This window comes from Pseudonocardia sp. EC080619-01 (assembly GCF_001420995.1).
Classification (GTDB): domain Bacteria; phylum Actinomycetota; class Actinomycetes; order Mycobacteriales; family Pseudonocardiaceae; genus Pseudonocardia.
The window spans coordinates 4,120,174-4,350,859 of sequence record NZ_CP012184.1 but is presented as its reverse complement, the minus strand read 5'-3'; the positions used below and the strand labels follow the sequence as shown (position 1 = coordinate 4,350,859).

The window sequence follows — 230,686 nt, the reverse complement described above, 5'->3', positions numbered from 1 at the left end:
AGAACCTGCGCGCGGCCCAGCTCGCCGACGCCGCCGGCCTGGAGGCGATCGTCGCCTACGCACGCTGGAAGGGACACGAGGTCGGCCACCCCGACCATCCGTCGGGGGTGACCCTGGAGCCGTTCACCTGGGCGGCGGGAATCGCCCAGGCGACCCGGCACGCCGCGGTGTTCGCCACCTCGCACGCCCCCACGATCCACCCGATCGCGGCGGCCAAGATGGCGGCGACGGTGGACATCGTCTCCGGGGGCCGGTTCGGGCTGAACGTCGTCGCCGGGTGGAGCCGTCCCGAGCTCGAGATGTTCGGTGCGCCGCTCAAGGAGCACGACGAGCGCTACGCCCACCTCGCCGAGTGGCTCGGCATCATCACGCGGCTGTGGACCGAGGACGTCGAGTTCGACCACGACGGCCCGTTCTTCCAGGTCGCGAAGGCGGCCTCCCGCCCACGGCCGGTCCAGCGCCCACGCCCGGCGATCATGAGTGCGGGCAGCTCGTCCGCGGGCCGTGCGTTCGCGCTGGCCAACGCGGACATGTGCTTCATCAGCCTGACCTCGTCCGATCCGGCCGCCTGGCGGGCGCAGGTCGAGTCCTACAAGGCCGCCGCCCGCGAGGAGTACGGCCGCGAGACGCAGGTCTGGATCATGTCGACGATCGTCCAGCGGGACACGAACGCCGAGGCCGAGGCCGCGCTGAAGCGGATCGCCGTCGACAACGCCGACGAGGACTCGATCCGCGCCTGGATGCAGGAGCGCGCGATCAACTCCCAGGCGCTGTCCCGGGAGACCCGCGACGTGCTGCACCTGAGGGCCGCCGCCGGAGCGGGTGGCTCGATCTTCTGCGGCGACGCCGACCACGTCGCCGACCAGCTCCAGACGATCTCGGACGTGGGCATCGACGGCATGCTGATCGGCTACGTCGACTTCGAGGACGGCCTCGGCCGGCTGAGCAAGGACCTGCTCCCCGTCCTCGAACAGCGCGGCCTCCGCGAACCCTTCGTGCCCGGCCACGGCTGAGCCCCGACCCCGGAACCGGGTGGAGCAATGACGCTGGACCGCACTTCCGAACAGGCTCCCGGGAACGTCGAGGACGACACGCAGCGCCGTCGCGCGATGTGGTCCGCCCTGCTCGGGACACTGGTGGAGTACTACGACTTCTACCTCTACAGCCTCCTCGCCGCGGTGGCGATCGGGCCGCTGTTCTTCCCCGGGAGCGACCCCGCCGCGGCGTTGCTCGCGTCCTTCGCGACCCTCGCGGTCGGGTTCGTCGCCCGCCCGGTCGGTGCCCTGCTGATGACCGCGGTCGGCGACCGCCTGGGCAGGCGCAACGTCCTGCTCGTCACGGTGCTCGCGATGGGGATCGCGTCCCTGCTCATCGGCCTGCTCCCCACCTACGACACGATCGGCGTCTGGGCGCCGGTCCTGCTCGTCGTCCTCCGCGTCGTGCAGGGGCTCGCCGCGGGCGGGGAGTTCGGCGGCGGGCTGCTGATGTCGATGGAGTACGCCCGCGACGAACGCCGCGGCCTCGCCAGCAGCGCACCGCAGGTGGGGCTCTACGCCGGGATCATCCTGGCGAACGCGAGCCTGCTGCTCGTCTCCCTGCTCCCGCGCGAGATGTTCCTCGGATGGGGCTGGCGCCTCCCCTTCTACTTCTCCCTCGTCCTCGTCGCCGTCACCCTGTGGGTGCGCGCCGGGGTCGACGAGACCCCGGTCTTCGAGCGGGCGAAGCGCCGCAAGGAGCTCGCGCACCGCCCGTTGCGCGATCTCTTCCGCACGCAGTGGCGTGGCCTCGCCGTCGTCGTCCTCGCAGCCTTCGCCGTGACCACCGCGTCGGCGTTCAACAGCTCGTACAAACCGGCCTACGCGATCCAGCTCGGCTTCACCTCCTCCCAGGCGCTCACCATCACGCTCCTGGGCACCTCGACCGGGCTGCTGTTCGTGCCGCTCTTCGCGGGGCTGTCCGACCGGTGGGGGCGCAAGCGCCTCGCCGTCGGCGGGATCGTCCTCATCCCGTTCACGGCGTGGGTGGCGTTCGAGGCGCTCGGGACCGGCTCGTTCGGTCTCGCGATCGTCGCCGCCGTCCTCCCCGCCGTGGCCCACAGCATGGCCTTCGGTCCCGTCGGCGCCTGGATCGCGGAGATGTTCCCGACCCGCTTCCGGTACGGCGGGGCGTCGATCGGCTTCCAGCTCGCCGCGACGCTCGGCGCCGGTTTCTTCCCCCTCATCGCCACCGGACTCTCGGCGGCGGCGGGCGGCCCCCCGCACTACGGTCTCGTGCTCACCTACCTCGTCATGGCCTCGGTGATCAGCCTGGTGGGCGTCAACCTCGCCCGGGAGACCGCGAGAGTGACCTTCGACGAGATCGACGCCACCGGAAAGGACACACCGTGAGCTCCCCCCTGATGCGCACCGCCGAGGGCAGGCCGACCGAGTTCGGCCGCATCTACCCACCGGACCCCGGCTGGCTCCGCAAGGCGCCTGCCGAGGACGTGCTGTTCCCCGACCTGCCGATCGTCGACCCCACCACCACCTCTGGGACCACCCCGGCTACCCGTACCTGCTCGACGAGTTCACCGCGGACGCCACCACCGGCCACGACGTCGTCGCGACCGTGTTCACCGAGTGCCTGTCGGAGTACCGCACCGAGGGACCGGAGGCGCTGCGCCCCGTCGGCGAGACCGAGTTCGTCGCCGGTGTCGCCGGACGGGCCGCCGGCGGTGCCTCGCCGGTCCGGGTCGGCGCCGTGATCATCGGGTTCGCCGACCTCCGGCTCGGCGCCGCCGTCGAGGACGTGCTGCGCGCCCACCAGGACGCCGGCGACGGCCGCTTCAGGGGGATCCGGTTCGCCACGAGCTGGGACAGCGACCCCGACATCGAGAACAGCCACACCGGCAGCGCCCCGCACCTGCTCGGGGACCCCGACGTCCGCGCGGGCATGGCGGTCCTGAGCGACCTGGGCCTCGTGCTCGACACCTGGGTCTTCTTCCCCCAGCTGGACGACGTCGCCCGGGCCGCCGACGCCCTCCCCGACCTGTCCGTGGTGCTCGACCACTGCGGTGGCCCGCTCGGATACGGCCACTACGCCGGTCACCGGGACGAGGACTTCGCCGCCTGGCGCCGCGGCGTGCGCGCGGTCGCGGAGCGGCCCAACGTGACCTGCAAGATCGGCGGGCTCGTCGCCCGACTCGCCGCCTTCGACTACCGCACCGCCGAGCGGCCGCCGTCCTCGACGGAGCTCGCCACGCTGTGGCGGCCGTGGATCGAGACCTGCATCGAGGCCTTCGGACCGGACCGGTGCATGTTCGAGAGCAACTATCCCGTCGACAAGGTCGGCGTCCCCTACGCCACGCTGTGGAACACCTTCAAGCAGGTGACGGCGGCGATGACGGAGGCGGAGCGGCTCGATCTCTTCTCGGGCACGGCGAGCCGAGTCTACTCGCTGTGACGGGCACCTTCAAGCAGGCCCTCGCCGACGGGCGTCCCCAGCTCGGCCTGTGGCTGGGGCTGCCCTGCACCGAGTCGGCCGAGATCGTCGCCGCCGCCGGCTTCGACTGGCTCGTCCTCGACGGGGAGCACGGCCCCTTCGACCTCGCGGTGATCAAGTCCCAGCTGCTGGCCGTCGCGTCCCACCCCGGCGTCGAACCGGTCGTCCGGGTCCCGACCGGCCTCGGCGGCTACGGGGAGGCGATGCTGAAGCGCTGCCTCGACCTGGGCGCCCGCACGGTCCTCGTCCCGATGATCGAGTCGGCCGCCCAGGCGCGGGAGGTCGTCCGGCACTGCCGTTACCCCGCCGCGGGGGTGCGCGGAGTCGCCGCCGCCCGTGCCGCCGCCTGGGGCCGGGACCGGGGGTACTTCGACCGGGCGAACGACGAGATCTGCATCCTGGTCCAGGTCGAGACCGTGGACGGCATCGCCGCGCTGGACGAGATCGTCGCGGTCGACGGTGTGGACGGCGTCTTCTTCGGACCGTCCGACCTGTCGGCGTCACTCGGGCTGCTCGGGCAGCCCGAGGACCCCCAGGTACGGACGACCGTGGAGGACGCCGTCGGACGGGTCCGGAAGGCGGGCCGGGCGGCGGGGGTCCTCACCCGCCGGCACGAGTCGGCCGTCCGCTACCTGGAGGCCGGGGCCACGTTCGTCGCGGTCGGCACCGACGCGGCACTGCTCGTCGAAAGCTCGGACCGGTTGCGGGCGATGTTCTGACTCGCGGACCGGATCCCCCCTTTGCTCCGCATACGCGGATCGCCAGATGGTTTTGTTCCGCGGTAGCGGATTCCGGAGAGCGATGTCACTCTCGGACGTACATCAGGGCGGTGCGTCCACGAGGCCGTCCGCCACGGAGTGACGTCGACCGACGGAGGTTCGGCATTCCATGAGCATCACCAGCGACACGAGGGCCCCTCTCACGAGGCTCGACAGGTTCTACATCGGCGGCGAGTGGGTCGCACCGTCGTCGAGCGACACCATCTCGGTGATCGAGCCCGCCACCGAGCAGGTCTACTACCAGGTCCCCGAGGCGCAGAACGCCGACGTCGACCGCGCGGTCACCGCGGCCCGGGCCGCCTTCGACGAGGGCCCGTGGCCGACGATGACGCACGGCCGGCGCGCGGAGTTCCTCCGCGCGATCGGGGCGGCGGTACGTGAGCGTTCCGACGACGTCACGCAGGTCTGGCCGCGGGAGTCCGGCATCGTGCTCGGCGCCGCGCAGGCGATGATCGGCGGGGTCCCGGACGCCTACGGCTTCTACGCCGACCTCGCCGACACGTTCGCCTTCGAGGAGCCCGCCACGCCGACCGCGGGCGGGACGTACGGAATGATCTCCCGAGAGCCGGTCGGGGTGGTCGGCGCGATCATCCCGTGGAACGCTCCGATGACGCTGATCGCCTACAAGCTGGCACCCGCGCTACTGGCCGGCTGCACCGTCGTCCTCAAGGCCTCGCCCGAGGCCCCCGGCGCCCCGTACATCATGGCCGAGATCGCCGAGAAGATCGGCCTGCCGCCCGGGGTGCTCAACGTCCTCACCGCGGACCGCGAGGTCTCCGAGAGCCTGGTCCGCGACCCGCGCGTCGACAAGATCGCCTTCACCGGCTCGACGGCGGCCGGCCGGCGGATCGCCTCCGTCCTCGGCGAGCGCATCGGCCGCTACACCCTCGAGCTCGGCGGCAAGTCCGCCGCGGTCGTCCTCGACGACATGGACCTGGGCGAGGCAGCCGCCAGCCTGTCCGGCGCGGAGTGCTTCCTCTCCGGGCAGGTGTGCTCCTCCCTGACCCGCATCGTCGTCCCGCGCCGCCGCCACGACGAGCTGGCCGACGCCCTCGCAGGGACGTTCTCCCAGGTCAAGCTGGGCGACCCCTTCGACCCGGGCGTCCAGATGGGACCGCTCGCGATGGAACGCCAGCGCGACCGGGTCGAGGGCTACATCGCCCAGGGCGTCGCCGAGGGCGCGCGGCTGGTGACCGGCGGCGGGCGTCCGAAGGACCTCGACCGCGGCTGGTTCATCGAGCCGACGGTGTTCTCCGGCGTCGACAACTCCTGGAAGATCGCCCAGGAGGAGATCTTCGGCCCGGTGCTCTCGGTCATCCCGGCCGAGGACGAGGAGGACGCGATCCGGATCGCCAACGACACGATCTACGGGCTCAACGCCGCGGTCTTCACCCACGACGCCGACCGGGCGCGCGAGGTGGCCGGACGGCTGCGGGCCGGGACGGTCGGGCACAACAACTTCCGCACCGACTTCGGCATCGGCTTCGGCGGGTTCAAGCAGTCCGGGACCGGCCGCGAGGGCGGCGTGGACGGTCTGCTCCCGTACCTGGAGAACAAGACCATGATCTTCGAGGAGAAGCCGCGCGACTTCCCGGGCTGATCACGGCACGGGCCGCGGGGTCACCCGTCCCGACGACCGGCCGTGACCGAGCGGTGGAGGCCCGCCGTCAGCGGCGGCCGCTGCAGGAGACGGCGGCGAAATCACCGTCCGCCGACTCCTCCGCGACGACGGCATCGTCGACGATGATCCGGCAGGCGATCTCGCCGGAACCACCGGCCGCGGAGATCGTGTACTCGGCGGGCTCACCGGCCGCGTCCACGGTCCGCGTCCAGGGCAGCTCCGCGTCGAGGACCTGTGACACCGACGTGCCCCGGCCGTAGGTCAGGGTGCTCGCCGTCCCGGAACCGGACACCTCGAAGGTGACCTGGGCCGCAGCGGGGCCGGGAGCGGCTGCCGGGGCCGAACCGGACGGCGGGGGTGCTGCGGCGGGCGCATCGGGAGGGGCCCCGACGGCCGAGGTGTCGGCCTGCGGGGACGGCGGCCGATCGTCCGCACCGCCCCCCAGGACGGCGACCCCGACCGATACGGCCGCGGCGATCCCCGCGACCGCGACGACGCCCCCGACCAGCCACGGCCACCACCGCCGGGCCGGTCGCCTGCCGCCCGGGGACGGGTCCGCCCGGTACCGGCCGGGCTCCCGCTCCTCCCGGGGGCCCTCGTCGTACCCGGTGTCACCGTCGTACTCCGTGTACTCGGAGTACTCCGTGTAATCGGTGTACTCGGTGTACTCGTCGTGCGGTGGGCGGTCGGCGAGCACCGGGCGTTCGACGCGCACGGTGCGGCCGTCGTGCATCCCGTACCCGCCGTGCACCGGACGTCCACCGGGGTCGCGGTCGTCGTCCCACCGCCGGTGGCCGAGGTGCTCCGGGACGTGCTCCCCGGGCCCGAATCCGAGCGCGACGATGTCCCCGGCCAGATCGCCCGATCCGCCGTGGCGGCCGGGCCCGCGGGCACCCGGCCGGACCCCACCGTCGGGAACCCGGGCGCGCCGGTACGGCTCGGGGTGGCTCCCTCCCGGAGCGGACGTCACGGGGGCGCGATGCCGCGACCGGTCGTCACCGTCGTTCCGATCGATCACCGGCGGGTCCGCACGCCGGGAGCCGGCACCGCTGCTCGCCGGCCGTCCCGCGCGGGTCGTGCGACGCCGGCCCGGGTCCGGTCGCGCGGCCGACCCGCTGTCCCGCCCCGGTCCAGCCGGGTCGACCAGCCGGGTGGGCGGGCGCCGGTGACGCGGCGGGGCCGCCTCGTCGTCCAGCACCCAGACGCCGGCGTCCGCGTCCCATGTCGGTCCAGCCACGACGCCCCCGCTCCGTTGCGTATACCCGGTCAACGACTCGGCTGCCGGTCGGTCACGGAACGGCGTCCGGACGACTGGTCCGTCCACCCTGCTCGACGGCCGGGCAGCGGTCCGGCGGCCATCGGTCCCACGATCGCCCCGGCCGGACGCCCGCAACCGGCTCGGCCACGGTGGTGTTGGGACCACCGCCAGCACGCCACGAGCACGGAGGCAGCCGATGACCACCACCCCGGCCGACGCCGGAACCGCCACCGCCGGACCGCACCTGGACGCCCTCGACTGGGCCCGGCTGACGGAGCGGCTGGACACCGAGGGCGTCGCCACGACCCCGCGGCTGATCGAGCCCGCCCAGTGCGACGAGATCACCGCGATGTTCGACGAGCACGACCGGTTCCGCTCCACCGTCCAGATGGCCCGGCACTCCTTCGGCGAGGGCAGCTACCGGTACTTCACCGACCCGCTGCCGGAGCTGGTGCAGACCCTGCGCACCGAGCTCTATCCGCCGCTGGCCCGGATCGCGAACGACTGGGCCCGCCGGCTGGGCGAGGACACCTTCCCGGAGACCCTGGACGGGCTGCTCGAGACCTGCGCCGCCCACGGGCAGACCAGGCCGACGCCGCTGGTGCTGCGCTACGGCGAGTCCGGCTACAACTGCCTGCACCAGGACGTCTACGGGGACCTGACGTTCCCGCTGCAGTTCCTGGTGATGCTGTCCCGCCCGGACGTCGACTTCACCGGCGGCGAGAGCGTCTTCGTCGAGCAGCGCCCGCGCCAGCAGTCCCGCCCGATCGTGCTGCGCCCCGGACAGGGCCAGGCGGTGATCTTCCCGGTGCGCAACCGGCCACGCCGCGGCACCCGGGGCGACCACCGGGTCCAGATGCGGCACGGCGTCAGCGCCGTGCACAGCGGGAACCGGCACGTGCTGGGCATCATCTTCCACAACGCGCGCTGAGGAGACCGTCATGACCACAGTCCCGTCCGCACCGATGGTGCGGGGATCGTCCGACGACGCCGAGCCGGGCGCGCGCCGGTCGGTCGGCGGCAGCGGGTGCGCCGTCGTCGAGCTGTCCCACGGCACCACCGAGCACTACGGCTGAGCACCGCAACCGGATCCGGCCCGACGGTGTTCTGCACGGTATGACCGACGACGACCTCGGCCCCGGGGACGACGGCTCCGACGCCGTCGCCCGCGCGCTCGCGGCCGATCTCGACGCCGGGTTCGCCGTGCTCGTGGACGCCCACCGGGACCTGCTGTTCTCGGTGGCCCGGAGCTTCGTCCGCGGTGCCGCGGACGCCGAGGACCTCGCCGCCGACGCCCTGCTGCGCGCCTACCGGGCGCTCTGCGGGTACGCGGCGGAACGGATCGGGGAGCTGCGGGTACGCCCGTGGCTGCTCACCATCCTGCGCAACACCGCCCGCAACCGGGCCAGGGACGCCGCCCGCAGGCCGCCGCCCCCGCCCCGGCTCGACCCGCTCGACGCGGGCCCACCGGACGACCCGAGCCCCGAGCTCGGCCCGGCCGAGCAGGCCGAGCGGGGTGAGCTGCAACGCGCACTCGGTGCCGCCCTCGGCGAGCTGTCCGAGGTGCAGCGGACCGCGGTCGTGCTCCGGCACGTCCATGGCCTGCCGACCACCGAGATCGCCCAGGTAATCGGCTGCGCCGAGGGCACCGCGAAGTCGCACGTGTCCCGCGGACTGGCCCGGCTGCGGACCGTCCTGGACACACCACCCGCACATCCCCGTCCCCTCGAAGGGAATCCGAATGACCGTGTCAAGCCGCGATAGCGGGTTGTGGTGCGGTGATGGTGAACATCCTCCGGTCACGCAGCAGGGCCCACAGGACGTCGACCAGGCGTCTGGCCAAGGCGAGCAGAGCCTGGGTATGAAGCATTCTTTCGCTGCGTTTGCGCTGGTAGAAGGCCCGGGACGGGCCATTGACCTTGAGGCTGGACAGTGCGGCCATGTAGAACACTCGCCGCAGGCGGCGGTTGTAGCGTCGTGGGCGACGCAGGTTCCCGCTGATCCGGCCGGAGTCCTGGGGCACCGGGACGAGTCCGGCGTAGGAGGCCAGCCGCCCTGGAGAGGTGAATCCGCCCAGTTCAGGGCCGACACCGCCGTGGGTGGCGGTGAGGAACTCCGCGCCCAGGATGGGTCCGAGACCGGGCAGCGACTCGATGATCGCCGCGTCCGGGTGGGAGCGGAACACGGTGGTGATCAGCTTGTCGGTGTCCTTGATCTCCCGGTCGAGTTCCAGCAGTCGTCGGGCCAGGCCGGCAACAAGGATCGCGGTCCGCGTCTCGCTGGGCAGTGCCACGGTCTGGGCGTGGGCGACCTCGACCGCGGTGGCGGCCATCGCAGCAATACCCGGTGCCCACGCCCGATGGGCACGCAGGTACTCGATCACCCCTGCCTCGCCGGCGTCCCGGAGGGCCTGGGGTGTCTGGAACCCGGTGACCAGCACCAGAGCGCTGCGGGTGGAATAGTCGAATGCCGCCTCGAGACCGGGAAAGATCGACCCGAGCAGGTCACGCAGCCGGTTGACCCCGCGCACCCAGTCGGCCATCAGGTCCTCGCGATGGGCCACGAGCCGGGCCAGTTCGGCAGTGGTCTCATCAGTGGCGGTGACCGTGGTGAGGTCGGCGCCGCGCATGCGGGCGGTCTCGGCGATGACCTTCGCGTCACGGGCGTCGGTCTTGGCCTCGCCCCGGAACACGCCGCTCATCCGGTCGACGACCCGACCGGGGACATAGACCACCTGCTGGTCGGCCGCGGTGAGGACCACCTGCAGCAGCGCCGCATAGCTGCAGGTCAGGTCGATGGCCCACCGCACGTCCTGGGCCGCTTCCGCAGCGCGGGCCAGCAACGCCTCGATCGCGGCCTGGTCGTTGCTGACCTTGCGGGAGAACACCACCTTGCCGTCGGTATCGATCGCGCACGCATGGTGCGTCCTCTTCCCGACGTCGATCCCGATCCAGATCACTGGCCGTTGCGCCACGCGCAGGCTCCTGTCGTTGCAGGTCACGCCCGTGGACAACCCGCCATCAGGTCCCTAATCAGCGACGGTCCGCACAGATCCGAATCAGTGGCCAGGCCTGTCCAGCACGACGGGGCGGCCATTCCTTCCGAGCCACCGAAGCGACAACACCTCATCAGCCACACCCCGTCGTCCCGGGCATCCGGGGCACCAACCCCGAACACCTACGACCTTAGGGAGGACCTCATGACGACGACATCGGTCCCGGCCCGCCGCAACGGACGGCCGGCCGCGCGGCGCGGCGACCTGCACCGCACGGTCATCTCCCTGTCCGCCGGATCCGCCGACGACGCGGAGCCCGGCCGGGACGCCGGGGCGGACCCGCTGCTGACCGCGCTCGCCGGGTTCGCCGGCCGCGCGCCGGACGGGCTCGACGACCGGGTGTTCACCCGCTGGGCCACCGCGCCCAGCAGGGTCGGCGACGTCCGGGTCGCGTTCACCGCCGACGGTGCGCAGTTCGTGCGACCCACGGAGGGCACCGACGACGATGCGTTCGCCGCCGAGTACCGCAGCCGGTTCGCCCGGCCGCTGCGCCCGGCCGGCCGGCTGCCCGCGGGTGTCGGCCCGTCGCTGCGCGGCACCGCCGCGGCCCGGCCCGAGCTGGACCTCGGCGCGGGCAGCCCGTTCGAACGCGCCGTGCTGGCCGCCACCCGGCGGATCCCGCCCGGCCAGGTCCGTCCGTACGCCTGGGTCGCCCGCGAGGCCGGACACCCCGCCGCGGTCCGCGCGGTCGGCACGGTGCTGGCCCGCAACCCGCTGCCGCTGCTGGTGCCCTGCCACCGGGTGGTCCGCTCCGACGGCGCTCTCGGCGGCTACATGTTCGGCACCGGCCGCAAGGCCGAGCTGCTCACCGCCGAGGGCGCCGACCTCGACGAACTGGCGACGCTGGCCCGGACGGGCGTGCACTACCTGGCCAGCGACACCACCGGGATCGTCTGCTTCCCGACCTGCCGCGACGCACGGCGCATCACCGGGGCGCACCGGCACGGCTTCACCACCCTCGACGACGCCCGGCGCGCCGGCTACCGCCCCTGCCGCACCTGCCGCCCGGCGGCCGCCTGAGCGCCGCGACCACCGCGACCACACCACCGGGCGCCCCGCCGGCCGCGTACCGACCATCCCCTGGAGCACGAGATGAGCACCGCCACCGCAGGGACCGCCATCCGCACCCCGAACCACCACCGCGTCGTCGACACCCCGGTCGGGGAGCTGGGGGTCGTCACACTGCTCGACGCCGACGGCCACCCCTACCCGAGCCCGGTCCCGGGCACTCTGGGCGGGCATCGCAGGCAACGGCTCTACGGCAGGCTGGACTGCCCGTCCGCGGCCCGGGCGATCGCCCGCGGCGACTACGTGCGGCACCGGGTCTTCTTCGCCGACGAGGCCACCGCCGTCGCGGCGGGCTACCGGCCCTGCGCGGTCTGCCTGCCCGCCCGCTTCGCCGCCTGGAAGCGCCGCGCCGGCCGGTGACCGGTTCCGTCTCGCAGGCGCTGCAACCGGGACGCGCCGGCCGGGGTTCTGCCCGGTGTGCACGGCAGTCCCGTTCCCCGCACTCCCGCGGCCGGGCCGGTCGACCCGGGCCGACGTGTCACCGGCACCGACCCCGAGGAGGGTTGAGATGACCCTGGAACTGATCCCGCGGGACCGCCGCGACCTCGCGCCGGGCGCGGTGCACGTGCCCGGCTGGCTGGACCTGCGCCGGCAGCGGTTCCTGGTGGAGCGCTGCCGGGAGTGGGCGGCGCAGGGCCCGGGGATCCGGGCCGCCGCGCTGCCCGGCGGCGCCCGGATGAGCGTGCGCACCGTCTGCCTGGGCTGGCACTGGATCCCCTACCGCTACTCCCGGACCCGCGACGACCAGGACGGCTCACCGGTCGCCGAGTTCCCGATCTGGCTGGGCGACCTGGGTCGCGATGCGGTCGCCGACGCCTACGGCGACCCCACGCGCGGCCTCGGCTACTCCCCGGACATCGCGCTGATCAACCACTACACCGGGGACGCCCGCCTCGGCATGCACCGCGACGGCGACGAACACGCGCCGGACCCGGTCGTCTCGGTGTCGCTGGGCGCACCCTGCGTGTTCCGCCTCGGCAACACCGAGCACCGCGGCAGGCCGTGGACCGACGTCGAGCTGCGGTCCGGTGACCTGCTCGTGTTCGGCGACGACAGCAGGCTCGCCTACCACGGCGTGCCCAGGGTGCTGCCGCCCGAGCGCGGTGGGACCGACGACGTCGGGCTCGGCGCCGGGCGGCTGAACATCACGCTGCGGGTCTCCGGGTTCACCGACGACGACCGGGACCGGGCCGCCCCGCCGCAACCCGCCGCGCCCGTCCGGGGTTCTGCACCGTGACCGTCGAGCACCCTGCACGACCACTACCACCGCACCGGCCGGCTGGTCACCGTCGACGGTGCTGTCCACCACCACTTCCGCCGGGCAACCGGCTGACCTCGCCGTTCCGCGAGAGGAGCACCTCCGCCATGTCGACCCCGACGACCCTCGTCCACGACACCACCCTGGGCCCGGTCACCCTGTCCGCCTCGCCGTGGGGTCTGACCCGGCTGCGCTTCGGCAGGCCGGCCGGAGCCGCGCAGGACCCGACGCCCGAGCCCGGCAGCCCCGAGCACGCCGTGCTGGAGCAGGCCGTCGCCGAGCTCGGCGAGTACCTGCGCGGCGACCGCACCACCTTCGAGGTGCCGGTCGACCTGTCCCGCGTCGAGCCGGAGCACCGCCGGGTGCTCGGCGAGCTGTGCGCGATCGGCTACGGCAGCACCCGCAGCTACGGGCAACTGGCCCGGGCCGCGGAGCTGACCGACGACGGCCCCCGCCGGGCCGGCGCCGCCTGCGCCCGCAACCCGGTACTGGTCGTCGTGCCGTGCCACCGGATCGTCTCCGCGACCGGGGCGCTCACCGGCTACTCCGGCGGCCTGCCGGTCAAGAAGGCGCTGCTCGCCCTGGAGCGCGGCCAGCTCGCGCTGGACGCCGCCGGCCTCACCGCCGTCGTGGGCTGAGCCCAGCCGGACCATCCACCCACGAGTCCGTCTGTCGATCGTGCGTCAGATCGCGAACTCGGCCATGGAGATCGACCCTTCTCACCCGACCCAGGCCCGTCGGCTGCCTGCGCGTCCGCTCCGGGACCTGCGGCCACCCGGTCGACGGCGGCCGCGTCGTGTCATCCGGTACCGGGCTGTCGCGGGCTCCGCACCGCCCGCCGGTGGGCCCGGCCCGACGGACCGCGAGGGCAGTCAGAGAGACTGGGCCGGTACCCGTCCTCTCGATCTGGAGCCTTCGATGCAGCAGGGAACCGTCCGTTGGTTCGACGCCGAACGGGGTTTCGGCTTCCTGGCGCCCGAGGACGGCTCGCCGGACGTGTTCGTGCACGCCTCCGAGATCGTCGGGGGCGGCGGCGCGACAGTGCTCCGCGAGGGTCAGGCCGTCGAGTTCGAGATCGGCGAGAACGACCGCGGGCCCCAGGCGCTGCGCGTTCGCGTCACCGCCGACGCGGCCGCCGGCAGCGCCGTGGGCCGGCTCGGCACCGTCAACTGGTACGAGCCGGGCAAGGGGTACGGCTTCGCGTCGCCGGACGACGGCGGCGCCGACATCTTCGTGCACAGCTCCGCCATCGTGACCGGCGGCGTGGTCACCGAGGGGCAGCGGGTGGCCTTCCTCGTCGTCGACGGCGAGCGCGGCCCGCAGGCCGGGCACGTGATCCCGCTGGGAGCGGGGGCCGGCACACCCGCTGCGGACGACACCGCGGACGGTGCCGACGGCACGGTGGCCTGGTACGACGAGGACAAGGGCTTCGGCTTCATCAACCCCGACTCCGGCGACGAGGACGTCTTCGTCCACGCCCGGGCCCTGGCCGAGGGGCTGACATGGCTCATGGAGGGCGACCGCGTCGCCTTCGAGGTGGCCAGTGGGGACAAGGGCCCGCAGGCCCGCGACGTGCACCTGGTCCGGGAGCCCCGGGCGGCGCCGCAGCGGCCGGCACCCGCTTCAGCCGGGCGGGACGTTCCCGCACGAGGCGGCGAGGGCGTCGTCGCGCGCTACGACGGCGACCGCGGCTTCGGCTTCATCACCCCGGACGCAGGCGGCGACGATCTCTTCGCCCACGTGTCCGTGGTCATGGGGTCGGAGCCGCTGCAGAAGGGGGACCGGGTCCGGTACGCGGTGCGTCAGAGCGACCGGGGCCCGCAGGCCGACCGCATCGAACGCCTCTGAAGAGGCCGCCCCACCGCTGGCTGATCACTTCCGGCGAGAGTGCTCGTTCGTCTTGGCACAGGGACGGCGGCCGGAGAAGCACCCGATCCACCCGGTCGTACGCAGGCAGCTGCGCGCCGACGAGGGTCGTGTCCCGGAGCCGAGTGCAGAGATCATCGACTCGCAGAACGTCAATGACGCCGACATCGTCGGGCAGGGGCTTTCGCGGCTACGACGCCGAGAAGAAGGTCGACGGTCGGAAGCGGTTCATCGACCGACATCCTGGCCTGCTGTTGATCCTGCTCGATCTCTACCTGCGCATCCGGGTTCGGTTCGTTCACGCCGACGCCGGTTTCGCCGGGCGGCTGCTCGACTGGGCGATCACGATCCTGAAGACGACGGTCGAGGTCGTGCGTAAGACGCCTGAGCAGCGCGGATTCTCCGTACTGCCCACCGGTGGGTGGTCGAGCGGACTCTTGCCCGGCTGACCGCGCTCGGACGGCGTGGGCGGCAGCTCGCCGGCGAGCCGGAACAGGTGGTCCCGTTCAGCGGCGGTGAGCTCGAACGAGCGGGCGAGCGCGGCGAGGCCATGGTCCGCTGGGCGGGGATCACCACCATCACCCGACGCATCGTCCGAGGTACACCCGCCCGCCGAGCGCGGAAGTACGTGTTCACACACTCGACGTGATCTTCTCATGGCACGCTCTGACAGACCTCCAGCGACCGATCAGATCTCCTGGGGATTGCCACCACCACGGTGCGGGCCGGCAGGCGGGCCTCCTTGACGCCGACGGCAACGACCAGCTCCTGAGGGTGGCCACGGCGGAGCTACGTGCCGCGCTGGCTCGCTATCCCGACGACCCCTACCTGCTCGGATTGATCCAGGACCTGACGGTCCGTAGTCCCGAGTTCCGAGAGCGGTGGGAGCACTGTGAGGTCGGGTTCTGGCGATCGGCGTTCAAGCGCATCCGACACCCCGAGCGGGGCTGGCTGGACGTCGACACAGGTTCCCACGACACGACGCTCCGTACTCGACCGTGGTCAACCGATGCTGATTGCACGCCACCGTGAAGCAGAGGATTCCCCGTCCGAGACGCACGACAACGCGCCGGCAAGCCTTGTCACGGCTATGAGCGCTGCCCGACGTCTCGTTCGGCTCGTGGCTCCGGCGTGGGGTATCAGTCGGAGGGATCGACGGCCCAGCTGGGCATCTCGGGGAACGGTGCGAGCGAGTAGGCAGGGGGTTCGGTGCCGTGCAGGTGTCGTACGAGGTAGTCCCAGGTGCGCCGGGTGACGTAGTGGAAGCGGCCGGTGAAGTTGTGCTCGACACCGGGGATGACGAGCATGTCGACGTCGGCGTCGGCGTCGGCGTCGGCGTCGATGAGCGCGTCGACCAGGCGCATGCTGTGGTGCGGCAACACGTTGTCGTCGAGTTCGCCGTCGATCAGCAGGAGCTTGCCGCGCAGGTTGCCGGTGTGCGGGGTGTTGACCAGCTTCGGGCGGGTGCTCTCGGTGATCTCCCCGTGGTTCTGTTCGACCCAGAACGGCAGGTAGATCGAGAAGTCGTGCGGGCCTGCCTGGGCGACGCCCACGGAGAAGAACTCGGGATGGGTCAGCAGCGCCCTGGCAGTGAAGAACCCGCCTCCGGAGTGGCCGGTGATCCCGACCCGGTCGGTGTCGAGCCACGGGTGGCGACGCCCGAGTTCGCGGATGGCGGCGACGTGGTCGTCCAGAGCCGCGGCCATGCCGAGGTCGCCGTAGGAATGGTCGAGGAAGGCCTGGCTGCGCCCCGGGGTACCGCGGCCGTCGAGGGCGACGACCGCGAAGCCGAGTGCCGCCAGCGCCTCGGGCTCCCCGGTGAACAGGTCACCGAACGCCGGTGAGGCGCGGTGGATGTTGGGTCCGGGGTAGACGTGGTCCACGACGGGGTAGCGCCGTGCCGGGTCGAAGCCGTGCGGACGCCACAGCAGACCGTAGATCGGGGTGCGCCCGTCGGCGGCGGTCGTCCGGAACCGTTCCGGAGGGGCCCACCCGGCCGCCTCCAGCGCTGCGGTGTCCGGATCCTCCAGCTCGACCAGCACCTCCCCGTCCCCGCCGAGCACCCTCGCCCGGGGCGCCACGTCGACCGTGGATGCGCGGTCGAGGAGGTAGCCGCCGAGTGGTGGGGCGAGGGCGTCGTGGTCGAGATCGTCGTCGGTGATCCGCACGAACCCGCCGCCGTCGAGGTCGACCCGGCAGATCTGGCGGATGTAGGGATCGGCGTGCAGCCCGCAGGCCAGGAACCAGACCTGGCGACGGTCCTGGTCGACCCACAGGACCCGGCGGACCAGCCACTGCCCGCCGGTGACCCGGCCGAGCAGCTCACCGCCGGCGGCGTAGCGGTAGAGATGGCCCCAGCCGTCGCGCTGGGACCACCACAGGATCTCGCCCGAGTCCAGGACACGCAGCAGCGGCGGGACGTGCAGGTAGGGCGAGGGGTCCACCCGGGTACGGGCGGTCTCGGTGATCAGCGTCGTCATCGACCCGGTGCCGGGATCGAGCCGGCGCAGCTCCAGGGTGCGTCCGTCACGGGACTGGTGCAACACGTGCACCGCATCGCCGTTCTTCCCGGTCCACCACCGCCGGGAAAGGGCGTAGGGGGAGGTCAGGACCTCCGGCCCACCGGAGGCCGTCACGTTCCGGCGGGTGCCGACATCGAGGATGTGCCAGGTCATCGTCGCCTGCGCCTCGTCGCCGGGCACCGGATAGCGGACGCGATGAGCCACCGGCCGCTCGCCGCCCTTCGGCGCGGCCTCGACGAGGACCTGTTCCGGCAGCTCGCGCTGGTCGATCCGGTGAGTGATCAGCCGCGTGGAGTCCGGCGACCACCCCGCCAGCAGCAGCGATCCCATGCCCAGCAAGGGGAGCTTGACCTTCGTGGCCGCCTCGGGGAACCCGCCGTAGTCCCAGTGCGGTTCGGCGTCGTCGGTGAGCGCGAACTCCTGCCGGCCGTCCCGGCTGCGCACCCACACGTCACCGTCGCGGCGGAACGCCACCCACTCCCGGTCCGGTGACGCGATCTCCCCCGGCCCCACCGGGGGACCCTCGTCCTCGACCGGCGTGCAGGTCCCGGCCCGGTCCGACCACTCCCACCCGGTGTCGAACGCCGAGAACCGGACCACGTCCGGGTCCCGGCCGGGGGCCTCGAACTCCGGAGAGCCGAGCGGCAGATCGTCGGCCACCACCGCGTGCCCGGACGCCTCCGACAGTGCCGCGGCGAGCCGCTCGTGGTCGAACGCGTCTCGTCGGGAGCCCGTCGCCGGGTCGACCAGGACGTGCCGAGTCCCGGACCGGTACCGGAACGGGGAGCCGTCGGCGGACCACTGTGGGACCACCGCAGCGTCCGGGATCAGCCGGGCCCGGTACGGGGCGAGCATCTGCTCCGCGCGGGCGTAGTCGGCGTCGGTCAGTCGGACGGGCATGGCCTGGTCGGTCATGGTCGGGACCTCTCGTCGGGAGCCGGTCCGATCACCGAACACCCTGACGCCACGTCGGACTCCACACGGATGCGAGGCAGGTCACATACCCGAGACATTCAGGAGCTGTGGAGCGCTTCTGCAATGCCGTTCGGCGTGTCGGACAGACTCGGGGCTGCCCAGACTCTGGTTGACCCGCGTCGGGTAGGTGTTCAGGCCTCGTGAGCGGCTGATGCGAGTATCTCGAATTCGACTGGGGTGAGCCTGCCGAGGGTGTCTTGGCGTCTGCGGCGATGGTAGGTGCTCTCGATCCAGGTCACGATCGCGAGCCGGAGCTCGGCGCGGGTGTCCCAGCGTCGTCGGTTGACGACGTTTTCTGCAGCAGGCTGAAGAAGGACTCCATTGCGGCGTTGTCCGGGCAGGTCCCGACCCGTCCCATCGAGCCTCGTAGCAGCGCTCCGCGGAGAACCCGCTGGTAGGCGTGGGCATCTACGGCTCCGACGACCGCCAGCACGTCTACACCCCGAACAGCTGACCGGAGATGAACCCACACTTGCCGCCCTCAGCCCGACGGAACGCGATCTCCACACGCCGTGTGGCCGTGGGCTGCCCCTCGGGACGTGCCCCAGGGCCCGCGAAGGCTCGCGGGTCCAGGGGCTGCGCGCCAGCGCTGTCGCGCAGCGACGCCGTAGCCGTCCTGGACGTGTGAGGGGCGGCCCGCACCAGTCGGCGCTGCCGGCAGGACACAGCGTGGCGCAGCCGCTCATCCACCCACGGCTTCGGGACTCTCGCCCGATCCATCGGTGAGTCGACGTCGACGCTGTCCTAGATTGTCCCGCGGCGTCACATTCACCACCGAAGGGACCGATTCGATGTCGTTCTCCCCCGATGAGATCGCCTACCTGAGCTCGAACGGGATGGGGCGGCTCGCGACGGTCGACGGTCACGGCCAACCGGACGTCGTTCCGGTGGCCGTCGAGTTCGACGGATCCGTGTTCTGGGTCGGCGGCGGACGCACCGTCACCGCCACCCGCAAGTTCCGCAACCTCGCCGCCGGCAACCACAAGGTCGCGCTGGTCATCGACGACATGCCGTCGTTCGACCCGTTCATCGCGCGAGGCATCCGGGTCTACGGGGACGCCGACGGCCCGCACGAGCGCGTCGGGATGGTCGGACCGGGTACCTACATGCGGATCACCCCGACGATCTCCTGGAGTTGGAACATGGCCGGAGCACCCATCGGTGAGAACGGATTCGAGCCCACTCGCACGCTGCACTCCTGACCGGTAGACCACAGTCGGCAAGCCCACAGCCTGCATGAGATGCGCTCGACACGGACCCGGGCTCGGGTCTCACCCGCTCCGCCCTTCCCGGTACAGCGCAAGCGAGCGACGCCCTGATGCGGTCCCGGCAACGTGTAGTCGAGCTCAGTACAGGGCGGAGAAGGTGTGCCGCTCATGATCAAGGCGGGATCGTCACATCGCCGTTGCTGCTGGCGGGGATGCCTCCCGGAGACCGAGCCTCCTGCCATGCAGGCAACGCCAGGACCGACTCGCACCACGCCTTATGTACGAAGTCTGTCTCAAGATCAGAGCTGATCAGCGTCTCCGCTGGTCAGATGGTGGAGCGGGCGACGGGAATCGAACCCGCGTAGCCAGTTTGGAAGACTGGGGCTCTACCATTGAGCTACGCCCGCATGCCCGATCGTGTCGATCGGACATCCACGAGCCTATCCCACACCGAACCCGTGAACACCCCCGCCCCCGGGTACGTACCCACCCCGGACAGGGGACGTTCAGGAGGTTCCGGACACCGATGACGGCGCGCAGACGCGGCTTGCGGTCCGTGGGCGGAGGGGCTGTCGCCCCACCCCCGGACCCCGGGCTCGACACCGAGGCCGGGCTCCGCGCCGCGTACGGCGCCCACGGCCCCGAGATCTACCGGTACGCCCTGCGCCAGCTCGGCGACGACGGCGGCGCACAGGAGGCTGTCCAGGAGGTCTTCCTCCGCGCCTGGCGCCGGGCCGACGCGTTCGACCCGTCGGTGGCGAGCCTGCGGGTCTGGCTGTTCGCGATCGCCCGTAACGTCGTCATCGACGAGATCCGCCGGCTGACGGTACGACCCTGGCGCCGGCAGCTCACCGACGAGCCGGAGTCCGGCAGGGACTCGATCGGCCCCGCCGACGACGCGCTGGTGGACACCTGGCTGGTCGAGGAGGCGTTGCGGCGGCTGCGGCCCGAGCACCGGCAGGCGATCGTGGAGGCGTACCTGCGCGGCCGTCCACACGCGGAGATCGCGGCGGAGGCCGGGGTCCCGGTCGGGACGATCCGCAGCCGGGTGTTCTACGGCTTGAAAGCACTGCGACTGGCGATGGACGAGATGGGGGTGGAACCGTGACTCCGGACGAGCACCGGGCACTGCGTGAGTCGCTGGGGGACCACGCGATCGGACGTCTGCCACGCGACGAGGCCGCCGCGGTGGCGGCCCATCTGGACGGCTGCGCCGAGTGCCGGGCCGAGCTGGCGGAGATCTCGTCGGTCCTGCCCGCACTGGGCCGGGTCGATCCCGCGCAGCTGGACCGGGCGCCCGCTCCCCCACCGGACCTGGGCGACCGCATCGTGGCGGCCGCCCGCGCCGAGGGGCGCGAGCCCGGTACGAGGAAGCGTCCACGCTGGCTCCCGGTCGCGTCTGCGGCGGCGGTCGCGATCCTGGTCGGTGGCGCGGTCGGGTACGCGGTCGGCGACCACGACGGGATCCCCCGCGAGCCGGTGGCGGTCCAGGCGATGGATCCGGCGGTCGAGGCCACCGCGGTCGCGATCCCGCACACGTGGGGCGTGGAGATCGTGCTGGACGCCGACGGGTTCCGGTCGGGTTCGACGTACCGCGTCGTCGTCGAGGCGTCGGACGGCCGCGAGGTCGGGGCGGGCGAGTTCATCGGGACGGGCGAGAACCCGATGGTCTGCAACCTGAACTCGTCGGTGCTCCGCTCCGACGCGTCCGGCTTCCGGGTGGTCGACACCGGTGGGGCGACGGTGCTGCGCGGGGACCTGCGGTCTACCTGATCCGGCGGGCGGCGTTGGCGACCAGCCCCAGCAGGAACAGGGTGCTGACCAGCGCCGTGCCGCCCGCCGAGACCAGCGGCAGCTGCTGCCCGGTCACCGGGAGCAGCCCGACGACGTAGCCGACGTTCATCACCGCCTGCACGACCACCCAGGTGGCGGTCGCTGCCGTCACCAGCCGCAGGAACGGGTCCCTCGTGCGGGCCGCGACGCGCAGGCCCACCCAGGCCAGCACCGCGTACAGCCCGAGCACGGCGATCCCGCCGAGCAGTCCGAGCTCCTCCCCGATCACCGCGAAGACGAAGTCGTTCGCGGCGTTGGGCAGGTAGTCCCACTTGGCGCGGCCCTGGCCGAGGCCGGTGCCGAACAGTCCGCCGTCGGCCAGTGAGAGCAGCGCCTGGCGGGACTGGTAGCCGGCGCCGAGCTCGTCGCCGGAGCCGAGGAACGTGGTCAGCCGTTCGCGCCGGTAGCCGGCGGTGAGCCCGAGGACGGTGGCCCCGAGGACGGCACCGCCGGACAGCGCGGCGATCAGTCCCAGTGGCGCCCCGGCGAAGAACAGCAGCGCGACGAGGACCACGCCGAGCGCGACCGTCGTGCTCAGCGCCGGCTGGAGCATCAGCAGCGCCGCGACGATCATCACCACCGGGACCAGCGGGAGGACGGCGTAGCGGGCGTGCCGCACGGCCCTGCCCCGCAACGCGAGCACGTGCGCGCCCCACAGCAGCAGCACGACCTTGACCGCCTCGCCGGGCTGCACGGTGAACCCGCCGACCGAGATCCATCTGCGGGCGCCGCCGCGGACCTCACCGATGCCGGGCACCAGCACCAGCACGAGCGCGACGACGCAGGCGAGCAGCAACAACGGCGTCCACGCCCGCAGCACCGACGGCCGCAGGGTCATCCCGGCCGCGAACGCGGCGACGCCCGCCAGCAGGAAGATCAGGTGCCGGACGAAGACGGTGAGCACCATCCCGTCCGCGACGGTCCGTCCACCGGCCGACGCCGACAGGACCATCACGACGCCGACCAGCAGGAGCATCCCGGTCACGGCCAGGACGACGTGCAGCGGCGGGACCTTCCCGAGCCGGGACACTCCGGACACGAGCGAGGACCACGCGGACCGGCGGTCCGGCCCGGACGGCGTCCTCGCTCGCGGCACGGTCACCCGTCCAGTGTCCGCCAGGGCCGGACCCCGGGGCGGTAACCGGACATCTCGGCGCGTCCTGCAACGGCGGTCGTCAGGCGGCGCGGGCGTGCACGACGAGGTTGTCGAGGTAGCTGCGCTCACCGCGGTCGAACTCGCCGGCACAGGTGACGAGCCGGAGCACGTCCTCCGGCGCGGCCCCGAAGACCTCGAAGGTCGGGAACTCGTCCTTCGGGACCTGCCGGGTGTACTCGACGGCGTACCGGCCCGTCGTACCGTCGCTGCGGCCGACCTCGATCACGTCCCCGGCCGCCAGGTCGCGGAGGTCGAAGAAGACGGCGGGCCCGTCGCGGGAGTCGACGTGTCCCATGAGGACGGCCGGGCCGGGGTTGCCGCCGCGGTCGAACCAGCCGACGCGGTCGTAGTCCTGCGGCACCTCGGCCGTGCCCTCCCCGGTCACGCCGAGCCGGACCAGCGACGGCTCGTCGAGCCCGATCGCCGGGATCCGGACCGACGTCGGCACGACCTCACCCGGTGCCGCGACGACCGGCGCCTGGGTGATCGGGCCGGCCGGCCGCTCCGGGGCCGCCGGACCGTCCACACCGGCCCCGGCGCAGCCGGTGAGGAGCAGGACCACCAGCACGACGACGCCCGGGAGCACCAGGGCTCCCGGGCGTCGCACGCGGTCGGGCACGGTGTCAGCCCTGCGCACGGCTCCGGCGGACCAGGACGACGCCGGCACCGGCGGCCGCGACGAGTCCCGCGGCACCGAGGGTGTAGGCCACGGTGTCGTTCGAGGAGGCACCGCCGGCACCGGTCTCGACGCCGCCCATCGGGACCTCGGTCAGCTGGCCGCGCACGGCACCGGCCGAGTACTCGGCGGTGTGGGTGTCCCCGAAGAACGCCGACGGGTCGGCCTCGATCTGCGCGAGCGAGAAGCCGGTGCCGGTGTCCTGGCCGTCACGCTCCAGACCGGTGGTGAAGGGGCCCTGCAGGCAGCCGGACGACGTCCGGACGTCACCGTCACCGGTCGGGTCCGGGAACGCCAGGCGCGGCGGGCCCGCCGCACCGGCGGCGGCCTCGTGGATGTGCGTGGCGGTCTTCGCCGGGCTCTCGTACTCCCCGGTCACGCCGCGCAGGGTGATGTCGTAGCAGATGATCTCGTCGTCGCTGTTGAGCCGGAAGTTGAACTCGCCGGACGCGCCCGGCTCACCCGGGACGGCGGCGTTGTCGTTGTTGATGATCGTGTCCGGCGACGCGGCCACGGTGTACATGCTGGTGAAGCTGCTCGGCTCGGGGACCTCGGTCTCCTGGGCGAACGCGACACCCGCGGTCGCGGCGAAGGCGAGTGCGCCTGCGGCGGTCACGGCGGCGAGACGGGGGAGGGTACGGCGCATCGGGGCGTCCTTTCCGGGTGATTCATCCTCGATGCCCGTCTCTACGGACGGCGTGGTGACCGCGTTCACCCGTTCACCCGGTCGGTCGGCCGCGACCTCCGAAGCCGCGTCCTCCGAAGCCGCGACCTCCGAAGATGTCGGCGACCATCCGCTCCCAGGCCGTCACCGCGCTCACCGGCGGCAGCCCGAGCTGGCCGAGCAGGGCGAGGCAGCGGCCGTCGTCGCCGGTCAGCAGTACCGTCGACATCGGACCGTGCGGCCCGTGCGTCCGGACGACGCGTGCGGCGTCGACGTCGGCCGGGCCGAAGGCGAACTGGGCCGGCCCCGAGACGACGCCGACGACGTCGCCGGTCTCGACGTGGTCCACCCACCCGACCGACGCCTGCAGGCAGCCCCGGTTCGGGACGGCCATGCCGACCGGGACGCCCTGCTCGCACAACAGGCACAGCAGCTCGACGACGGGGAGGAACCCGCCGACCGGGAACGCCGGGCGGGCGATCCGGTCGAGCAGCTCGCCGTCGTCGGCGAGGATCGCGTCGAGCAGGCCGATCTGGTCCAGCTCGTCGGGATCGGGGAGCTCCGGCGGCACCGCCTCGGTCCGCTCCGCCCGCGGGGCCAGCGCCATCACGTCGAGCACCATCGGAGCGGGTTCGGAGACCAGGTGCGCGCGGTGCACGGCGGTGCCGTCGGCGTCGAACATCCACAGTCCGGCGGGCTCGCGGGCGTCGTCGTCGGCGTCGGTGCGGACCAGGGCGGCGACCGCGGACCGGGCCAGCCGGACGGTGACCCGGTCGGTGCGCACCGCGAACGCCTCACCGGTGAAGCTCGGCTCGGCGTAGGCGGCGAGGTCGCTGATCAGGGCGCTGCCGTTCGCGGTGGTCGCGACGACCTCGTCGAGCAGCGGGAGGTGCCGGGCCAGCGAGTCGGGATCGAGGTCGAGCCGGGTGCCGACACGGTGCGCGAGCAGCGCGTCGAGCTCGGTGCGGGGCAGGGTCACGGGGTGCTCCGGATCGGTAGTGTCAGTACACGTCACGCAGGTAGCGCTTCTCCCGCTTGAGGTCCGCGACGAACGCCGCGGCCCCGTCGGCGTCGGTGCCGCCGTGCTCGGCGACGGCCGCGTGCAGCGCGGCGTCGACGTCGCGGGCCATCCGCGTCGCGTCCCCGCACACGTAGAGGTGCGCGCCCTGCGCCAGCCAGGCGTGCAGCCGCGCGCCGTGCTCGCGCATGCGGGTCTGGACGTAGACCTTCTCGGCCTGGTCGCGGGAGAACGCCAGGTCGAGATGGGTGAGCAGGCCGGATCCGGCCCACTCCGTCAGCTCGGTCTCGTAGAGGAAGTCGTGCTCGCGGTGCCGGTCGCCGAACAGCAGCCAGTTGCGGCCGGTGGCGCCGCGGGCCTCGCGTTCCTGGAGGAACGCACGGAACGGCGCGATGCCCGTCCCCGGGCCGACCATGATCATGTCGACGTCGTCGGCGGGTGGCCGGAACGTGGTGTTCGGTTGCAGGAAGACGCCGGTCGTGTCGCCGGTGGTGAGCCGGTCCGCGAGGTGGGTGGAGCAGACCCCGCCGGTGGCGCGGTCCCCGCAGGAGTAGCGGACGCTCGCGACCGTCAGGTGGATCCGGTCCGGTGACACGAGCGGGCTCGACGAGATCGAGTAGGCCCGGTGCTGCAGCGGGCGGAGCAGCCCGAGGAACTCCTCGACCTCCAGGCGGAGCCGGGCGCGGCGCAGGAGCTCCAGCAGGTCACGGCCCCACAGGTAGGCGTCGCGGGTGCCGCGGTCGCCGAGTGCGGCCCGCATCTCGTCGTCGGCGGTCCGCTCGGCCAGCACGGCGAGCAGGTCCTTCGACGGCGTCACGATCTCGTGGGCGTGGGTGAGCGCCTCGTGCAGCGGACGGTCGCCGGCGGCGGTGTCACGGTCGTGGCCGAGGTGCTCGATCAGCGCCTCGACCAGCTCGGGATCGTTGGCGGGCAGCACGTTGAGCGCGTCGCCTGCGGCGTAGGTGATCCCGGAGTCGGCGAGGGCCAGCTCGTGGTGGCGGATCTCCTTGTCCGACCCGGGCCCGGACAGCCGCACACTGTGCGCGAGGACGGCGGCGAACGGGTTCCGGCGGTCCCATGTGGACTTCTCGTCCGGGGTCCGCGCGGCGGCGGACCCGGCCGCACCGCCCGCGAAGGTCTCGACCACGGCTGCCTGCCACTGCCCGGCCTGGTCCTCCCACATGACGTCGCAGTCGACGCGCTCCAGCGCCCGGGTCGCCCCGAGCGCCTCCAGCCGGGCGTCGATCAGCCGGCCCGCGGCGCAGAAGTCGTCGTAGGCGGTGTCGCCGAGCGCGCAGACGGCGAACGTCGTCGACCCCAGCCGCGGGGCGTCGTCGGATTCGATCAGCTGCCGGAACAGGTCGGCGTCGTCCGGCATCTCGCCGTCGCCGTAGGTGGAGCAGACGACGACCACGCGCTCCATCGCGGCGAGCGCGTCGGCGGTGACCTGGTCGAGCTCGACCGGCTCGGCGGGCGCACCGGCCGCCGTCAGCTGCCCCGCGACGGTCTCGGCGATCGACTCGGCGTTGCCGGTCTCGGTGCCGTAGAGGACGTGCACCGGCGGGTGCGCGGCGTCCGCGCCGGGCGTCGCCGGCCGCGCCGCGGACCGGGCGCCCGCCAGGTAGCCGGACAGCCAGATCCGCTGCTCGGAGGTGAAGGGCGCGTCGGCCGCGATGTCCAGGCCGGTCAGGATCGGGTCGGCGGTCACGGCGTGCCCACCAGGTCCGGGGCGGCCTCGGCGGCGAACAGCTCCTCGAAGCCGGGGATGCGGCCGAGGCGTTCGGTGTTCGCCCGGTCCTGGGCGATGATCCAGCCGAACGTGCCGGGGCTGTCGGTGCCGTAGACGTCGCGGCGGGCCAGTGCCGCCTTGAGGTCGCCGACCCGCTTGTGCGACACGAGGACGGCGAGCTCGTCGTCGGGGTAGCCCGCCAGCGCCTCGCGGGCGTAGCGGGTCAGCCGGGCGCGGACGGCGTGGTCCTCGGTGAGCAGCAGGTTCCGGGCGTCCGCCCCGCGCCGCCGGGCGACGTCCTCGGCGACGGTCTGCACGGTCAGCGCGTTGAGCAGCGCGTACATCTGCTCGGTGGCGCCGTCCGGGACGATCCCGTGGGCGACCGGGACGCCGTCGCGGGCGGCGACCTTGTGCCGGCGCAGCTGGTGCGCCGCGAGCGCCTCGGCCAGCTCGTCGACGAGCTCGGCGCGGGTGCGGGCGGCGAGGATCGCGTCGGCGTCCTGGTAGAGCCGCAGCGCCCGCGGGGTCGCGACGACGACGTGCGCCCGCTCGCGCTCCCACCCGTCGAGCAGCCGGCGGGCGAGCGGCGAGCCGGTGGCGTCGTGGTGCCGGGTGAGCAGCTGCCGGACGGCGACGTCGTGGAAGCCGTCGACCGCGGCGACGTCGACCGAGTCGGTGCTGAACCGCGCGGTGCCCGCCGGGTCGTACTGGTAGAGGAACCCGCCGGACATGCCGTTGCCGAGCCCGACGCCGGACGCGCCGAGGTTCAGCACCGCGCCGCCGGTCATGTACTCGCAGCCGAAGTCGCCGACCCCCTCGACGACGGCGCTCGCCCCAGAGTTGCGGACGGCGAACCGGTCCCCCGCCTCGCCCTGCACGAACAGCCGTCCGCCGGTGGCGCCGAACAGCGCGAAGTTGCCGATCAGCACGTTGCCGCCGGGACCGGTGCCACCGCCGCCGGGCGAGCGGACGGCGATCGTCCCGCCGCAGGCGGCCTTGCCGACGCCGTCGTTCGCGGTGCCGGTGTGCTCCAGCGAGAGGCCGTCGTTGCACAGCAGGCCGTAGGACTGCCCGGCGGCACCACGGGTCCGGATACGCGCCCACGCCTCGGGGAGGAAGCGGCGGCCGCGGTCGTCGGCGAGCGCCGGGCCGGGGACCCGCTCGTGGTTCAGCATGCGTTCGACGTCGACGGACAGCCGCCCGCCCACCGAGCGGTGCCGGTTGCCGAGCTCGCCGCCGTCGACGTCCACACCGGACGCGCCGGCGGCCAGCGCGGCCCGGACGCGGGCCGACCAGTCCTCGTCGTGGTCGTGGTCCGTGCCGACCCGCACCGGGTCGGCGACCTGCCCGGCGGTGACCCGGTGCAGCACCCGGCGCAGGTCGAGCCGCGCCACGATCGCCGGGTGCCGGACGAGGTGCAGCAGGTCGGAGCGGCCGCGCGCCTCGCGCAGGCTGCGCAGGCCGAGCCCGGCGAGGATCTCGCGGACCTCGTGCGCGACGTCGAGCAGGTACTGGGCCAGCGCGCGCGGGTCGCCGTCGAACGCCTCGGCGTTGGTCGTGATCCCGGCCGGGCACTTGACGTTGCAGTTCTTCGCCATGACGCAGCGCAGCATCATCAGCGCGGTCGTCCCGAACTCGAAGCCGTCGGCGCCGAGCAGTGCGGACACGACGACGTCGCCGCCGGTCTGGTGCGCGCCGGAGCACCGCACCTCGACGGCGTCGCGCAGGCCGTGCGCGGACAGCGCCTGGTGCACCTCGGCGACGCCGAGCTCGGCGGACCGGCCGGCGAACTTCAGGCTGGTGACGGCGGCGGCACCGGTCCCGCCGGTGCTCCCGGCGACGTTGATGACGTGCGCACCGGCCTTGGCGACGCCGACCGCGATCGTGCCGATCCCCTCCGACGACACCAGCTTGACGACGACCTTCACCCGCGCCGCCGTGCAGTCGTGGATGAGCTGGGCCAGGTCCTCGATCGAGTAGGTGTCGTGGTGCGGCGGCGGGGAGACGAGCTCGACGCCCGGCGTCGCACCGCGGGCGGCGGCGATGTCGACGGTGACCTTCGGCCCGGGCAGCTGGCCGCCCTCCCCCGGCTTCGCCCCCTGCGCGATCTTGATCTCGATCTGCTCGAGCATCGGGTCGGCGAGGTAGCCCGCCCAGACGCCGAACCGGCCGGACGCGAACTGCTTGATCCGGGAGCCGCGGATCGTCCCGAACCGGGAGCGGGCCTCGCCGCCCTCGCCGCAGTTGGACAGGCCGCCGACCATGTTCGTGCCGTGCGCGACGGCCTCGTGCGCACCGGCGACGAGCGCGCCGTGGCTCATCGCGCCGGACGCGAGCACCCGGGTGACCTCGTGGGCCGGGGCGACGGTGTCGAGCGCGACCGGCTCCGGGGCCGGCACCAGCAGGTCGAGCCAGGCGCGGGCCGCACCGCGGGCGGTGCAGCGCAGCACGTTCCCCGCCTGCTGCTCGACGTCGACGTCCGTGCCGAAGCGGTCCCGCAGATAGCGGGCGAGGGCCGCGGGGTCATCGTCGGTCTCCAGCGTCGCGCCGTCGACGCGCAGCCCGCGGACGGCGACGCACACGTTGCCGTCCGGGTCGGCCCGGTCGAGCACCTCGGGGCCGTGGCGCAGGTCGAGCGGCAACCCGAGCACGTCGCGCAGCGCGGACGGCCGCTGCTCCCGTTCGGTGTGCAGGGTGCGCACGAAGTCCCGGTAGCCCGGGGTGATCGTGAAGTCGTCGATCTCGGCGTCGGTGAGCGCACGCAGCCCGGTGTGGGTGTAGGCCTCGTCGTGCAGGCCGAACGCGTCGTGCAGCCCGGTGAGCGGGAGCAGCCGCAGCGACGGCTCGACCGGCGTCGCGGTCAGCCCGGTCGCCTCGTCGGTCAGGCCGGCGAAGGCGCGGACGGCGGCGACGCCGTAGGAGTGCCCGGCGCCGTCGGACCGTTCCTTGAACAACCCGAGCTGCGGGACGTCGTCGGCGCCGGTGACGGCGAGCGCGCGGGCGTGCCAGTCCGCCGTGGACCGTTCGATGGCGGCGAACCCGACGCCGCCGACCGGCGAGTCCAGGTCGGGGAACCAGCGGCGCAGGACCGGGTCGTCGGTGTCGAGGTAGGCCGGCTCGAAGAACCGGCCGCCGACGTAGCTGCCTGCGGTGCACAGCCCGATCCGCGCCATCGTCTTGAGCAGGGACTTCTCCGCGGCCTTCCGGAACCGGCCGAACGCGGCGCCGGCGTCGGCGCCGAACCGCTCCTCGGCGCGCAGCCGCACCGCGTGCGGGTGCACGGCCGACGCCCCGAACCCCAGCACGACGGCGAGGTGGTGCGCCGAGCACACCTGCCCGGTCGCGACGACCAGCGACACCGACGGGCCGCGCCCGGCCTCGGTCAGCGCACGGTGCACCGCGGCGGCGGCGAGCACCGCCGGGACCGGCGCGAGCGTGGTGCCGACGGCGCGGTCGTCGAGCAGGGCGACGCCGCCGCCGTCGCGGGCGAAGGCGACGACGTCGGCGCAGAGCCGCTCGATCGCCCCCTCCAGGTCGCCGGGGGTGTGGAGCAGCGGGAACTCCGCGACGGGCACCCGGTCCTGGCCGCGCAGCCGGTCGAGGTCGCCGGCGTCCAGGACCGGCGAGCCGAGCACGATCCGGTGCGTGCCGCCGTCGCCGGGGCCGGTCGGACGGGCACCGAGCGCGATGCGCAGCGTCATCCCGTCGGCCTCGCGGATCGGGTCCAGCGGCGGGTTCGTGACCTGCGCGAACCGCTGGGTGAAGAACCGTGCGACGCCACCCTCGCGGTCGGTGAGGGCGTTGATCGCGTTGCCGTAGCCCATCGCGGAGATCCGCTCGGCGCCGCTGTCGAGCATCGGGTCCATGAGGTAGCGGAAGGCCTCCTGGTCGAGGCCGTACGCGACGTAGCGCTGGTGCAGGCCCAGCGACGCGTCCGGGACGGCGACCGGCGCGGCCGCGACCAGGCCGTCCAGCGTCGTGCGGGCCCGCTCCAGCAGGGCCGGGTAGTCGGCCCGCGCGGCGAGGCGCTCCAGCGTCTGCGCGGTGTCGAAGCTGCGCTGCTCGGTGGCGCTCCACCACAGCATCCCGCCGGCCTCGATCCGGCCGCGGCGCACGACCCGGTCGGCGGGCAGGTCGAACTGGCCCGCCTCGGACGACACGGTCAGGTACTCGTCGGTCTCGCAGGTCCGCAGCGGACGCAGGCCCAGCCGGTCCAGCCGGGCGCCGATGACGTCGCCGTCGGAGAAGACGATCGCGGCCGGCCCGTCGTTGCACTCCTCCGCGAGCGAGAAGTACTCCAGCATCGCCCGCACCGGCCCGGCCATCGAGCGGTCGTTCTCCCAGGCCGGCGGCATCATCGAGACGACGGCGGCGACGAGGTCGAGCCCGTCCTCGGCGACGCGGCCGTGCAGCGTCTGGTCGAACCGCGCGCTGTCGGACTGTCCCGGCGGCCGGACGATGCGACGGCCGCGGGCCCGGGCCAGCGCGTCGTCGGCGATCCGGTTCTTGCGGTCGGTGTTGAGTTCGCCGTTGTGCGCGATCAGCCGGAACGGCTGCGCCATCGTCGGGTGCGGGTCGGTGTTGGTGGAGAAGCGGGTGTGGAAGTAGAGGCTCCGGACCTCGTGCGCCGGGTCGCGCAGGTCGGTGAACCAGCGCAGCACCTCCCACGAGTTCAACCGTCCCTTGAGGACCTGGGTGCGGGTGGACAGGCTCAGTGGGTACAGGCCCGCGAGGTCCGGCTCGGTGTACGCCGTCGCCTCGACGCCGAGCAGGCAGCGGTGCGTCAGCCGCTCCGGCTCGGCTGCGTCCGCGGGCACCGTGAAGATCCACTGCCGGATCGGGAGCTGCGCGGCGACCGCCGCCGGCCGCAGGGCGGACGGGTCGGTCGGGACGTCCCGCACGGCGAGGACCGTGCAGCCGTCGTCCTCCAGCACCCTCGTGACCAGCTTCTCCGCCGCCGCGGCCCGGTCGGGGTCGGCGGGGAGGAAGAAGTTGCCGACGCCGAACCGGCCCGGCTCCAGCTCGCGTCCGGCGAGCGCGGAGAAGAACCGGACCGAGAGATCGACCGAGACGCCGCCACCGTCGCCGACGCCCTCCGCGGACATGCCGCCGCGGTGCGGGACCGCGCACAGGGCACGATGGGCGTGGACGAGGACGTCGTGGGTCTGCACCCCGTCCTTCCGGACGATCAACCCGACACCGCAGCTGCTGTGCTCTGCGGCCGGGTCGTGCAGCCCCGTGGGGCGGGACGGCGATCTCAAGCGGCGCTCCTCCATGATTTAGGGAAGGCTTACCTTAGGAACGCGGTCGCGGGTCGATCAACGGCTCGGCGCTGTCACGCGGGACACACCGCCCTGCACCTGGCACGCGCGGCGGGGGTGACGTCGCCGCGGTGCAACGACGGGGCGGGGCTAGACTGCGCGGGACGGGGTGTGGCGCAGCTTGGTAGCGCACTCGCTTTGGGAGCGAGGGGCCGTGGGTTCAAATCCCGCCACCCCGACAAACAGCAGGTCAGAGCCTCATTGGAGGCTCAGACTAGCAATTCCGAGAGGCTGGCACCCCCTCGCCTCGCTCCATACGCGATGGCCGGTTCCCGACTCAGCCGGTCGTCCCTCTCGGTCCGGCCCGGCGTGCGCTACCAAGCTGCCAGTGCCTGGAGGCCACTCCCCTACTCGTCAGCCTTACCCCGCCCGGGGTCCACAACTCGGTATGCCAGGCCCCGGGACCTGAGCCAGCGCTCAGCGCCCGGGAGGCCCTCCAGCTCGATGATGTCCAGGAGGTCTTCGGCCTCATGCTGGACCCGCTCCCAGGTCTCCCGGGGCAGCACCAGTTGATCTTCTCCGTGCTGGTCTTCGGTCACGATCTCCTCCTCGGTCCGCTCTCGGTGGAGGCCGGCCCACTCCCGGAGGCTGGTCGACCAGGTGATCTTCTTTCGCCCTGCGGAGGCTTGCTCGATCTCCCAGAAGAGTTCGATGTCGTCGGCCGAACCGGTCCCGACGGCATCCCGGAGAATCTGAAACGGGGCCCGGCTCCCAGAGCCCCGGGCAGCCTTGCCGGAGGCGTTGACCGCTTCCATGGCCGCCTTGCTGATGTAGGTGGCCAGGGACTCGATGGAGTCCGCTGTGAGCTGTACGGGCCGGACGTCCAGGCCGCCCCGGTCAGCGATGGCCGAGAACCCCTTACGTGCAAGGCCCTTCTCCCAGCGACCGAACAACCGGTCGCCCAGGGCGAACATGATGTCTGGCGAGACCCGGGTGTCGAACACGATCATGGCGTGGCAGTGGACATGGAAGCCGTGGTCCCCGTGGGTCAGCTCGACTGCCCGGAGCCAGCCGATCACCCCGAACTTGTCTTGATCCTTTGACCAGGAGGCGCCGGAGGTCACCGAGCGCCACCCGGCGGTCAGAGCGTCCCAGGAGGCCCGCAGCGGGGTACCGGCTCGATGCCGGAACGTCAGCGTCACGAACGCGACCGAACAGTCCTGGGCCTCAGCCGCCTTGAGGACTGCGGCCACCTCCCGAGCACGCTCGGCCGAGATCTTCCGCGAGCACACCGGACAGCTCCATGATCCACACGACTGGATCCCGGCCACCCCCGCCCGGGGTCCCTGATCGGTCTCGGAGGTCCGGATCACTGCTCCTCCCTCGGAGCGAAACGGCACCCGACCACACTTGCGCTGACGCTTGACCGATGACCACTCCCAGAGCGACCGCCGGAGTCTCATCACGTCCCGCCGTCGTGATCGCCGGTCCTCCTGACCACCGGGAAGTACAGTTGATCGCCCATTACCAAGGGCCGGGCTCCGCCCGGCCGCCCTCGCGCTCCCACCTTCGGCGGGCGCGAGGGCCCGGCGGCCCGTCACGCTGAAACCCGCTCGATGTACTCGCCGTACTCGATCCACGGCGTCCGGATGCGTTGAGCCGGACGGCCCGTGGCGGACAGGATTGCTACGCCTGGCGCCGCCGTGCAGTGCTGCGCCGCCAGTGCAGGATCCACCTCCGGATGCAGGAGCTTGACGGACTCAAGGCCGTCCAGCCGGAACGACAGCCGTAGCCCGAGCTGCGCCCGCTCGGCCCCGCCGATGATCTGGGCCTCCGGGCGCTGCGCCAGCAGGAACACGGAGAAGCCGGCCTTTCGAGATTCAGCGAGGAGTCTGGACACCGAGGCCCGGACCGAGGTCGCGGCCTTCTTGTCGATGGCCTCCAGGGCCTTGAGCAGGCCGGGGAACTCCTCCAGCACCACCAGGTGCCACGGGTGGGCCGGGGACACGGGCAGCCGGTCCCGGTCCCGGGGGATGGCTTTGATCCTGCGGTCCATCTCGCCGACGAGCTCGGTCATCTTCCGCTCGATGGCGGCAGGGTCGGAGAGACCCAACACCACGCCGGGGAGGTGTCCAGAGGACACCGACCCTCGTGGCGGCCCTGTGGGTTGCCACTCCAGGAAGGGGCGTAGCAGTACGCCGGAGGGGTCTACCCCGGAGATCTTGACCGGTTCGCCGGCCTTGGCCCGTTCGGCGACCTGGGCTAGTAGTGAGTAGGCAAACGACGACTTGCCCGAACCGGTCGAACCGGCGGCGCACAGGTGCGGCAGAGGGTCGGTCGTGGTGGTCTCTCGGCCGTTCTCGTCCCATCCCAGAAGGAGCGGGCCCGTGATCGGGCCGCTCGGGAGTGGCACGGTGTCCGCCAGCGGGTCCGCTTGGAGCAAGGTGAGGACTACCCAGTCACCCACGCCTCGGGGCTCCACCCGCAGGCCTACGGCGCCCAGGTGAGGGGCCAGCCGGGGAGCGGCGGCCCGCACGTCCTCGACGGTCTGGCCGGGCTGTAGTTGGGCGACCAGGACCGTCGGCGGCCCCAGAGTGATGTGCGTCAGCTTCGGGGGAATGACCGTCGGACCGGTGACCGTGTCCACGGTGCGGACCAGGCCGGCGCCCTCACAGGCCCTGATGAAACCGTCGGTGATTCGCTGGACTTCGTAGTAGTCGTCACGGTCCTGACGACGGTCTCGGGCGCGCCAGGGAGTTGCCCAGAACGACATGACTACCTCTCAGAGACGACGAGAGCCCTGCCCCGGGGAAGTAGGGCAGGGCTCTCGGTGGGGACTACTCAGGCGAGCGACCAGGCAGAGCACTGGTCACGAGCCCTCGTGCAGACCTCGGTCTTCACTCAGGCGGCCTTGTCGGCCGGCGCCGGCTTCTGCTGGACCTGGTCGATACCCGTGGCCTTGAGGCTCACGGCGGGCTGGCCGTTGCGATCGGTGTAGATCGTCGCGACCAGACCCTGAAAGGTGATCGACTGGAATCGGCCGGCCTTCGGTTCGTCGTACGACGGAACGGTGATGCCGATGGCCTCGGCCCGGGTAGCGTTCTCGTCGTCTACAAAAGTGTCCATCGTCCAGAGCGGGACACCCTCGTCGTTGGACGCCTGATTGCCGGACCGCTTCGTAGAGCCGTCCGAAAGCTGGACATACTCCGACTTGGGGACGCACAGACCGGAATAGATGAACTTCGTACGAGACTGGTCAATCGCCAGGGTGCGCATGACAGAGTTCTCCTCAGAGTAGAATTGGTTGGCTGCCTCGGCAGCGAGTGGTCTTCAGACCATGAGTGGAGAGCACAGAACCGCGATGACGATCAGTGCTCCAAGAACGTCCCCGCCCAAGAGGGGCCATGCCGGGCGGACCGGAGGAACCTCCGGAGTCCAGGACTGGTGCGGGTCACGCGGATCGCCGCTCCAGTGCTTAGCCATGAGTCAGGAGGGCGTCCGTGTGCTTCTCGATGCTGGCCTCAGCTTCCAGCCAGCGGCCGACCTTCCGGCCCTTCTCCGTCAGGGCCCAACCACCGAACAGGTCCCAGACAGCCAGGTCCCGGACCACCAGAGCCCGGACCGTGACGGGACGGACCGTGCCGACCGCCAGGAGAGCCAGGCACATGGCCAGCGTCAGACGGTGGGCCTTGGCGGCCTCCGTCCTGTCGTAGACGAACATCGCAGTCAGCCTCTCGCTCAACTCGCTCATCACGAACACTGTTGAAGCTAACAGGCTCGCTCGTCTACGCACAACTCGCTCATCCTGAACGTTGCCGCACCGAGCAAGCGTCGTGTGCAACGATCAGAGGGTGACCGAGGACCGAGTGCTGATCAGGACCGCCGAAGCGGCCCGCGCACTTGGCGTGTCACCCGCGACCCTCCGTCGGTGGGCCCGAGCCGGCCGGGTCAAGCCAGCGGAGAGGACTCTCGGCGGGCAAGACCGGTGGGACCTACACGATCTTCGCGAGCAAGTTCGTCGAATCACAGAGCAGGGCGAGAGCTGATGATCCGCCCCGGTCTCATGCAGACCGAGGAAGCCGCCCGAGCACTCGGCCTGGAGCCGGCCACTCTTGAGAAGTGGGCTCGGCTCGGGATCGTGAAGCCAGTCGTCAGCATCGATGATCTGATGTGGTGGGACCCGACTGAGGTACGGGATCAAGTCCAGCGGATCAGGCGTGAATCTCCCTGAGTTCGTCGGGACGATCCCAGACTGGCTCGCAGCCGGAGTAGCTGGGGCCGCCCTGCTCTGGGCCCGGAAGGCAGCAAATGCAGCCGCCGAGACTAATCGCACACAGCAGGACCAGCTCGAAGGCATCAACCGCACTGAACGCGAGAAACAAGCCAGTTCTTTTGCTGTGTGGATCGAGGCTGGACCAGACCAAATCGCCCGGTATCGCATCTCAAATCGGTCAGGCCAGCCGGTCTTTGGGTTCACTACATGGTGGATAGACGACACGGAGCGGTGCCGCCCCCGCACATGTCCGACCATTCCACCTGGTGAGTGGTGGATGTTCGAGAGTGTCCCGATGTTCGCCGCCTCTCAGCCGTTCGGGCCAACCGAAAACTCGCAGTATTTCGTAGAGTATGTATTTGTCGATCAGGCCCAACGTCATTGGAAGCGGCACTGGAACGGAAAGCTGACCGAGGAAGGCAGAGAGAATCATCCGCTCGACTTGATCGGTCCAATATACCCATACGAGTCTGACGATCGATGGTGGGAGCGCGAGCGCCGCTAGCGCCCGCCTTCCGAGGCTTCCGGGTCGGCTGCTTCCGGCCCTTGCTGTCTGTGATGGTGGCAGCCGCCCCCTCGTTATGCGTCTGCATAACGTCCGGAGATGCCAGGTCTCGTGCCACGGCTGCCTGGTTCACCCCGAGCGTGTCCGCGATCTCCTGCTGAGTCTTCCCATCGGCCCGGAGGCCGGCGACCAGGCCGCGCCGAACCTCGACGGTCGGCGATAGTCCGTCTCATCAGAACTAACTATTGCAAATCTGTAGCCCGTATGGCGTTCACTCGAACTACCTTGATGTAACTGAGCTAACGCGGTGACACCTGTTTAGATCTCCGATTCGGGAGCCTAGCGTCTTGTTCTCGTGGCGAAGTTACTGACCAAAGGTCAACGAAGAGCTCTCAGCAAGAGCTGGGGATACATGCTTCTACCCGTAATCGCATGGGCTTGGTTCATCGCAGCGCTAGGACCAACACCTATCGCAGTCATGTCAACCCTAGCTTTCGGATTCTTTCTGTTTCAAGCGCCAGTCCCGTGCTGCGCCACCACTCGCCGCGAGGAGTGGTGTCGAAATAACGCCTCAGGGATTCTCGGGGGCTGCCACTTCAAGCAGCACCGTTGGCAGAATCTAAAGATGCTGGTCGACCGAACGACCAGAACCCGGGCAGCAAACGGAATTCTTAGGGGGATCAGCGGAAAGGCCGCAACGCTCTCGGCAGTAATCGCAGCCTGTTCCCTGCTTGTTGCTGTGGGCAGCCTCCTCGTCTCCATGAACAAGGCATAGCCCCTCCGGGTTGGACCTCGACTCCGGACAGGGGGGTCGCCCTGACCATCACCGACGACGCCAGAGGCAGCCGCACCGACGCCCGGCCGTCAACCGGAGTGCGTGGTTGACAACCGACCGCCGGCACAGCAGGGCTACGCCCGCCGACGATGACGGACAGGGCTTAGGAGCTCAGGTCTTCAAACAGAACACCCACGGCCTCGCCGTCAGGGTCGCTGGTCGGGACGGTGCGGTCCCCCAGCTCCAGCCGGTAGATCGACATCCCCTGACTAGTGATGTGGGTATAGCCGTTGTTCGGGATGTGAGCACCCTCGGGGTACGGCAGTGCCTGGCCCGGGTTGCCCCGGCCGCCAGGAAGGTTCGCGAACCACTGGTAGTTGCTCGGGTCCGGGACCGTGAGATGCCCGGACTCGATCAGATCTCCGAACGGAGGCTCATAGCCCAGAGCCTCACGGAGCTGCGACTCCTTGACCACTACCCGAGTGTCCCTGACCTTCCGGCCGACGCCGGTCACCGGGTTCTGAACCCCGTCACCGCGTCCTCCGAAGTACGAACCGACCCTCCGGTACGACCAGGAGTTGAGCACCGCCAGAACGGTGAACAGCTCCTCCGCCGGAGTCGCATCCTCGCGACAACGGACGTACCAACCGACCGAGAGCCGATCCTCATCGTCCCTCGTGCAGCGGACGTACCGGATCGACGGGTAAGACAGTGAATTGAGCATCTGCTCTGCGTAATCTACAACGCGCAAGTTTAATCCTTGGAAGTATGTCCCTGAAAGGGGGCGCGAAGGGGCCCCAGAGCGCCGTAGAGGCGCGTTTAGGGCTCGGGGGTACCTTGACCCTAGGAAAAGCTTTAAGGGCTGAGATTCAGCCTCTTGAGCGAGTTCAGCCGAGCCGCAGGCGGGCAGCAGCCTGAGCCTGAAGCTGGTCCACGGCCGGGGCCGGCGGAAGCTCCTCAGCAAGGGCCTTCCGGTGGGCGTCGGCTGCCTTCGGGGTGAGACGACGCAGCCGGGTCCCGAACGTCAGAGCAGCGGCGTACGGAGCCAGCGGAGAGCCGTCCTTGTCCTTCTCGTTCTGGTAGAAGGCGTCCTTGACGCTCTGGTAGTCCCTGAACTCCGCGATGCGGCACAGCCGGTTCTCATTGGCGAAGGCGGTCTTGAGCTCACCGGTCACGGCGTCGAGAGCCGCGTCGACCGCCCGCAGGTGATCAGCCACTTCCCGAGCGGCCACGAATTTGGCCGCGGTATCGACGTCCAGCGAGAACATGTTGACCCGGCCCAGGAGGCCCTGGGCGAGCGGACTGAACTCTTCGGCCAGCGCGTCCCAGCGAGCGATCAGCGTCTCGATCAGGTCCGGCTTGGCGGCCTGGAAGGCTGCCTGAGCGATGGGCAGCCGGGTCGCCTGGATCGTCTGGTCCACGGCGGCCAGGGCGTCCCGGTCCGCCTTGGCACGGGCGTACTCGGTAGCGAGCTTCTGGAACTCGGCGTGAGTCTTTGCCCCGCTGATCTCGGCCAGCGAGGGCAGCTCGGGGTACTGGATGTCCCAGGAGGAACGGTGCAGCGCGTCCTTGAGGTCCTGAGGAACCTCCACGCCGGCGGCGGTCAACAGTCCGGGGATCCTGGAGATCTCGGACTGGGCAATGACAGAGTGCGGGTTCATCAGGCGTATCCGTTCAGCTTGTTGTCAATGAACTTGCGGAACTCGCGCTGAGCGCGCTGTTCCGGAGTGAGAATTGTGTCCTCGGTTCCGTGACCCTGACTCAGGTCAGTAGCCCGGACCCGGGTCGGTGTGCCTCGGTCGGCGTCCACCGCGTCCGTGCCGGGGTCATAACCCGTCATCGGGTGAAGAACGTCCTTCATCAGGGCGGCGGCGAGGAACTTGCCGCCTTCACTCAGTGGCTGAGTCATCTGGAGCGCTCGCTATCTCCCGGAAAACCGGGTTCTGAAGCAGAAAGGAATCCGGGCCACATCGTCTGATGATGTCGTCCCGGTATTGGGTAAGGCTTTCGCGCCGAATCTCGTCCAGGGAAGGGCCGGCCGACGGTTTACGCCGGTTACGCCTGAGCTTTGTAACCACGGCGACCCCATCGAGCGTTAGCAGCCTTCCTGGCGACGTCTGTACGGCTCATCGGGACGACGTTCCCCGCCTCCGGGGCGTCGTCCTCGGTGTACTCGGTCTCTAGGTTCAGCTTGGTGATCAGGCTGGCCAGGGTCGCCCGGTGAAACCGGAGCTCCGAAACCATCGGGTGAGCCACAAGCTGATTACGGCTTCCGTGGGTTGTCAGCGGCGACCCATCGGCCCGCCACTGGCGGTCCATCTCGGAGATGAGATCAGCCTCCGAGGCTGCATCGAAGAGCAACCGGACCTGTCCGGGGAAGAGTTCGTAGTCGTCGGCGATGGAGCGGAACAGCTCGATTCCGGCCTCGCCAAGCCCGTCCGGGGTCGCCGGAGGCGCGTGATCGTCGTTCAAGTGAATCTCCTAATAGGAATGCTTTGCATCAAGGGAGGGGTGCTCTATACGCGGCGGGCTTTCGCGGGGGCCCGGGGGGCCGGCCCCCTGGGGTGGGTCGTCCGGCTCGGCGGCCCAGGCGCCAAGCTCCCCGGCGAGTGCGTCTGGGACTCGCTCCCAGTGCACGCGCTCTGCTGCCTCTGCAAGCCGCTGCCGAAGCGGCTGCACTAGCAGCGGCGGCAGCGCCTGCTGTACTGCTCTCTGCACTGCTGCTGCACGCTGTGCGTGCTCGTGTGCCCAACTCACTGGCCCGAGGGCGGGGCGTGCTCCTACCGAGCCCGGGAGTACATAACGGGGCCTGGAGGTCACCGCTACCCCCTACCCGGGTTGCGGACCCCCAGGGCCCGAGGCGGTGCGGGCGGACCGGCCAGGACCACCAGGTCCGGGCTAGATTCAAGCTCGACCAGGGCTACCCGGTTATCCGGGCCCCGGGTGCACTTGTGGGGCCGGCGGGCGTCGGGGACGTACCACTTCAGGCAGTACTTCATTGGGCATTGCACCGAGCCGGGGGCGGCCTTGTCCCTGCACGGGGCACAGCGCACCGCCCGGGGGTGTGCCTCACCCGGGAGGGGCGTACCACAGGAAGCGCATGGGGTTCCGGGACCGACCGGAGGTCGGGAGCGTCGGAGACGGCCCTTGCGGTTGTCTCTTCCAGGACCGACCGGAGGTCTACCGTCACTCATAAAGGACACCGCGGATCTCCGCTCCGAGCCTGAGATCCTCGTCCCACCAACCAACAACAGCTTCTATCGCCTCTACTCGCTGTTGCAGTAGAGGCTTGATCCGATAATCCTTGGCCTCTTCGAGAGCCTGTCGCAGACGGTCCAGCCGGCCTTGAAGTCGCGCACACATCGCGCCACAGAAAGTATGATCATCAGACGAAGGCTTGGCGCACCCTTCTCGGGCGCAAGCATCAGACGGTCTCATCGCGGCCGCCGTTCCTGACCCACTCCTGCGTCACACCGGCGCACCGGGCTAGCCGGGCGAGGGACTGCTCTGTGGGGCTCGCAGCCCCAGCAGTCCACCGATGAAGGGTTTGGACTGAGACGCCAAGCCGGGCAGCCTTGGTCACCTGACTGTTCTCGGGCATCAGTGACAGCGCGGCTCGGATGCCGAACGCCGTCCTGGTCTTCTCTACAGCAACGCTACTCATAGTTCCTGCCGGGTGTTGTTCAAGCATTTGGGCATAAGAAAGCCCCGGAGGGGGCGTTATCCTCCGGGGCCAAACAGAGAAGAGGGCAGCCACGGCCGAGTGTGGCTGCCCTCTATTAATACTGGGAATTATCGGGACACGATCAGAGATCGTGGACTCGGAGACGGTGGTTCAGGAACGAGCTGACCCGTTTCGTCGCAAGGGGCTTGCTCGGTCCGATCAGGCTTGGTTTCGTCCCGTCACGAACCGGCGACCGTCGCCCACGATAGGACGGCCGGAGCCCTGGCTCCCGTGGCGAGGCTTCCGCTGCCGGCGCTTGCGGTCGCGCTCGTACAGCCTCCGGCAGTCGCGGTTTTCACAGACCTTCCGTGGTCGTCCCGCAGTCTTCGGGCGCGACCACAGCAGGCACGGAGTACAAGAGCATTCTACCGCCCGAGCTTGGACCTGGAGGCCAGCTCGGTTGCCCTCCAGGCCTTCGAAGGCCGGCCTCAGGGTGACCTCCTCTTCGGTCACCGAACACACCCAAGGCTTGAGCTCTGTCGAAGGCCTAAGGAGATCTGCGGAGCAGTACCGGCAGCGCTCCGGCGCGTTCGGAGCTGTGCCGGCCTCGGGGTCCGTGACGACTCCGTAAGCCCCACCAACGTCCTGGCTGAACACCGCGCCAGGACGCCGGAAGTCATCGCTGAGACCTGATATCGACGGTCCTTGGGGGCCGTCGTGTCCGTCATCGCCATCGGCGAGTACGAACGCCTCGGGACGAGGATCGATGGTGACGGCCTGGTCTTCATCCCGGCCGTCCTCGGTAGCAGTAGTCATGATTCTTCTTTCAGCAGTAGTAAGGGAGCGCGCCCGTTCTGTAGGCGCGCTCCTTAGGGAGCCACCGATAGCCGAAAAGGTGGCTCCCGGAGGAAGGTCGCGTAAAGGAGACCTTCCAGCTGGACTCTCGCTTTGGCTTCGTCCAGTCGGATCAAAGGAGACTGGACGGAGCAGGATTCACTCACTCTCCTGCTCCTTCGGGGAGGATGAGAAGCCTCAAGAGCGGATCATCCTCCGGGCTGAGGCCTGCGGATGCTCGTCTGGCGCCAACGGGCGCCCCTGAAAGGAGACCACCTCACACCCCGGTGGTCTCCCTGTCTCCGACGGCTACTCTCCTTCTCTCCGAGGGCTACTTAAGGAAACGGCCGGGAAATCCAGGCCACCTGGATCCAAGATGGCCCTGATATCCAGACCACCCCACTGTCAGGAATGGCCTGGATATCAGGCACCCTAGTGGCCAGGATATCCAGGCCACTTTGAGCTATATCGCGACGCGTTCGGCCAGCACGTACGGGCTGCCCTTTTCCCTGGACTTCTTCGGGACCTTGACCAGTAGGCCAGCGTCGACCAGGCGTTGAGCGTGGCCGTTGTACCTGGACCGGTGTCCGCCGGTGTTCTGCGCGAGGGCCCGATCGGAGACCTCGACACGGAACGTCTTGAGGTGCGCGTAGTAGCCCAGCAAGGCTGCGTAGTGACACGTCGCCATGTTCTGGCCACCAAAGTGCTGTTCAACGCTCATGATCCAGTCCCGGATTGCGGCCATGCCATTTCCCGTGATCGGCTTGCCGACAATGAAGCTGGGAGGCTCTAGAAGTTCTTCGAACAGCTCAGGGCCTACGGGAGTAATCCCAGCAGCCTCGGCGTACTCTGCCGAGAAAGGGTCAAGCTTACGGAGATTGGTCGTCGTCACTTGGGTCGGTGTCCTTATCGTCAAGAGAAATACTGAGGCGCTTGTCAATGCGCGCCCGGTCGGTCTGGTTGTACGTGCTCGGCCGGACTCGAATTCCGGCCATGTTTACTTCCTGATCTCGCCATCTAGGTCGGCGCGGCACGTCCAGCGGACTAGCCATCGATCTTCACTACCTCCGTGTCTTGGTCCGGCGGTTGCCCCGAGGCGAACCGCTGGGCCTGCTCCTCGGTCTCGAACAGTTGGAACCTCCAGCTCCTGTCTCGGATGATCACGCAGTACTGGCCGGCGCCTCGAACTCCGCCGTTACGAGGGAACCGGCACCGGATGAACCCGACCGCGGTCCGGTGCGACCGCTGGCACGGGTGGTTCAGGTAGGTCTTGATCGTTCTTCTCCTGTCTATGTGTTCCCGCTGGTGATTACCTAGGTCATCACCGGGCGGCACGGTTAGCGTCCAGCGAGTGAACGGGCCTTCTCCGCGTCCAGCACCCACGCGGGCGGGTTCCTGCGACGAAGCAGACAAGCCCGGTGCTCCTCGGCAGTCATGATCACCAGGCCGTAAACCGGCATCCCAGCCTTGATCAGGCCGGTCCGGCGCATGTTCGGACCTGCGTACCGACCTCCACCGGCCGAAACCCATCGTTCGGTCCCGGGTTCAGGTTCCAGACCTGCCCCGTAGTCCTGGGCTGTGAACTCCGTGAGGTTCCCGTACTCACCCCGGCCGCTCCAGTCAATCTGTCGCCTCTGGACATGGACTAGACCGCGCCGGTCCAGGGCGGTCACTGCGGTACGTACTTGACGATCACTGCGGCCGACCCGGTCAGCCAGTTCAGTCGTCGTAAGGTGGTCCGAGCCCAGAGCATCCAAAAATGGCCCGCTGAGCTGGGCCGAGTCCTCTTCCCATGATCCTTTCTCCTCTCCTAAGTGTTCCGCCTGGAGGGGAAACTTCCCCACCGAGCGGTACGGATAGACCATCTACTCAGTAGGCGGCCCTGACTGACTCACTCCGATCGGCGCGAGTCGTTTCGGGACGGCCCTGCTCGGCCACCCCTTGGACTTCCAGTCGCACGCTCGGCTGTTGCACGTGACCTGGCGCCCCTCGGTGTCCCCCTGGAGGGACACCCGGCCTGCCTCCCGGCGGTCTCGTTCAGTATGTCGCTATTACACTAGCGATCGTTACCGTACTAGCGTGAGCTCACTGAGATGGCCTAGCGACGGCGGGCTAGGCTGATAGCCATGGAGCTGACGACGGAGACTCTGGTGAGCCCGTACAGCCTGGAGCTGGCCCGGGACGACCAGGGCAGGATCAAGGCAGTGACCGTGACCGCGGTCGGCGATAGTGAGCTGACCTTGAGTCAGCTAGAGCAGGCGTGGAGGGCCCTTCGGGACCGGCTCCGGTCTGATGAGCTCCGGGGCCGAGGAACTTACAACCGCCGGCGCGGGGTCGATGTCCTGACCGCGCTCTCGAAGGCCTGGGACGGCCAGATCACTGATGAATACCTGGCCGCTCTCGCCATCGCTTACGAGGAGGTCTCGAAGCTCCCAGGGCGGGCGATGCTCGACTCTCTCGCCGAGGCGGTGGGCCGGCCCCAGGCCACCGTGAGGGCACACGTGTCCAGGGCCCGCCGCGAGGGTTGGTTGGTTGACCGAGACGAGCAAGGGGCGCAGCGGGGGAACCGCCACGCCCCGAGCCCGTGAACTAGCGACAGGTCAGCTAGTGTCATGAGTCGCGAGTTCGCGACATATTTGTAAGGTGGTCTGGTGGCACGGACCGGACGACCCAAGGCCGAGCTGATCCTGTCCGACGATGAGCGGTCAGCGTTGGAGGAATGGATTCGCCGCGGGTCGACTCCGCAGGCGTGGGCGCTGCGGTGTCGGATCATCCTGGCGTGCGCTTCGGGCGCGACGAACAAGGAAGTCGCGGCGCAGACGGGGTCGGCTGCGCACACGGTGGGCCGGTGGCGTGCCCGGTTCGTTGCTCACCGGATCGCCGGGCTGGGGGACCTGCCCCGTCCGGGCGGTCCGCGCACGGTCACCGACGCTCAGGTCGCCGAGGTGATCACCACGACGTTGGAGTCCAAACCGGCTGATGCGACGCACTGGTCGACCCGCGGGATGGCCGAGCATTCGGGGTTGTCCCAATCGACGATCTCGCGGATCTGGCGCACCTTCGGGTTGGCCCCGCACCGAGCCGAGACGTTCAAGCTGTCCACCGATCCGTACTTCATCGAGAAACTCCACGACGTCGTCGGTCTCTACCTTGACCCGCCCGAGCGGGCGCTGGTGTTCTGCGTGGACGAGAAATCCCAGATCCAGGCCTTGAACCGGTCCCAACCAGTGCTGCCGATGATGCCCGGCATCCCGCAGCGACTGACCCACGACTACGTGCGGGCAGGAACCACGACGTTGTTCGCCGCGCTCGAGGTCACGACCGGGAAGGTGATCGGGTCGCTGCATCGCCGCCATCGCGCGAGCGAGTTCCGCACGTTCTTGACCAGGCTCGACCGCGAGGTCCCCGCCGAGCTGGACGTGCACCTGGTGCTGGACAACTACGCCACCCACAAGACCCCGGCTATCAAGACCTGGCTGGTGGCTCACCCGAGGTTCCACCTGCATTTCACCCCGACCGGATCGTCGTGGCTCAACCTGGTCGAGCGTTGGTTCGCCGAGCTGACCACCAAGAAGATCCGCCGCGGCGTGCACACCTCGGTCCCCGCCCTCGAAGCCGACATCCGCGACTGGATCGCCGGCTGGAACAACAACCCCAAGCCCTTCGCGTGGACCAAGACCGCGGACGAGATTCTCGAACGACTCACCCGATATCTGAAGCGAATCCCTGACTCAGGACACTAGTGTCATGAGTCGCGAGTTCGCGACATATTTGTAAGGTGGTCTGGTGGCACGGACCGGACGACCCAAGGCCGAGCTGATCCTGTCCGACGATGAGCGGTCAGCGTTGGAGGAATGGATTCGCCGCGGGTCGACTCCGCAGGCGTGGGCGCTGCGGTGTGTCGGATCATCCTGGCGTGCGCTTCGGGCGCGACGAACAAGGAAGTCGCGGCGCAGACGGGGTCGGCTGCGCACACGGTGGGCCGGTGGCGTGCCCGGTTCGTTGCTCACCGGATCGCCGGGCTGGGGGACCTGCCCCGTCCGGGCGGTCCGCGCACGGTCACCGACGCTCAGGTCGCCGAGGTGATCACCACGACGTTGGAGTCCAAACCGGCTGATGCGACGCACTGGTCGACCCGCGGGATGGCCGAGCATTCGGGGTTGTCCCAATCGACGATCTCGCGGATCTGGCGCACCTTCGGGTTGGCCCCGCACCGAGCCGAGACGTTCAAGCTGTCCACCGATCCGTACTTCATCGAGAAACTCCACGACGTCGTCGGTCTCTACCTTGACCCGCCCGAGCGGGCGCTGGTGTTCTGCGTGGACGAGAAATCCCAGATCCAGGCCTTGAACCGGTCCCAACCAGTGCTGCCGATGATGCCCGGCATCCCGCAGCGACTGACCCACGACTACGTGCGGGCAGGAACCACGACGTTGTTCGCCGCGCTCGAGGTCACGACCGGGAAGGTGATCGGGTCGCTGCATCGCCGCCATCGCGCGAGCGAGTTCCGCACGTTCTTGACCAGGCTCGACCGCGAGGTCCCCGCCGAGCTGGACGTGCACCTGGTGCTGGACAACTACGCCACCCACAAGACCCCGGCTATCAAGACCTGGCTGGTGGCTCACCCGAGGTTCCACCTGCATTTCACCCCGACCGGATCGTCGTGGCTCAACCTGGTCGAGCGTTGGTTCGCCGAGCTGACCACCAAGAAGATCCGCCGCGGCGTGCACACCTCGGTCCCCGCCCTCGAAGCCGACATCCGCGACTGGATCGCCGGCTGGAACAACAACCCCAAGCCCTTCGCGTGGACCAAGACCGCGGACGAGATTCTCGAACGACTCACCCGATATCTGAAGCGAATCCCTGACTCAGGACACTAGAGATCATGGAGTGACCTGCCGGCATGCAAGGCGCGAAAGCACCGTGTCCAGACTCGGCCATTGAACCCCCTCTCCGTAGGTGTGTGACCGGTGGAACCGTCCGCACCCGGGGTCGTCACACTCCGGGTGCAGACTGATCTCAGTTTCCCATGCCTTTTGAAGGAGCATGTCTTCCGGCTGCGTGAACCGAGTTACCAACTCAGTCCAGCAGCTCTCAATCAGAACCTCGTCAATCGCCTCTAGATTAGCCTCCTGCGGTGTGCGGAGCTGAATAGTGCAGACGACTCGCATACTACGGTCGGTCATAGTGGCTCGGTGAAGCCAGCGAGCATCGTCGATCACGATCTCTTCGGCGCCCCGCTGATCCATGACTGCTCCTCTCGTTGGGTCTTGCCGATACAGACGTCGGCGACCTCGATCGGTTGCCTATTCCGAGGGCATTCACTGGACCGGAGCAACTTTCCCTGAAACTGTAACGAACCGGTACTCAATGCCGACTCTACTGGCAGGTCTGACGCCATTACTTGAGAAAGGGCGATTCCGGGTAGCTCGTTCCATGCCCACCGTGTGGCGTGTCCACCTAGGTGGACAGGACTCCGAAACGGTGCGGAAGTACCGGCGTGTGTCGGATGCGTGGCCGCAGGGTGTACGTACACCCTGCGGTTGGTCGGTACACATGATCCTCTCGGCTCACCAGGGCCGTGACGGAGAGCGCACAGGTGTTATGGAGAACCTTGAACAGTACGCCGATGAAATCGGACAAGACTTCAACAGTGTTCGGTCTTACCGTGACGTATCTGCGGCGTGGCCAGCTCCTAGACGTCTAGGAGCTGTGTCCTACGGCGTGCATGTTGCTCTCATGGCCCACCCGCACCTAATCCGGGAAGGCATGACCGTCCGCGAGGCTCGCGAGGCGGTCAAGCAGGAAAAGGCTCTTCCTGGCCCTGAGAGGCCCGCTAAGCCCCGTTCGACCCCTCCCGCGAGTGATGAGCCGGAGGAGGATGTTTCCGGGAGGCCGGTAACACCCATCACGCCCTGATCGATCTTCCTGGCATGATCGTGAGAGCCGAGGATGTCCAAGCCGGACAGGTGGTCCTGTGGGAGGGCGACCGTCTTGAGGTCGTCTACACCGACTTCACCGGCATCGACCGGACGGTCCTGCGGGTCGCCCGGGCCCGCGACGGCGTGAGACAGGAACTCACCATCAGCAACGACACCGAGCTTGAGATCGACGCAGTCCCCGAGTCCTAACGGGGCGGAGAAGCAGCCCCGGACCGGGCTACCGGTCTTAACCAGGTGCCGGGACTCCTCCCACGGGAGCCCCTGAACGTGGACGCGACCAGCAAGAGCACCCCGTGCGTAACGACCGTAACCGGCAGTCACGAGCCATCGCAACCGAACGGGCGGCCGGTCGTCCGGGTGGCAGACTCGCACGCGACCGTGCCGGATCAGGACGTACGAGCCTGCCAGAACCGAGGGTAGCCGATCACTACTCGCAGAACTGTCTCGCTGACGAATCAGAAGCGGTCTCCGAGCGCTGCTCTCCGGTGGGCAGCACGAGCCCGTTCGTCGGCTGCTGAAGCGCCGTAACGTGACAGCATCTCCCTGGACCGCCAGCCGGCCAGGTGCATCAGGTCGGTCTCTCCCCCGCCGGCCTTGAGCCAGGCGTCGGCAAGGGAGTGCCGGAACCGGTGTGGATTGATCCTCGGGATCCCGGCATGATCACAGCGCTTGTTGAGGATGCTCCGTAGCCCTGTCAGGGGCATCGGACCTTTCGTCCCCAGCAGAAGCCGATCAGTCGTGTCCGCCAACCGGTGCTTCGCCCGGGTCCTGAGGTACCGGCGGAGCGCTTGAGCCGTTCGGCTTCCGAACGGGACCAGTCGTGGACGGTTCCCCTTGCCTGTGACCATGACAGCGTTCGGGTTGAACTCTATGTCGGCGACGCGGAGACCGATGATCTCCGCTCTCCGGCATCCGGTGTCCAGCAGCAGCCGGACGATCACCAGATCTCGGCGAGCAGTGAAGTTGCTCCCCTGGCACGCCTTGATCAACTTACGGACGTGCTCGTCCGGGATCACCGGCACCAGCTTCTCAGGGACCCTCGGCGCCTGGACTTTGTGGAACGGCGAGCGAGGGATCTCCTCCTCGATCTCCTCCAGCCACTTGAAGAGCTGGTACAGCGACCGATAGTGCTGGTTGACGTACCCGGGCGCGAGGACCCGACTCGGGTCCGTCCGGCTGGGCCGGGTCGCCAGGTGACCCAAGTACCTCTGGATATGGCGGTGGGTGATCTTCTTAGGGATGACGTCCGGCCCCAGGTGTTCCACCAGCCCCCGGCCGGCACGTAAGTAGACGTCGACCGTCCGCGGCGACTTCCCTGCCGACTCCAGGTAGAGCTGCCAGTCCGTCAGCAGCTCTGCCAGCGTGTCTCTCATGACCCCTCGCCTCCGTCCTGTTCGGAGGCTCTGGCAGGCCGTTTTCCCTGGTGGTGACTTTGCGAGCCACTACCGTCTTTGGGAGCGAGGGGCCGTGGGTTCAAATCCCGCCACCCCGACCACATCCGGCCTGCGGAAACAGGTCGGTGCTACATCGCCCGAAGATCGAGATGTAGCAGTTGCTGTAGCAGTGGCTCCCTCAACCGCGTGGACCGTGGCGACCTGACCTGCTCTGATCGACGCATGGCAACCGGTGTCGTGAAGTTCTACAAGGCCGAGAAGGGCTGGGGTGCGATCAGCAGCCCGGAGCTGCCCGACGGCCTCGACGCCTTCGTCCACTTCAGCGCCATCGAAGCCGAGGGCTACAAGGCGTTCGAGCAAGGCGACCAGGTCGAGTTCGACTACGAACCGGCCCAGCAGGACAGCTTCCGTTTCCGCGCGACGCGCGCACGACGCCTCTGACATCTGGCCGAACTACAGGAAGGCCGGCGCAGCCACGAAGCTCGTCGAAGTCGCGGTTCAGCGCGCGCGGTTCGAGCGGTCGACGGGAAGCCCCTTCCCGACGGAGTACTCCGGCGTCTTGACCCGCACGAGCTTGGCGACGTTGCGCGGGACCAGCTCCAGTCGCTCGGCGCGCCCGAGCGCGTCGCGCAGGACGGCGTGCACACGTACTGGAACTGCCGGGTCGAGGGCCGCCGCCCGCAGCAGCGTTCCAGTGAGCCACTTGAGGGGCGTCTTCATTTAGCATACGGTTTCAGCGAGGAATATATGTCCACTTTTCGACTGTGAGACTGGCGTTCGCCACCTGGTCGGCCAGGCTCGTGCTTACGACACCGCCCTGCACCGGATCCTCATCGGCCGCATGCGATTCCGCCAGCCGACGATCGCCTACGTCGAGCGCCGTACTCACGAAGACCGCACGACGAAGGAGATCCTGCGCTGCCTCGAGCGCCACCTGATCCGCGAAATCGATCGGATTCTGGTGACCCCACACAAGGAACCGAAACTATATCTCGCCACCGCTCGGCAACTATAGGAGCATCAACTCGGTCTCCTCTGGCAGGGCGAGCCACGCTGTAGATTCTGCGTCCCAGCCGGTGAGCTCGGCCAGACCGACCGCAGTCTCGACCCGAAAGTTCTGTGCCCTCGCCAGCCCACACGCCGCAAGCGTCACAGCAGCGCAGTCGCGACTCAACCTCTTCCAGTCGACTGCTGCGCGATCGGAAGAAATCTTGCGAGGGTATCTCTCAACTAGCTCAACATAATCAGCTACATCGCGTATCGTGTGCACATACCTGTCGCCCTTGACATCAAATCTCACCTCAACCAGAGGCCTCTTTAGTTGCGCGAATTCGCTGCGCTCTGACCGCTCCCACGCACTCTGCCCGTTCGGCAGGAACGAGGACGTCCAAAAGGCGCCCACGGGCTTGTCTGCGGCGAGTTGACTCTCAGATGGGTTCGATATCCTAGTACGAGTGAGCCTTCCGCGGTCCGTGAACGCCGACTGTGGCGACTCCAGATTAGAACCAGCAGCCAGCCCGAGCCTAGGCGCTGATCAAGCAAGTCGGCGATTTGGTCGAGATTGCAATCGGAGCGTTCCGTGAAATTCTCTACCGAGTGTTGGTGCGCAGCCCCAAAGACTACGTCCCAGTAGAGATCGCTATCCGATCTATCTGCGGGGTTCAAGCCGAACGATTGCAGAGATTCGGCAGTTTTCAGTAAGACTGGCCCCCACACCCTAGCGTTTTCCATCGTGCTCCTCTGAAGGTCAGACACTAGCAAGCCCAGGCGAAGCTGCAACAGCCGACAGGACCCGTGTGATCGGCGATGGTCGTATTCTTGCAGGCAATCTTGTGGCGGGGAAAGAAGCGTCGACATTCGTAGAGGCAGTACGAGCGCGTCGGAACGCGCTCGCCGAGCGGCCTCACGGAGGTCGCCGAGCACCTCGAGCCGGCACCGAGACGCCTATTCTCACGCCTCGTCGCAGACCCTTGAAGTCAGGATCGGTGGATCCAGGGGTTTGGTCGCAAGGCGCTGCACGCGGGAAGGTACCCGACCTGTTCGGCAACGCCGCAAGTGGGCGACTGGGCCGCCGAGTTCGGCCGTGAACGTTCTGAGACGGGGCGCTAGCTAGGCTCCGGTCGCTGCGGTGATCGTCTGAGAAATACGTACCCCGACGCGCGGCGTCCGTGCGTCATTACTGCTCTTACGGACACTGATGCCGACGTGGGGCGCTCGCCGCGCCCCACACCTCGGGCGACCTCCGGGGAGGGTGTCTCCCCACCGGCTACCTGCGGCGGTAGCACCTCCGGTGGGCGGATCCATCACTCGGATGGCAGCTCGAATTGTACGTCGCTGCGATTCGCCCAGCGCCTCGAAGGCCACGGGATTCTCCCGTCGATGGGACCACTCGGCGATTCCTGCGATAACGCACTTATGGAGAGCTTCTTCTCCACGCTCAAGACCGAGCTCGTCTACCGGAAATCGTGGCGGACCCGCGAGGAGGCCGAGAACGAGCTGTTCGCCTACATCGATGGTTGGTACAACACCGAACGCATACAGGCCCGACTCGGTTGGAGCTCACCGAATGAGTACGAGGCCATCTGGCGCGACCGGGGAGAGCATCCTGGACGATCACCCGCATCACCCGCCGACGGGGCCGACCCGGCCCCGCTCAGCTGACCAGTACTCCGAGCAGGCGGGGAACCTCACAGCGCCCTGCCCGGTAGAGAGTGTCTTTGCACATTGGTCGGCCGCGCGACAGGCCGCGACCACCACCACGGATCTGGCGGCCAAGCACGGACAGGTGCTCGTGGCGTCATACCGTCTGCTGATCGGTGCGGTCGCCGCGCTTCACGACGGATGCCAGGAACCGGGCGACGTCTTCGACCGCGCCCGAGACTTCCATCTCGCTCCTGCGCAGCTGTGGTCGTCCCCGGAGGCCAGGACTCAGCCGATAGCCCCGACCTCGGCCAGCAAGGCCACACGGTTCGCGAGCACGAACTCCTTGAGCTCCGACGGCTTGAGGTCGACGGCTTTCAGATCGTCACTGCGCAAGTCGATCCGGTCGGTCTCATAGCCCCCACGAGAGCCGTCTGTGAACTCCTCACCGGTGCGAGCCGACCTGTCCAATTCCATCAGCCGGGCGACGAAGAAGTGTTGTACCGACACCCCGCTGTTCGAGAGTGAGCTGAACAGGAAGACCTGGGACAGATCAGCGGCGGTCGCGCCCAGTTCCTCCGCAAGCTCACGTCCCAGCGCGGCCTTGACAGAAGCATCGGTCTCCTCGACACCGCCACCCGGCGCTGTCCAGTACGGCGGCAGATCCGGCTTGATGCGCTTGATGAGCACCAAGTGGCCACATTCGTCAATCAGGATGGCCCGGGCCGACCGTCGTCCGACCACGGAAATCAACTGCTCCGTCATGCCGGAGAGCCTACTGTCGATCTCCACCGCAGGAGACGACCTACTCGATTTCGACGGACACAGATCAATTCCTTGAGCGCGGTCTCATGACAATGCGTGAGCGGCCCGCGGCCTCGACATGAGTGCGCTTGCTGCCGACGCCACGACAGCAGGTCGTGTTCCTGCCCCGGGATCAACCGCCGCCGGCAGTGCGGCGGCGCAGGGCGGTGCTCACGTCGGGGCAGTGCTCGGCGGTCACGTCGAGGAATGCACCGACCGTGGGTGAGTCGTCGTCGGTGCGCGTCACGAGGCAGAGATCAGGCAGCCGCAGTGCGGGCCGGATCTCGACGACGGCGGTCTCCGGCCGGCAGAGCGCGCGGGCGCACGACGGCAGCAACCCGATCCCGACCCCACACGCGACCAGGCCGGTGATCGTGTGGATGTCGCGGGCACTGGTCGTGGGGTGGATGGGGTCGCGCCCGTCGAGCACGGCGTCGAGATGCTCGACGGTCGCCGGCTCCTCGCTCCCTGTGGTCGTCACCAGGGGCTCCCCACGAAGCTGATCGACGGTGACCGCCGGCTGTGAGGCGAACGGGTGGGACCGGTGGCACAGGGCCACGAGTTGATCGTGCCCGACCGGTACCGAGGTCAAGGTCTCGGCGCCCCGGCCACGAGGAGCGCCCCGCGAGACCGCCACGTCGACCGTCCCGGCCAGCAGCGCCGCAGTGCTGTGCGTGCTGGCGAGCTCCATGCACTCGAGGCCGATCGCCGGGTGCGTCCCCCGGAACCGGGCGAGCAGCGAAGGCAGCAACTGGACGAGCGCCGACCCCACGAACGCCAGGCGCAGCGTCCCTCGGTGCCCCCGTGCAGCGCGACGGGCGTCGTCGGCGCCACGGTCGACCTGTGCGAGCACCCGGCGTGCGTTGGCGGTCCATACCTCGCCGGCAGCGGTCGGGAACACACCGTCGGAGGTCCGGTCGAACAGTGAGGTGCCCAGCTCCTGCTCGAGCGCGGCGAGCCGGCGCGACAGCGTGGGCTGTGTGATGCCGAGGGAACGTGCGGCTCGCCCGAAGTGCCGGTGCTCGGCCAGCGCCAGGGCGTAGCGCAGCTGGCGCAGTTCCACCGGCCGAGGGTATCGCGATACGCCGTCGGCCCCGGGCGAGGCGGTCGCACACGAGGGCCGGCCGCCGATGCGCGGGCCGTATCGGTCGGGGTCCGATCGCGCATCGGAGAGCTGCCCGTGACGGGGAACCGGTGGCATGTCTGCATGACCGTCCTGAAGACCTACGCACGCGTGTTCGTCGACGACATCCCTGCCGCTCTGGTGCCGCTGGAGCAGGTCTACGGCCGACCTGCCGACCTGCGATTCGCATTCGACGGCGCCGAACTGGCAGCGGTGGGCGACGTGCTGCTCATCGCCGGGAGTCCCGACAGCTACCGCAGTGGTATCGGCCCCCTCGTGGTCGACGACGTCGATGCGACCGTGTCCATGCTGGTCGACAGCGGCGCCGACGTCGTGAGTGAGTTCGTCGCCGAGACCGGACGCGGCGCCTACGTCCACCACGAGGGAGTCACCGTCGAGTACCTGCAGTGGAACGACGACATCCTGTCCCGGGTACTCGGCGACCGAGCCACGGACGATCGGACCGGGTGATCGGGCAGGGCCTGCCCCGCCGGGCGGGAGGCCGAGGCATGACAGACGTCATGTCCCGACCGTGCATTCCACCGGGAAACTCATGATCGATGGCACGCGGTCACGGGCGTGGCCCGGCCTAGCGTCGTGACCATGATCCCCGACTAGCCTCGCTCCGGAGCCACGCAGCCCATCCCGTGGGCCGGCGCCCGCGGCCCTGCCCGACGCGGCGCGGCGGCCCCACCGCCGGGGTGGGACCGGTCGTCGCACCGACGGGGCCCCACGCCACCCGGCGCCGACCGGCCCCCGCCCGGAGTGGAGTACCACCGGGTGCTGGCCGGGGAGAAGCGTCGTATCGGGCGCGGGGTCCTCGCGATCGTGCTCCTGCTCGCCGGCCTGGTCGTCTTCCCGACCGTCATCGGTCGGGCTGCGGCGATCATCGACGTCCGGCTGGGCAACACCCCGCCGATCCTGCCCGGCGGTACCGACTACACACCCCTCTACAACGCCGCCAGCATGTTCTCGCTGGCCCTGCTGATCCCCTGGAGCATGTGCATCCAGCGATGGCTCTACGGAGTACGCGGCGCCTCGCTGCACTCGGTGGTGTCCCGCTTCCGGTTCGACGTGTTCGGACGGGCACTGCTGGTCTTCGGCCCGGTACTGGTGTTCGTCCACGTGATCGGTGTGCTGTTCACACCGGCTCAGGAGACCGGCTGGTCACAGGGCGATCTGGTCGGTGTCCTGCTGGGGGTCCTGCTGCTCACGCCGCTGCAGGCCGCCGGGGAGGAGTACGGCGTGCGCGGGCTGATGTTCCGGGTCCTCGGGAGCTGGGCACGCGGTGCCCGAGCCGGGCTCGTCGTCGGGGTCCTGGTCTCCGCCGTGCTGTTCACCGCGCTGCACGGTTCGAGCGATCCGTACATCATCCTCTGGTACCTGGTGTGGTGGTCCGGGCTGGCCCTGATCACATGGCGCACCGGTGGGCTCGAGGTCGCGGTCGTGGTCGTGGTGCACGCACTGATCAACACGGTGAGTCTGGCCATGGCACCCCTCATGCGTGCCGATCTCGCCGCCGAGCTGGGTGACCGGTCGGCCGGAGCTGTGAACGCCTACCAGCTGGTACCGACGCTCACGGTCGTGGCGATCACCGCAGCCGTGTGGTGGTGCACCCGCCACAGCGGCCCTGCCCGGGCCCCCGGTCCTCGCCCGATCGGCTCGTCGACCCCGCCGGGACCGGTGCCTGCGAGATGATGTGGGCCATGGACGACCGCCCCCTCCCGGCGGCGCACAAGTTCGAGACCTTCGTGCGCTGGTCGACCTACAGCGCGGTCGCGCTGCCCGTCGCGACGTTCCTCGGCAGCGCCCTGGTGGTGCGTGGCCCGATCGCCGCGGAACCGCTGCTCCAAGCCGGCGTCCTCACCGTCGCGCTCGTGCTGGCCGCCGGCAACGTCGTCGTGGCCCGGTGGAGCATCGACACCGTCACCGCGGCCCGGCGGCGGCCGGCCCGGCGCGAGCTCGCGGTCGCTGTGGGGTGGTTGACGACCCTGGCGGTCTTCGTCGTCGTGACCCCGCTGGCCCCGTTGCCGGGAATGCAGCTCACGGTCGTGGCAGGGATCGCCTCGGCCGCCGCGAGCGTCGTCCCCGCACTCGGGGCGGGCCGCACGGTGCTGCTCAACGCGGCCATCGTGGTGGTCACCATCCTCGTCGTCGGGTTCGCGGACATCCCTGCGCTGATCGCGGGCCTGGTCGTGCTCAGCTGGGCGTTGTGGGCCTGCTGGTCGAACGCCTGGATGCTGCGTGTCCTGAGGGAGCTGCAGGCCGCCCACGCCGACCGCGCCGCACTCGCACTGGCCGAGCAGCGGCTGGGGATCTCCCGCGATCTGCACGACGTCCTCGGGCGGACCCTGGCCACCATCGCGGTGAAGAGCGCTCTGGCCGGCGAGCTCCTCGCCCGCGAGCGCGCCGAGCGGGCCGGGCAGGAGCTCGCTGCCATCCGCGGCATCGCCGAGGAGGCGGGCACCACCGTGCGCCGCGTCGTGCGCGGCGAGCACCACACCAGCTGGGACGACGAGATCGCCGGGGCACGGTCGCTGCTCGCCTCCGCCGGCATCGCCTGCACCGTCGCCGGCGTCCCGGTCCCTCCCGAGTGCACGCAGGCCTTCGGTCTGGTGGTCCGCGAAGCCGTCACCAACCTGCTGCGCCACTCCCAGGCCACCCAGGTCACGATCAGCACCACCCGCGGCGACGGGACGCTGCAGCTCACCGTCACCAACGACGGCGTCACCGCCCGCCGCACCGACGGGACCGGGAGTGGCCTGACCGCCCTGTCAGACCGGCTCGGCGCGCTCGGTGGCCGGCTCGGCTCGCGAGTCGACGGTGGCTGGTTCGTCCTCGATGCCACCGTCCCTGCCCCCGACCACCGGCCCGTCGCCCACACGTCTCCCGCCTCGAACGCCGACCGTGCTGCATCGGAGGAGGAGCCCGCATGACGCGCCTGCTCGTCGCCGACGACGAACACCTCATCCGCGACGCCATCATCGGGCTCCTCGACCTCGAGGACGACTTCGACATCGTGGGCCGCGCGGCCTCCGGAGACGAGGCACTGGCCACCGCGCTGGCGCTCCGGCCCGACATCGCGATGCTCGACCTGCAGCTGCCCGGCCCCGACGGCATCGAGGTGGCACGCCGCCTCGCCACGCAGCTGCCGCAGTGCCGCTGCATCATCGTGACCTCGCACGCCCGGCCCGGATATCTGAAGGCCGCGCTGGCCGCCGGCGTGTGCGGGTTCCTGCCCAAGACCACGTCCTCGCACACACTCGCCGAGGTCGTACGCACGGTCGCCGGTGGGGGGCGCTACGTCGATCCGGAGCTGGCCGCCGAGGCGATCAGCGCCGGCGACTCCCCGCTGACCCCGCGCGAGTCCGACGTCCTCGCCCTGGCCCGCGACGGGGCACCCATCGACGAGATCGCCCGGAGGGTGTCGCTGTCACCGGGCACCGTCCGCAACCACCTCGCCGCGGTCATCACCAAACTCGGGACCACCAACCGGCACGAGGCCGTCCAGGCCGCCGCCCGCCGCGGCTGGATCTAGAGGGACCACCACACCCTGACCGGTTCCGACGATCCTCAGGAGGCGGACAGAACCGGACACCCCGGGTCGACCGAAGAACCTGCAATGGAGCCTGCGAGCAGCCACGACGTCGCCGTGGCCGCGGTCGCCCTGGCCGGGACGGACGCGCGGGACCCTTCCCACGCGCTCGTCGAACTGGCCGGGTCCGCCGCCCCGATCCTCGGCGTCACGGCGGGTGCGGCGCTCATCTCGGACGGCGCGGTCCACGGTGTCGCCTCGGCCGGCTCGGATCGGGCACGTGCGGTGGTCTCAGTGGGGTTCGGCCAGGGCCCCGGAGGAGAGTGCGCCCGCAGCGGGCGACCGGTCCTGTGCGACGACCTGCCCCGCGAGCGGCCCCGGTGGCTTGCGTTCGTCGCGAAGGCGGCCGCGGCCGGCGTCACCGGCGCGTGGGCGGTCCCGATCCACCACACACCCGGCACCACGCTCGGAGCGCTGCTCCTGCTCGGACACCGTCGGACGACGCCGGACCTCCACACCGCAGAGCTTCTCGCCGGTGCGGTGGCATCCGCCCTCACCCACGCGCACGAACTCGACAGCGTCGACCGGGAACGGCGCCAGCTCCGCTCCGCCCTGCGGAGCAGGATCCCGATCGAGCAGGCCAAGGGCGCCCTCGCGGCGCAGGCCGGTGTCGACGTCGACACGGCCTTCCAGCTCATGCGCACCCACGCGCGGCGCCACGGGCTCTCGCTGACGGACGTCGCCGCGGCCGTCATGAGCCGCGAGATCGACCCGGCGCTGCTCACCGCCGATCAGTAGGTTCCGCCCCTCCGTGCCGCACAGAGGTGAGCGCCGCCGTCCGGGCAGGTCCGGGACGGCGGCGCTCACGTGACGTGGTGCCGGGCGCGTCAGCCGTTGGCGTCGCTGGTATTGACCTCGCCGTTCACACCGGCCGGGAAGAAGCCGCCGGAGCCGACCGCGTCCGGGTTGAGGTAGGCGATGTTGAGCACCTGGCCCGGGGTCCGGGAGAAGGCGATGGAGTTCTCGTCGGCCGGCACGATGTTGGCGCTGCCGTTGCGGTCCACGATGCCCTGGTCGAGATCGGACGGCCCGTCGAGCGAGTCGCGGGCGTCGGAGATCTTCCCGACCGCGTCGGCGGCGCCGCCCTGGAGGAGCAGGGTGCGGACCAGGCCGGCGTGGTAGGCCTCGACGGCGAGGATGCCGGCCGCCGCCTCCAGGAAGGTCTTGTTCGACACCAGCGGCGCGGCGCCCTTGTAGGCGGTCACGCCGACGTCCTCGAAGATGAAGGCGCCGAGCAGGAAGCTCGTCTCGTCCTTGAACGGGTCGAACGTCTCGCCCGGCCCGATCACTCCCGCCGCCGTCGCCGCCGCGGTGAAGGCGTCCTGGAGGTCGATCTCCGGGCGGGCGACCTTCGCATCGCCGAGCGCGGTGCGCAGGAAGTCGACGTGCGCCTTCTCGTCCTGCGCGATCTCCTCGGCGTACTGGCGGCCGATCTTGGTCTCGAACGGGACCTTGTACCCGCCGGTGACCCGGCCGAGCTCGCCCCGGCCGTCGACCTGGGAGTCGGCGAGTCCCTCGCCGGTCACCGCGCGCAGGTAGAACTCCGCCTCGAGGTACTCGAGGTTGAGGGCGAAGTTGAGCACGGCGGCGTCCGACACAGCGGACTCGTCCTCGCTGCCCCTGCCAGCGAGGATGCCGTCGAGGAGCCCGCCTTCACCGGCGGAGGCGACGCCGCTGCCGAGGACGCCCAGGCCGGCCACTCCGGCGCCGGTCAGGCCGGCTGCGCGGAGGAAGCGCCGGCGGTCCATGCCGTTCTCGGCGCTGCGATCGATCGAGTCGTGCAGGAACTTCTTGGTGAAACCGTGGAACACGAGGTCTCCTCGTGCCGGCCCGACGGGGAGGGCGACCGGGTCCGGGGTCGCCGCGAGGTGGTCGGGCGGGGAGCAGGTGCCGGAACAGCACCCTCGATCGCCACAACGACGCGCCGTGGCACCGGGTTACGCCCGATCCGATCCTCTCGACGCCGCACACGATGCCCGCCGGAACACCCCGAGCGTCGTCACTCTCCGCACAACTCGCCACTCTCCGTATTACTCGCCAGGTTCGTGGAAATCGTCCGAACCGGGCACGGGCCCGATGTCGAAGAACGAGGGAAAGGTCGCGGGAACCGCCCGTGGACCGGTGCCGGAGGAGAATCCGATGTTGCGTTCCGTTCGACGCTTGGCGACCTTGACCGCCATCGGGGTGGTCGCCGCGGCGGCGACCGTGGTGGGTGCCGGCGCGGCTTCCGCGCAGGAGCAGCCGCCGCCGATCGCGATGATCTCGAACCTGACCGGCAAGTCCACCTCGGTGAAGCTCGACAGCGGCTTCACCGGCGCGCTGGAGTCGCTCGGCGTCACCCCGGCCCCGTTCGGCGACGCCTCGATCGCCGACGGCTCCGCGTCGTTCCCGATCACCGGCGGCAACGTCTCGGTCTACAAGCCCGAGGAGGTGCTGCCCTACGTCCAGGGGCGCATCGAGCACCAGGGCAGCGGCCTGACCCTGACCAAGGGCGACACCGAGGTCACGCTGGACAACTTCGTGATCGACCCGGGCGACCCGGCCGTCCTGACCGGCCGGGTCCGCGCCGGCGGCCAGACCGTCGCCGAGTCGACCACGCTGTTCGACCTCAACGGCTCGACCCTGAAGCCGATCACGATGGACGAGGCCGCGGGCACCGCGACGCTGACCGGCACCACCGTCACCCTGAACTCCGGCGCCGCCGAGGCGCTGAACGGCGCCTTCTCGACCGACGCGCTGAAGGGCGGCACCGTCATCGGCATCGCGACGATCGTGGTGAACACGACGAGCGGTGAGATGCCGATGCCGCAGGGTGGCGTGGAGACCGGTGGGGGCAGCACGTCCGGCACCGACACCGGCCTGCTCGCGGCCGGCGCGGTGCTCCTGGCCGGGTCCGCGACCATCGCGGTCGCGGTCCGGCGCCGGTCCGGCTCGCAGGGCTGACCTACCCGGAAGTCCGGTGCCCCGGCAGCCGGGGCACCGGACTCCCCGTCCCGACCGATCGGAGCCGTCATGTCTCCCGCACCGTCACGGCGCCGCCCGACCGCCCTGCTCGTCGCGGCCGTGCTCGCCGTCGCGGGGGCCGTACTGGTCGTCGTGGCCGCGCTCGGTGGTGGTCCGCCCGCCCCGGCGGCCGAGACCGGTCCGTTGGACACCGGTGCCGTCGGCGCCGTCGGTACCGTCCCGGCCGACGCCCGGCCGGCCGGTGCGGTCCTCCCACCGTCCCCTCCGGCGTCGATCTCGATCCCGGCGATCGGCGTGGAGTCCGTGGTCAACGAGGTCGGCCTCGCCCCGGACGGCACCCTCGAGGTGCCACAGCCAGGACCGCTGTACGACCAGGCAGCCTGGTATCGCGGTTCCGCAGCGCCGGGTTTCCGCGGCCCGTCCGTCATTCTCGGACACGTCGACTCGGCCGCGGAGGGTCCGTCGGTCTTCTACGATCTGGGACGGATCAAGCCCGGTCAGGAAATCGTCGTGAAACGCGACGACGGAATTGCCGCCACATTCCGGGTCGACGACGTCCGGTCGTTCCCGAAGGACGCTTTTCCGTCACAGAGCGTGTACGGCGCGACCGACCGTGCCGAGCTCCGGCTGATCACCTGCAGCGGCTCGTTCGCCGAGGACACCGGCAGCTACCGGGACAACACGATCGTCTTCGCGCACCTGGTCGGCAGCGCGGGCCCGTGACCCCGGACGCGCGGTCCGGCAGCGGCAGGAGCCGTCAGTCGTTCCGTGGCTCCAGCAGGCAGAACTCGTGGCCGTCCGGATCCCTGAGGACGATCCACTCCGCGTCCGGCGACTGCCCGACGTCCACCCGCTCCGCCCCGCGCTCGACCAGGCGCTGCGCCGTCGCGCCCTGGTCCTCCGCATAGAGGTCCAGGTGGAGCCGGTTCTTCTCCGCCTTCGGCTCGGCGGTGAGCACGAAGAAGAGGCCGGTCCCGGTCCCGTCCGGCGAGCGGACCTCGACGCCCGCCGAGGACTCCGAGACGACGTCCCACCCCACGGTCTCCGCCCACCACCGCGCGGACGCGGAGGGGTCGCCGACCTCGATGGTCAGTACCTCCCAGGTCACCTTCACGCCGGGCCACGCTACCGGTGCACATCGGACGGCGCCGCGAGCGACGACGCCGACGATGGAACGATCACCCCGTGACCGACTTCGCGACCGCGGACGACCTCGCCCGCCGCACCTCCGCCGCCGTCGACGCCGCCGTCGGAGCGGGCCGCGGGCTGGGGCTCGCCGTCGACGGTGCGACGGTGCTGCACGACCTGTTCTCCGTCGTCGTCCGGCTGGATCCCGCACCGGTCGTCGTCCGTGTCCCCGTCGTGCTGCCGGACCCGGCGGACCTCGGGGCCGTGGCGCGCCGGCAGCGCTCGGAGCTGGGGGTGACGGCGTGGCTCGACGCGCAGGGTGTCCCGGTGATCCCGCCGAGCCCGCTCGTCCCGCGCGAACCGGTGCAGCGTGGTGGGTTCTCGATGACGTTCTGGCAGTTCGTCGAGGAGGAGCGCGGCGGCGAGCCGGACTACGTCGCGAACGCGGAGAGCGTCCCGGCCCTGCACGCCGCGATGCGCGACTACCCGGAGCCGCTGTCGTTCCTGTCCGCTGCCGAGCCGTGGTTCGTCACCGAGGCGCTCGACCGGCTCGGCAGCCGTCCCGATCTCCTGCCGGCCGCCGACCTGGAGCGGGCGCGCCGGGAGTGGGCCGTCCTGGAGCCGGCGGTCGGCTCGCGGGCGGTGTTCGAGGAGCGGTTCCCCGGGACCGGGCTGCAGCCGATCCACGGCGACTGCCCGCCCGCCAACGTGTTCGCCGGCGTCGAGGGGATGCGGTACGCCGACTTCGAGCTGGTGACCCTCGGTCCGGTCGAGTGGGACATGGCCGCACTCGGACCGGCCCTCGAGGAGGCCTACGACCGGGGCGCGCACCGCTCCGGCGTCCGCACGCTGGACCGCGACGTGCTGGCGTTCGTGAACGCCGTGGGCATGCTGCGGGCGCTCACGACGCTCGCGCTGGTACCGCAGCTGCCGGTGCTGGCCGAGTACCTCGCCCCCGCCGTCGACCAGTGGCGGGCGACGCCGTTCGCCGGCGGATCGCCGTCCTGAGGGCGGGCACGGGAACGACACCTCGGACTACCGGCGACCCCGCACCATCCGGACGGCGGTCCAGGCCGCCGCGGCCACGAGCAGCCCCAGCAGCGCCCACGCCACGATCTCCTGCACCGACACGATCCGCGCCGCCGCCTCCGACCCCGCGGCCAGCAGCGTGCCGAGCGTGAACGTCGCCGACGACCACGCCGCCGCCACCGGCACGCTGACCAGCAGGAACCGCGGGTACGCCAGGACGTGTCCGGCCAGCCGGGGCACCAGCGTCCTGGCCACGGCGAACCACTGTCCGACCGCGACGGCCACCGCGGGCCGGGACTCGGCGAGCCGGAGGACCCGGCGGGCGGGTGGCGGGACCCGGGCGTCGTCGTGCAGCGGCCGGACGCCCGCCCGGCGGGCCCGCCAGTAGCCGAGGCTGGGGCCCGCGACCGACGCGGTCACGGCGGCGACGGCCGCGGCGGGCAGTGGCACCGTGCCGGTACCGGCCAGCACGCCGAGCCCGACGGTCACGCTGATCCCGGGGAGCACCACGCCGACGAGCAGCCCCGCCTCGGCGACCAGGACGAGCGCCGCCACCAGTAGCACCCCGGAGCCGAGCGTCCCGGCGACGGCGGACAGGGCGTCCGGGACGGTCACGGCGCCGACCCTATCGACGCGCGTGCTGCTCCCCGACGGGCCGGTGGTCAGGAGTGCGGGACGACGACCGCGCGGGCCGTCAGCTCCCCCGATTCCAGCTTCCGGTACGCCTCCAGGGCGTCGTCCAGCGAGTACCGCTCGACGTCCGGCACGATCTGGCCGCGGCGGTACATCGCGACGACGTCGTGCAGGTCCTCGACCGTGCCCCAGTAGGTGTTGGTGATCGTCGACTCGTAGGGCGTCGAGAAGAAGTTCCACTCGGTGGTGCCGCCGGCGATCCCGACGACGGTGAGCCGGCCACCGACCGCCATCGACGCCTGCGCGAGCTTCAGCGTGGTGGTGGCGCCGACCAGGTCGAACGCGGCGTCGACCCCGCGACCGCCGGTGATCTCGCGGATCCGCTCGGCCTGACCGTCCCCACCCGGGACGACGACGGCGCCGCGCTCCGCGGCCCGGGCCATCGCGTCGGGCTTCGTGTCGGTCGCGATCACGGTGGCGCCGGTGAGCGCGGTGAGGATCTGCACGGCGATCTGCCCCAGCCCGCCCAGGCCGATGACCAGCGCGAACGTCCCACCGCCCGCGAGCTGCGGCAGCGCGCCGCGGATCGCGTGGTACGGGGTGAGCGCGGCGTCGGCGAGCGGCGCGGCCGCGATCGGGTCGGCGTCGCCGAGCGGGACGAGGTTGCGCGCGGGCACGGTCACGTACTCGGCCATGCCGCCGTCGCGGCCGAGGCCGATCGCGGCGTACGGGTTGGTCGCGGCGTTCTCGCAGTAGGTGTCCTGCCCCTTCGAGCACATCCGGCAGGTCCCGCACCCGATCGGCCCGTAGACGAGGTACGCGGCGCCCTCGGTCACGCCGGAGACCCCGGGCCCGATCCGCTCCACCCAGCCCGACGTCTCGTGACCGAGCACGAAGGGCGGCTGCTGCGAGCCGGGGGCGCCCTCGACGAACTCGCGGTAGACGGAGACGTCGGAGTGGCACGCGCCGGCTCCCGCGACCTTCAGCAGGACCTCGCCCGGCCCCGGCTCCGGCGTCGCGACCTCGGCCAGGACCGGGAACGTCTGGAACTTCTCGAACACGACGGCGCGCACGGTGGCACCTCTCCTCGTTGCAGGACCCGCATTGGTTGTGCTCTCAACGATATGCCGGTCGTGCCTGCGCCGCCCTGTGATCCGCGAGCTACTCCGGACCGGCGACGGCGCGGGGCCGGCGACGACGACGGACCGCACCGGCGACGAGCACGCCGACCGCCACCAGTGCCAGGATCCCCGCCAGCGGAAGGACGATCATGATCGCGAGCCCGCCGCCGATGTTCGCGCCGATCGTCGCGGCCGTCACGACCCGCCACGACAGGCCGGCCAGCACCCCGGCGACGACGAACAGCGCCGCGGCCCCCGGCACGGCCGGGCCGGTCTCCCGCCGCCGTCGCACGATCGCGACGAGCAGCACGCCGAGCAGCACCAGCACGGCGATCCCCGCGACGTGCCCGGCGACCGGCGGGAGGGGTGGCGGCGGTGCGACGATCCGGTCGTCGGGGAACGCCCCGGCGCTGCTCCGGTCGCCGACCAGGTACCAGGTGGCGCCCGCCGCGGCGATGCCGGCGGCGAGCACGGTCGCGGTGTCGCGCAGTGTCATGACCTCCACCGTGGACGCGCGCCTCCGTGGCCGCCTCCGTGGTTCCACGGACGCCGCAACCCCGTTGCCGCAGAGCTGCGGACCTGCTGTGCTCCCATCATGACCACGGTCCTGACCCTGCCCGCCGACGGCCCGGTGATCGCCTCCGAGGCCGACGCGATCGACGTCCTCGGCGACGCGTTCGGGCACGGCGCGGACCTGGTCGCCGTCCCGGTGGAGCGTCTCGACCCGGAGTTCTTCCGGCTCCGCAGCGGGCTCGCCGGTGCGATCACGCAGAAGTTCGCGCAGTACGGCGTCCGGCTCGCCGTGGTCGGCGACGTGTCCCGGTGGACGGCCGAGCCGGGCCCGGTCGCGGACTGGGTCCGGGAGTCGAACGAGGGACGCCATCTGCGGTTCGTCGGCGACGTGGCCGAGCTCGGCGCGTGACCGTCCTGGACCGGCGGGCGCTGAACCGGGCCACGCTGGCCCGCCAGCACCTGCTGGACCGGCGGCCGCCCGGGACCGGCGCGGCCGGGGTCGTGGCGCACCTGGGCGGGATGCAGGCCCAGGAACCCGGCGCCCCCTACACGGGGCTGTGGTCGCGCATCGCGGCGTTCGACCCGGTCCCGGCGTCGGCGGCACTGACCGGGCGGGCACTCGTCCGCACGCTGCTGATGCGCCGCACGGTGCACCTGGTCACCGCCGCCGACTGCCTGGCACACCGGGCACTGCACCAGCCGATGATCACCCAGCGGACCTGGGGCGCCCGGAAGGCGGAACTGCCCGGGGTGACGCCGGAGACGCTCGCCGCGGCCGTCCGGCCGTGCTTCGCCGAGGCCCCGCGCACCGGCGGCGAGGTCGCGCGGATGGTGGCGGACCGGTTCCCCGGAGCCGGTCACGCGGCGCTCGCCGACGCCGCCGTCTCCGTGGTCCCGCTGGTGCAGGTCCCGCCGCGCGGCACCTGGGACGGCGCCGGCCCGGCCCGGCTGACCACGGTGGACGCCTGGCTGGGCCGCGAGCCCGATCCGGAACCGCGCGCCGAGGAGCTGGTGCGGCGGTACCTGGCCGCGTTCGGACCGGCGGCGAGCGCCGACCTGCGCGCCTGGTGCGGGCTGACCGGGCTGCCCGCCGTCGTCGCACGGGTGAAGCCTGGCCTGCGGACCTTCCGCGACGAGCGCGGACGCGAGCTGCTCGACCTCCCCGACGCCCCGCTGCCCGATCCGGACACCCCCGCACCACCGCGGTTCCTGCCCGCCTTCGACAACGCCGTCCTCGGGTTCGACGACCGCAGCCGGATCATCGACGACGAGCACCGCGGCCTCAGCGTCACCGGCGCCCGGTTCGTGCTGGTCGACGGCCGGGTCGCCGCCACCTGGACCCCGGTGGGCGACACCGGCCTGTCGGTACGGCCGTTGCGGGCGCTGACCCGGGCCGAGAACGACGACGTGCTGGAGGAGGGCGAGCGGCTGCGGGCCTTCCTCACCGCCGGTGCGGACGGCGACGTCCGGGTCGGCCGGTAGGTCAGTCGACCGGGCGCCAGGGCCGCGGCGGCAGGGTCGGCAACCCGCTCGGCGAGCACTGCCCGCCCCGCTCCCCCGCCAGCCGGAACACCAGCCACCCCGCGACCGCGGCCAGCACCGACCCGGTCAGGATGCCGATCTTCGCCTCGGCGATCAGCAGCTCGTCGTCGAGGGCCAGCTCGGTGACGAACAGCGCCACCGTGAAGCCGATCCCGGACAGCGCCGACCCGCCGAGCAGCTGCCCCCAGCGCAGGGTGTCGGGGACCTTCCCGATCCCGGTGCGCAGCACCAGCCAGGTGCCCGCCGCGACGCCGATCGGCTTGCCGACCACCAGTCCCAGCACGATCCCCCAGGTCAGCAGGGACCCGGCGGCCGCGGACAGCGTCTCGGCGTCGAGCACCACCCCGGCGTTGGCGAGCACGAACAACGGGACGATCACGTAGCTGCTCCACGGCTGGATCCGCAGCTGCAGCCGCTCGTTCGGCGACACCGCGCCGACCGCGGCGATCCGCGCCGTCCGGGCCCGCTCGGGCGTCGGGTCGAGCAGGAAGTTCTTGCCGACGGCCATCGCGTCGGCCATGTCCTCGCGGCGCGGCGCGTAGGCGTTGACCAGCAACCCGAGCGCGACGCCGACGACGCTCGGGTGCACCCCGGACCGCAGCACCGCCAGCCAGCACAGCACCCCGACGACGGCGTAGAACGGCGTCCGCCAGAAGCGCACGTAGCGCAGGGCGAGCAGCCCCACCAGGAGCACGACCGCCACCAGCAGGGCGAGCACGTCGACCTCGTCGGTGTAGAACAGCGCGATCGCGGCCACCGCGCCGATGTCGTCGACGATCGCCAGCGCCAGCAGGAAGACCCGCAGCTGGTCCGGGCAGCGCGGCCCCAGCAGCGCGAGCACGCCGAGCATCACCGCGGTGTCGGTCGAGATCGCGATGCCCCAGGCGTTCGCGGCCTCGCTGCCGGAGTTGAGGGCGAGGAACACCAGCGCGGGGACGACGAGCCCGCCGACCGCGGCGGCCGCCGGCGCGGCGATCGCGCGGAACCCGCGCAGCTCCCCGAGCGTCGTCTCGCGGGCGATCTCCAGGCCGACGGACAGGAAGAACAGCACCATCAGGCCGTCGTTGACCCAGTGCCGCAGGTCGAGATCGAGCCCCGTGCCGCCGAGCTGCACGGCGAGCGAGGTGTGCCAGAAGCTCTCGTACCCGTCGCCGAGGTTGGCCCAGACCAGGGCGGCCACCGCGGCCCCGACCAGCAGCACCGCCGATCCCGACTCCGTGCCGAGGAACCGTCGTGCCGCGTCGGAGAGATCCCCGCGCTCGACCAGGGTGGTGACCGCCATGCGAGGATCCTGCCGTCCGCCGGGTGGCGAGGGAACGCGGAGGTCCGTCCATGAGCAGGCTCGACCCGCCCCTCGGACCGTACGACCACGTGCTGGGCCCGCCGGACGCCGAGCTCACGCTGGTCGAGTACGGCGACTACGAGTGCCCCTACTGCCGCGACGCCGCCCCGGTGATCGACGAGGTCCGCGCCCGGTTCGGTGACCGGCTGCGGTTCGCGTTCCGGCACTTCCCGCTGCACGAGGTGCACCCGCACGCGCTCGCCGCGGCGGTGGCCGCCGAGATGGCGGGGTTGGAGGGCCGGTTCTGGGAGATGCACGCCTCGCTGTTCGCCCCCGGCCCGCCACGGCTGCGCCAGGACGACCTGCGCGAGCACGCCGCCGCGATCGGCGTACCGCCGGAGCGGGTCGTCTGGCCGGCGACGCAGGTCGTCGAGGACCGGGTCGAGGCCGGGTTCAACGCGGCGGTGCGCAGCGGCGTCCGCGGCACCCCGACGCTCTACGTCCGCGGCGAGCGCTACCGCGGTGACGTCACCGTCGCCGCGCTCACCGCCGCGCTGGACCCGGTCGTCAGCTCCTAGCCGTCGTCCCGGGCCGACGGGCCGACCAGCATCACCGGACAGGCCGCGCGCTGGATCAGCGACAGCCCGGTCGAGCCGAGCAGCAGGCCGGTGAACCCGCCCCGCCCCCGGGTGGCGACGACGACCAGTCGCGCGCCCTCGCTGCGGTCGGCCAGCGCGCGTCCCGGCTCGGAGCGCTCGATCACGCGCTCGACGGGGACGTCCGGGTAGCGCTCCGACCACCCGGCGAGCCGTTCGGCCAGCGACCGCTCCTCGGCGTCGCGCAACCGGTCGAACGCGCCCGCCGCGCGCAGGGCCGGGGACCGGCCGTCGTGCCAGGCGTAGAGGGCGGTGAGGCCGGTGCCGTGCGCGGAGGCTGCGGCGAAGGCGTGCTCCAGGGCCGACGCGGACAGCGGGCCGCCGTCCACCCCGACGACCACCGGGCCGTCGGCGCCGGTGTTCCCGCGGACCACGACCAGCGGGCACGACGCGTGCGAGGCGACCGTCAGTGTCACTGAGCCGAGTGCGCTGCCGACCGCACCCCGCCCGGCCGACCCGAGCACCAGCAGCGACGCCGTCCGCGACTCCTCGACGAGCGCCGCGCCCGGCGCACCGCGGTCCTCCCGGGCCGTCACCGTCACCCCGGGCGCCGTCTCGGTCGCCACGGCGCGGGCCGCCCCGAGGATCTCCTCGGCCTCGACCCGCATCCGCTCCTCGACGTCGTCGAGCAGGGGTGCGACGGCCGCGTCCGCGTAGAGCCCCGCGACGTCGAACGCGTGCACCAGCAGCAGGTCCGCGTGCCGGTCCGCGGCCTCCCGCGCGGCCCACCGGACGGCGTCCAGGGCCGAGTCCGATCCGTCCACACCGACGACGACACCCATCGTTCCGCTCCGTTCCCGACCGGCTCACCCGAACCGGCCGCTCGTCTCCACCCTGCTCCCGCCCGGGCGGCGGGCGCAGCGGTCAGCAGGGTGAAAACGGACACGGCCGGGCGACGGCGGCCCGCAGGGGCCGGTACGGGCACCCGGGGTCCGCCCATCCGCGGCTACGGTGATCGCGGCGACAGGGAGGTCCCATGCACGCACCGAGCGTTCTCATCGTCGGCGCCGGGTTCGGCGGCATCGCCGCCGCGATCGAGCTGCGCGCCCACGGCATCCGCGACGTGTCGATCGTGGACGCCGCGCCCGGGCTCGGCGGCACGTGGCTGCACAACACCTACCCGGGTGCGGCCTGCGACGTGCCGAGCCACCTCTACTCGTTCTCGTTCGCGCAGCGCAGCGACTGGTCACGGCTGTGCTCCCCGCAGCCGGAGATCCTCGCCTACCTGCAGGACGTGGCGAAGGAGTTCGGCGTCGACGACCTCATCGAGACCGGCACCCGGATCGTCTCGGCGGACCGGCCGGACGCCGACGGGCCGTGGACGGTCGTCGCCGAGGGCGGCCGCACGTGGACGGTCGACGTGCTGATCGTCGCGACCGGCCAGCTCAACACCCCGGTCACCCCCGGCATCCCCGGCAAGGACTCGTTCGCCGGGCACACCTTCCACTCGGCACGCTGGGACCACGACCACGACCTGCGGGGCCGCCGCGTCGCCGTCATCGGGACGGGGGCCAGCGCGGTGCAGTTCGTGCCGGCGATCGCGCCCGAGGTCGGGCACATGACCGTCTTCCAGCGGTCCGGGAACTGGTTCCTGCCGCGCCGCAACCGGCGCTTCCCCGCCTGGTGGCAGGGCGCGATCCGGCGGATCCCCGCGCTGCGGCGCTGGCGGCGGCGGTTCATCACCGAGTACTGCGAGTCGCTGACGCTGATGATCCGGCACCCGTCGACCTGGGGCCGGCTCGGCAGGCTCTACTCGACGCTGTTCATGCGGATGCAGCTGCGCGACCCGGAGGTCCGGCGCAGGGCGTGGCCGGACTACACGTTCGGCTGCAAGCGGATCCTGTTCAGCTCGCACTGGCTGCCCGCGCTGCAGCGGGACAACGTCACGCTCGAGACGGAGCGGGTCACCGAGATCGTCCCCGAGGGCGTCCGCACCGGCGACGGGCGGCTGCACGAGGTCGACACGATCATCTGGGGCACCGGGTTCGCGGCCACCGACTTCATGTTCCCGATGGAGATCACCGGCCCCGGTGGACGGTCCATGACCGACGAGTGGGCCGACGGCGCCCACGCCTACCTGGGGATGACCGTGCCCGGGTTCCCGTCGCTGTTCGTCCTCTACGGACCGAACACGAACACCTCGGGCGGCTCCATCGTCCGCTACCTGGAGCACCAGGCCCGGTACGTGCGCGAGGCGCTGCAGGAGGCCGCACGCCGCGGGTCGAGCGGGGTCGAGGTGCGGGCCGACGTCGAGCGCGCCTACGACGAGGAGATCCAGGCCCGGTTCGGCGGTACGGCCTGGCTGCGGTGCGACTCCTGGTACCGCGACGACTCGGGCCGGATCGTCACCAACTGGCCCGGCTACATGCGGGACTACGACGCGCGCACGAAGCGGGTCGAGCCGGCCGACTACGTCTTCCACTGACCGGTCCCGACACGGATCCGCCCCGCGCCCCGTGGCGGCGGGGTGCGGGGCGGAACGCGTGCCGGTACTCCGACCGGCGGGTCAGTCGCAGCTGGTCGGGTTCCCCTTGTTCTGCGCGGCGCCTCCGCCGAGGATGCCGAGCACGTTGCCGACCGCGGCGTTGACGCCCGGGCAGACGTTGGCGTTGTTGAGGACGTTGACGTCGTCGAGGTTCACCAGGCCGAACTGGTCGCCCCGGGTGTTGCCGACGTCCTGGACGAACGAGTCGCCGTCGCCGTCCCACTCGTCGGCCGGTGCGGCCGACGCCAGCGGGCTGAACGCGACGAGTGTCGCGACGACTGCGGCGCCGGTGACCGCGAGTTTCCTGCGCATGATCTTTCTCCCCGATCGTGTCCGGTGGGACGGACGTGCCGTGTGAGCACCATCGGGACGCCTGTGCGTCACGACATTGCGGACGGTAGGCAGCCGGTCGCAGCCGGAGATACGGCTGCGACCCGGTCGAGTGATGAGTGGGTCGGTGACACCGAAAGAGTGGGTGTGAGTCGCCACGGACCGCGTTTCCCAGGACACCCGACACGGTGCGTCTCGGTGCCGCAGCCCCCGATCGCCCAGGGTCACCGTTCCGGCGCTCCGGGGCGCGGAGCGCACCACCCGGCGGGGTGATGTGGTGACCGGCGTGTCGCGACGTCCGGCGTGTCGGGCCGGCCGGGCTCAGAACACCGAGTAGCCGCCGTCGACGACCATCTCGTCGCCGGTGTGGAAGGTCTGGGCCGGGTCGGCGAGGTAGGCGCCCACGCGCTCGAACTCGTCCGGCTCGGCCCAGCGCCGCACCGGCGTCCGCGCGGTGGTGGCGGCGCGGAACCGGTCGTCGTCGTGGGCGGGGGCGGCCAGCGCGGTCCGCGTCCAGCCCGGGACGACGGCGTTAACCCGCACCCGGTGCCGCGCCAGCTCGACGGCGAGCGTGCGGGAGAGCCCGAGCATGCCGGTCTTGCTGGCGGCGTAGGCGGCCTGGCCGCGGGCGCCGTAGCGGGACACCATGGACGACACCAGGATCATCGAGCCGCCGGTGCCCTGTTCGACGAACCGCCGGGCACCCTCACGGCAGGTGAGGAACGCGCCGTCCAGGTTGGTCGCGGTGACCCGGCGCCAGTCCTCCAGCGTGGTGTCGGTGATCGGCCGCGCGTCGGTGGTCCCGGCGTTCGCGACGACGCAGCCGAGCGGCCCGCCGCGCTCCACCGTCTCCGCCATCGCCCGCCCGACCGACGCTTCGTCGGCGACGTCGCAGGTGACGGCGCGGGCGATCGCGCCGATCCCCTGCAATCCGTCGACGGCCGCCGCCGACTTCGCGGTGTCCCGGGCCCAGATCGTGATGGATCCGCCGGCCCGCGCGATACCGGTGGCCAGCGCCAGGCCGATGCCCCCGTTCCCTCCGGTGACGACGGCGTGCAGTCCGGTCAGGTCGGTCATGTGCCGATCATGCACGAACTCCCGCCGCGTCGAGCAGCGCCGGGAGCACCGGGTTCGACCCCTCCCGCTTCCACGCCAGCGCCAGCGCCACCAGCGGCGGGTCCGCCAGCTCGACCAGCACCACCCCGGGCGTGCGCAGGTCGGCGGTGGCGTCGAGGGCGAGACCCACGCCCACGCCGGCGCCGACCAGCGACAGCAGGGTGTGCGTCTCCGGCGCCTCCTGCTCGATCCGGGGCATGAACCCGGCCCGCAGGCAGGCCGCGTCGACGGCGGTGCGCATCAGCGCCATCCGCGCCGACGGGTAGGCGACGAACCGCTCGTGGGCCAGCTCGGCGAGGTCCAGCACGTCCCGCCCGGCCAGCGGATGCTCGTCGGGCAGTGCCGCCATCAGCCGCTGGCGGGCCAGCTCGTGGACGACGAGGCCCTCGTCGTCCACGGGGGTGCGGATCAGTGCGGCGTCGATCCGGTCGGCGCGCAGGTCTTCGGCCAGCTCCCCGGAGAACCGGCCGGTGGACAGCGCCAGCCGGGCGAGCGGGTGACGCTCGCGGAACCGGCGGGCGGTCGCGTACAGCCACCGGTTGGAGCTGGGCCCGGCGAACCCGAGCCGCACCGTGCCGGTGCCGCCGTCGGCGGCCTGCCGGGCCGCGGTCACGGCCTCCCCCGCGGCGGCGATGGCGCGGCGCGCGAGCGGGAGGAACGCCTCGCCCGCGGGGGTGAGCGCGACGGCCCGGGTGTGCCGGTCGAACAGCGCCGTACCGACCTCGCGTTCCAGGCGGCGGATCTGCTGGGACAGCGGTGGCCCGGACACCTGCAGCCGGGCGGCGGCCCGGCCGAAGTGCAGCTCCTCGGCGACCACCACGAACGACTCCAGCTGGCGCAGCTCCATCGGTACACCATGTCGGTCCGACGACAGAATGGGAACCCAGAAAGTCCCGACGACGACCGAATGACGTTCTACGGTTGCGTCGCGGTGATCGCGGCCGGTGTGGCCCGCGGCACCGGCCCAGGGTGCAGCATCCCAGTGCAAGGGGGCACGCGATGAGCACGAGCACACCGGCCATGCGCCGGAAGGCGGGGATCGCCTCGTTCGTCGGTACGACCATCGAGTGGTACGACTTCTACATCTACGGCACCGCCGCGGCGCTGGTGCTCGGACCGCTGTTCTTCCCGAACGCCTCGCCGGCCGCCGGGGTGCTGGCGTCGTTCGCGACGTTCTGGGTCGGCTTCCTCGCGCGGCCGATCGGCGGGATCGTCTTCGGCCACCTCGGTGACCGGCTCGGCCGCAAGAACGCGCTGGTGGCGACACTGCTGCTGATGGGCGTCTCGACCCTCGCGATCGGCCTGCTCCCGACCTACGCCTCGATCGGAGTGATGGCGCCGGTGCTGCTCGTCGTGGCCCGGCTGGTGCAGGGCCTCGCCGTCGGCGGCGAGTGGGGCGGGGCGGTGCTGATCGCCTCGGAGCACGCGTCGAAGGGCAAACGGATCCTCTACGGCGCGTTCGCCCAGCAGGGCAGCCCGGCCGGGCAGATGCTCGCCACCGGGTCGTTCGCGCTGGCCGCGATGCTGCCGGAGGAGGCGTTCCTGTCCTGGGGCTGGCGGGTGCCGTTCCTGGTGTCGGCGGCGCTGGTCGTCGTCGGGCTGGTGATCCGGCTGCGGATCGAGGAGAGCCCGGAGCTCGTCGCGCTGCGCTCCACCGGGCGGACGTCGCGGTTCCCGCTCGCCGACCTGTTCCGGGAGCGGGCCGGGATGGTCGTCGTCGCCGTCGGGGCGTGCGCGCTGGTCGCCGCGGCCGCCTACTTCAAGAACACGTTCGCGCTGGCGTGGGCCGTCAACGACCTCGGGTTCGACCGTCAGGTGTTCCTCAACGTCGTGCTGATCAGCTCGTTCGTGCAGTTCTGCACGCAGCCGCTCGGTGCGTTCATGGCGACCTGGTGGAACCCGCGCAAGGTCGTGACCGTGCTGCTGCTGATCGAGCTCCCGCTGTTCCCGCTGATGTTCGCGCTGATCTCCACCGGGAACTTCGCGCTCGCCGCGCTCGGCATGGCCCTCGCGACCCTGCCGCACACCATGTACTACGCGATCCTGGCCGGGATGCTGGCCGAGGCGTTCCCGGCGCGGATGCGCTACACCGCGATCTCGCTGTCCTACGCGCTCGCCGGGACGCTGTTCGGCGGGACCGCACCGCTGATCGGGCAGTCGCTGCTCGCCGTGACCGGGTCGATCGTGCCGGTCGTCGTCTACTCGCTGGTCATCGTGCTGGTCTCGCTGTTCGCCGCGCGCTTCGTGCTGGCCCGCGGGCCGGTCCCGGACGAGGTGCCCGCGGGCGTCACCACCACCACGGAGAGGACGTCGTGACACCGCTGTTCCCCGAACCCGTGATCGCCGCCGGGTCGACGCCGCTGGCCGCCCGGCTGCGCGAGCTCGTCGCCGCCGCGCCGGACGCGCCGCTGGCCTCCGACGGCGACACGGTGCTGACCCGGTCGGAGTTCGACGCCCGCACGAACCGGCTGGCCCGCGCCTTCGCCGAGCGCGGCGTCACCCGCGGCGACCTGGTGTCGATCGCGCTGCCGAACACCGTGCGGCACCTGGAGTGCTCGGTCGCGGCGTGGAAGCTCGGCGCGGTGCCCCAGCCGCTGTCCGCGGCGCTGCCCGACGCCGAGCGCGACGCGGTGCTCGCGGTCGGGCGGCCCGCGCTCGTCGTCGACGCGGCGTCCGGGATCACCGGCGACGGCCACGACGACGGCCCGCTGCCCGACGTCGTCGGGCCGTCCTGGAAGGCGCCGACCTCGGGCGGCTCGACCGGGCGGCCGAAGCTGATCGTCGCCGGTCAGGCAGCTTGCGTCGAGCAGGCGCTGGCCCGGGTCGACGGGCTGCGGATCGACCGCGACGGCGTCATGCTCTGCACCGCGCCGCTGCACCACAACGCGCCCTACATGTTCGCGCTGATGGCGTTGCTGCAGGGCCACCACGTCGTGCTGATGCAGCGGTTCGACGCGGCCCGCACCCTGGAGCTGGTCGGCGAGCACGGCGTGACCTGGCTCTACGTCGTCCCGACGATGATGGGCCGGATGCTGCGCCTGCCGCCGGAGCACTGGGACGACGCCGACCTCGGCAGCCTGCGCACCGTGCTGCACGTGGGCGCGCCCTGCCCGCCGGAGGTCAAGCGCGGTTGGCTGGAGCGGGTCGGCCCGGAGACCGTGATCGAGCTCTACTCCGGCACCGAGTCCCAGGCCGGCACCCTGATCGACGGCCGCGAGTGGCTGGCGCACCCCGGCTCCGTCGGGCGGGTCACCCGTGGCGAGATGAAGGTCTGCGACGACGACGGCCGCGAGCTCGGCCCCGGCGCGACGGGCGAGATCTGGATGCGCTCCGGCGGGACGCCGACGTACCACTACCTCGGTGCGACCCCGCGCGAGCGGGACGGCTGGGAGTCGCTGGGCGACATGGGGGCCCTCGACGCCGACGGCTACCTGTACCTCGCCGACCGGCGCTCGGACATGATCCTCGTCGGGGGCGCCAACGTGTACCCGGCCGAGGTGGAGGCGGCGCTCGTCGCGCACCCGGACGTGCGGGACGCCGTCGTCGTCGGGCTGCCCGACGACGACTACGGCCGGATCGTGCACGCGATCGTCCAGCCTGCGGCCGGGGCCCGTCCCGGCCTGGAGGACCGGCTGCGGGAGCACTGCGCGCAGCGGCTCGGCCGCGCCAAGAACCCGCGCGGGTACGAGCTCGTCGACCATCCGCTGCGCGACGACGCCGGGAAGGTCCGCCGCTCGGAGCTCGCCGCGGCGCGCAGGAGCCCGCTCGCGGGGTAGGTGCGCGATGATGGCGATCATGACCGAGCTCCTGGACCGGCTCCGCGCGCTGCAGGTGTCCTCGCTGTGCGACGCCGACAAGTCGCTGCCCGTGGTGGACCCGGCGATCCACGCCCTCCTGCCCGGGACCTCCCTGGCCGGCCCGGCCGTCACCGTGAGCTGCGTGGACGACCACCTGCCGATGTTCGCCGCACTGCGGGCCGCCGCCGAGGGATCGGTGCTGGTCGTCGCCGGGGCCGGCGGCACCCGCGCGGTGGCCGGCGAGCTGTTCGCCACCGAGGCGCGGCGGCGCGGGCTGGCCGGGATCGTCGTCGACGGGCTGGTGCGCGACGTCCGCGGCCTGCGCGCGATCGGTCTGCCGGTGTTCGCCCGCGGGACCTGCCCGGCGTCCGGGTCGGTGCAGGACCCGGGCACCGTCGACGAGCCGGTCGCGTTCGGCGGGATCGTCGTGGCCCCCGGCGACGTCGTCTGCGGCGACGACGACGGCCTGCTCGTCGCCCCGCCCGACCGGCTCGTGGGGATCGTGGACACCGCCGAGGAGATCGAGCGGGCGGAGACGGCGCTGGTCGCGGCGATGCGCCGCGGCGAGGAGCTGCACGGGCTGACCACCGTCGACGAGCACGTGGCCGCGCTCCGCCGCGGCGAGCGGTCCGCGCTGGGGTTCCGGGTCTGAGCGACCCGGCCCGGGTCAGTCCGGGTCCTGCAGCAGCGCCACGTCGGAGACGGCGTCGATGTGCTCGGCCATCGTCCGGGCCGCGGCGTCGGCGTCCTGCGCGCGGATCGCCTCGACCACCAGCCGGTGCGCGGCGAGCGACTCGGCCGGGCGGCCGGGCTGGCTGAGCGACTCGATCCGCGACTCGCGGATCAGCTCGGAGATCTCGCCCATCAGCGTGCCGAGCAGCCCGGAGTGCGCCGCCGTCGTGACCGCGGCGTGGAACTGCTCGTCACCGCGCACGCCGCGCCCGCCGCCGTCGACGTCGGCGGCCATCGCCGCCACCGCCTCGTCGATCCGGGCGAGGTCGGCGTCGGTGCGGCGCCGGGCGGCGAGCGCCGCGATCCGCACCTCGAGCGCCTGACGCGCCTCGATCACCTCGCGCAGCCGGTGCCAGCGGGCCCGCAGCGCGTGCAGCACCTGCCGGTCGGCGGGCACCTCGCGGATCACCGCGCCGTCGCCGTGCCGGACGTCGATCACGCCCTGGACCTCCAGCGCGACGAGTGCCTGCACCACCGACGCCCGCGACACCCCGAGCAGCCCGGCCAGCTCGCGCTCGGCCGGGAGCCGGTCGCCGGGGCCGAGCCCCTGCTCGGTCATGTGGTCGAGGAGCCGCTCGACGAGCTGCTCGTACAGGCGCGGGCGGGCCAGCGGCTGCAGTGACCGTGCGGACTCCCGGATCACGGGCCACCTCCGTTCGTGGTTGACAGCACCCTACCGGAGGTGGATAGTCCACTGGGCCAGTGGCCAGTCCACTGCTCCACTGTTCCACTGCTCTCCTGCGCCACCTGGCCGTCCGCTCCGTCCACCACATCCCGCCGAGGTCACCGCCGACCTGGAGGTTCCTGCGATGCCACCGGATCTCGTCGCCCTGCTCGTCCTCGTGGGCGTCTTCCTGGTCGCCACCCTGCGACCGGTCAACATGGGCGCGGTCGCCCTGGTCGCCGCGTTCGTCGTCGGCACGTTCGTCGTCGGCGAGTCCACCGACGAGCTGCTCGCCGGGTTCCCCGGGGACCTGTTCGTGATCCTGGTCGGTGTCACCTACCTGTTCGCGATCGCGAAACGGAACGGCACCGTCGACTGGCTGGTCGCCCGCGCGGTCCGACTGGTCGGCGGCCGCACCGCGCTGATCCCCTGGGTGATGTTCGTCGTCTGCGCGGCCGTCACCGCCGCGGGCGCCGCGTCACCGGCCGCCGTCGCGATCATCGCGCCGGTCGCGCTCGGGTTCGCGCACCGGCACCGGATCTCGCCGATGCTGATGGGCGTCATGGTCGTGCAGGGCGCCTCGGCCGGGAGCTTCTCGCCGATCGGGATCTTCGGCGGGATCGTCAACGGCGTCGTCGCCCGCAACGGGATCGCCGCCGACCCGACCGTGCTCTTCCTCGCGACGTTCGGGTTCAACGCCGTGCTCGGCGTGCTGGCCTTCCTGGTCCTCGGCGGCCTGCGGCTGGCCCGCGGCGCCGGCAGCGCCGACCTCGACGAGCTCGGCGGCGAGGCCGTCTCCGCGTCCCGGGCCGCCACCCACCGGCCGGTCCCGCCGCACGCACTCGCCGGGAGCGGGCCGACCCGCGCCGCGGCCGCGACCGCCACCACCGAGCCGGCCGCCGACACCGCGCCGCGGCTGGGCCGCGAGGGCGTCGCCACCCTGACCGGGCTGCTCGGGCTGATCCTCGGCTCGCTGGTGCTCGACCTGGACGTCGGGTTCGTGGCGGTGACCGTCGCGGTGCTGCTCACCCTCGCCTTCCCGCGGACCAGCGCGGGGGCCGTGCACGAGGTCAGCTGGAGCACCGTCCTGCTGATCGGCGGGATCGTCACCTACGTCGCGTTGCTGGAGCGCACCGGCACGATCGACCGGCTCGGCGCCGGCGTCGCCGGGATCGGCGCCCCGCTGCTCGCCGCGCTGCTGATCTGTCTCATCGGCGCCGTCGTGTCGGCGTTCGCCTCCACCACCGGCATCCTCGGGGCGCTCATCCCGCTGGCCGTGCCGTTCCTGGCCGCCGGTCAGGTGTCGGCGACCGGGCTGATCGCGGCGCTGGCGATCTCGTCGTCGGTCGTCGACTCCAGCCCGTTCTCCACCAACGGCGCGCTCGTCGTCGCCAACTCCGCGGAGGACCGCCGTGACGCGGTCTTCCGCGGACTCATGACCTGGGGGATGTCCCTCGTCGTGCTCGCCCCGCTCGTCAGCTGGGCGCTGCTCGTCCTGCCCACCGCCTGAACCCGCCGTCCCCCTCGGAAGGAGCCCCCATGGCCCGCCCCGCCACCGGCCCGCTGCACGACGTCCTGGTCGTCGACCTCAGCCGGGCACTCGCCGGACCGCACGCCACGATGATGCTCGGCGACCTCGGCGCCCGGGTGATCAAGATCGAGAACCCGGTCGCCGGGGACGACACCCGTGGCTGGGGGCCGCCGTTCGTCGGCGACGAGGGCGTCCGGGAGTCGACCTACTTCCTGTCGGCGAACCGGAACAAGGAGTCCGTCGCGCTCGACCTCAAGTCCGACGACGGCCGCACCGCCCTGCGCGAGCTGGTCCGCCGCGCCGACGTGCTGGTCGAGAACTTCCGGGTCGGCGTCCTCGACCGGCTGGGCTTCGGCACCGACGAGCTGTTCGCGCTCAACCCGCGCCTCGTCGTCCTGTCGATCACCGGGTTCGGTCACGACGGGCCGGAGGCACACCGCTCCGGCTACGACCAGATCGCGCAGGGCGAGGCCGGGCTCATGTCGGTCACCGGCTCCGGCCCGGACGACCCGCAGCGCGTCGGCGTCCCGATCGCCGACATCCTCGCCGGCATGTACGGCGCGTACGGGGTGCTCGCGGCGCTGCACGAACGGGAGTCCACCGGCGCCGGGCAGGTCGTGCGCTCCTCGCTGCTGTCGGCCGTCGTCGGGGTGCACGGGTTCCAGGGCACCGCCTGGACGGTCGCCGGGACCGCCGGGCAGGCCCGCGGCAACCATCACCCGTCGATCTCGCCGTACGGGATGTTCCGCTGCGGCGAGGGCGCCGTGCAGCTGTCCTGCGGGTCGGAGGGTCTGTGGCACCGGCTGTGCGCGGAGTTCGGTCTCGATCCCGACGCGGAGGGCATGCGCACCAACCCCGAGCGGGTCGGGCACCCCGACCTGGTGCGGACGACCGTCGAGGACGCGTTCGCCGGCGACACCGCGGACGCGACGCTCGCCCGGCTGGCCAGGGCCGGTGTCCCGGCCGGGCGGATCCGCTCGATCGACGAGGTCTACGCCTGGGAGCAGACCCGCAGCCAGGGCCTGCTGATGGAGGTCGAGCACGCGTCGCTGGGGGCACTGACCGTGCCCGGCCCGCCGCTGCGGTTCTTCGGACCGGACGGCGACGAGACCTCCCCCTCCGGGCACGCCGCCGCCCCGGTGCTCGACCAGCACGGCGACGCGGTCCGTGCCGAGCTCGCGGGCGGCCCGCGGTGAGCGCCCCGGCCCGGGCCGTCCCCGGCTCGGCGCAGCTGCTCGCGACCGTCCTCGACGCCGGGTCGTTCCGGTCGTGGGACGCGCCCGCCACGCCGCCCGCCGGTGCGGACGCCCGCTACCGCCGCGAGCTCGCCGCCGCCCGCGACGCGGCCGGGACCGACGAGTCGATGGTCAGCGGCGAGGGACGGGTCGGGGGACGGCGGCTGGCCGTCGCCGTCAGCGAGTTCGGCTTCCTCGCCGGTTCGGTCGGGTCCACCGCGGCCCGGCGGCTCGTCGCGGCCGTAGAGCGGGCCACCGACGAGCGCCTGCCGCTGCTGCTCTCCCCGGCCTCCGGTGGCACCCGGATGCAGGAGGGGACGCCCGCGTTCCTCGAGATGATCACGATCGCGGACCGGGTCGCCGCGCACCGCCGGGCCGGGCTGCCGGTCGTCGTCCACCTGCGGCACCCGGCGACCGGCGGGGCGTTCGCGTCCTGGGGGTCGCTCGGCACCGTCACGACCGCCGAGCCGGGTGCGCTGGTCGGCTTCCTCGGCCCGAAGGTGTACCGGGCGCTGCACGGCACGGACTTCCCCCCGGACGTGCAGCGGTCCGAGAACCTGGCCGCGCGCGGGATCGTCGACGCCGTCACCGGGGCCGACGGGCTCGCCCGGCTGCTGGACGCGCTGCTCGCCGTCGTCGAGCGGCGGCCGACGGTCGCCCCGGCCGCACCCCCGTCCCCGGAGCCGCACGGCGGCCCCGCACCGGACGCCTGGGCGTCGATCACCGCCACCCGGCGGCCGGACCGGCCCGGGGTGCGCGAGCTGCTGGACCGCGAGGCGGGCGACGTCGTCCCGCTGCACGGCACCGGCGTCGGCGAGATCGCGGCCGCGACCGTGCTGTGCCTGGCCCGGATCGGGAGCACGCCGTGCGTCCTCGTCGGTCAGGACCGCGCGGCCGAGCGGCCACCGGGGCCCGCCGACCTGCGGGTCGCCCGGCGCGGCTTCGCACTGGCCCGCGAGCTGCGGCTCCCGCTCGTCACCGTCGTCGACACCGGCGGCGGCGAGCTGAGCGCCGACGCCGAGAACGGCGCACTGGCCGGTGAGATCGCGCGCTGCCTGGCCGAGCTCGCGGACCTGCCGGTGCCGAGTGTGTCGGTGCTCGCCGGTCAGGGATCGGGCGGCGCGGCGCTGGCGCTGTTCGGGTCGCGGCGCCGGATCGCGGCCGGGAACGCCTGGCTGACCCCGCTGCCGCCGGAGGGCGCGAGCGCGATCGTGCACGGGACACCCGACCGGGCGGCCGAGGTCGTGGCGGCGCAGCAGGTGCGCGCCACGGACCTCGCCGACGCCGGTGCGGTCGACCGGATCGTGCCGGAACACCCCGACGCCGCCGACGAGCCGGCGGCGTTCACGGCGCGGCTCGCCCGGGCGATCGAGGAGGAGGTGCGGATCGCCGCGACCGGGCCGGGTCGCCGTCGCTGACCGCTGCCGGTGCTCTCATACGTCCGTCCCAGACGGACGATCAGGGCTACACGTCGTCGACGAGATCCGCGACCGAGGGCACGACCCGGTTCGGCCGGAACGGGAACCGGTCGATCTCGGACTCCTTGGTGATGCCGGAGAGCACCAGGACCGTGCGCATCCCGGCCTCCAGCCCGGCGAGGATGTCGGTGTCCATCCGGTCGCCGATCATGACCGTGGACTCCGAGTGCGCGCCGAGCCGGTTGAGCGCGGCCCGCATCATCAGCGGGTTCGGTTTGCCGACGAAGTACGGCTCCACGCCGGTCGCCTTCGAGATCATGGCGGCGACCGAACCGGTGGCGGGCAGGATGCCCTCCGGCGACGGCCCGGTCGCGTCCGGGTTGGTGGCGACGAACCGCGAGCCCTTCTCGACCAGGCGCATCGCGGTGGCGATCGAGGAGAAGCTGTACGTGCGGGTCTCCCCGAGCACGACGTAGTCGGGGTTGCGGTCGGTGATGACGTAGCCGACGTCGTGCAGTGCGGTCGTCAGCCCGGCCTCACCGATGACGTAGGCGCTGCCGCGCGGGCGCTGCTCGTGGAGGAACGCCGCGGTCGCCAGCGCCGAGGTCCAGATCGACTCCTCCGGCACGTCCAGGCCGGTGGCCTGCAACCGGTACCGCAGGTCCCGGGCCGTGTGGATGCTGTTGTTCGTCAGGACGAGGAACGGGATGTCCTTCTCCCGCAACCGGGACAGCAACGCGTCGGCCCCGGGGACGATGCTGCCCTCGCGGACGAGGACGCCGTCCATGTCGGTCATCCAGCAGTCGATCGGCTTGTGCTCCACCACGACACCGGACCCTAACGGTGATCCGGCTGGCACGTGGGACACCAGAACAGGTTCCGCGCCGCGTGCTCGGAGTGCCGGACCTCCGTGCCGCACACCAGGCAGGGCAGGCCGGCCCGGCGGTAGACGTACACCTCGCCGCCGTGCCGGTCCTTGCGGCCGGGTTCGCCCCGGCGCCGCGGATCGTGCTCGGGGCGCACCGTGTCGATCCGGCCCACCCGCACGCCGTCACGCATCAGGGCGACGAGATCGGGCCACATGGCGTCCCAGGTCGCGCGGTCCAGCCCCCGGCCGGGCAACTGCGGGTCGAGCCCGTGCCGGAACAGCAGCTCGGCCCGGTAGACGTTCCCGACGCCCGCGAGGACGGCCTGGTCCATCAGCAGCGTCGCCAGCGGGCTGCGCGACCGGGAGACCCGCTCCCAGACCCGGTCCGGGTCGGCGTCCCGGCGCAGCGGATCGGCGCCCAGGCGGGCCCGCACCGCCCGCGCCTCCGCCGAGGTGATCAGCTCGCACGCGGTCGGGCCGCGCAGGTCGGCGTAATGCGACTCGCCGACGAGCCGCATCCGCAGCTGCCCGACCGGCTCCGGCGCGGGCAGCTCGGACTCGGTGAACGTCCCGTACAGCCCGAGGTGGACGTGCACGACCCGGTCCCGCCCGTAGCGGTGGAACAGGTGCTTGCCGTGCGCCTCGGCGCCGGTCATCACCTGCCCGTCGAGCAGCGCGGCGGAGCCCTCGAACCGCCCCTGCGGGCTGGAGACCCGCACCGGCCTGCGGACGAACAGCAACCGGTGCCGCTTCGCCAGCCGGTGCAGCGTGTGCCCCTCGGGCATCAGCCGGGCAGGTCGATCTCGCCGGTCTCCTCGTAGCCGAGCATCTGGTCGATCCGGCGCTGGTGGCGCTCGTCGCCGGAGAACGGGGTCGCGAGGAAGGCGTCGACGATCGCGACGACCTCGGGGAACGGGTGCTGGCGGGCACCGACGCCGATGACCTGGGCGTCGTTGTGCTCGCGGGCGAGCTTCGCGGTGTCCTCGTTCCAGGCCAGCGCGGCCCGGATGCCCTTCACCTTGTTGGCGGCGATCTGCTCGCCGTTGCCGGAACCACCGAGCACGATGCCGAGGGAGCCCTCGTCGGCGACGACCCGGCGGGCCGTCTCGATGCACCAGGCGGGGTAGTCGTCGAGGGCGTCGAACGTCGGGGCCCCGACGTCGACCGCCTCGACACCCTGCTCGGTCAGGTACTCGACGAGCTTGCCCTTGACCTCGAAACCGGCGTGGTCACTGCCCAGGTAGACGCGCACGGGGCAGGATCATCCCTCATGCGGATCGGAGGGGTGGACGGGGTCCCCACGGGCTGGGTCGTGTGCGTGCTGTCCGGGACCGGGCGGGCACGCCGGGTGAGCTGGTCGGTCGTCCCGGACGCGGCGGCCGTGCTCCGGGCGACCGCCGGGTGCGACGCCGTCGGGATCGACATCCCGCTCGCGCTGCCGTCCGGCGGGACGCGGCGGCGGGCCGAGGTCGAGGCCTCCGCACGGCTCGGGACGGCGCGGGCGTCGCTCTTCCCGACCCCGCCCGCGACGGTCCTCGCCGCCGGGTCGTACGCCGACGCCTGCGCGGCCGCGCAACGCGCCACCGGACGGAAGATCAGCGTGCAGGCGTGGAACATCGTGCCGAAGATCCGCGAGTTCCAGGACGTCGCGCTGCCCGCGCCGGTCGTCGAGGCGCACCCGGAGCTGTCGTTCCGGACCCTCGCGCCCGGCACCGGTTTCGCGTCGAAGAAGACCGCACGCGGGGCCGGGCAGCGCATCGCGGCGCTGTCCGGGTGGGTCGACCCGGCGCTGCTGCTCGGCGACCTCCCGTCCGCGGCCCGGCTCGACGACGTCCTCGACGCCCTCGTCTGCGCCTGGACCGCCGAGCGGGTCGCCCGGGGGACGGCGGAACTCCTCGGGCCCGGCACCGACGACCGCGGCCGGTCGACGGCGATCGCGGTGTGAGGGCACGATCGACGCCCGTGGACGGACGGTGGCTCGAACTCGCCGACGGCGTGTTCGCGCGCCGGCACGACGGGCTGGACCTGACCACCGGGCTCGTCCTCGGCGCGGACCGCGCACTGGTGGTCGACACCCGCGGTGACGACGTCCAGGGCGCCGAACTCGCCGCCGCCGTCCGCACGGTGACGACGCTGCCGCTGGTCGTCGCGATCACGCACGCGCACTTCGACCACTGCTTCGGCACGTCGGCGTTCCCCGGCGTGCCGGTGTACGCCCAGGCCGGGTGCGCGGCGGCGCTCGCCGTGACCGCGGCCGCGCAGCGTGCGGAGTGGGTGCGGCACCACCGCGACGCCGGGGACGACTGCACCGCCGACGCCCTCGCCGCCACCGTTCCGGTCCTCCCGGACGGCCCGGTCTGCCCGCGCCCGGGCTCGTCGCACCCCGTGGACCTGGGCGGACGCGTGGTCGAGCTGGTCCACCCCGGACCCGCGCACACCGGTCACGACCTGGCCGTGCACGTGCCGGACGCCCGGGTGCTCTTCGCCGGGGACCTGCTGGAGAACGGCGCGCCGCCGTCGGTGGGGCCGGACGCGTACCCGTCCCGGTGGCCCGGCGCCCTGGCGCTCCTGCTGGCCCGCGACGCGGCGACCTACGTGCCCGGGCACGGGGACCCGATGAGCCCGGGCGAGGCCGCGGCCCAGCACGCGGAGCTGCTCGCGGCTGCGGCTGCGGCAACGGGAGCGGGAGCAGGAGCGGCAGCGGCGGCGGGCGCTGGGGCGGCGGACGGTGGGGCCGCGGACGGTGGGGCCGCGGGGCCGGGTCGGTGATCGCCGGCGCCCGGAGGCGCGACTCGCGGGACCCTCGGGCGCGACCCGCGGGACCCTCGGGACGGGCCGCCGGGCACGCCGGAGCCGCCACCGGAGCCGGGTCTTCTACGAAGTCGCTTCCTCAGGCAGCGATTTCTCCGGAAGCGTGGCCACCACGAGGGGGGCGTCCCTCTCGGGCAGAGAGGTGGCGCTGTGGAATCGCTGCCTGAGGAAGCGATTCCACGACACCCCACCCCCTCCGGCGGCGCGTGCGAGCTCGTGCCGCCCCTCGCGCGGATCCCCACGGCTCGGCAGGCCCCGCCGCACGACCTCGACCTCAGGGCGCTCCGCCCCGGGAGCGGCTGCGGCGCCCCTGCGACGCCGGTCGCGCCTCGTCCGGCTCCGCAGGTCGCGGCGGAACCATCGGCGCGGGATCCGACCGTCCACCCGGCAGCGCCCGCGCCACGTCCCCGGCGAATCCCGACGGGTCCGCGGCCACGCCCGTCGCACGCCGGAGCCGATACAGCTCGGTGGTCGGGCGTTCGTCGGCCTGCAGGCGCCCCCGCAGCGCCAGCACCGCCGGTAGCGCCAGGACCGGGCCGAGCGCGAGTACCGCCAGCGACGCCTGCCAGCCCACGGCCCCGGCCAGCACCGGCACGGTCGCGATCCCGCCGACGGTCAGCAGGAACCCGAGCGCCGTCTGGACGGTGAGCGCGGTGCCCGGGTAGCGGGGGTCGGCGACCTCGATCGTCGCCGTCGTCAGCACGGCGGAGTCGGCGACGGCGGCCGCGCCCCACAGCACGCAGAACACCGCGACCGCGACCGGTGCGGCGCCGAGGAGCAGCGGCGACAGCAGGCAGCAGAGCCCGCTCGCGACCAGCGCCGTCGCGATCACTGGGACCCGGCCCCAGCGGTCGGCGGCCCGGCCGCCCAGGACGCAGCCGGCGGCGCCGCCCAGCCCGGTCGCGACGAAGACCAGCAGGTGCTCGCCGGGGCCGGGGTCGCCGGACGCGAGCGCCGCGCCCAGCCAGGTCCACATCGCGTACAGCTCCCACATGTGGCCCAGGTAGCCCAGCACCACGAGCCGGGGCCCGCGTTCGCGGAGCATCCGGACGGCGTAGCGCGGGTCCGGCGGCGGCGCCGGGGCGTGCGCGGGGCCGGGGCGCACGAGGCACCAGGCGAGCGCCGCGGCGGCGAGCCCGCAGAGCGTCGCCCCGGCGAGCACCGCACGCCACGGCAACGCCGGCACGCCGCCGATCAGGTGCGGCAGCGCCGACCCGACCGTGAGCGCGCCGACCAGCACACCGAGATCGCGGGCGCGGCGTTCCGGCCCCGACCAGGACGTCATGATCTTCATGCCGACCGGGTAGACCAGCGCCAGGCACATCCCGGTCGCGGCGCGCAGCACCAGCGCGAGCAGTGGTCCGTCGGCGACGGCGGCGAGCAGCAGGGTGCAGCCGGCCGCGGCCGCGGCGCCACCGGCCAGCAGGCGTTCCGGCCGGACCCGGTCCGCCAGCGTCAGCACGGACGACACCACCGCGCCCGCCGCGAACCCGAGCTGCACCGAGCAGGTGAGCCAGACCCCGGCCGTCGTCCCGATCCCCCACTCGGCGCGTAGCTCGGGCAGGACGGCCGACGCCGAGAACCACACCGCCAGCCCGAGCACCTGGACGACCGCGACGAGCGCACGCTGGCCGGTGCCGGTGGGCGCGCCATCGGCGCGGCGGCGGTGCCGGCCGGTACGGGTGACCATCGACGGAAGGTACCGAGGGCACCTGCTGGGAACTGGTCCGTACAGCTCAGCGTCACTGCTCCGATCGGCGCAGCGGGCGGGCGACCGCAGCCTGCCGATCATCTCCCGACACCTGCCGGTAACAGCGGCGACCTAGCGTCACCGCCGTGGGGGACGTGTCGCTGGTGGGGGTCGAGGAGGAGTTCCACGTGGTCGGCCTGACCGACCGCCGGGCCGCACCCGACGCGGACCGGCTGCTGGAACATCTGGACGGCGCCGAGTTCTTCCCCGAGCTGCAACGCTCGCTGGTCGAGACGAACACCCCGGCGACGGAGTCGCTCGACGACCTGCGCCGGCACGTGCGACGGCTGCGGGCCCGGCTCCGGGAGGCCGCCGAGCCGCTCGGGCTGGGCGTGGTCGCGGCGGGGACCGTCCCGCTGGTCGACCTGTCCGGCGACGACGTCTCCGCGGGCGCCCGGTACGAGCGGATGCAGCACGAGTACCAGATGCTCGTCCGCGAGCAGCACATCTGCGGGCTGCAGGTACACGCCGACGTCCCCGACCGGGACACCGCGGTGCAGGTCTCCCGCCGGGTCGCGCCCGCCCTCCCCGCCCTGCTCGCGATCACCGCCAGCTCGCCGTACTGGCGCGGCCACGACACCGGCTACGCCAGCTACCGCAGCATGATCTGGCAGCGCTGGCCCACCGCCGGTCCGCCCGGTGACGTCACCACCGCCGCGGAGTACGACGCGATGATCGACGAGCTGATCACGTCCGGGACGATCAGCGACGCCGGGATGCTCTACTTCGACGTCCGGCCCAGCGCACACCTGCCGACCGTCGAGCTCCGGGTCTGCGACGCCTGCCCCGAGGTCGACGACGTCGTCCTTGTCGCCGGCCTGTTCCGGGCGCTGGTCGCCCGGGCGCGCGCCGACACCGAGGCCGGACGACCGCTCCCCCGGGTCCGGCACGAGCTGCTGCGGGCCGCCGGGTGGCGGGCCGCCCGCTCCGGCCTGGAGGGCGACCTCGTCGACGTGTCCGAGCCCGCGGCACCGGTCCTCTCCCCGCCCGCGGTGCAGCTGCGCACGCTGGTCGCCGAGCTGCGGCCGTGGCTCGAGGACACCGGCGACGCCGAGCAGGTCGAGGAGCTCGCCGAGGCCGTGCTGGCCCGCGGCTCGGGTGCGGCCGCGCAGCGCAGGGCGTTCGGCCACCGCGGGTCGCTGGTCGACGTCGTCGACGACCTCCTCGCCCGCACCCAGGGCGAGGAGGTGCCCGGCACCCTGCCGGTGACCGTCCCGGTCGCGCCGGACCTGCTGTCCGGCTACGTCCCGCCCCGGCACGACGAGGCCGTCGACGACGACCTGACGATCCGCCCGGCGTACGGCTGGCTGTTCCGCTCCCTCGAGCGGCTCGGCACCCGCGGGCTCACCGCCGCCGAGTCCGCGCTGCGGACCGAGCAGCGCGCACGCGGCGTCACCTTCCCGGTCCCCGGCGTCGTGCCCGGTGACGACGGCGAGCGGCTGTTCCCGCTGGACCTCGTCCCGCGGATCGTGGCCGCGGACGACTGGGCGCACCTGTCGGCAGGGCTCGCCCAGCGGGTCCGGGCGCTGGAGCACTTCGTCCGCGACGTCTACGGCCGGCGCGAGATCGTCCGCGACCGGATCGTGCCGGCCGCCGTCGTCGACGGGGCGCCCGGCCGGACGCGGTCGGGCACGCTCGTCCCGCCGGACGCGGTGCGGATCGCCGTCGCCGGGATCGACCTGGTCCGCGACTCCGACGACGGCTGGGTCGTGCTCGAGGACAACCTGCGCGTCCCGTCCGGGATCGGCTTCTCGATGATGAGCAGGCGCCTGATCCGCAGCGTGCTGCCGGACCTGGAGTCACCGTCGGAGGTGCTGGGGCTCGACGACGTCCCCGCCCGGCTGCGTACCGCTCTCGTGGACGACCCGTCGGACCCGGACGGCGAGACCGCGCTGCTCACCGCGGGCGAGTCCGACCCGGCGTTCTTCGAGCACCGGCTGCTCGCCGAGGCCCTCGAGATCCCGCTGGTCACCCCGTCGCGGCTGCAGGTCACCGACGGCGCGGTGTTCCTGGTGGGCGGCGGGCGCCGTCGCCGGCTGACCACGCTGTACCGGCGGATGGACGAGACCGGGCTCGCGACGGCCCGCGGCGCCGACCACCGGCCGATCGGGCGGGCGCTGCTCGCGTCGATGGCCCGCGGCCGGACCACGCTGCGCAACGCGCCCGGCAACGGCGTCGCCGACGACAAGCTCGTCTACGCCTACGTGCCCGCCATGATCCGCTACTACCTGGGCGAGGAGCCGGTGCTCGCCTCGGTCCCGACCTTGCCCTGCGCCGACCCGGTCGCCCGGGACGAGGTGCTCGACCGGCTCGGCGAGCTCGTCCTCAAGCCGGTCGACGGCTACGGCGGTGCGGGCATCGTGATCGGCCCGCACGCGACGCCGGACGAGCTGGACCGGGTGGCCGCCGGGATCCGCGCGCACCCGGCGTCCTGGGTGGCCCAGGACATGGTGCGGATCTCGACGCACCCGACCTTCACCGACGGTCTCCTGCAGCCGCAGGCCGTCGATCTCCGGGTGTTCGCCGTCCAGTCCTCCGGCCGCGGCGCGACGCCCGAGATCGACGTCCTGCCGTCGGCGCTGTCCCGGGTCGCCCCGCCGGGCGGGATGATCGTCAACTCGTCCCGGGGCGGGGGCGCGAAGGACACCTGGATCATGGCCTGACTCCCGCGCCGCGACCGGGTACGTTCCGGTCTGCGGCGACGGCCGGCCGATGGGATGTGATGCAGGAACGGGGTGATCACCGGTGGACGCGGTGCGCGCGGAACCGACGACCGGACCGGCGGTCCCCGCTGCCGAGCCCGCGGCGGCCGCCGCCGGGCACCACTCCCCCGTGGTCTCGCCGGACGGCACCCGGATCGCCTGGATCTCCGACCTGTCCGGCCGTCCACGGGTGCACATCGCGCCGCTCCCCGAACACGGCCCGGTCGATCCCGCCGGGAGCACCGTCCTCGTCGCCGACGGCGAGCACCCCGACGTCACGACCCTGGCGTGGTCGCCGGACGGCGGCCGGATCGCCGTCGAGATCGCCCCGTCCGGGAGCGACCGCACCCGGGTCGCGCTGCTCGATCCCGACGGCGGCCCGCCGGTCGAGATCGCCCCGGCGGCGACGGCGGTCACGCTCGGCGCCTGGGCTCCCACCGGACGCTGGCTCGGCGTCACGATCCTCACCGACACCGGCGACCCCGGCTCCGACGACTACGGCACCGGCACCGCCTGCCTGGTCGACGTCCGTGACGGGTCCTCGGTCGTGCTCGGGACCGGCCAGGCCGCCGCCGTCCAGGCGATCTCCGCCGACGGCCGTCGGGTCGTGCTCCGCACCGGGCGCCGCGGCGAGCGGGGCCTGGACCTGGTCGACCTGCGGACCGGTGCGCGCGACCGGCTGATCGGCGGCCCCGGCGGGGCGCTCACCGCCACCGCCCGGTTCGGCAGCGCGCCGGGCACGCTGTGGGTGCACACCGACGCCGACCGGGAGCACTCCGCCCTGCTCGCCGTCGCGCTCGGCCCGGCCGCCGACCACCGGATCGCCCCCGCCCGGCCGGTCGCCGTCCGGCCCGGAGCGGATCTCGACGTCGTCGCGCTGGACCGGTCCGGTGCGCGGGCCGCGCTGGTGTGGAACGCCGGCGGGCGCAGCGAGCTGGAGATCGCCGACCTGCGGGGTGGGCGGCCGCAGCGCCTGGTCGCGCCGTGCGACGTCGTCACCACGGTCTCGTTCGGCCGCGACGGCGCGGAGCTCCTGGTCGCGGGGCACGGCCCCGGGATCCCGCCGCACGTCGTCCGGATGCCGGTGGGCGGCGGGCACGCGACCGCACTGATCGGCGGTGCACCGGTCCCGCCGGTGCCGCCGCGGCCCGAGCGCGTGCTGTTCCCGGCCGAGGACGGGCTGCGGATCGCCGGGTGGCTGCACCGGCCCGTCGCTCCGAACGGGACCGGGTTCGTCTGGCTGCACGGCGGCCCGGAGTCCGAGGAGCGGCCCGGCTGGGCACCGCTGCTGCACGCACTCGTCGCCGCGGGCGTCACCGTCCTGACCCCGAACGTCCGGGGGTCCTCCGGGCGGGGCCGGGCGTTCGCCCGGCTGGACGACGGCGAGCTGCGGCCGTCGTCGGTCGGTGACGTGCGGGCGGCGACCCGGCTGCTCGCGGGGGTGCCGGACGTCGGCCCGGACCGGATCGTCGTCGGCGGGCGGTCCTACGGCGGGTTCCTGACCCTCGCGGCGCTCACCCGGTATCCCGACCTGTTCGCGGGCGGGGTCGACGTGTGCGGGATGTCCGACATGGTCGCCTTCTACGCCGACACCGAGCCGTGGATCGCCGGGCCCGCCGTCACCGAGTACGGCGACCCGCGCACCGACGCGCCGCTGCTGGAGACGATCTCACCGCTGCGCGAGACCGACCGGATCGGCGTGCCGCTGCTGGTCGTGCACGGCGAGCAGGACGGCAACGTCCCGATCGGGCAGGCCGTCGCCGTCCACGACGCGCTGGACGCCCGCGGGGCCCCGGTCGAGCTGATCCGCATCCCGGACGAGGGTCACGAGGTGCACGACCGGCACACCCGTGCGCGGCTGACCGCCAGGATCGTGTCCTGGGTGACCGGGGTGGCGGAGCGTGACCGGATCAGGCCGAGCTGAACGACTGCATGATCTCCTGGCCCTGGTCGTCGGTGCCGACGACGAACCGGTAGTTCTCCCGGGTCGTGCTGCCGTCGGCCCGCATGAACACCACGGTCGCGGTGACGGTGTTCGGGCCCGCGTTGCGCAGGTTCTCGGCGTAGACGGTGCGCATCCCGCTGTAGAACTCGCGGAACCCGTCGATGCCCTGCGACTGTGCCTGCGCCTGCGGGCTGAGCCGCGCGAACGCACCGTCGATGTTCTCGGGCAGCATCCGGTAGTAGTTCTGGACGAACGAGACCGGGTCCTGCACCTCGCCGTTGCCGGTGGTCGGGCCGGGAGTCGTCGTCGGCGCCGGGGTGGTGGTCGGCGCGGCAGGCGGCGGCGCCTCGCTCGTCGGGGCCGCCACCGGAGGAACCTGCTGCTGCGACTGGTTGCTGTAGACCCCGAAGGCCACACCCCCGCCGACGACGAGCAGCGCGGCGACGACGGCCAGCACGACCGGGAGCCGGGCGCGCCCGCCGTTCCCACCGGAGGCCGCGGCGGCACCGCGCTTGCGGCCGCCGTTGCCGCCGCCCGGGATGACCTGCGGGGCCGGCACGGCCGGGGAGTCGACGACGGTGCCGCCGCCCTGCGCCTCGGCGAACTCGCCCGCGTGGTCGCCGGCGTCGTGGCTGTCCATCGTGGCCGTCGCGGACGACGGCGTCGCCAGCCCGGCGATCGACCGGCCCGCGGCGATCCGCCCGAGGGCCTCGCGCGCCTGCGCGGCGCTGGGCCGCTCGGCCGGGTCGTTGGCGAGCAGGCGCATGAGCAGCGCCGTGACCGGACCGGCCTCGGACGGCGGGGTGATCGCGCCGGTCGCGACCTTGTGGAGCAGCGCGTAGGCGTTGTCGTCCAGACCGAACGGGGGCTCGCCCTCGACCGAGGCGTAGAGCATGGCGCCGAGCGCGAAGACGTCGGACGCGGCGGTCGGCTCCTGGCCGCGGGCGACCTCGGGCGCGAGGAACGCCGGTGTGCCGGCGATCACGCCGGTCCGGGTGAGCTGGACGTCGTCGACCGCGCGGGACACGCCGAAGTCGGTGATCTTGGCCCGGCCGTCCTCGGCGATCAGGACGTTGCCCGGCTTGATGTCACGGTGCACGACGCCCGCGGTGTGCGCGGCGGCCAGGCCGTCGGCGACCTGGCGGCCGATCGCGGCGGCCTCCCGCGGCGGGATCGGCCCCTTCTCGGCGAGCACGGCGGCCAGCGAACGGGACGGGAGGTACTCCATGACCAGCCACGGACGGTCGTCGTGCACGACGACGTCGAACATGCTGATCACGTGCGCGTGCTGCAGACGGGCACCGATCCGGCCCTCGCGCAGGATCCGCTGCCGCGACTCCTCGAGCTGGTCGGGCGACGGCAGGGCGGCCGCGAGAAGCTCCTTGACGGCGACCGTGCGGTTCAGCAACTCGTCCGTGCCACGCCACACGGCACCCATCGCACCGGCGCCGACCCGCTCGTCGAGCCGGTAGCGATTCCCGATCCGGTGGGCCTCGGGGGTGGGCGAGCTCATGGGGTCCAAGGGTAGGGAATCGGGCCGGAGCCGACGCCAGCAGGGCACCGAGTCCGGACGACCGGGCGGGGGACGTTCGAGACTACGCGTCGACCGTCGGCGCATCCAGCGTCCGGCGGCCACTCCGGAGTGGAGACCGTCACCTCGGCAGGTCGAGCCTGCGTGCGCATGCCGGCCACGATCCGTAACCGCCGCGGGCGTCCCGGACCTTCGTGGCGATCTCGATCTGCTGCTCGCGGGACGCGCCGTCCGCGGTGGGGGCGTACCGGGTGCCGCCGAAGTCGCTCCAGGTGCCCTTGTCGAACTGGAGGCCACCTTTTATCTGGACACCTGACTTCTGACCGCGGTGTCTCTGCAGGTCAGAGACTTGTGGTTTGTGATCTAGTGCCGGGCCATGCGAGTAGCGAAGTGCGTTCCAGAACGAGTAGGCGAACCGGCTTTGGCTGTGGTCGACGACGTGGGCTCGCCGGTGCCGGAGGTGTCGGCGTTCCTGCGGTCGCTGGCGGTGCGGGAGTACTCGCCGAACACGGTGCGGGCCTATGCCTACGACCTGTTGAAGCTGCTGATGTTCCTCGACGGTCGAGGGTGCCCGCTGGCCGACTTCTCGCCGGTGCTGGCCACAGATTTTCTGGCCTGGCTTCGCCAGCAGTCCTCGGCTGGCCGTGCACAGCGCAGCCAGCTGGGGTTGGTGACCGCGCAGGGACGGCGTCTGTCCGCGCGGACGTGCAACCGCACGTTGGCAGCGGTGTCGTCGTTCTATGAGTTCCTGATCAGCTGCGGTGGCTATATCGGTGTAAGTAATCCGATCTTGCGCGAGGCCGACCACGTCTCGGCCCAAGTCTTGGGGCGGCACCGGGCGCCGCTGGTGACCAGCGCCGATCAACGGCCTATCCGCCGCACGCTGCGAGTCCGGACGGTCGACACGCTTCCGCGCCCGGTACCGGACGAGACGTTCACCGCGCTGCTCGGACAGCTGACCAAGCTGCGTGACCGGGCGCTGGTCGAGCTGATGCGAGAGGGCGGTTTCCGCCCCGGTGAGGTGCTCGGCTTGCATCTGGACGACGTCTCCTACGGTCGCAAGCGGGTCACCATCCGTCACCGCGGCGATCACCCCGCAGGGGCGCGGCAGAAGAGCCGCCGCGACCGGGTGGTGGATCTGCTCGAGGACCGGGCGTTGCCGGTGCTGAACCGCTATCTGCTGCTCGAACGCCCACCGGACGTCGAGTCCTCGGTGGTGTTCCTGGTCGGCGGCCGCGGCCAGCGCCGGGGCGAGGCGTTGAGCTACGACGGGCTGGTGCGGATGTTCCAGCGCGCCGCAGTCCGGGCCGAACTGCGGGAGAGCTGGCTGACTCCACACAGCCTGCGTCACACCCACGCCACACGGATGTTCGAACTTGGGATGGGCGAACTGACGTTGATGCGCCGGCTCGGGCACGCGAGCCCGGACTCGACAAGGGTCTACACCCGCGTCACTGACCACCAGGTCCGAGACGAGTACCGCGCGGCGCTCGAGATCGGCGTGGAGCTGGGAGACCGCCGGTGAGCGGGTCGGGGCCGAGCGGCGCTGCTGATCCGGGCGGCTCATCGCGCCGGCCCCGTGATTTCTCGGAACCGTGGCACGCCTCGGCGCAGGAGTACGAGCGGTTCGTCCGGGACGGGCTGCGGGCCTCGAGGAACTGGGGCCCGGCATTGCGCGATGCGCGCACGGAGTTCGTCGCGCACTACCCGAGCCTGGCCCGCTGGATGCGCCGACCGATCGCTGAACGCCTGGGGCCGACCGGCAACATCCCCCGCCGAGCGCACGGCGCGCTGGTGGACCCGGCGGCGGCGCGGGCCAGCCTGAACGCGCGGCCCTACCTGATCTATCTGAGCCTGACCGGGCGGCTTCCGCTGGACTGGACCTGGCTGTTCGGGGTCAAGGTCCTGCGGATCCTTCCGATCGCCGACGGGCTCGGGTTGGCGCTGCGCGCCCAGATGGCCGAGCTGCTGGACCGGGCAGTCGCGCTCGGTGCAAAGAAGAGCGGAGTGCACTGGCAGCATTCCTGGGCCATCCCCCGGCTGCTGCTCCACCGCGCTGACCCGGACCTGCACACCCTGACCGCAGCCGACATCGACGAGCTGCGAGACAGCATCCGCCACATCCACTCGCTGCCTGAGAACGATCAGATCGATATGCCGACCGACCAGCGCTCCGGGTTCCCGATGAACTGGATGACTCACGCCACCCAGACCGGGGTCCTGCTGTTCCACACCGGGGTCATCGAGACCCTGCCACTGCGCAAACACCCCCGACGCCGCCGCGCGCTGAGCACCGTCCCCGGGGTCGGCGCGGTGATGGACCGCTATGTCGATGAGCTCGCGGTCACCCGCCGCCCCGGCACCGTCGCCCAGGCCCGCTCGGCGCTGTTGCGCCTGGCCGCCTGGCACATCGAGACCCGGCCGGAGGAAACCAGCTTGGCCGGGCTGGATCGTCCGGCGCTGCTGGGGTTCCTGGCTTGGCTGCCGCACCAGCGCAAGTGGAAACACCCCGACCAGCCACTCTCGGCCATCTATCGCCAGCACGTGATCAGACACGTCGTCGCGTTCTTCCGACACGCCGCCAACCACGGCTGGGACGCCATGCCTGCACGGGCCCCGCTGACCACCGCTGACGTCCCGCGCAACATCGACCGGGTCCCGCGATTCATCCCGGCCGAGCAGCTCGAACCGCTGATGGACGGCATCCGCGAGCTGGATTGCCAGCTGCAGCGCTGCGCGCTGCTGCTCGCCCGCTGGAGCGGCGCTCGCAGCGGTGAGATCCACAAGCTCGATCTGGATTGCCTCGACACCTACCCCGACGGGACCCATCGGCTCCGGTTGGCCGCCGGCAAGTCCGGCAAGGAACGAGTAGCGCCGATCCACCCTGAAGCCGCCGACGCGCTCCGCGCACTGATCGCGCAGCGTCGCGCCCAGACCGACCGGTCGCTGTTCGACCCGGACCTCGGCCGCGAGATCCGCTACCTGTTCCTGCGCAACGGACGCCTGGCCAGCCCGGACTACCTGTTCAAACGCGGCCTGGAACGGGTCTGCGAACAGCTCGGGTTCGTCGACGACAAGGGCCGGGCCCTGATCCACCCACACCGGTTCCGGCACACCATCGGCACCCAGCTCGGCGAACGCGGCGCGAAGATCCAGACCATCATGAAGGTCCTCGGGCACAGCTCGGCCGGCATGTCGATGACCTACACCAGCCTGTCCGACCCGGTCGTGCTCGCCGACTACCAGGCCGTCCTCACTCCCGGCGCGGTGCTGGCCGGCCCGCAGGCCGAGGCCATCCGCAGCGGCGAACTCACCGACGAGGCGGTGAACTGGCTGTCGACGAACTTCTACAAGACCGAACTCGAACTCGGCCGCTGCCTGCGCCTGCCCCAAGAGGGCCCCTGCGAATGCGACCTCTACCTGACCTGCTCGAAGTTCCTCACCACACCCGACTACGCACCCCGACTGCACGCCCGCCTCGACGTCGAACAGCAACTCATCGACGACGCCCGGACCCGCGGCTGGGACCGCGAAGTCGAACGACACCAACGGATCGCTGCCAAGCTCCGCGCCCTCCTCGACGAGCTCGGCCAGCCCCCGACACCGCACATCTGACCGCCCAGCCGAATCCGCGCGCCCGGGCGTCACGACGAACCCTCCAGACCGAGCCACGACATCATCCGCGCGCCCCAACTCCTCCCACTCGCAGGGCAGTGATCTGCATCACCCTGTAGTGGATCTGTTCGGATAACGCCGTAGTAACCGTTGCCGGTCGAGATCTGCCAGTCGCCGGAGGACTCGCACCGGCTGAGGCGGTCCCAGACGGCGGCGTCCGGGGTGTCCGGCTTCTGCTCGGCGGCCGGTCCGGGCTTCGCGGCCGGAGCAGGCTCCGCGGGAGCGGGCTTCGCCGGAGCGCGCTTCGCGGGAGCGGGCTCGGGAGCGCGCGTGGGGGCCGGGTCGCCCGGGAAACGGCGGTGCTCGGGGTCGGTGCCGGAGGTGGGGCCGTCCCCGGCACGGTCCGGGTCGCCGGAACCCGTCTCGCCGGAGGCCGGATCGCCGGACCCCGGGGCCGGACGCGCCGTCTCCCCGGCCGTCCCGGCGACGGTGTCGGCGACGGCGTCCGCGTCGGGGGCGCCGTACCCGGCCGCGGCATCGTCGACGACCAGCACCCACTCCCGTCCGCCGCCGTCGGGCACGGGGAACCGGGCGACGCCGACGCTCGCGAGCACGGCCAGCTCCAGCGTCCGGCCGGTGGCGGGCTCCACCCACCACGGCCGGGCCGTGTCACCGGCGAGGAGGTCCAGGTCGAGGACGACGTCGCCCCCGGCGGGCGTGTGGCCCAGCACGTAGGACCCGTCCTCGGCGCTCGCGACTCCGACCCGCCGGTCGACGGCCGCCGCGCGGACCGTGAACGCGCCGTCGCGGTACGGGCTCAGCGCCGTGCGGGCGACACGGTCGGCGCCGGGCCCCGCCGGTGTGACCGCCGCGGCGACGGCCAGGTGTGTCCCGGCGAGCGCACCGGCGAGCACGAGCACAGTGCCGACCACAGTGCCGAAAACACTGCCGAGTACCGGGGCCGACCGTCGTGAGTTCCAGGTGTCCACGGCGGGGCACCCTGTACGTCCGGCGCCCCGGCCACGGCCGAAGCGGCCCGGACGTTCGCGATCGCACCCACCGGGCCCGCCGGGGCGGGGCCGTCCGCCGCAGGACCTACTGCTGGATCGACTTGGTCTCCAGGAACTCCTCCAGCCCGTACCGGCCCAGCTCCCGGCCGTTGCCGGACTGCTTGTACCCGCCGAACGGCGCCTGGATGTTGAAGGCGCCGCCGTTCACGTCCACCTGCCCCGTCCGCAGCCGGCGCGCGACGGCCATCGCGTGCTCCTGCTCGCCGAACACCGCCCCGGCCAGGCCGTAGACGGTGCTGTTGGCGATCTCGACGGCCTGCTCCTCGTCGGCGTAGGGGATCACCGACAGCACCGGGCCGAAGATCTCCTCCTGCGCGATGACGGCGTCCGGCTCGACGTCGGCGAAGATCGTCGGGCGGACGTAGGCACCGCCGTCGAGGCCCTCGACCGGCCCCGGGCCGCCGAAGACGACCCGGGCACCGTCGGCGACACCGCGCTCGACGTAGCCGCGCACCCGCTCCTGCTGGGCCGCCGACGACATCGGACCGATCCGGGTCGACGGGTCGGTCGGGTCGCCGACGCTGTACTTCTCCGCCGCCGCCACGAGCTGGGCGACGATCTCGTCCTGCTTCGAGGCGGGCACGAGCATCCGGGTCCACGCGGTGCAGGTCTGGCCGCCGTTGATCCAGGCGTTGCCGAGGCCCACCTTGACCGCCCTGGCCAGGTCGGCGTCCTCGAGGACCACGTTCGCCGACTTGCCGCCCAGCTCCAGCGCGACCCGCTTGACGGTGTCGGCGGCGACCACCGAGACCCGCTTGCCGGCCCGGGTGGAGCCGGTGAAGGACACCATGTCGACGTCCGGGTGCGCCGCGATCGCCTCGCCGACGACGGGCCCGGTGCCGTGCACGACGTTGAACGCGCCCGCGGGCAGCCCGGCCGCCGCCGCGACCTCGGCGAGGATCTGCGCGGTCAGCGGCGCGACCTCGGTCGGCTTCAGGACGACCGTGTTCCCGGCCAGCAGCGCGGGCGCGACCTTCGCGACGATCTGGTGCAGCGGGTAGTTCCACGGCGTGATCGCGCCGACCACGCCGATCGGCTCCCGGACGACCAGCGAGTTGCCGATCTCCTCGGTCCAGGCGAAGCCGTCGGCCAGCCCCGCGACCGTCGCCGACGACCCGATCGGCATCGCGACCTGCACCTTCTGCGAGAAGGTGATCGGCGAGCCCATCTCGGCGGTGATCGTGTCGGCGATCTCGCCCGCCCGCTCCTTCAGCCCGGCGGAGATCGCCTTCACCACGGCCGCGCGCTGCCCGACCGGCGTCTCCGACCATCCCGGGAACGCGGCACGGGCGGCCGCGACCGCGGCGTCGACGTCGGCGGCGGTCCCGGCGGGCACCGACCCGACGGGCGCCCCGGTCGCCGGGTCCACCACCTCGATCCGGTCGGTGCCCGCGGACTCGCGGGAGGTGCCGCCGATGACGTGGGACAGCGTCGTCTCGCTCATGCCCTGATCCTCACACGCGGGGCAAGGGCAGGCTCACCAGTCGCTCAGTAGTCGAACGACGGGTCCTCGGTGCGGGTCCGCTTCAGCTCGAAGAAGTGCGGGTTCTCCGCCATCAGCCGGGCGCCGTCGAACAGCCGTCCGGCGTCCTCGCCCTTCGGCACCCGGGAGATGACGGGCCCGAAGAACGCGACGCCGTCGACGTGGATGGTCGGGGTACCGACGTCCAGCCCCACCGGGTCCATGCCCTCGTGGTGGCTGACCTTCAGCTTCTCGTCCCACTCGGTCGAGTGCGCGGCGTCGGCCAGCGACCCGGGCAGGTCCAGCTCCTTGAGGGCCCCGGCGATCACGTCGTCGAAGTCCTTGTTCTGCTGGTTGTGGATCCGCTCGCCCATCGCGGTGTAGAGCGGACCGAGGATCTCCGGCCCGTGCGCCTCGGCGGCGGCGATGCAGACCCGGACCGGGCCCCACGCGCGGTCCATCAGGTCGCGGTACTTCTCGGGGAGGTCACGGCCCTCGTTGAGCACCGCGAGGCTCATCACGTGCCAGGTCACGTCGACCTCGCGGACCTTCTCCACCTCGAGCACCCACCGGGAGGTCAGCCAGGCCCAGGGACACAGCGGGTCGAACCAGACGTCGACGCGGGCACGGCCGTCGGCAGCAGCAGTCGTCATGTCGGGCGCAACGCCGGTGCCGCTCCGGGGATTCCGCGGGCCGTGGACCGGGCACCGTGATTGGATGCCGGTCGACCCCACTCCCGGGAGAGGACCTCGAACGACGTGACCCCGCCCAACCTGACCCGTGTCCAGGCCGAGGAGCGCGCAGCGCTGCTCGACGTGTCGACCTACGACGTCACGATCGACCTCACCGACGGCGCCGGTGCCCCCTCCGAGCGGACGTTCGCCGTCACCACCACCGTGCGGTTCGCCGCGGCGGAACCGGGCGGCAGCACCTGGATCGAGTGGGTCGGCGAGGACATCACCTCGGCGACGCTGAACGGGACCGGACTCGACGTCGCGGGATGGACCGAGGAGGGCGGCCTCGCGCTGCCGGACCTGGCGGCCGAGAACGAGCTGACGGTCGTCGCCACCGGCCTGTACACCAACACCGGCGAGGGCCTGCACCGTTTCGTCGACCCGGTCGACGGCGGTGTCTACCTCTACTCGCAGTTCGAGACGGCCGACTGCAAGCGGCTGTTCCCGTGCTTCGACCAGCCCGACCTGAAGGCCCGCTACACGATCACCGTGACCGCGCCGGAGGACTGGAAGGTCGTCTCGAACGCACCGGCCGCCGTCGAGGGCGGCGTGCACCGCTTCGAGCGGACCGGGATCCTCTCGACCTACCTGGTCGCGCTGATCGCGGGGCCGTACGCGAGCTGGCACGACACCTACCGCGACGAGCACGCGGAGATCCCGCTCGGCATCTACTGCCGCGCCTCGCTGGCCCCGCACATGGACCACGAACGGATCTTCACGGAGACGAAGCAGGGCTTCGACTTCTACCACCGCAACTTCCGGGTGACCTACCCGTTCGGCAAGTACGACCAGCTCTTCGTCCCGGAGTTCAACGCCGGCGCGATGGAGAACGCCGGTGCGATCACGTTCCTGGAGGACTACGTCTTCCGGTCCCGGGTCACCCGCACCCTCTACGAGCGGCGCGCCGAGACGATCCTGCACGAGATGGCGCACATGTGGTTCGGCGACCTCGTGACCATGCGCTGGTGGGACGACCTGTGGCTGAACGAGTCGTTCGCCACCTGGGCGTCCGTGCTGTGCCAGGCCGACGCCACCGAGTACACCAACGCCTGGACCACGTTCGCGAACGTCGAGAAGTCCTGGGCCTACCGGCAGGACCAGCTCCCGTCGACGCACCCGATCGCCGCGGACATCCCGGACCTGCAGGCCGTCGAGGTCAACTTCGACGGGATCACCTACGCCAAGGGCGCGTCGGTGCTCAAGCAGCTCGTCGCCTACGTCGGCCTGGAGCCGTTCCTGGCCGGGCTGCGGGACTACTTCGCCGCGCACGCGTGGGGCAACGCCACGTTCGACGACCTGCTGGGCGCGCTGGAGAAGGCGTCCGGGCGGGACCTGTCCGACTGGGGCGCGCAGTGGCTGCGCACCACCGGTCTGAACCTGCTGCGGCCGTCGTTCGGGGTCGACGAGGCGGGCAAGTTCACCTCGTTCGACGTCGTGCAGGGCGGGGCCCGCCCCGGCGCCGGCGAGCTGCGCACGCACCGGATCGCGGTCGGCGTGTACGACGACGACCCGGCGACCGGGAAGCTGGTCCGCACCCACCGGGTCGAGCTCGACGTCTCCGGCGAGCGGACCCCGGTCCCCGAGCTCGTCGGCCTCCCCCGCGGCAAGCTGGTCCTGGTCAACGACGACGACCTCACCTACTGCGCGCTGCGTCTCGACCCCGGCTCGCTGGCCACCCTGGTCGACCGGATCGGCGACATCGCCGACCCGCTGCCGCGGACGCTGTGCTGGTCGTCGGCCTGGGAGATGACCCGCGAGGCCGAGCTGAAGGCCCGCGACTTCGTCACCCTCGTCGCCGGCGGGTTCGACACCGAGACCGAGATCGGCGTCGTACAGCGGCTGCTGATGCAGGCCCAGACCGCGACGGCGTCGTACTGCACCCCGGAGTGGGCCGCCGGGCGAGGCTGGCCGCTGCTGACCGACGCGCTGCGCTTCCGGCTGGACACCGCCCCCGCCGGGTCGGACATCCAGCTCGCCGTCGTGAACGCCCTGGCCTCGTCTGTGCTGCCGGACGTCACCCTCGACGCGATGAAGGGCTGGCTGCTCGACGTGCAGGTCCCGGCCGGGCTGACCGTCGACGCCGACCTGCGCTGGCGGCTGCTGCACGCGCTGGTCGCGCACGGACGGGCGGGCGAGACCGAGATCGCCGAGGAGGAGCAGCGCGACGCGACCTCGACCGGTGCCCGGCAGGGTGAGCGGGCCCGCGCGCTGGTCCCGACCGCCGAGGCCAAGGAGCGGGCCTGGCAGCGTGCCGTGCACGACGACTCGCTGCCCAACTCGATGAACGAGTCGGCGATCGCGGGCTTCTCGCACCCCGCGCAGCGCGGCCTGCTCGACGGGTACGTCGACCGCTACTTCGCCGAGATCGACGGCGTGTGGGCGCGGCGGACCTCGGAGCTGGCGCAGAACGTCGTCGTCGGGCTGTTCCCGTCCTGGGCGGTGGAGCCGAGCACCGTCGCCGCCGCCGACGCCTGGCTCGCCGACGAGTCGAAGCCGGCCGCCCTGCGCCGGCTGGTGACCGAGGGCCGCGCCGGGATCGTCCGGGCGCTCGCCGCCCGGGAGTTCGACGGCCAGCCGACCCCCTCCACCCCGGACCAGGCGACCGCCGTCGAGCAGCCCTGATCAGGAGGACGCAGAGCGAGGGCCCCGGGAGCGTGCTCCCGGGGCCCTCGTGCGTGCGGTGGGTGGACGTTCAGCCGCGGCGGCGCAGCAGCGTCCGCAGCGGGTTGCGCGGCCGTGCGCGCGACCCGGTCTCGTCGGCGGAGCGGAACGCCCCGCAGGCCCGGGCGCCGCAGGCACCGCAGTCGCTGCCGGACCGGTAGTGCTCGTGCATCTCCTCCGGGTGCCCGCAGGTGCACATCGCCACGCCGGGCTGCGCCGGCGGGGCCGGGGCGACGGGCTCGGCCGCGGTCCGCTGCTGCGGGATGCGTGGCGGCGCCGACGGTGTGACGGAGGGCAGGCCGGTCGGCGGTGTGAGCACCGCTGCCGAGGGGGTCGAGGAATCAGGCGTGGCCCGGCGCCCGCTCGGGCCCGGGGCGGCTGCGCCGTCGTGCGATTGCGCCATGGTGACCTCCTTCGTGCGGACGGCGGAGGCCGGAGTCGTCACCGAACCACGCCGTCACGGCACCCAGTATGGGATCACCAAGGGCTCCGGGGGAATGACCCAGCGCGAACAACGTTGCCCGCGGTGACAGATCCGCAGGTCAGAACGCCGAGCTGACCCGATCAGTGGGCAACCGGAAGAGTGAGTACTGCCAGACAGCCCAGCGGGTCGTGCGCCGTGTGGAGCACCAGATCGCCGCCGTGCTCGTGCGCCAACCGGGCGCTGATGTGGAGGCCGAGCCCGGATCCGCCCGCCGACTCGTCGTGCACCCCGCGTCGGATCACCATGGTGTCCTGCCCGCCGGGGAGACCGGGCCCGGTGTCGCGGACCTCGACGGCCACGAATCCGGGGACGTCGGCGTCGCGGCCCCGCACCGTCACCGACGCCCCGGGGGCGTGCCGGGCGCAGTTGGCGAGCAGGTTGGTCACGACCTGGCGCGTGACCGACTCCGGCGCCGCGACGGCGGGCAGCCCGTCGTCGACCCGGAGGGTGATCCCCTGCTGGTCGGCTCGCAGGTCGACCAGCTGGTGCAGCACCGGTCCGACGCCGTGCACGTGCCCGTTCGCGGCGAGCGGCGCCGGGGTGACGGGCGCGAACGCCGGGCCCAGGTCGAGCAGTGCCGCGTCCCGCTCGTCGACGAGCGGATCGGGCTCCTCCGCGGGCCCGCCGGTGGCCAGCACCGGGCTCTCCAGCATCACGCGCAGCCGGCCGAGCTCGGACAGCACGGCCTCACGGAGCTGGTCGGTGCGGTCGTCGCCGTCGGTGTGCGAGAGCAGGTAGGCCGCACCCGCGAGGCCGGCGAGGCCGTTGCGCAGCTCGTGGTCGCGCTCGGCGGCCTGCCCGGCGGCGCGCTCGAGCAGCCGGGTCGCGTCGCCCAGGGTCTCCTGCAGCCGGTCGTACTCGTCCTGCAGCCGGGTCACCGCGCGCAGCGCCATGCTGAGCAGCGCCGACAGCACGACGGCCATCCCGAGGATCCGCAGCGACGGGTACACCAGGCCGGTCACCGGCTCGCTGGGGACGACGGCCCGGTACAGCTGCGACACCGCGATGACCAGCAGCCCCAGGCCGAGCCGGGACCGGACCCGGCTCTGCCGCCGGTAGCCGTCGAACAGGAACAGCACCGCGACGGCGGACCAGCCGGCCTGGATCAGGATCGACGGCAGCGGGCTGGTGGCCAGCACCGTGCTGAACGGCGTCTCCTCCTGGAGCGCGACCACGCCGCCGAGCGCCATCGCGACCACGAACAGCGCCCAGCCGCCCCAGGCCCCGAGCCGGGCCGGCGGGCGCAGGGCGGCGATCAGGATGCACATGCCCACCGCGAGCATCGACAGCACCGCGAGCCGGGACACCCCGGCCGGCTGCCCCTGGACGACGAGCGCCGACAGCGGCAGCACGACCACGCCGTAGAGCAGCAGCGCCGCCCCGAACCAGGACGGCCGCGGGTCCCCCGACAGCCGCCCGGTGACGAGGGCGACGATCGCCGCCGCCGAGCCGACCGCGGCGGCGACCAGGGTCAGGACCGAGGTCGAGGAGGCGACGTCGAGCCAGCCGGTGACGACCGCGGGCCGGGTGACCGCCACGACGACCACACAGAGGGTGACGACGACGAGTGCGTCGGCCAGGTGCCCCGCGAGCGCGAAGATGCCGCCCGAGCACGCCGCTGAAGCTGCCCGCCGCCACGCTGTCCTCCCGGGTCATCGGAACTGATGAGGAGGGATGATAGGCCGAGATCCACACCTCAGGAGACAGGGTCACCCTTGCAGACGAACGGCCCTTCGACGCAGCGCGCCCGGGCCATCACCGCAGGTGGAGGCGCAGGGACGGACGGCCCAGCGGGACAGGTCCGGACGGCTCAGAGCCCTGCTGCCTTCCGGTAGAGCGCCACGGCCTCGAGCTGGGACCCGACCTCGAGCTTGGTGAGGACGGCGCGGATCTGGGTCCGGACGGTCGCCAGCGACACGACGAAATGGTCCGCGACGGCCTGGGCCCGCTTCCCGCCGGCGAGCAGCGCCAGCACCTCGCGCTCGCGCTGCGTGAGCTTGTTCAGCTTCTCGTGCAGGTCGCGGCGCTCGCTCTCGCGGTCGCGGTGCAGCTTGATGAACTGCTCCCGGCGGCCGGGCGGCATCACCGACCGCCCCGCCCTGGCCTCGCGGATGGCGTTGAGCAGAGCCGGGAACGGGGCGTTCTTCGGGACGAAGACGAACCCCCCGGCGTCGAGCGCGGCGCCGACCCGGCCCGCGTCGGAGCTGCCGGACAGGACCACGACCCGCCATCCGAGGTCGACCAGCGGCGCGACCAGGCGCACCCCGTCGATCCGGTTGCCGTCCGGGTCCCGGCCGAGGTCCAGGTCGAGCACGATCAGCCCGGGCTCGCCGCGGCGGGCGTGGTCGAGGACGCCGGCCGCCGACCGCACGGGCTGGAACGTCGCGTCCTCACCCTCGGCGCGCAGGTTCAGCGCCAGGGCCGAACCGACCAGCTCGTGGTCGTCGACGATCAGGATCGGGCTCGCCCCGGTCATTCCGGGACCGCCTCGCGGGAATGCACCATAGTGACACCTTAAAACCGTTCGGCTGTTCGTGGTGTCGTGCACTTACCGGACACGCGGCTGGTCCGTTCGGCCGCGCGCCCGGTCGGGGCCGGTCAGCCCCGGGTACCGGCCTGGTCGGCCAGCATGCGCAGCCCGGAGAGCAGGCCACCGAAGAGATCGCCCTCCTTGAAGGACGCCACCATGCTCATCAGGGCGAGCTTGGCACCGCGGTCGGTCAGCCGGACCGCGGCCTCGGCGCCGGTGACGATCTCCAGCAGCCGCTGCCCGGGACTCACGGCGACCAGGACGGCGTCGTCGTAGCCCTCGATCCGGCCGTGCAGGTCGACGGCGGTCGCCCGCGCGTCGGACCCGAGGTCACCCAGGTACAGGGCGAACCGCAGGCCGGTCTCCCGGCTGGTGAGGGTCAGCGCGTCGTCGAGACGCGTGAGCTGCACCGGGGAGAACGGGAGGTCGGACCGGTCGGGCTCGCGGAACTGCTCGGCCACGGAGACCCGGCCGGAGGCCGTGACCACCGACCCCTCCGGCAGGTCCTCCTCGTTGCCCTGGAAGACGGCGACGCCGCTACCACTTGCCACCGGTACCTCCTCGTGCGTCACTGCCGGCGGCCGGGGCGTGTGCCGCGTGGTGCGCGGCGCCGGCCGGGTTGGCGATCCAGAACAGGGGCTCGTACGTCCACGGGTCCCCCACGTCGTAGCGGGGGCGGGCGCTCCGGTTGCGCAGCGCGATCCACGTCCAGATCGCGAAGTACAGAACCACCGGCGCGACCACGAAGACCAGCAGGGTTTCGACGACGGTCACGGGGGCAGAATTTAGCCGATGGCCCCACCGGGCACCTGCTCAGGTGTCCGATCCGACAGGCGCCCCGACCGGATTGCGCGCAGCAACGCGTCGTGGTCGGCCTCGGTCTGGTCGGCGTAGGCGCGGGCGAAGGTGCACAGCGCGTCCGCGACCTTGCCGCCCTTGCCCAGGTAACCGGCGATCATGGACGCACCGGAGGTCCGGGCGTGCCCCTTCGCGAGCAGCTTCCCGCAGATGTCGGCGTAGTCCGCCAACGCGGGCGCGGACAGCGTGTCCGGCACGATCGCGCCCTTCATGTCGCGGAACTGGCGGACGTAGTACTGGCGGCCGCCGACCGTCGTCCAGCCGAGCAGCGGGTCGGAGACGGTCTGCAGCGCCTGCTGGTACTCGACGACGCGCTGTCCCTGGTGCGAGTGCCACGCCTCGTGGCCGTGCACGTACGGGCCGACGACCGACCGCCGCGCCTGCTTGAGCTGGAGGAACAGCACGTCGTCCGGGCTGGAGCCCTCGCACAGCACCAGGTAGGCGCGCAGCCCGACCGAGCCGACCCCGACGACCTTGTGGGCGACGTCGGTGGCGTGGTAGCCGCCGAGGATCCGCGCCCAGTGCGGCGGGAGCGTGGCGAGGTAGTCGTCGAGCGCGGCGAGGATCCGGTCGGTGTGCTCGTCGTCGGGGTGGGTGATCAGCGGCGGCTCGGTGACGATCCGGCGCTCGCCACCGTCCTCGCTCACGAACCGGGGCAGGGCCCGGTCGCTGGTCCGCTTGCGGGCGCGCTCGGCGGCCTTGTCGATGGCCCGCCGGGCGGTCTTGTGGTCGGCGTCGTCGCGCAGCGTCTCGACGTCCATGACGTCGAACGAGCGCGCCAGCAGCGGCTGCTCGGCCAGCGCGCGCAGGTGCTCGGCGTAGGCGTGCACGCAGCGGGCGACGGCCTCGGCGCACTGCCGCTCCGACGCCCCCGAGTCCCGCCCGGCCACCCAGGTGGAGGCGACCAGCCGGCGCAGGTCCCACTCCCAGGCCCCGGGATGGGCCTCGTCGAAGTCGTTGAGGTCGAAGACGAGCTCGCGCTCCGGTGAGGCGTAGAAGCCGAAGTTGCCGAGATGGGCGTCGCCGCAGATCACCGGGTGGATCCCGGTGGCGGGCAGCACCGCGAAGTCGGCGGCGTGCAGCGCCGCGGCACCGCGCAGGAACGCGTGCGGCGACGCGCTCATCCGCTGCACGCGCAGCGGGACGAGCTCGGGCACCCGGCCGGAGTTGGTGATCTCGACGAGATCGACCGGGTCGACCCGCCGCAGCGCCGACGACCACGACGCGAGCGTGGACCGGGGCGCGGCCTCCCGCCGCCCCTTGCCGATCCGGTAGCGCTCGTCGCGCGGGGTGGAGCGGCGGTGCAGGGAGCCGAAGGACTCCCGGTCCGATCCGGCCAGCACGGGATGCGAGGTCACCCCGGTGTTGTACCCGCTAACGGGCCGTCGTGGGGGCCGCGGGCGTGCGGTGCAGGGTCAGCAGCACGACCGCGCTCAGCACGAAGATCACCGCCGAGCCGAGGTAGAGGGCCTGCGGGGACGCCCCCGCGTCGAGCAGCGCCCCCGCCGCGACCGGCGCGGCCACCGCCCCGATCCGGCCGACGCCGATCGCCGTGCCGACCCCGGTCGCCCGGATCCGGTCCGGGTACGACGTCGCGGCGAGCGCGTACAGGCCGCCGACGCAGCCGTTCACGACGACCCCGACCAGCATCCCGACGGCGAACGCGACGGCGAGCACCGACAGGGCGGGCAGCAGGAGCGCGAGCAGCGCGCCGCTCGCCAGCAGGTAGCCGGTCAGAACGCCGCGCAGCGGCCACCGGGCGGCCAGGGCGCCCAGCACGACCGTCCCGAAGATCCCGCCGACGTTCAGCAGGGTCCCGCCGGTCAACCCCTGCGACGGCGACAGTCCGGCCTCGATCAGCAGCGTCGGCGTCCAGCTCGTGACGAAGTAGAACCCCGCCATCACCAGCACGAACATCGCCCAGAGGCCGACCGTCGTGCGGCGCAGTGCGGGTGCCAGCAGGGCCCGCGGCCCGCCGGCCACGGTGCCGGGATCGGTGCCGGGCTCGGGATCCGGCAGCTCGGTGACGGTGGGCGCGTCCAGGCGGCGCAGCAGGGCGTTGACCCGGTCCAGGGCGCCCGCGGGCCGCCGGGTCAGCAGGAACCCGAGCGACTCGGGCAGCGCGCCGAGCACGAGCGGGACCGCGAGCAGGGTGGCGACGCCACCGATCAGGAACACCGTCCGCCAGCCGTGCGCCTCGATCAGCGCGACGGCCAGCAACCCGCCGAGCGTCGCACCGCCGGCGTAGCCGATCCCCTGCAGGCCCACCGCCATCGGCCGCCAGCGGCGCGAGGCGTACTCGGTGGCGATCGTGCTGCTGCAGGCGAGCACCCCGCCGACACCGACGCCGGTGAGCAGCCGCAACGCACCGAGGACGACCACCGACGGCGCGGCCGCCGACAGCAGCATCCCGATGCCCGCCACCACGAGCCCGGCGACGATGACGGGGCGCCGGCCGATCCGGTCCGCGGCAGGCGCGAGGAAGATCGAGCCCAGCGCCATGCCGACCAGCCCGGCGGACAGCAGCAGCCCCAGCTCGGCGCCGCCGAGCCCCCACTCGGCGGCGACCGCGCGGCCGGTGAAGGCCATGACGAGCACGTCGAAGCCGTCGATCAGGTTCAGGACCAGGCAGACGGTCACCGCGCGCCACTGGAAGCGGCGCATCGGGGCGTCGTCGATCAGGGACCGCAGGTCGGTGCTCATCGCGCCGGCCTCAGACGTTCCGTCGCCCCAGCGCGCGGTAGGTCCAGCCCGCCGCCTCCCAGGTCTCGCGGTCCAGCGCGTTGCGGCCGTCGAGGACGCGGCGGGTGCGCACGACCTTCCCGAACGCCGCCGGGTCGAGCTGCTTGTACTGGCGCCACTCGGTCAGCAGCAGCACGGCGTCGGCGTTCTCCGCCGCCTCCTCCGGGGTCTCGACGAAGTCGAGCTGCGCCCAGTGCTTGCGCACGTTGTCCCCGGCCTGCGGGTCGGTCACCCGGACGTTCGCGCCCTGCAGCTGCAGCTGCGCCGCCACGTTCAGTGCCGGCGAGTCCCGGATGTCGTCGGAGTCGGGCTTGAACGCCGCACCCAGCACCGCGATCCGCTTGCCCAGCAGCGAGTCGTCGCATACCTGCCGCGCCAGCTCCACCATCCGGATCCGCCGCCGCATGTTGATGTTGTCGACCTCCCGCAGGAAGGTCAGTGCCTGGTCGGCCCCCAGCTCACCGGCCCGCGCCATGAACGCCCGGATGTCCTTCGGCAGGCATCCTCCGCCGAAGCCCAGCCCGGCGTTGAGGAACTTCCGGCCGATCCGGTCGTCGTGCCCGATCGCGTCGGCCAGCTGCTTCACGTCCGCACCGGTGGCCTCGCACAGCTCGGCCATCGCGTTGATGAAGGAGATCTTCGTGGCCAGGAACGAGTTCGCGGCGGTCTTGACCATCTCCGCGGTCGCGTAGTCGGTCACGACCTTCGGGGTGTCCTCGGCGACGATCCGCGCGTACACGGTGTCCAGCACCGCCTCGGCGTCGACGGCCGTCTCCACCCCGGACAGTCCCGGTACGCCGTAGACCAGGCGGTCGGGGTGCAGCGTGTCCTGCACCGCGAACCCCTCCCGGAGGAACTCCGGGTTCCACGCCAGCCCCGCGCCCGGCACCCGCTCGGCCACCAGCTCCGCGAGCCGCGCCGCCGTCCCCACGGGAACCGTGGACTTGCCCACCACCAGCTCACCGGGGCCGAGCACGTCCAGCAGCGACGCCGTCGCCGCCTCCACGTAGGTCAGGTCCGCCGCGTACTCGCCGCGCCGCTGCGGGGTGCCCACGCAGACGAAGTGCACCGCCGCACCCGCGGCCGTCGCCATGTCCGAGGAGAACGACAGCCGGCCCGAGTCCAGCGACCGCCGCAGCAGCTCGGAGAATCCCGGTTCGTAGAACGGCACCCGGCCCGCGGCCAGCGCCTCCGCCTTCTCCGCGTCGACCTCCACGCCGACGACCTCGTGGCCCAGCTCGGCCATCGACGCCGCGTGCACCGCACCCAGGTACCCGCAGCCGATCACCGAGATCTTCAGGGGCTGGTCGCTCTCCGCCATGGGCGGAGGCTAACCCGTGGTGCGGAGCTGGACGTACCGGGCATCGCACAGATTGCGGGAGGGCAACAGACCGGTGTCCGACGCGTGCGCCAGCGTCGGTGCGTCCCGGTCCTTGTCCGACAGCACCGGTTCGAGCCCGTCGGCCCACGGCAGCGCCAGCTCCGGGTCGAGCGGGCTGATGCCGTGCTCGCGGTCCGGGGCGTACGGCGTCGAGCACAGGTACTCGACGACGGTGCCGTCGGCCAGCGCCTGGAAGGCGTGCCCGAGCCCCTCGGCCAGGTAGACGGCCCTCGGCACGGCCGCGTCGAGCTCGACGACCTCGTACCGGCCGAACGTCGGCGACCCGACCCGCAGGTCGACGATCACGTCCCGGACCGCGCCGGCGGCGACGTGCAGGTACTTCGCCTGGCCCGGGGGGACGTCGGCGAAGTGCACCCCGCGGATCACGCCGCGGTGCGACACCGACCGGTTGGTCTGCGCCACGGTCAGGTCGAAGCCGAGTGCCTCGCGGAACGCGGGCCCCTGGAACGGTGCGGTGAAGGACCCGCGGTGGTCGGGGAACGTCGCCGGCTCGAACGTCCAGGCGCCGTCGATGCCCAGCTCGGTGGCCTTCACGTCCGCACCGCCTCCCACCACGACCGGTGGTCCCGGTACCAGGCGACGGTCTCCGCGAGGCCCTCGTCGAACGACCACCGCGGCGTGTAGCCGAGCTCGTCGCGGATCCGCGACCAGTCCACCGAGTACCGGCGGTCGTGGCCCTTGCGGTCCTCGACGTTCTCGATCATGTCCTCGCCCGCGCCGACCGCGGCGAGCAGCCGCCGCGTCAGGTCGGCGTTGGTCAGCTCGGTGCCGCCGCCGATGTTGTAGACCTCCCCGGCCCGGCCCTTCTCCGCGACCAGCGCGATCCCGCGGCAGTGGTCGTCGACGTGCAGCCAGTCCCGCACGTTGAGCCCGTCGCCGTAGAGCGGGACCCGCCTCCCGTCGAGCAGGCGGGTGACGAACAGCGGGATCAGCTTCTCCGGGAACTGGTAGGGCCCGTAGTTGTTCGAGCACCGGGTCACCACGACGTCCAGGCCGTGCGTGCGGTGGTAGCTGCGCGCCAGCAGGTCCGACCCGGCCTTCGCCGCCGAGTACGGCGAGTTGGGCTCCAGCGGGTGGCTCTCCGGCCACGCCCCCTGCTCGATCGACCCGTACACCTCGTCGGTCGAGACGTGCACGAAGCGCCCCACGCCCCGGTCCAGCGCCGCCTGCAGCAGGACCTGCGTCCCGACGACGTTGGTCGTCACGAAGTCCGCGGCGCCGGTGATCGAGCGGTCCACGTGCGTCTCCGCGGCGAGGTGCACGACCAGGTCCGCGCCGGTCAGCACCCCGGCGACCCGCTGCGGGTCCCGGACGTCGCCGCGCTCGACGGTGACCCGGTCCGCCACCGGTGCCAGGTTCTCGATCCGCCCGGCGTAGGTGAAGGCGTCCAGCACCACGATCTCCGCGCCCGCGAGCGCCGGGTAGGCCCCGGCGGCGGCGCTCCGCACGAAATGGGAACCGATGAACCCGGCTCCGCCGGTCACCACGACCCGCACACGCCCTCCCCGCTCGTCGTCGGCCCCGGTCAGCGTGTCAGAGTCGCCCCGTCGGACGGCGAGGAGGTGGGCGCGTGCGCGCGTGCGTGCTGGGTGCCAACGGGCAGCTCGGACGGGCACTGACGGCGGCGCTGCCCGATGCCGTGGCCCTCACCAGGGACGGGCTGGACGTCGGCGACGCCGCCGCCGTCGCCGCGTTCGACTTCTCGGGCGTCGACGTCGTGTTCGACGCCGCCGCGTACACCGCCGTCGACCGGGCGGAGACCGATCCCGCGGCGGCGTGGCGGGTGAACGCGCTCGGCCCGGCGTACCTCGCCGCGGCGGCCGCCCAGTACGGGTTCACGCTGGTGCACGTCTCCACCGAGTACGTCTTCGACGGCACCGCGCCCGGCCCGATGCCCGAGGACACCCCGCTCGCGCCGCTGGGTGTCTACGGCGCCTCCAAGGCCGCCGGCGAGCTGGCCGTGCGGGCGGGCGCCCCGCAGCACGTCGTCGTCCGCACCAGCTGGGTGGCCGGCGACGGCGGCAACTTCGTCGCGACGATGGCCCGGCTGGCCCGCGACGGCGTCTCCCCCGCCGTCGTCGACGACCAGGTCGGCCGTCCGACCTTCGCCCCCGACCTCGCCGCCGCACTGGTCGCGCTGGCCGGGAGCGGGCAGGGCGTCTACCACGTCACCGGCGACGGCGAGCCGGTCAGCTGGCACGGGGTGGCCGGCGAGGTGTTCGCCCGGTGCGGCCGGGACCCCGCCGACGTCCGCGCCGTGTCGACCGCCGAGTACGCCGCGGACAAGCCGCACCTGGCCCGCCGCCCGGCGAACTCGGTGCTGGACCTGAGCCGGGCGACCGGAGCCGGGATCTCGATGCCGGCCTGGCGGGACGGACTGGACCGGTACCTCGGGGTGCCGCGGTGAAGGGGATCGTCCTGGCCGGCGGGACCGGCAGCCGGCTGTCGCCGATCACCCGGGCCGTCTCGAAGCAGCTGCTGCCGGTCTACGACAAGCCGATGATCTACCACCCGCTGACCACGCTCATGCTGGCCGGCGTGCGGGAGATCCTGCTGATCTCCACCCCGCACGACCTGCCCGGCTTCCAGCGGCTCCTCGGCGACGGCACGCAGCTCGGCCTGGAGATCACCTACGCCCCGCAGGAGCACCCCAACGGCCTCGCCGAGGCGTTCGTCATCGGCGCCGACCACGTCCGCGGCGGCCCGTCGGCACTCGTCCTCGGTGACAACATCTTCCACGGGGCGTCCTTCGGCGACCTGCTGCGCCGCCGCGTCGCCCAGGTGACCACCGGCGAGGCCGGCTGCGTCCTGTTCGGCTACCCCGTCCGCGACCCCCGCCGCTACGGCGTCGGCGAGGCCGACCCGGACGGGCGGCTCGTCTCCCTCGAGGAGAAGCCCGAGCACCCCCGCTCCGACCGGGCCATCACCGGCCTCTACCTCTACGACGAGCACGTCGCCGACATCGCCGCCGCGGTCGAGCCCTCCCCCCGCGGCGAGCTCGAGATCACCGACGTCAACCGCGCCTACCTCGACCAGGGCCGCGCCCACCTCCAGGACCTCGGCCGCGGCTTCGCCTGGCTCGACACCGGCACCCACGAGTCCCTCATGGAGGCCGGCCAGTACGTCCGCGTCCTCGAGAACCGCCAGGGCGTCCGCATCGCCTGCATCGAGGAGGTCGCCCTCCGCATGGGCTACATCGGCGCCGCGCAGGCCCGGCGGCTCGGCGAGGCCCAGCTCGGCTCCGGATACGGCGAGTACGTCGTGGGCGTGGCGGAGCAGTTCGACCGCCGGGGCTGACAGGGTGGGGGTGTGAGCGGTGCCCCCGCGCCCGTACGGCGCTTCCAGCACGCCCTGTTCCGGGCCGGGCAGTGGGTGCTCGGGCACCGCGGCGGCCCGGAACACGACATCGAGCCGGGGCTCTCGGTCGTCGGCAAGGACGCCGGGACCCGGCAGGTCCGGCTGTGGATCGGCGCACTGGTGCACGGCTGCGACGCCGAGACGCTCGACGCGACGGTCACCGTCTCCGGAGCGGCCGGCGACGCCAGGGTCACGACGACGCTGCTGCGCTTCGGCTTCGACGACGAGCGCGCCGTCTCCGGCTGGCGGGCGGGCACCCGGTTCTTCCACGGCCACGTCGTCGTCGACCGGCTGGCGCCCGACGCGTGGGGCGAGGCCGCCGTCGAACTGGCCCCGGTGCCGGGGCTGCGCGAGGAGCACCGCCGGGCGTCCTGCCGGGTGCGGACGCTGCCGTCGCGGATCGCCGTCGGCGGGTCGCTGACCGCGCTCGTCGGGTCCTGCTACGACGCCGACACCGACACGACGAACGCCCTCGACGCGGCGTTCCGGCACCTGCGCGACCACGTCGCCGCGCCGGACCTCGCGCTGCTCACCGGCGACCAGGTCTACGCCGACGCGCCCGCGAAGTTCTACGCGACGATGGCCCGCAGCACGCCACGCACCTACGGCCTGCTGGAGTACTGGACGTCCTGGGGCATGCAGCGCTACGGCGAGCGCCGCCACCTCGGCATGCGGGAGCTGCTGGGACACGGCCCGCACTGGTTCCTGCCCGACGACCACGAGTTCTGGAACAACTGGCCGCACGCGTCGGTCACCGCGCGGCACTCCTACTCCAACATCGGCCGGGCCGGTCGCGGCGGGCTGCTCCGCAGGCTCGCCGTGTGGCGGCACCGCCGCGCCGGACCGGACGCCCCGGTGCCCTGCCCGGCCGATCCCGGCCCGCCGCCCACGGATCCGCTGGTGCAGAGCTACCACCCGGTGCACCCCGACGAGTGGGACACCTGGGGGCGCGCCGCGTTCGACCTCTACGGCTCGTTCCAGACCCCCAGCGTGCGCGACCGCGACACCGGCCGGATCACCCGCGGCGAGCTCGACGACGACCCGGCCGCCGACCCGCTCCGCCCGCCCCGGCACGGTCCGCCCGGCGAGGTCCACCGCCCGCTCAACCAGCTCGTGCAACGCATCGACCTCGACGAGGTGCAGATCGTCCTGCTCGACACCCGCACCCGCCGGACCCGGCGCACGGACGACCCCCGCCACTCCGGGTTCGTCGACGCCGAGTACCTCGACCGGGTGCTGGCGATCGCCGCCGACGCCGCGGTCCTCGTGCTCGTCACCCCGCAGCCGATGCTGGTGCCGCCGTACCGGACGCGGCTGCGCGAGCGCCCGCTCGGCGCCCGGGTGGAGAAGGCGATCGACCTGCAGGTAGCCGACTACCCCGACCAGTACGCCCGGTTCTGGGACGGCCTCGTCGCCGCCCGGGACGGCCGCCCCACCGTCACCGTCGGCGGCGACATCCACTCCAGCTACGTGGGGCACGCGCCGTCGCTGCCGCTGCTGGAGGTGGTGTCGTCGCCGATGTCGCTGGTCGCCGGCTCGACCCTGTTCGAGACGGTGTTCGCGGCGCCGGCGAAGCTGCTCCGCGCGATGTCCGGGGGCTCGGCCCACCGGGACCCGTACGCGCCGGGCGCGCCGCTCGCCCGGATCCCGGACCTGCGCAGCCGGGCCGTCCGCGCGCCGGAACCGGGCGACGAGCCGGTCGCGGTGTCACTGACCGGGCTGGGGCGCGGCAACCCCGAGGGCATCGGGCTGCTGTCGCTGGCCCGGACCGGCGAGCACCGTTTCGAGCTGACCGCGTCGCTGCACCTGCGCGCGTCGTTGGCGGCCGGGAACACCGACGGCGCCCGACGGGTGCGCGTGGAGCTCCGGACCGACCGGCGGGGCCCCGAGGCGATGGGGCGCCCGGAGGTCGGTCCGCCCCTGCCCTGAGGAGATCGTCCCCGCCACGGGAGGTACCGGAGGCCCGGTCCCGCTACGGTCGTCCGGTATGGGGGATCTGCTGCTCAGCGAGGAACTGCTGCTCATCGGCCTGCACGACGGGACCGGCAAGCCCGACGGGTGGTTCGACCCCGGACGGCTGCACGGCGCGCTGCTCTGCGACCTGATCGAGCGAGGCCTCGTCACCGTCGACGGGACGAAGAAGGTCGTCCCGACCGGCGAGCGGTCCGACCACCCCGCCCTGCAGGCGGTCCTGGAGACGGTCACCGCCGACGCGAAGCCGCGCAGCGTCTCGCACTGGGTGAGCACCCTGCCGTGGAAGCACACGAAGCCCAGCGAGCTCGTCGCCACGAGACTGGTGGACGACGGCGTCCTCACCAGTGAGGAGGGCCGGGTCCTCGGGCTGTTCCGCACCACCCGGCTGCCCGAGGCGGACCCGGGCCCGGAGCGGGCACTGCGGGAGCGGCTCGCAGGGATCCTCGTCGCCGGCCGCACCCCGGACGCCCACGACGCGCTGCTGGTCACGCTCCTGCACACGACGTCGCAGACAGCGGCGGCGCTGTCCGGGGTGGACAAGCAGCAGCGGAAGGAGGGGCAGCGGCGCGCGAAGGAGATCGCGAAGGGGCTGAAGGACGATCCGGTCGTCAAGGCCCAGTACGACGCGGCGGTCATCGCGATGGTGACGACGGTCGCCGCGACGACGGTGGTGACGACCTCGGGTTCGGGCTGACCCCCGACCGCTTCGTACCGCTCCGTCGCTAACACCCGATCACCGGGGGACGAGTGTTCCGGCGACGCCGCGGCCCGCGCACGGGCCGCTCCGGTGTCCAGGCCCGGAAACCGGAGCGAAGGAGCTGTCCCGGTGCGCATCTGTCAGCTGTCCAGTGTGGAGTCCGCGTTCGGCTTCCTGGTCCCGCTGTTCGACGCCCTGGACCGCGACGGGCACGAGGTGGTCGCGGCCAGCATCATGGACCACGACGGCGACGTACTACGGCACCACCTCGGCACCGCACACGAACTCCACAGGATCGGCGTCAGCCGCAAGGTCACGGCGCGCGCCCTGACCACCGAGATCGTCGCACTGGCCCGCTACCTGCGGCGAGAGCGTTTCGACGTGGTCCATCTGCACGGTCCGCTCGCGTCGATCCAAGGACGACTCGCGGCCCGTCTCGCGGCGGTCCCGTGCGTCATCAACCACGTGCACGGCTTCTACTTCCACGAGGGCATGGCACGACCGTCCCGGGTGGTGCACCAGACCGCGGAGCGCCTGCTGAACCGGCACCTCGCCGACCACGTCGTCACCGTCAACTCGGAGGATCTCGAGCACGCGCGCCGGAACGGGTTCGCCAGGGATCCCGCCCGGATCGTCGCCACCCCCGGCGTCGGGATCGACACCGAACGGTTCGCCCCGGGGTCCGCCCGGAGGCACGCGGTCCGTCGCGAACTCGGTGTCCCCGACGGAGAGCTCCTCGTCGTCTTCGTCGGCAGGCTGGTCGCGGAGAAGGGTGTCCAGGAGCTCCTGACCGCGTTCTCCGAACTGCTCGCGGAGCAACCTGCGTGGCTGGTGCTCGTCGGCGACGTGTCGCCGAGCGAACGGGACCAGTCCGTCCTGGCGAGGATCGAACAGGAGCACCGGCGCGACCCGGAGGCGGCCGCGCGGACCCTGCTGCTCGGGCAGCGCCGCGACGTCCCGGACCTTCTCGCGGCCGCCGATCTGGTCGTCCAGCCGTCCTACCGGGAGGGGATGCCGGTCTCGGTGCTGGAGGCCATGTCGGCAGGGGTCCCGCTGGTGACGACGGACATCCGGGGCAGCAGGGAGGCCGTGGCGGGTGGAGCGGCCGGCGTCCTGGTCTCTCCGCGGGACGCGGCCGCGCTCAGCACCGCCGTCCGGAAGCTCGCCGCGGATCCCGAGGAGCGGGCCCGGCTCGGCGCCGCCGGACGCGCCCGGGTCGAGGACCACTACGCGACCTCGATCGCCGTCGCCCCGCTCGTCGCGCTCTACCGCAGGATCGAGGCCTCGAACACGGGGCGCCCGCGCAGCGCCAGGGCGCGGCTGCGCTCCACCGCCAGGCGCGTCGTGCCCCCGGCGCTGAGCGGGCCGGCGACCCGGCTCCCACCCTGGCGGATCGCCGTGGAACGCACCACCGACCCGCTGTCGCCGGTCGGCCGGGACAGGCACCCGGTCTTCTCCGAGGAGGAGCTCGACCGGCTCGGTATCACCATGGTCGCCGACCCGTTCGCGATCGAGCGGGACGGCACGTGGCACCTCTTCTTCGAACAGGTCCGGCGGGGCGAGGCGCGCGGGGAGATCGGGCTCGCCACGAGTGACGACCTCGCCGACTGGCGCTACCGGGGTGTGGTGCTCAGCGAGGACTTCCATCTGTCCTATCCCCACGTCCTCGCCGATGGCGACGACATCGTCATGATCCCGGAGACCAGCCTCGACGGGACGGTGCGGCTCTACCGGGCCATGGGGACCCCACACGCCTGGGAGCTCGACCGGATCCTGCTGCAGGGAAAGCCCTACAAGGACAGCACCGTGCTGCTCCACGACGGCCGGTACTACCTGTTCACCGAGAGCAGCGTGAGCCACACCCACGACCGGCTGGACCTGTTCGTCGCGCCGTCGGTGCGCGGCCCCTGGCGGCCGCACCCCTCGAACCCGATCGTGCTGGACGACGCGGGCGCGGCCCGGCCGGCAGGCCGCGTCGTCGAGGTGGACGGACGGCTGGTCCGCCTGACCCAGTCGTGCGAGCAGGTGTACGGCGCAGGCGTCCGGGCCCGGCCGATCCTGACACTGAGCCCGCTGGAGTACCGCGAGTCGCCCGACGAGATCCAGCTCCATCCGTCCGGCAGGTCGGACGGGACGGGCCACCATGCCGACATCCACCGGATCCCCGGTGGATGGCTGCGATTCGTCGACGTCCATGGATGAGGCCGGAGCCCGGAGCACGCAGGCGACACGGCGGGTGTGGTCCCCCGACCTGATCCTGCTCGGGGCCTACCTGTTCACGATGCCGATCCAGATCGAGGTCGGTGACTACCGCCAGATCGCTCCGGCCGACCTGTTCATCGCCCTCTACGTGGTGCTGCGTTCGTGCCGGCTCCGGCACCTGGGCGGTGCCTGGACCGTCTGGCACATGGCGTTGGTCCCGCTGCTCGGGCTCGGCTGCCTCGTCGCCGTCGTCCGGACCGGTGAGCTGACCTCGTACGCCCTGCTCCAGAAGTACGTCGGGCTGATCGCCCTGCTCGTCACCGGAGCCTGCTTCATCGACTACATGCGTGACACCGAGCGGCTCCACCGGATCCTCCGGCTGTTCGTGTCCGCCGTGCTCCTGCACGCGACGCTCGCGCTCGGGGCACGGCTGCTGAACATGGTCGGCGGGCCGGTGCTCCCGCTGATGAACGATCCGTGGCCCGCCGACCGGATCTCCGGTCTGGTGCTCGACGCGAACGCCTTCGGCGGTCTCGTCGCGCTGGCGCTGGTGCTGCACCATCTGACGGCCCGGACGCCCTCGGCCCTGCTGCCGGGCCGGTGGGCGGCGGTCGGGTACGTGGTCCTCCCGGCCACGTTGCTGCTGACGTTCTCGCGCTCGTCCTGGATCGGGCTGACCTTCGGTCTGCTGACCCTGCTCGTGGTCCGGCCGGGTCTCGGTGGCCGGACGCTGGCACTCGGTGTGTTGCCGGTCGCTGCGCTCGCGCCACTGGTGCTGCTGCAGATCCCCGACGCCGGTGCCCTGGTGACCCGGCCGAGCGAGATCTCCTCCCGGCTGGTGATCGGTGCGGAGGCCCTGCACGACTACGTCCAGAGCCCCGTGTTCGGGATCGGTCTCGGCGTGTACGTCTCCGACTACGGCATCGTCGTGCACAACACGGCGCTGTGGTTCCTGTCCGACCTCGGGATGATCGGCCTCGCGGTGTTCCTCGCGCTGATCGTCTCGGTGGCACTGCGGCTGTACTCGGCAGTGCCCGTCGCGTCGGTCGAGCTGCGGCCGATCCTGCTCGCGCTGTTGTGCGGGCATGCCGTGATGGTCGGCGTCTCGCTCGGGATCGAGGCGTTCTACCAGCGGCACTGGTGGGTGGTCTTCGCCGCGGCGGGCGTCGCGACGGTGCTCGCCCGGCGGTCCCGGACCACCGGTTCCGCGGCGACCGCGCCCATCGCAGCGCCCGCGACCGTGGAGGTTCCCGCCAGGTGAGCGGCACGTCGAACCTGCGCCAGGCCCACTGGGGTTTCCTGTCGCAGGCGGTCAACACCGGCACGAACTTCCTGCTGACCCTGCTCGTGGCCCGCGAGACCGAGCCGGACGACTTCGGCGCGTTCGCGGTGGTCATGGTGCTCTACACGATCGGCGTCGGCGTCGTGCGCGCCACGTCGAGCGACGTCCTCGCGGTCCTGCGTGGACGCCGGAGCGCGGACCGTCGCAGGGAGGAGGGCGAAGCCCTCGCGCACACGCTCGTGTTCGGAACGGTGCTCGGACTCGTCGCCGCAGGGGTCGTGCTCCTCATCGGGCACGGGACGGGCCCGTTCCTCCTCATGGCACTCGCCATGCCGCTGCTCATGCTCCAGGAGGGGCTGCGCGGCATCGCGATGGTGCGAGCCGTCCCCAAGGAGGCCGCGCTCTCGGACGTCCTGTGGGCGGTGCTGCAGCTCGGCACGATCGGGATCGCCGCCGCCGCGTCCGGTGGGCCGTCCGAGATCGCGGCCGTGGCCGGATGGTGTGCCGGCGGCAGCATCGCCGCGCTGATGGCGTTGTTCCGGCTCCGGGTCCGGCTCCGGATCCGTGTGGCGCACCGGTGGTTCGCGATCCACCGCGCGGTCGCCGCGCCGTTGCTCGCCACCCACATGCTCACGGGTCTGCCGGTGGACGCGTCGTTCCTCCTGATGCCCCTGGTGACGACCCTCCCCGAGGTCGGCGCGCTGCGAGCGGCGTTCCTGTTCTTCGGGCCACTCGGTGTGCTGATCCTCGGTACCCGCTCGATGCTGCTGCCCGACGCGACGCGGCTCGGCTCCGCCGGGGAGGTCCGCAGGCTCGTCGGCCGTGTCACCGCTGTCCAGGCCGCACTCGCCGCGGCCTGGGGCACCGGGATCGTCCTGTTGCCCGACCCGGTGGGGCGGTGGCTCCTGGGGGCGAACTGGGACGGCACGTACGGCCCGCGGTTCTTCCTCGCGATGATGCTGGTCGCCGAGGCGGTACTCGTCGGGGCCGTCGTCGCCGCGTCCGCGCTGGGCCTGCTGCGCCGGGCCCTGCTCGTCCAGGCCACGACCGTGCCGATCGTCCTCGTCCTGGTGCTCGTCGTGGCCGCGGGACACGGCGCCACCGGGACCGCCGCCGTCCTGGCCGGCGGCTACCTGGTCGGTGGCGTTCTCGCCTGGTCACTGCTCCTGACCCGAAACGGCCGGCGCCGCTCGACCGAGATCCTCACCACCCACCGCACAGAATCCGGATCAGCATGAACCCGACCTCATCGCCCGACGAGCTGGAGATCACCTTCTGGCGCAGGGCGCTCGTCAGGCACGGCCGGCTCGTCGCCGCCGTGGTGGTCCTGTTCGTCGTCGTCACGGTCGCGGCCGTCCTGCTGCGGCCACCGGCCTACTCGGCCTCGACCGAGGTCTTCGTGTCCGGAGCCGACGTCGGCCCCGAGGTCCAGTTCGTCCAGAGCCGCTACGTCCAGGAGGCGGTGGCGGCGGAGCTGGGCTACCAGCCCGACGTCACGGTCGAGGCGGACGAGTCGACCTGGGTCCTCGCCGTGTCCGCGTCGGCGCCGACACCCGAGGAGGCGGAGCGGGTCGCGACGACCTATGCAGGCGCCTACGTGCGCCTGCGTGAGCAGGCCGGGTCGGCGGCTCGCCGGGCGAGCGAGGCGGAGCTGGAACAGTCGATCGCCGGGGTCAGGAGCGCACTGGACTCCCTCTCCCCGCAAGCCCCTCCGCAGGCCGCGACCCGGCTGCAGGAGGATCTCTCGACCTATCAGGACGCGCTGACCGCGACGACGTCGACGTCGATCCAGTCCGGACCCCGCCCGGTCGTGCTCGACACGGTGGTCGCGGATGCACCTGCGTCGTCCATGGTGTGGCTGTACGCCGCCGCTGCTGCTGCGATCGGTCTCGTCGCAGGGGCCGGTCTGGCCGGAGCGGTGGCGGGCCTCGACCCGCACGTGCCGTCCGCGGCGTACGCCGCGCACAGCCTGCGGGCCCCGTTGTTCGGGACGGTCCCGCCGTCCGGCCCCGGCTCCGGCGCGGGACGGCGGCCGGGCCGGTGGTGGGCGCGTCGGCGGCGCCCCCGGCGGGCCGACGGTGGGGAGTCCATCGCCATGATCCGCGCCCTCGTGTTGCCCGGCGACCGGGACAAGGTCCGTGGCAGCGTGCTGGTCTGCGCCACCGGGTCCGCCGATCGGAGCGAGGCGCGGGCGGTGGCGACCGGGCTCGCGACCAGCTTCGCCCGCACCGGCGCGACGGCAACCGTGGTGCGGGCCGAGTTCGACGGCACGGAGGGATCCTCCCCGGGGCTCACCACCGTGCTGGCGGGGCAGGCGACCCTGGCGGACGCTCTCGTCCCGGTGGACGGCACCCCGGGCCTGTCGGTCCTCTCCCCCGGCGAGGCCCCGGGTTCGACGGTCGACCTCCTGTCCGGCCGGGCGTTCGGCCGCCTGCTCGAGGAGCTCGAGAAGACCGTCGACGTGGTGGTCCTGCTCTGCGACCCGCTCGGCGAGGACCCGGGCGCCGCCCTGGTCTCACGGTCGGCCGACGCGACCATCCTGGTCGTGTCGGAGCGGAGCCGGCGCGACGAGCTGCAGCGCGCGGACGAGACCTTGCGGGCGACCGGCGGCCGGACCGAGGGCATCGTCTACATCGGTGAGACCGACCGGTGACGGTCCGGCGCCGGTCACTGATCGCCGGTGCCGGAGTGGTCGCGGCGGGCGCCGTCGGCGTCCTACTCGTCACGGCCCTCCCGTCCGGACCGCCGACGCCACCCGGACCGCCCACGGCCTGGGTGGAGGACGCACTCACCCGGGTGCCGGGCGATGCTCCTCCCGGCGCCTCGACCTCGGCAGAGGTGACCGCGGCCCGCGGTGAGACCGAGTCGTTCCAGATCGTCGTCACCGGTGGGAGCCGGCCGCTGCACGGGGTCGATCTGGAGCTGGCACCGCCGGCGGGCCCCGGCGGTGCCAGGCTCCCGGACACGTCGGTCTCGCTGTACCGGGAGCAGTTCGTGTCCGTCCCGGCCACGTTGCCGGTGTCCGGCACCGACGGTCCCGGCGAGTACCCGGACGGTCTGGTCCCCTTCACCGATCCCGTCACCGGAGAGGCCCTGAGCGGGGACGTCCCCGCCCGGGGGGTGTCCGTCCCGCCACACCGCAGCCAGCCGTACTGGGTGGACATCACCGTCCCCCGCGATGCGGCCCCGGGCGTCTACCGGACCGGATACACGCTGCGGACCGACGGTGGCACCGTCACCGGTGACGTCGAGCTCACCGTCCTCGACCTGACTCTGCCCGCCCGGCCCGCGCTCGCGGGAGCCTTCCTCAGCGCCGGCGGGCTGGCGTCGGTCGACGCGGAGCTGCTCCGTCACGGCGCCATGCCGGGAGTCCCGGTGACCGAACTGGACCCTTCGCTGCGTGACGGGGGCCGGATCAACGCCGCCAACACCGGGTTCTACAGCGGCGCCGACCGCGAGACGTGCACGATGCGGCCACCGCCCCCGCCGGAGGAGATCGCCGAGACCGTACGGCGGGCTCCCGCCGGGGCGCTGCTCTACAACTACACCGCGGACGAGATCGACGACTGCGACGACGTCGCGGCGCTGTACCCGGCGCTACGCGACTGGGCGCGGGCCGTGCACCGGGCGGGTGTCCGTCAGCTGGTCACCATGGCGCCGGACCCGCTCCTGTTCGACGACGGCACCGGTTCACCGGTGGTCGACGTGTGGGCGTCGCTGCCGATGGACCACGACCCCGCGACGGCCGCGGAGGCGGTCGCCCGCGGCATGCAGGTCTGGTCCTACACCGCTCTCGCCCAGGACGACTACTCGCCGAAGTGGCTGATCGGTGCGGACCCCGTCGGCTTCCGCGCGATGCCGGGGTTCCTCAACCAGGGCCTCGGCTACACGGGGTCGCTCTACTGGCGGGTCGACGACTGGGGCGACGGCGATCCGTGGGAGACGGCCGTCATGTACGACGGCCGCTACCCCGGCGACGGGATGCTGGTCTACCCCGGCGGTCCGGTCGGGCTCCCGGACGGCGCCGCACCGTCGTTGCGGCTCAAGTGGATCCGTGACGGCATCGAGGACTACGGGTACGCCGAGCTGGCCCGCAGCGTCGCCGGGGACGCCGCGGTGGACGCCGTCGTACGCCGCGTGGCGCCGGACTGGCGGAACTGGAGCCGGGACCCGGCGGCGCTGGACGCGGCCCGCGCGGACCTCGCGGAGCTGGCGATGGGCGGACGGTGACCCCGCCCGCCCATCGCGTTCCCCTGCCGGCGATCTGCTACTCGAGGTGCGCGACGGCGTAGTTGCCGTACCGCGGGTCGCCGGCACGCACGTCCGTGAAGATGCCCGCCTGGACCGCGGACGTGAGGGCACCCACGTAGTCCTGGACGGTGTGCCGGGTCCGGAACCCCAGCGTCGAGGAGATCTTGTCGAACGCGACCCGGTAGTTGCGCGGATCGGTGTCGCCCTCGCGGTAGGTGACCGTCGCGCCGTCGACGTGCTTGAGCACCTCGTCGACGATCATCCTCTTGGTGAACTGCTGGTCGGCGTCCCCGACGTTGAAGACCTCGCCGTGCACCAGGTCCCGGGGTGCGTCGAGGACCGTCAGGACCGCCGACGACAGGTCCTGGACGTGGCAGTAGGGGCGCCACGTGTCGGCGTCGTAGACGACGAGCTCGCCCCCGGCGGCGAGCTCGCGGGTGAACTGGGACACCGTCAGATCGAACCGGGCCCGCGGTGAGAGGCCGTACGCGGTGGCGACCCGCAGGACCGTGCCGGTCGTCGCCGTCTGCGACGCCCGCGCGAGGACGTGCTTCTCGACCGCGATCTTCGTCTCGGCGTAGAGCGACTGGGGATTGAGGTCGCTGGTCTCGTCGGCGAACGTGGACGTGTCGTGGATCCCGTAGTTGCTGCACGTGGAGGTGAAGACGAACCGCTGGACCCCGAGATCGGACAGCGAGTCGTGCAGCCGCACCGCCGCGTCGTGGTTCACCTGCTCCGCCAGCTCGGGGTAGCGCTTGCAGACCGGGTCCCCGACGAGCGCCGCGAGCAGCACCACGTCGGTGGCCCCGGTCGCGGCAGCGGTCACCGCTCCCCGGTCCCGCACGTCCCCCCGGGTGAAGGCGAACCGGGGGTGGTCGAGCAGGTGGTGCAGGGCGAACCCGTTGTCGTAGACCAGCTGGTCGAGTACCCGTACCCGCGCACCCGCGTCCAGGAGCCGGGAGCTCAGGACGGATCCGACGTAGCCGGCACCGCCGACGACGAGGACGGTGCGGTCGTGGAGGTCCGGTGTCATCCGGCCTTCCTCTCTGTCGTGCCGATCAGGTCGGGTGTCCCGGGTGTCTCGGGTGTTTCCGCCGGGTCGAGCGCCCCGGCGAGGGCCGCCACGACCCGTTCGACGTCGCCCGGGGTGAGTCGCGGGTGGAGCGGGAGCGTCAGCTCCCGGTCGTGGAACTCCTCGGTCTTCGGCAGCACCACGTCCCCGTAGCGGTCGCGGTAGTACGAGAACCGGTGCACGGGCGGGTAGTGCGCACTGGTCTGCACCCGGGCCACCCGCATCGCCGCGGCCACCTCGGCCCGGTCGGTGCCAGGTGGCAGCAGCACCGGCAGCAGGTGCGCGGCGGTCGGATGGTCCGGCTCGAACGGGACCCGGCACTGCGGGAGGACCTCGGCCAGGACGGAGCGGTACCGCCCGGTCAGCTCCCGCCGGGTGGCGTTCCACCCGAGGAGCCGCGGGAGCTGTACGAGCCCCAGGGCAGCACGCAGCTCGTCCATCCGGAAGTTGTGACCGCAGTCGACGACGTCGTAGCCGGTCCGATGACCCTTGTCCCGGTCCAGGGTGCTCGCCGTCATCGCGTGGGCGCGCAGCAGGCGCACGTGCTCCCGTGCGTCGGGGTCGGCGACGACGAGCATCCCACCCTCGGCGGTCGTCATGTTCTTGTTCGAGAAGAAGCTGAACGCCGAGGCGTCGGCGACGCGGGCGACGTGGCCGGGAAGACCCGCCGCGTGCGCCGCGTCCTCGACCAGTGCCACCCCGTGCTCGTCCGCGAACCGGCGCCACACCGGGGCGTCGACCGCGTACCCGCCGTACGGCATGACGATCACGGCCCGGGTGCGGGCCGTCATCCGCCGCCGCGCGTCCTCGATCGACAGGTGCGGCCGCTCCGGCGAGTCGATGTCGACGAAGACCGGCGTCGCGCCGGCGTGCAGCACCACGCTCGCCGTCGCCACGAAGGTCAGCGACGGGAGGAGCACCTCGTCCCCCGGGCCGACGCCGACCGCGGCCAGTGCCAGCTGCAGTGCCGACGTCGCGGAGTGGACGGCGATCGCGTCGTCCGTGCCGTGCATCTCGGCGAACGCCTGCTCGAACCTGCGGACCCGGCCGCCCATCGTGAGCCAGCCGTCGTCGATCACCTCGTGCAGCGCCTGCTTCTCGGCGTCCCCCAGGACCGGTGCTCCGAGCTCGATCATCGGGAGGTCGGCGACGGACGTCACGCGGGCGCCCGCATCATCAGCTCGGCGTGCTCCTGCGCCCGGCGCAGGTCCTCGACCCGTCCGATGTCGATCCACGAGCCGGAGTGCTCGTAGACGTGCACCGGCATGTCCATGGTCAGCATGGTCCGCATCAGCTCGTCGAAGCCGAACGGTCCGCTCTCCGGGATGAAGTCGAAGATGGAGGGCTCCATCAGGTAGATGCCGGTACTGACGGAGAACTGCTCGGTCGGCTTCTCCCGGAAGTCGGTGACCAGTCCGCCGCGGTGTTCGAGAACCCCGTAGGCGATGTTCACACTCTGCCGCGTCACGACCACGGTGAGTGGGGATTCCTGCTTCTGGTGCTCGGTGAGCACGGAATCGAGGTCCACGTCGGTGAAGACGTCCGAGTTCGTGACGAAGAAGGGGTCCTGGACCGTGTGGCGCAATGCGTTGAGCGGGCCGATGGTCCCGAGTGGCTCGTCCTCGGAGATGTACTCGATGTCCAGCCCCCACCGCTCACCGTCGCCGCAGTAGCTGCGGATCAGCGGCCCGAAGGCGCTGACGGTGATCGACACCCTCTTCACCCCGGCAGCCGCGAACTGCGCGAGCAGATTGTCGATGACACAACCGTCCCCCACCGGCATCAATGCCTTGGGCAGAACGGTCGAATACGGAGCGAGACGAGTGCCGCGGCCACCGGCCTGGATCACGGCGCTGAGATTCGACATCTTTCCTCCCCTGGGGATCCTCGGACGACGGGGCACTCGAAAGTCGACCGGCAGGTGTTACGAGTGTCGATCAACTACTTTTCGTCGACATGGGAGAGAGGTTTTTCGATCCAGATCCGGCCACTGTGTAACACGAATGCGTGGGAAGCGAGTCGCCTCCCGTCACGCAGATCGCACGCCCGTACGTGAGGTGTCATGTCGAACGAGCTCCTGATCGGACCGCTCGCGCCCGCCCGCCGGGGCGTCGCCGGTGATCGTGCCTACGTCGGGGTGGCGGTCGCCACGGACGTGATCGGGTGGTGCGCGGCGCTCGTGGTCGCGGTGCTCCTCCGCTACGAGCTGGCGCTGGCGGAGATCGACCTCTCGGGTCTGCTGTGGATGTCGGTGGTGGCCGCCGGCGTGCAGGTGCTGGTCGGTGTCTGCCGCAGGTCGTACACGGCCGGGCGCGCCGCCGCCGGCGACGGCGGCAGGCTGATCCTCTCGGTGTTCGCGGTCGGTCTCGTGGTGTTCGCCCTGACGGTGCTGCAGGACCCACCCCCCGTGCCACGCTCGACACCGTTGATCGCGATCCCGATCGCGGCGTTGCTACTCGTGGGGGCGAGGGCGGCGCTGCACGCGCGGATCGACCGTCCCGATCCCACCGATCCGCGCCGGACGCGCCGAGCCGTGGTGGTGGGATCCGGGGACGACGCCGACTACCTCGTGCGGTCGATGCTGCGCGACTCGAGCTGGGGAATCCTCCCCGTCGCCACGCTCGGTGGGGACGGGACGCGGCGTCGGATCGCCGGCCTCGGCACCGCTCGCTCGGGTGAGGGCGCCACGGCACTGGCCGAGCGCTACGGCGCCGATCTCCTGGTCGTGGCCACCTCCGACGACACCGCGGTGCAGGCCGTCTCCGCGGACGCCGACGCGGCAGGCCTGTCCGTCCTCGTCGTCCCGCCACTCGCCGAGCTGGTCCGTTCGCTCGCCCCGGCCGACCTGCCCGACCGGTCGCACGACGTCCCGGGGCACCGCGGCCCCGGGCTCCGCCACCGGTGCAGGGCAGCGGCCAAACGCGCACTGGACGTCCTGCTCTGTGTGGTCGCGCTGCCACTCGTCCTGCCGGTCCTGCTGACGGTCGCCGTGGTCCTGACGGTCAGCGGGAGCGAGGTGTTCTACCGTGCGCAACGGGTCGGGCTGCACGGACGCCGGTTCACCATGTTCAAGTTCGCCACGATGCGGCCGGGCGACTCGGGGCCACGGGTGACGAGGGAGGGCGACCCCCGGATCACGCCGGTCGGGCGCGTCCTGCGCTCGACGAAGCTCAACGAGCTCCCGCAGGTCCTCAACGTGCTGCGCGGCGACATGAGCATCGTCGGGCCGCGCCCGGAGGATCCGCGGTACGCGCGGTCCTACACCGAGCGGCAACGAGCCGTCTGGTCCGTGCGCCCCGGCATGACGAGTGTCGCCTACCTCGACTTCGGCGACGAACAGGTCTTCATCGAACGGGCCCGGCCGGACGACGTCGAGGCCTACTACCTCGGCGAGCTGCTGCCGGCGAAGCTCGATCTCGAGCTCGGCTACGTCCGCTCCTGGTCGGTCCGCGGCGACATGACGATCATCGCCAGGACCCTGGGACGGCTGGTCAGGTCCCCGGCGCCGGGCCGGGGACCCACCGACCGTGCACTCAGGAGAAGAGCTTCTCCTGCTCCTCCCGCAACGAGTCGATCAACCGCCCCGGCGGCAGCGTCACGTCGTCGTAGGTGAGCACCGCGTCCTTTGCGACGTCCCGGGTGAGCACGCACCCCTCGGCGACGCCCATCGGCAGCAGCCGCTCCGACCGCGTCACCGGCGAGGACTCCGCGACGCCGTAGGTGTCGTAGCCACCCAGCCCGTCGACGGTGTGCCCGGCCTTCAGGTCCTGCTTGGCGGTGGCGACGACGTCGACCCGCTGCCCACCGGTCGGTGCCAGCGCGGCGTCCGCGAAGTCCACCGCCCGCACGATCGTGTTCGGGACCTCGAAGTGGCACAGGTGGTAGGGCGTGTAGAAGCTGTACAGCGGGCCCTCGCCCAGCTTGTACAGGTTCAGGTAGTGCCGCTGCTTCGGGTCGTCGTGCGTGCCGAGGACGTAGATGCCCGGGCCCGGCTTGGCGCCGACCACGTAGTCGACGACGCCACCCAGCTCGCGCAGCTCGTCGACGTCGTAGACCTGCGTCAGCTCGTCGACGTGGCCGGCGTGGTCGCGGCCGTACATCCCGCGCTGCCCGACGGTGAAGCCGTGCGCGTTCGCGACGATCGCCTGCTCGAACGACACCTTGGTGCCGTCGGCGAAGCTGGTGACCATGTAGGGGTCCTGGCCCCACTTCTCGGCGAACGCCTGCTGCGTGGTCGGGGTGCGGTACTCGTCCTGCAGGCCCTTGATGTTGCCCGCGACGAGCGGCGTGACGCCGATGCCCTTCACGAACCGCAGCAGGTTCCCCTGGACGCCCGGCTGGTCGCCGTCGGCCCCGGTCAGGACGACGCCGGCGGCCCGCGCCCGGTGCGCGAGGAGCGGCCCGACGGTGCCGTCGAGCTCCGCGTTCATGGTGACGACCGGGAGTCCGCGCTCGATGGCGGCGACGGTGACGTGCGCGCCGAACTCGACCGCGCCGGTGACGTCGACGAGCACGTCGATGTTCTCCGCGGCGAGCAGCGCGAACGCGTCGCCCAGCACCGCCGGGGTCCCGGCCGCGACCGCGGCCTCGACCTGCGCGGTCGTCGAGACCTCCACCGGCTCCAGCCCGGCCTCGGTGTAGGCGCGGACGGCGGTCGGCACGGTCCGGTTGGCGATCGCGACGACGTCCATCCCGGGCGTCGAGTTGACGATCTGGTTGACCAGGCCACGGCCCATGAACCCGGCGCCGACCAGCCCGACCCGGATCGGCCGGTTCTCGGCGGCACGGCGGGCGAGCGCGGTGTCGAGGATCAGCATCAGCGGGCCTCCGCCAGGGTGCCGGCGAAGTCCGGGTTCTCGGACACGAGCGGCCAGGCGGCGTCCTTGTCGGAGATGTGCGCGACCTCGACGGGCCACTCGACGCCGATCGTCGGGTCTCTCCAGCGCAGGCCCCGCTCGGCGCCCGGGGTGTAGGGCGTCGAGACCTGGTAGATCGTCGTCGCGTCCGGGGTGAGGGTCAGGTAGGCGTGCGCGAAGTTCCGCGGCACGTACATGGCCTTGTAGTTGTCCTGGGACAGCTCCGCCCCGAACCACTGCAGGTAGGTGTCGGAGTCCGGGCGCAGGTCGACGATCACGTCGAAGATCGCGCCGCGGACGCAGCGGATGACCTTGACCTCGGCGTTGGGCTCCAGCTGGTAGTGGAAGCCGCGCAGGGTGCCCGCCTCGTGGTTGTACGAGAGGTTGCACTGGGTGATCGTCGGGTCCAGCCCGGCGTCGAGGAACTCCTGCTCGCAGAACGCGCGAGCGAAGAACCCGCGGTCGTCCTCGAGGCGCTTGAGGTCGATCAACGCCGATCCGGGGAGCGGGGTCGGGTGGATGTCCATACCCTCAGCGTCGCCCATCCGGACCCACCCGTTGCATCCGCCCTCCGCATCGTGACGAGCGCAACGCGCGGTCATCACCCGACCGGGTAACGCGAAGATCCCGGACGCCGATGGACCGGCTGTCACGGTGCCCGCGGACGGGCGCCCGCCGGACGGCCCGACCCCAGCGGCGCCGCCGGCCCTGCCCCTGAGGAGCCGACTCTCGTGAGCGCGATTCCGGACGTCTCCCACGGGCCCGGGGTCACCCGGATCACGGTGCCGCAGCAGCGGCGCCGCCCGTCCGTGCTGCCGGGCGCCCCGCGGTGGCAGCGCCGGTTCTCGCTCGCCGTCGCGTCCGGCGACCTGGCGGTGATCGCCCTGACGGTCACACTCAGCGTGCTCGCCGGGCTCACCGGCCTCGACGCGGCCGACCGCGCCCGGCTGTGGAGCGGGGTGATCGCCGCGGGCCTGCTCGCGGTGGCCCTGCCGGTCTGCCGCGCGTGGGACGGCCGGGTGCTCGGCCAGGGCTCGGCCGAGTTCGTCCGGCTGGGACGCGCGGTGGTCCTGGCCGACGTGGTCCTCGCCCTCGGCGGGCTGTCGATGATGGTGCAGTCGTCGCGGGAGTGGGTCTTCCTGCTCGTCCCCCTCACCGGGGTGGCGCTGCTCGCGTCCCGGTTCGTGCTGCGCAAGTGCCTGCACCACCAGCGCGGACGCGGCCGCGGACTGCTGCCGGTGCTCGCCGTCGGCTCGGACGACGCCGTCTCCGACCTGATCCGCCGCACCCGGCGGGACCCGTACTTCGGCTGGCGCGTCACCGGCGTCTGCACGCCGACCGGTACCGGGACCGGCGGCGGTCACGACGTCGAGGGCGCCCCGGTGGTGGGCGACCTGGACTCGGTGCCCGCGCTGGCCACGACCGGGGAGCACGGCGTCGTCGCCGTCTGCCGGGCGCCCGGCTGGGGCCCGGCCCGGCTGCACCGGCTCGCCTGGGACCTGGAGGGCAGCCGGACGGAGCTGGCCGTCGACCCGGGCCTGATGGAGATCGCCGGCCCGCGGATGCACATCAGCCCGGTCGACGGGCTGCCTCTGCTGCGGCTGTCCGAGCCGCGGTTCTCCGGGATCGCGAAGGCGGTCAAGCACACGACGGACAAGGTCGCGGCCGGGCTGATCCTGCTGCTCGTCGCCCCGGTGTTCCTCACGGTCGCGCTGCTGGTGAAGCTGCACGACCGCGGTCCGGTGTTCTTCACGCAGGAACGGGTGGGCACCCACGGCCGGACCTTCCGGATGGTCAAGTTCCGCTCCATGGTCACCGACGCCGAGGCCCGGCTGACCGACCTGGCCCGGCAGAACGACGGCGCCGGCCCGCTGTTCAAGATGCGCCGCGACCCGCGCGTCACACCCGTGGGCGCCCTCCTGCGGAAGTACTCGCTCGACGAGCTGCCGCAGCTGCTGAACGTGCTGAACGGCTCGATGAGCCTGGTCGGCCCGCGCCCGCCGCTGCCGCGCGAGGTCGCCGCCTACGCCGACGACGCCCGCCGCCGCCTGCTGGTCCGTCCCGGCATGACGGGTCTGTGGCAGGTCAGCGGCCGCAGCTCGCTCACCTGGGAGGAGTCGGTCCGGCTCGACCTGCGCTACGTGGAGAACTGGTCGGTGGCGCTGGACCTGCTGATCGTCTGGAAGACGTTCGGCGCGGTGCTGCGCGGCCGCGGCGCCTACTGAGGACACAGCTCCGCCACCCTCCCGACCAGCTCCGCCCGGTGCACCGGGTTCCGTCGCGATCCACCCGCCACCCACGGCGGCGGATGGAACAGCGGGAACCCACCGTCCATCGTGACCGTCCAGTCGCCCTTGTGGATCATCGAGTGGTGGTGCCCGCACAAGAGCACCAGATTGTCCAGATCGGTCGGACCGCCGTCGGCCCAGTGCTCGACGTGGTGCGCGGAGCACCACTGCGGCGGCCGGTCGCAACCGGGGAAGGCGCATCCCCCGTCGCGCTGGGCGAGCGCCCGGCGCTGGCCCCGGTTCGCGAGCCGGTTCCCCCGCCCGACGAACAGCGGCTCCCCGTGCGTGCCGAGCACGACCGGGACGACCTCCGCGTCGCAGGCGAGCCGCAGCGCGGCGCCCGCGTCGACCGCTCCGGTGAGGAGCCCGTCGCCGAACCCGAGCTGCGCGGCCCCGCGGCCGGTGGTCAGCGCCTCCAGCGGCACGGTGACGGTCACCCGCACCTCCTGCCCGCGCTCCGAGCCGAGCGCGCCGGTCGCGATCGTCATCCGGGCGAGCTCGACCAGGCCGTCGCCGTTGCGCTCGGCGGCCGAGCGCTCGTCGCGCCCGATCGGCTCGCCCGCGTCGTCGCACCCGGCCTCGACCGGCGGGACCGGCGCGCTCAGCGGTGACAGTGCGGTCCGCAGCACGGCCGCGGACTCCGTGTCGAACCAGCCACGCGCCGCGAACCCGCTCCCCTGCGGCCGGAGGGTCAGCCGGTTGCGGGTCGGGTGCGGCTCGCGCGGCCGGGGGCCGTCGGGATCGAGCAGGGCGAGTGCGCGCCTGCCGAGCTTCTCGACGCCGTCGGGGTCCAGTCCCCGCGCGTGCTCGACGAGATCGGCCTCGAGCGGCGCGCGGTGCTCGTCGAGGTGCGGCGGCAGCGCCGCCAGCACCCGCTGGATCACGTCCACGTGCTCGGCGGACACCTCCGCCCGCCCGAAGGCCGCCGCCAGCGCGGGCAGCCGCGGATCGACCTGCTGCCCGGTGATCAGCACGGTCGGCGCGAGCTGCTCGGCGGCGCGGACCCGCGCCCGCCCCGTCCGCAGCGACACGTTCTGCACCGACCGCAGGAGGTGCGCGACGTCGCGGTACCCCTGGGCCTCGGCCAGGCCGCGCGACGCGACCTCCGCGACGAGCGGGACCAGCGCCGCGGACGCCTCGTCGATCGCGCGCTGGAGCGAGCCGACGGTGAGCAGCAGCTCCTCGTCGGTGTGCGTCCAGGCGTCGTCCACGAGGTCCACAGTATCCGAACATCAATTCGAACGGTGGAGTCGTCGACGACCGGCCACAAGGGTGCGACCAGCGGAAAGTCGATCTCAGAGGTCGGGGGTGTCCGGTCGCTCGCCCGGGTCGGGGATCCCGTTGCCGTCGACGTCGCCGGGACCTCCCGGCGGGACCGGCGTCGCGGCGTTCGCCACGGCCGGTCCGGCGATCATGGCCCCCACCACCGCCACGGCGCTCATCGCGGGAACGACGGTCCGGGTGACGGAACGCGAGATCGACATGCTGGCCCTCTCTCCTGATCGGGAATCGTGCACGGCTCGGCGGAGCGGACGGACGTCGGGAATCCCTGGAGCGACCCGGCTGCCTGTGCGTCCACGACCATCACCGTGCCCGCGCCACCCGGCCCCGCACATCGCCGTACGGATCGATATCCGGCCCGTCGTCCTCCTCCCGAAGAACGAGCCCGGACCAGCCGGACGGCCGATCCGCAGAACACACGACGACGCCCCGGACCGGCGGACCGGTCCGGGGCGCGTCGTCGACCCTCAGAGGTCGGGGTTGTCCGGGCGCTCGCTCGAGTCGAGCAGCCCGTTCCCGTTGGTGTCCCCCGGGCTCCCGGGCTCGACCGGCGAGCCGAGCCGCTCCGGCTGCGCGTCGGGGTTGTCCGGGCGCTCGCTGGAGTCCAGCAGCCCGTTGCCGTTGGTGTCCCCCGGGCTCCCGGGCAGGACCGGCGAACCCGGCCGCTCCGGCAGCAGGTCCGGGTTGTCGGGCTGCTCGCTGGAGTCCAGGATCCCGTTGCCGTTGCTGTCGCCCGGGCTCCCCGGCGGGACCGGGGACTCGGCGAGGGCGACTCCCGGCCCGGCGATCATGGCGCCGGCCACCGCGACGGCACTCATCGCAGGGACGACGACCCGGGCGACGGAACGCGCGATCGACATACAGATCCTCTCACTGGTCGGCAGGCGTGCACGGCGCAACGTAGCGGAGGACCTCCACCACGGCGACCGGCGCGACACCTTGCGCTGCACAGACATCCGGCCGTCCGGCGGTGCGCCGCGACCCGTCCGCCTGTTCGTTCACGACCATGACCCTGCACGTACGGACCGGTCCGGCACATCGACGGACGGTCGGACATCGACATGGCGCCGCGTCCGTCCGCGGGTGGAGAAGGTCCAGCCGTTCGGCTGAGGCGCGGCGGCGGCCTGGGTCAGGGCTTGCGCCCGACCGCCCCGACGATGCATCGCAGCACCGGGTCGACGGCGCCGTCGGTGGCCGGCCCGTCCGGCCACCAGTCCAGCAGCGGGATCAGCCCGTCGGTGTCCCCCGGGTTCCCGGGGAGGATGTCGAGCCCCGGCAGCATGGCCCGGATCTCGTCGAGGCTGCGGAAGTGCTCCCCGTCGAGCCCCTGGGCCAGCATGATGTCCCGGATCCGGCGCACCTGCGCCCCGTCCTCGCCGCCCGGGTCCCAGAAGTGGCTCAGCACGACGAACGAGCCCGGCGCGAGCGCGTCGACGTAGGCGCCCATGATCCCGGGCAGGTCGACGTCGTCGGTCTGGTGGTGCAGCGTGGCGCTCTGGTAGAGCGCGACCGGCTCGGACAGGTCCAGGTGGGTGCTGACCGTCGGGTCGCCGAGGACGTCCGCCGGCCGCGTGAGGTCGCCCTCGACGTAGCGGACCGTGGAGGCGTCGTCGAGCAGTGCCCGCCCGTACGCGACGGCCGACGGGTCGTTGTCGACGTAGACCACGCGCGCGCTCTCGTCGATCGCCTGCACGACCTCGTGGGTGTTCTCCACGGTGGGCAGGCCGGCGCCCAGGTCGAGGTACTGCGTGACGCCGGTCTGCGTCGCCAGGAACCGGGTCGCCCGGATGTGCCAGGCACGGTTCACCCTGGCCAGCGCCCCGCCCTGCGGGACGAGCTTCTCGACCGCGGCCACGGCGGACCGGTCGACGTCGTAGTTGTCCTTGCCCCCGAGGGCGAAGTCGTAACACCGCGCGATGCTCGGCACGCTCTGGTCGATGGACGGCGAGGTCGGCGGCACGTCACGCATGGCCGGAGCTTAGCGAGGGACGGTCCCGGCCGCTCCGGCAGGCCGCGGCACCGGCTCCTCCGCGGGCCTCAGTTCCCCACGCCGAGCGCGCCCATGAACGCCGAGGGGTACCGGTCACCCGCGGCCGAGCCCGCAGGGACCGCCTCCTCGATCGCCGCGAGCGCGTCGGGCCCGAGCACGACGTCGAGGGCGGGCAACGCCTCGGCCAGCCGCTCCCGCGTGCGGGCGCCGACCAACGGCACGATGTCGTCACCCTGTGCGGCGACCCACGCGATCACCAGCTGGGCGACCGTGCAGCCCGCCGACGTGGCCACCGCACGCAGCCGCTCGGCCAGGGCGAGGTTGTGGTCCAGGTTCCCGCCGGCGAACCGCGGGCTGTGCGCGCGGTGGTCGCCGGGCCTGCCGGGGACGTAGTGGCCCGACAGGAGACCGCGGGCCAGGACACCGTAGGCGGTGAGTCCGACGCCCAGCTCCCGCAGCGTCGGAAGGACCTCCGCCTCCACGGCGCGGGAGACCAGCGAGTACTCGATCTGCAGGTCGGCGACCGGGTGCACGGCGTGGGCACGGCGGACGGTGGCGGCGTCGACCTCGGAGAGGCCGAGGTGACGCACGTACCCGGCGTCGATCATCTCCTTGATCGCACCGACGGTGTCCTCGACCGGCACCTCGGGGTCCAGGCGGGCCGGGCGGTAGACGTCGACGTGGTCCACACCGAGCCGGGTCAGCGAGTAGGCGAGGAAGTTCTTGACCGCCGCGGGCCGGCAGTCCTGCTGCAGCGGCGGGAGGCCCGGGCCGGCGAGCCCGCCGAACTTCACGGACAGCTGGTAGCCGTCGCGGTCCGTCCGCGGAGGGCCTCGGCCAGCAGCAGCTCGTTGTGCCCCATGGCGTAGAAGTCACCGGTGTCGATCAGGGTGACGCCGGCGTCGAGGGCGGCGTGCACGGTCGCGATGCTCTCGTCCCGGTCGGCGTGGCCGTAGGAGCCGGACATGCTCATCGCCCCGAGGCCCAGGGCCGAGACGGTGGGGCCCGTGCTGCCGAGTGTGCGTGTCTGCATGACCCCACCCTGCGCCGGGACCGGCGCAGGCGGAACGGAGCGTCGATCGTGGGAGAGCCACTCCCTGGCTCGCGGTCCGCCGCGCGAGCACCATGGACGCATGCAACGCGAGCAGCTCGCCGACTTCCTGCGCCGCCGCCGCGAGTCGGTCCGGCCCGCCGAGGTCGGTGTCGCGGCAGGACCCCGGCGCCGCACCGCCGGCCTGCGCCGGGAGGAGGTCGCGATGCTCGCCGGGATGTCGACCGACTACGTCGTCCGCCTCGAGCAGGGGCGCAGCAGCCGGCCGTCGGTCCAGCTGCTCGGCGCGCTCGCCCGGGCACTCGCGCTGACCGACGACGAACGTGACCACCTCTTCCACCTGGCGGGACATCAGCCGTCACCCGCCGACGGGGTGGCCCGCCTGGCCCGTGCCGGGCTGGTCCGGATGCTCGGACTGCTCCACGACGCGGCGGCGATGGTGATCTCGGACCTGGGCGAGGTCCTCGCCCAGAACCGGTTGTCGGTGCTGATGGCGGGGGACCAGACCGGCTTCACCGGCGACCGTCGCCACCTCGCCTACCGCTGGTTCACCGAGCCCGCGACGCGGGCGAGCCACCCTCCGGAGGAGCAGGAGCGGCACGCCCGCCTGCTCGTCGCGGACCTGCGCGCCGTGACCGGCCGCCGGGCCGGTGACCCGGAGGTCGAGGGCCTCGTCGACCGTCTGGCGGCCGCGAGCCCCGAGTTCCGGACGCTGTGGGACGAGCACGAGGTCGCGGTCCGCCGTGCCGACCGCAAGACGCTCCGGCATCCCCGCGTGGGCGTGCTGCTGATGGACTGCGAGACGCTCGTGACCCCCGACCTGGGGCAGCAGCTGCTGGTCCTCACCCCCGCCGACGACGCGACGCGGGAGCGCCTCGAACTGCTCCGGGTGCTGGGCACCCAGGAGTTCCCGACGGGCGTCGGCTGAGCCGGGCCCCGCGCGTCACCCCGGGGTGGCACCCCGGTGACCAGCGACGACGGTGACGTCGACCCAGCTCCCGTCCCCCACGTGCAGCGTGTTCCGGCTCAGGTACGGCGGCACCGGCATGTCGAACTGCACGTAGCCCTCGCCCGGGTCCCTGCGCAGCAGATCGGTGCGGCTGCCGACGTCGAGCCGGAACGTCTCGCCCGCACGCAGCCGCACCGGCCCGGGCGTCAGGCTGAACCGCAGGACGACGGGTTCGCCCGGCGTGAGCGGCTCCCGGACCCCGGAGTCGATCGCGATCTCCACGGCGCTGCCGCGCGTCGCGTCCTCGGTGCGGGCGACCGGCCGCAGCGCACCGAGGGACACCGGGTGGACGGTGCCGCCGGCGTCCACCCGGGACAGCCGGGCCAGCACGTAGCTGTCGATCTCGTTGCAGGAGAACGTGAGGCGCGCCGTCACCGGCCCGGCGAGGGTGACGTCCTCGGTGACCGGGTGGTCGAACGTCACGACCTGCGGGTCCCCCGTGCCCGGCAGGACCGGCACCCCGAACGGCACCGCCGCCCACCTGACGACGCCCGGCCCCGCCGGTTCCGGCCCGAGCGTGCCGTCACCGAGGTACAGCCGGCGCGGCTCGCCCGGCGGCGGGAACGTCGCCGACGTCGCGAAGCCGTCGTCGCCGTCGACCCAGTAGCGGACGGGCGGCTGCCCGTCGTAGCCGTTGTCGCTGCCGCGCAGGACGTGGTCGAAGAACGCGAGCGCCTCGCCCTGCCACGAGTACACGGGCAGGTCGTACGCCGGCGGCGCGAGGATCAGCCACTTCCGCCCGTCCACCGTACCGGCGTGCTCGAACAGGTCGTAGGCGCCGAACTGGTGCAGGTTGAGGTAGCCGAGGTTCTGCACGGTCACGAACGGGACCTCGATCGCGCCGAGCATCTCCCGCGTCGTCTCCCAGACGCCCGCCTCGTCGCGGGTCGTGTCGTCGTACGTCCAGCGCGAGTACTGCCGCGCGGCGTCGGCGGCCGGGGTGTTGCGGAGGAACGACGCGAACATCCGCGAGACGTTCCCGTGCACCGCCTTCTCCAGGAGCGTGTGCAGCGGGCCGTTGGTCAGGTGGCTGGCGACCGCCCGCGCGTTCGGCGACATCCGCCGGGCCAGCGCCGCGTCGGTGAAGTTCGCGCCGACCCAGACCCCGAGGAAGAAGCTCCCCGGCACCCCGCCGAACCGGAGGACGTGCCGGAACAGGTCGGTCGTCACCTCGTTGGCGAAGAACGCCCGCAGTGCCGGCGGGCGGCGTGCCGCGACCATCAGCTGCGTCATCGCGTAGTACGAGGTCCCGAAGAGCACGACCTCCCCGGTGCACCAGGGCTGCTCGGCGGCCCAGGCGATGGCCCGCTCGTGGTCGTCGACGTCGGCGGCGGAGAACAGGTCGGTCCGCTCACCGGTGGACCGGCCCACCCCCCGCCGCTCGACGACGACGGGTGCATACCCGCGGTCGGTGAACACCGGCGGCGAACCGATCTCGTTGGCGCCGGACGGGACGCCCGCGGTGTCGAGGTCGGTGTTGTAGCCCCCGAACGACAGGACCGCCGGGTACCGGCCGGGCGCCGTCGGCAGGTAGACGTCGGCGTGCAGCGTCACCCCGGCGCCGTCGTCGCCGGGGACCGGGATCGCCTGGTCCGGCAGGATCCGGTTTCCCAGCCCCTCCATCGCGACCGTCCGCGGCTCCCAGCCCGCGTACTGCCGGCCGCTGGTCGAGGGCTTGAGGGGGATGCCCATGCCGGTGTCCTCCCGACGTCCGATTCGGGCCCAGCATCGGACGCGAAGGTCCAACCCCCGTCCAACGAAGGCCCGGCGGCGTCGTCAGCCGGTGGCGACCCGCTGCCGCGGCGCGAGGACGTCCACGATCCCGTGCATCGCCCCGAAGATCAGCCCGACGGCGTCGCGGTGCGCCTGCTCCGGCTCCCCCATCGGGTCCGGGACGGTGTCGTCCGCCGGCGGGACGGTGCCCCGCAGCGCACGGGCGGCCTCGACCAGTGCCCGGCCGCGCCCGACCAGGTCGGACGGGAGCGACGCGGCGTCCACCGCGGCGGAGAGCCGGGCGAACTCCCGCAGCGCGAACGTCCGGTCCAGCAGCTCCGGGTGACGCTCCAGCACGGCCGAGCGGTGCCGGACGTTCGCACCCAGGACGAGATCCACCCCGTCGACGACGGCGTCGTCCAGCTGCCGCGCGACGAACCCGTCCGCCCGGGAGTCCAGTCCCCACGGCGCCAGCTGCGCCCGGGACAGCGGGTGCATCCCGTGCCCGACGACGGCGCGGACACCGGCGCTCGACACCTCGACGCGGCCGGCCGCACGACCGCCCAGACGCCCGACGAGCAGGTGGCGCATCAGCAGCTCACCGGCCGGGGACCGGCAGATGTTGCCCGTGCAGACGACGAGCACGCGGAACCGGTCGTCCGGTCCCGGCCGGCGGGCGTGGCGTGGCCCGCGGGCCTGCACCCCGGCCCGGTCCGGGACGTGCACCGGCTGCACCCGCTGCTGCGGCACCGCACGCTCCACCAACGACGTCACACGAACCTCCCCGACCACGGACTCTCGTCCGTTCAGTCGCACCGGGAGGCGCCGTCATTTCCGCCGAACGGCCTCGACCGCGTCACATCCCCAATGTTGATGATCGAACCGGCCGGGGCGGGCCGATCATCAGGTTTGGCGATCCGCCCGCGGCCCCGTTAATGGGCCGTTCGGCGGCGTCGACGAAGAGGACATGACCGCTCCCCAGCGCACGACGTCTACGGCATCCGGCCCGGTGGACGAGGCCGTTCGCGCCACCGCCGCTGCCGCCGCCGTCGTCGCCGACGCCGTCTCGACCGTCGTCGAGGCCGAGGGGCGCGTCCAGGTGGAGACCGTCGCCGCGGACGACGCGCGTGCGGTCCGGCGTGCAGGCACCGGGTACGCGGTCCTCAACGCGGTCGCCGCGCTGGTGCTGATCGTGCTGCTGGCGCCGGTCATGCTGGCGGTCGCCCTCGCGGTCAGGCTCGACGGAGGCCCGGTCCTCTTCCGGCAGACCCGCGTCGGCCGTGACGGCCAGGACTTCCGGATGCTCAAGTTCCGCTCGATGTGTGTCGACGCCGAGGCCCGCCTCGCCGCCCTGGCCGCGAGCAACGAGGGCGCCGGCCCCCTGTTCAAGATGGCGCACGACCCGCGGATCACTCCGGTCGGCCGGATCATCCGCACCTTCTCCCTCGACGAGCTGCCCCAGCTGTTCAACGTCGTCGGCGGCACGATGGCCCTGGTCGGGCCGCGCCCGGCGCTCCGCCGGGAGGTCGAGCAGTACTGCGCCGTCGCCCGCCGCCGGCTCTCGGTGAAGCCGGGCCTCACCGGCCTCTGGCAGGTCTCCGGCCGCAGCGACCTGAGCTGGGACGAGTCGATCCGCCTCGACGCCGAATACGTCGACCGCTGGTCCCCGCTGTTCGACCTGCAGATCCTCTTCCGCACCGTCGGCGCCGTCCTGCGCGGCGGCGGCGCGTACTGACGACACGACCGCCACCGGGCGAAAGGGGTCATCGGCCGGCGAGGAACTCGTGCAACGGCAGCGACGCGGCGTGCGCGCGGTCGGTCAACGGCCGAACATCCCCGGCCGGTCGAACTTGATGTCCTGCTCCTCGCCGAGCTGGAACCAGCACACCGGCCAGCGTGTTCCGAGCACCCCGACCTTGAAGGACGTCACCGACGCCGACAGGACCCGATGGTCACACGACCGGTCTGCGGCGTACCTCCTCGCTTCCTGCTCGCAGCGGAACACGACCTCGACCGCGCCGACCGAACCCTGTCGGGCTGTGTGAACCGCAAAGACCTCATCCGTCACTGCTGTGGCACTCCTCGTCCATGCGGCTTTCGAGTACTCGAAAGCTAGCACGGCAAACACTCGGGGTGTGGATCCGGACCAGCTCGCCGAGCTCGCGAGCCTGCTCGCCCGTCCGACCGACGAGCTGAGCGACGACGAACTGATTCAGGCCGTCCGTCTCGCCGACACCGATAGGGACGCGGCGCGGGAGCGGCTGGGGCGCCTGCTCGCGGCGCTCTACCAGCGGGAAGGCATGTCCTGGCCCCGGCTCGGAGAGCAGACAGGCATCCCGTTCGGGACGGCACACGGGCTCGCCCGGCCGTACATCGACCGCGACGAGTCGCCCTGAGCCGGAACGTCGGGAGCACCACTCCCCGGGATGCTCACCGACCCGCCGACCGCCAGACGTCGCCACTCCCGGAGCTGCCGAGCCACACGTACTGCCCGTAGCGCGCCACGAGCAGCCGGAACCGGTCCCGATCTCCCGCCCGGGTGGCGTGAGTCTGCTCGACCAGGCGCCCGAGCCGCCTAGTTCCTCCCTCGACGACGGCATGGCGACCAGCATGGGAGGCAAGACCGATCTCGCCCTCGGGAGCCGTCCCGAATCGCGACCCACGACACCCTCGGCGCCACGACGATCAGGCCCGGACCGGCCTCCATGCCGCCGAATTCCGTACGGCGGCGGTCCAGGTACCCGACCACCACGTCGCCCGAGTTCAACGACCGATGCCGGCCGTCACTCCAGGACCAACCAGACTCTGGCGCGACCCTGATTCAGTGAGGCGCTCGGAGGCTGGCGTACCAGTCCTGACAGGCGTCCCAGGTCGGCAGCGATCCGGCCGCCTCAGCCTCGGCCAGCGTGGGTGCTTCGCGGTCCTTCTCCGACAGCACCGGCTCGACACCGGCCACCCATGGGATAGCGAGTTGCGGGTCGATCGGAGTGATCCCGTGCTCTCGTTCCGGCGCGTACGACGTGGAACACAGGTATCCCACAACGGTGCCGTCGGTCATCGCCTGGAACGCGTGTCCGAGCCCCTCGGACAGGTACACGGCTCGCATCGAGTCGGCGTCCAGATCGACGACTTCGAACTGTCCGAATGTCGGTGACCCGACACGGATGTCGACGATGACGTCCCGCACAGCGCCGGCCGCGATGTAAAGGTACTTCGCCTGACCCGGAGGCACGTCGGCATAGTGAACGCCGCGTACGACTCCGCGAGACGACACCGACTGGTTGGACTGCATGACGGAGAGGTCGAAGCCGAGAGCTTCGCGAAACACCGGTCCCTGGAACGGTGCGGTGAACCTGCCACGTGGGTCAGGAAAGACGGTCGGCTCGAACAGCCACGCTCCCGAAATACCGAGCTCGGTGGCCTTCACCGGACCACTCCGTTCTTCAGCGGCTCCCACCAGCCGCGATTCTCCCGGTACCAGGCGACCGTCTCGGCGAGCCCATCATCGAAAGAGCGTCGCGGCTCGTAGCCCAGCTCGTCGTGGATCTTGGACCAGTCCACCGAGTACCGCCGATCGTGTCCCTTCCGATCCGGCACTCGCTCGATCATCTCTTCGCCGACGCCGACAGCAGTGAGCAGTCGGGCAGTGAGCTCGCGGTTTTGGAGCTCCGTGCCGCCGCCGATGTTGTAGATCTCGCCCGCCCCTCCCTTCGCTGCGGCGAGAGCGATCCCGTGACAGTGGTCGTCGACGTGTAGCCAGTCCCGGACGTTCAGCCCATCGCCGTAGAGCGGCACCCTCTGCCCATCGAGCAGGTTCGTCACGAAGAGCGGGATGACCTTCTCGGGGAACTGGTAAGGCCCGTAGTTGTTGGAGCACCGGGTGATGACGACATCCAGTCCGTGCGTCCGGTGGTACGAACGCGCCAGGAGATCGCTTCCAGCCTTCGCCGCCGAGTACGGCGAGTTCGGCTCCAGCGGATGGTTCTCGGGCCACGACCCTTCGTCGATCGACCCATAGACCTCGTCGGTCGAGACGTGCACGAAACGCCCCACTCCCAGGTCGAGCGCCGCCTGTAGCAGCACCTGAGTCCCGACGACGTTCGTCGTCACGAAGTCTGCGGCACCGGTGATCGATCGATCAACGTGGGTCTCGGCCGCGAAGTGTACGACGACGTCCGCTCCCGCCAGTACCTCGGCGACCCGGACCGAGTCACGGATGTCGGCTCGCTGAAGGTGCAGCTGCGGAGAGTCGCTGACGGAGTCGAGGTTCTCCTCCCGACCTGCGTAGGTGAAGGCATCCAGGACCGTCACGTCCGCACCCGTGAACGGCTCATAGCCGCCATTCACGAGGGTTCGCACGAAATGGGAGCCGATGAACCCGGCACCACCTGTGACCACCAGTCGCATGCACACCTCGCCGATCGTGGAGCTCATCCACCCGGCCGGGTGAACTACTGATAGTTTTCCATGACTCAATCGACGACTTGCTCTAGGGAGCCCCGACACCATCACTCCTGTGCACACTCGTCGCCAGAACACGAGGGAAGCCGGTCGTGCTGAGCCACGACCCTTCCGCGCCACCTCATCGAGACACGTCCCGTCTCGACTGCAGCGCGCCGAAGCCTCGGACGAACTCGAAGGGAACGCGCGACCGTGAAGGGCATCATCCTGGCCGGGGGGACCGGCAGCCGACTGTTTCCGATCACGCGGGCCGTGTCCAAGCAGCTTCTGCCGGTCTACGACAAGCCGATGATCTACCACCCTCTGGCCACTCTCATGCTGGCCGGCATCCGCGAGATCCTGCTCATCTCCACCCCGCACGACCTGCCCGGCTTCCAGCGGCTCCTCGGCGACGGGAGCCAGTTCGGCCTCGAGATCGACTATGCGGAGCAGCGCGCTCCGAACGGCCTGGCCGAGGCCTTCGTGATCGGCGCCGACCACGTCCGCGGCGGCCCGTCGGCACTCGTACTCGGCGACAACATCTTCCACGGTCCGTCCTTCTCCTCGACCCTGCAGAGCGCTGCGCGCAGCGTTGCGACCGGTGAGTACGGATGCGTCCTGTTCGGGTATCCCGTGAAGGATCCGCAACGCTATGGCGTCGGCGAGGCGGACATCGACGGCACACTGATCTCGATCGAGGAGAAGCCGGTCGAGCCACGCTCCGACCGAGCCATCACGGGGCTCTACCTCTACGACGACCAGGTCGTCGACATCGCCGCCGGCATCGGTCCCTCGGCCCGCGGCGAGCTTGAGATCACCGACGTCAACCGCGCCTACCTCGAGCAGGGTCGTGCCCACCTGCACGACCTCGGCCGTGGGTTCGCATGGCTGGATACCGGGACCCACGAGTCCCTCATGGAGGCGGGCCAGTACGTCCGGGTCCTGGAAAACCGCCAGGGCATCCGGATCGCCTGCGTCGAAGAGGTCGCCCTGCGCATGGGTTGGATCACCTCCGAACAGTGCCGTGCCCTCGGCCGAGCACAATCCGGATCCGGATACGGTGAATACGTCATGGCTGTCGCCGACCAGATATGAGATGCACGGAGCCGCCCACGCAGTCCGGCCCGCCCGACTAGATCAGCTCAGGCTAGGGACCACCCATGCACGTCCTCTTCGTCGCTCACTCGTCGACGACGGCGGGAGCCGAACGCACACTCGTCGCCCTTGCCTCCGCCGCGGTCCGATGTGGAGACCAGGTCACCGTGTCGATTCCACGCAAGGGGCCCATCGAGCGGTTGATCCGTGACCGGCTGCCGGGGGCGGAAGTGATCGTCCAGCCCTGCCAGTGGTGGATGGGAGTCCGGCATCGGACCTTTACGGGGGCGTTGCGAACCCTCCAGTCGCTAGCCCAGCTCGTTCCCTGGCTCATGCTGTTACGTCGGACGAGACCCGACGCCGTCGTCATCGGGTCGACGGTCACCCCCGCGCCGCTCTTGGCTGCGGTACTCGCAGGCACACCCCGATCGATCATTCTCGGCGAGAGCATCCGCTCGAACCCGACCTTGCGTTCGCCGATCCCGAAAGCTCTGATCGTGCGCGCTCTCGATGCGTGGTCCGACGTCAGTATCGCCGTTTCGGAGTATGCGGCCTCCCAGTACCGGCGGCCGACGTTGATCGAGTACCCGCCCATCGAGATCCCGGAGACGGTCAGCGAGGTCCGCGACGAGCCCCCGCACATGCTGGTGGCCGTCCTGCTGGGCACCCTCTCCACGGAGAAAGGCCAGTTCGATCTCGTCGAGGCTGCGAGGCGAATCGTCGCGAGCGGTGCACCGGTGCGGATCGAGTTGTACGGCGACGCAGCCCCCGACGACCTTGCACGACTGCACGACATGATCTGGGATGCCGATGTCGAGTCCGTGCTCCGCTACCGGGGAGCGAGCAGCAACCCGATCGGTGTTCTCGCCGGCGCGGACGTCAGCCTGGTCTGCTCACGCAACGAGGCATACGGCAGGGTGACGATCGAATCGGTCCTGGTGGGGACACCAGTCGTCGGTTACGACCTCGGGGGAACGCGGGAGATCCTCCGCGACGGCGGCGGGATCCTGATCGAGCCGGCGCCGGCCGCGATGGCGAGCATCCTGGGCCGGCTCGCCCGCGATCCGGCCGCGCTCCGCGGCCTGCGCTCATCCGCGGCAGAGCGTGCGAGGAGCCGCGCAGGCGTCGGCGATGCGGACCGCCAGTGGTCGCGCCTGCGGGATGCTCTGGCACGGGAGCGCCTCCGGTAGTTCCGAGCGAACGACGTCATTCCCGTGCCTGTGTGGCGACGGACCGCTCCCGACGGGTCCCGACGAAGGCCGCCAGAGCGAGACTCAAGTACTTCCCCACCGCCGCGACGGCGAACCCCGTCGCGGCGCCCATCTCGTCCCACCACCATCCACCAGCGGCGACAGCGCCGAGGAGCAGGACCGAGCTGACAAGGCTCTGGAGCCCGACGAATCGTTCACGCCCCATCCCCTGCAGCAAGGCTGCAAGTGGAGTGGCCAGGGCGACGACGGGGAAGGTCACGACGAACACCGCGACGAGGGGTCCGGCCGAGGCGTAGGCATCGCCGAGCAGCAGGACACTCACCTCGGTGCCGAACCATCCGACAGGTGCCGCCAGGATGGTCAGCACAGCGGTGAGTCCCACGACAGCGCGCAGCAGCCGGCGGCGAGCACCGTAGTCCGCCCGCGCTGTTGCCGGGAGCACCACCGCGGCCAAGGTGGAGGACAGGAGTTGGAACGGAGACGTCAGCTTCGACGCGGCCGAGTAGAACCCGGCACCGGCCGGTGAGGTCAGTGCGGCCACGAGAAACACGTCCAGGGCACGGCTCTGGACGGACAGGTCATTGATCGCAAAGGGCACCGATCTGCGCAAGACGTCTACGACGGCAGTCGCTCGCCGAGCGACGACGCCATGTCGCCGCAGCAGCTGTCTGATGTGTACCGATCCGATTGCGGCGCCCGAAGCCATACCGATCGCGTACAGCATCGTGCCCGGACCCGCGTCGGCGACGAGCAGGAGCAGGAACACCGCGCAACTCACGAGACGGCGGAGCAGGATCGACGTAGCGACCGCCGTGGCGAGGTCGGCGGCGATGACGACCGCGAGCCTGGTCTCGCAGTACTTCTCCAGCCCTTGGGCGATGACCAGCAGCGACAGTGCAGCGAGCAGCGTCCTGGGGACTCCGGGGACGACCAGCGCCAGGAGGGCGACACCGCCGATGGTGCCGCCGAGAGCCGCCCGTCCGCTGAACCAGAGGATCGTGCGGACCTCGTCGATCTTGCCTACGGCGTACGAGCGGCCGGCGAAGCTGGACATGCCGACGTCGGCGACGATGAACCACACCAGGAACACGCCGATCAGTGCGGTCACGACGCCGTACTCGGACGGTGCCACTGAGCGCGCAAGCGCGATGCCCATCGCCGCCTGCGCGACGGCACCCGCCACTCGGGCGATCGAGGCGGAGAGGAATGTCTTCCTCATCGGTGACGACAGTCCGGGTAGGCGGGGGATGTCATCGAGAGGTCCGGATCGCGGCGGCAGCCTGTGCCCGCCCGTACAGCCCCGTGAGCGCGCGGAAGTGCTGATCCCCACTCGTCACCCGATCGGCCAACTCCTCCTCGAACGCCTGTGGTGAAGCGATCTCACCGCCGAGGAACCGCTCGATCGTCCCGCTCCATCCCGCGACCGAGTGTTCGGACACCATCCCGGTCACCCCGTCGGTGACCAGCTCCGGCATGCCCCCACGGTCCGCCACCAGAGCGGGCACGCGAGCCATGAGGCTCTCCCGCACGCTGAACGGGCTGTTCTCGAACCAGATCGCAGGGTGCAGCGTCGCGGCGGTGGTCCGCAGGGTCGCACCGATCTGGTCGGGAGTGAGGTGTCCGACGAAGCAGACGCGGTCCACCGCGTGCTCCGCCACGTAGCGGTGCAGCTGCGGTTCGTCGGCTCCCGTGCCGGCGATCGTCAGTATGCGGTCGCCGGTGCGCGTACCGAGTGCCTTCCATGCCTGTAGGACGGTCAGTACGTCCTTCTCCGGTGCGAGCCGGCCCATGTAGAGCAGACCGGTCGCCTCGGCATCCCGACGGTGGGGAGTCTCTCGCCAGGGAAGATCGAGCACCTCAGTCCGTGCCGACGACCATCCGTCTGCGTGCAGCGTCTGCTCCATGAATCGCGACGGGCAGTGGACGATCATGTCGCCGGCACCACGCATGATCCGGTCGCTGACGATCGTCTCGACTCCACCCACCGCGGACGCGCCGAGGCTGCCTTTGATGCACCGGCGCCGCACCGGGTTGATCGCGCGACGCACCGGAGAAGCGCCGACGCACACCTGGCACAGGTCGGACGTGGAGTCGGCCCACAGGCGTTGGTTCGCGCACACGAGCTTGTACTCGTGCGCAGTCACGACGCGACCGATCCCGCGCCCGCCGGCAGCCCGGACGACGGCGCTCGTCAACTGGTAGCAGGTGCCGTGGAAGTGCACGACATCCGGCGCGAACTGCTCCAGTGCCGCCGTCATCCGTCGTCCGTTCGCCACCGAGTAGACGCTGCTCGCCGCGTCGTCGAGCCGCTCCCGAAGACTTCCGGATGTGTAGCTGCGAGCGGGCGTCTCGAATCGAGGAGAGCCGGGCGCGATGGGCGACGATCCACTCGGTGCCTCCATCCCGAACAAGGCCACCTCGTGACCGCGGGTTGTGAGCTCGCCCGCGAGCCATTCCAGGTACGTCTCCACGCCGCCCACCCGGTGCAAGAACTTGCTGGCCAGGAGTACACGCATCGTCGATCAGCCCGCTTCCGTCGGCCGCGTCGACCGGTTCCACTCGACGTCCCCGATCGGGCCAGGGGTCACCGCCCACCGGACGAACCACACCGAGAGCGTCAGCTGGTCGCGCAACCAGGTGGCGCGCTCCCGCCGCTGCCCGAACGCCGCCGGGACCGCCAGTGCTCCCCTGACCAGGCCACCGGCCGCCACCAGCAGCTTCAGTGGACTCTCGCCTACCCCGGAAGTGTCCATCAGCGACAGACAGGGGGCGACGACCAGTTCCATGAGCCGGAGCTGGCGGCGCTGCGCCGTGTTCGACTTCCGGCTGACCCCGCCGACGTGCTCGGCGGACAGGTCACCGGACACCACGACCCGATATCCGAGGGCGTGCGACCGATGACAGATCTCCTGGTCCTCGAGATACATCGGGAGCCGGGTGTCCAGCCCCCTGCCGAACACCTCCTTGCGGATCGCCATATAGGCACCGGAGGTGAAGTCGACGTCATGCACGCCCGGGCCGTCGACGGAGATCGAGCGCCGTGGGGTCCCCAGTAGCCCAGGTAGCGCAGGCAGACCGACCAGCGTCGCGAACAACCGGCGCTTGTTCCAGACCCTGCGGGCCGAGCCACGGTCGACGGTCCCGTCGGGTGCCAGAAGGGTCGGTGCCGCGACGCCGATGCCAGGCTCCTCGGCGAGCGCCACGACGCGGTCCAGAACCTGCGCGGAGGTCGCGACGTCCGGATTGTGCAGCAGGACGACCTGCGGCTCGCCCCATCGTGCCCTGCCGAGCTCGACGGCGTGGTTGACGCCGAAGGAGAACCCGAGGTTGCACGGCGCGACCTCGGCCAGGAACCGGTCGGACACGGACGGGTCGACCGCGGCACGCGCCGTCGCGACGCACTCGTGGTCGTCACTGTTGTCCAGGAACACCGCCGCGCGATCTGATCCGCCGATGAGCCAGCCGCTGATGGTCGCGGCAAGGTCGGCCACGGCGGCGCCGGACCGATACGTGATCACGACGACCAGGGTGGAGAGAGTGGGGTTCACACCGGTCCGTTCGAAGGTCGTGGGGCCCGGAGGCCCGGGGACGTTGTGCGGGGAGAGTCGGTCCGAGCCGGCAACTGCCCACCGGCCAGGCAGAGCAGGAAGACCAGACCAAGGAGGCTGTGCAGCGGGAGGAGCCCCTCCAGGCCGTTGTAGCCGGCCGTCACCGCGGCGAAGGCCACGACACCGGCGGCTCCGGCGTGCGCACCCGAACGCGCTGCTGCGGCTACCACCAGGGCCAGCGTCGCCAGGAGCAGCACCAGGCCGGGAACACCCAGGCTGACGAGAATCTGCAGCAGGGAGTTCTCCATCGGGTAGGCGCCGTGCGAGAGCGCGATGGTGAGCGGGTCTGCCGTGGTCGGCCCGCTGCCGGTCCAGCCGGAGGAACGCGCCAACGCAATGGCCTCGGCCACGTTGTCCCCCCGCACCTCACTGGATCGTGCGGCTTCGCCGGTGCTCGTCCGTGCTCCGAGGAGACCCGAGGCCGCCACCGCTGCAACTGCCAAGGGCGCCAGCGCGAGCAGCCGCATGGGCTTCGGAGATCGGGTGCGACGCAGCTGTGGCAGACGGACGACGGTGACGACCGCGCCGACGACAGAGGCGACCGCGAGTGCACCGCGAGACACTGTCGAGGCCGCACCCGCGACAGCGGCGATCAGCGGGATCAGGCTCTGCGGCACGTCGTCGATCCAGCGGACGAAGAACACTGCGAAGGCCACCGTGAAGAAGGTCCCGGCATACAGCGGGTGCCCGAACCCGACGCTGGCGCGATGAACACCACCGTCGAGCTGAAGGCCCCGACCGACCGCGTCATAGAGCGGCATGTAGATCGGGTTCTGCTGGATCGCGACCTCGACCACGGCGAACACGGCCGCAGCGACGGTCACCACCGCCAGCGTCCGCACGAGTAGATCGGCTTCACGACCGGACACCCGCACGAAGAGTACGAGCACGGTGCCGACAGCGAAGCTGATCAGCCACTCCCGGGCCGACGGGCCCCCGCCGCTTACGATCGGAGGCCGGACCAGCATCAGGTAGGTGGTCCACAGCACGAGTAGCGCCGCTGCGAACCGCGCTGCGAGCCACCCCCGGTGGATCGGGTCAGGACGAACAGCCGGCGCCGCAGGCCACCTCCGCACCGCCCAGAAGAGGATCACCACCAGGGCCGGGGTGAGACCGAAGTACCCGTAGCCGATCAGTTGCTGGGGTAGCACTGCATAGAGGACGAGTGCCGCGGAAGGCAGGACGTGAACCGGTGCCGTCGCCGCTGCGACCAGCGCGACCAGGACGAGGACCAGCACGACACCGACAACACTCCCGTTGCGATGGGTCAGTGCTGCCACCGCGTATCCGATCGGCACGACGCCGGCGACGATCGCCGCCACGAGTGCCGGGCCGACGAGGTCGGCCGGCCTACCGCGGAGCAATCGGGAGATCGCCCTCAACGGACTGCCCCCTTCACCGTCCGGCCGCGCCGTCGCGGCCCCGAGCGTCCAGGCGCCGGGCGAGGGCCTCGTAGTCCTCGGTCACCGCCTCCCAGGCGTAGGTCGCCAGGACGTGCTTCTTGCCGGCCCGTCCTTGCTCCTCGACCCTGTCCGGCGCGGCCTCGACGTCCTCGACCCGTTCGGCCACCGCAGTGGCATCACCGAAGTACGAACCGTCGTCCCGGACGATCTCGCGATTGAAGTCGACGTCCCAGGCGACGACGTAAGCACCGGCGCCCATCGCGCGCAGCAGCGACGGGTTGGTGCCGCCGACCGAGTGCCCGTGTAGATAACTGGCGCAGTTTGCATAGAGCTGGTCCAGCAGATCCTGATCCCACACCGCCCCGACCAGCTGAACCCGTTCGTCGGCGGCGGCGAGATCGGCTACACGGCGGTTGTACTCGGTCTCGTACGGCACGGACCCGACAACGACCAGCGGCAGCACAGCGCCGCTACGCGTGTAGCCGTCCACGATCACGTCGACGTGGTTCTCCGGCTCCATGCGCGCGACGACCAGGTGATAGCGGCCGGCTTCGAGGCCAAGCGGATCCAGCAACTCGGGTCTGTCCGGTTCGACCTCGGGAGCGCCGTAGGCGATGAAGTCGCTGCCCACCCCGTACTTGTGACGGTAGTAGTCCTCGATACCGCGAGCATCGGCGATCAATGCATCGGCCATTCGGGCAGCGAACCGCTCGCACAGCAGGTAGTAGGTGCGACCAGCACGACCCCATTTCGCCCTGCGCCACTCGAGCCCGTCCACATGCACTGCCACCGGTATCCGAAGGATCTTCAGGAAGATGATCAGTGGAGCGTTGGCCGCGTTGAACACGAGAGCGACGTCCGGCTGATGCCGACGTCGGACAGCATGCAAGACCGACAGGAACGTGTGTGAGAGCGTTTCGACTGAGCGGCCCCGCAAGCTCGGAAGCACGACCCGCCGCATGCCGAGATGGTGGGTGGACGCATCGTCCCGGCCACGGCAGTAGACGGTGACCTGGTGTCCTCTGTCCGCTAGCCGGCGCCCGATCTCCTCCACGGCGGTCTCGAATCCGCCATAGCGTGCGGGAACTCCTCGCGTACCGATCATGCTGATGTGCACGTAGTTCTCATCTCCCTCGCACCCTCACGGGACTCGGACGGCTCGATCAGCGGCCAGGACGTTGCACCCATGTGGTTCGCTCGCTGGCCCGCGGAGCCGATGCGCTCGCAGAACGCGGCCATCCCGCTGAGGCGCGCGGAGGGGAGTCCTCGGCCGCGCCGTGGCGATAGGTCCCACCGGCCTGGCCGTCACGCACGCTCTCGTAGGTGCCGTCGTAGCCGGAGTCGCGACCGATACGCCGAGCGGGCACGAGCGTGAGAATCACGCCGAGGACGTTTCCGGACACCGCACGCAGCGCATGGGAAGCAGAGGAGAGTTGCTGAGTCGTGGTGCGGCCGTAACCGCAGAGCAGCAGCGCTCCGTCGGTAGCGGGAAGGAGCGCAGCGGCATCGGCGACCGGTAGCACCGGCGGGGTGTCGATGAGAACGAGGTCGTAGGTGACCCGTGCCTCGTGGAGCAGAGTACGCATCTGATTGCTTCCGAGAAGCTCACTCGGATTCGGCGGAAGCACACCGCTCGGAAGCAGATCCAGCGAACCACCGCCCCAGTTGTGAACGGCACGCCCGAGCGACAACCCGCCGGAGAGGACGGTCGTCAGTCCGACAGCCCGGTCGACGCCGAACAGCGCCGAGACGCCCGGACGACGCAGATCACCTTCGATCAGTAGGACTCGCCGCCCCGTGGACGCCACCGCGGTGGCCAGGTTGGCGGTGGTGGTCGACTTACCTTCTCCAGCGACACCACTGGTGACGACCACGACCTTCCGCGGTTTGTCCACGTCGACGAACTGCAGGTTCGTACGGATCCGCCGGAAGTTCTCGGAGATCGGGGTGTTCGGCGACTCGTGAACGGTGAGTGGCGTGGCCGGAACGCTCGGGTCCAGCAGGACCGCGCCGAGGGCCGGCGCCTTCACGATCGCGGCTGCCTCGTCGGAGGTGGTCACAGTGTTGTCGAGCGCGTCGCGGACATAGGCCGCAACCACACCGATCACCAGCCCGACCGCCAACCCCAGTGCGAGCAGGAAAGCCGCCCCCGGTGACGACGGGGTATCCGGTACGGCAGCCGGCTGGATCACCCGTGCTCCGACGTAGGTGAGGTTCTGGTCGTTCTGGGGCCGTTCCAGTTCCCCGACGACCTCGCCGGTCACCTCGGCGACCGTGTTTGCGATGTCGGCCGCCCGCTGGGGCGACGGATCCGTCGCCGTCACCCCGAAGATCACGGAGTTCGGAGAACTGCTCGTACCCACCTGTGCTGCGAGATCGGCAGGCGTCGTCGCGAGCCCTAGACGTCGACCTGTCTCTCCGAGCACCCGGTCGCCGGTCACCAACTCGACGTAGGAGGTGATGCGGTCCTGGGAGAGCTGGGCACCCTGGTAGGCGTCCTGCGGGTTGTTGACGACCTGAGTCGTCACGAACAACGAGGTCTGCGCCGTGTACTCCGGCGATCGTCCGAACGAGACCGCAGCAGCGCTGAGCATCCCCAGCCCGACACAGACTGCGATGACGATCCAGCGCTCGCCCAGCACACGAAGGTGCCCACGCAAATTCATCCGCCATCCCGATCATGCGCTTGGTGATGATCACGGCTGACGAAGAGGTGCTTCGACGTCCGAAGACGCGGGCACCGACGTCGCGCAGCCGCTCGACGTCCTCCGACACGGAGCCTAATGCGTTACCCCATCGGGGGTAACTCGGGAGCGTGCTCAGTGCTGCGAATATTGCACACAGTTGCCGTGGTCAGGACTTTTACGCCCGTACATCGACCAGACGGGGGTAGCCGTTACTGATCTTCCAGAGACCGGTCGAGGCATCCGCGGAGGGCTGGCGATCCGCTGCGCGGTACTTTCATCCGTCGAAGCACGCGCCCCCAGCGCCGACGAGAGGCCCGCATTGCACCCCGACACCCCCGTCGTCATCCTCTGCGGAGGCCAGGGCACCCGCATCCGCGAGGCCAGCGAGTCCCTCCCGAAGGCCATGGTGGAGGTGGGCGGCCGCCCGATCGTCTGGCACATCATGAAGCTCTACCGCCAGGCCGGCTTCCGCCGCTTCGTCCTCTGCCTCGGCTACAAGAGCTGGGCGGTCAAGGAGTACTTCCTCGACTACCGGGCCCGTCAGGTCGACTTCACCCTGGCCATGTCCGACCGCCACCGCATCGACTTCCATGGCGGCGTCGACGAGGACTGGGAGATCACCTTCGCCGAGACCGGCCTGGAGGCCGCGACCGGCGCCCGCGTCCGGAAGATCGCCCCGTACGTCGACACCGACCACTTCTTCCTGACCTACGGCGACGGCGTCTCCGACATCGACATCGCCGCGCTGGCCGCGGAGCACGAGGCGTCCGGGAAGCTCGGGACGATCACCGGCGTCCACCCGACGTCGAAGTTCGGCGAGATGAACGTCGAGGGCGACGAGGTCGTCGAGTTCAACGAGAAGCCGACCCAGGTCTCCGGCTTCGTCTCCGGCGGGTTCTTCGCGTTCAGGCGCGAGTTCCTGGCCGAGTACCTCGACTCCGAGAGCGACGACCTGTGGCTCGAGCACGAGCCGCTGCAGAAGCTCGCCCGCGACGGGCAGCTGAACGTCCACCGGCACGACGGCTTCTGGTGCGCGATGGACACCTACAAGGACTTCCAGTACCTCAACGGCCTGTGGTCAGGCGGCGACGCACCGTGGAAGACCTGGTGAGCAGGGTTTCCCGGCACCGTCGGGGGCTTGGTCACAGTCCTCGCCGTGATCGGCGCGGGTAGCCGGAAAGCGAGTAGCTTGTCCGGCCGAGGCACGCTCCCCCCAGCGCCGGCGAGCGGCTCCCCCGAGCCGACGAAAGGTCCGTATGCACCCCGACACCCCAGTCGTCATCCTCTGCGGAGGCCAGGGCACCCGCATTCGCGAGGCCAGCGAGTCCCTCCCCAAGGCCATGGTGGAGATCGGCGGACGCCCGATCGTCTGGCACATCATGAAGCTCTACCGCCAGGCCGGCTTCCGCCGCTTCGTCCTCTGCCTCGGCTACAAGTCCTGGGCCATCAAGGAGTACTTCCTCGACTACCGGGCGCGGCTGGCGGACTTCACGCTCAACATGGGTGAGAAGCACCAGATCGACTTCCACAACGGGGTCGACGAGGACTGGGAGATCACCTTCGCGGAGACCGGCCTGGAGACGGCGACCGGCGCCCGCGTCCGCGCGATCCGCGACTACGTCGACACCGACAACTTCCTGCTGACCTACGGCGACGGCGTCTCCGACATCGACCTCGTCCGGCTCACCAAGGAGCACGAGGAGTCCGGGAAGGTCGGCACCGTCACCGGCGTCCACCCCACCTCGAAGTTCGGCGAGATGAACGTCGAGGGCGACGAGGTCGTCGAGTTCAACGAGAAGCCCACCCAGGTCTCGGGCTTCGTCTCCGGCGGGTTCTTCGCCTTCAAGCGCGAGTTCCTCGACGACTACCTCGACGACGACCCGCAGCTGTGGCTGGAGCACACCCCGCTGCAGAAGCTCGCCCGCGACGGCCAGCTGAACGTCCACCGCCACGACGGCTTCTGGTCGGCCATGGACACTTACAAGGACTTCCAGCACCTCAACGGGCTCTGGTCCCGCAACGAGGCCCCCTGGAAGGTCTGGTGACGCCCTGAGGCGCCCCCACGGACGACGACGGGCCGGTACGCGAGCTGCGTACCGGCCCGTCGTGCGTCTCAGGACGGGGTGCCGCTGAGCGTCTCGGACGGGTTCGCGTCGGCGTACTGCTCGACCGACCCGTTCCGGATCGCGTCCCACAGCTGCGGGCCGCGCTGGTCGTCGAGGTACACCACCGACTGCGCGCCCTCCCGGCCCAGGCCGGCGACCGGCGCCGTCAGGAAGCTGACGTCGGAGCCGCGCAGATTGCGGTTCTCCACCGCCAGCTGCACCAGGCCGGTGTTGGACAGCGAGTCGTCGATGCTCACCGCGTCACCCACGCTCGTCGCGAACGTGTACAGCGCGGCCGGGTCGGTCGTCGCCTTGCGCTGCACCTGCTCCAGCAGCGCCTTCATCGCGTTCTGCTGGCGCGCGGCGCGGTCGATGTCGCCGTTGGGCAGGTCGTAGCGCTGCCGGACGTAGGCCAGGGCCTGCGCACCGTCGAGGTGGTTCTCGCCCTGGACGAAGTCGACGCCGGCGTTGCTCGTGGCCCGCGCGACCGTCACGTCGATCCCGCCGACGGAGTCGACGAGCGAGGTGAACCCGGCGAAGTCGACGACCCCGAAGTGGTCGACGCGCACGCCCGTCAGCTGCTCGACCGTCCCGATCAGCAGCGACGGCCCGCCGAACGCGTAGGCGGCGTTGATCTTGTTCATGCCGCGGCCGGGGATGTCCACCCAGGAGTCGCGCGGGATCGAGACGACCGAGGCGCTCTGCCCGTCCGGCGCGAAGGTGCCGAGCATGATGACGTCACTGCGCTCGGACCCGGCGTCGACGCCCTCCTCGGCGCCGCTGCCGGTCGTCGGGACGTCCGAACGGGAGTCGGTGCCGACGAGCAGGAACGTCGTGCCGCCGAAGGTCGCCGGACGGTCGCCGGCGTCGAGGCCCTGGAAGGCGCCCGGGATGCGCGGGACGTCGTTGCCGACGCTCGACACCAGGTACACGAGCCCGCCGCCCACCACGAGCAGCAGCACGAGCACGAGGGCTCCGAAGGTGACCAGCAGCCGGCGCCCGGTACGGCGGGGCTTCACGGGGGGTGGGGTGACCACGTTGCGCATCGGGATCCTTCCGGGACCGTTCCGGACCGTCGGCCGGTCCGGTCCTCTCGTCGTCGTAGGACGCGCGTCGTTACCGCGGGGTTCGGCGCGTCGTCGGAATCGACGGGACGACTACGCATCGTCGCAGGTCAGAGATCCACAGCGACGCATGGTGAACGGAGGTGCGCCCGGTGTCATCAATTGGAGTGAACCACCGGCCGGATCGCTAATCCGCCGACCGGAGTAGGCGAGACAGAAGCAGAACGGCCGCCCGGGCCGTGCGACCGGCTGGAGGAGCTACCGATGAGCACCGCCCACGACACCGCCGCGAGCGTGTCCGCCACGACCGCCGACGCGATCCCGGCGCCGCGGGCCGCGACCGACGCCGAGAACACCTCGGCCACTCCCCCCGCCGTACCGGCCACGCCCACGACCGCGCTCTGCCGGTGCGGGCACGAGCAGGACGTCCACGAGCACTACCGCCCCGGGACCGACTGCGGGATCTGCGGCACCTCCTGCCGCGCGTTCCGCGCCGCGGCCGACCCGGGCACCACGCGTCGGCGCCGGCGGCGGGCCCGCCGGTCCTGACCGGCCCCGCTCAGGCCGCCGACAACCACGGCTCCCACGCCGGCAGCGGCTCGACCGCCAGCACGAGCACGCCGGCCCCGTTCCGCTTCGGCGGGCCGGGCTTCGTCCGCAGCGTCCAGCCGATCTCCTCCACGAGCCGGTCCGCCTTGCGCGAGTTGCACGCCTTGCAGGCGGCGACGCAGTTCTCCCAGCTGTGCGCGCCACCGCGGCTGCGCGGGATCACGTGGTCGATGGTGTCGGCACGCTTCGTGCAGTAGGCGCAGCGACGGCTGTCGCGCCGCAGCACCCCGGCCCGGGTCATCGGGACCGCGCGCCGGTAGGGGACGCGGACGTAGCGGGACAGGCGCAGCACCGAGGGAGCGGGGAGGGTGAGGCTCTCCGAGTGGAACGAGGTGCCCTCCAGCGCCTCCTGGAGACACTCGGCCTTGCCGGAGAGCAGCAGGCAGATCGCACGTTTCGACGTGACGACGGCCAGCGGTTCGAAACTGGCGTTGAGGAGCAGGACCCGGGACCCCGTCGGGACCGGAGCCGTGGTCAGCGGCTCGATCCCCGGTGCCGGGAGGTGATCTTCGGGGATGCCGTCGTCGGGGAGCGGATCGACCGCTCGCAGATCGGGGGCGACGACGGACTCGGCACCATGGGGGACGGGTTGTCGGTGCGGCACGCGACCACCTCCGCGACTGCTCGAGGTCCGGCTTGTAGTCGACCATACGGAAGCGAGGTTTCGCGAGTGTGATATCGGAACCGCCGGCGCGTGTCCGGCGGGTTCCCGCCGACGGACCAGGGTGGCCCGCGTATCCCTGTCCGCGGCCCGCGTCAGACCCCGAGCGACCCGGGTCACACCGCCGTAACCAGCGGAAACGCTTGCTTCACCGGGGGCGTGGAGTCCGCCACAGCCGCGTGTGGCGACACCGTGTCGGCGGTTATACACGGCATATGGACGAGAACACGGTCGACGACAGGACGACGGCGCGCGACTCCGCCTGCACCTGCTGCGGCCGCCGCGGCGCCCGCGAGCGCCTGCAGGTCACCGGGCCCGGCGCGCCGCACTTCGTCGCGGTGTGCCCGTACTGCGACCTGCAGCCCGCCGAGCTCCAGGGCTGGTTGGGCGAACGCTGAGCCTCCCGCGGGCCCGCCGCCCGACGCGGACCGCACTCGGTGTCCGACGCCGGGACCGCAGCGGCATCAGGTGCCCGGGTCAGATCCCGGCCGGGTGCGTCGCCGATTGCGGACGAGCCACTCGGCGATGTCGGCGAGCTTCATGTTGGTGTCCTGTGACGAGCGGACCATCATCTGGAAGGCGTCGGTGTCGTCGACGTCGAAGCGTTCCTGCAGGATCCCTTTGGCCTGACCGATGACGTCACGGCTCTCGAGAGCGACGCGCAGGTGCGCAGCCTTGTCCTCCCCGTGGAGAAGGACCGCGGCCTGGAGGGCGAACAGCCGGGCCAGGGTCGTCGCGGACTCGTCGAAGGCGTCCGGCGCGTAGGCGTACAGATTCAGGGCGGACCGCTGCCCGGGCTGGATCACCAGGGGTGTGGACAGTAAAGAACGGAAGCCCTTCTCGACCGCGGCAGGCCCGAAGACCGGCCACTCCTGCTGCGCCTTGACCCCTCCGAGGTCCGGGGCGTAGATCGTGGCACCGTCGGCCCCCCGGGCCGCGGCGTCGATACACGGGCCCTCTCCGAACTGCGCCTGCAGGTCGTCGAGAACGTGCACGTCGGTCCCGGTCGGATGACGTGAGGTGATCCGCGACCGGTCGGCCACGGTCCCCCCGCCGCCGTCGGCTCCCGGAACCGTGTCGACGGCCGCACCGACGATGCCGGCGAACACCCTGTCGAGGTCCTCGGGGTCGTCCCGCCGGAGCAGCGCCTGCGCCGCCCGGCTCAGCGACGCGACGACGTGGTCGTCGCCGGTTGTGTTCATTCCGGGTCCTCCGATCCGGAGCGGTCACAGCTGCGAGAGCTGCGGATCAGCAGAGTCGAAGCGACATGCGCTGCGCTCTACCTCCCGCTCGTGGTTCGACGGTCGAGGACGCACACGAAGATCGGAGCCGGACCGGCCGTCACCGGGGTGATGCCCGTTCGGCCTCTGCACGGCCGGGACACGGCCGTCAGCCGGTGTCCCGCGCCGTCCCGTCGAGTACCCCCGACGTCCCGGACGGCAAACCGGTGGACGGCATGAGGTGGCACCGCGCCCTCCCGGGACGGGGGCTCACGTTTCCGCCGCGCGCCTCGGGGGACCCGCTGGACGTCGACGACACCGGCACCGGGGAGCCCGCGGGTCCCCGGTGGGCGGAGAAGGAGGATCGGATGGGCCAGGACCAGTTCCGGCAACAGGACCCGGTCGCGCAGTACTCGGCACCCGGCAGCGGTGATCGGACCGTCGAGCACCCAGGACGCACGGCCGACCTGGACGTGTGGCCCGACCACGGGGAGCGGACCTACCGCGGCACCGGACGTCTTGAGGGGAAGAAGGCGGTGATCACCGGAGGTGACTCCGGGATCGGGCGGGCGGTGGCGATCGCCTTCGCCCGGGAGGGTGCCGACGTGGTGGTCACCCACCTGGAGGCGGAGGCCGACGACGCCGCGGAGACCGCGAGCTGGGTGCGGGAGGCGGGCCGCCGGGCGGTCACCGTGCCGGCCGACGTCCGGCGGGAGGAGACCTGCCGCGACATCGTGCACCGCACGGTGGACGAGCTCGGCGGGATCGACGTGCTCGTCAGCAACGCCGCCTACCAGATGTCGCAGGACAAGGGACTCGACGACATCACCACCGAACAGTTCGACCGGGTGATGAAGACCAACGTGTACGCCCTGTTCTGGCTCGCCAAGGCCGCCGTTCCCCATATGCGGCCGGGCGCGTCGATCATCGCGAGCTCGTCGGTGCAGGCGTTCCAGCCGTCGGTGCACCTCCTGGACTACGCGGCGTCGAAGGCGGCGGTCGCGAACATGGTGCAGGGGCTCGGCCACAACCTGATCGGGCGAGGGATCCGGGTGAACGCGGTGGCCCCCGGGCCGGTCTGGACCCCCTTGATCCCGGCGACGATGGACGAGAAGAAGCTCGAGTCGTTCGGCGCGCAGGCACCGATGGGGCGGGCCGCACAGCCCGCCGAGCTGGCGCCGTTCTACGTCTTCCTCGCCTCGCAGGAGTCGAGCTACATGACCTCGGAGGTCGTGGGGGTCACCGGAGGGGCTCCCATCACCTGAGTCCTGTTTCCACATCCGGGGCCCGGGTAGGCGGCCGCGCGACCGGCACGAACGGAGAGGAGCACCGATGCGTGCACTGACCTGGCACGGGCGTCGTGACGTCCGGGTCGACACCGTCCCCGATCCGATCGTCGAGAAACCCGACGACGTGATCGTGAAGATCACCAGCACCGGTCTGTGCGGCTCCGACCTGCACCTCTATGAGGTGCTCGGGCCGTACCTCACGGCCGGGGACATCCTCGGGCACGAGCCGATGGGGGTCGTCGCCGAGACCGGCTCCGCCGTCACCGAGCTGGCGGTGGGCGATCGCGTGGTCATCCCGTTCAACGTCAGCTGCGGAACCTGTGCGAACTGCGGACAGGGGCTGCAGTCGCAGTGCGAGACCACCCAGAACCGCGAGATGGGCACCGGTGCCTCGCTGTTCGGCTACACCAAGCTCTACGGACAGGTCCCGGGCGGGCAGGCCGAGTACCTGCGCGTGCCGTTCGGCAACTCCCTGCCGATCCGGGTCCCGGACGGCCCGCCCGACGAGCGCTTCGTGTTCCTGTCCGACGTTCTCCCCACCGCGTACCAGGCGGTGCAGTACGCGGACACGCCCCGGAACGGCACGCTCGTCGTCCTCGGGCTCGGTCCGATCGGTGACATGTGTACCCGGGTCGCCCGGCATCTCGGGGTGCGGCAGGTGGTCGGGGTCGATCTCGAGCCCGAGCGCCTGCGCCGTGTCGAGCGCCGGGGGACCACGGCTCTCGACCTGCGGGACGGCGACGAGGCGGTCCGGGAGGTGGTGCGGACGCTGACCGACGGCAGGGGCGCCGACGCGGTGATCGACGCCGTCGGGATGGAGGCTCACGGCTCGCCCGTCGCGACCGCGGGGCAGAAGCTGGCCGCCGCCCTGCCGACCGCGCTCGGGCAGAAGCTGATGGAGACCGCGGGCACCGACCGCACATCGGCACTGGACCTGGCTATCGATCTCGTCCGCCGGGGCGGGACGATCTCGCTCTCCGGGGTGTACGGCGGCTCCGCCACGCCGATGCCGATGCTGACGCTGTTCGACAAGCAGATCCAGCTCCGGATGGGGCAGGCCAACGTGTGGCGGTGGGTCCCCGACCTGATCCCCCTGCTCTGCGACGACGACCCGCTCGGCGTCGACGAGTTCGCCACCCACCGGATGCCGCTGGAGCAGGCGCCCGACGCCTACCGGATGTTCCAGGAGAAGCGGGACGGCGCAGTGAAGGTCCTCCTCGCGCCGGCGGGCTCCGTCTAGGCGCGGAGCGCCCCGAGGACGTCGGCGACCAGGTCGTCGGTGTCCTCGATCCCGCAGGACAGCCGGACCAGGCCGTCGGGGACGGCGTCGCCCCAGCGGGACCGCCGGTCGGCGGCGGTGCGGGTGCCGCCGAAGCTGGTCGCCGAGTCGACGAGCGTGGTGCGGTCCAGGAACTCCGACACCGCGTGCACGTCGGGCAGGGTGAACCGCAGGACGCCGTTCCAGCGCCGCATCTGACGCGACGCCGGCGCGTGCGACGGGTCGTCGGCCAGACCGGGCCAGCGGACGTCGGACACCGCGACGGTGCCCGCCGCCGCTGCCTCGCGCAGCGCCACCGCCACCGCGCGGGCGTTCTCCGCCTGCCGGGCGAGCCGCAGGTCGAGGGTGGCCAGGCCGCGCAGCGCCAGCCAGGTCTCCATCGGCCCGGCGATCGCGCCGCCGCGGGTCCGGAAGCCGCGGATCCGCTCCGCGTGCACCGGGCCCGCCGTGCTGACGTGCCCGACGAGCAGGTCGCCGTGCCCGGACAGCGCCTTCGTGTCGGACGCGACGACGACGTCGGCCCCCAGGTCCAGCGGCCGCTGCCCGAGCGGCGTCGCGGTGGTGTTGTCGACGGCGACGACCGCGCCGGCCGCGTGCGCGGCCTCGGCGATCGCGGTGATGTCGCAGACCTCCAGCCCCGGGTTCGACGGCGTCTCCAGCAGCACCAGCCCGGGCCGGTGCTCGGCGATCGCGGACGCCCAGTCCCCCGCCGTCGGGCAGTACGCGACCGGCACCCCGAGCGGCGCGAGCTCCTCGTCGGCGAGCGCCCGGGCGACGTAGTAGCCGTCGGCGGGCAGCAGCACACCACGGTCGGTGGAGGCGAAGGCGCGCAGCACCGCCGCGATCGCGGCCATGCCGGACGGGAAGACCGTGCAGGCACCGCCGTCGAGATCACCGACGACGGCCTCGTACTCCCGCCAGGTCGGGTTGTCGGCGCGGGCGTAGAAGTCCGTCCCGGACTCCGCCTGCTCCGGACGCCCGAGATGGAAGGTGCTGGTCAGAACCGGTCCACGATGGACCGGCTCACCCACCCCGTGCTCGCCGTGCCCGCCGCCCCGAACGCACCTGGTGCCGTCGCCGCTCATCGCTGGTGACCCTACGCTCGTGAGTGGTTGTGTCGGTCCTGACCGCGTTTTCCACTCACGGGCGCGAAGCGCCTACTCAGGCTTCGGCGCCCGCGAGATCAGCTCCTTGGCCATCTGGCGGGCGGTCATCCCCTCGTGGCACACCCGGCGCACCGCGTCGGCGATCGGGAGCTCGACGCCGTTGCGCTCCCCCAGCTCGCAGATCGACAGGCAGGACTTCACGCCCTCGGCGACCTGGCCGTGGTTGGCGCGCTCGGCCTCGCCGAGGCTCGCTCCGCGGCCCAGCTGCTCGCCGAAGGTCCGGTTGCGCGACAGCGGCGAGCTGCAGGTCGCCACCAGGTCGCCCATCCCGGCCAGCCCGGCGAACGTCAGCGGGGAGGCACCGAGCGCCATCCCGAGCCGGGACATCTCGGCGAGCCCGCGGGTGATCAGCGACGCCCGCGAGTTGTCGCCGAGCCCCATCCCGGACGCGACGCCGACGGCCAGCGCGATCACGTTCTTGCCTGCCCCGCCGAGCTCGGCGCCGATCACGTCGGTGTTGGTGTAGGCGCGGAAGTAGCCGGTCGCGCAGGCGGTCTGCAGGGCCACCGCGCGCTCGTGGTCCGGGCAGGCGATGACGGTCGCGGTCGGCTCCTCGTGCGCGATCTCCGCGGCCAGGTTCGGCCCGGAGACGACGGCGAGGCGGTCGGCGCCGACGCCGGTGACGTCGTCGATCACCTCGGTCATCCGCTTCAGCGTCCCCAGCTCGACGCCCTTGGCCAGGCTGGTGATCGTGACGCCGTCCGGGATGAGCCCCCGCCAGTGCTCGAGGTTCGACCGCAGCGACTGCGACGGGACCGCGAGGACCACGGCGTCGGCGTCGTGCAGGGCCTCGGCGGGGTCGTGGGTCGCGGACAGCTTCGCGGGCAGCTCGATCTCGGGCAGGTAGTCCGGGTTGCGGCGCCCGGAGTTGATCGCGTCCGCGACCTCGGCGCGGCGGGCCCACAGCCGGACCTCCCGGCCGGCGTCGCCGAGGACCTTCGCGAACGCGGTGCCCCAGCTGCCGGCGCCGAGCACGGCGACCCGCTGGACGTCGTGCACCGGCTCGTTGACCGGGCGTTCCCCGAACGGCGGCGCGCTCACCGGCCGGCCTCCTTGCCCGAACCGCTGGGCCGGTAGAACTCCTCCGGGGCGGTCTCGGCGCGCACGTCGGCCAGCAGGTCACGCACCCGGCTCATGATCAGGTCGGTCACCTCGCGCAGCACGACGGCGTCGAGCGGGCGTCCGCGGTACGCCGACAGGTCCACCGGTTCCCCGGCCCGGAGCACCAGCTCGGTGCGGGGCAGCGGGCGGAACCGCTTGCCGTAGTGGTCGTACACCTCGCGGGTGCCCCAGTGCACCATCGGCACCACCGGCACGTCGGAGGCCAGCGCCATCCGGGCGACGCCGGTGCGCGACCGCATCGGCCAGCCCTCCGGGTCCCGGGTGATGGTGCCCTCCGGGTAGATGATGACGATCTTGCCGTCGGCCAGGGCCTGCGTCCCGGCGGACAGGCTCTGCTGGGCGTCGGCGGTGTCCCGGAACACCGGGATCTGCCCGCTGCCGCGCAGGATCGACCCCAGCACCGGGACGTCCCACAGGCTGTTCTTCGCCATGAACCGCGGCACCCGGCGCGCGGTGTGCACGAACAGCGCCGTGTGGATCGGGTCCAGGTACGAGATGTGGTTGCCGACCAGCAGTGCCCCGCCGGTCGAGGGCAGGTGCTCGCGGCCCTGGTAGCGCTGCCGCCCCGTCAGCCACCCCACCGGGTAGAAGACCGTGGCGGCGAGCCCGACCCAGAATCCGCCCTTCTCGCGGGCCACCGGCGGCCTCCTCCCACCCGCAGCGTGGCGGGGTCGTCAGCGGTCCCCGGACCGCAGCCGATCCGGATCTCTGGTGCAGAAGTCTCCCCACATCGGGCGGCCCGGGTAAACCCACCCCCGGAACGGGTCCGGGTGGTGCGACGATGGGCCGGTGACCCTGCGGGTGGACCTGGTCGTCCCGGTGAAGCCGCTGCCGAAGGCCAAGACCCGGCTGCGCGGCGCCGCGGACGGCGGTGTCGGCGATCTCGACGCGCACCTGCGGCTCGCGCTCGCGCTGGCCCGCGACACCGTGCGGGCCGCCGTGTCGGCCGCAGCCGTGCGGGAGGTCCTCGTCATCTCCTCCGACCCGGCCGTCGCGGTGGAGGTCGGCGCGCTCGGGGTCGAGGTCGTCACCGACCCGGGCCGCGGGCTCAACGGCGCGCTGCGGCACGGCGCGGCGCTGCTCCGGTCCCGCGACGACGGGGCCGCGATCGGTGCGCTGCAGGCCGACCTTCCGGCGCTGCGGCCCGCCGAGCTCGACGACGCCGTCACCGCCGCCGCGGCCCTGTACGCAGACGGTGCACGGCGGGTGTTCCAGCCCGACGAGCCCGGCACCGGCACCACCCTGCTGCTGGCCGCCGCCGGCGTGCGTCTCGACCCGCACTTCGGCGGCGCCTCGGCGGCGGCGCACCGGGCGTCGGAGGCGGTGGTCCTGCCGGGCGACCGCCCCGGCCTGCGCCGCGACGTCGACACCGCCGCCGACCTGGACGCGGCGGTCGCCCTGGGCGTGGGCTCCTGGACGCGGGCGGTGCTCGGTCAAGGGAGGCGCACGCCCGGCGACAGCCCCGCCACCAGGGCCGGGACGGCGCCGGAACCACCCGGCCGTCACCCGGACGGGCCGCTCCCCTGCCCGAAGGTGTGACGCATCCGTCGGCCACGCCACCTGGAATTCATCTTCGTCGTCCGGTGTGTGGTTGGCCGCCACGACGACGGTGCGAAACAATCGCCGGGTGAGTGACGACTCGGCAGCCCCGACCGGACGGAACGGCGCCTCCTCCTCGGGTGCCCGGCCCCGCCCCGGGGGCCGGCGCGCTCCACGCCCGGCCTCGCGCCGGGTGCACACCACCGCGCGCACCGTCGCCGAGCAGAAGGCGCCCGGTCCCGAGATCCCGGCCCAGCAGGTCCAGGCCACGCCACCCGGGCCGCCGGCCCCACCGACCCCGGTCCCGGGCCAGGGGGCATCGCTGATCGCGCCCCCCGCCGGCGCGACCGCACCGGCGCTGCCCGATCCCCTGCCCGAGGACCGGTACCTCAACCGCGAGCTGTCGTGGCTGGACTTCAACGCCCGGGTGCTCGCGCTCGCCGAGGACTCCAGCCAGCCGCTGCTCGAGCGCGCCAAGTTCCTCGCGATCTTCGCGTCGAACCTCGACGAGTTCTACATGGTCCGGGTCGCCGGGCTGAAGCGCCGCGACGAGACCGGGTTGTCGGTACGCAGCGCCGACGGGCTCACCCCGCGCCAGCAGCTCGCCCGGATCGCCGAGCGCAGCCGCGCGCTGTCCCGGGCGCACGCCGAGGTCTTCATGGACGAGCTGCGCCCCGAGCTGGACTCGGCGGGCGTGCACATCCGGGCCTGGGACGATCTGACCGACGCGGAGCGGCTGCGCCTGTCGGACTACTTCTCCGAGTCGGTGTTCCCGGTCCTCACCCCGCTCGCGGTGGACCCGGCGCACCCGTTCCCCTACATCTCCGGGCTGTCGCTCAACCTGGCGGTGACCGTCCGCGACCCCGAGGGCCGCACCGAGCGGTTCGCCCGCGTGAAGGTGCCGAACAACGTGCCCCGCCTGGTCACGGTCGACCCGCCGGACACCGACACCCGCGCCGGGAACCGGCAGGTCACCTTCCTGCCGATCGAGGACCTCATCTCCGCGCACCTCGGGGACCTGTTCACCGGCATGGAGGTCACCGAGGTCCACCCGTTCCGGGTCACGCGCAACGCGGACCTGGAGGTCGAGGAGGACCGCGACGAGGACCTGCTGCAGGCTCTCGAACGCGAGCTGGCGCGCCGCCGGTTCGGGCCGCCGGTGCGGCTCGAGGTGCTCGACACGATGTCCGAGCACGTGCTGGAGCTCCTGCTGCGCGAGCTCGACGTCGACCCGAACGACGTCGTCACCGTCCCCGGGCTGCTGGACCTCACCGGGCTGTGGCAGGTGCACGGGGTGAACCGCCCCGACCTGAAGGACGAGCCGTTCCGCCCGGCCACCCACCCGGCGTTCGCCGAGCGGGAGACCCCGCGCAGCGTGTTCGCGACCCTCCGCGACGGCGACGTGCTGGTGCACCACCCCTACGACTCGTTCTCGACGTCGGTGCAGCGGTTCATCGAGCAGGCCGCGGCCGACCCGAACGTGCTCGCGATCAAGCAGACGCTGTACCGGACCTCCGGCGACTCCCCGATCGTCAACGCGCTGATCGACGCCGCCGAGGCCGGCAAGCAGGTCGTCGCGCTGGTCGAGATCAAGGCCCGGTTCGACGAGCAGGCCAACATCCGCTGGGCCCGCCAGCTGGAGAAGGCCGGCGTGCACGTCGTCTACGGGCTCGTGGGCCTCAAGACGCACTGCAAGACGTGCCTGGTCGTGCGCCAGGAGGGCTCGGAGATCCGCCGCTACTGCCACATCGGCACCGGCAACTACAACCCGAAGACGGCGCGGCTCTACGAGGACGTCGGCGTGCTCACCGCCGACCCGACGATCGGTGCCGACCTCACCGACCTGTTCAACTCGCTCACCGGCTACTCGCGCCAGACCTCGTACCGGAGCCTGCTCGTCGCCCCCTACGGGATCCGCCGCGGCATCGTCCGCCGGATCGACGACGAGATCGAGGCGCACCGCTCCGGGGAGACCGCGCGGGTCCAGATCAAGGCGAACTCGCTGGTCGACGAGGCGATCATCGACGCGTGCTACCGGGCGTCGCAGGCCGGGGTGCCGGTCGACATCGTGGTGCGCGGCATCTGCGCGATCGTCCCCGGGCGGCCGGGGCTGAGCGAGAACATCACCGTCCGCTCGATCCTCGGCCCGTTCCTGGAGCACTCCCGGGTGCTGCACTTCGAGGCCGCCGACGAGTACTGGATCGGCTCGGCGGACATGATGCACCGCAACCTCGACCGGCGGGTCGAGGTGATGCTGCGGGTGGCCGACCCGAAGCTCGCCGACCAGCTCGGCGCGATGTTCGACTCGTGCCTCGATCCCGCCACCCGCTGCTGGACGCTGGGGCCGGACGGGTCCTGGTCACCGTCGCCGGCGGCCGGGTCGGACAACGTCCGGGTCCGGGACCACCAGATCGAGATGATGAACTCGCGGCGCGGGTCGGACGAGGACTGATGGGGCTGTACGGCGCCCTGTACACCGGTGGGGCCGAGGCCGACCCGGCCGGGCTCACCGACGTCGTCGCGGCCGGGACGGTGCCCTACCGGCTGGCCGCGGACGGCTCGCTGGAGTTCGCCCTCGTCCACCGGCCCCGCTACGACGACTGGTCCCTGCCCAAGGGTCACCAGGACCCGGGCGAGGCACTGACGCTGACCGCGCTGCGCGAGACCGCCGAGGAGGCGCACCTCGGGTGCCGGCTCGGCGGGCGGCTCGGGCACACGACGTACACGGTGCCGGGGAAGGGCCGCAAGGTCGTGCACTACTGGGCGGCCGAGGTGGTCGACGACCAGGGGTTCACCGCCACCGACGAGACCGACGAGCTGCGCTGGGCCGGGGCGGCCGAGGCGTCCGGGCTCGTCGAGCACGAGCACGACCGGACGCTGATCACCCGCCTCTCCGACGCCGGGGTGCCGACGTCGACGGTGCTGTTCGTGCGACACGCGAAGGCGGGCAGCCGCTCGGCCTGGGAGGGGGACGACGACCTCCGCCCGCTCTCGGGGACCGGCCACACCCAGGCGGACCGGCTGGCGTCGTTCCTGCCCCGGTTCGGTGCGGACCGGGCGTACACGGCGCCGCCGCTGCGCTGCGGGGAGACCATCGCGCCGCTGGTGGAGCGGAGCGGGCTCGGCGAGCCGGGCGTCGAGCCGCTGCTCGGCGAGCACGACTACTGGACGGACCCGCCGGCCGGGCTGGCCCGCTTCCGCGAGCTCGCGGCACTGCCGGGGGTGACGCTTCTCAGCAGCCAGGGCGGGGTGATCCCGGACGTCGTCGAGCAGCTGCTGGACGGTTCGGGCGCCGGGCACGGCGACGTGCCGTCGCACAAGGCGAGCACCTGGGTCCTCGGCTTCGGCACCGGTGGGGCGCTCCTGTTCGCGGACTACTACCGCCGCCCGCCGGGCTGAGAGCGCTAGGCTCGGTCCTCCGGTAGAGCGCGTCGCCTGCACACCGGGGAGGGGGACGGCCCGTGCGGGTCCTCCACGTGAGCCAGCCCGTCGACGCGGGCGTCGCCGCGGTCGTCGCCCAGCTGTGCGTCAGCCAGCGTGAGCAGGGCTGGGACCCCCGGGTGGCCTGCCCGGACGGTCCGCTCGCCGCGCGGATGACCGGGGCGGGGATCGCCGTGGGCACGTGGTGCGCCGGGCGCTCCCCCGGCCCGGCGACGCTCGCGGAGACCCGCGCGCTGGCCGGGCTGATCCGGGCACACGATCCCGACGTGGTGCACCTGCACAGCTCCAAGGCCGGGCTGGCCGGACGGCTCGCGCTGCGCGGCCGCCGTCCGACGCTGTTCCAGCCGCACGCCTGGTCGTTCGCGGCGGTGAACGGGACGGCCGGTTCCGCCGCCCGCCGCTGGGAGCGCTTCGGGGCCCGGTGGACCCACCGGCTGCTGTGCGTCAGCGACGACGAGCTCGCGGCCGGGCGTGCCGCCGGCGTCGCCGGTCCGGCGGTGACGGTGCCGAACGGCGTCGACACCGACCGGTTCCGGCCGTCGTCGCGGGCGGCCGCGCGGGCGGCGCTCGGCCTGCCCGCCGACGCCCGGATCGTGCTGTGCCTCGGGCGCACCGCCGAGCAGAAGGGCCAGGACCTGCTGCTGCACGCCTGGCCGTCGGTGCGGTCCCGGCACCCGGACGCGCGCCTGGTGCTCGTCGGGGACGGTCCCCGCCGGGCGGCGTGGCAGTCCGGCTGCAGCGACCCGACGGTGCTGTGGCGCGACACCGCGGGCGATCCCGCGCCCTGGTACGCGGCCGCCGACGTCGTCGCGCTGCCGTCGCGCTGGGAGGGCATGCCGCTGGTCGCGCTCGAGGCGATGTCCGCGGGACGGCCGGTCGTCGGGTTCGACGTCGCGGGACTGCGGGAGGCCGTCGGCCCGTACGCCGGCGAGGTCGTCGCACCGGGCGACGTCGGCGCGCTCGCCGCCGCGCTCGGGCACCGGCTGGGCCCGGACGGGCGCGCGGCCCGGGAGGGCGACGCCGGACGGGCCCGGGTACTGGAACGGTTCGACGTCCGCGTCATGACGGCCGCGGTCGCCGCGCTGACGACCGAGGTCTGTGAGGAGGGCCGATGAGCCTGGGTCACCGGAGGGCGTGGTCCGCCGTCCTGCTCGCCGGGGTGCTGGTGCTCGCCGGGTGCACCGCGGCCCCGGAGCCGCCACCGGCGCCGGTGGTCCCGCCGCCCCCGGTCGGCGGCGGCCCGCCGGCGCCCGGTTCCGACGGGCTCCCCCGGCAGGCGTTCGGCGCCTTCCTCGGCTCGGACTCCTCCGGGGTGGAGGCGATCGGCGGATTCGAGCAGTTCCTCGGCCGCCCCACGACGGTCGGGCACACCTACCTGCCCGGCGAGACCTGGGAGGGGATCGAGGGCCCGGAGCAGATCCTCGGGCCGTGGTCGCGCTGGAAGGCCGAGCACCCCGGCGACCTGTTCGTGCTCAACGTGCCGATGGCCGCCCCCAACGAGGCCGAGGTCGGCGACGCCGAGGTCGCGGACCTGCTGCGCCGCGGCGCGGCCGGCGAGTACGACCGGCACTACGCCGAGCTCGCCCGCCGGCTCGTCGACCGCGGCCTGCAGGACGCGGTGCTGCTGCCGGGCTGGGAGATGAACGGCGACACCTACACCCACCGCTGCGAACCCGACCCGGAGGCGTGGAAGCAGTACTACCGGCGCGTCGTCGACGTGCTGCGGGCGCAGCCCGGGCAGCGTTTCCGCTTCGACTTCACCCCGAGCCGGGGCGTCGACGCGATCTCGTGGCCGCAGTGCTACCCGGGCGACGACGTCGTCGACATCATCGGGATGGACACCTACGACCAGCCGCCCGGCGCGAGCTGGGAGGAGTACGTCGGCCAGCAGGACGGGCTCGGCGACCAGGCACGGTTCGCCGCCGAGCACGGCAAGCCGGTGTCGTTCCCGGAGTGGGGGCTGTTCCGCTACGGCGACAACGCGCAGTACGTCCGGGACCTGCACGCCTGGATGGCGTCCCAGGACACCGTCTACAGCACCCTGACCGACTACTGCCCGCACGGGGTGTACCGGTGCACGCAGAACCCGCAGGCGGCCGACGCGGTGCGGGAGCTGTTCGGCACCACCCGCTGAGGCCGGCCCCCACACCCGTTCCGGCCGCGCTCAGCGACCCGCGGACCGGCCCCGCAGGAGCAGCCGCGGGTTGCGGGCGGTGCGGCGGGCCGCCGCGACGGCCGCGCGCACCGCGGGCAGCCGCTCCCGCACCACGTCCCGCCCGCGCGCCGCCGCCCGCACGACGACGGCGTAGCCGAGCCCGCGCGGGTCCCCCGGCCGGACGAGCAGCAGCCGGTCGTTGCGCGCCGGCTCCGCCCGCCAGCCCGACTTGTACTCCTCCCGGCCCCGCAGCAGGCCGAACCGCGCGGCACCGCGGTCCACGGCCTCCCGCAACGCCGTGCGGGTGAGCATGGTGGTCACGTTGACCCGGCCGTACAGCCCGGGATCGGCGCCGTAGAGGTAGCCGCCGACCTGCTCTGCGTCGATCAGCAGCAGGCTGGAGGCGACCAGCTCGCCGCCGGCGCGGTACTCGTGCAGGGCCGCCCGCCCGCCGTCCGCCATCGCGGTCACGGAGCGGGTGAGGTGCCCGGCGAACCGGGGCCGCCCGTGCTCGGGGGTCATCCCGCCCCGCGCGCGCCACTGCCTGCGGTGCAGCTCCAGCAGCCGCCCGACGGCCGCGGGCAGCTCGTCGACCGGCACCCGGCGCTCCGTCACCCCGGCCGTGTCCACCCGGCGCAGGGCGCGGCGCACGTCGGCCCGCATCGACGACGACAGCGACCCGACCAGGTCCTCGATCGGCGCGGCGGGCAGCGACGAGCACACCGACGCGGGGGTGCTCAGGCAGCGGCCCGGCCAGCCCCCGGCGAGCTCGCGGGCGTGCCCGCCGGCGGCGACCTCGGGCAGGTCGAGCACCGACCAGCCGGGCTCGGCGAGCAGGGCCCCGCGCAGCGCCGCCGCCGCGCCCGGGACGGCCGGATCGACGAGCACGTCCGACCAGTCCGAGATCCCGGCACCGACCGGGACCAGGACCGGCACCCCCGCCCGCACCGTGCGGGTCAGTGCCGCCCCGGCCACCGCGCGGCCGTCGCGCCGGACGACGACCAGCCGCAGCGCACCGGGCCTGCCGTAGGACCGCCACCAGGACTCCAGCCACTCCACGCTCTGGAAGACCCCGGCCGCCGGGCACCGCCGGTGCAACGCGTCCCACTCGGCGCCCAGCGCGGCGAACGCGCCGTCGTCGCGGCGGACGACCCGGTCGAACCCCGGGGCGTGGGTGGCTCTCGTGGACGGGGTGCTCGTCATCGGTGCTCCCGGAGGTCGGTGGGGTGGGGACGGTCAGCGGTCGACCGTGAAGGGCAGCCGCCGGATCCGGTGGTCGAAGCTGGACGGCACGGTCTCCGCCGGGCCGGTCGTGCGGATGCCGGGCGCCCGTTCGAGGAGCTCCCGGAACAGCGTCCGCAGCTCGCGGCGCGCGAGGTGGGCGCCGAGGCAGTAGTGCGGCCCGGTGCCGCCGAAGGCGAGGTGCGGGTTCGGCCGGCGGGTGATGTCGAAGCGGTCCGGGTCGGTGAAGACGGCCTCGTCGCGGTTCGCCGACGCGTAGAACAGCACCACCCGGGCACCGGCCGGGAGCGGCGTCCCGCCCAGCTCGGTGTCGCCCGCGACGTTCCGCCGGAACTGCACGATCGGGGTGGAGACCCGCAGGATCTCCTCGACCGCGCCGTCGAGGTGCCGGTCGAGGTCGGACAGCAGCAGCGCGCGCTGGTCGGGGTGCTCCGACAGCAGCCGCACCCCGTGCGCGACGGCGTTGCGGGTCGTCTCGATCCCGGCCACCAGCAGCAGCGAGAAGAACGCCCCGAGCCGGCGCCCGTCGAGCCGGTCACCGCCCACCTCGGCGGAGACCAGGTCGGAGACGAGGTCACCGGCGGGCCGGGCGCGACGGTCCCGCCCGATCCGGCGCACCAGCAGGTGCAGCCGCACCAGGGCGGCGAGGTTGCGGCCGGGGACCCGCAGCCGCCTGCGCCCGGCGCCCTCGACGCCGATGAGCTCGGTGGAGCCGTCGACCTGCGCGAGGACCCACCCGCGGCGTTCCGGTGGGATCCCCATCATCTCGCAGATCACGTGGGTGGGGACCGGAGCCGCGATCGTGGACACGACGTCCCCGGAGCCGCGGGCCAGCACGTCGTCGACGACGGTCCGGGCCACCCGGGAGATCGACTCCTCGATGAGCGCGACCCGTCGGGGGGTGAAGGCCCGCTGGACGATCCGGCGCAGCTCGGTGTGCCGGTCCCCGTCGAGGTTGACCATGGAGTCGCCGAACACCGCACGCACCCAGGCGGGCGGCGGCGGGGTCGTCACGCTCGGCTCGCTGGCGAACAGCTGCGGCGACGTGCTCGCCGTCATCACGTCGGCGTGCCGGACGACCGCGTAGAACCCCTCGTCGCGGCCGTGGCCGGGCACGAAGCGCGGTCCGCCCGCGGCGCGGAGCCGGGCGAACGCGTCCGCCCGCTCCCGTTCGGGCAGCGCCCAGAACGCCGGGTCGGCGACGTCGTCGGCCGGTCGGCCGCGCAGCGGGGACGAGGGCCCCGCATCCGTGTGCCGCACCTCCGTCACCGCCGGGGGGTGGGCGAGGGGGCCGCCCCGTTGCGTTCCGCCCGCTCCGGGGTGGGGACGGGGCGGGTCGTGTCGCCCGTGTCCGCGACGGGACCGGGCGCCGGGCCGAGGACCGGGCCGAGTGCCTGGCCGGGTGCCGGGCCGAGTGCCGGACCGGGCGCCGGTTCCGGGGGCCACGGCGGGTCGTTGCGGCGCTGCCACGGGACGCCCGGGCCGCCGTCGCGACGCCGGGTGGCGGGGCCGCCGAGCAGCAGCAGGCCGCCGAGCAGGAACCCGGCGGCCCCGCCGACCGCGACATCGACGGTCAGGTCGGGCGAGATCTGCTGGTCCGGCGGCACCCCCGGGCTCAGGACGAGCAGCCGGACCCCGGTGTCGCCGAGGCGTGTCCCCCGCGGTGTCGACGATCGCCGCCGCGGCCGCGTTCACCATGTCCGCCGCCGCCACCGGGGTGGCCCCGGTGCCGGTGATCTCGATCATCGGGCTCTCCGGCGACGTGGAGGAGGCCAGCGAGTTCCGGGCCTCCTCGACGGTCGTCCCCGCGGCCTCGGCGGCGGAGGTCAGGATGCCCTGCTGGTCGATCAGCCGGCCGTACGCCTGCCCGAAGCTGACGTCGCGGCGGTCCCCGCCGGGCTGCAGCTCGGTCGCCACGACCAGCGCGGACGACCGGTACGTCGGTGGCGTCAGGTACGTGTAGAGCAGCCCGGCACCGGCGCCGAGCAGGACGAGCAGCACGACCAGCAGCCAGCGCGCGGCCAGCCGGTCGAGGTTCCGTCGGAAAGCGATCATCGGTTGCTCCTCGTTCCGCGTCCGGTCCGGACGCCGTGCCCGCGGCCCCCGCCGCGGACGAGTTCGTCGTAGAGGTCGTCGATCGTGCGGGCCGCCACGGCCGGGTCGAACCGGTCCAGCCCGGGCGGCGGCCGCCGCGCCCACGGCCCCCGCAGCAGCGCCGCGCGCAGCGCCGCGGTGAGCTCGTCGGTGCCCGGTCCGACGTGCACCGCGCCGGGCACGGGCGGGCCGCCCTCCAGCGCGGGGCACCGCACGTACACCGCCGGGAGGCCGGAGGCGAGGGCCTCCAGCACGGCCATGCCGAAGGTCTCCTCGGCCGACGGGGAGGCGAAGGCGTCCATCGCGCACAGCAGCGGAGCCGGCTCCGCCACCTCGCCGGGCAGGTGCACCCGGTGCGCGATCCCGAGGTGGGCGGCCCGGCGGAGCAGGCGGTCGCGTTCCGGCCCGGCACCGGCGACGACGACGTGCGCCCCGGGCAGGTGGGCGACGGCGTCGAGCAGCACCTCGAACCGCTTCCCCGGCACCAGCCGTCCGACCCCGCCGACGAGCGGCACGTCCGGCGGCACGCCCAGCCGGTCCCGTACCCGGCGCCGGGCGGCCGGGTCGAAGACGAACGTCTGCCGGTCGATCCCCAGCGGGACGACGACGGTGCGGTCCGCCCGCGTCCATCCGTCCGCGAGCAGGTCGGCGACCGGCCGGGACACCGCGACGGTGCGGTCGGTGCAGGCCGCACCGACCCGGTAGAGCAGCCGCACCCCGGGACGCGTGGTGGGCCGGCCCTCGATCCGGGTCCGGTTCAGCGAGTGCTCGGTGCTGACCACCGTGCGGACCCCGGCGAGCCGGGCGGCGAGCGCGCCGTAGAGCTGGGCCCGGAACAGGTGCGTGTGGACGACGTCCGGCCGCCGCGCCCGGATCCGGCCGACCAGGCCCACCGCGGCGAGCACGTCCCGGTTGCCGCGCATCCCGGCGCAGGACACCCGCACGCCCGTCCGGCACAGGGCCTCGGCGAGCACCCCCGGCTCGGACAGGGCCAGCACCTCGTTGTCGTGGCGGCTGTTCCCGACCAGCGTCCAGAGCCACTGCTCCGCCCCGCCCGCGTTCAGCCCGGTGATCACGTGCAGCACCCTCATGACGACACCGCCACCCGTCCGGCGTGCCGGAGCCGCTTGGCGAGCAGCCGCGGCCCGGTGTCGCGCTGCCCCGCGTAGCTGCGGGGCAGCGCGTGGATCCCGGCCGCGGCCGACCCGCGCGGGTCGACCGCGCAGGCGTAGCGGTACCCGGCCCGGCGGACCGCCTCGACCTCGCGTCCGCCCAGCTCGCCGTAGGGGTAGGCGAACCCGTCGACCGGACGGCCGAGGACCAGCGACAACCGGTTCCGGCTCGTCCGGACCTCGTCGGCGAGCTCGTCGGGCTCCAGGAGCGGCAGGTGCCGGTGCCGCAGCCCGTGCGAGCCGACCTCCATGCCGGCGTCCTCGACCGCGCGCAGCCCGGCGACGTCGAGCAACGGTCTCCGGTCACCGTCGGGGTCCCACTCGTTGTCCCGGCCGAACAGGCCGGCCAGCGCGAACACGGTGGCGGTGCAGCCGTGCGCCTGCAGCACCGGGACCGCCTCGGTGAGGAAGTCGGCGTAGCCGTCGTCGAAGGTCAGCCCGACGGCCCGGCCGCCGCTCGCCGCGAGGTCCCGGATGGACCGTCCCCGCAGGCCCTGCGCACGCAGCGCCGCGAGCTGCGCGTCGAGCCGTTCCGGGGTGACGGTGAGCCGGTGCGGGTCGTCGCCGATCCGGCCGACGGAGTGGTACATGAGGATGAACGGGCGGCGCATCAGGTCCTCCTCGCCGGCCGGCGCCGGCGGACGGCGTGCACGAGCAGCGGGACGGACGCGGCGGCCGCGAGCACGACCACCCCGCCCACGGCCGCCTGGACGACGACGGGCAGCCCGGCCAGCGGACCGGAGACCAGGTATCCGGCGCCCGCCGCGGCCGCCGCGGCGGGCAGCCCGACGGCGGCGAGCCGCTCGTAGCCCGCCTGCCCCGGCGCCACCGGCAGCCTGCGGCCGGACCCGGCGACCAGCAGCAGCGCGGTCAGCGAGATGCCGGCGGCGTTCGCGCCGGCGATCCCGGCCGCGCCGAACGGCCCGACCAGCAGGAACGTCGCACCGACGGTCGCCACCAGTCCGGCCCCCATCGCGACCGCCGGGAACCAGACCCGGCCGTCGAACGTGTAGTACGGCCGCACGAGCAGGTTCACCAGCGCCTGCCCGAGCAGCCCGAGGACGTAGACCCGCAGGATCGCGACGGTCGCCGCGGTGTCCGCGGCGGTGAACGCGCCCCGCTCGAACAGCGTCCCGACCACCGCCGGGCCGAAGATCCACAGGTAGACGGCGACGACCATCGCGACCGTGCCGATGACCAGGACGTCGACCTCCATCCGGCGCCGGGCGTCGTCCCGCCGGCCGGCGGCCACGCTGCGCGCGAAGATCGGGAAGGTGACGGCGGCCGCCATGAAGGACAACGTGATCGGGATCTGGGCGACCTTCTGCGCGTAGTTCAGGTGCGAGATCGTGCCCTCGGCGAGCCCCGAACCGGCGAAGCGTTCGACGAACGTCTGCGCCTGCCGGGACAGCGTGTAGGCGACGATGGGCAGCACCGCGGCGAAGGTGAACAGCGTCGTGCGCCTGTGCAGCGAGAATGCCCGCATGCGGGGCAGCACCCGGCGGGCCGACGGCAGCTGCACCAGCACCATCAGTGCGGCACCGACCGAGATCCCGAGCGCCGCGCCGACCACCCCGAGGGACTCGCGGGTGAGCAGGACGGTGCCGACGATCCCGGCGTTGTAGGCCAGGTAGATGGCGGCAGGCGCCGCGAACCGGTGGTGCGTCCGCAGTGCCGCCGCGAGGTAGCCGGCCGCGCCGAGCAGCGGGATCGTGATCGCGACGACGCGCATGCAGAGCACCGCCAGCGCCGGGTCGGTCAGCCCCGGGGCGAGGACGGCGATCAGCCACGGCGCCCCCAGCCCGGTCACCGCCCCGAGCAGCGTGAGCGCCACGAGGACCACGGGCAGGGTGCTCTCGATCAGCTCGGCGACCGGGTCGGACATGCTCGGCACGCCCAGCAGGCGGGTGGTCCGGCGGCGCTCCTCGGCCGCCACCAGGGCCCGGCCGAACGCCGGGACCAGCACGAACGCCATCGCTCCCTCGATCAGCAGGGGCGCGAGGGTCTCCGGGACGGTCCAGGCGACCAGGAACGCGTCGGTCTCGCCGGTGGCGCCGAAGAAGGCGGCGACGAGGAGGTCGCGGACGAGCCCCAGGAGCGATCCGGCCGCGGCCAGGGCCGCCGAGAGCGCGGCGGCCCGCGCGACCGCGCGCCCGGAGTCGGGGTCCGGGGTGTCCGGGTTCTCCGGGCGCGGGGTTCCGGTCCGGGGTGGCACCGCGCCCGGCGGGCGGGGCGCGGGAACGGCGGGCCCGAGCGGCGCGGGCCGCGCCCCGGGCACCCGGCCGTCGACCACCGCGGCGGCGACCGTTCCCGGCTCGGCCCTCCTCGGCCGGACCGCGCGCACCCGGGCCGTCCGCTCCGCGTCGGTCGGGGCCGGCGCCGTCCACCGGCCGAACACCCACCATCCCGCCAGCCCGATCACCGTCGAGGTGAGCAGGCTCGACGGGCCGCCGAGATCGCCGTAGGTGAACTGGACCGCCTGCCAGAGCATCAGCCCGGCCGTCGCCGCACCGATCCCCCGCACCGGTGCCGGGCACCGCCGGAGCACCACGACGGCGCCGACCGTCAGCACCAGCACCAGCGCGGCGAACGCACCGGCCCCCAGGATCCCCTGCTCGGACAGGACGAGCAGGTACTGGTTGTGCGGGGACAGCAGTGCCTGCCGGGCGAACCCGGACCCGGCCCCCTCGATGTCGCTGCCCGAGCTCAGACCGATCGGCGCGTGCCCGTCCCGGAACAGCGGGAAGGCCTTGATCCCGACCCCGGTCCACGGGTGGTCCCGCCAGATCGACAGCGCCGTCTCCCACAGGTCGTACCGGTCGGTGACCGACGAGTCCGGCGTCCCGACCGCACCGGTGATCGAGTCGAGCCGCTCGGCCAGCACCGCGGAGCCGATCCCGAAGCCGCCGACGAGTACCGTGGCCCAGGCCGGCGCGACGGCCAGCGACACCAGGAGCACCCGCCGCCCGGCCAGCGCCAGGACCAGCAGCACCGCGATCCCGGTGGCGATCCAGCTGCCGCGGCTCAGCGAGAGCCCCAGCGGCACCAGCAGGACGACCGACAACGCGATCCAGCAGGCCCGCTCCCGGCCCCGCGTCGTCGTCGCGAACGCCACGCAGGCCACCAGGCCGGTGCCGACCACCGCCGACATCGCGATGACGTCGCTCGCGCCGAAGGTGCCCACCGCGCGGATCGGCGCCCCGCCGAACGACGCGCCGTCGCCGGTGGCGACCTGCCACAGCCCGGACGCACCCTGCAGCGCCGCGATCCCGATCAGCGCCCCGACGACGAGCCGCGCGTCGCGGACGGACCGGATCGACACGACGACGGCGAGCGGCACCAGCACGAACAGCTGGAGGTAGCGGACGAGCCCGACCAGGCTGCCCGTCGGGTCGTACGCGGTGAGCGTGGCGAGCGCCCCGCCCAGCAGCACACCCCCGAACAGCAGCACCAGTGGACGGGCGAGCGGCGGACCGGACCGGACGTACGCCGTCGCGGCCACGCCCACGAGGACGACCGAGGCGAGGTCGCCGGGGCCGAAGGCGGATCCGCCGGCGTCGATCCGGAGCGGCACGCACAGCAACACCAGCATCGCCGCCACCAGGGGGGCGGGCCGGTGCACGGCCGACGACCAGCCGGTGGCGAGCGCGGCGAGCGGGACGAGCGCGGCGCGGACCGGCCGCGATCCGGCCACCGTGGACGCCGGGGCGTGCTCCGGGACGCCGGTCGGCCGATCCAGGACCGGCATCCTCTCTCCCACCGGCGCTCTACCGGCCCCGGGCCAGGAGGACCTGGGCGAAGGTCCGCAACACGATCTTCAGGTCCAGCCAGAGCGTCCAGTTCTCGATGTAGTGGTTGTCGTAGCGGGCCCGGTCGGCGATCGAGGTGTCCCCGCGCAGCCCGTTGACCTGCGCGAGCCCGGTCAGACCGGCCTGCACGCGGTGCCGGTGGCCGTACCGGTCGAAGTCGGCGGTGAACCGGTCCACGAAGAACGGACGCTCCGGACGGGGCCCGACCAGCGACATGTCCCCGCGCAGGATGTTCCACAACTGGGGCAGCTCGTCGATCGAGGTCCGGCGGAGGAACCGGCCGACCGGTCCCACCCGGTCGTCGTGCGAGACCGACCACGTCTGGCCGGAGTCCTGGGCGTCGCGCGGGGTCAGGGTGCGGATCTTCAGGCAGTCGAACACCCGTCCGTCCCGGCCGACGCGCTCCTGATGGAAGATCACCCCCGGCCCGCCCTCCAGCCGGGTGGCCAGCGCGGCGAGCGCGACGACCGGGGAGAGCACGACCAGCGCGGCCCCCGACAGCACGAGGTCGAAGATCCGCTTCACGAGCCGGGACGGCCCCCGCAGCGACGGCGTCAGGATCCGCATCACCGGGATCGACCCGATCCGGTCCGACGAACCCTGGGTCTGGAAGTGGTGCAACCGCGGGACGACGAGCAGGTCGCACGCCGCGCAGGCCGGTGCCCGGACGGCGTCGAGCACCTCCCGCTCGGAGAACGCCCCGTCGGCGACGATCAGCACGTCGGCCCCGGTCCGCCGGACGGTGGCGTCGAGATCGGTGACCTTGCCCCAGCACGGCACGTCGGGCGGGTCGGGCTGGGACGGACCGTCGTCGACGTACCCGACGACCTCCAGCGCGTAGCCCGGGTCGTCCCGGGTGATGTCGGCGAGCCCCGCGGCGAGCGGTCCGCCGCCGATGAGGATCCCCCGGTGCCGGCTGATCCGGTTCCGGCGGGACCAGGCGATCAGCGCGGTCGTGAGCGCACGCCCGAGGACGACCAGCGCGGTGACGAGCGCGGCGTTGGTCAGGAACACGACCGCGGACTGCTGCTCGTGCCGGGCGGCGATGACGGCGGCCACGATCCCGGTCGCGATCAGCATCCGGCCGACGATCGAGGGCAGCTCGTCGAGGACACCCAGCTGGAGCCGGGCCCGGTAGCGGCGGGCCCCGGTCAGCAGGAGGACGCCGAGCACCGCGTGCACGACGACCGCCTTCCACTGGTCGGGGTTCCAGAGGACCGGGGTCAGCAGCAGGAGGCCGTCGAGGGACGGGACGACCATCCAGGCCCGCACGCCGGGCAGCCATCGCGGGACCTGGTCCCGGATCTCCCCGACCGTCACGGCGTTCCCGATCATTACCCACCTCCGACGCGCGCCGGCCCCACGAGTGCCCCCACCCACGGAAATTGACCCGGATACCGATTCCCCGGTTCGCACCGGCGCGGTACACGTCGATTCGCCCGGCACGACGCCGGTGTTAGCGAAGGCGGCGGTCCAGTACCCCAGAATTGTGTATGCGACCCGATTCTGAGCCCGAACGACGGAGTCGGACTGGTACGTCCGGCGCACTGGCCCGACGTTGCCGGGACGATCCCCGCATCCCGAGGACCAGGGCCTGTATGACAGAGGGAGGAGACGCTCTACGGCGCGTGGACCAGCGACGACACAGGCTGCACGATGTGCATGATCCGTTCGGAACGGTGGATCACGCGGATCCGGAATCGAACCCTCCGTCGCGAACCAGACATTTCGTGGCGGGTTCCGGATCTTTCCGCGTACATGTCACCCGGCACCGGACCACGACGATTCGCCTTCGGACAGACCGGCCGACGAACAATTCGATCAAGGAATGAGCGCAGGGGTACAGCTGTCGGCGGGAGCACCGCCGGCCGGGTGCGCGGGCCCGGATCCGCCACCGCCCTCCGGCGTCGACGTCGGCCCGGCCGAACCCGCCGCCCCGGGGCGGGGGCCGCCCGATCTCGTCCCGCGGCGCGGCCCCGATGACCGGCGCCGGGGTCGCCGACGGCGCCCGCGGGACGTCGCCGCCGCGCGGGCCGGGCCCGGGACGCGCTACTTCTTCGCGGCTCCCGCGCTCCGGCGGGTCGCGGGCCTGCCCGCCGCGTCGCCGGCACCCGGCGCGCTCGTGTCCGGCGGGACGGTCTTCCTGGTGGCGGTGGTCCGGGTGCTGCGCCCACCCGACGCGCTCTTCGCGCCGGCACCCTTCGCGCCGGCACCCTTCGCGGCGGCACCCTTCGCGGCGCGACCCGTGGACGCCCCCGTGCTCCCCGCACCCTTCGCAGCGGTGCTCTTCGCAGCGGTGCTCTTCGCGGTCGTGCCGGTCTTCGCCGCCGTGCCGCTCTTCGCGGCCGTGCTCTTCTCGGCTGTGCCGGTCTTCGCCGTGCTCTTCGCAGCCGTGCCGGTCTTCGACGCCGTGCCGGTCTTCGCCGCAGTGCCCTCAGCGGCGGCACCCTTCGCAGCGGTACCCTTCGCGGCCGAGCCCTTCGCCGTCGCACCCTTCGCCGCGCTCCCGGCGGCGTTGCTCCGAGCCGGTGTCCGCTTCGCCCCGGATCCCCGCGCGGGGACGGACCTCGTCCGCGACCCCGACGACGCGGACCCGGTGGCCGGTGCGCTCGCCGACGCGTCGGCCGAGGCCCCCGTGGCCCCGTCCGAGGCGGCGCGTTCGCGCGGGGCACGACGCGGCGCGCTCGTCGCGCCCGCCGCGGCGGCCTCGCTGTCCGCGACCCGTTCCTTGAACGCGGCCCCCGGACGGAACGACGGCACCACCGTCTCGGCGACCGGGACCGTCTCCCCGGTCCGCGGGTTGCGCGCGGTCCGCGGCGCCCGCCGCCGGGGCTCGAACACCCCGAATCCCGTCAGGGTGACCGTGCCACCGGCGCCGACGGTGTCCACGATGACGTCGACCATCGCGTCCACGGCCTCGGCCGCTGCGCGACGGTCACCGAGCCGGGTGGTCAGCGCATCGACGAGCTGAGCCTTGTTCATGGTCACGAACGGTAGGGCTCCGCCCCTGCCCCGCACCAGATCCCGCCGGGAGTCCAGCTCGCATACCCTCCGTCGGAACAGGTCCATGTGAGTGACCGCCGCCACACCCGGGGGTGCGGACGGCGGCCACCCGCTGCGACCTCAGGCCGTCGTGCGCGGCATCCGCTCCGGGCGGGTTCCCTCGAACGCGGTGATCGCGTCCTCGTGGCGCAGGGTGAGCCCGATGTCGTCGAGTCCCTCCCGCAGCCGCCACCGCGCGTAGTCGTCGATGTCGAAGGTGACGGTCAGGTCGCCGACCTGGATCGTCTTCTCCCCCAGGTCGACCGTGACCTCGGTCCCGGGCTCGTTCTCGAGCTTCTTCCAGATCAGCTCGACGTCGGGCTGCTCGACCTGGGCGGCGACCAGGCCGGCCTTGGCCGAGTTGCCGCGGAAGATGTCGGCGAACCGCGCCGAGATCACGACCCGGAAGCCGTAGTCCATCAGCGCCCAGACGGCGTGCTCCCGCGACGACCCGGTGCCGAAGTCCGGGCCGGCGACCAGCACGGACCCGCGGTCGTACGACTCGTTGTTGAGCACGAACGACGGGTCCTGCCGCCACGCCGAGAACAGCCCGTCCTCGAAGCCGGTCCGCGTGACCCGCTTCAGGTACACGGCCGGGATGATCTGGTCGGTGTCCACGTTGGACCAGCGCAGCGGCACGCCGATCCCGGTGTGGGTCTCGAACTTGTCCATCTGTCGCGGTCCTCTCAGTCCAGGTCTTCGGGCGAGCTCAGGGTGCCGCGGACGGCGGTCGCGGCGGCCACCAGCGGCGACACCAGGTGGGTCCGCCCGCCCTTGCCCTGCCGGCCCTCGAAGTTGCGGTTCGACGTGGACGCGCACCGCTCACCCGGGGCGAGCTGGTCCGGGTTCATGCCCAGGCACATCGAGCACCCGGCGGAGCGCCACTCGGCACCGGCCGTCGTGAAGATCGCGTCCAGGCCCTCCTCCTCGGCCTGGAACCGCACCCGCATCGACCCCGGGACGACGAGCATCCGGACGCCCTTCGCGATCGTCCGCCCGTCCAGGATCTGCGCGACCGAGCGGAGGTCCTCGATCCGGCCGTTGGTGCAGGAGCCGACGAAGACGGCGTCGACGCTCACGTCGCGCAGCGGGGTGCCGCCGGTCAGGCCCATGTAGGACAGGGCCTTCTCGACCGACGCACGCTCACCCTCGTCGGTGATCCGCTCCGGGTCCGGCACCGAGGCGCCCAGCGGCAGCCCCTGCCCGGGGTTGGTGCCCCAGGTGACGAACGGGGTCAGGTCGTCGGCGTCGATGTCGACGACGCGGTCGAACTCGGCACCGTCGTCGGTGCGCAGGGACCGCCAGTCCTCCACGGCGGCGTCCCAGTCCGCACCGGACGGCGCGTGGTCGCGGCCCTCGAGGTAGGCGAACGTCGTCGCGTCGGGAGCGATCATGCCCGCCCGCGCGCCCGCCTCGATCGACATGTTGCACACCGTCATCCGGGCTTCCATCGAGAGGTTCTCGATCACGTTGCCGCGGTACTCCAGCACGTGCCCCTGGCCGCCGCCGGTGCCGATCTTCGCGATGACGGCGAGGATGACGTCCTTGCTGGTCACGCCCGGGCGCAGGGTACCGTCGGAGGAGTTGACGTTGATCGCCATCGTCCGGAACGGCTTCAGCGGCAGCGTCTGGGTCGCCATGACGTGCTCGACCTCGGAGGTGCCGATGCCGAACGCCATCGCACCGAACGCGCCGTGCGTGGAGGTGTGCGAGTCCCCGCAGACGACGGTCGTGCCCGGCTGGGTCAGCCCGAGCTGCGGCCCGACGACGTGCACGATCCCCTGCTCGGGGTCGTTCATCGGGTACAGCCGGACGCCGAACTCGTCGCAGTTGCGGCGCAGGGTGTCCACCTGGGTACGGGACACCTCGTCGGCGATCGGGGAGAGGACGTCGAGGGTGGGTACGTTGTGGTCCTCGGTGGCGATGGTGAGGTCCGGGCGGCGGACCTTCCGGCCGGCGAGCCGGAGCCCGTCGAACGCCTGCGGGCTGGTGACCTCGTGCACCAGGTGCAGGTCGATGTAGAGCAGGTCGGGCTCGTCGCCCTCGCCCTTGCGGACGAGGTGCCGGTCCCAGACCTTCTCGGCCAGCGTGCGCGGCTTCGCGTCGGTGCTCACGCCGCCTCCCTCTCGTCGATCTCTCGTGTGGTGGTCCGCGACACCGTCCAGTTCGGTGGACTTCCCAGATCGTGGGAAGCTAGTATCGCTTCGTGGGACAGTCTAGCGGGATCGGCGTGCTCGACAAGGCGGTGGGGGTTCTCCGTGCGACGGCGGAGGGCCCGTGTGGGCTGGCCGAGCTCTGTGAACGCACCGGCCTCCCCCGCGCGACGGCGCACCGGCTCGCCGTCGGGCTCGAGGCGCACGGGATGCTGCTGCGCACCCCCGACGGCCGGTGGCACCCCGGGCCGACGCTCGGCCAGCTCGCCGGCGGGCGGCCGGACCCGCTGCTCGACGCCGCGGCCGCCGTCCTCCCGCGGTTGCGCGACATCACCGGTGAGAGCGTCCAGCTCTACCGGCGCGACGGCGTCCACCGCATCTGCATCGCGCACGCCGAGCCGCCCTCCGGCCTGCGGGACACCGTGCCGGTCGGCTCCCGGCTCCCGATGACGGCCGGGTCCGGCGCGAAGGTGCTCGCCGCCTGGTGCGACACCCCGACCCAGCGCCACATCCTCTCCGAGGCCACGTTCTCCGACCGCGTGCTGGTCGACGTCCGCCGCCGCGGCTGGGCACAGAGCGTCGCCGAGCGCGAGGCCGGCGTCGCGTCGGTGTCCGCGCCGGTCCGCGACGCGACGGGCCAGGTCGTGGCCGCGGTGTCGGTGTCGGGACCGGTGGAGCGGATCGGCAGGCGCCCGGGGGTCCGGTGGGCGGCCGACCTGCTCGCCGCGGCCGACGCCCTGCAGCACCGGCTCGCCTGAGCCCCGGGGTCCTGGACCGGAAGGCGTCCCACTACCGTGTGGTGGTCCGGCACCTGGCCGGGCACCTGTGACGTGGAGTGCATTCCGGGGAGACGATGGGCTACCTGCTGGGCATCGACGTCGGCACGACCAGGACGGCGGCCGCGGTCATCCGCTCCGGCAGCCCCGGCCCGGAGATGGTCACCCTCGGTGACCACTCGGTCGACATCCCGTCCGTCGTGTACGCCGCCCCCGAAGGATCACTGCTGTTCGGCGAGGCCGCCGAGCGCCGCGCGCTGACCGAGCCGGACCGGGTGGCGCGGGAGTTCAAGCGCCGCATCGGCGACCCGACGCCGATCCCGCTGGGCGAGCAGGCCTTCACCGCCGAGCAGCTGTCCGCGCTGCTCGCCGGGCACGTCGTCGACATCGTGGCCCGGGTCGAGGGCGGGCCCGCCGAGCGGGTCGCCGTGACCCACCCCGCGTCCTGGGGCGCGCACAAGCGCGACCTCTTCGCCGGTGCACTGGCCCAGCGCGGCCTCGCCGTCACTTTCCTCACCGAGCCGCAGGCCGCCGCCCTGCACTACGCGACGAACGAGCGCGTGGAGGCGGGCGCGACGGTCGCCGTCTACGACCTGGGCGGCGGGACGTTCGACGCCGCCGTCGTCCGCAAGGAGGCCGCGGGGACCACCGACACCGGCGGGACGGTGATCGGCGGGACGCTGTTCACCCTGCTCGGCCGGCCCGAGGGCGTCGAGCAGCTCGGCGGTGCCGACTTCGACCAGGCCGTCGTCGACCACGTCCGCGACGCGGTGCCGCAGGCGTTCGAGGCGCTCGACGAGTCGGATCCCGACGTGCTGGCCCAGATGGCCCGGCTGCGGCGCGACTGCCGCGAGGCCAAGGAGGCGCTCTCGGCGGACACCGAGGTCTCGATCCCGGTCTGGCTGGGCGAGGTCCGGACGACGGTCCGCCTGCACCGCAGCGACTTCGAGGACCGCATCCGCCCCCGGCTCGACGAATCGGTCGACGCCCTGCAGCGGGCGATCGCGTCCGCGGGGCTGGCGGCGTCCGGGCCGTCGGTGGTGCTGCTCGTCGGCGGGTCGTCACGGGTGCCGCTGGTCGCCCAGCTGGTGTCGTCCGGCCTCGGCCGCCCCGTGCAGGTCGACGCCGACCCGAAGAACGCGATCGGCAAGGGCGCGGTCGTCGCGCTCGGCCCGGTGGACCCGGCGACGGCCGCGCCGTCGCCCGCCGGTCCCGACCTCCTCGCCGGAGCCGCCGGTGCAGCAGGTGCCGCCGGTGCCCTCGGCGCTCTCGGTGCGTCCGGCCCCCTCGGTGCGTCCGGCCCCCTCGGGCCTCCCGGCGCCGGTGCCGCCTCGCTCGCCGACGACCCCGGCCCGCTCCCGTGGGAGAGCAGCGAACCGCTGACGGACCGGATGCCCACCGGCGGTCCGGTCACGGCCGTGGACGGCGACCGGACCGCGTACCTCGACGGCGCGAACGCCGACCCGCCGACCGACCGGCTCCCGGTCGTCCCACCGCCGTACGGCGGGCACCCCGGCGCCGACCCGGGCACGGCGGTCTACGGCTACCCCGGCTCCTACGACGACGGCGAGACCACCGTCTCCCCCGAACCGGCCGGCGCGCCCCGGTCCCCCGCACTGCTGATCGGTGCGGGCGGTGTCGTGGCAGCGCTGGCGGTGCTGGGTGCGGTCTTCTTCTGGCCGCAGGACCGGACCGTCAGCAACGCGACCCCGGAACTGCCGGCGATGCCGACGACGACGGAGGCCCCGCCGACGACGACCGAGGAGCAGCCGACCACCCGGCAGCCGGAGCCGACCCGGGAACGCACGTCGACCCCCCGGACGACGTCGGAGGAGGTGGCACCGCCGCCGCCCCCGCCGCCCCCGGCACCGACGACGCAGGACCCGCCTCCGACCGATAACAGCCCGGAGCCGACCGATCCGCCGACCCCGACGACGGAGCCATCCGGCTCGATGACGATCCAACCGGTGCCCCGGCCGGAGCCCCGCTAGTCGCGAGCGCGCCGTCGCACGGCGGCCGGCCGGCGTGGCGAGGGCTTCCCCTCGCCCTCCACGGGCTCGAGGACGCCGACCGGGACCGCTACCTGTTCGCCGGTAGCCGGCACGGGCCACCGCCGCGCTCAGGGCGTGTCGAGCGCGCTGCGCAGATCGGCGAGCCAGTCGAGGTGCCTGCGGATCGCGTCCTGGCCGTCCGGCGTGAGCCGGAACCAGGTCCGGGGCCGACGCCCCACCGACCCCTTGCGCACCTCGAGGTAGCCGGCCTCCTCGAGCGTCCGGCTGTGCTTGGAGACCGCGGAGTCGCTGGCGCCCAGCATGTCGCGGGCGGTGGCGAAGTCGACCCACTCGGCGCCCTGCAGCAGCGCGCACAACGCGAGGCGGGGGCCGGTCTCGAAGATCGGTTCACGGCCCGCACGGTCACCGGGATCGGGTGTCGGGTCCTGCTCGACGTCGTCCCCGGTCACGGCCTGACCCGGCCCGCCTCGATGTCCCGCCGCATCGCCGACCGGGTCCTGACCTGTGCGACGAACACCCCCACCGCGACGACCGGGAGCACGAGCAACGCGATCGTCTGCTGCTCCTCACGGACCAGCAGGTTGATCACGATGAACCCGGCGAGCGCGATGGCGAGCCCGATCATCCAGCTCGGCCGGGCGCTGGGGTAGGCGCCGATCCGCTTGGGGAGGTGCACCCCCGACCGGCGGCGCCGGAGGACGGAGTAGACCGCCGAGGTGATACCGATCGCCGCGAGCGCCCACGACGTGTACGCCGGATCGAGGTTCAGCAGGTTCGACCAGATCGGGAGCCCGGCGATGAACACCAGGGCGACCCCGAGGAGCACCCAGTAGGCGACGGGGAACCCGGCGTGGGCCGCGATCCGTCGTCGTGCGTCGGCGACCTGGTCGAGCTCGGGCGTGTCGGACATCTGGGGACTCCTCATCTACATCGGCATCAACTTGCGATATGGAAAGCGTACGCGACTCGGGAAGTAGATGCCAGAGGCAGCCCGAGACGGCGTGCCGGTGGGGCACGCTGCACGAGGAGGAGGACACCGCGACCGACGACCGGGCCCCGGACACGACGAAGGCCCCTGCTCCGAGGAGCAGGGGCCTTCGACCAGAGTAGTCCCGACGGGATTTGAACCCGCGCTACCGCCTTGAGAGGGCGGCGTCCTAGGCCGCTAGACGACGGGACCGAGACGAGATGATTCCGATGTGCCAGAAACCGAGATGCCGAACGAGCGACAAACGGCTTCCGCTGGGGTACCAGGACTCGAACCTAGACTAACTGAACCAGAATCAGTCGTGCTGCCGATTACACCATACCCCATCGAAAATCGGAGCTCGGCCGCTCACTTGCTCGCGGCCGGGCCCCGATCTCCGTGATACGACTACTCTAAACCATGCCCTGGGAGCGCCTGACACCGGCCCCCAGCCGGGCGAGCGACCGCTCGCGGCCGAGCAGCTCCATGCTCTCGTAGAGCGGCGGCGACACGGTCCGCCCGCTGATCGCGACGCGCACGGGCGCGAACGCCTTCCGCGGCTTGAGTCCCAGCCCGTCGACGAGCGAGGTCTTCAGCGACTCCTCGATGACCGCGGCGTCCCACGCCTCCAGCGAGGAGAGCCCGGCGACGGCGGCCTCGAGGACCGGGGCGGCGTCGGCACCCAGGTTCTTGGTGGCGGCGTCCTCGTCGGGGGTGAAGGTGTCCTCGTCGCGGAACAGGAAGGCGAGCATCCGGGCCGCGTCCGAGAGCACCTGGCTGCGCTCCTGCACGAGCGGTGCGGCGGCGGCGAGGAGTTCCTGGTCGGCGCCGGTCACCTCGATCCCCTCGGCCGCGAGGTAGGGCACGACGCGGGCGGCGAAGTCGTCCGGGGCGAGCAGCCGCAGGTGCGCGGCGTTGATCGCCTCGGCCTTCTTGATGTCGAACCGGGCGGCGTTGCTCGACACCCGGGACACGTCGAAGGCCTCGGTCATCTCCTGCAACGAGAACACGTCCCGGTCCTCGGCGATCGACCAGCCGAGCAGGGCGAGGTAGTTGAGCAGGCCCTCGGGCACGAAACCGCGGTCGCGGTAGTGGAACAGGTTCGACTGCGGGTCGCGCTTGGAGAGCTTGCGGTTGCCCTCACCCGTCACCAGCGGCAGGTGCGCGTAGGTGAAGGGCCCGTGGCCGATGCCGACCCGCGCCAGCGCCTCCAGCAGGGCGATCTGCCGCGGCGTCGAGGCGAGCAGGTCCTCGCCGCGCAGCACGTGCGTGATCTCCATCAGCGCGTCGTCGACGGGGTTGGTCAGGGGGTACAGCGGAGTGCCGTCGCCGCGGGCGAGCACGAAGTCCGGCACCTGGCCGGCCCTGAAGGTGATCTCGCCACGGACGAGGTCGGTGAAGGTGATGTCGCGGTCGGGCATCCGCAGCCGGTAGACGGGCGTGCGGCCGTCGTCGCGGAACGCCTGCTTCTGCTCGTCGGTGAGGTCGCGGTCGGCGTTGTCGTAGCCGAGCTTCGGGTCGCGGCCTGCGGCGCGGTGGCGGGCCTCGATCTCCTCCCCGGAGGAGAACGACTCGTAGACCTCGCCGCCGTCGATCAGCCGGCGCAGCGCGTCGGCGTAGACCTCGGCGCGCTCGCTCTGCCGGTACGGCCCGTGCGGGCCGCCCCTCTCGACGCCCTCGTCCCAGTCCAGCCCGAGCCAGGTGAGCGCGTCGAGGAGGGCCTCGTAGGACTCGGTGGAGTCCCGCTGGGCATCGGTGTCCTCGATACGGAACACCAGCGAGCCGCCGTGGTGGCGGGCGTGCGCCCAGTTGAACAGGGCGGTGCGGATGAGACCGACGTGCGGGATTCCGGTCGGGGACGGCGAGAACCGCACCCGGACCTGGGCTGGAGTACTCATGGTGCCGTCAGCGTATCCACCCCCGCCGAGAGGGTGGTGCGGGAGGCGCCGGGATGCGTCAAGGTGATCGTGCCGGCGCACCGAGGCGCCGGCGGCGAAGGAGGTCGCGCATCGTGTACCAGCTCACCGTCCTGTACCACCACCCGGACGACCCGAAGGCGTTCGACGAGTACTACGACGGCACCCACACCCCGCTGGCCAAGGCGCTCCCGGGTCTGCAGCGACTGACCGTCAGCCGCCCGCAGCCGGGACCGGACGGCGCGCAGCCCGCCTACCACCTGGTCGCGACGCTGGAGTTCGCCGACCAGGCCGCGTTCGGCGCCGCGATGGGCAGCCCGGAGGGCGAGGCCGCCGTCGCCGACGTCGGGAAGTTCGCGACCGGCGGCGCCACGATGCTGACCGGGCCGTCCACGGCGCCGTAGGCGCTCGTGAGTGGTTATCGCGGTCAGGACCGCGATAACCACTCACGAGCTACGAAGTAGCCACCTCACGGCTGGACACCAGCGCGGCCAGCCGGTCACCGATGGACGACGTGTTGCCTGTCGCCGCGTGGTCCCGGGTGGCGAGGTCGAAGGCGACCGCGGCGTCGACCCGACGGGCCGAGTCGGGGTGTCCCAGGTGGTCGAGCAGCAGCGCGACCGACAGGACGGCGGCCGTCGGGTCCGCGATGCCCTGGCCCGCGATGTCCGGCGCGGAGCCGTGCACCGGCTCGAACATCGACGGGTTGGTCCGGCTCGCGTCGAGGTTGCCGCTGGCCGCGAGGCCGATCCCGCCGGTCACCGCGGCAGCGAGGTCGGTGAGGATGTCGCCGAACAGGTTGTCGGTGACGATCACGTCGTACCGGCCCGGGTCGGTGACCATGTGGATCGTGGTGGAGTCGACGTGCTGGTAGGCCACCGACACCTCGGGGTACTCCAGCGACACCTCCTCCACGATCCGCGACCAGAGCGCACCGGCGTAGGTCAGCACGTTGGTCTTGTGCACCAGGGTCAGGTGCCGGCGCGGGCGGCGCTGGGCGCGGGCGAACGCGTCGCGGACGACCCGCTCGATGCCGAACGCGGTGTTCTGGCTGACCTCGGTGGCGACCTCGTGCGGGGTGTCCTTCCGGAGCAGACCACCGGTGCCGACGTACGGCCCCTCGGTGCCCTCGCGCACGACCACCATGTCGATCTCGGCGTTGCCGGCCAGCGGGCTGCGGACACCGGGGTAGAGCCGCGCCGGGCGCAGGTTCACGTGGTGGTCCAGCTCGAAGCGCAGGCGCAGGAGCAGTCCGCGCTCCAGGATGCCGCTCGGGACCGACGGGTCACCGACCGCACCGAGCAGGATCGCGTCGTGCTGCTTGATCTCGGTCAGCACCGTCTCGGGGAGCAGCTCGCCCGTGGAGTGCCAGCGGGCGGCACCGAGGTCGTACTCGGTCGTCTCGACGTCGCGGGCGACCTCTCCGAGGACCTTCAGTGCCTCGTTGATCACTTCCGGGCCGATGCCGTCACCGGGGATGACCGCAAGGCGCATGACCTCGTCCTCTCGTCGTACTGCTGGCCGCACGCTACCGCCTGCCGACGCAGGGTCATCGTCCGGCCACCCGGTGGGGTGCGCACGGACGGGTGAACGATGAGCGGCCCGCGGTCGTCCGAGCGCCCGTACGCGGCCGATCCGGGGAACAGTGTCGCCAGTCACACCGGTCCACTGGCCGAGAAGGTCGCCTCCGGGTTCCCCCGTCCGGGTGGATCGCCCACGCGCCGGGCACGGGAAGAAGGCCGGATCCGACGGCGTTGCCCCGGCTGTGCCCACGCCCTCGGAGCCGCTCGACCGGCTCGGCTTCCTGACCATCGGCTCGTTCGACGGCGCGGACCCGCGCGCCGGGCACGAGACGACCCTCGAGATGATCGAGCTCGGCGAACGGCTGGGCTACGACAGCGCGTTCGTCCGGCACCGGCACCTCCAGTTCGGCATCTCCTCGCCCGTCGCGGTGCTGGCGGCGGCGACCCAGCGGACGTCGCGGATCGACCTCGGCACCGCGGTGATCCCGCTCGGCTGGGAGAACCCGCTGCGCCTCGCGGAGGACCTCGCCACCGTCGACGTGCTCTCCGGCGGACGGCTGAACCCCGGCATCAGCGTCGGCCCGCCCATGCAGTGGGAGCACGTCCGCGACGCGCTCTACCCGGACACCGCCGACGTCGAGGACTTCGGCCGCGAACGGGTCTCGCGGCTGCTGCGCCTCGTGCGGGGCGACGCGGCGAGCACGTTCTCGGGGACCGTCGGCATCGAGTCGTTCTCGGAGCGGGTGCAGCCGCACTCCCCCGGCCTGATCGACCGCGTCTGGTACGGCGCCGGCAGCGACAGCTCCGCGGCCTGGGCCGGCGAGCAGGGGCTGAACCTGCTGACCAGCAACGTCGTCCGCGCCCCCGGCGACGGCGACACCGACTTCGCCGCGATCCAGCAGCGGCAGATCCGCGCGTTCCGCGAGGCGAACCCCGCCGGCCGGGTGTCGCAGGGGCTCGTCGTCGTCCCGACCGACTCCGCGACACCCGAGCAGCGCGAGCGCTACGCCGCCTACGCGGAGCAGCGCAACGCCCGCGTCGGGATCCCGCAGGGCCCGGCCGGCCTGCTGTTCGCACGGGACCTGGTCGGGACGTCCGACGAGATCGCCGAGGGCCTCTACGCGCACGCCGCGTTCCGCGAGGTGCGCGAGGCGGTGTTCGCCCTGCCCTTCGGCTTCCCGCACGACGACTACCTGCAGATCGTCACCGACATCGCGACGAAGCTGGGGCCGGCGCTGGGCTGGTCGCCCGCGTCCTGATCCGGGGCGGCCCGTCACCGGCCGGCCCATGGGACCTGCGGAATCGCTTCCTGGGGAAGCGATTCCGTAGGAGGACCACCGGCCCGCGGAACCGGCCGGCCCCGACGAGTGCGGAACCGGCCGGTCGGCCGCGCAGAGCTCGGTCGTCGAAGGAGATCAGTCGTCGAAGGAGATCAGCCGGATCGTCCGCGCGCCGACCGAGGCGCCGATCGGCTCCAGCACCGCCGGGTCGATGTGCCGGTCCACCCGCAGCAGCATGAGCGCGTCGGTGCCCTCGGTGGTCTGCGAGATCTGCGCCGCCTCGATGTTCACCGCGGCCTCGCCCAGCAACGAGCCGACCCGGCCCATCACGCCCGGCCGGTCGGTGTACTCGAGCAGGACGACCTCGCCCTCGGCCCGCAGGTCGAAGTGCCGCCCGTTGATCTCGACCAGCTTCTGCACCTCGGCGCGGCCGGTGAGGGTCCCGGACACGGTGATCGACTCGCCGTCCGGCATGGCCCCGCGCAGCTGCACGACGCTGCGGTGGTTGGCGCTCTCCGGGGTGGTGGCCAGGTCGACCGAGACCCCGCGGTCCTCGGCGAGCCGCGGCACGTTGACGAACGTGACCTGGTCCTCGACGACGTGGGTGAACACCCCGCGCAGCGCGGCCAGCGACAGCACCGAGACGTCCTCACCGGCGAGCTCGCCCGCGATGTCGACGGTCACCGAGCTCGGCGTCCGCCCGGCGACGGCGTGCAGCGTCGTCCCCAGCTTCTGCACCAGCGGCAGCCACGGCCGGACCTCCTCGCCGACGGCGCCGTGGACCTGCACGTTCACCGCGTCCGGCACGAACTCGCCGGCCAGCGCCAGCTGCACCGAGCGCGCGACGTCGGTGCCCGCCCGGTCCTGGGCCTCCGCGGTGGAGGCGCCCAGGTGCGGGGTGACGACGACGTTCTCCAGCTCGAACAGCGGGCTCGCGGTCGTCGGCTCGGTGACGTAGACGTCGACCCCGGCCCCGCCGACGTGCCCGGAGCGCACGGCCTCGGCCAGCGCGTCCTCGTCGATCAGCCCGCCGCGGGCGGCGTTCACGATCAGCACGCCCGGCTTGGTGATCGCGAGCTGGTCCTTGCCGATGAGCCCCAGCGTCTCCGGGGTCTTCGGCAGGTGCACCGTGATCATGTCGGCGGTGCGGAGCAGCTCGTCGAGCTCCAGCAGCTCGATGCCGAGCTGGGCGGCGCGGGACGGCGAGATGTAGGGGTCGTAGGCGACCAGCTTCATCCCGAAGGCGGCCAGCCGCTGCGCGACCAGCTGCCCGATCTTGCCGAGCCCGACGATGCCCGCGGTCTTGCCGTTCAGTTCCACCCCGCCGTACGACGACCGCTTCCACTGCCCCTGCCGCAGCGACGCGTCCGCCGCGGGGACGTGCCGGGCCGCCGACAGCAGCAGCGCGATCGCGTGCTCGGCGGCGGAGACGATGTTGGAGGTCGGCGCGTTCACGACCATGACGCCGCGCGAGGTCGCGGCGTCGACGTCGACGTTGTCCAGGCCGACACCGGCGCGGGCGACGACCTTGAGCCGGGTCGAGGCCGCGAGCGCCTCGGCGTCGACCTGGGTCGCGGACCGGACCAGCAGCGCGTCCGCGTCGGCGATCTCCTTCAGCAGCGCCGGGCGGTCGGTGCCGTCGACGTGGCGGATCTCGACGCCGTCGCCCAGGAGCTCGACCGCGGAGGGCGCGAGCTTCTCGGCGAGCAGGACGACGGGACGGGGGTGAGTGGCGACGGTGCTCACGGTGTGAAGGTGCTCCCGGGGTCGGGTGGTGGTCGTACGTTGCGTCGGGCCACGGCCATCCTAGGGCCGGGACGGCCCGGCGCGGTGCCGACGTGAGCCGCGAGACCCCCTCGGGAGCCCCGGTCGCCCGCCCGGCCCCGGACGCGCGAAACCCCCGCCCGGTGTCGCCGGTACGGGGGTTCCACGTCGCCTGGTCCGGATGGGTGCGTCCGGACCCGGGCATCCGCGGGCCGTCTGGGGCCCGCGGGGTTCATCCTGCCGGACGCGTCCGGCAGTCGATCACCTGGCCTGGCTCACTTGGCCTTCTCGCCGACCCAGCTCATCAGGCCGCGCAGCTTCTCGCCGACCTGCTCGATCGGGTGCTCCTGGCCCTGCTGCTGCAGCTTGGTGAAGTTCGGACGGCCGTTCTCGTCCTCGGCCACCCACTCCCGCGCGAAGGTCCCGTCCTGGACCTCCTTGAGGATGGCCTGCATGTTCTTCTTCACCTCGGGCGTGATCACGCGCGGGCCGCGGGTGAGGTCGCCGTACTCCGCGGTGTCGGAGATGGAGAAGCGCTCGTTGGCGATGCCGCCCTCGTACATGAGGTCGACGATCAGCTTGAGCTCGTGGAGGCACTCGAAGTAGGCGATCTCCGGGGCGTAGCCGGCCTCGGTGAGCACCTCGAACCCGGTCTGGACCAGGGCAGCGGCACCACCGCAGAGGACGGCCTGCTCACCGAACAGGTCGGTCTCGGTCTCCTCCTTGAAGGTCGTCTCGATGACGCCCGCGCGGGCGCCGCCGATCCCGGCCGCGTAGGAGAGGGCGAGCGCCTTGGCGTTGCCCGACGGGTCCTGCTCGACGGCGATCAGGGCCGGGACGCCCTTGCCGTCGACGAACTGGCGGCGGACCAGGTGGCCCGGGCCCTTCGGCGCGACCATCGCGACGTCGACGTCCGCCGGGGGCTTGATCAGCTCGTAGCGGATGTTGAAACCGTGGCCGAAGAACAGCGCGTCGCCGGCCTTCAGGTTCGGCTCGATGTCCTGGGTGTAGATGGAGCGCTGCTTGGTGTCCGGCGCCAGGACCATGATCAGGTCGGCCCAGGCGGAGACCTCGGCCGGCGTGCCGACCTCGAGGCCCTCGTCGGCGGCCTTCTGCCGGGACTTCGAGCCCTCCGGCAGACCGATCTTCACCTCGACCCCGGAGTCGCGCAGGGACAGCGAGTGCGCGTGCCCCTGGGAGCCGTAGCCGATCACGGCGACCTTGCGGCCCTGGATGATCGACAGGTCGGCGTCGGCGTCGTAGTAGATGTTGACACTCATGGCTCTGGGACGATTCCTCTCGGAGGTTGTGTAGCGACGTCTGTCTAACGGACGGCCGCGGCGGTGATGGAGCGGGGGCCGCGCCCGACCGCGACCATTCCCGACTTGACCATCTCGCGGATGCCGTAGGGCTCGAGCATCCGCAGCAGGGCGGCGAGCTTGTCGGCGGTGCCGGTGGCCTCGACCGTGACGGCCTCCGGGGAGACGTCGACGACCTTGGCCCGGAACAGCTGCACCGTCTCCAGGACCTGGCTGCGCACGGTGGCGTCGGCCCGGACCTTGACCAGCAACAGCTCGCGCTGGACCGAGGCACCCGGCTCCAGCTCGACGATCTTGATCACGTGCACGAGCTTGTTCAGCTGCTTGGTGACCTGCTCCATCGGGAGCTCGTCGACCTCGACGACGATCGTCATGCGGGAGACGTCGGGGTGCTCGGTCGGCCCGACCGCCAGCGAGTTGATGTTGAACCCGCGGCGGGAGAACAGGCCCGACACCCGGGCGAGGACACCCGGCTTGTCCTCGACCAGGACCGAGAGGGTGTGCAGCTCGCTCACTTCTCGCCCTCCAGGGCCTGCTCGGTGACGTCGGCGACCTCGTCGACCGAGGCGGCCAGGTCGTCGTTGTCGAACTCGGGCCGGATGTCACGGGCGACCTTGATCTCGTCGTTGCTGGTGCCCGCGGCGACCATCGGCCAGACCTGCGCGTCGGCGCCGACGACGAACTCGACGACGACCGGCCGGTCGTTGATCTCCATGGCCTGCTTGATCACCCGGTCGACGTCCTCCTTCGACTCGACCCGCAGGCCCGCGCAGCCCATCGCCTCGGCCAGCATCGGGAAGTCCGGGATGCGGAGCTTGTGGGTCTTGAGGTCGGTGTTGGAGTACCGCTCGCCGTAGAACAGGTTCTGCCACTGGCGGACCATGCCGAGGTTGCCGTTGTTGATCACGGCGACCTTGATCGGGATGCCCTCGATCGCGCAGGTGGCGAGCTCCTGGTTGGTCATCTGGAAGCAGCCGTCGCCGTCGATGCACCAGACGACGGTCTCCGGCTCGCCGACCTTGGCGCCCATCGCGGCCGGGACGGCGTAGCCCATCGTCCCGAGCCCGCCGGAGTTCAGCCAGGTACGCGGCTTCTCGTAGCGGACGAACTGGGCCGCCCACATCTGGTGCTGCCCGACACCGGCGGCGTAGATCGCGTCCGGACCGGCGATGGCGCCGATCCGCTCGATCACGTACTCCGGCGACAGCGAGCCGTCGGCCGGCTCGGTCCAGCCCAGCGGGTACCGGTCGCGCAGCCCGCCGACCTGCTTCCACCAGCCCGACAGGTCCGGCTCGCCGTGCTCGGCGCGGTCGGCCCGGACCGCGTCGATCAGCTCGGCGAGGACCTCCTTGCAGTCTCCGACGATCGGCACGTCGGCGCGCCGGTTCTTGGAGATCTCGGCCGGGTCGATGTCGGCGTGGACGACCTTCGCGTCCGGGGCGAAGCTCTCCAGCTTGCCGGTGACGCGGTCGTCGAACCGCGACCCGAGCGCGACCAGCAGGTCGGAGCGCTGCATGGCGGCCACCGCCGCGACCGTGCCGTGCATGCCCGGCATGCCCAGGTGCTGCGGGTGGCTGTCCGGGAAGACCCCGCGCGCCATCAGCGTGGTGACGACGGGCGCCCCGGTCAGCTCGGCCAGCTCGCGCAGCTCCTCCGCGGCCTCGGCCTTGAGGACGCCGCCGCCGACGTAGAGCACCGGCTTGCGGGACTCGCGGATCAGCCGCGCGGCCTCGCGGATCTGCTTGCCGTGCGGCCGGGTCGTCGGCCGGTAGCCGGGCAGCTGCAGCTCCGGGGGCCAGGAGAACGTGGTCTGCTCCTGCAGCACGTCCTTCGGGATGTCCACCAGGACCGGGCCGGGCCGGCCGGTGGACGCCAGGTGGAAGGCCTCGGCGATCGCGCGCGGGATCTCCGTCGCCTCGGTCACCAGCATGTTGTGCTTGGTCACCGGCAGGGTGATGCCGGTGATGTCGGCCTCCTGGAAGGCATCGGTGCCGATCAGCCCCCGGGTCTGCTGACCCGTGATGGCCACCAGCGGCACCGAGTCCATGTGGGCGTCGGCGATCGGGGTGACCAGGTTGGTGGCTCCCGGACCGGACGTCGCCATGCAGACCCCGACCTTGCCGGTGGCCTGCGCGTACCCGGTGGCGGCGTGCCCGGCGCCCTGCTCGTGCCGGACGAGGATGTGCCGCACCTTCGTCGAGTCCAGCAGCGGGTCGTACGCCGGCAGGATCGTCCCGCCGGGCAGTCCGAAGACCACCTCGCAGCCGATCTCCTCGAGCGAGCGCACCAGGGACTGCGCCCCGGTCATGGGCTCGTCGACGACGTGCGGGCCGGGCACCGTGGTGTCCGGGACGCCGCTGCGGGACGACTCGGTCCGCGGCGCCGTGGACCGGCCGGGCGGCGGGCCCGGCTTCGGGCCGGCGGAGCCGGACTTCGAGGGGGCGGTGGTCATCGGGGTCTGCCTCGCTGGAGATCGTGTCGATCAGATGCCGGACATGAAACCGTGCTGGACATGAAAAAACCCCCGCCGCCCGGTGCTCCGGGCTGGTGCGAGGGTGAGCGCGTCGTCGTTCGAGTAGGTCGAACTCAGGCGGCGACGCGCCCGGGAAGTACGAGAATTCGAACGGCGAACATGCCGACGACGCTAACACGCGTCCCACGCGCGGAGTCAATCGGCCGCACCCCTTCCGGTGGGGATCGTCCGTCCGGCGGTGTCACACTGGGGTCGTGAGCAGCACCGATGATCGCGAGGCCGGCACGACCGCCCAGGCGGAGGACCTCGCTCCTGTCGCCACCGGTTCCCAGGATGTGGACGGCGCGGTCGTGCCGACACCGAAGGTCCGGGCCGAGGGGCACCAGGTCCGCGAGGGCGCGCGGGCGCTGGTCTTCACGCCGTCCCGGCTGACGATCTTCGTCGTCCTGGTGACCGTGGTCGGCGCGCTCCCGCTGCTGTTCAGCGTCCCGTACTTCTGGCTGGCACTGCTCGTGCCCATCGCGATCATCGGCCGCGTGCTGTGGGTGCGGACGACGGTCGATCCCGACTCGCTTCGGGTGCGGAGCCTCCGGGGCTCGCGCACCGTGCGGTGGGACGACGTGCGCGGGCTGAGCCTGGCGCGGCGCTCCTCGGTGACCGCTCTGCTCGCCGACGACACCGAGCTCGTCCTGCCGTCGGTGCGCGTCCGCGACCTGCCGGCGCTGGCACTGGCCAGCGGCGGCCGGATCACCGACCCCGTCGGGGACTGACGCCCGCTCAGCTGCGGTGGCAGTACGAGTCGGACGACGCGTCCCCGCCCTGCAGCCGGACCTGGTGCACCCGCAGGCCGCGGAACTCGTCGCCGTGCGGGAAGAAGGCGGTGTCGACGGACAGCCCGCCGGCCGGGCCGGCGTCCAGCTTGGCCATCCAGGCGCCGACCCCGTCGGGGTAGAACTGGTCGTCCAGCGCGCCGTAGAGCGAGTTCGTGAAGTAGACCCGCCGCCCGTCCCGGCTGACCTCCACCATCTGCGGGCCCCCGGCCAGCGGCAGCTCCGGACGGGCCGGGTGCGGGGTGCGTTCCACGATCCCGCCGAGGCGCACCGATCCGGTCTCGCGCGGGCGCGCGGGGTCGGACACGTCGAACTGCTTCAGCTCCCCGGTGCCCCAGCAGGACACGTACAGGAAGCGGTCGTCGACCGAGAGGTCGATGTCGGTCACGATCGGCGGCACGGCGCCGAACGGCTGCAACGCGGGCGGCAGCTGCTCCGTGGCCGCCGGCTCGGCGGGGATCGTGATGACCTTCTCCGCCTTCCACTCCCCCGCGGCCTCGTCGAGGTACCAGCGCCACACCGAGCCGGACAGGTCCTCGGTGGAGATCACCACACCGACGAAGCCCCAGGTCGCCTCCGGATCGTGCGACGGCCGGACCTCCAGGGCCATCTGCTGCCGGGCCCCCAGGTCGACGCGCTGGAGGTGCCGGCCCTCGGCCAGGTCCCAGAAGTGGATCGCGTGCCCGTAGGCGTTGCTCAGCAGCAGCTCCGGCTGCAGCCCGTCCTCGATCATCGACGGGCTCCCCCACTCGCTGGAGATCAGCACGTTGCGGTTGAGGTGCCACCAGGCGTCGTAGTGGAAGTGCTGCGGGCCGCGGTCGGTCTCCCATGCCCGCAGCACCTCGAACGTGTCGTGGTCGAGCAGCGCGATGCCGCCCGGGCCGTCGTCGTCGCCCTCGTCACCGCCCAGGCACGTCATGAAGACACCGTCCGGACCGCAGTGCAGGGTGTGCGGACGGGAGTACCCGGCCCGCTCGGACAGCTCCTTCGCGCCGACCGTGCGCACCAGCCGCGGCGCCCGCGGGTCCGGCTCGGTGTCCAGGACGTGGACGTCCGACGACCGCAGGCCCGGCACCAGCAGGTAACGGCGGGCGAGCCCGTCCGTCCCGTGGCCCTCGTGCGCCAGCGCGCTGGAGCAGGCGTTCCACCCGAAGTGGTGCAGCTCGCCGCCGCCGGGCACCGGCGTCCAGCCGACCACCCGCCCGTAGCTCGACGAGCCGGGGGCGACGTCGACGACGACCATCGCGTCGTCGCGCTGCCCGGACCGGTCGAACGCGGCCACGTAGGCGAGCTGCTCGGGCGGTGCGGCAGCGGCCTCGGCCGCGGAGCGGTAGAAGGTCGGGTCCGTGGTCGGAGTGCTCATCGGAGGGTCCTCGCTGTTCGACGGTGAACGGTGCGCGGCGACTCCCCGGATCGCCCGGCGGCGACGACCGGGCACTCCTGGATAGCCCTGGTGGCGTGGCGGTCGCAATCGACCGGGCGGGGCTGCCGCGCCGGGCGTTCGGCGGAGCGGGCGCCACCCGTCGACCAGGTCACCCGTGCCACCGGGACGCGGCCACGGAGCGTACGGTTGGGCGCGACCGGCACGCGACGAGCCGCCCGGGCGCCGACCCGCCCCGCGCCGCCGCGCACCGGCCCGGGGCCGGCCGCCCACCACCACCGCGACGCGCCCACCCGGACCGTGCAGCACGCATCCGTCCCGGTGCCCGCCGCCCGGGCGCCGTACCGACCGAGCCTGGAGAACAGAGCCGATGCCCGCCCTGCGTTCCCGCGTCACCACCCACGGCCGCAACGCCGCCGGAGCGCGTTCGCTCTGGCGCGCCACCGGCATGGGGGACGACGACTTCGGCAAGCCGATCGTCGCGATCGCCAACTCCTACACCCAGTTCGTGCCCGGACACGTGCACCTCAAGGACATGGGTGACCTCGTGGCAGGCGCGGTGAAGGAGGCCGGCGGCATCGCGCGGGAGTTCAACACGATCGCCGTCGACGACGGCATCGCCATGGGCCACGGCGGGATGCTCTACTCGCTGCCCTCGCGCGAGCTGATCGCCGACGCCGTCGAGTACATGGTCAACGGGCACGCCGCCGACGCGCTGGTCTGCATCTCCAACTGCGACAAGATCACCCCGGGGATGCTGAACGCCGCGATGCGGCTGAACATCCCGACCGTCTTCGTCTCCGGCGGTCCGATGGAGGCCGGGAAGGCTGTCGTCGTCGGCGGGGTCGCGCAGGCGCCCACCGACCTGATCACCGCGATCTCGGCGTCGGCGTCGTCCGAGGTGGACGACGCCGGCCTGTCCGAGGTGGAGCGGTCGGCCTGCCCGACCTGCGGCTCCTGCTCGGGGATGTTCACCGCGAACTCGATGAACTGCCTCACCGAGGCGCTCGGGCTGTCGCTGCCGGGCAACGGCTCCACACTGGCCACCCACGCCGCCCGCCGCGAGCTGTTCCTGAACGCCGGCCGGACCGTGATGGACCTGGCGACCCGCTGGTACCGCGACGACGACGCGACGGCCCTGCCGCGCAACATCGCGACCCGCGAGGCGTTCGAGAACGCGATGGCACTCGACGTCGCCATGGGCGGTTCGACCAACACCGTGCTGCACATCCTCGCCGCGGCGCAGGAGGGCGAGATCGAGTTCACGCTCGCCGACATCGACGCGATCTCCCGCCGGGTGCCGTGCCTGAGCAAGGTGGCGCCGAACTCGGACTACCACATGGAGGACGTCCACCGGGCCGGCGGCATCCCCGCGCTGCTGGGCGAGCTGTGGCGGGCCGGGCTGCTGAACGAGGATGTGCACACCGCGCACTCGCCGTCGCTGCAGCAGTGGTTGACCGAGTGGGACGTCCGTTCCGGCTCGCCGTCGGAGACGGCCGTCGAGCTGTACCACGCCGCGCCGGGCGGGGTCCGGACCACCGAGGCGTTCTCGACCGAGAACCGCTGGTCGTCGCTGGACACCGACGCCGCGGGCGGGTGCATCCGGGACCTCGAGCACGCCTACACCCCGGACGGAGGTCTCGCCGTGCTGCGCGGGAACCTCTCCGAGGACGGCGCGGTCATCAAGACCGCGGGCATCCCGGAGGACATCTGGCAGTTCGAGGGCCCGGCCGTGGTCCTGGAGAGCCAGGAGGAGGCGGTCTCGGCGATCCTGAAGAAGGAGATCAAGGCCGGGGACGTGCTGGTCATCCGGTACGAGGGCCCCTCGGGCGGCCCGGGCATGCAGGAGATGCTGCACCCGACCGCGTTCCTCAAGGGCGCCGGTCTCGGGAAGACCTGCGCGCTGATCACCGACGGCCGGTTCTCCGGCGGGTCGTCCGGCATCTCGGTCGGACACGTCTCCCCCGAGGCAGCGGCCGGCGGGACGATCGGCCTGGTGGAGAACGGCGACCGGGTCCGGCTGGACGTCCGCGCCCGCTCGCTGGAACTGCTCGTCGACCCGGAGGTGCTGGCCGACCGGCGCGGCAAGATGGAGTCGAGCGAGCGGCCGTGGCAGCCGAAGGACCGGCAGCGTCCGGTGAGCCGGGCCCTGCAGGCCTATGCCCACCTGGCGACGAGCGCCGACACCGGCGCCGTCCGCCGCATCCCCTGACCCGCCGATCCTGACCCGCCGGTCCTGATCACGGCGCGGCCGCGAGGCGCACCTCGCCGGCCGCGCCGTCGACCGTCACCGTCGCCCCGGTGCCGATCCGCTCCGTCGCACCGGCCACGCCGACGACGGCCGGGATCCCGTACTCCCTGGCGACGACGGCACCGTGCGAGTTCGAGCCGCCCATCTCCATCACGAGCCCGCCCGCGGTGAGGAACAGCGGCGTCCAGCCGGGATCCGTCGACGGGCAGACGAGGATCTCGCCGGGTTCCAGGTGCGCGCCGACCGGGTCGAGCACGACCCGCGCGGGCCCGGTCGCGATCCCCGCCGAGGCCGCCGACCCGAGCAGCGCGCCCGGGGCACCGGTGCCGGCGGCGGCGAGCGCCTCGGGCTCGGTGCCGTCGGAGAGCAGGACCCGCGGGACGTGCCGTCGCGCCCGCTCCCGTTCCCGTCCGGCCCGGCGGGTCGCGACCAGCGAGCGGAGGTCACCGGGCACGACGGCACCGTCGCCGTCTCTGTCGCCGTCCAGGACCGAGCGGATCTCGGCGAGCTGCAGGTCGAACACGTCGTCCGGTCCGTCCAGCAGGTCGCGCGCCGTCAGCTCGGCGCCGGCGGCGGCGAGATCGGCCCGGGCGACGGCGAGCATCCGCACCAGCAGGTCCTTGTGCTCCTCGCGCAGACCGGCCAGGCGCCGCGTCCGTCCGAGCGCGAACCGCACGGCGAGGGCCCGGACCGCGGACCGCTGCCGCACCCGGGCGACGACGTCGTCGACGGCGGTCTCGGCGGCACGGGCCCCGCGGGCGAAGCGGACGTCCGGGGCGGCGTCCGGATCGTCGGTGCGCAGGTAGTTGGCGAGCACCCCGAGCAGGTACGACGGGTCGTCGGACCAGCGGGGCGCCCCCAGGTCGATCTCGGCGACGGCCCGGTGCCCGTGCTCGGCGAGGAAGCCGTCCAGCTCGGCGGTCAGCAGCGGCGGCAGCGCCCGCCGCCGGTGCCGGTCGGCGAGCTCCGCGGGCCCGGTGCCGAGCAGCAGGGCGACCGACGCCGGCTCGGTCCGCACCCGCGTCGCGACCGCCCACAGCTCCAGGTCCATCGCGGTCGTGCAGTTGTGCGGCAACGAGCGCAGCACCTCGTGGACGGCGGCGGGGTCCAGGTCCGGCCCGGCCAGGACCCGTGCCGCGCCGAGTGCGACGAACCCGGCGCCGGCGACCGGCACCACTGTCGGGAGCACCGCGAACACCTCGCCCAGCGTGCGGACGACGTGGTCCAGCCGCTCCCGCCCGTCCGCACCCGGCCGGCACGCCGGGTGGGCGCGGATCCGGCGCCCGGCGCGGCCGACGTGCCGCAGCCCCGCCGCAGGGCTGACCAGCGCGCCCGCGACCCGGAACGGCACCCGGAGGTGGAGCAGGGTCCGCGTCAGCCGGACGAGGAACGGCCGCCACGACCGCGTGCGCACCGACAGTTCCGGCCGGTCGGACAGTCCGCGCAGGACGACCGCGGAACGGGCCTCCATGACGTCCAGCACGGCCGGGAGGATCCGCCGCCCGGGCGCGCTGCGCAGCGCGGGCGTGATGTCGACGAACAGCCGTCCGCCGGCCTCGCCGAGCGCGGGCGGTCCCGCGGCCGGGTCGGCGACCGGGACCCCGAAGAGCCCCTCGGACGCCCGGGAACCGATCACCCGGAACGCCGAGATCCCGCCCGCCGTCAGCGGGCCGGTCAGCCCCTGCGCGAGGCTCACGCAGACGTGCACCCGGAGACCCGGGCCGGCCGGCGGGGGCAGCGGGTGGAGCGTCGTGATCGGGCGGGACTGGGTGGTCCACAGCGTGCCGCGGTCGTCGAGCGCCCACTCGATGTCCTGCGGGGCGCCGAAGTGCGTCTCGATCCGCCTGCCGAGCGCCACGAGCTCCGCGATCGACGCCGGGGCCAGGCAGTGCTCCGGGTCCGCACCGGACGTGACCCGCGTGACGCCGCCCCCGGCGACCGCCCGCACCGCCACCGTCTTGTCCCCCGGCCGGTATCCGGAGACCGTCCCGTCGCCCTCGACGACGACGTGGTCCGGGTTCACCGCCCCGGAGACGACGGCCTCGCCGAGCCCCGGTGCCGCGTCGATCACGGTCCGGGTCCGCTGCCCACCGACCGGGTCCGCGGTGAACAGCACGCCCGCCACCGCGGCGTCGACCATCCGCTGGACGACGACGGCCAGCGCGACGCCGTCGTCCCCGATCCCGTTGCGTGCGCGGTACTCCACCGCCCGGTCGGTCCAGAGCGAGGCCCAGCACCGCCGGACCGCGTCCAGCAGGGCGGCTTCGCCGACGACGTTGAGGTAGGTGTCCTGCTGCCCCGCGAAGCTCGCGGTGGGCAGGTCCTCGGCGGTGGCCGAGGACCGGACGGCGACCGGGACGTCCGGGCCCAGCGCCCGGTAGGCGGTGAGCACGGCACCGGCGACGTCGTCGGGCACCGGGGCGGCGAGCAGCGCCTCACGGGCCGCGCGGGGGTCGGCGGCGAGGCCGGGCCGCGCCTGCGCCGCGACCCGGCGGTAGGCGTCGGTGCGGATGCAGAACCCCTCCGGGACGCGGAAGCCGCCGCGGAGGAGCTCGCCGAGGTTCGCCGCCTTCCCGCCGACGTCGGCGTGCTCACTCCGGCCGATCCGGTCCAGGTCGACGACGACCGCGGCGGCGATGTCCATGCACCACGTTACTGCGGATGCGCCTCCCGGACCCACGACGTGGGGAGGCGCAGGCTAGAGCTCGTCGTGCCGGGGAGGGTTCACGACGAACCCGCTCACCCCCGTGACGATCACATCGGGCTGGTCGTCCTGCACCTGCCACGTCTGGACGACGTAGTCGGCCTGGGCGTTGGTCCCCCCGCACAGGAGGTCGAGTTCCTCACCGGTCCTGGTGTCCCGCAGGAACGCGTTGAACAGCAGCTCCGTCCGCGGAGGGAACCGCACGTACAGCGTGCGCCCGTCGGGCGCGATCCGGTAGATGATCGACGACTCGCCGGGCGGGTCTGCCGCCTGGCCCGGTGCCGGGTCGGCCCCGACGGTCTCGTTGCACGTCGGCACCGTCGCGTGTGCAGGTGCAGGTGGGACGAGGACGAGTGACGCGGTGGCCGCGACGGCGACCCCGGCGAGCGCCAGTACCCGCTGGATCCTGTTCATTCTCTTCTCCTCCGTGTTCAGAGTTCCCGGACCGCGAACGGACCGACGTCGCGCACCACGAGATCGGGCTGGTCCGCGCGCACCCGCCAGACGACGAAGGCCGCGGAGTCGAGCAGGTTCGTCGCGACGCAACGACGGGTCCTGAGCGCCCCGGTCCGCCGGTCCTGGTAGATCGCGGAGACCGTCACCTCGGACCGGGACGGGACCCGGACCTCGAACGACCGCCCGTCCGGCGCGATCCCGTAGGGGAGATCCGGCCCCGGTGGCCAGGGCTGCTCGTTGCCGACGGAGTCGGCGTACGGCAGGCATTCCCCACCCGACGCGTAGGCCGGCGCCGGGTACGCGAGACCGACCACCGTCGACAGCACGACGGCTGCCAGGGCACCGACGACCCCGCACCCGCGGGACGACCTGCGGGGTGGGGACAGGGTCGGGCCGCTCACCGGGCCGCGAGGACGAGCTCGATCTGCTGCGGAGCCGCATAGACCTGGCTGCTGCTGTCGTCGGACCAGTAGCCGCCGTCGACGCTGATCTCCGCCTTCACGACGTAGTCACCCGCGTAGTAGACAGGCAGTGTGACAGGGGGACCGATCACCGATGTACCGGACGTGGAGAAGGTGACGGTCTTCCCGTTGCCGACCGTGTTCCCGTCGCGCATCAGAATGATGGATGCCGTGATCGTCGCGGGATACTTGTTGTAGTACCACGCGCCACCCCAGTAGTACTCGAGACTGGAGACGTCGGGGACGACCGTGATCTCCCCCATTTTCCGGTCAGGGTTCGGAGAACTCGGCCGGTAGGTCGCACAGATCTCCGTCTGTCCCCACTGCCAGTGGTCCTGTGAGTACGTCTCCGACTGTTGACAGTGCTCGTCCGCGGCGTAGGAGGAAGGTGCCACGGCGACGGCGACCGCCCCGCTGGTGGCGAGGCACAGCACAGAGAGCAGCAGAGAACGAATTCTCATATCTCGACCTTCTTCGCAGAAACGGGCCGGAGCCCGAAAAGGTGGCGCGGGATCGCACGGCATCACGCCCCGGCGAGGAATTCCGGGGGTCCGTGCAGATAGAACGCTAGCCGGTCACTCGTCCGGTCGACAAGACGCCGATGCGGAACCAGGTCGGCGAGTTCGGGACGTCGACGCACCTCCGGCCCGCCGTCATTCCGACCGATGGAAAGGTGACCACCTGAGCAGCCGACGATTCATGGACTCCGGTGCTCATCATCCGATCGACCTCGTCCCGCGCGGGAACCGGACGAGGCCACCCCGATCCGCGAAGCGCACCGGTCGGCGGCACGCCCCCGGCAGGGCTAGGTTGATTCGCATGGCTATCGGAACGCGCAGGCTGGGCGACCTCACCGTGTCGGCGCAGGGGCTCGGCTGCATGGGCATGTCGCAGAGCTACGGCGCCGGGGACGAGTCGGAGTCGATCGCGACGATCCACCGCGCCCTCGATCTCGGGGTCACGCTGCTGGACACCGCGAACGTCTACGGCGACGGCGCCAACGAGGAGCTCGTCGGCCGGGCTATCGCCGACCGGCGGGACCGGGTGGTGCTGGCGACGAAGTTCGGGATCGTCCGCGACGCCGACGGCAACCAGGCCGCGAACGGCGACCCCGCGTACGTCCGGCGGTGCGTCGAGGAGTCCCTGCGCCGCCTGGGCGTCGACCACATCGACCTCTACTACCAGCACCGGGTCGACCCGGACACGCCGATCGAGGAGACCGTCGGGGCACTGAAGGAGCTCGTCGACGCCGGCACGATCCGGCACTACGGCCTCTCCGAGTGCGGCGCCGACACCGTGCGCCGCGCGCACGCCGTGCACCCGCCGGCGGCCGTGCAGTCGGAGTGGTCGCTGTGGACCCGCGGCATCGAGGAGTCCGTCGCGCCCGCCTGTGCCGAGCTGGGCATCGGCGTCGTGCCGTTCTCCCCGCTCGGCCGCGGCTTCCTCACCGGCGCGATCACCTCCACCGGGCAGTTCGGCGAGAACGACATGCGCCGCGGCCTGCCCCGCTTCTCCGAGGACAACCTCGCGGCCAACCTCGCGATCGTCGAGGCGCTGCGGACCATCGCGGAGCGCCGCGGCGTGACCCCCGGCCAGCTCGCGCTGGCGTGGGTGCAGGGCCGGGGCGAGCACGTCGTGCCGATCCCCGGCACGAAGCGGCGGACCTACCTGGAGCAGAACGTCGCGGCCGCGGAGCTGGAGCTGACCGCCGACGAGCTCGCCGGGATCGAGGCCGCCGCGCCTGCGTCCGCGGTCGCCGGTGAGCGCTACCCGGAGCACCTGCAGCGCAACGTCGGCCGCTGACCGTTCACGACGCCTCGACGATCTCCAGGCCGTTGCCGTCCCGGTCACGGAACACGAACATCGGCGGCACTCCCGGCCAGGTGAGCAGCTCGTCGACGTCCACGCCCTCCCCCGTGAACCGGGCGTGCAGCGCGGCCGCGTCGGGGGTCGTGAACCGGATGCCGATCTCCCGCCCCGCCGGGTCGTTCCCGTCGGCGCGCACCAGGGCGACGGTGACCGGCGAGCCCGCCGGCGCCAGCTCGATCCAGCGGGACCCGAGCTCGTCGATGTGCACGTCGGCGCGTACCTCGAAGCCGAGGACGTCCCGGTAGAACGCGGTCGCCGCGTCCTGGTCGGTCACCGGGACACCGATGGTGTGGATCCCGGTGACGGTGGCACGTGGATCGGTCATGGCCGCACTCCCTGCGTTCGGAACGGATGCGTCACCGTGACGACCGCCCGGGACGGCGGAACTCAGCGGCGGGCGGCGGCGAGCAGGTCGCCGAGCTCGTCCAGCGCGGCTCCCGCGACGCGGGCCATCGACGCGACCCGGTCCGGGCCCTGGTGGTCGGCGGCGAACGGCAGGTACTGGACGTGCGCCTGCACCCGTGCCCACGCCTCCTCGACGGCGATCATCGCCGGCGGGTCCGCCGCCCCGAGCGCGTCGTGCAGGGTCTCCCGGTACGACGCCGGGACGGGTGCGCCCGGCGCGTCCGCCGGGCCGTCCGGAGGGGGCGCGGCCAGGACCACGACGTCCAGTGACCCGGGTGCGACGCGGGCGTTCCCCCAGTCCAGCAGCACCGGCCCGTCGGGTCCGATGTGGATGTTCCCGCGGTGCGCGTCGCCGTGGCACAGCGTGCGGGGCAGCGCGGCGAGCGCGGTGGCGACCCGGTCGTCGGCCGCCCACGAGCGCACGGCGGCGTCGGCCTCGGCGTAGGCGGCACCGTCCGTCCCGGCGCGGGCCGCGGCCGCCTGCAGCCCCACCGAGGCGAGCCCGCACAGCCGTCCCCACCACGTCCGGTCGACCACCGGCACACCGCGCGGGCGGTTCCGCCGCCAGTGCGCGTGCACCAGCGCGAGCGAGCGCCAGGCGTCGTCGGGGACCGGGGTCCCGGCCGGGAGCGGAGCACCGGGCTCGTGCGCGAGGACCAGCCAGCCGTCGCCGTGGGCGAGCATCCGCGGCACCCGCACCGGGCCGTTCACGACCGCGGCCGCGCGCAGGGCGGCCACCTCGTCCGGGCCGGCCGCCTTGAGGACGACCGACGAGCCGTCGTCGAGATCCACACGCTCGACGGCCGCGGAGCCGTACCCACCGGCCAGCGGCTCCCGGGCGGTGATCCGCGGCTCGCGGCGCAGCCGCTTCGCGAGCGGGCGCAGCCAGACGTCGTCGGGAGGGGCCGTCACCGGCGGAGCACGAACAGCACGAGCAGGGCCACGCCGGCGCCGACGACGAGCGACAGCACCGACCACGGCAGCGGCCTGCGCTGGTAGGTCCGGCCGGCGTCGAGCGCGATGCGGCCCGCCCCGCAGAACAGCAGCGCCGCGGCACCGCCGCCGAGCAGCAGGTGCACCTCGAGCGAGTTCGGGCCGTCCGCGGCGAACAGCGGCACCGTCGGCCCGGCGGGACCGATCGCCAGCACGACCGCGACCGCCTTCATGGCGAGCAGCCCCGCCGCCGCGAACGGGGTCAGCAGCCCGATCACCAGCAGCACGCCGAGCACGAGCTGCCCGACCCCGAGCACCCAGGCCAGCGGCGAGGAGAACGCGACGAACCCGAGCTCGGCGAGCGCGGCGTCGGTGCCGGTGGGCCCGAGCCCGCCGAGCACGCCGAACACCTTCTGCGCGCCGTGCGCGGCGAAGATCCCGCCGACGACGACCCGCAGGATCAGCAGCCCGATGTCCGACGAGACGTGCGCGGGCACAGGCATCCGCTCCGGACGCGTCCGCTCGGGCGGTTCGTCGCCGGAGATGCTGCCCCAGTCGTACTGCTGCGTGGGCCCGCTCATGCCGGAAGCCTACCGGCGCTGCCCTCGCTCACCTGCGGGTTTCCCCCGGCGAGTCCCCTAGTAGGCCCCGGTGACGAGGTTCGGGGGCTCCTCGCCGCGGACGAACGCGGCGAGCTGCTCGGCCGCGACCCGGTAGGCCCGCTGCATCGCCAGCGGGACGCTGCCCCCGACGTGCGGGGTGAGCAGCAGCCCGGGGGCCGAGAACAGCGGGTGGCCCTCGGGCAGCGGCTCCGGGTCGGTGACGTCGACGGCCGCGCGCAACCGCCCGGACCGCAGCTCGGCGAGCAGCGCGTCGGTGTCGCACACCGGTCCACGGGCCCCGTTGACGAGCAGCGCACCGTCGGGCATGGCGGCCAGGAACTCGGCGTCGACCATGCCGCGGGTCTCGTCGGTGAGCGGGACGATCAGCACCGTCGCGTCGTGCTCGGGCAGCAGCCGGGGCAGCTCGTCCCAGCCGTGCACGCCGTCGCGGGCGGTGCGGCCGACCATGGTGATCTCGACGTCGAACGGCTCCAGCCGGGCCTTCGTCCGCTCGCCGACGTCACCCGCGCCGACGACGAGGATCCGCTTGCCCGCCAGCTCGTCGGTCCGGTGGTAGTCCCACACCCCGCGGTCCTGGGCACGGACGAACCGGTCGAGGTGCCGGTAGACCGCCAGCAGCACCGACACCACCCACTCGGCGGTGGCCCCGCCGTGCGCGCCGCGGCCGTCGGACAGGGCGACCCCCTCGGGCAGCCTGCCGATCCAGGCCTCGGCACCGGCGGTCAGCAGCTGGACGATCTCGAGCCGTGGCAGCTTCTCGGTGATCGCGACCGCGTCCGTGCCGGACAGGAACGGCGGGACGAGCGCCCGGGCCGACGCGGCCTCGGCGGGAAGCGGCGCGGCCGGGTCGTAGCGGACCGGCTCCAGGCCCTCCACCTCGGACAGGATCTCGATGCCCTCGTCGTCGGACACGAGGACGGTCACGGGGTGCTGCGTCATGATCGGAACGGTACTCACCCGGCGCTCACCTCGTGCCCCCTAGCGTGGCCGTCGTGACCGGCCGTCTCCCGCTGCTCGTCGCGGCACTGCTCGCGTCGCTCGTGCTCGTGTCCGGGTGCGCGACGTTCCCCGACCAGGGCGCGCGGGACTGGCGGCCGAAGGCCGAGGGCGAGGGCGAGCTCGGCGGGCCGCCCGCCCTCGCGCCGACCGAGGAACCCGCGCCCCCGCCCCCGGCACCCGAGCAGCAGCCGGGCGGGCAGCAGGCGCAGCCCGGCCCGTGCGAGGACCCCGACCCGCAGGTCGTCGCGGCCTGCCTCGGGCCGGTGGGCGCGATCGCGGTGCTGCCGCCCGGCGACCAGGCACTCGTCGCGGAGCGGCGCACCGGACGGGTCCTGCAGGTGAAGCGGGGCGAGGACCCCGTCACGGTCGCGACCGTCCCGGTGGACCCGGCGACCGGCGTCACCGGTCTGGTGCTGTCCCCCGGCTACGCCGAGGACCGGCTGCTGTACGCGCTGGCCGGCGGCGAGGTGCTGCGCATCGCGCCCGGCGAGTCGCCGAAGCCGGTGCTGGGCGGGCTGCCGCCGGGTGGCGCGCTGGCCGCCGACCCCGACGGATCCTCGCTGCTGGTCGCGACCGGCGCCGGTGGGGGCCCGCTGGCCGGGGCGGTGCTGCGGATCGACACGCTGGGCCGGCCGGCCTCCGGGAACCCGGACCCGGCGTCGCCGGTGCTGGCCCGGGGACTCGCGGACCCGGGCGGCGTGTGCGTCGACCCGGCCGCCCGGACGACCTGGGTGACCGACCGGGCTCCCGGGCGCGACGTCCTGTACAGGGTCGCGCCCGGGCAGCTGGGAGCACCCGCGTGGACGTGGCCGGACCGGCCGGGGGTCGCCGGGTGCACCGTGCTGCCCGGGACCCTGGCCGTCGCCCAGCGCGGCGGGAAGGCGTTGTACGTCCTGACCCCGGGCCGGGACGGGGCCTTCACCGGCGACCCGAAGCCGGTGCTGCAGGACACCTACGGCTCGATCGGTCCCGTCACGGTCGCCCCGGACGGGCTGCTGTGGCTGGGCACGGTGAACCGCGACGGGGCCGCACCGGGCGCCACCGACGACCGGGTGGTGCGCATCCAGCCGCCGACGGGCGGCGGCGAGAGCGCCATCTGACCCGTGAGTGGTTAAGAGGGTCCTGGCCACGGTAACCACTCACGAGCGCGGAGCGCCCACAAGTGGCGAGGTTGTCCACAGCCCCGCGAACGCCCCGTGCGGTGGCCCTCCGCGGCGCGAAGGTCGTCCCATGCGGAGAACGAGGCGACACGTGCCGGCGCCGATCGTCCAGGACCGGCGGATGAACGAGTGGTTCGACCTGCTGGACCAGCAGGCCGGCATGGTGAGCATCGCGCAGCTGAGGACGTTCGGGGTCGGGGACGCCGAGATCCTCGCCCAGGTCGACGGCGGGCGCTGGTCCGGGTTCGTCCGGTCCGTCTACGCGACCTTCACCGGGCCGCCGCCACGCCCGTCGATGATCGCGGGAGCGCTGCTGTACGGCGGACCGGCGGCGGCGCTCAGCCATCGCACGGCGGCCGAGGAGTGGGGTCTCGTTCCCGTCGGGCCGCCACCCGTGCACCTGACCGTGCCCTACCGGTCGTCCGCGATCAGCCAGCACGGCCGGATCGTGGTCCACCGTTCCCGGGCCCACCGGCACATCGTGACGCGTACGGTCCCGCCACGGACCTCGATGGCCGACACCGCCATCGATCTCGCCGTCGAGTGCGACGACGCGATCACCGCCCGGACCACGCTGGTCGGGCTCCTCACCGGTGGGAGGGTCCGGCCGCTCGAGGTCGAGCTGCGGCTCACCGAGCGACCGCCACGCCGGTACCGGCGGGCCCTGCTCGGCGCGGTGTCGATGGTGCGCCACGGCGTGCACTCGGCACTCGAGGAGGCGTACCTGGTCCGGGTGGAACAGGCACACGGCCTCCCGGCCGGCCGTCGGCAGACACCGCTGTCGGTGGACGGCCAGACCCTCTGGGAGGACGTCACCTACGACGAGGCGGGCTACACCCTGACCGTCCGCCTCGACGGCCGGACCCATCTGCGTGGCGGCGTCGCCTTCCGCGACCGGCACCGGGACAACGCCGCCGAGCTCCTCGGCCGCTCCCGCCTGGTGTTCGGATGGCGGGAGGTGGACGGCGACCCGTGCGGGGTCGCGCGGGAGGTCGGGCTGGTGCTTCGGCGGTTGGGGTGGGACGGGCGGCAGGGGCCACAGACCGGCTGCGCGGTCTGTGGCTCGTGAGTGGTTATCGCGGTCCTGACCGCGATAACCACTCACGAGCACTACGTGCCCACCCGCTCCACGACCAGCTCGCGGACGCGCTTGGCGTCGGCCTGGCCCTTGGTCGCCTTCATGACCGCACCGACGATCGCGCCGGCCGCCTGCACCTTCCCGCCGCGGATCTTCTCCACGACGTCGGGCTGCTCCGCCAGGGCCGCGTCGACGGCGGCGATCAGCTCGCCCTCGTCGGAGACGACCTTCAGGCCACGGGCGGCCACGACCTCGTCCGGGGAGCCCTCGCCGTCGAGCACGCCGTCGACGACCTGGCGGGCGAGCTTGTTCGTCAGCTCCCCCGTCGCGACGAGCTCGATCACCCGGGCGACCTGCTCGGGGGTGATCGCGAGGTCGGCGAGCTCCACCGAGCGGGTGTTGGCCTGCTGGGCGAGGTAGGCGACCCACCAGGAGCGGGCCTCCTGCGACGAGGCCCCCGCGGCGACGGTCGCCTCGACCAGGTCCAGCGCACCGGCGTTGACCAGGTCGCGGATCTCCTCGTCGGAGACGCCCCACTCGTCCTGGATCCGGCGGCGCCGCTCCCACGGCAGCTCCGGCAGGGTGCCGCGGAGCTCCTCGACCCACTCGGCGGACGGCGCGATCGGGACCAGGTCGGGCTCCGGGAAGTACCGGTAGTCCTCCGAGGTCTCCTTGCGCCGCCCGGCGCGGGTGTGCCCGGTGGCCTCGTCGAAGTGCCGGGTCTCCTGGACGATCTCGCCACCCGCGTCGAGCACCCCGGCCTGCCGGCTCATCTCGTGCCGGACCGCGCGCTCGACCGACCGCAGCGAGTTCACGTTCTTCGTCTCGGTGCGGGTCCCCAGCGCGCCACCCTTCGGCGACAGCGACAGGTTCACGTCGGCGCGCATCGAGCCCTGGTCCATCCGGACGTCCGAGACGCCGAGGGACTTGACCAGGTCACGCAGCGCGGTGACGTACGCGCGGGCGACCTCCGGGGCGCGGGCGCCGGTGTCCGGGACCATCTTCGTGACGATCTCGATCAGCGGGACGCCGGCCCGGTTGTAGTCGAGCAGCGAGTGGTCGGCGCCGTGGATCCGGCCGTCCGAGCCGCCCACGTGCAGCGACTTGCCGGTGTCCTCCTCCATGTGCGCGCGCTCGATGCCGATCCGGACGACCTCGCCGTCGTCGAGGGTCAGGTCCAGGAACCCGTCGACGGCGATCGGCTCGTCGTACTGGCTGGTCTGGAAGTTCTTCGGCATGTCCGGGTAGAAGTAGTTCTTCCGGGCGAACCGGCCCCAGGGGGCGATCGAGCAGTTCAGCGCCAGGCCGATCCGGATCGCCGACTCCACCGCGGCCCGGTTGACGACCGGCAGCGCGCCGGGCAGGCCCAGGCAGACCGGGCAGACCTGGGTGTTCGGCTCGGCACCGAACTCCGTCGGGCAGCCGCAGAACATCTTGGTGTTCGTGGACAGCTCCACGTGCACCTCGATGCCCAGCACCGGGTCGAAGCGCGCGACGACGTCGTCGTACTCCACCAGCTCGGGTTCGGTCGTGGTCACGGGGACACCTCCGGAACGCGCGCGATCAGGGGACCGCCGTCGTCGGCGTCGCGGGCGGCCTCGAAGGCGGCCCCGACGCGGTACATCACGGCCTCGCCGAGCGCGGGCGCCATGACCTGGAGCCCGGTCGGGAGACCCTCGGACAGCCCGGACGGCACCGACATCCCGGCCACGCCTGCCAGGTTCGTCGGGATCGTGGCCAGGTCGTTGAGGTACATGGCCAGCGGGTCGTCGACCTTGTCCCCGATCGGGAACGGCACGGTCGGTGTGGTCGGCGAGACCAGCACGTCGGCCTGCTCGAACGCGGCCGCGAAGTCCCGGCTGATCAGCGTGCGGACCTTCTGCGCCTGGCCGTAGTAGGCGTCGTAGTAGCCCGACGACAGCGCGTAGGTACCGAGCATGATCCGGCGCTTGACCTCGGGGCCGAAGCCCTGCTCGCGGGTGTTCGCCATGACCTCCTCGGCGCTGCGGCCCTCGGCCGCACGCAGGCCGTAGCGCATCGCGTCGAACCGGGCCAGGTTCGACGACACCTCGCTCGGCAGGATCAGGTAGTAGGCGGCCATCCCGTACTCGAAGTGCGGGCAGGACACCTCGACCAGCTCGGCTCCGAGCTTCTCGAGCCTGCGCAGCGACGCGTCGTACGCGGCCCGGACGCCGGGCTGGTAGCCCTCACCGCCCAGCTCGCGGACGACGCCGACCTTCAGCCCGGACAGGTCGCCGGTCGCGCCCTGGCGGGCGGCCGCGACGACGTCGGGCACCGGCCGGTCGATCGACGTCGAGTCGCGCGGGTCGTGCCCGCCGATCACCTCGTGCAGCAGCGCCGCGTCGAGCACCGTGCGGGCGCACGGCCCGCCCTGGTCCAGCGACGACGCGCAGGCCACCAGGCCGTAGCGCGAGACCTGGCCGTAGGTGGGCTTGACGCCGACGGTGCCGGTGAAGGCGGCCGGCTGGCGGATCGAGCCGCCGGTGTCGGTGCCGATCGCCAGCGGTGCCTCGTACGCGGCCAGCGCGGCCGCGGACCCGCCGCCGGACCCGCCCGGGACCCGCGAGGTGTCCCACGGGTTGCGGGTGACGCCGTACGCGGAGTGCTCGGTGGAGGAGCCCATCGCGAACTCGTCCATGTTCGTCTTGCCCAGGATCGTGATCCCGGCGGCGCGCAGCCGCTCGGTGACCGTCGCGTCGTACGGCGGCTGCCAGCCCTCGAGGATCTTCGAGCCGCACGTCGTCGGCATGTCCGAGGTGGTGAAGACGTCCTTGAGCGCCAGCGGCACGCCGGCCAGCGGCGACACCGGGACGGCCCCGTCGGCCAGCGCGGCGTCGACCCGGCCGGCGGAGGCCAGCGCGGACTCGGCACCGACGTGCAGGAACGCGTGCACCCCGTCGTCGACGGCGGCGATCCGGTCGAGGTGGGCCTGTGCGGCCTCGACCGCGGAGACCTCGCGGGAGTGGATCTTCCCCGCGAGCTCGGCGGCCGTCATGCGGACGAGATCGCTCACTGCTCCTCCCCCAGGATCCGCGGCACCCGGAAACGGCCCTGCTCGGCGGCCGGCGCACCGGCCAGCGCCTGGGACTGCTCCAGGCTCGGACGGCGCTCGTCGGGCCGGAACACGTTCTCCAGCGGGACGGCGTGCGAGGTCGGCGGGATGTCGTCGGCGGCGACCTCCCCGACCCGGGCCACCGACCCGATGATCACGTCGAGCTGGCCCGCGAAGACGTCCAGCTCCTCCTCGGTGACGGCCAGGCGGGCCAGCCGGGCGAGGTGTGCGACCTCGTCCCGCGTGATGGCCCCGCCCGCTGCGGGGGAATCGGCGGTCATGCCCCTCCTCGGGATGGTTTTGCTCGCGGCTGCGCTGGGCGGTCCCGTCGCGGTGCGTCCCGCGCGCTCGCGGCCACCGCACCGCGACGGCGGTACGACGACGACGGGTGCTGCGGCCTACCCGGGACACCGCCCGACACGCCCCGGCGGGGACGTGTGCGCCGGTGTGCATCCAGTCTATTCCCGCCGGTCCCCCGCCCGGGCGCCCCCCGGTGGCCGCGCCCGCGCCCGCGCACCGGCGGGGAGGAGATGACCTCCGGCGGGCCCGGGTGGCAGGATCACGGTTCCCGTGCCGGACGGCCCCGTGCCGCCCGCGCGGGGGTCACCGGCATGCCCACGAGGGCGTCCGCGCCGAGGGAGAGGATCCGTCCGTGTCGTTCCTGCTCCGGGTCATCCTCCCGGACAAGCCCGGCAACCTCGGAGCCGTGGCGTCCGCGCTCGGCGGTGCGGGTGCGGACATCCTGAGCGTCGACGTCGTCGAGCGTGGCGACGGGCAGGCGATCGACGACATCGCGGTCGAGCTGTCGACCCACCGCCCGCCGGACGTGCTGATCACCGCGGCCGAGTCCGTGCCGGGGGTGACGGTGGAGTCGGTCCGCCCGCACACCGGGCAGCTGGACACACACCGCGAGCTGGAGCTGCTCGACGAGATCGCCGGGGACCCGGGGCACGGGCTCGACCTGCTCGCCGCGGAGGTCCCGCGGCTGTTCCGGGCCGGGTGGGCGCTGGTCGCGGTGAGCGAGCACGGCCGCTCCTACCGCATCGCGGAGAGCTCGGCCGCCCCCGAGACCCGCACCGGGGACCTGCCGTGGCTGCCGCTGGACCGGGCGATCGCGCTCGACGACGGCCACTGGGTGCCCGAGCCGTGGCGGGCGATGGACACCGAGCTGGCCGCGGCACCGTTCGGCACCGGGGTGCCTCCGAAGACGCTGGTGGTCGGGCGCCCGGGCGGGCCGGTGTTCCGGCCGTCGGAGCTGGCGCGGCTGGCGCACCTGGCCGGGATCGTGGCGACGGTCCTCAAGGCCTGAGACCCGCCCGCCGGGCCCGGGGCTCAGACCCGGATCGACAGGGCGGTGCGGACGAGGTCGTCGTTGCCGGTGGCCAGCCAGCCGTCCGGCCGGACCAGGACGTCCTCGAAACCGATCCGGGTGTCGATGTTGACCCGGGTCGCGTACTCCAGGACCGGCCAGGCGCCCTCCTCCTCGCCGTGCAGCAGCACGGGGACCGGGGGCTGGCCGAGCGCACGCAGGATCCGGATGCCCTCGGCGACGGCGGTCTCCGGGTCGATGACGGTCGACTCCGCGATCACCCGCCGGGTCCCGGGCGGGAGGCCGTTCTGGCGCAGGGTCACCGCGTCGCCGCTGGTCCAGACACCCAGCTCGACGGCGATGCCGACCGACCAGGCGGCCCGGCAGACGTCGGTCCAGCCGAGCTCGTGCACGTTGACTCCGCACACGTCGGGCTTGCCGGAACCCAGCCGGCCCCAGGTCAGGACGGTCTCGACGCGGTCGTTCGGGTCGGGCTGGATCCAGCGGCCGGTGGGCACGCCGATCTCGATGCCCGGCGCCTCCTGCCGGATCAATGCGACGACGTCGCCGACGACGGAGGGGTCGTTCGTCTCGGAGCCGGAGTCGTCGCGCGGGTGGACGTGCACCGAGGTGACACCGAGCCGGGCCACCGCACGGGCGTCGCGGGCCAGGTGGCGCGGCAGCACCGGGAGGGCGGGATGTGCGTCCGCCGGTCGTGACCCGTTGAGAGCCGCCTGCAACACCGGAGATTCCGCCTTCCGTTCGCCACCCGGCCGGACACCCGGCCTGCTCCGAGAGTAGGTGCTGCGGGCCGGACGGGGGCGGTCGGACGCGCCCGGCCGGAGGGCCGGTCGCCGTCCGGCACGCCGGCCGCGCCGGACGGGAACACGCCCGGTGAGCGGCCGGTCACGCGGGTCGCGCCGCGACCGGCGCGACGACGGCCGCGGTCGCCCGGTCGCGATCCGCCCAACGTGCCGGTCACTCGGCACCGGGCTGCCGGGCGGCGCCCCGGGTCACCCGGCGGAGGCGTGTTCCCGCGCCGCGTCCGGGCCGCGGTCGAGCAGGATCCGGAAGCCTGCCTCGTCGAGCACCGGGACGCCCAGCTCCGTCGCCTTGTCGAACTTCGACCCCGGGGCCTCCCCGGCGACGAGGAACGCGGTCTTCTTCGACACCGACCCGGCGGCGCGCCCGCCGCGGGCCATGATCGCCTCCTTGGCCTCGTCGCGGGACCACGTGTCCATCGACCCGGTGATCACGATCGACAGGCCCTCCAGGAACCGCGGGACGGAGTCGTCGACCTCGTCCTCCATCCGCACACCGGACGCCCGCCACTTCTCCACGACCTCGCGGTGCCAGTCGACGGAGAACCAGTCCCGCACGGCGGCGGCGATGGTCGGGCCGACGCCGTCCACCCCGGCGATCGGGGCCAGTGCCTCGGCGACGGCCTTCGCGCGGGCGCGCACGGCGGCCCGCTCCTGCTTCTCCGCGTCGGCGACGGCGGCCTCGGCGTCGCCCTCCGCCTCGGCCGCGGCGCCCGCGGCGGACGGCCCGTCGCCACCGGCCGCAGCGGGGGCCTCGTCCGCGGGGGCGTCGCCGGCGGGGACCTCGTCCGCTGGGGCGTCGCCGGTGGGGGCCTCGTCCACGGCGGCGTCGCCGGTGACCGGGACGGCCGGTGCTTCCTCGCCCGCGGAGCCGTCCGAGACGATCTCGACGCCGGCCGCCTCGGTGTCCTCCTTCGCCCGGGCCGCGGCCTGCTCGAGCGCCTCCATGGAGCCGAACTCGCGAGCGAGCGCCTGGGCGGCGGTCGGGCCGACGTGCCGGATCGAGAGCCCGACCAGCACCCGCCACAGCGGACGGTCCTTCGCGGCCTCCAGGTTGGTGAGCAGCTTGCGGCCGTTGACCGTCAGCTCGCCCTTCTGGTTCCGGAACAGGTCGGTCCGCAGCAGCTCGTCCTCGGTGAGGGAGAAGACGTCGCCCTCGTCGGTCAGCACCCCGGAGGTGAGCAGCGCGACGGCGGCCTCGTAGCCGAGCCCCTCGATGTCGAACGAGCCCCGCCCCGCCACGTGGAACAGCCGCTCGCGCAGCTGCGCCGGGCAGGACCGGGCGTTCGGGCAGCGACGGTCGACGTCGCCCGCCTTCTGCTGCACCAGGGCGGTGCCGCACTCGGGGCAGTGCGTCGGCATCACGAACGCCCGCTCGGAACCGTCGCGGACGTCGGTGACCGGCCCGAGCACCTCCGGGATCACGTCCCCCGCCTTGCGGATGACCACCCGGTCGCCGATCAGCACGCCCTTGCGGCGCACCTCGTCGGCGTTGTGCAGGGTCGCCATCTCGACCGTCGACCCGGCGACCTTGACCGGCTCCATCACCGCGAACGGGGTGACCCGCCCGGTCCGCCCGACGTTGACCCGGATGTCGAGGAGCCTCGTGGTCGCCTGCTCCGGCGGGTACTTGTAGGCGATCGCCCAGCGCGGGAACCGCGACGTCGCGCCGAGCCTGCGCTGCAGCGCGACCTCGTCGACCTTGACCACGACGCCGTCGATCTCGTGCTCGACGTCGTGCCGGTGCTCGCCCCAGTGCTCGACGAACTCCACCACCTTCTCGATCCCCCGCAGCACCCGCGTGCGCGGCGAGATCGGCAGGCCCCAGGCGACCAGCGCGTCGTAGGCCTGGGACTGGGTGACCGGGGTGAACCCGTCCCGCCGGCCGATCCCGTGGCAGATCAGCCGCAGGTTCCTCGACGCGGTGACCCGCGGGTCCTTCTGGCGCAGCGACCCGGCCGCGGTGTTGCGGGGGTTCGCGAACGGCTCCTTGCCCGCCTCGACCAGGGAGGCGTTGAGCCGGTCGAAGTCCTCCAGCCGGAAGTAGACCTCGCCCCGGACCTCGACCAGGGCCGGCACCGGGAACTCGTCGGTCCCGGTGAGCGTGACCGGCACCTCTCCGAGGGTGCGCATGTTCAGCGTGATGTCCTCGCCGGTGCGCCCGTCGCCCCGGGTCAGCGCGCGGGTGAGCGTCCCGCCCTCGTAGAGCAGGTTCACCGCCAGCCCGTCGATCTTGAGCTCGCAGAGGTAGTGCAGGTTCTCGCCGACCTCGCGGGTGACCCGTTCCTGCCAGGTCCGCAGGTCGTCGGCGGAGAAGGCGTTGTCGAGCGAGAGCATCCGCTCGAGGTGGTCGTGCGCGGTGAACTCGGTGGAGAAGGTGCCGCCGACCTTCTGGGTCGGCGACTGCGGCGTCGCCAGCCCGGGATGGGCGTCCTCCAGCCCGAGCAGCTCGTGCCAGAGCTCGTCGAACTGGCCGTCGGACACGACGGGCGCGTCCAGCACGTAGTACCGGAACTGGTGGTCGGCCACCTCGGCGGCCAGCTGCGCGTGCCGCTCGCGGGCCTGCTCGTCGGTCTGGGAACTCACGCTGAGCAGGTTAGCCGCGGGGTACGACAGTCGTGCGTGCTCGCGCGCGCCCGACCGTGCGAACCTACGGTGGCCCCATGGACGAGGCCGCCGTGGAGCTCGCACACCGGATGTTCGACCTGGCCCGGGAGGGCGCGGGCGACCGGCTCGCGGCCTATCTCGACGCCGGCGTGCCGGTGGAGATCACCGACCCGAAGGGCGACACGCTGCTGATCCTGGCGTCCTACTACGGCCACGACGCGATCGTCGCCGATCTCCTGGGCCGGGGTGCCGATCCCGGCCGCACCAACGACCGCGGGCAGACCGCGATCGCCGCGGCGCTCTTCGCCCGCTCGGCCCCGTCGGTGACGGCGCTGCTCGACGCCGGCGCCGACCCGCACCACGGCAGTCCGTCCGCCTGGGAGACCGTGGAGCACTTCGATCTCCCCGAGATGCGGGAGCTGCTGGGAGCGAGGCTTGACACTTAGGTCAGGCTTACCTAATGTCCGCGGTGTCGCTTCGTGGTGGGAGCGGCGCGTCAGTTCGGGACGGACGGCCCGGTCGCACTCGTGCGGCCGGGCCGTCGAACCGTCGGGGGGCGGCCCCACACTGTGCCCGTGCTGAGACTCGGGTTCCCCGTCGTCGGCGTCGCCGACCTCGACCGCGCCGCCGCGTTCTGGTCGGCCGCGCTCCACCTCACCGTCGCGGACGAGTGGTCGAGCGACCGCTGGCGCACCCTCACCACCCCGGACGGCGACCGGGTGCTCGGTCTCATGCGCAGCGACTCGCCACCGGAACCGCGACCCCGCCTGCACCTCGACCTGCTGGTCGACACCACCACCGAGCAGGACGACGAGGTCCGGCGACTGGTGGAGCTGGGCGCGACACTGCCGGCGTGGGACGGCTACCCGGCGGAGCCCGACTTCGTCGTCATCGCCGATCCGGAGGGCAACGTGTTCTGCGTCGTGGACCTCAGCCGGGCGCCGTCGTCGGGCTGATGCGGCACGCACCTATCCTGGAACGGTGACCGACCCGCAGGACGCCCACGTCATCGGCGAGACCGCGCGCCGGCGCACCTTCGCCGTCATCTCCCACCCCGACGCCGGCAAGTCCACCCTCACCGAGGCCCTCGCCCTGCACGCCGAGGTCATCGACTCGGCGGGCGCGGTGCACGGCAAGTCCGGCCGCAAGGGCGTGACGTCGGACTGGATGGAGATGGAGCGGGCCCGCGGCATCTCGGTGTCGTCGGCGGTGCTGCAGTTCGCCTACCGCGACTGCGTGATCAACCTGCTCGACACCCCCGGCCACGGCGACTTCTCCGAGGACACCTACCGGGTGCTCGCCGCCGTCGACGCCGCGGTGATGCTGCTCGACGCGGCCAAGGGCCTCGAACCGCAGACCCTCAAGCTGTTCGACGTCTGCCGGTCCCGCGGCGTCCCGATCGTCACCTTCGTCAACAAGTGGGACCGGCCCGGCCGGGAGGCCCTGGAACTGCTCGACGAGGTCGAGCAGACCATCGGACTGCGCCCGATGCCGCTGACCTGGCCGCTCGGGATCGCGGGCCAGTTCAAGGGGCTGATCGAGCGCGACACGGGCGCCTACACGGCCTTCACCCGTGCGGCCGGCGGGGCGACCAAGGCGACCGCGACGGCCGTCGACACGGACACGATCGCCGCGCAGGAGCCGGAGTACTGGCAGGCCGCGCAGGACGAGCTGGGGCTGCTCGACGAGATCGGCGCGACCTGGGACGAGAAGGACTTCCTCTCCGGGGCGGCGACGCCGGTGCTGTTCGGGTCGGCACTGTCGAACATCGGGGTGGCCCGGCTGCTCGACTCGCTCGTCGATCTCGCGCCGGCACCGGCGGCCCGGCCGGACGTCGACGGCGAGGACCGGCCGCTGAGCGCCCCGACCTCCGGGCTGGTGTTCAAGGTGCAGGCCGGGATGGACAAGGCGCACCGGGACCGGATGGCGTTCCTGCGGATCTGCTCGGGCCGGTTCGAGCGCGGCATGGTGCTCACCCACGCGACGACCGGCAAGCCGTTCGCCACCAAGTACGCGCAGTCGGTGTTCGGTTCCGAGCGCAGGACGGTCGAGGAGGCGTTCCCGGGTGACATCGTCGGCCTGGTCAACGCGACCGCACTGCGCCCCGGCGACACGCTCTACGCGTCAGGGCCGGTGGAGTTCCCGTCGATCCCCGCGTTCGCGCCGGAGCACTTCGCGGTGATCCGTGCCAAGGACGCCGGCAAGTACAAGCAGTTCCGCAGGGGCATCGAGCAGCTCGGCAACGAGGCCGTCATCCAGATCCTGCGCTCGGACCTGCGCGGCGACCAGGCGCCGGTGCTCGCGGCGGTCGGACCGCTGCAGTTCGACGTCGTCACCGGCCGGCTGGAGACCGAGTTCAACGCGCCGGTGCTGCTGGACCGGCTGCCGTACCAGATCGCGCGGCTCACCGAGCAGGCCGCGGTCGACGCGCTGTCGTCGCAGTCCGAGTGCGAGGTGCTGCGCCGCGACTCCGACGGCGAGTACCTGGCGCTGTTCAGCAACAAGTGGCGGATGGACATCATCCAGAAGAAGTTCCCGGACCTGCGGTTCGAGGCGATGCCGGCGGGATCGTCGATCTCCTGAGCCGGTCCCGCCGGCACCCTGCGCTCACGCCGCGAGGACGAAGAACTCCAGCGCGTTGCCGTCCGGGTCCTTGAACGACAGCCCCAGCCCGTAGTCCGCCTCGGTGATCCCGTCGTGGGCGATGCCGGCGGCGTCGAGGTGGTCCCGCCACTGCTCCAGCTCGGACCGGTCGCCGACGCCGAAGCCGACGTGGTCCATCCCCGGACGAGACGGCGAGAACGAGTCCCCGCCGTCGACGTCGTCGTGCCGGGTCAGGCCGAGCAGCTGCCCGGACGGCAGCGCGAACACCCGCCGGTGGAACGGCCCGTCGGACAGTGTCATGGCCGGCTCGGCGCCGATCAGCTTCACGTACCACGGCTCGCTGACCCGCAGGTCGGTCACCGACAGGGCGAGATGGTGGATGGCGGGGAACTCGGGCACGGCGGCCTCCCGGGTCGGTCGTGTGTCAGGACGTGCCCGACCCGGGTGCCCGGAGCCGCCGCAGATCACTCGCGCACCACCGGATCGGCGCCCGCGCACCCCGCGGCGACGTCAGGGGGCGTGGCAGGTCGGGGGCGCGCAGGCAGGGGTGCCCCCCATGTACTGGGCGACGACCGGGACCGGCCCGGTGAGCGTCGTGATCACGAAGGCGGCCAGCCAGATCAGCCCGCCGGCGAGCCCGGCGACCGAGACGCCCGCAGCGGAGATCGCGGCGCGGTTCGCCCGTGCACTCCCGCGGGTCGCGCCGATCGTGCCGAGGACGAGCCCGGCGAGCGTCAGGACGACACCGGCCGAGACCAGCGCCAGCCCGGTGACGGTGAGCGGGGCGACGATCGAGTACGCCACGGCGATCGCGACGAAGACGGCGCCGAGGACCCCGAGCACGAGCGCCGACACCCCGAGACCGCCGCTCGGTGTGGCGGACGGTCGTGGGGCGGAGGGGCGGTCGTGCGGCATCGGCACAGGATCGGGCCCCCACCCCGTCCACCGCTGGCCGCGACCGCGGAGATCCACAGTTCTGGGTACGCCCCGGCGCGGGTGAACCGATCCACCGTCCCGAGGGGAGTGCCCGATCGCGGGCGCCCGCCGGTCCCCGGGCCTACGGTGACGGCATGACCTCCACCGCCGAGAAGGCGTCCAGGCTGCAGGAGCTGCACGCCGCACCGGAGCTGCTGCTCGTCGTCAACGTGTGGGACGCGATCACCGCCAGAGTCGTCGCGGACACCCCCGGGACGACGGCGCTCGCGACCGCCAGCCACGGCATCGCCGCGGCGCACGGCTACGAGGACGGCGAGAACATCCCCCGTGACGAGATGATCGCCGCCGTCGGGCTGATCGCGAGGACCGCCGGTGACCTGCCGGTGACCGCCGACCTGGAAGCCGGCTACGGCGACCCGGGTGGCACGGTGGCCAGGGCGATCGACGTCGGCATCGTCGGTTGCAACCTCGAGGACCAGGTCAAGCCGCTCGCGGAGTCGGTGAAGGCCGTCGAGGCGGTCGTCACCGCGGCCGAGAAGGCGGGCGTCGACTTCGTGCTGAACGCGCGCACCGACGCGTTCCTGAAGGCAGGCGACAAGGATCCGGAGGCCGTGCTGGCCGACGCGATCGAGCGCGGGAGGGCCTACCTCGACGCGGGCGCGTCGAACTTCTTCGTGCCCGGCAAGCTCGACGAGACCCAGGTCGGGCGCCTGGTCGAGGCCCTCGGCGAGCGCAGGGTCAACCTGATCGGCATCCCCGGCTCGATCCCGCTGAAGACCGCGCAGGAGCTCGGCGTGGCGCGCGTGTCCTACGGGCCGTGGAGCCAGAACGTCGCGCTCACGGCACTGGCGAAGCTCGCCGAGGACGTCTACGACGGCGGCGGCCTCCCCACGGACACCCGCAAGCTGAACTGAGGCGCTCCGCGCTCGTGAGTGGTTGTCGTGGCTCTGGCCACGAAAAGCACTCACGAGCGGCGAAGCCGCCTACATTGTCGGCGCGGCGGCGTTCGAGGGCGTCACCTTCTGCGCCACGATCGCGTCGAAGTTGCGCTTGATGTACTCGCCGGAGCGCTGGGACAGCGCGCCGATCGTGCTCGTCGGGTTGACGGCGGCGCCGGTGGTGAGTGTGCTGCCGTCGACGACGAACAGGTTCGGCACGTCCCAGGTCTGGCACCACTTGTTGAGCACCGAGTCGCCCGGGTCGTTGCCCATCCGGCAGGTCCCCATCAGGTGCCAGCCCGGCGGCGGGTAGAGCACCCCGGTGTCGTTGGTCTCGACCGCACCGACCGCGCGGGTGGCCTCGAAGATCTTCTCGATGCCGTACTGCGCGAGCGCGACGTCGTTCGGGTGCAGGTCGTAGTCGACGTGCGCGGCCGGCAGCCCGGACGAGTCCTTCACGTCCGGGTCGAGGGTGACCCGGTTGGTCTCCACCGGCAGGTCCTCACCGAACATGAAGACCATCAGGTGGTTGGCGAAGTGCGAGTCGAAGAACTCGCGGTGCGTCGCACCCCACGGTGCGGTGTAGCCGGTGTGCGTGCCCATCGCGGCGTAGGCCGGTCCGAAGCTGCGTGCCACCTGCATGCCGAATCCGTTGACGAATCCGCGGCTCATGTCCGTGTGGTAGAACTCGTGCGAGTACAGCGGGGCGCCGAAGCTGCCCTTGAAGCCCTCGATGGGCTCGTCGAACCACGAGTCGCAGAACGCGAAGACGTGGTGCATCAGGTACTTGCCGACGATCCCGTTCGAGTTGGCCAGCCCGTCCGGATGTCCCTTCTGGGCGCTCTGCAGCAGCAGCCGGGGCGACCCGATCCCGTTCGCCGCCAGCACGACGATCTTCGCCCGGATCTCGTGCCGCTGACCGGTGTTCCGGTCGAGGTAGGTCGCGCCGGTCGCGCGGCCGCCGGCGGCGTTGATCGTCTCGACGCGGGCCATGGTGCGCAGGTCCGCCCCGTGCCGGATGGCGTAGGGCCAGTGCGCGTTGGCCGGTGTGGACAGCGAGCCGGTCGGGCTGCCGGACAGCTCGTTGCCCATGGCCGCGTCCGCCTCGCGGTTCTCCCGCGGCCTGGTGATGATCGCGTTGTCCGACGGCCACCAGTGCCAGCCGAGGTCGCGCGAGGCCTTGGCGTACTTCAGCCCGAGCTTGCCGGGCAGCACGCTCGGGTCACGGACGGCGTTCTTGCGGTCCGGGTAGGACGGGTCGCCGATCAGGCCGGAGATGCCGTAGATCTCGTCGTTCTCGTCGTAGAACGGGGCGAGGTCCTCGTAGCTGATCGGCCAGTCGATGGTGCCCTCGAGGCCGTGCTCGGTGCCCTTGCGGAAGTCGACCGGCTTGTACCGGGGCCAGTGCCCGGCGTAGTGCACGGTCGAGCCGCCGACGTTGTTCATCATGTACGGCGTCGTGGTCCCGGTGACCGGGTAGTCCTCGGGCAGCTGGCGCACGTTGGGGTCGTAGGCCCATCCGCGCTGCTTCTCCAGCTCCCACTCGTCGTGGTAGTGGGGGTGCTCGCCGGGCTTGATCCACGGGCCCTGCTCCAGGCAGACCACCTTCATGCCCGCCTTGGCGAGCTTCAGCGCGATCCCGGCGCCGCCGGGGCCCGCGCCGATGACCAGGACGTCGGTCTCCTCGTATCCGGTCATGGTCGTCTCCTCACTTCGTCCAGGTGAGCTGGGACAGGTCGACGCGGGTGACCTGCTCGGTCTCCAGGTACTCGCCGTGCTCGCTGGCCTGGGCGAGGGTCTCGGAGTCCCAGGGCTCGGTCGTGGCGAGATAGCCGTAGGGCAGCGGCGGGCCGTGGTAGTCGCGGCCGGCGGGCAGGTTGCGCCGGATCGCCAGCGTCACGACGGGCCGGGAGTAGTAGCCGTAGTAGACGAGCGCCCGCAGCTGCTCGAACAGCGGGTCCTCCGCCTCCTCCAGCGCCGCGACGGCCGCGGTGCGGGCGGCCGCGTCACCGTCCACGAAGGACTGTCCGAGCCGGTCCAGACCCGCCTTGAAGTCGTCCTCCTCGGCGAACGGGAAGTGCTTGTTCCGGTAGCCGGTCGGCGTCACGTAGCGGCCGACGAAGGCCACGAGACCGACCTCGCTCGCCGTCGGCCAGGCCGGGTCCGGCGGGATGACGGTGTCGGCCGCCGCGTCGATCACCGCGGCCTGCAGGTCGCTGAACGCGATCGGCTGCTCCAGGCCACCGAGGCGCGGGCGGCCCGACTCGAAGTAGCCGCCGCCCTCGCCGGGTTCGAGGGTCGTCCCGGGGGCCCCGAACGGGGCGGGCTTCTCGCCCAGTGCGTCGTTCACGATGTCCTCCTCATCGTCGGGAAGCGCGTCACAGGGGCGCGCCGGCCCAGTCGGTGCCCGCGCGCAGCGAGTCGTCGAGATTGATGCTCACGTGCTTGACCTGGGTGTAGCCGTGGACGGCCTCCAGGCCCTCCTCGCGGCCGGTGCCGGACTGCTTGTGCCCGCCGTGCGGGGTCATCGGCAGCTCCCCGAACCAGTCGTTGATCATCACTCCGCCGACCTGCAGCCGCCGCGCCGTGGACAGCAGCCGCTTCACGTCCGAGCCGAGCAGCACCGCGAACAGGCCGTAGATGCTGTCGTTGGCGGCCTCGACCAGCTCGTCCTCGGTCGTCCAGGTGTGCACCGACGCGACCGGGCCGAAGATCTCCTCCCGGGCGATCCGGGCGTCGTGGGCGACGTCGACGAACACCGTCGGCTCGACGAAGTAGCCGCCGTCGCCGACGCCGTCGGGGCGCCCGCCGCCGTAGTGCAGCGTCGCCTCGGACTTGCCGATCTCGATGTAGGAGCGGACCCGGTCGTACTGCTTCTGCGAGACCAGCGGGCCCATCTGGGTGCCGTCGGCGAACCCGTCGCCGACCTGCGTCTGGTCGAGGCGCGCGGTGAGCCGGGTGAGGAACTCGTCGCGGACGTCGGCGTGCACGAACAGCCGGGTCCCGGCGACGCAGACCTGCCCGGTGTGCGAGCAGAACCCCTGCACCGCGGCCTCGACGGCGTCGTCGAGGTCGGCGTCCGGGAACACGACCGTCGGGCTCTTCCCGCCGAGCTCCAGGTTCACCTGCGCGACGTGGTCGGCGGCCAGCTTCGCGACCGTCTTCCCGGTCTCGGTGGAGCCGGTGAAGGTGATGCCCGCGACGTCCGGGTGCGCGGCCAGCGAGGCCCCGGCCTCGGTGCCGTAGCCGGTGACGACGTTGAACACGCCGTCCGGGAAGCCCGCCTCCTTGACCAGCTCGGCGAACTTGAGCGCCGACAACGACGTGTCCTCGGCCGGCTTCACCACGCAGGTGTTGCCCAGCGCCAGCGCGGGCGCGCAGGACCGCACCATGATCAGCAGCGGGTAGTTCCACGGCACGATGTGCGCGGTCACGCCGAGCGGCTCGAGGATCGTGAAGGACAGCTTGTTGCCCGGTACCTCGATGGTCCGCCCGCCGACCTTGTCGGCCAGGCTGGCCCAGTAGTCGAGCCACAGCGGGATCGCGCCCATCAGCTCCTGGGCCTTGGCCAGGTAGTGCCCGGAGTCGAGCGCCTCCAGGCGGGCGAGCTCGTCGGCGTGCTCGGTGACGAGCGCGGCCAGGTTGCGCAGCAGCGCGGCGCGGGCGATCGCGTCGGTGAACTGCCACTCGACGGCGACCCGCTTGGCCGCGGCGACCGCCCGGTCGACGTCCGTTCCGTCGGCCCGCGGTACCTCCGCGATGGTGCGGCCGGTGTTGGGGTCGACGGTCGGGAACGTGGCCCCGGCGGCCGCCGGGACGAACTCGCCGTCGACGAACATCGCGGCCCGGTCGGCGGTGCGGGCGTCGGCGTCGAGGGTGAGGGTGTGCGGGGTGGACATACGACCTCCTTGTCGGTGTGTTCGGTGCTGCCGGCGGTGCTCAGCGCTTCGTGTGGGCGCGCTCGTCGATGACCCGGCGGGCCTTGTGCTCGCTGCGTTCGAAGGTGTCGGGGGCGACCACCTCGACGCCGACCCGCAGGCCGACGACGCGCTGCAGCCCGTCGGAGGCCACGCGGACGAACTCGTCCGCGCCGGACCCGCACTCCGCGCGGACGACGATCTCGTCCATCGACCCGGTGCGGGTGACGAGCACCCGGTGCTCGCCCGCGTAGCCGCTGACCCCGCGGAGGACGTTGTCGATCTCGGTCGGGTACACGTTCTCGCCGCGGATGTGGATCATGTCGTCGATCCGGCCGTAGACCCCCGCGGGGAG

The 230,686-nt window shown here is 72.4% G+C and carries 209 protein-coding genes, 4 tRNA genes and 6 pseudogenes (2 of these 219 running past the window's edge); 95 read left to right on the top strand and 124 right to left on the bottom strand.

The genetic code is table 11. From position 1 onward, the window contains the following. The 5 genes from AD017_RS20340 to AD017_RS20320 form a co-directional block, all read left to right on the top strand. A protein-coding gene (locus tag AD017_RS20340) for an LLM class flavin-dependent oxidoreductase (protein ID WP_060575151.1) crosses the window boundary here: on the top strand, positions 1-1,013 show its 3' portion. 127 nt of this gene lie to the left of the window's left edge; the window shows 1,013 of its 1,140 coding nt (coding positions 128-1,140); its start codon lies beyond the left edge, outside the window; the stop codon is at positions 1,011-1,013. 27 nt (positions 1,014-1,040) lie between these two features. Then, entirely contained in the window at positions 1,041-2,387 is a 1,347-nt protein-coding gene (locus AD017_RS20335) for an MFS transporter (RefSeq protein WP_060575150.1), read from the top strand. A 70-nt stretch (positions 2,388-2,457) separates the two neighbouring features. Continuing rightward, complete coding sequence (locus AD017_RS20330) at positions 2,458-3,441, top strand: amidohydrolase family protein (protein ID WP_349675486.1); 984 nt, start codon at positions 2,458-2,460, stop codon at positions 3,439-3,441. After that, positions 3,438-4,199, top strand: a complete 762-nt coding sequence (locus tag AD017_RS20325; RefSeq protein WP_060575149.1) for an HpcH/HpaI aldolase/citrate lyase family protein — start codon at positions 3,438-3,440, stop codon at positions 4,197-4,199. The genes AD017_RS20330 and AD017_RS20325 overlap by 4 nt, the downstream gene beginning before the upstream one ends. Positions 4,200-4,368: 169 nt before the next feature. Next, positions 4,369-5,859, top strand: a complete 1,491-nt coding sequence (locus AD017_RS20320) for an aldehyde dehydrogenase (protein WP_060575148.1) — start codon at positions 4,369-4,371, stop codon at positions 5,857-5,859. 67 nt (positions 5,860-5,926) lie between these two features. On the opposite strand, the gene AD017_RS20315 is transcribed toward AD017_RS20320, so the two are convergent. Continuing rightward, positions 5,927-6,850, bottom strand: a complete 924-nt coding sequence (locus tag AD017_RS20315) for an MmpS family transport accessory protein (protein WP_145982552.1) — start codon at positions 6,848-6,850, stop codon at positions 5,927-5,929. 484 nt (positions 6,851-7,334) lie between these two features. Between AD017_RS20315 and AD017_RS20310 the strand changes: the two genes are divergently transcribed. The 3 genes from AD017_RS20310 to AD017_RS20305 are packed head-to-tail and all read left to right on the top strand — an operon-like array spanning position 7,335 to position 8,902. Next, positions 7,335-8,069, top strand: a complete 735-nt coding sequence (locus AD017_RS20310) for a 2OG-Fe(II) oxygenase (RefSeq protein WP_060575146.1) — start codon at positions 7,335-7,337, stop codon at positions 8,067-8,069. Between the two features lie 10 nt (positions 8,070-8,079). Next, complete coding sequence (locus AD017_RS37065; RefSeq protein WP_255357014.1) at positions 8,080-8,214, top strand: hypothetical protein; 135 nt, start codon at positions 8,080-8,082, stop codon at positions 8,212-8,214. Positions 8,215-8,254: 40 nt separating this feature from the next. Beyond that, the gene (locus tag AD017_RS20305) at positions 8,255-8,902 is read left to right on the top strand and encodes an RNA polymerase sigma factor (protein ID WP_060575145.1); all 648 of its coding nucleotides are present in this window, start codon (positions 8,255-8,257) and stop codon (positions 8,900-8,902) included. Here the strand turns inward: AD017_RS20305 and AD017_RS20300 are convergent. Further along, positions 8,889-10,112, bottom strand: coding sequence for an IS110 family transposase (locus AD017_RS20300; RefSeq protein ID WP_060572134.1), 1,224 nt, complete (start codon positions 10,110-10,112; stop codon positions 8,889-8,891). The two genes, AD017_RS20305 and AD017_RS20300, sit on opposite strands and share 14 nt — an antisense overlap. A gap of 225 nt (positions 10,113-10,337) precedes the next feature. Between AD017_RS20300 and AD017_RS20295 the strand changes: the two genes are divergently transcribed. The 8 genes and pseudogenes from AD017_RS20295 to AD017_RS36465 all read left to right on the top strand — a co-directional run bounded on the left by AD017_RS20295 (position 10,338) and on the right by AD017_RS36465 (position 15,417). After that, on the top strand, positions 10,338-11,213 hold the full coding sequence (locus AD017_RS20295; protein ID WP_082398833.1) for a methylated-DNA--[protein]-cysteine S-methyltransferase: 876 nt from the start codon (positions 10,338-10,340) through the stop codon (positions 11,211-11,213). A 72-nt stretch (positions 11,214-11,285) separates the two neighbouring features. After that, a complete protein-coding gene (locus tag AD017_RS20290; protein WP_010242675.1) occupies positions 11,286-11,621 on the top strand; it encodes an Ada metal-binding domain-containing protein in 336 nt (111 codons plus the stop codon). 148 nt (positions 11,622-11,769) lie between these two features. Then, entirely contained in the window at positions 11,770-12,498 is a 729-nt protein-coding gene (locus tag AD017_RS20285; protein WP_060575144.1) for an alpha-ketoglutarate-dependent dioxygenase AlkB, read from the top strand. A gap of 128 nt (positions 12,499-12,626) precedes the next feature. Next, a complete protein-coding gene (locus AD017_RS20280) occupies positions 12,627-13,157 on the top strand; it encodes a methylated-DNA--[protein]-cysteine S-methyltransferase (RefSeq protein WP_060575143.1) in 531 nt (176 codons plus the stop codon). 280 nt (positions 13,158-13,437) lie between these two features. Beyond that, positions 13,438-13,635 (top strand): annotated as a pseudogene (locus tag AD017_RS36485) (cold-shock protein); the annotation flags it as partial. A gap of 30 nt (positions 13,636-13,665) precedes the next feature. Next, on the top strand, positions 13,666-14,367 hold the full coding sequence (locus AD017_RS37260) for a cold-shock protein (RefSeq protein WP_304438058.1): 702 nt from the start codon (positions 13,666-13,668) through the stop codon (positions 14,365-14,367). A gap of 173 nt (positions 14,368-14,540) precedes the next feature. Continuing rightward, the gene (locus tag AD017_RS35405) at positions 14,541-14,834 is read left to right on the top strand and encodes a hypothetical protein (RefSeq protein ID WP_060575141.1); all 294 of its coding nucleotides are present in this window, start codon (positions 14,541-14,543) and stop codon (positions 14,832-14,834) included. A 196-nt stretch (positions 14,835-15,030) separates the two neighbouring features. Further along, complete coding sequence (locus AD017_RS36465; RefSeq protein WP_227012795.1) at positions 15,031-15,417, top strand: hypothetical protein; 387 nt, start codon at positions 15,031-15,033, stop codon at positions 15,415-15,417. Between the two features lie 107 nt (positions 15,418-15,524). Here the strand turns inward: AD017_RS36465 and AD017_RS20255 are convergent, their stop codons facing one another. Next, complete coding sequence (locus AD017_RS20255; RefSeq protein WP_082538270.1) at positions 15,525-17,822, bottom strand: DPP IV N-terminal domain-containing protein; 2,298 nt, start codon at positions 17,820-17,822, stop codon at positions 15,525-15,527. Positions 17,823-18,013: 191 nt separating this feature from the next. Further along, a pseudogene (locus tag AD017_RS33555) lies at positions 18,014-18,252 on the bottom strand (integrase core domain-containing protein); the annotation flags it as partial. 421 nt (positions 18,253-18,673) lie between these two features. Here AD017_RS33555 and AD017_RS20250 point away from each other — a divergent pair. Beyond that, positions 18,674-19,084: a PPOX class F420-dependent oxidoreductase gene (locus tag AD017_RS20250; protein WP_060575139.1), complete on the top strand. Its 411-nt coding sequence runs from the start codon at positions 18,674-18,676 to the stop codon at positions 19,082-19,084. 339 nt (positions 19,085-19,423) lie between these two features. On the opposite strand, the gene AD017_RS20245 is transcribed toward AD017_RS20250, so the two are convergent. After that, positions 19,424-19,497: transfer RNA gene (locus AD017_RS20245), tRNA-Gly, on the bottom strand. Positions 19,498-19,646: 149 nt separating this feature from the next. Here AD017_RS20245 and AD017_RS20240 point away from each other — a divergent pair. Then, positions 19,647-20,198: a sigma-70 family RNA polymerase sigma factor gene (locus AD017_RS20240; RefSeq protein ID WP_227012794.1), complete on the top strand. Its 552-nt coding sequence runs from the start codon at positions 19,647-19,649 to the stop codon at positions 20,196-20,198. Further along, on the top strand, positions 20,195-20,863 hold the full coding sequence (locus tag AD017_RS20235; protein WP_010228088.1) for an anti-sigma factor: 669 nt from the start codon (positions 20,195-20,197) through the stop codon (positions 20,861-20,863). The genes AD017_RS20240 and AD017_RS20235 overlap by 4 nt, the downstream gene beginning before the upstream one ends. On the opposite strand, the gene AD017_RS20230 is transcribed toward AD017_RS20235, so the two are convergent. The 6 genes from AD017_RS20230 to AD017_RS20205 all read right to left on the bottom strand — a co-directional run bounded on the left by AD017_RS20230 (position 20,856) and on the right by AD017_RS20205 (position 31,427). Beyond that, on the bottom strand, positions 20,856-22,025 hold the full coding sequence (locus AD017_RS20230) for an FtsW/RodA/SpoVE family cell cycle protein (RefSeq protein ID WP_060575138.1): 1,170 nt from the start codon (positions 22,023-22,025) through the stop codon (positions 20,856-20,858). The two genes, AD017_RS20235 and AD017_RS20230, sit on opposite strands and share 8 nt — an antisense overlap. Positions 22,026-22,098: 73 nt before the next feature. Continuing rightward, a complete protein-coding gene (locus tag AD017_RS20225) occupies positions 22,099-22,686 on the bottom strand; it encodes a class F sortase (RefSeq protein ID WP_145982551.1) in 588 nt (195 codons plus the stop codon). A gap of 16 nt (positions 22,687-22,702) precedes the next feature. Then, positions 22,703-23,401, bottom strand: coding sequence for a CHRD domain-containing protein (locus AD017_RS20220; protein WP_010228095.1), 699 nt, complete (start codon positions 23,399-23,401; stop codon positions 22,703-22,705). Positions 23,402-23,474: 73 nt separating this feature from the next. Continuing rightward, the gene (locus AD017_RS20215; RefSeq protein WP_060575136.1) at positions 23,475-24,398 is read right to left on the bottom strand and encodes a hypothetical protein; all 924 of its coding nucleotides are present in this window, start codon (positions 24,396-24,398) and stop codon (positions 23,475-23,477) included. Positions 24,399-24,420: 22 nt separating this feature from the next. After that, positions 24,421-26,145, bottom strand: coding sequence for a sulfite reductase flavoprotein subunit alpha (locus AD017_RS20210; protein WP_082398830.1), 1,725 nt, complete (start codon positions 26,143-26,145; stop codon positions 24,421-24,423). Next, complete coding sequence (locus AD017_RS20205; protein WP_227013341.1) at positions 26,142-31,427, bottom strand: glutamate synthase-related protein; 5,286 nt, start codon at positions 31,425-31,427, stop codon at positions 26,142-26,144. Before AD017_RS20205 ends, AD017_RS20210 begins: the two co-directional genes overlap by 4 nt. A gap of 165 nt (positions 31,428-31,592) precedes the next feature. Between AD017_RS20205 and AD017_RS20200 the strand changes: the two genes are divergently transcribed. Beyond that, a tRNA-Pro gene (locus tag AD017_RS20200) sits at positions 31,593-31,666 on the top strand. Between the two features lie 168 nt (positions 31,667-31,834). Here AD017_RS20200 and AD017_RS20195 read toward each other — a convergent pair. From AD017_RS20195 to AD017_RS20180, 4 genes are all read right to left on the bottom strand, one after another. Next, on the bottom strand, positions 31,835-32,890 hold the full coding sequence (locus AD017_RS20195; protein WP_227012792.1) for a protein rep: 1,056 nt from the start codon (positions 32,888-32,890) through the stop codon (positions 31,835-31,837). A gap of 134 nt (positions 32,891-33,024) precedes the next feature. Next, positions 33,025-34,200: an FtsK/SpoIIIE domain-containing protein gene (locus AD017_RS20190; RefSeq protein WP_060575133.1), complete on the bottom strand. Its 1,176-nt coding sequence runs from the start codon at positions 34,198-34,200 to the stop codon at positions 33,025-33,027. Positions 34,201-34,328: 128 nt separating this feature from the next. Continuing rightward, complete coding sequence (locus AD017_RS20185; protein WP_060575132.1) at positions 34,329-34,703, bottom strand: hypothetical protein; 375 nt, start codon at positions 34,701-34,703, stop codon at positions 34,329-34,331. A 199-nt stretch (positions 34,704-34,902) separates the two neighbouring features. Beyond that, positions 34,903-35,178 (bottom strand): hypothetical protein, encoded by a 276-nt coding sequence (locus AD017_RS20180; protein ID WP_145982549.1) that lies wholly within the window; start codon positions 35,176-35,178, stop codon positions 34,903-34,905. Positions 35,179-35,260: 82 nt separating this feature from the next. On the opposite strand from AD017_RS20180, the gene AD017_RS33550 reads away from it, so the two are divergent. Further along, positions 35,261-35,473, top strand: coding sequence for a MerR family DNA-binding transcriptional regulator (locus tag AD017_RS33550; RefSeq protein ID WP_349675475.1), 213 nt, complete (start codon positions 35,261-35,263; stop codon positions 35,471-35,473). Positions 35,474-37,143: 1,670 nt separating this feature from the next. Here AD017_RS33550 and AD017_RS20170 read toward each other — a convergent pair. The 6 genes from AD017_RS20170 to AD017_RS20150 all read right to left on the bottom strand — a co-directional run bounded on the left by AD017_RS20170 (position 37,144) and on the right by AD017_RS20150 (position 42,370). Next, a complete protein-coding gene (locus tag AD017_RS20170) occupies positions 37,144-37,704 on the bottom strand; it encodes a hypothetical protein (protein WP_060575129.1) in 561 nt (186 codons plus the stop codon). A 163-nt stretch (positions 37,705-37,867) separates the two neighbouring features. Continuing rightward, on the bottom strand, positions 37,868-38,641 hold the full coding sequence (locus AD017_RS20165; protein WP_060575128.1) for a hypothetical protein: 774 nt from the start codon (positions 38,639-38,641) through the stop codon (positions 37,868-37,870). Further along, positions 38,641-38,889 (bottom strand): hypothetical protein, encoded by a 249-nt coding sequence (locus tag AD017_RS20160; protein ID WP_060575127.1) that lies wholly within the window; start codon positions 38,887-38,889, stop codon positions 38,641-38,643. Before AD017_RS20160 ends, AD017_RS20165 begins: the two co-directional genes overlap by 1 nt. A gap of 146 nt (positions 38,890-39,035) precedes the next feature. Beyond that, positions 39,036-39,452, bottom strand: coding sequence for a hypothetical protein (locus tag AD017_RS20155; protein WP_060575126.1), 417 nt, complete (start codon positions 39,450-39,452; stop codon positions 39,036-39,038). 952 nt (positions 39,453-40,404) lie between these two features. Beyond that, a complete protein-coding gene (locus AD017_RS37465) occupies positions 40,405-40,581 on the bottom strand; it encodes a helix-turn-helix domain-containing protein (RefSeq protein WP_369821695.1) in 177 nt (58 codons plus the stop codon). 1,360 nt (positions 40,582-41,941) lie between these two features. Further along, positions 41,942-42,370, bottom strand: coding sequence for a hypothetical protein (locus AD017_RS20150; protein ID WP_060575125.1), 429 nt, complete (start codon positions 42,368-42,370; stop codon positions 41,942-41,944). Between the two features lie 1,234 nt (positions 42,371-43,604). On the opposite strand from AD017_RS20150, the gene AD017_RS20145 reads away from it, so the two are divergent. The 4 genes and pseudogenes from AD017_RS20145 (at position 43,605) to AD017_RS20125 (ending at position 47,609) form a co-directional block, all read left to right on the top strand. Further along, positions 43,605-44,066 (top strand): hypothetical protein, encoded by a 462-nt coding sequence (locus AD017_RS20145; protein WP_060575124.1) that lies wholly within the window; start codon positions 43,605-43,607, stop codon positions 44,064-44,066. Between the two features lie 63 nt (positions 44,067-44,129). Continuing rightward, positions 44,130-45,221, top strand: coding sequence for an IS630 family transposase (locus tag AD017_RS20140; RefSeq protein WP_060575005.1), 1,092 nt, complete (start codon positions 44,130-44,132; stop codon positions 45,219-45,221). A gap of 43 nt (positions 45,222-45,264) precedes the next feature. Beyond that, positions 45,265-46,358: pseudogene (locus AD017_RS20135) on the top strand (IS630 family transposase). Positions 46,359-47,411: 1,053 nt separating this feature from the next. Then, the gene (locus tag AD017_RS20125) at positions 47,412-47,609 is read left to right on the top strand and encodes a hypothetical protein (RefSeq protein WP_060575122.1); all 198 of its coding nucleotides are present in this window, start codon (positions 47,412-47,414) and stop codon (positions 47,607-47,609) included. A gap of 266 nt (positions 47,610-47,875) precedes the next feature. On the opposite strand, the gene AD017_RS20120 is transcribed toward AD017_RS20125, so the two are convergent. Further along, positions 47,876-48,793, bottom strand: coding sequence for a tyrosine-type recombinase/integrase (locus AD017_RS20120; protein ID WP_060575121.1), 918 nt, complete (start codon positions 48,791-48,793; stop codon positions 47,876-47,878). Between the two features lie 258 nt (positions 48,794-49,051). Here AD017_RS20120 and AD017_RS20115 point away from each other — a divergent pair, with 258 nt between their 5' ends. Further along, a complete protein-coding gene (locus tag AD017_RS20115; RefSeq protein ID WP_369821681.1) occupies positions 49,052-49,255 on the top strand; it encodes a cold-shock protein in 204 nt (67 codons plus the stop codon). 57 nt (positions 49,256-49,312) lie between these two features. Here AD017_RS20115 and AD017_RS34650 read toward each other — a convergent pair whose 3' ends face one another. After that, positions 49,313-49,534, bottom strand: a complete 222-nt coding sequence (locus AD017_RS34650) for a hypothetical protein (protein ID WP_145982547.1) — start codon at positions 49,532-49,534, stop codon at positions 49,313-49,315. A gap of 121 nt (positions 49,535-49,655) precedes the next feature. On the opposite strand from AD017_RS34650, the gene AD017_RS35400 reads away from it, so the two are divergent. Together AD017_RS35400 and AD017_RS37060 are read left to right on the top strand one after the other, a co-directional pair. Then, complete coding sequence (locus tag AD017_RS35400; protein ID WP_168170456.1) at positions 49,656-49,829, top strand: hypothetical protein; 174 nt, start codon at positions 49,656-49,658, stop codon at positions 49,827-49,829. A 1,400-nt stretch (positions 49,830-51,229) separates the two neighbouring features. Next, the gene (locus AD017_RS37060) at positions 51,230-51,475 is read left to right on the top strand and encodes an IS3 family transposase (protein ID WP_238591948.1); all 246 of its coding nucleotides are present in this window, start codon (positions 51,230-51,232) and stop codon (positions 51,473-51,475) included. 267 nt (positions 51,476-51,742) lie between these two features. Here the strand turns inward: AD017_RS37060 and AD017_RS20110 are convergent, their stop codons facing one another. Both AD017_RS20110 and AD017_RS20105 read right to left on the bottom strand, forming a co-directional pair. Then, on the bottom strand, positions 51,743-52,219 hold the full coding sequence (locus tag AD017_RS20110; RefSeq protein WP_060576499.1) for an NUDIX domain-containing protein: 477 nt from the start codon (positions 52,217-52,219) through the stop codon (positions 51,743-51,745). A gap of 172 nt (positions 52,220-52,391) precedes the next feature. Beyond that, the gene (locus AD017_RS20105; protein WP_060575119.1) at positions 52,392-53,321 is read right to left on the bottom strand and encodes a LysR family transcriptional regulator; all 930 of its coding nucleotides are present in this window, start codon (positions 53,319-53,321) and stop codon (positions 52,392-52,394) included. 144 nt (positions 53,322-53,465) lie between these two features. Between AD017_RS20105 and AD017_RS20100 the strand changes: the two genes are divergently transcribed. The 5 genes from AD017_RS20100 to AD017_RS20080 all read left to right on the top strand — a co-directional run bounded on the left by AD017_RS20100 (position 53,466) and on the right by AD017_RS20080 (position 57,714). After that, on the top strand, positions 53,466-53,852 hold the full coding sequence (locus AD017_RS20100; protein WP_060575118.1) for a hypothetical protein: 387 nt from the start codon (positions 53,466-53,468) through the stop codon (positions 53,850-53,852). A gap of 294 nt (positions 53,853-54,146) precedes the next feature. Next, complete coding sequence (locus AD017_RS20095; protein WP_060575117.1) at positions 54,147-55,079, top strand: CPBP family intramembrane glutamic endopeptidase; 933 nt, start codon at positions 54,147-54,149, stop codon at positions 55,077-55,079. An 8-nt stretch (positions 55,080-55,087) separates the two neighbouring features. Continuing rightward, the gene (locus AD017_RS20090; RefSeq protein ID WP_168170454.1) at positions 55,088-56,317 is read left to right on the top strand and encodes a sensor histidine kinase; all 1,230 of its coding nucleotides are present in this window, start codon (positions 55,088-55,090) and stop codon (positions 56,315-56,317) included. Then, positions 56,314-56,919, top strand: coding sequence for a response regulator transcription factor (locus AD017_RS20085; protein ID WP_060575116.1), 606 nt, complete (start codon positions 56,314-56,316; stop codon positions 56,917-56,919). The genes AD017_RS20090 and AD017_RS20085 overlap by 4 nt, the downstream gene beginning before the upstream one ends. Positions 56,920-57,003: 84 nt before the next feature. Next, positions 57,004-57,714, top strand: coding sequence for an ANTAR domain-containing protein (locus AD017_RS20080; protein WP_060575115.1), 711 nt, complete (start codon positions 57,004-57,006; stop codon positions 57,712-57,714). 89 nt (positions 57,715-57,803) lie between these two features. Here AD017_RS20080 and AD017_RS20075 read toward each other — a convergent pair whose 3' ends face one another. Further along, positions 57,804-58,787, bottom strand: a complete 984-nt coding sequence (locus AD017_RS20075; protein ID WP_145982544.1) for a ferritin-like domain-containing protein — start codon at positions 58,785-58,787, stop codon at positions 57,804-57,806. A gap of 349 nt (positions 58,788-59,136) precedes the next feature. On the opposite strand from AD017_RS20075, the gene AD017_RS20070 reads away from it, so the two are divergent. Together AD017_RS20070 and AD017_RS20065 are read left to right on the top strand one after the other, a co-directional pair. Then, the gene (locus tag AD017_RS20070; RefSeq protein ID WP_010228130.1) at positions 59,137-59,919 is read left to right on the top strand and encodes a hypothetical protein; all 783 of its coding nucleotides are present in this window, start codon (positions 59,137-59,139) and stop codon (positions 59,917-59,919) included. A 69-nt stretch (positions 59,920-59,988) separates the two neighbouring features. Next, positions 59,989-60,663 carry a class F sortase gene (locus AD017_RS20065; protein ID WP_060575114.1) on the top strand — a complete coding sequence of 225 codons (675 nt, stop codon included), beginning with the start codon at positions 59,989-59,991 and terminating at the stop codon, positions 60,661-60,663. A 34-nt stretch (positions 60,664-60,697) separates the two neighbouring features. Here AD017_RS20065 and AD017_RS20060 read toward each other — a convergent pair whose 3' ends face one another. Next, the gene (locus AD017_RS20060) at positions 60,698-61,054 is read right to left on the bottom strand and encodes a VOC family protein (RefSeq protein WP_060575113.1); all 357 of its coding nucleotides are present in this window, start codon (positions 61,052-61,054) and stop codon (positions 60,698-60,700) included. Between the two features lie 71 nt (positions 61,055-61,125). Here AD017_RS20060 and AD017_RS20055 point away from each other — a divergent pair, with 71 nt between their 5' ends. Then, complete coding sequence (locus AD017_RS20055) at positions 61,126-62,076, top strand: phosphotransferase (protein WP_060575112.1); 951 nt, start codon at positions 61,126-61,128, stop codon at positions 62,074-62,076. Between the two features lie 27 nt (positions 62,077-62,103). Here the strand turns inward: AD017_RS20055 and AD017_RS20050 are convergent, their stop codons facing one another. The 3 genes from AD017_RS20050 to AD017_RS20040 all read right to left on the bottom strand — a co-directional run bounded on the left by AD017_RS20050 (position 62,104) and on the right by AD017_RS20040 (position 64,347). After that, the gene (locus tag AD017_RS20050; RefSeq protein WP_060575111.1) at positions 62,104-62,712 is read right to left on the bottom strand and encodes a DedA family protein; all 609 of its coding nucleotides are present in this window, start codon (positions 62,710-62,712) and stop codon (positions 62,104-62,106) included. A 47-nt stretch (positions 62,713-62,759) separates the two neighbouring features. Next, positions 62,760-63,803 (bottom strand): NAD(P)-dependent alcohol dehydrogenase, encoded by a 1,044-nt coding sequence (locus AD017_RS20045; RefSeq protein ID WP_060575110.1) that lies wholly within the window; start codon positions 63,801-63,803, stop codon positions 62,760-62,762. Between the two features lie 88 nt (positions 63,804-63,891). Beyond that, positions 63,892-64,347, bottom strand: coding sequence for a hypothetical protein (locus tag AD017_RS20040; RefSeq protein WP_145982543.1), 456 nt, complete (start codon positions 64,345-64,347; stop codon positions 63,892-63,894). Positions 64,348-64,446: 99 nt separating this feature from the next. Between AD017_RS20040 and AD017_RS20035 the strand changes: the two genes are divergently transcribed. Next, positions 64,447-64,773, top strand: a complete 327-nt coding sequence (locus AD017_RS20035) for a DUF4180 domain-containing protein (RefSeq protein ID WP_060575108.1) — start codon at positions 64,447-64,449, stop codon at positions 64,771-64,773. After that, positions 64,770-65,846 carry a winged helix DNA-binding domain-containing protein gene (locus AD017_RS20030; protein WP_060575107.1) on the top strand — a complete coding sequence of 359 codons (1,077 nt, stop codon included), beginning with the start codon at positions 64,770-64,772 and terminating at the stop codon, positions 65,844-65,846. Before AD017_RS20035 ends, AD017_RS20030 begins: the two co-directional genes overlap by 4 nt. A gap of 1 nt (position 65,847) precedes the next feature. Here AD017_RS20030 and nhaA read toward each other — a convergent pair whose 3' ends face one another. Then, positions 65,848-67,188 carry a Na+/H+ antiporter NhaA gene (nhaA, locus tag AD017_RS20025; protein WP_010228141.1) on the bottom strand — a complete coding sequence of 447 codons (1,341 nt, stop codon included), beginning with the start codon at positions 67,186-67,188 and terminating at the stop codon, positions 65,848-65,850. A gap of 50 nt (positions 67,189-67,238) precedes the next feature. Between nhaA and AD017_RS20020 the strand changes: the two genes are divergently transcribed. Next, positions 67,239-67,766, top strand: coding sequence for a DsbA family protein (locus AD017_RS20020; protein ID WP_010228142.1), 528 nt, complete (start codon positions 67,239-67,241; stop codon positions 67,764-67,766). Here AD017_RS20020 and AD017_RS20015 read toward each other — a convergent pair. Then, positions 67,763-68,626: a universal stress protein gene (locus tag AD017_RS20015; protein ID WP_010228143.1), complete on the bottom strand. Its 864-nt coding sequence runs from the start codon at positions 68,624-68,626 to the stop codon at positions 67,763-67,765. The two genes, AD017_RS20020 and AD017_RS20015, sit on opposite strands and share 4 nt — an antisense overlap. A 194-nt stretch (positions 68,627-68,820) precedes the next feature. Here AD017_RS20015 and AD017_RS20010 point away from each other — a divergent pair, with 194 nt between their 5' ends. Further along, positions 68,821-70,269, top strand: coding sequence for an NAD(P)/FAD-dependent oxidoreductase (locus AD017_RS20010; RefSeq protein ID WP_010228144.1), 1,449 nt, complete (start codon positions 68,821-68,823; stop codon positions 70,267-70,269). Positions 70,270-70,350: 81 nt separating this feature from the next. On the opposite strand, the gene AD017_RS20005 is transcribed toward AD017_RS20010, so the two are convergent. The 3 genes from AD017_RS20005 to AD017_RS19995 all read right to left on the bottom strand — a co-directional run bounded on the left by AD017_RS20005 (position 70,351) and on the right by AD017_RS19995 (position 72,622). After that, complete coding sequence (locus tag AD017_RS20005; RefSeq protein WP_010228145.1) at positions 70,351-70,641, bottom strand: hypothetical protein; 291 nt, start codon at positions 70,639-70,641, stop codon at positions 70,351-70,353. 339 nt (positions 70,642-70,980) lie between these two features. Then, complete coding sequence (locus tag AD017_RS20000; protein ID WP_060575106.1) at positions 70,981-71,736, bottom strand: SDR family NAD(P)-dependent oxidoreductase; 756 nt, start codon at positions 71,734-71,736, stop codon at positions 70,981-70,983. Positions 71,737-71,743: 7 nt separating this feature from the next. Beyond that, positions 71,744-72,622: a LysR family transcriptional regulator gene (locus tag AD017_RS19995; protein WP_060575105.1), complete on the bottom strand. Its 879-nt coding sequence runs from the start codon at positions 72,620-72,622 to the stop codon at positions 71,744-71,746. Positions 72,623-72,774: 152 nt separating this feature from the next. On the opposite strand from AD017_RS19995, the gene AD017_RS19990 reads away from it, so the two are divergent. From AD017_RS19990 to AD017_RS19980, 3 genes are read left to right on the top strand one after another with little or no spacing between them, the layout of a single operon-like run. Further along, the gene (locus tag AD017_RS19990; RefSeq protein ID WP_050802427.1) at positions 72,775-74,091 is read left to right on the top strand and encodes an MFS transporter; all 1,317 of its coding nucleotides are present in this window, start codon (positions 72,775-72,777) and stop codon (positions 74,089-74,091) included. Next, the gene (locus AD017_RS19985; protein ID WP_082398827.1) at positions 74,088-75,551 is read left to right on the top strand and encodes an AMP-binding protein; all 1,464 of its coding nucleotides are present in this window, start codon (positions 74,088-74,090) and stop codon (positions 75,549-75,551) included. Before AD017_RS19990 ends, AD017_RS19985 begins: the two co-directional genes overlap by 4 nt. 19 nt (positions 75,552-75,570) lie before the next feature. Then, entirely contained in the window at positions 75,571-76,224 is a 654-nt protein-coding gene (locus AD017_RS19980; RefSeq protein WP_227012790.1) for an RraA family protein, read from the top strand. A 15-nt stretch (positions 76,225-76,239) separates the two neighbouring features. Here the strand turns inward: AD017_RS19980 and AD017_RS19975 are convergent, their stop codons facing one another. Further along, positions 76,240-76,947 carry a FadR/GntR family transcriptional regulator gene (locus tag AD017_RS19975; RefSeq protein ID WP_082538269.1) on the bottom strand — a complete coding sequence of 236 codons (708 nt, stop codon included), beginning with the start codon at positions 76,945-76,947 and terminating at the stop codon, positions 76,240-76,242. Positions 76,948-77,113: 166 nt separating this feature from the next. Here AD017_RS19975 and AD017_RS19970 point away from each other — a divergent pair, with 166 nt between their 5' ends. From AD017_RS19970 to AD017_RS19960, 3 genes are read left to right on the top strand one after another with little or no spacing between them, the layout of a single operon-like run. After that, complete coding sequence (locus AD017_RS19970) at positions 77,114-78,478, top strand: SLC13 family permease (RefSeq protein ID WP_060575103.1); 1,365 nt, start codon at positions 77,114-77,116, stop codon at positions 78,476-78,478. Positions 78,479-78,507: 29 nt separating this feature from the next. Then, positions 78,508-79,695 (top strand): CaiB/BaiF CoA-transferase family protein, encoded by a 1,188-nt coding sequence (locus AD017_RS19965; protein ID WP_060575102.1) that lies wholly within the window; start codon positions 78,508-78,510, stop codon positions 79,693-79,695. Next, on the top strand, positions 79,692-81,152 hold the full coding sequence (locus AD017_RS19960; RefSeq protein ID WP_060575101.1) for a carboxyl transferase domain-containing protein: 1,461 nt from the start codon (positions 79,692-79,694) through the stop codon (positions 81,150-81,152). Before AD017_RS19965 ends, AD017_RS19960 begins: the two co-directional genes overlap by 4 nt. 46 nt (positions 81,153-81,198) lie before the next feature. On the opposite strand, the gene AD017_RS19955 is transcribed toward AD017_RS19960, so the two are convergent. From AD017_RS19955 to AD017_RS19945, 3 genes are read right to left on the bottom strand one after another with little or no spacing between them, the layout of a single operon-like run. Further along, positions 81,199-81,939: an HAD-IIA family hydrolase gene (locus AD017_RS19955; RefSeq protein ID WP_202796315.1), complete on the bottom strand. Its 741-nt coding sequence runs from the start codon at positions 81,937-81,939 to the stop codon at positions 81,199-81,201. A 50-nt stretch (positions 81,940-81,989) separates the two neighbouring features. After that, a complete protein-coding gene (locus AD017_RS19950; RefSeq protein WP_060575100.1) occupies positions 81,990-82,805 on the bottom strand; it encodes an Fpg/Nei family DNA glycosylase in 816 nt (271 codons plus the stop codon). After that, the gene (locus AD017_RS19945; RefSeq protein WP_010225435.1) at positions 82,805-83,272 is read right to left on the bottom strand and encodes a ribose-5-phosphate isomerase; all 468 of its coding nucleotides are present in this window, start codon (positions 83,270-83,272) and stop codon (positions 82,805-82,807) included. Before AD017_RS19945 ends, AD017_RS19950 begins: the two co-directional genes overlap by 1 nt. A gap of 18 nt (positions 83,273-83,290) precedes the next feature. Here AD017_RS19945 and AD017_RS19940 point away from each other — a divergent pair, with 18 nt between their 5' ends. Together AD017_RS19940 and AD017_RS19935 are read left to right on the top strand one after the other, a co-directional pair. Beyond that, positions 83,291-83,965 (top strand): DUF429 domain-containing protein, encoded by a 675-nt coding sequence (locus AD017_RS19940; protein ID WP_010225434.1) that lies wholly within the window; start codon positions 83,291-83,293, stop codon positions 83,963-83,965. A gap of 17 nt (positions 83,966-83,982) precedes the next feature. Continuing rightward, a complete protein-coding gene (locus AD017_RS19935) occupies positions 83,983-84,789 on the top strand; it encodes an MBL fold metallo-hydrolase (RefSeq protein ID WP_082398825.1) in 807 nt (268 codons plus the stop codon). Positions 84,790-85,105: 316 nt separating this feature from the next. Here the strand turns inward: AD017_RS19935 and AD017_RS19930 are convergent, their stop codons facing one another. Then, entirely contained in the window at positions 85,106-86,521 is a 1,416-nt protein-coding gene (locus AD017_RS19930) for an MFS transporter (RefSeq protein WP_082398824.1), read from the bottom strand. 146 nt (positions 86,522-86,667) lie between these two features. Here AD017_RS19930 and AD017_RS19925 point away from each other — a divergent pair, with 146 nt between their 5' ends. Then, on the top strand, positions 86,668-89,244 hold the full coding sequence (locus AD017_RS19925; RefSeq protein ID WP_060575099.1) for a carboxylate--amine ligase/circularly permuted type 2 ATP-grasp protein: 2,577 nt from the start codon (positions 86,668-86,670) through the stop codon (positions 89,242-89,244). A gap of 82 nt (positions 89,245-89,326) precedes the next feature. Beyond that, on the top strand, positions 89,327-91,207 hold the full coding sequence (locus AD017_RS19920; protein ID WP_060575098.1) for a prolyl oligopeptidase family serine peptidase: 1,881 nt from the start codon (positions 89,327-89,329) through the stop codon (positions 91,205-91,207). Here the strand turns inward: AD017_RS19920 and AD017_RS19915 are convergent. Beyond that, positions 91,194-92,741, bottom strand: a complete 1,548-nt coding sequence (locus AD017_RS19915) for a serine/threonine-protein kinase (protein WP_060575097.1) — start codon at positions 92,739-92,741, stop codon at positions 91,194-91,196. The genes AD017_RS19920 and AD017_RS19915 overlap by 14 nt on opposite strands. A 139-nt stretch (positions 92,742-92,880) precedes the next feature. Beyond that, positions 92,881-93,057, bottom strand: a pseudogene (locus AD017_RS35390) (transglycosylase family protein); the annotation flags it as partial. Positions 93,058-93,186: 129 nt separating this feature from the next. On the opposite strand from AD017_RS35390, the gene AD017_RS19910 reads away from it, so the two are divergent. Together AD017_RS19910 and AD017_RS36450 are read left to right on the top strand one after the other, a co-directional pair. Beyond that, entirely contained in the window at positions 93,187-94,284 is a 1,098-nt protein-coding gene (locus tag AD017_RS19910; protein WP_168172826.1) for a tyrosine-type recombinase/integrase, read from the top strand. Positions 94,285-94,430: 146 nt separating this feature from the next. Further along, on the top strand, positions 94,431-96,374 hold the full coding sequence (locus AD017_RS36450) for a tyrosine-type recombinase/integrase (RefSeq protein WP_227013334.1): 1,944 nt from the start codon (positions 94,431-94,433) through the stop codon (positions 96,372-96,374). 29 nt (positions 96,375-96,403) lie between these two features. Here AD017_RS36450 and AD017_RS19900 read toward each other — a convergent pair whose 3' ends face one another. The 3 genes from AD017_RS19900 to AD017_RS19890 all read right to left on the bottom strand — a co-directional run bounded on the left by AD017_RS19900 (position 96,404) and on the right by AD017_RS19890 (position 99,559). Then, positions 96,404-97,306 carry a putative collagen-binding domain-containing protein gene (locus AD017_RS19900; RefSeq protein ID WP_168172284.1) on the bottom strand — a complete coding sequence of 301 codons (903 nt, stop codon included), beginning with the start codon at positions 97,304-97,306 and terminating at the stop codon, positions 96,404-96,406. Positions 97,307-97,469: 163 nt separating this feature from the next. Beyond that, entirely contained in the window at positions 97,470-98,888 is a 1,419-nt protein-coding gene (locus tag AD017_RS19895) for an aldehyde dehydrogenase family protein (protein ID WP_060575095.1), read from the bottom strand. Between the two features lie 44 nt (positions 98,889-98,932). Continuing rightward, positions 98,933-99,559 carry a hypothetical protein gene (locus tag AD017_RS19890; protein ID WP_060575094.1) on the bottom strand — a complete coding sequence of 209 codons (627 nt, stop codon included), beginning with the start codon at positions 99,557-99,559 and terminating at the stop codon, positions 98,933-98,935. 105 nt (positions 99,560-99,664) lie between these two features. Here AD017_RS19890 and pepN point away from each other — a divergent pair, with 105 nt between their 5' ends. After that, positions 99,665-102,262 carry an aminopeptidase N gene (gene pepN / locus AD017_RS19885; RefSeq protein WP_060575093.1) on the top strand — a complete coding sequence of 866 codons (2,598 nt, stop codon included), beginning with the start codon at positions 99,665-99,667 and terminating at the stop codon, positions 102,260-102,262. A 70-nt stretch (positions 102,263-102,332) separates the two neighbouring features. Here the strand turns inward: pepN and AD017_RS19880 are convergent, their stop codons facing one another. From AD017_RS19880 to rfbB (AD017_RS19835), 10 genes are all read right to left on the bottom strand, one after another. After that, positions 102,333-102,704, bottom strand: a complete 372-nt coding sequence (locus AD017_RS19880) for a hypothetical protein (protein ID WP_139317619.1) — start codon at positions 102,702-102,704, stop codon at positions 102,333-102,335. Positions 102,705-102,865: 161 nt separating this feature from the next. After that, positions 102,866-104,332, bottom strand: coding sequence for a sensor histidine kinase KdpD (locus AD017_RS19875; RefSeq protein ID WP_060575092.1), 1,467 nt, complete (start codon positions 104,330-104,332; stop codon positions 102,866-102,868). Between the two features lie 263 nt (positions 104,333-104,595). After that, positions 104,596-105,261, bottom strand: a complete 666-nt coding sequence (locus AD017_RS19870; protein WP_010241298.1) for a response regulator transcription factor — start codon at positions 105,259-105,261, stop codon at positions 104,596-104,598. Between the two features lie 122 nt (positions 105,262-105,383). Then, positions 105,384-105,866, bottom strand: a complete 483-nt coding sequence (locus AD017_RS19865) for a DUF5130 family protein (RefSeq protein WP_010241297.1) — start codon at positions 105,864-105,866, stop codon at positions 105,384-105,386. Continuing rightward, complete coding sequence (locus AD017_RS19860; protein WP_060575091.1) at positions 105,853-106,089, bottom strand: hypothetical protein; 237 nt, start codon at positions 106,087-106,089, stop codon at positions 105,853-105,855. The genes AD017_RS19865 and AD017_RS19860 overlap by 14 nt, the downstream gene beginning before the upstream one ends. Positions 106,090-106,100: 11 nt before the next feature. After that, on the bottom strand, positions 106,101-107,531 hold the full coding sequence (locus AD017_RS19855; protein WP_060575090.1) for a DUF2252 domain-containing protein: 1,431 nt from the start codon (positions 107,529-107,531) through the stop codon (positions 106,101-106,103). A gap of 16 nt (positions 107,532-107,547) precedes the next feature. Next, positions 107,548-108,876: an MFS transporter gene (locus AD017_RS19850; protein ID WP_060575089.1), complete on the bottom strand. Its 1,329-nt coding sequence runs from the start codon at positions 108,874-108,876 to the stop codon at positions 107,548-107,550. A gap of 10 nt (positions 108,877-108,886) precedes the next feature. Beyond that, positions 108,887-110,236, bottom strand: a complete 1,350-nt coding sequence (locus AD017_RS19845; protein WP_010241290.1) for a UDP-glucose/GDP-mannose dehydrogenase family protein — start codon at positions 110,234-110,236, stop codon at positions 108,887-108,889. A gap of 9 nt (positions 110,237-110,245) precedes the next feature. Continuing rightward, positions 110,246-110,851: a dTDP-4-dehydrorhamnose 3,5-epimerase family protein gene (locus tag AD017_RS19840; RefSeq protein WP_060576495.1), complete on the bottom strand. Its 606-nt coding sequence runs from the start codon at positions 110,849-110,851 to the stop codon at positions 110,246-110,248. Then, positions 110,848-111,813 carry a dTDP-glucose 4,6-dehydratase gene (gene rfbB, locus AD017_RS19835; RefSeq protein WP_060575088.1) on the bottom strand — a complete coding sequence of 322 codons (966 nt, stop codon included), beginning with the start codon at positions 111,811-111,813 and terminating at the stop codon, positions 110,848-110,850. Before rfbB (AD017_RS19835) ends, AD017_RS19840 begins: the two co-directional genes overlap by 4 nt. 74 nt (positions 111,814-111,887) lie before the next feature. On the opposite strand from rfbB (AD017_RS19835), the gene rfbD reads away from it, so the two are divergent. The 9 genes from rfbD (at position 111,888) to AD017_RS19790 (ending at position 124,059) form a co-directional block, all read left to right on the top strand. Further along, positions 111,888-112,724 (top strand): dTDP-4-dehydrorhamnose reductase, encoded by an 837-nt coding sequence (gene rfbD / locus AD017_RS19830; protein WP_060575087.1) that lies wholly within the window; start codon positions 111,888-111,890, stop codon positions 112,722-112,724. Next, a complete protein-coding gene (rfbA, locus tag AD017_RS19825) occupies positions 112,721-113,614 on the top strand; it encodes a glucose-1-phosphate thymidylyltransferase RfbA (RefSeq protein WP_010241281.1) in 894 nt (297 codons plus the stop codon). Before rfbD ends, rfbA (AD017_RS19825) begins: the two co-directional genes overlap by 4 nt. 12 nt (positions 113,615-113,626) lie before the next feature. Further along, positions 113,627-115,603 (top strand): hypothetical protein, encoded by a 1,977-nt coding sequence (locus AD017_RS19820; RefSeq protein WP_060575086.1) that lies wholly within the window; start codon positions 113,627-113,629, stop codon positions 115,601-115,603. Positions 115,604-115,661: 58 nt separating this feature from the next. Continuing rightward, positions 115,662-116,342 (top strand): GPP34 family phosphoprotein, encoded by a 681-nt coding sequence (locus AD017_RS19815; RefSeq protein ID WP_060575085.1) that lies wholly within the window; start codon positions 115,662-115,664, stop codon positions 116,340-116,342. Positions 116,343-116,474: 132 nt separating this feature from the next. Continuing rightward, on the top strand, positions 116,475-118,547 hold the full coding sequence (locus tag AD017_RS19810) for a glycosyltransferase (protein WP_168170453.1): 2,073 nt from the start codon (positions 116,475-116,477) through the stop codon (positions 118,545-118,547). Continuing rightward, entirely contained in the window at positions 118,540-119,808 is a 1,269-nt protein-coding gene (locus AD017_RS19805) for an O-antigen ligase (RefSeq protein WP_145986085.1), read from the top strand. The genes AD017_RS19810 and AD017_RS19805 overlap by 8 nt, the downstream gene beginning before the upstream one ends. Further along, entirely contained in the window at positions 119,805-121,067 is a 1,263-nt protein-coding gene (locus tag AD017_RS19800; protein ID WP_060575082.1) for a hypothetical protein, read from the top strand. The genes AD017_RS19805 and AD017_RS19800 overlap by 4 nt, the downstream gene beginning before the upstream one ends. Further along, positions 121,064-122,482, top strand: a complete 1,419-nt coding sequence (locus AD017_RS19795) for a hypothetical protein (RefSeq protein WP_060575081.1) — start codon at positions 121,064-121,066, stop codon at positions 122,480-122,482. Before AD017_RS19800 ends, AD017_RS19795 begins: the two co-directional genes overlap by 4 nt. Beyond that, positions 122,479-124,059: a DUF4091 domain-containing protein gene (locus AD017_RS19790; protein ID WP_060575080.1), complete on the top strand. Its 1,581-nt coding sequence runs from the start codon at positions 122,479-122,481 to the stop codon at positions 124,057-124,059. Before AD017_RS19795 ends, AD017_RS19790 begins: the two co-directional genes overlap by 4 nt. A gap of 37 nt (positions 124,060-124,096) precedes the next feature. On the opposite strand, the gene AD017_RS19785 is transcribed toward AD017_RS19790, so the two are convergent. From AD017_RS19785 to AD017_RS19775, 3 genes are read right to left on the bottom strand one after another with little or no spacing between them, the layout of a single operon-like run. Further along, positions 124,097-125,113: an NAD(P)-dependent oxidoreductase gene (locus tag AD017_RS19785; RefSeq protein ID WP_060575079.1), complete on the bottom strand. Its 1,017-nt coding sequence runs from the start codon at positions 125,111-125,113 to the stop codon at positions 124,097-124,099. Continuing rightward, the gene (locus tag AD017_RS19780; protein ID WP_202968875.1) at positions 125,110-126,312 is read right to left on the bottom strand and encodes a DegT/DnrJ/EryC1/StrS aminotransferase family protein; all 1,203 of its coding nucleotides are present in this window, start codon (positions 126,310-126,312) and stop codon (positions 125,110-125,112) included. Before AD017_RS19780 ends, AD017_RS19785 begins: the two co-directional genes overlap by 4 nt. Further along, the gene (locus AD017_RS19775; protein ID WP_168170452.1) at positions 126,309-127,001 is read right to left on the bottom strand and encodes a sugar phosphate nucleotidyltransferase; all 693 of its coding nucleotides are present in this window, start codon (positions 126,999-127,001) and stop codon (positions 126,309-126,311) included. The genes AD017_RS19780 and AD017_RS19775 overlap by 4 nt, the downstream gene beginning before the upstream one ends. A 213-nt stretch (positions 127,002-127,214) precedes the next feature. On the opposite strand from AD017_RS19775, the gene AD017_RS19770 reads away from it, so the two are divergent. After that, positions 127,215-128,765: a sugar transferase gene (locus tag AD017_RS19770; RefSeq protein WP_060575077.1), complete on the top strand. Its 1,551-nt coding sequence runs from the start codon at positions 127,215-127,217 to the stop codon at positions 128,763-128,765. On the opposite strand, the gene AD017_RS19765 is transcribed toward AD017_RS19770, so the two are convergent. Both AD017_RS19765 and rfbC read right to left on the bottom strand, forming a co-directional pair. Beyond that, positions 128,686-129,969: an NAD(P)H-dependent oxidoreductase gene (locus tag AD017_RS19765; protein WP_060575076.1), complete on the bottom strand. Its 1,284-nt coding sequence runs from the start codon at positions 129,967-129,969 to the stop codon at positions 128,686-128,688. The genes AD017_RS19770 and AD017_RS19765 overlap by 80 nt on opposite strands. Then, on the bottom strand, positions 129,969-130,535 hold the full coding sequence (gene rfbC, locus AD017_RS19760) for a dTDP-4-dehydrorhamnose 3,5-epimerase (protein WP_060575075.1): 567 nt from the start codon (positions 130,533-130,535) through the stop codon (positions 129,969-129,971). Before rfbC ends, AD017_RS19765 begins: the two co-directional genes overlap by 1 nt. A gap of 204 nt (positions 130,536-130,739) precedes the next feature. On the opposite strand from rfbC, the gene AD017_RS19755 reads away from it, so the two are divergent. Continuing rightward, a complete protein-coding gene (locus tag AD017_RS19755) occupies positions 130,740-132,233 on the top strand; it encodes a sugar transferase (protein ID WP_145982541.1) in 1,494 nt (497 codons plus the stop codon). Here AD017_RS19755 and AD017_RS19750 read toward each other — a convergent pair. From AD017_RS19750 to AD017_RS19730, 6 genes and pseudogenes are all read right to left on the bottom strand, one after another. Beyond that, complete coding sequence (locus AD017_RS19750; RefSeq protein WP_168170451.1) at positions 132,227-133,507, bottom strand: HNH endonuclease signature motif containing protein; 1,281 nt, start codon at positions 133,505-133,507, stop codon at positions 132,227-132,229. The genes AD017_RS19755 and AD017_RS19750 overlap by 7 nt on opposite strands. Before the next feature lie 84 nt (positions 133,508-133,591). Then, positions 133,592-133,780 (bottom strand): hypothetical protein, encoded by a 189-nt coding sequence (locus AD017_RS19745; RefSeq protein ID WP_010241233.1) that lies wholly within the window; start codon positions 133,778-133,780, stop codon positions 133,592-133,594. 264 nt (positions 133,781-134,044) lie between these two features. Further along, positions 134,045-134,437, bottom strand: a complete 393-nt coding sequence (locus AD017_RS19740; protein WP_060575073.1) for a hypothetical protein — start codon at positions 134,435-134,437, stop codon at positions 134,045-134,047. A gap of 10 nt (positions 134,438-134,447) precedes the next feature. Then, positions 134,448-134,579 (bottom strand): hypothetical protein, encoded by a 132-nt coding sequence (locus tag AD017_RS37055; protein ID WP_255357011.1) that lies wholly within the window; start codon positions 134,577-134,579, stop codon positions 134,448-134,450. Positions 134,580-134,706: 127 nt separating this feature from the next. Beyond that, positions 134,707-135,546, bottom strand: coding sequence for an SAM-dependent methyltransferase (locus tag AD017_RS19735; protein WP_060575072.1), 840 nt, complete (start codon positions 135,544-135,546; stop codon positions 134,707-134,709). A 68-nt stretch (positions 135,547-135,614) separates the two neighbouring features. Continuing rightward, a pseudogene (locus AD017_RS19730) lies at positions 135,615-136,600 on the bottom strand (aldo/keto reductase). Between the two features lie 100 nt (positions 136,601-136,700). Between AD017_RS19730 and AD017_RS19725 the strand changes: the two are divergent. Beyond that, entirely contained in the window at positions 136,701-137,546 is an 846-nt protein-coding gene (locus AD017_RS19725; protein WP_060575071.1) for a helix-turn-helix transcriptional regulator, read from the top strand. A gap of 15 nt (positions 137,547-137,561) precedes the next feature. Here the strand turns inward: AD017_RS19725 and AD017_RS19720 are convergent, their stop codons facing one another. Both AD017_RS19720 and AD017_RS19715 read right to left on the bottom strand, forming a co-directional pair. Further along, positions 137,562-139,319, bottom strand: a complete 1,758-nt coding sequence (locus tag AD017_RS19720) for a CocE/NonD family hydrolase (protein ID WP_060575070.1) — start codon at positions 139,317-139,319, stop codon at positions 137,562-137,564. A gap of 84 nt (positions 139,320-139,403) precedes the next feature. After that, positions 139,404-140,114 carry a low molecular weight phosphatase family protein gene (locus AD017_RS19715; protein WP_010241219.1) on the bottom strand — a complete coding sequence of 237 codons (711 nt, stop codon included), beginning with the start codon at positions 140,112-140,114 and terminating at the stop codon, positions 139,404-139,406. A gap of 193 nt (positions 140,115-140,307) precedes the next feature. Here AD017_RS19715 and AD017_RS19710 point away from each other — a divergent pair, with 193 nt between their 5' ends. Further along, the gene (locus AD017_RS19710) at positions 140,308-141,075 is read left to right on the top strand and encodes a sugar transferase (RefSeq protein WP_349675474.1); all 768 of its coding nucleotides are present in this window, start codon (positions 140,308-140,310) and stop codon (positions 141,073-141,075) included. Positions 141,076-141,159: 84 nt separating this feature from the next. Here AD017_RS19710 and AD017_RS19705 read toward each other — a convergent pair whose 3' ends face one another. After that, positions 141,160-141,408, bottom strand: a complete 249-nt coding sequence (locus AD017_RS19705) for a hypothetical protein (RefSeq protein WP_060575068.1) — start codon at positions 141,406-141,408, stop codon at positions 141,160-141,162. Between the two features lie 67 nt (positions 141,409-141,475). Between AD017_RS19705 and AD017_RS19700 the strand changes: the two genes are divergently transcribed. Beyond that, positions 141,476-141,736 (top strand): hypothetical protein, encoded by a 261-nt coding sequence (locus tag AD017_RS19700; RefSeq protein WP_010241215.1) that lies wholly within the window; start codon positions 141,476-141,478, stop codon positions 141,734-141,736. A 425-nt stretch (positions 141,737-142,161) separates the two neighbouring features. Here AD017_RS19700 and AD017_RS19695 read toward each other — a convergent pair whose 3' ends face one another. Together AD017_RS19695 and rfbB (AD017_RS19690) are read right to left on the bottom strand one after the other, a co-directional pair. Next, positions 142,162-142,767, bottom strand: coding sequence for a dTDP-4-dehydrorhamnose 3,5-epimerase family protein (locus AD017_RS19695; protein ID WP_010241214.1), 606 nt, complete (start codon positions 142,765-142,767; stop codon positions 142,162-142,164). Next, complete coding sequence (gene rfbB / locus AD017_RS19690) at positions 142,764-143,747, bottom strand: dTDP-glucose 4,6-dehydratase (protein ID WP_060576493.1); 984 nt, start codon at positions 143,745-143,747, stop codon at positions 142,764-142,766. The genes AD017_RS19695 and rfbB (AD017_RS19690) overlap by 4 nt, the downstream gene beginning before the upstream one ends. Positions 143,748-143,993: 246 nt before the next feature. On the opposite strand from rfbB (AD017_RS19690), the gene rfbA (AD017_RS19685) reads away from it, so the two are divergent. Both rfbA (AD017_RS19685) and AD017_RS19680 read left to right on the top strand, forming a co-directional pair. Beyond that, positions 143,994-144,875 carry a glucose-1-phosphate thymidylyltransferase RfbA gene (gene rfbA, locus AD017_RS19685; protein WP_060575067.1) on the top strand — a complete coding sequence of 294 codons (882 nt, stop codon included), beginning with the start codon at positions 143,994-143,996 and terminating at the stop codon, positions 144,873-144,875. Positions 144,876-144,940: 65 nt separating this feature from the next. Further along, the gene (locus AD017_RS19680) at positions 144,941-146,065 is read left to right on the top strand and encodes a glycosyltransferase (protein WP_060575066.1); all 1,125 of its coding nucleotides are present in this window, start codon (positions 144,941-144,943) and stop codon (positions 146,063-146,065) included. A 16-nt stretch (positions 146,066-146,081) separates the two neighbouring features. Here AD017_RS19680 and AD017_RS19675 read toward each other — a convergent pair whose 3' ends face one another. The 6 genes from AD017_RS19675 to AD017_RS19650 all read right to left on the bottom strand — a co-directional run bounded on the left by AD017_RS19675 (position 146,082) and on the right by AD017_RS19650 (position 153,739). Further along, positions 146,082-147,305: a lipopolysaccharide biosynthesis protein gene (locus AD017_RS19675; RefSeq protein ID WP_060575065.1), complete on the bottom strand. Its 1,224-nt coding sequence runs from the start codon at positions 147,303-147,305 to the stop codon at positions 146,082-146,084. Positions 147,306-147,336: 31 nt separating this feature from the next. Then, positions 147,337-148,557 carry a glycosyltransferase gene (locus AD017_RS19670; protein WP_168172833.1) on the bottom strand — a complete coding sequence of 407 codons (1,221 nt, stop codon included), beginning with the start codon at positions 148,555-148,557 and terminating at the stop codon, positions 147,337-147,339. A 51-nt stretch (positions 148,558-148,608) separates the two neighbouring features. After that, a complete protein-coding gene (locus AD017_RS19665) occupies positions 148,609-149,634 on the bottom strand; it encodes a glycosyltransferase family 2 protein (protein ID WP_010241202.1) in 1,026 nt (341 codons plus the stop codon). Next, complete coding sequence (locus AD017_RS19660; RefSeq protein WP_060575063.1) at positions 149,631-151,016, bottom strand: O-antigen ligase family protein; 1,386 nt, start codon at positions 151,014-151,016, stop codon at positions 149,631-149,633. The genes AD017_RS19665 and AD017_RS19660 overlap by 4 nt, the downstream gene beginning before the upstream one ends. A 73-nt stretch (positions 151,017-151,089) precedes the next feature. Beyond that, the gene (locus tag AD017_RS19655) at positions 151,090-152,214 is read right to left on the bottom strand and encodes a DUF1972 domain-containing protein (protein ID WP_227012788.1); all 1,125 of its coding nucleotides are present in this window, start codon (positions 152,212-152,214) and stop codon (positions 151,090-151,092) included. Positions 152,215-152,260: 46 nt separating this feature from the next. Next, the gene (locus tag AD017_RS19650) at positions 152,261-153,739 is read right to left on the bottom strand and encodes a polysaccharide biosynthesis tyrosine autokinase (RefSeq protein ID WP_060575062.1); all 1,479 of its coding nucleotides are present in this window, start codon (positions 153,737-153,739) and stop codon (positions 152,261-152,263) included. Positions 153,740-154,103: 364 nt separating this feature from the next. Here AD017_RS19650 and AD017_RS19645 point away from each other — a divergent pair, with 364 nt between their 5' ends. Together AD017_RS19645 and AD017_RS19640 are read left to right on the top strand one after the other, a co-directional pair. Further along, the gene (locus AD017_RS19645) at positions 154,104-154,895 is read left to right on the top strand and encodes a glucose-1-phosphate cytidylyltransferase (RefSeq protein WP_010241198.1); all 792 of its coding nucleotides are present in this window, start codon (positions 154,104-154,106) and stop codon (positions 154,893-154,895) included. Between the two features lie 145 nt (positions 154,896-155,040). After that, entirely contained in the window at positions 155,041-155,829 is a 789-nt protein-coding gene (locus tag AD017_RS19640; protein WP_060575061.1) for a glucose-1-phosphate cytidylyltransferase, read from the top strand. A 68-nt stretch (positions 155,830-155,897) separates the two neighbouring features. Here AD017_RS19640 and AD017_RS19635 read toward each other — a convergent pair whose 3' ends face one another. Further along, entirely contained in the window at positions 155,898-156,935 is a 1,038-nt protein-coding gene (locus AD017_RS19635) for an LCP family protein (RefSeq protein WP_060575060.1), read from the bottom strand. Positions 156,936-157,217: 282 nt separating this feature from the next. Between AD017_RS19635 and AD017_RS19630 the strand changes: the two genes are divergently transcribed. Beyond that, a complete protein-coding gene (locus tag AD017_RS19630; RefSeq protein ID WP_060575059.1) occupies positions 157,218-157,502 on the top strand; it encodes a hypothetical protein in 285 nt (94 codons plus the stop codon). A gap of 10 nt (positions 157,503-157,512) precedes the next feature. Here the strand turns inward: AD017_RS19630 and AD017_RS19625 are convergent, their stop codons facing one another. Further along, complete coding sequence (locus AD017_RS19625; protein ID WP_010241188.1) at positions 157,513-158,166, bottom strand: HNH endonuclease; 654 nt, start codon at positions 158,164-158,166, stop codon at positions 157,513-157,515. 272 nt (positions 158,167-158,438) lie between these two features. On the opposite strand from AD017_RS19625, the gene AD017_RS19620 reads away from it, so the two are divergent. Further along, entirely contained in the window at positions 158,439-158,621 is a 183-nt protein-coding gene (locus tag AD017_RS19620) for a hypothetical protein (protein WP_060575058.1), read from the top strand. Between the two features lie 66 nt (positions 158,622-158,687). On the opposite strand, the gene AD017_RS19615 is transcribed toward AD017_RS19620, so the two are convergent. Next, entirely contained in the window at positions 158,688-159,425 is a 738-nt protein-coding gene (locus tag AD017_RS19615; RefSeq protein WP_060575057.1) for a GAF and ANTAR domain-containing protein, read from the bottom strand. A 386-nt stretch (positions 159,426-159,811) separates the two neighbouring features. Here AD017_RS19615 and AD017_RS19610 point away from each other — a divergent pair, with 386 nt between their 5' ends. Next, complete coding sequence (locus AD017_RS19610; protein WP_060576491.1) at positions 159,812-160,708, top strand: SDR family oxidoreductase; 897 nt, start codon at positions 159,812-159,814, stop codon at positions 160,706-160,708. A gap of 67 nt (positions 160,709-160,775) precedes the next feature. Continuing rightward, complete coding sequence (locus tag AD017_RS19605; RefSeq protein ID WP_060575056.1) at positions 160,776-161,972, top strand: alcohol dehydrogenase catalytic domain-containing protein; 1,197 nt, start codon at positions 160,776-160,778, stop codon at positions 161,970-161,972. On the opposite strand, the gene AD017_RS19600 is transcribed toward AD017_RS19605, so the two are convergent. From AD017_RS19600 to AD017_RS19590, 3 genes are all read right to left on the bottom strand, one after another. Continuing rightward, the gene (locus tag AD017_RS19600; RefSeq protein WP_255358492.1) at positions 161,969-163,042 is read right to left on the bottom strand and encodes a cystathionine gamma-lyase; all 1,074 of its coding nucleotides are present in this window, start codon (positions 163,040-163,042) and stop codon (positions 161,969-161,971) included. The genes AD017_RS19605 and AD017_RS19600 overlap by 4 nt on opposite strands. Positions 163,043-163,168: 126 nt before the next feature. Beyond that, positions 163,169-164,218 (bottom strand): NAD(P)H-dependent glycerol-3-phosphate dehydrogenase, encoded by a 1,050-nt coding sequence (locus tag AD017_RS19595; RefSeq protein ID WP_010241176.1) that lies wholly within the window; start codon positions 164,216-164,218, stop codon positions 163,169-163,171. Next, on the bottom strand, positions 164,215-164,937 hold the full coding sequence (locus AD017_RS19590) for a 1-acyl-sn-glycerol-3-phosphate acyltransferase (RefSeq protein ID WP_010241175.1): 723 nt from the start codon (positions 164,935-164,937) through the stop codon (positions 164,215-164,217). The genes AD017_RS19595 and AD017_RS19590 overlap by 4 nt, the downstream gene beginning before the upstream one ends. A 151-nt stretch (positions 164,938-165,088) precedes the next feature. Between AD017_RS19590 and cofC the strand changes: the two genes are divergently transcribed. From cofC to AD017_RS19565, 5 genes are all read left to right on the top strand, one after another. Further along, the gene (cofC, locus tag AD017_RS19585) at positions 165,089-165,838 is read left to right on the top strand and encodes a 2-phospho-L-lactate guanylyltransferase (RefSeq protein ID WP_369821680.1); all 750 of its coding nucleotides are present in this window, start codon (positions 165,089-165,091) and stop codon (positions 165,836-165,838) included. A gap of 193 nt (positions 165,839-166,031) precedes the next feature. Further along, a complete protein-coding gene (locus tag AD017_RS19580) occupies positions 166,032-168,290 on the top strand; it encodes an RNA degradosome polyphosphate kinase (RefSeq protein WP_060576490.1) in 2,259 nt (752 codons plus the stop codon). After that, positions 168,290-169,237: a bifunctional NUDIX hydrolase/histidine phosphatase family protein gene (locus AD017_RS19575; protein WP_060575054.1), complete on the top strand. Its 948-nt coding sequence runs from the start codon at positions 168,290-168,292 to the stop codon at positions 169,235-169,237. The genes AD017_RS19580 and AD017_RS19575 overlap by 1 nt, the downstream gene beginning before the upstream one ends. A 77-nt stretch (positions 169,238-169,314) precedes the next feature. Continuing rightward, positions 169,315-170,394, top strand: coding sequence for a glycosyltransferase (locus AD017_RS19570; protein WP_227012786.1), 1,080 nt, complete (start codon positions 169,315-169,317; stop codon positions 170,392-170,394). Next, positions 170,391-171,413: a glycoside hydrolase family 26 protein gene (locus tag AD017_RS19565; RefSeq protein WP_060575052.1), complete on the top strand. Its 1,023-nt coding sequence runs from the start codon at positions 170,391-170,393 to the stop codon at positions 171,411-171,413. Before AD017_RS19570 ends, AD017_RS19565 begins: the two co-directional genes overlap by 4 nt. 30 nt (positions 171,414-171,443) lie before the next feature. Here the strand turns inward: AD017_RS19565 and AD017_RS19560 are convergent, their stop codons facing one another. The 3 genes from AD017_RS19560 to AD017_RS36440 are packed head-to-tail and all read right to left on the bottom strand — an operon-like array spanning position 171,444 to position 174,283. Beyond that, positions 171,444-172,637, bottom strand: a complete 1,194-nt coding sequence (locus tag AD017_RS19560; protein ID WP_060575051.1) for a GNAT family N-acetyltransferase — start codon at positions 172,635-172,637, stop codon at positions 171,444-171,446. Positions 172,638-172,670: 33 nt separating this feature from the next. Further along, positions 172,671-173,936: a cytochrome P450 gene (locus AD017_RS36445; RefSeq protein WP_082398819.1), complete on the bottom strand. Its 1,266-nt coding sequence runs from the start codon at positions 173,934-173,936 to the stop codon at positions 172,671-172,673. A 5-nt stretch (positions 173,937-173,941) separates the two neighbouring features. Continuing rightward, the gene (locus AD017_RS36440) at positions 173,942-174,283 is read right to left on the bottom strand and encodes a hypothetical protein (RefSeq protein ID WP_060575050.1); all 342 of its coding nucleotides are present in this window, start codon (positions 174,281-174,283) and stop codon (positions 173,942-173,944) included. Positions 174,284-174,327: 44 nt separating this feature from the next. Between AD017_RS36440 and AD017_RS37050 the strand changes: the two genes are divergently transcribed. Further along, positions 174,328-174,639, top strand: coding sequence for a hypothetical protein (locus AD017_RS37050; protein WP_060575049.1), 312 nt, complete (start codon positions 174,328-174,330; stop codon positions 174,637-174,639). On the opposite strand, the pseudogene AD017_RS37460 reads toward AD017_RS37050, so the two are convergent. From AD017_RS37460 to leuC, 8 genes and pseudogenes are all read right to left on the bottom strand, one after another. Beyond that, positions 174,597-174,731 (bottom strand): annotated as a pseudogene (locus AD017_RS37460) (Wzz/FepE/Etk N-terminal domain-containing protein); the annotation flags it as partial. The gene AD017_RS37050 and the pseudogene AD017_RS37460 overlap by 43 nt on opposite strands. After that, on the bottom strand, positions 174,728-175,861 hold the full coding sequence (locus tag AD017_RS19540) for a glycosyltransferase (RefSeq protein ID WP_082398818.1): 1,134 nt from the start codon (positions 175,859-175,861) through the stop codon (positions 174,728-174,730). The gene AD017_RS19540 and the pseudogene AD017_RS37460, both read right to left, overlap by 4 nt. Next, complete coding sequence (locus AD017_RS19535) at positions 175,858-176,553, bottom strand: polysaccharide deacetylase family protein (RefSeq protein WP_010241896.1); 696 nt, start codon at positions 176,551-176,553, stop codon at positions 175,858-175,860. The genes AD017_RS19540 and AD017_RS19535 overlap by 4 nt, the downstream gene beginning before the upstream one ends. Further along, entirely contained in the window at positions 176,553-179,690 is a 3,138-nt protein-coding gene (locus AD017_RS19530) for a lipid II flippase MurJ (protein WP_060575048.1), read from the bottom strand. The genes AD017_RS19535 and AD017_RS19530 overlap by 1 nt, the downstream gene beginning before the upstream one ends. A 19-nt stretch (positions 179,691-179,709) precedes the next feature. Further along, positions 179,710-181,086 (bottom strand): sugar transferase, encoded by a 1,377-nt coding sequence (locus AD017_RS19525; protein ID WP_010230440.1) that lies wholly within the window; start codon positions 181,084-181,086, stop codon positions 179,710-179,712. Between the two features lie 714 nt (positions 181,087-181,800). After that, positions 181,801-182,733 carry an HU family DNA-binding protein gene (locus tag AD017_RS33525; protein ID WP_082538267.1) on the bottom strand — a complete coding sequence of 311 codons (933 nt, stop codon included), beginning with the start codon at positions 182,731-182,733 and terminating at the stop codon, positions 181,801-181,803. A gap of 141 nt (positions 182,734-182,874) precedes the next feature. Further along, positions 182,875-183,465, bottom strand: coding sequence for a 3-isopropylmalate dehydratase small subunit (gene leuD, locus AD017_RS19515; protein ID WP_060575046.1), 591 nt, complete (start codon positions 183,463-183,465; stop codon positions 182,875-182,877). A gap of 14 nt (positions 183,466-183,479) precedes the next feature. Beyond that, a complete protein-coding gene (leuC, locus tag AD017_RS19510; RefSeq protein WP_060575045.1) occupies positions 183,480-184,907 on the bottom strand; it encodes a 3-isopropylmalate dehydratase large subunit in 1,428 nt (475 codons plus the stop codon). A 92-nt stretch (positions 184,908-184,999) separates the two neighbouring features. Between leuC and AD017_RS19505 the strand changes: the two genes are divergently transcribed. Both AD017_RS19505 and AD017_RS19500 read left to right on the top strand, forming a co-directional pair. Continuing rightward, positions 185,000-185,704: an IclR family transcriptional regulator gene (locus AD017_RS19505; RefSeq protein WP_050802284.1), complete on the top strand. Its 705-nt coding sequence runs from the start codon at positions 185,000-185,002 to the stop codon at positions 185,702-185,704. A 95-nt stretch (positions 185,705-185,799) separates the two neighbouring features. After that, positions 185,800-187,713: an Hsp70 family protein gene (locus tag AD017_RS19500; RefSeq protein ID WP_060575044.1), complete on the top strand. Its 1,914-nt coding sequence runs from the start codon at positions 185,800-185,802 to the stop codon at positions 187,711-187,713. Between the two features lie 128 nt (positions 187,714-187,841). Here the strand turns inward: AD017_RS19500 and AD017_RS19495 are convergent, their stop codons facing one another. The 5 genes from AD017_RS19495 to gltX form a co-directional block, all read right to left on the bottom strand. After that, positions 187,842-188,183, bottom strand: a complete 342-nt coding sequence (locus tag AD017_RS19495) for a transcriptional regulator (RefSeq protein WP_060575043.1) — start codon at positions 188,181-188,183, stop codon at positions 187,842-187,844. Beyond that, complete coding sequence (locus AD017_RS19490) at positions 188,180-188,644, bottom strand: hypothetical protein (protein WP_060575042.1); 465 nt, start codon at positions 188,642-188,644, stop codon at positions 188,180-188,182. Before AD017_RS19490 ends, AD017_RS19495 begins: the two co-directional genes overlap by 4 nt. Positions 188,645-188,841: 197 nt before the next feature. Further along, positions 188,842-188,914, bottom strand: a tRNA-Glu gene (locus AD017_RS19485). Between the two features lie 62 nt (positions 188,915-188,976). Then, positions 188,977-189,048: transfer RNA gene (locus AD017_RS19480), tRNA-Gln, on the bottom strand. 66 nt (positions 189,049-189,114) lie between these two features. Next, complete coding sequence (gene gltX, locus AD017_RS19475; RefSeq protein WP_060575041.1) at positions 189,115-190,599, bottom strand: glutamate--tRNA ligase; 1,485 nt, start codon at positions 190,597-190,599, stop codon at positions 189,115-189,117. A gap of 113 nt (positions 190,600-190,712) precedes the next feature. On the opposite strand from gltX, the gene AD017_RS19470 reads away from it, so the two are divergent. Then, positions 190,713-191,021 carry an EthD family reductase gene (locus AD017_RS19470; RefSeq protein ID WP_010243597.1) on the top strand — a complete coding sequence of 103 codons (309 nt, stop codon included), beginning with the start codon at positions 190,713-190,715 and terminating at the stop codon, positions 191,019-191,021. A gap of 49 nt (positions 191,022-191,070) precedes the next feature. Here AD017_RS19470 and AD017_RS19465 read toward each other — a convergent pair whose 3' ends face one another. Next, on the bottom strand, positions 191,071-192,111 hold the full coding sequence (locus AD017_RS19465; protein WP_060575040.1) for a 3-isopropylmalate dehydrogenase: 1,041 nt from the start codon (positions 192,109-192,111) through the stop codon (positions 191,071-191,073). A gap of 271 nt (positions 192,112-192,382) precedes the next feature. Between AD017_RS19465 and AD017_RS19460 the strand changes: the two genes are divergently transcribed. Continuing rightward, positions 192,383-193,399, top strand: coding sequence for an LLM class flavin-dependent oxidoreductase (locus tag AD017_RS19460; protein ID WP_010244168.1), 1,017 nt, complete (start codon positions 192,383-192,385; stop codon positions 193,397-193,399). A gap of 156 nt (positions 193,400-193,555) precedes the next feature. Here the strand turns inward: AD017_RS19460 and serA are convergent, their stop codons facing one another. The 4 genes from serA to AD017_RS19440 all read right to left on the bottom strand — a co-directional run bounded on the left by serA (position 193,556) and on the right by AD017_RS19440 (position 198,811). Continuing rightward, positions 193,556-195,166: a phosphoglycerate dehydrogenase gene (gene serA, locus AD017_RS19455; RefSeq protein WP_010244171.1), complete on the bottom strand. Its 1,611-nt coding sequence runs from the start codon at positions 195,164-195,166 to the stop codon at positions 193,556-193,558. Positions 195,167-195,459: 293 nt separating this feature from the next. Next, complete coding sequence (ilvC, locus tag AD017_RS19450) at positions 195,460-196,464, bottom strand: ketol-acid reductoisomerase (protein ID WP_010244175.1); 1,005 nt, start codon at positions 196,462-196,464, stop codon at positions 195,460-195,462. A gap of 44 nt (positions 196,465-196,508) precedes the next feature. After that, positions 196,509-197,018, bottom strand: coding sequence for an acetolactate synthase small subunit (gene ilvN / locus AD017_RS19445; RefSeq protein WP_010244179.1), 510 nt, complete (start codon positions 197,016-197,018; stop codon positions 196,509-196,511). Next, a complete protein-coding gene (locus AD017_RS19440; RefSeq protein ID WP_060576488.1) occupies positions 197,015-198,811 on the bottom strand; it encodes an acetolactate synthase large subunit in 1,797 nt (598 codons plus the stop codon). The genes ilvN and AD017_RS19440 overlap by 4 nt, the downstream gene beginning before the upstream one ends. A 419-nt stretch (positions 198,812-199,230) precedes the next feature. Here AD017_RS19440 and AD017_RS19435 point away from each other — a divergent pair, with 419 nt between their 5' ends. Next, positions 199,231-199,746, top strand: a complete 516-nt coding sequence (locus AD017_RS19435; protein WP_010244184.1) for a PH domain-containing protein — start codon at positions 199,231-199,233, stop codon at positions 199,744-199,746. Between the two features lie 7 nt (positions 199,747-199,753). On the opposite strand, the gene AD017_RS19430 is transcribed toward AD017_RS19435, so the two are convergent. Beyond that, positions 199,754-201,169 (bottom strand): selenium-binding protein SBP56-related protein, encoded by a 1,416-nt coding sequence (locus tag AD017_RS19430; RefSeq protein ID WP_060575039.1) that lies wholly within the window; start codon positions 201,167-201,169, stop codon positions 199,754-199,756. A gap of 388 nt (positions 201,170-201,557) precedes the next feature. Here AD017_RS19430 and ilvD point away from each other — a divergent pair, with 388 nt between their 5' ends. After that, positions 201,558-203,399, top strand: a complete 1,842-nt coding sequence (gene ilvD / locus AD017_RS19425) for a dihydroxy-acid dehydratase (protein ID WP_060575038.1) — start codon at positions 201,558-201,560, stop codon at positions 203,397-203,399. A gap of 28 nt (positions 203,400-203,427) precedes the next feature. Here ilvD and AD017_RS19420 read toward each other — a convergent pair whose 3' ends face one another. The 4 genes from AD017_RS19420 to AD017_RS34630 are packed head-to-tail and all read right to left on the bottom strand — an operon-like array spanning position 203,428 to position 207,322. After that, positions 203,428-206,082, bottom strand: a complete 2,655-nt coding sequence (locus AD017_RS19420; protein WP_060575037.1) for a PEP/pyruvate-binding domain-containing protein — start codon at positions 206,080-206,082, stop codon at positions 203,428-203,430. Positions 206,083-206,136: 54 nt separating this feature from the next. Continuing rightward, positions 206,137-206,556 carry a hypothetical protein gene (locus AD017_RS19415; protein WP_060575036.1) on the bottom strand — a complete coding sequence of 140 codons (420 nt, stop codon included), beginning with the start codon at positions 206,554-206,556 and terminating at the stop codon, positions 206,137-206,139. A 17-nt stretch (positions 206,557-206,573) separates the two neighbouring features. Then, a complete protein-coding gene (locus AD017_RS19410) occupies positions 206,574-206,999 on the bottom strand; it encodes a hypothetical protein (protein ID WP_060575035.1) in 426 nt (141 codons plus the stop codon). Continuing rightward, positions 206,996-207,322: a hypothetical protein gene (locus tag AD017_RS34630; RefSeq protein ID WP_010229821.1), complete on the bottom strand. Its 327-nt coding sequence runs from the start codon at positions 207,320-207,322 to the stop codon at positions 206,996-206,998. Before AD017_RS34630 ends, AD017_RS19410 begins: the two co-directional genes overlap by 4 nt. A 556-nt stretch (positions 207,323-207,878) precedes the next feature. Here AD017_RS34630 and AD017_RS19400 point away from each other — a divergent pair. Next, entirely contained in the window at positions 207,879-208,862 is a 984-nt protein-coding gene (locus AD017_RS19400; RefSeq protein ID WP_060575033.1) for an aldo/keto reductase, read from the top strand. A 4-nt stretch (positions 208,863-208,866) separates the two neighbouring features. Here the strand turns inward: AD017_RS19400 and AD017_RS19395 are convergent, their stop codons facing one another. The 4 genes from AD017_RS19395 to AD017_RS19380 all read right to left on the bottom strand — a co-directional run bounded on the left by AD017_RS19395 (position 208,867) and on the right by AD017_RS19380 (position 211,828). Beyond that, a complete protein-coding gene (locus AD017_RS19395; RefSeq protein ID WP_060575032.1) occupies positions 208,867-209,253 on the bottom strand; it encodes a VOC family protein in 387 nt (128 codons plus the stop codon). A 62-nt stretch (positions 209,254-209,315) separates the two neighbouring features. Beyond that, complete coding sequence (locus tag AD017_RS19390; protein ID WP_060575031.1) at positions 209,316-210,245, bottom strand: aminoglycoside phosphotransferase family protein; 930 nt, start codon at positions 210,243-210,245, stop codon at positions 209,316-209,318. Continuing rightward, positions 210,242-210,847, bottom strand: coding sequence for a DoxX family protein (locus AD017_RS19385; protein ID WP_010229810.1), 606 nt, complete (start codon positions 210,845-210,847; stop codon positions 210,242-210,244). Before AD017_RS19385 ends, AD017_RS19390 begins: the two co-directional genes overlap by 4 nt. A gap of 57 nt (positions 210,848-210,904) precedes the next feature. Further along, a complete protein-coding gene (locus AD017_RS19380; RefSeq protein ID WP_010229809.1) occupies positions 210,905-211,828 on the bottom strand; it encodes a 2-hydroxyacid dehydrogenase in 924 nt (307 codons plus the stop codon). Between the two features lie 53 nt (positions 211,829-211,881). On the opposite strand from AD017_RS19380, the gene AD017_RS19375 reads away from it, so the two are divergent. Then, positions 211,882-212,988 carry a sorbosone dehydrogenase family protein gene (locus AD017_RS19375; protein ID WP_227012785.1) on the top strand — a complete coding sequence of 369 codons (1,107 nt, stop codon included), beginning with the start codon at positions 211,882-211,884 and terminating at the stop codon, positions 212,986-212,988. Between the two features lie 151 nt (positions 212,989-213,139). After that, positions 213,140-214,117, top strand: coding sequence for a hypothetical protein (locus AD017_RS19370; RefSeq protein WP_227012784.1), 978 nt, complete (start codon positions 213,140-213,142; stop codon positions 214,115-214,117). 41 nt (positions 214,118-214,158) lie between these two features. On the opposite strand, the gene gatB is transcribed toward AD017_RS19370, so the two are convergent. The 3 genes from gatB to gatC are packed head-to-tail and all read right to left on the bottom strand — an operon-like array spanning position 214,159 to position 217,480. Next, the gene (gene gatB, locus AD017_RS19365; protein ID WP_060575030.1) at positions 214,159-215,664 is read right to left on the bottom strand and encodes an Asp-tRNA(Asn)/Glu-tRNA(Gln) amidotransferase subunit GatB; all 1,506 of its coding nucleotides are present in this window, start codon (positions 215,662-215,664) and stop codon (positions 214,159-214,161) included. Beyond that, the gene (gatA, locus tag AD017_RS19360; RefSeq protein WP_010228368.1) at positions 215,661-217,160 is read right to left on the bottom strand and encodes an Asp-tRNA(Asn)/Glu-tRNA(Gln) amidotransferase subunit GatA; all 1,500 of its coding nucleotides are present in this window, start codon (positions 217,158-217,160) and stop codon (positions 215,661-215,663) included. Before gatA ends, gatB begins: the two co-directional genes overlap by 4 nt. Continuing rightward, the gene (gatC, locus tag AD017_RS19355; RefSeq protein ID WP_010228370.1) at positions 217,157-217,480 is read right to left on the bottom strand and encodes an Asp-tRNA(Asn)/Glu-tRNA(Gln) amidotransferase subunit GatC; all 324 of its coding nucleotides are present in this window, start codon (positions 217,478-217,480) and stop codon (positions 217,157-217,159) included. Before gatC ends, gatA begins: the two co-directional genes overlap by 4 nt. A 371-nt stretch (positions 217,481-217,851) precedes the next feature. Between gatC and AD017_RS19350 the strand changes: the two genes are divergently transcribed. Continuing rightward, complete coding sequence (locus AD017_RS19350) at positions 217,852-218,508, top strand: amino acid-binding protein (RefSeq protein WP_010228371.1); 657 nt, start codon at positions 217,852-217,854, stop codon at positions 218,506-218,508. Between the two features lie 23 nt (positions 218,509-218,531). On the opposite strand, the gene AD017_RS19345 is transcribed toward AD017_RS19350, so the two are convergent. Further along, positions 218,532-219,251 carry a 3-keto-5-aminohexanoate cleavage protein gene (locus AD017_RS19345; RefSeq protein ID WP_029239444.1) on the bottom strand — a complete coding sequence of 240 codons (720 nt, stop codon included), beginning with the start codon at positions 219,249-219,251 and terminating at the stop codon, positions 218,532-218,534. Between the two features lie 270 nt (positions 219,252-219,521). Further along, positions 219,522-221,915, bottom strand: coding sequence for an NAD-dependent DNA ligase LigA (gene ligA, locus AD017_RS19340; RefSeq protein ID WP_227012783.1), 2,394 nt, complete (start codon positions 221,913-221,915; stop codon positions 219,522-219,524). 77 nt (positions 221,916-221,992) lie between these two features. On the opposite strand from ligA, the gene AD017_RS19335 reads away from it, so the two are divergent. The 3 genes from AD017_RS19335 to AD017_RS19325 all read left to right on the top strand — a co-directional run bounded on the left by AD017_RS19335 (position 221,993) and on the right by AD017_RS19325 (position 224,519). After that, entirely contained in the window at positions 221,993-222,382 is a 390-nt protein-coding gene (locus AD017_RS19335) for an ankyrin repeat domain-containing protein (protein ID WP_010242047.1), read from the top strand. Positions 222,383-222,511: 129 nt separating this feature from the next. Beyond that, the gene (locus tag AD017_RS19330; protein WP_060576484.1) at positions 222,512-222,892 is read left to right on the top strand and encodes a VOC family protein; all 381 of its coding nucleotides are present in this window, start codon (positions 222,512-222,514) and stop codon (positions 222,890-222,892) included. 25 nt (positions 222,893-222,917) lie between these two features. Continuing rightward, positions 222,918-224,519, top strand: a complete 1,602-nt coding sequence (locus AD017_RS19325) for a peptide chain release factor 3 (RefSeq protein WP_060575029.1) — start codon at positions 222,918-222,920, stop codon at positions 224,517-224,519. 24 nt (positions 224,520-224,543) lie between these two features. Here AD017_RS19325 and AD017_RS19320 read toward each other — a convergent pair whose 3' ends face one another. Both AD017_RS19320 and AD017_RS19315 read right to left on the bottom strand, forming a co-directional pair. Then, positions 224,544-224,939, bottom strand: coding sequence for a VOC family protein (locus AD017_RS19320; RefSeq protein ID WP_060575028.1), 396 nt, complete (start codon positions 224,937-224,939; stop codon positions 224,544-224,546). A 111-nt stretch (positions 224,940-225,050) separates the two neighbouring features. Beyond that, positions 225,051-225,455 carry a hypothetical protein gene (locus tag AD017_RS19315; protein WP_145982539.1) on the bottom strand — a complete coding sequence of 135 codons (405 nt, stop codon included), beginning with the start codon at positions 225,453-225,455 and terminating at the stop codon, positions 225,051-225,053. Positions 225,456-225,610: 155 nt separating this feature from the next. Here AD017_RS19315 and AD017_RS19310 point away from each other — a divergent pair, with 155 nt between their 5' ends. Continuing rightward, complete coding sequence (locus AD017_RS19310; protein ID WP_060575026.1) at positions 225,611-226,390, top strand: isocitrate lyase/phosphoenolpyruvate mutase family protein; 780 nt, start codon at positions 225,611-225,613, stop codon at positions 226,388-226,390. Positions 226,391-226,459: 69 nt separating this feature from the next. Here AD017_RS19310 and AD017_RS19305 read toward each other — a convergent pair whose 3' ends face one another. The 4 genes in view from AD017_RS19305 to AD017_RS19290 are tightly spaced (at most 40 nt apart) and all read right to left on the bottom strand, a layout consistent with a single transcriptional unit that may run on beyond the window. Further along, positions 226,460-228,112, bottom strand: a complete 1,653-nt coding sequence (locus AD017_RS19305) for a GMC family oxidoreductase (protein WP_060575025.1) — start codon at positions 228,110-228,112, stop codon at positions 226,460-226,462. A 10-nt stretch (positions 228,113-228,122) separates the two neighbouring features. Beyond that, positions 228,123-228,764 (bottom strand): gluconate 2-dehydrogenase subunit 3 family protein, encoded by a 642-nt coding sequence (locus AD017_RS19300; RefSeq protein ID WP_010242542.1) that lies wholly within the window; start codon positions 228,762-228,764, stop codon positions 228,123-228,125. A gap of 28 nt (positions 228,765-228,792) precedes the next feature. Continuing rightward, positions 228,793-230,313, bottom strand: a complete 1,521-nt coding sequence (locus AD017_RS19295; RefSeq protein ID WP_060575024.1) for an aldehyde dehydrogenase — start codon at positions 230,311-230,313, stop codon at positions 228,793-228,795. A 40-nt stretch (positions 230,314-230,353) separates the two neighbouring features. Beyond that, positions 230,354-230,686 carry the end of a phenylacetate--CoA ligase family protein gene (locus tag AD017_RS19290; RefSeq protein WP_139323948.1) on the bottom strand. The gene runs 1,056 nt beyond the window's last position, so 333 of the gene's 1,389 nt are visible here — the last part of the coding sequence; its start codon lies beyond the right edge, outside the window — the gene reads right to left on this strand; its stop codon occupies positions 230,354-230,356.

Bases quoted from the DNA above. Each gene is read 5' to 3' on its own strand.
- AD017_RS20335 (WP_060575150.1), top strand. From the start codon at position 1,041: ATGACGCTGGACCGCACTTCCGAACAGGCTCCCGGGAACGTCGAGGAC.
- AD017_RS20320 (WP_060575148.1), top strand. From the start codon at position 4,369: ATGAGCATCACCAGCGACACGAGGGCCCCTCTCACGAGGCTCGACAGG.
- AD017_RS20310 (WP_060575146.1), top strand. From the start codon at position 7,335: ATGACCACCACCCCGGCCGACGCCGGAACCGCCACCGCCGGACCGCAC.
- AD017_RS37065 (WP_255357014.1), top strand. From the start codon at position 8,080: ATGACCACAGTCCCGTCCGCACCGATGGTGCGGGGATCGTCCGACGAC.
- AD017_RS20305 (WP_060575145.1), top strand. From the start codon at position 8,255: ATGACCGACGACGACCTCGGCCCCGGGGACGACGGCTCCGACGCCGTC.
- AD017_RS20295 (WP_082398833.1), top strand. From the start codon at position 10,338: ATGACGACGACATCGGTCCCGGCCCGCCGCAACGGACGGCCGGCCGCG.
- AD017_RS20290 (WP_010242675.1), top strand. From the start codon at position 11,286: ATGAGCACCGCCACCGCAGGGACCGCCATCCGCACCCCGAACCACCAC.
- AD017_RS20285 (WP_060575144.1), top strand. From the start codon at position 11,770: ATGACCCTGGAACTGATCCCGCGGGACCGCCGCGACCTCGCGCCGGGC.
- AD017_RS20280 (WP_060575143.1), top strand. From the start codon at position 12,627: ATGTCGACCCCGACGACCCTCGTCCACGACACCACCCTGGGCCCGGTC.
- AD017_RS35405 (WP_060575141.1), top strand. From the start codon at position 14,541: ATGACGCCGACATCGTCGGGCAGGGGCTTTCGCGGCTACGACGCCGAG.
- AD017_RS20255 (WP_082538270.1), bottom strand. From the start codon at position 17,822: ATGACCGACCAGGCCATGCCCGTCCGACTGACCGACGCCGACTACGCC.
- AD017_RS20250 (WP_060575139.1), top strand. From the start codon at position 18,674: ATGTCGTTCTCCCCCGATGAGATCGCCTACCTGAGCTCGAACGGGATG.
- AD017_RS20220 (WP_010228095.1), bottom strand. From the start codon at position 23,401: ATGCGCCGTACCCTCCCCCGTCTCGCCGCCGTGACCGCCGCAGGCGCA.
- AD017_RS20195 (WP_227012792.1), bottom strand. From the start codon at position 32,890: ATGAGACTCCGGCGGTCGCTCTGGGAGTGGTCATCGGTCAAGCGTCAG.
- AD017_RS20190 (WP_060575133.1), bottom strand. From the start codon at position 34,200: ATGTCGTTCTGGGCAACTCCCTGGCGCGCCCGAGACCGTCGTCAGGAC.
- AD017_RS20185 (WP_060575132.1), bottom strand. From the start codon at position 34,703: ATGCGCACCCTGGCGATTGACCAGTCTCGTACGAAGTTCATCTATTCC.
- AD017_RS20180 (WP_145982549.1), bottom strand. From the start codon at position 35,178: ATGAGCGAGTTGAGCGAGAGGCTGACTGCGATGTTCGTCTACGACAGG.
- AD017_RS20170 (WP_060575129.1), bottom strand. From the start codon at position 37,704: ATGCTCAATTCACTGTCTTACCCGTCGATCCGGTACGTCCGCTGCACG.
- AD017_RS20165 (WP_060575128.1), bottom strand. From the start codon at position 38,641: ATGAACCCGCACTCTGTCATTGCCCAGTCCGAGATCTCCAGGATCCCC.
- AD017_RS20160 (WP_060575127.1), bottom strand. From the start codon at position 38,889: ATGACTCAGCCACTGAGTGAAGGCGGCAAGTTCCTCGCCGCCGCCCTG.
- AD017_RS37465 (WP_369821695.1), bottom strand. From the start codon at position 40,581: ATGCCCGAGAACAGTCAGGTGACCAAGGCTGCCCGGCTTGGCGTCTCA.
- AD017_RS20145 (WP_060575124.1), top strand. From the start codon at position 43,605: ATGGAGCTGACGACGGAGACTCTGGTGAGCCCGTACAGCCTGGAGCTG.
- AD017_RS20125 (WP_060575122.1), top strand. From the start codon at position 47,412: ATGATCGTGAGAGCCGAGGATGTCCAAGCCGGACAGGTGGTCCTGTGG.
- AD017_RS20120 (WP_060575121.1), bottom strand. From the start codon at position 48,793: ATGAGAGACACGCTGGCAGAGCTGCTGACGGACTGGCAGCTCTACCTG.
- AD017_RS34650 (WP_145982547.1), bottom strand. From the start codon at position 49,534: ATGAAGACGCCCCTCAAGTGGCTCACTGGAACGCTGCTGCGGGCGGCG.
- AD017_RS35400 (WP_168170456.1), top strand. From the start codon at position 49,656: ATGCGATTCCGCCAGCCGACGATCGCCTACGTCGAGCGCCGTACTCAC.
- AD017_RS37060 (WP_238591948.1), top strand. From the start codon at position 51,230: ATGGAGAGCTTCTTCTCCACGCTCAAGACCGAGCTCGTCTACCGGAAA.
- AD017_RS20110 (WP_060576499.1), bottom strand. From the start codon at position 52,219: ATGACGGAGCAGTTGATTTCCGTGGTCGGACGACGGTCGGCCCGGGCC.
- AD017_RS20100 (WP_060575118.1), top strand. From the start codon at position 53,466: ATGACCGTCCTGAAGACCTACGCACGCGTGTTCGTCGACGACATCCCT.
- AD017_RS20090 (WP_168170454.1), top strand. From the start codon at position 55,088: ATGGACGACCGCCCCCTCCCGGCGGCGCACAAGTTCGAGACCTTCGTG.
- AD017_RS20085 (WP_060575116.1), top strand. From the start codon at position 56,314: ATGACGCGCCTGCTCGTCGCCGACGACGAACACCTCATCCGCGACGCC.
- AD017_RS20080 (WP_060575115.1), top strand. From the start codon at position 57,004: ATGGAGCCTGCGAGCAGCCACGACGTCGCCGTGGCCGCGGTCGCCCTG.
- AD017_RS20065 (WP_060575114.1), top strand. From the start codon at position 59,989: ATGTCTCCCGCACCGTCACGGCGCCGCCCGACCGCCCTGCTCGTCGCG.
- AD017_RS20040 (WP_145982543.1), bottom strand. From the start codon at position 64,347: ATGACACTGCGCGACACCGCGACCGTGCTCGCCGCCGGCATCGCCGCG.
- AD017_RS20035 (WP_060575108.1), top strand. From the start codon at position 64,447: ATGACCACGGTCCTGACCCTGCCCGCCGACGGCCCGGTGATCGCCTCC.
- nhaA (WP_010228141.1), bottom strand. From the start codon at position 67,188: ATGGCGGTCACCACCCTGGTCGAGCGCGGGGATCTCTCCGACGCGGCA.
- AD017_RS20020 (WP_010228142.1), top strand. From the start codon at position 67,239: ATGAGCAGGCTCGACCCGCCCCTCGGACCGTACGACCACGTGCTGGGC.
- AD017_RS20015 (WP_010228143.1), bottom strand. From the start codon at position 68,626: ATGGGTGTCGTCGTCGGTGTGGACGGATCGGACTCGGCCCTGGACGCC.
- AD017_RS20010 (WP_010228144.1), top strand. From the start codon at position 68,821: ATGCACGCACCGAGCGTTCTCATCGTCGGCGCCGGGTTCGGCGGCATC.
- AD017_RS20005 (WP_010228145.1), bottom strand. From the start codon at position 70,641: ATGCGCAGGAAACTCGCGGTCACCGGCGCCGCAGTCGTCGCGACACTC.
- AD017_RS20000 (WP_060575106.1), bottom strand. From the start codon at position 71,736: ATGACCGACCTGACCGGACTGCACGCCGTCGTCACCGGAGGGAACGGG.
- AD017_RS19995 (WP_060575105.1), bottom strand. From the start codon at position 72,622: ATGGAGCTGCGCCAGCTGGAGTCGTTCGTGGTGGTCGCCGAGGAGCTG.
- AD017_RS19990 (WP_050802427.1), top strand. From the start codon at position 72,775: ATGAGCACGAGCACACCGGCCATGCGCCGGAAGGCGGGGATCGCCTCG.
- AD017_RS19980 (WP_227012790.1), top strand. From the start codon at position 75,571: ATGACCGAGCTCCTGGACCGGCTCCGCGCGCTGCAGGTGTCCTCGCTG.
- AD017_RS19970 (WP_060575103.1), top strand. From the start codon at position 77,114: ATGCCACCGGATCTCGTCGCCCTGCTCGTCCTCGTGGGCGTCTTCCTG.
- AD017_RS19965 (WP_060575102.1), top strand. From the start codon at position 78,508: ATGGCCCGCCCCGCCACCGGCCCGCTGCACGACGTCCTGGTCGTCGAC.
- AD017_RS19955 (WP_202796315.1), bottom strand. From the start codon at position 81,939: ATGGACGGCGTCCTCGTCCGCGAGGGCAGCATCGTCCCCGGGGCCGAC.
- AD017_RS19950 (WP_060575100.1), bottom strand. From the start codon at position 82,805: ATGCCCGAGGGGCACACGCTGCACCGGCTGGCGAAGCGGCACCGGTTG.
- AD017_RS19940 (WP_010225434.1), top strand. From the start codon at position 83,291: ATGCGGATCGGAGGGGTGGACGGGGTCCCCACGGGCTGGGTCGTGTGC.
- AD017_RS19930 (WP_082398824.1), bottom strand. From the start codon at position 86,521: ATGGTCACCCGTACCGGCCGGCACCGCCGCCGCGCCGATGGCGCGCCC.
- AD017_RS19915 (WP_060575097.1), bottom strand. From the start codon at position 92,741: ATGAGCTCGCCCACCCCCGAGGCCCACCGGATCGGGAATCGCTACCGG.
- AD017_RS19895 (WP_060575095.1), bottom strand. From the start codon at position 98,888: ATGAGCGAGACGACGCTGTCCCACGTCATCGGCGGCACCTCCCGCGAG.
- AD017_RS19890 (WP_060575094.1), bottom strand. From the start codon at position 99,559: ATGACGACTGCTGCTGCCGACGGCCGTGCCCGCGTCGACGTCTGGTTC.
- AD017_RS19880 (WP_139317619.1), bottom strand. From the start codon at position 102,704: ATGGCGCAATCGCACGACGGCGCAGCCGCCCCGGGCCCGAGCGGGCGC.
- AD017_RS19870 (WP_010241298.1), bottom strand. From the start codon at position 105,261: ATGACCGGGGCGAGCCCGATCCTGATCGTCGACGACCACGAGCTGGTC.
- AD017_RS19850 (WP_060575089.1), bottom strand. From the start codon at position 108,876: ATGAGCACCGACCTGCGGTCCCTGATCGACGACGCCCCGATGCGCCGC.
- AD017_RS19845 (WP_010241290.1), bottom strand. From the start codon at position 110,236: ATGGCGGAGAGCGACCAGCCCCTGAAGATCTCGGTGATCGGCTGCGGG.
- AD017_RS19815 (WP_060575085.1), top strand. From the start codon at position 115,662: ATGGGGGATCTGCTGCTCAGCGAGGAACTGCTGCTCATCGGCCTGCAC.
- AD017_RS19805 (WP_145986085.1), top strand. From the start codon at position 118,540: ATGGATGAGGCCGGAGCCCGGAGCACGCAGGCGACACGGCGGGTGTGG.
- AD017_RS19795 (WP_060575081.1), top strand. From the start codon at position 121,064: ATGAACCCGACCTCATCGCCCGACGAGCTGGAGATCACCTTCTGGCGC.
- AD017_RS19785 (WP_060575079.1), bottom strand. From the start codon at position 125,113: ATGACACCGGACCTCCACGACCGCACCGTCCTCGTCGTCGGCGGTGCC.
- AD017_RS19770 (WP_060575077.1), top strand. From the start codon at position 127,215: ATGTCGAACGAGCTCCTGATCGGACCGCTCGCGCCCGCCCGCCGGGGC.
- AD017_RS19765 (WP_060575076.1), bottom strand. From the start codon at position 129,969: ATGCTGATCCTCGACACCGCGCTCGCCCGCCGTGCCGCCGAGAACCGG.
- rfbC (WP_060575075.1), bottom strand. From the start codon at position 130,535: ATGGACATCCACCCGACCCCGCTCCCCGGATCGGCGTTGATCGACCTC.
- AD017_RS19745 (WP_010241233.1), bottom strand. From the start codon at position 133,780: ATGTCGATCTCGCGTTCCGTCACCCGGACCGTCGTTCCCGCGATGAGC.
- AD017_RS19740 (WP_060575073.1), bottom strand. From the start codon at position 134,437: ATGTCGATCGCGCGTTCCGTCGCCCGGGTCGTCGTCCCTGCGATGAGT.
- AD017_RS19735 (WP_060575072.1), bottom strand. From the start codon at position 135,546: ATGCGTGACGTGCCGCCGACCTCGCCGTCCATCGACCAGAGCGTGCCG.
- AD017_RS19725 (WP_060575071.1), top strand. From the start codon at position 136,701: ATGCAACGCGAGCAGCTCGCCGACTTCCTGCGCCGCCGCCGCGAGTCG.
- AD017_RS19720 (WP_060575070.1), bottom strand. From the start codon at position 139,319: ATGGGCATCCCCCTCAAGCCCTCGACCAGCGGCCGGCAGTACGCGGGC.
- AD017_RS19710 (WP_349675474.1), top strand. From the start codon at position 140,308: ATGACCGCTCCCCAGCGCACGACGTCTACGGCATCCGGCCCGGTGGAC.
- rfbB (WP_060576493.1), bottom strand. From the start codon at position 143,747: ATGCGACTGGTGGTCACAGGTGGTGCCGGGTTCATCGGCTCCCATTTC.
- AD017_RS19680 (WP_060575066.1), top strand. From the start codon at position 144,941: ATGCACGTCCTCTTCGTCGCTCACTCGTCGACGACGGCGGGAGCCGAA.
- AD017_RS19675 (WP_060575065.1), bottom strand. From the start codon at position 147,305: ATGAGGAAGACATTCCTCTCCGCCTCGATCGCCCGAGTGGCGGGTGCC.
- AD017_RS19640 (WP_060575061.1), top strand. From the start codon at position 155,041: ATGCACCCCGACACCCCAGTCGTCATCCTCTGCGGAGGCCAGGGCACC.
- AD017_RS19635 (WP_060575060.1), bottom strand. From the start codon at position 156,935: ATGCGCAACGTGGTCACCCCACCCCCCGTGAAGCCCCGCCGTACCGGG.
- AD017_RS19630 (WP_060575059.1), top strand. From the start codon at position 157,218: ATGAGCACCGCCCACGACACCGCCGCGAGCGTGTCCGCCACGACCGCC.
- AD017_RS19620 (WP_060575058.1), top strand. From the start codon at position 158,439: ATGGACGAGAACACGGTCGACGACAGGACGACGGCGCGCGACTCCGCC.
- AD017_RS19615 (WP_060575057.1), bottom strand. From the start codon at position 159,425: ATGAACACAACCGGCGACGACCACGTCGTCGCGTCGCTGAGCCGGGCG.
- AD017_RS19610 (WP_060576491.1), top strand. From the start codon at position 159,812: ATGGGCCAGGACCAGTTCCGGCAACAGGACCCGGTCGCGCAGTACTCG.
- AD017_RS19605 (WP_060575056.1), top strand. From the start codon at position 160,776: ATGCGTGCACTGACCTGGCACGGGCGTCGTGACGTCCGGGTCGACACC.
- AD017_RS19575 (WP_060575054.1), top strand. From the start codon at position 168,290: ATGGGGCTGTACGGCGCCCTGTACACCGGTGGGGCCGAGGCCGACCCG.
- AD017_RS19565 (WP_060575052.1), top strand. From the start codon at position 170,391: ATGAGCCTGGGTCACCGGAGGGCGTGGTCCGCCGTCCTGCTCGCCGGG.
- AD017_RS19560 (WP_060575051.1), bottom strand. From the start codon at position 172,637: ATGACGAGCACCCCGTCCACGAGAGCCACCCACGCCCCGGGGTTCGAC.
- AD017_RS19540 (WP_082398818.1), bottom strand. From the start codon at position 175,861: ATGAGGGTGCTGCACGTGATCACCGGGCTGAACGCGGGCGGGGCGGAG.
- AD017_RS19535 (WP_010241896.1), bottom strand. From the start codon at position 176,553: ATGCGCCGCCCGTTCATCCTCATGTACCACTCCGTCGGCCGGATCGGC.
- AD017_RS19530 (WP_060575048.1), bottom strand. From the start codon at position 179,690: ATGCCGGTCCTGGATCGGCCGACCGGCGTCCCGGAGCACGCCCCGGCG.
- AD017_RS19525 (WP_010230440.1), bottom strand. From the start codon at position 181,086: ATGATCGGGAACGCCGTGACGGTCGGGGAGATCCGGGACCAGGTCCCG.
- AD017_RS33525 (WP_082538267.1), bottom strand. From the start codon at position 182,733: ATGAACAAGGCTCAGCTCGTCGATGCGCTGACCACCCGGCTCGGTGAC.
- leuD (WP_060575046.1), bottom strand. From the start codon at position 183,465: ATGGACAAGTTCGAGACCCACACCGGGATCGGCGTGCCGCTGCGCTGG.
- AD017_RS19500 (WP_060575044.1), top strand. From the start codon at position 185,800: ATGGGCTACCTGCTGGGCATCGACGTCGGCACGACCAGGACGGCGGCC.
- AD017_RS19490 (WP_060575042.1), bottom strand. From the start codon at position 188,644: ATGTCCGACACGCCCGAGCTCGACCAGGTCGCCGACGCACGACGACGG.
- gltX (WP_060575041.1), bottom strand. From the start codon at position 190,599: ATGAGTACTCCAGCCCAGGTCCGGGTGCGGTTCTCGCCGTCCCCGACC.
- AD017_RS19465 (WP_060575040.1), bottom strand. From the start codon at position 192,111: ATGCGCCTTGCGGTCATCCCCGGTGACGGCATCGGCCCGGAAGTGATC.
- ilvC (WP_010244175.1), bottom strand. From the start codon at position 196,464: ATGAGTGTCAACATCTACTACGACGCCGACGCCGACCTGTCGATCATC.
- AD017_RS19440 (WP_060576488.1), bottom strand. From the start codon at position 198,811: ATGACCGGGGCGCAGTCCCTGGTGCGCTCGCTCGAGGAGATCGGCTGC.
- AD017_RS19430 (WP_060575039.1), bottom strand. From the start codon at position 201,169: ATGAGCACTCCGACCACGGACCCGACCTTCTACCGCTCCGCGGCCGAG.
- ilvD (WP_060575038.1), top strand. From the start codon at position 201,558: ATGCCCGCCCTGCGTTCCCGCGTCACCACCCACGGCCGCAACGCCGCC.
- AD017_RS19420 (WP_060575037.1), bottom strand. From the start codon at position 206,082: ATGGACATCGCCGCCGCGGTCGTCGTCGACCTGGACCGGATCGGCCGG.
- AD017_RS19415 (WP_060575036.1), bottom strand. From the start codon at position 206,556: ATGAACAGGATCCAGCGGGTACTGGCGCTCGCCGGGGTCGCCGTCGCG.
- AD017_RS34630 (WP_010229821.1), bottom strand. From the start codon at position 207,322: ATGGGGGAGATCACGGTCGTCCCCGACGTCTCCAGTCTCGAGTACTAC.
- AD017_RS19400 (WP_060575033.1), top strand. From the start codon at position 207,879: ATGGCTATCGGAACGCGCAGGCTGGGCGACCTCACCGTGTCGGCGCAG.
- AD017_RS19395 (WP_060575032.1), bottom strand. From the start codon at position 209,253: ATGACCGATCCACGTGCCACCGTCACCGGGATCCACACCATCGGTGTC.
- AD017_RS19385 (WP_010229810.1), bottom strand. From the start codon at position 210,847: ATGAGCGGGCCCACGCAGCAGTACGACTGGGGCAGCATCTCCGGCGAC.
- AD017_RS19380 (WP_010229809.1), bottom strand. From the start codon at position 211,828: ATGACGCAGCACCCCGTGACCGTCCTCGTGTCCGACGACGAGGGCATC.
- gatC (WP_010228370.1), bottom strand. From the start codon at position 217,480: ATGACCGCCGATTCCCCCGCAGCGGGCGGGGCCATCACGCGGGACGAG.
- AD017_RS19335 (WP_010242047.1), top strand. From the start codon at position 221,993: ATGGACGAGGCCGCCGTGGAGCTCGCACACCGGATGTTCGACCTGGCC.
- AD017_RS19315 (WP_145982539.1), bottom strand. From the start codon at position 225,455: ATGCCGCACGACCGCCCCTCCGCCCCACGACCGTCCGCCACACCGAGC.
- AD017_RS19310 (WP_060575026.1), top strand. From the start codon at position 225,611: ATGACCTCCACCGCCGAGAAGGCGTCCAGGCTGCAGGAGCTGCACGCC.
- AD017_RS19305 (WP_060575025.1), bottom strand. From the start codon at position 228,112: ATGACCGGATACGAGGAGACCGACGTCCTGGTCATCGGCGCGGGCCCC.
- AD017_RS19295 (WP_060575024.1), bottom strand. From the start codon at position 230,313: ATGTCCACCCCGCACACCCTCACCCTCGACGCCGACGCCCGCACCGCC.